We start from the raw sequence: 219051 nt of genomic DNA, 5'->3' as shown, positions 1-219051 counted from the left end.
TAAAAGCGTTCCGTTCCACCTCACGGGGTGTCAGGGATATTTCATTCTTCCTTTTCAGACTATCCAAACTCTACGCATGAAGTCCCGATTCAATTCCCCCCAAGAATTTGGCTTGATCCTTTTTCAGCAGTGTGGACCCTCCTATTTTACTGAAATTGGCCAGGATATTTTTCACTCCCAGTCCAGCTTTCAATTTCCTGAATTGATACACAACGCCCAAATCCAAATCAGGGTTGAAGCGCTTTGAGCTTCCGGTTTTTAAATGAGGAAGTTTAAAATCATCCCAATGGATGGCGTCTAAGTTTCCAACCAAACGTCCTCCAAAACTGAGTGTGGATGATTTACCTATTCTCTGCTGCCGCAAATACCCAAGATAAATGGCATTCCGGTCGTAGAACGAGTAGACATCATTTACATAAGAGATGGTATAAAATGAATTGCTCCTACCAATCCTTGCAGCATGGCTCAGCCAGAGGTTCATCGGCTTCTTCCAGATATCGTCTTCGTTATCCACGGATTTATATTTACCATAGATTGCAGTCTGCGACGACTGAGAACTGTCTATCGCAACAGATGCCGGATTGTAATACTGCATATCCTGCAGATATATATTGGGACGGATGGAATTTTGAGCACGCGTTGCCAGCGGAAATGTGATAGCGAGCAGCATTACATAAAATATCCTCATTATTTCAACAGGTTAAATTCATTTAAAGTGTTTGAAATAAAATTGCCCAACTCACTGGCGTGCCCTCCGCCGGGATACATGTATTTTTTCACATCTCCGCCAGCAGCGGTCAACCCTTTATAAGCATCTTCCGTGTTATAGGATGGCACCAGCTCATCAGCATCTCCATGGTGCAGGAATACTTTCCCGACCGGTTTCCAGCCTTGGTGAAAGGAATTATCCATCAGCGCTTTTGTCAATGCTATGTCGGAACCGTTTGTCCAATGGTTTAAAAAATAATCACTGAATACTTCATCAGGTTTCTTCGAAGGGGTTAAAATTGATGCAAACTGGTCATACACCGGATAGGTATAGATTTGGTCAGTCGGGCGGCGAAGCGTTGAAAATTTATTTAATGAATATAATCCCCAGGAAAATATCGGTAATGCATCGATATTCTCTTTCCTTCTTTCCAGGAAGGTTTCGGCAAAATGGCTAAAATTATATGGACCGGATAACCCGGAGGTAGCGACCACTGAAAAATCTTCGGCATAGTTTTGCTGTATGTATTTGTGCGCCGAAAGTGCAGCACCTGCTCCCTGAGACCAGCCAGTCAAAAACAAACGGTTGTCATAGTCTGCTTTCTTTTGCTTCAATACCTTTTTTACAGCCAGGAGCCCATCGATATTGGAAATAAACATTTCAGGATAATATACATACGGATGGTCTTTACCCAAAGTAAGTCCAAAACCGATGTAATCCGGAATAAATACCGCATATCCGCCGTCGCCCAGCCCAGACCCATGTTGCGTACGTCCCGGAAATCAACCCTGCCGCCATCGTACAATGAAGGTGTTATTTTTTCAACATTCAGCCTGACCGATGGTAATTCAGTGCCGTGGCAATACATGAGCAGATGAATTTTGTCAGCGTTTTGAGGCAATATCAAGAGACCACGACTGTCAATAGGCTTGCCCATGTACTCCGTTCGATAGGTGATCACCTCATAGCTCACACCATATTGCGCAAAGGCGCTTGCAGACAATTCCGTCACACGATCGACGATCTCATCTTTGGTCAGTGTGCCTTTTTCAACGCTCTCGATTAAATCGCCGCGTGTGTAGTTCCCGGATACGATGGTGTCATCGACATCACAGGCCAATAATTGCAGGCAAACCAAGACAAGGAGCAAGCAGGTCTTCTTGTATTTCATTTTTTCTGAGGATTAAATCATCAACATCATGAATATTAAAACAAAGTATTGTCTTCCAGTCACAAATCACTCATTTGGACCGCCGTTCTTTCATATTTGTAGTTGTCAGCCTACAAAACCATTCAACGAACAGATTCTCCACAAGGCACTAATATACTGTAAGTCACCTATTTTTACCAGATATTGACAAACAAATGGCACCGATCGTTTGACAAAAAAATCCGCTATGTTTGGTAAAAGGAAAAGAAACCACGAAACAGGTCAGCAACAAAAAACTAAACCTGATGACTTTAATTTCAATAAAATAGAGCGTTTTTTTCTAAAAAGTAACAAGGAAGATATGAAGCAGATCATATCCGACAGAACCTATCATGACCTGGATCTCGAAGATATTTTCAAATTTATTGACAGAACAACATCCTCAATTGGGCAGCAATATCTTTATCATGTAATAAGGACCATCCCCTCAGACAACCGGCGAAGCGACAGAATAGAAGCTTTGATCACTTTTTTTAATCATGACAAGGAACTAAAAAAACTGGTTTTGGATGAAATCTCAAAACTGGATCATAACGATGCCTATTACGTCGCCTCGCTTTTTCAGGGTCCGCATCTTCAAAAACCGAAATGGTTCTGGATTATTCAAAGCCTTTCCCTGCTCAGCATTGGTGCCGTTCTGTTGTCATTTTTATTCCAGCAGGCACTCATATTGATCATTTTTTTGCTTCCCGTTAACCTGGGCATTCATTACTGGAACAAAAACAACCTTTATCAATATGCGAGCTCCATTCCACAGCTGCTCGTCATGAATCAGATTGCCGGGAAGCTATTAAAGCATAAATATCTGCATGATGAAGGCGTAACCAAATCTGTTAGCGAACTGGAAACTTTGAGCCGTTCGATGTCCATTTTTAAGATCGAGGCCAAATTACAAAGCGAAGCAGGACTTTTTGTGGAGTATTTTGTTGAGCTGATTAAAGCCTTATTTTTAATAGAGCCAATTCTGTTGTTTAAAATCTTACCCTTTCTTGATTCCAGGCGACAGCACATAGCATCCGTTTTTACTTTTATTGGTGAAATTGAGACAGCCCTTTCAATAGATTCCCTGAGAAATGATCTGCCTTATTTTTGCATTCCCGACATCATTTCAACTAAAAAAGAACTGCATACAACCGGGTCTTATCATCCGCTGATCTATAATTCCGTGGCCAACGATATTGATCTGAATGGAAAATCGGCCCTGCTGACGGGTTCTAACATGTCAGGCAAAACTACTTTCATCCGAATCATAGGCATCAACGTTATACTTGGACAGGCTATACACACCTGCTTCGCAAAGGAATTCAAAGTGTCAAGAATGAAAATCCACTCTGCCATCAGAATTTCGGATGATTTGCTTGATAGTAAAAGTTACTATTTTGAAGAGGTGCTCACTGTAAAAAACTTACTACAAGAAAGTGAGCTGGCATCAGAAAATCTATTTTTGCTAGATGAATTATTTAAAGGCACCAATACCATTGAACGGATTGCCGCGGGAAAAGCGATATTGAGTTATCTAAATAAAAAGAACAACATCGTCCTTGTCTCAACCCACGACCTGGAACTAGCGGGTTTTCTCAAAAATACATTCGACTTATACCACTTTTCCGAAGTAATCCAGTACGATAAAATTCTATTCGATTATAAGATCAAACCCGGAAATCTTCCTACAACCAATGCAATCCGGATATTATCATTAAACGATTATCCGCAAGAAGTCGTCGAGGAGGCTACGCTGTTAGCTGATCGGATCCAAGGTTCAAAAAAAGGATAGTGATCAAAATCTGCTTAGTAAAATCCTAACTTTTAACCACAAAAAAACCGGCTGATGAAGGCCGGTTTTTCCTGAGAAACATCTCAAATCTGATAGAGGAGGATTAATTTTATACAATGCTAAAAAATACCGTTAGATAAATAAAGCTAAACTTATTTAACGGTAAGCACTTTGAATAGTATCACCCTCCCGAAAATCTTATTTTATCCAGAAGTTTACTTGTAACCACTTGATTAATAACCAACTCCCTATAATTCCTGCTCATTGGAATACGATTGACGCCGATAAAAATTTCATTTCCCTCAATCCCCTCTATTTTACCGATCGAAACGATATACGACTTGTGTACGCGAATAAATGCATTAGCTCCCAGACTCCGTTCAAGGTTTTTCAAATAGAGTAAAGTCATATATTTCCCTCTCAACGTATGGATCGTCACGTAATTCTGCATTCCCTGAATGTAAAGAATCTCATTCAGAAGAATTTTTTCATACTTGCTTCCACATTTTATAAAGAAATAATCAGCTTCTGGTTCGACCTGGGTTTGCTCAGGATATTGCGATTTTGTTATCAACTGATAATAATCCTTGGCCTTTTTCGCTGCTTTGAAAAACCGGTCAAACGTGATGGGTTTTAATAAATAGTCGAGCACATTCAGCTGAAAACTCTCCAATGCATAACTTGGAAAAGCGGTCGTGATGATAACCATTGGTGGATTTTGTACGATTTTCAAAAAATCAATGCCATTCATCTTCGGCGTTTGAATATCGAGAAAAACAAGATCCACCTTATTTTCATCCAGTAAACTGATCAGCTCAACCGGGTTTTCGCAAGTCTGAACCAGATTCAGAAAATCCACCTCCCGCACATAACTGGCGATGCCTTCTCTGGCCAGCGGCTCATCGTCAACAATAACACAATTCATCATGATACAAGGTTTAAATGAGGCGCTTCAAGCGCCGACAGCTGGACATGAAGCGCTACTTCAAAACTGTTTCTGTTATTGTCAATTTTCAATTCATGCTGTCCTGGATAAATAAGATCCAGCCGCCGTTGCACATTTTTTATGCCGATACCGCCATAACGGATCACTTCATTTGAAACGTTTGGCGAAGAACTGTTTGCAATCGAAAAGTGTAATCTTCGGTTTTCCACTTCCAGATTTATCCGTATCCAGTTTGGCTGATCGACGTGTCTGGAAACATGTTTGAATGCATTTTCAACAAAATTCATCAGAATAAAAGGCGCAATGCCCAGATGTCCGTTCAAAGCATAATCCGTTTCGAATGTGACATGTAGGTTGTCATTCTGCCGGAGCTTTTCCAGTTCAATGAAATTTTCAAGATAGGTTACTTCTTTATTCAGCGCGATCTTCTGATCATTACTTTCGTACAACTGATGTCGCAGCAGTTCCGAAAATTTTGCAAGAGAATCGGAAGCCATATCCGGATTTTTATGGATCAGAAAAAAGATCGAATTAATACTATTGAAAAGAAAATGCGGATTAAACTGGTATTTCAAAAACCGTAGCTCCGTTTCCAGCTTCTCCTTTTCGAGCAACTGCTGTCTTCTTTCAGTCTGCACCCAATTTTTTGTGAGTTTAATGCTCATGGCCAGCGTCATGCTGGCAAGCGTTGACGGAAAGGAAGTACTGATAAAAAAATAGAAACAGTTCATCGTCCCGTAAAACTCCTGAGCGGTTTTTCCGGCAGCAAAGGCCGTTAAGTAATAACCGGGAACGATTAGCCAGGAAGCCGCCAGGATCGTCAAAGTCAGATATATTCCGTACGCCAGATACTTTCCCTTTTCCAGATAAACCGGAATCAGATAGTATAAATTGAAACAAACGGCGATAATTTGAAAAGTAAGGTAAAAAAGGAATTTTATGAAGAAACTGGTAAATAAGATACTGTGCGCTGCTTTGGCGGGATTTCCCATCGCAATCACCCACCACAAATACTGATAACCGCACCAAAAAGGAATCTGGTAAAGTTTATATCTAAAAAACCAGTGCTGCTTGTAGCCGCTTTCCGCCAATGGATCCATTTATCATTTGTTTATCAAACACCAGTATCGTACCGAAAATAATTACGGACAAGCCTCAACATGGTTTGCTTCATCTAAAATACTTTGATTCCACAAAATAGTCAATTCGCGGCCGTTCTTTTTCTCCAATACATGAAACGACGTAAATAATTGACAACCGGAGCCTTACGGATGCCAAACAGGCAAATCTTACATTACGTCAAACGCTTACGTGCATTTTAGCCCGATATCGGTCAATCGTCAAATTTACTGAACGGGTTAGCAATCATCTTTCTCAGGCATTTCCAGTCTCTGTTTTTTTGTACGTCAAACTTCTATCAGGACCATAAGCTGGTTTTGTACTCTTTTCTCATCTAAAAACAATGCCAATGAAGCTTTTTTTTGCAAGTCTGCTGGTCTTTTTTCTTACGCAAAATAGCCATGCGCAAATTACCGGAACGTTCATAACGGCAAACGGAACATCTATCCCTTTTGCCAATGTCCTGCTTTTAAACAATCAAGACTCCACATTGGCCAAAGGTGTTTTGACCGATGAATTCGGGAATTTTAGCATTAGCCATGCAGCATACGGAAATTACCTGCTACGTTTTAGCAGTATCGGTTATCAGCCCTGGTATTCTGAAACGTTCGTATTAAGCGTTTCCCAATCTGTAAAAAATTTTGGTAAACGCATTGTAAGGGAAAATGCACAGCAATTGGGAGAAGTTTTGGTCCGTTCAGAAAAACCTCTGTTTGAGCAGCGTGCAGATGGGACGGTTATTAATATTGAAAACAGTGTATTAACAAAAGGAAGCTCCGCGCTCGCTGTACTGGAAAGGGCGCCGGGCGTGATGATCGATCACCGCAATAACGGTATCACTCTAAACGGAAAAGATGGTGTGATGGTGATGATCAACGGTAAGATTATACGAATGCCGCTGGCCCAGCTTGTCGGTTTGCTTGATGGTCTGAGTGCAAACGACATTGAAAAAATAGAACTACTGACAACGCCTCCATCCCGATACGATGCGGACGGCAGTGCTGGTTTGATCAACATCGTGATGAAAAAGAATAACACCCGCGGAACAAACGGAAGTATGGCGCTGACTGCCGGTTATGGCAGAGCGGAAAAAGGAACCGGTAGTCTTAATTTCTCTCGTAACTCCGAGAAAACAGATCTTTACGGCTCCTATCAGTTTTCCAGAAATAGAACATACAGCGACATGTATATCGTCAGTGATCAAAACATGCCGGTTTTTGGCGGAGATTTGACGGTTAAAGCCTGGGATACGGCCAAAGTGCTGCAAAACAGCCACAGCCTAACCCTTGGATTTGATTCCCGGTTAAATCAAAAAATTTCCGTTGGCGCTTCGGTCAATTACAATAAAAGCAATGCATCATCTTCCAATTTCACCCATGCGGAATATCTTCTTTTTCCCGATTCCTTATTGCTGCTGCGGGCGCAGATATCCGGGGTTAACCGGTGGAAAAATGTGATTTCTTCAGCCTATCTGGAACAGCAACTGAAAGGGGGAGAAAAACTGACGCTAAACACAGACTATCTCTACTTTGCTAACGACAATCCTTCACAAATTGAGAGTTTTTTGCAAAACACAAATGGAACAAAGGCCGGTAATAACGACAGCCTTTTCGCGCCAAGACAAAAGGGGTTTGCAAATACATCGATTCAGGTTGGGGTTGCGAAAATGGATTACGTTAAAAAAATCAATAAAAAACTGACGCTGGAAGCTGGTCTCAAAGGTACCTTTACGAAAGGGCGGAGTCTTTCAGGCATTGAAAGTTTGATTGACGGGCAGTGGGTCCGGCGTGGAGAAACTTCCAATCACATCGACATCAGGGAAAACATTGCCGCCTTGTATGCGTCTTTAAATTCTCAGTTAAATCCGTCGGTTAACCTATCCGTCGGACTTAGGTATGAATATTCCCATAGCCGGATGAATGATCCGAAAACGACAGAAAATACTGTAAACCGAAAACTCAGCACACTGTTTCCCAATATTTTGTTTTCGAAAAAGTTGAATGAGAATTCAGAGCTAATGTTGTCTTATTCAAAAAGGATAAGCCGCCCTGCCTATAACGACCTTGCTTCATACGTCTCATACAGCGACCCCACGGCTGTTTACACCGGAAACCCGACATTGAAATCAACCGTTACGCATAACCTGAAAGCCGGCTACAACTACCGGGGTTATTCATTTTCACTGCTATTCAGCAGAGATAACAATCCGATTGTTCGTTATCAGATCACTGAAAGACCGGCCGGAAACCTGCTTTACATTTCACCGCAAAATCTGGCTTATCAAAATAATCTGACCTTTCAGACCAGTGTACCTGTCAGCATAAATAACTGGTGGAACATGAATTACGGTTTTACAGGCGGCCTGCGTCAGTTCAAAGTTGAACATACCCGAAAACCCGTAGAAAAAACTTATCTGGGTTATTCACTGAATTTTAGCCAGACCTTCAAATTGCCCAAAAACTTTGACATAGAAATTTCCGGCTGGTACAATTCACTGGCCTACAATGGCTCAGTAAAAATCGATGGATTTGGAACTTTGAATGGCGGCATTAAAAAAGAATTGAAAAACAACGCAGGAAGTTTACAGTTATCAATAGCCGATATCCTGAAAAGTTTTCAGATCAATACCCGCTACGGAACAATCACTGAAGAAGCCTTCGATATTAAAAATCATGTACAGATTAATACCGAATCCAGAAAAACACCTATTTTTAAATTAACCTATTCCAGATCGTTTGGCGGGAATATCAAAAACCGGAAGACTGCAAATTCCAGCTCTGCCGATGAAAGAGACCGTATACGAAAGGACTAAATGATCAGGCAAGTTCACACCCGTTTTCACTGAAAAATTTTATTTCACCAGTCTTTTCATTTCTGCATTTAACCTTACCGGTAAACTTAACAGTTGCCCCTTTTTTGATATTTTCATGCTCTAAAATCATCCAGGTATCGGAGCTGTTTTTAACTTTTACACGGACGCGGTCATTGAATTTTTGAACTGGCATAGGATCTTTTTATAAAATACAGGCGCCAAAGGTAGGAAAATTATTGGCGGGAAGTATCTAAAGAACAAACCAGCAGATCTCTGACCTGCCGGTTATGAAATCAGTGCTGCTGAATATTTTCTTCCGGTGTTATTATCAGCAAATATTCATCAATCTGATTCCATGAATAGCGATACACGATGCCACGGGGCTCTTCAATAAAGTCGCTTCCTTCACTGTCCCTGTACCCCAGTCGCCATTGATGCGTATTTTTTATTCTAAATTTCACAACAGCACCTGGCTCCGGTAAATCTTCCTTTGTCGTAACCTTAACTTTCATAATTTACCTTTTTCTGTTATTTTTCAGAAGTTACGACATTTAGCGGTAGTATCCTGTTTTCGTATCAGACTCGACTGCTTTTACCGGTCGATGCCTGTGCTATAACCCGTAAACGGCGCACGATAAAATACACCAAATAATTTCAGAAGGCTGCACCTTTTAACGATAGCCCACACCAATCTTATACCAAAGCATATCCATTTGCCAGTTTTTACCTACATTTAAGAAAGAAAAATAGCCTGTTGACATTCCATTATTTCGCACCCAACCATTTCCCCGAAATATCTTAAAAATTTATCCGCATGATGAAAATAAAAGTTCTGGTTTGTTCGCTGGCCCTGGCCGGAATTCACTACAAATCAATGAGTCAGGCCTTTAATAACTTTCCTGTCACCACCCAAAAACCGCCGCTCCATGGAAAACACTGGATGGCTATCACGGGAAAACCGTTGGCTGCTACTGCGGGAGCTATGATTTTCAGCAAAGGCGGAAACGCGATCGATGCTTCCTGCGCCATGCTGGCCGCTACCTGCACGATGTGGGATGTATTGAGTTGGGGCGGAGAAACTCAGGCTTTGATATACAATCCAAAAACAAAAAAAGTGATCGCCCTGAATGCGATGGGGATTGCACCAACCGGAGCAACCGCTGATTTTTTCAAAGACAAAGGGATGAAATACCCACCGGAATTTGGTCCGCTGGCTGCAACAACGCCCGGCACTGCAGGCGGATTGATGACCATGCTGGCCGAATATGGAACCATGAGCCTGAAACAGGTTTTAGCACCTGCCATGCAGCTGGCCGAGGGCTACCCTATTGAAGCGCAAACTGCCAACTCCATTGAGAAAGGCAAGGATAAAATCAAACAATGGCCCTATTCCAAAAAGGTTTTTTTACCACATCCTGGCGAAAAAAGAGAAGCGCCGGATGTCGGTGAAGTATTTGTCCAAAAAGACCTTTTGGCAACTTTACAAAAACTGGTAGACACCGAGGAACAGGCATTAAAAAAAGGAAAAACCAGGAAAGAAGCAATCCATGCCGCCTATGATCGTTTTTACAAGGGCGACATCGCAAAAGAAATTGCACGCGGCTGCCAGGAACAGGGCGGACTTATCACTGAACAGGATTTGGCTAATTGGAAGGTAAAAATCGAAGAGCCCCTGATGACCAACTACAAAGGTATCGATGTGTACAAAATGCAGCAATGGACACAGGGTCCGGTGATGCTGCAGGCATTGAATATGCTCGAAAATTTTGACCTTAAGGGGATGGGTTATAATTCCTCGCGTTACGTGCATACCCTGTATCAAACCATGAATCTGGCCTTTGCAGACCGTGACTTTTATTACGGAGACCCGGCATTTGCTCCCGAAGAACCTATGAAAGGTTTGCTTTCCAAAGAGTATGCAAAGGAAAGAATCAAGCAGATCGATTGGGAGAAAAACGACCCAAAGGTGCTGCCAGGCGATCCCTACCCTTTTGAGGGAAAAACAAATCCTTACCGAGATCAGATAAAAACCTGGGGTACCAAGCAGGTTTCCATGCGGAATTCAAACGGATTGGATGAAAAGTTCATGGAGGAGTTCACCGCCGGCACGACTTCTGTTGAAGCTGCGGATGAAGAGGGCTGGGTGGTATCCATCACGCCAAGCGGCGGCTGGGTACCTGCCTGCATCGCCGGAAATACCGGTGTCGGGCTAAGTCAGCGTATGCAGTCATTCGTTTTGGATGCCAAGGAAAATCCGTTCAATGTGGTTGAACCGGGTAAACGTCCGAGGGTTACGCTGACGCCAAGCCTGGCTCTGAAAGACGGAAAACCATTTCTTTCTTTTGCCAAGCAGGCTGGTGATGAACAGGATCAGTTATTGCTGCAATTCTTTTTGAACATCGTGGAATTCGGGATGACAGTTCAGGAAGCGACCGAGGCGCCGAGTTTTAAAACATTGCAAATGTACGCGAGCTTTGGCGAACATGAAAAAGAACCAGGCGGATTGATTCTCAACGAAGCCATGCCCGATTGGACAAGAAAAGAACTTTCACGAATGGGTTATAAAAATTCCTACCAGCCGCGTACGAGCGGTCCCATCAATGCCATTTATTTCGACTGGATTCACGGGACGATGTGGGGTGGTTCCAGCAATCACGGCGAAGACTATGGCATTGGCTGGTAAAATCCGGTAATCCTGAAACTGTAAACGCTGCCTCGACAGAGTCCTTTTAAAATCTACTTGTACGCTTAAACGACCAAAATAAAGGATCCCAGAAAATCCGGGATCCTTATATACACCACTACTCAACGTTAAGAATTAAAGTTAATCGAATTGTCTCGTTAAATGTATTAAAATTATCCAATGGCAAAATTTATGCTATGGATAAAAAGGTGTGCCAATCTCTCTCAAATTCAGCCCCAAAAAAAAATGGAACCAACTCATTAAAAGTTAGTTATACAATAGTAAAACTACAATATCTCCAAAATATCAGCATCTGAGCTTTCCTGATCGTCCTGATATTCCCATTCCCGGATGTTATCAAGCGTAAAGGTCACTCCAACTTCTCCGGACGTTTCATCCCCTACACGCTCAACAAATACCTTTAAAAGCCCGTTATAAAATCCATTGTGCTGTATTCCGTCATGACCGGTAAAAAGCAGCGGAACATTCGGAGAAGGCAAATCTGTACTTTTCATTTTTCGCAATCGATAGTTGTTGTGAACAGATATTTCAAACCAATACTTTCAGACAGTAATTTACTATTTAACGGTTTAAAATCATTACATTTTTAACGGATTGATAATTCATTGGTGGAGTCCCGCAACACATCACCATCGCCGGGGACCACTTATAAAATTTATTATATTCCCTAAATTATCAGGCACTTACTTTACTTAACAAACATCAAAAATCATGATACACATTCTTAAAATCATCGCAATCATTACCGCAATTACCTATTCACTTCAACTGGTGAATTCTCAATCCGATCTGTTGGTTTTCGGAGGTTTGGCCGTTGTGGGTGCATCACTTTATTTTTTCATTATTGAGTTAAAAGAAATATTCACCTTTCTCAAATCCAAACTATGATAAGTATGACTAGAAAAATTACGATTGGCGTTATAAGTTTTATTGCTGCGATAGTTGTCTTATTGGTTCAGCCCTTCTCGTTCGAAAATATTGACGCGGGAAATGTCGGCATTAAAATCAATCTATACGGAACGGATAAGGGTGTGGACAACATCACATTGGTGACTGGAAGGGTTTGGTACAACAGCTGGACGACGAAAATCATAGAATTCCCAACCTTTACACAAAGTGTGGATTATGATTCTTTCGTGATCACCACAAAGGACGCTGCCGAATTTAAGGTAGACCCCAAATTGAATTATCATATCAACCCCGACAAGGTCCCCCAGATTTACCGTCAGTATCGCCGACCCTTGGGGGAAATCCAGCAGGGATTTATGAAAAACACAATTTATGATGCCTACCGTATTGTTGCTAACTCGTTTACCTCGGACAGCGTGATGTCAAACCGTGAGGTGTTCGAAGACCGTGTGCAAAATGTGCTGACCAAAACATTGGGCAAAGATGGATTTATCTATGACCAACTTACCTCAGCCATAACCCCACCACCGTCGTTGCGTCAAATGATCGACGAAAAAAACACCTCTATTCAGGCCAGATTAAAGGCTGAAAATATGGCTAAACAAGCGGAAGCCGAAGCAAAAGTACTGGTTGCAAAAGCAGAAGGCCAGGCAAAAGCTACTTTAATTAAAGCAAGAGCCGAGGCAGAAGCGAATCAGTTACGTCAAAAAACACTGACGCCGCTGCTTATCCAGCAGGAGTGGGTTTCTAAATGGAACGGCGTATTGCCAACGACCAACGCTGGCGGCGCAAGTCTGATGCTGGGGATTAAATAGTGTTTTCTGAAACTTGTTTTTCTGATCGCTGAATAAACAAATCCTTGAAAGAGTCTTAACGGACTATTTCAGGGGGTTGTCATTTTGAGTCTGTAACTAAAATCCGCACGTTTAGGTGACCAAAACTGATAACAACGTAATAGGTAAACACGATGGATTAAAAATGATCAGCCGGCTCATCCTATGCGCAGAAAAAATGACATCTTATTGAAAAGCGCATTTGAGGAGGCTTTCCCTGACCTTTTGCAGTTCTTTTTCCAAAACACCGATGCGTTATTTGATTTGGCGAGAGGGTTTCAGTTTATGGATAAGGAATTGCACGAGCTTTTTCCTGAACTTGAAAAGAAAGGTGGCAGCCGTTTCGCAGATATGCTTGTAAAAACCTACTTGCAAAATGGTACGGAAGAATGGATTTTAATTCATCTCGAAATACAGGGCGAAGGCACGGATGACTTCGCATCACGAATGTTTCAATATTGGTATCGGATTTATGATCGTTATGGAGTCGACATTGTTGCGATGACCGTTTTTACAGGCGGTAAAAATCAAAAACGACCTGATTATTTTCACAAAAGTTTTCTCGGGACCGAAATTCTGTACAAATACAACGCATTTCATATTTTAGATTACAGTGAAGAGCAGCTTTTGAGTATGGATAATCCTTTTGCCCTGATTGTTTTGGCAGCACAAAAAGCGCTGTTGATCAACAAAATTCCAGAGATTGAACTGGGTGAACAGCGGTTAACCATTGCACGTGCGCTAATTAAAACCAGGAAGTATAACAACGAGCAGATCAGGCGTTTCCTCTTCTTTTTGAAGACTTTTATCCACATTGAAAATAAGGAAATAAATAGTAAATTTGAGTTAGAAGTAGATATATTAACACGAAACAGACATGCTATGGGAATTATTGAAACGATAAATATGCTCGCCATGGAAGAGGGCGCAGAAAAAAAAGAGCTTCAATTTGTGACCAATTTATTGACGGCTAAAAAATTTACGATTACCGAAATTGCCCATTATGCTGACGTGGATGAAGCGTTTGTTATGGAGGTGAAGAAAGATCTGAACCTTGATTGATACGCAAAACAGATTTTATAAATAACACGTAAATAAATAAGGGACGCAAAATGTGTCCCTTATTTATTTATAAAATTTATTTGTTCAACTTAAAAACCAGGATTGTTTGGCAACAAATTCGGGTTCACATCTGACTCCTGTTTTGGCACAGGAAATAACAATTGTTTTTCTGAGAAAGTCGCACCAAGCACCGTTTTATGACCGATGAAATTATCCCAGTTACCGGTCACGTCGTTATGTACCTTTCTTGTACGCAACATGTCAAACCACATTTTGTTTTCAAAACAAAGTTCAAAATAACGCTGCGACCAAACTTCCTGCTCAAAAGCAGTCTGACTTAATGCCCCGATCGCTGACAAATTCGCGCGCGAGCGGATCTTGTTAACATACTCAACTGCTTTGCTGTTCGGTGCTCCTTCGGCACGGTTCGATGCTTCTGCATACATCAGGTACACATCCGCCAAACGGTACAAGGTATAATTCAAGTCCGACTTAACCGTGTTGGTGATCGCGTTTACATCAAACCATTTGTAGATGTAAGTATTTTTAAACTTGATCGTTTGTCCCGTTTTCAAATTCGGATAGCTCGTATAGAAAAACTGTCTTTCCTCCACACGCTTATCCCCGGCAGGGAAAGATTTGATAAATTCCGGTGTTGGATAAACCGAACCGTATTCATCCGCATACTTTGAGATCCCTGAAAAGTTAGGAATTGTAAGTGGCGTCAAAGGGTTGGTCAACGGAACACTGGCAGCATATTGCACCTGAAAAATAAACTCGCCTGTATTTTTGTTAACCGGCTGAATCATATCGGTGTAGTTCGGAAACAAGGTATAACCTCCGTTGTCGATAACACTTTTCGAACGTTTTGCAGATTCCGCATAATACTGGGCACCACCGTTGATGGCCGCGCCAGCATAAGTCAGATACACATCTGCCAAAATTGATTCAACAGCCCCCATTGAAATTTTTCCGGTGTTGTCAGACCATGGCAAAGTTGATTTTTCCGCGAATAAAAGATCAGGAATGATAATCTGATCATAAATATCCTTGGCGGCTGTGCGCGGAAGATTCAGGTTCAGATCCTTTGGAACCGTGGTTACATTAGGAACGGCGCCATACATTCTAACCAAATTGAAGTAATACAACGCACGTAAGGTATGTACCTCCGCAAGCATGTTGTTTTTCTGCGCATCTGTCAAACCAGCGGCATTAATACCCGGAATGCTTTGTATCGCAAGGTTACAGGCACCAATCCCCAGATACATTTGCTGCCACCAGGTATCAATATAAAACGCGGTATTGTTATAACCCAGGTTTTGAAAATTGATAAATCCGGTCTGACCAAGATCGCTATTCGCCTTCCCCGTCATGAATTCCAGTAAATTCCAGGTATTTCCGCCATAAGAAGACGGCTGTCCGGCAAGCAAACCCTGCAAATAAACATACCCGGAATTTGCATAAGCCCTGGCCACTTTTGTGCTGGAAACATCAGAGTCCGGCGTTAAAAATCCTGTCGGATTTTCATCTAAAAAGTCTTTGCAAGAACCTAACGTCAGCAGCGACGCGGCCAATAATATATTTTTTAGCACTTTCATATCTATTTCAGTTACAGGTTAAAAAGTAAGTGTTAATCCAAGGTTCCAGACACGTGGGCGAGGATTGGCAAAAAAGTCCAGATTCTGGGAGAATGAACTGTTAGAACCATAGCCGGAGTTAAACGTATCAACCTCAGGATCATATCCTGTATATTTCGTAATCACAAAGAGGTTTTGCACACTTGCATACACACGCAGACGGCTCAGTTTCAGCTTCTGCAAAGCGGCATCCTGTAAGGAATAACCGAATGTGAAATTCTGGCCACGGATGAATGATCCGTTTTCTACCCACCAGGTATCGAAGTGGGAATCCTGCGCAAATTTATAGTTACGCACCTGCGAGATCATCGTATTCTGGTGATCCGGCGTCCAGGCATCCAGCACGGTTGCAAGGCTGTTCGCGATCGTTTGTCTGTCTTCCACGGAGTGTTTGTAGGTTCCTGCCGTGTTCAAGCCCTGCACAAAACGGATATCGAATGAGAAATCAAAGCCTTTGTAGTTCATTGTACTGCTGAAAGTTCCCGTCCATTTCGGCGTTGTGCGACCGATAATGCTGTAATAATTGCTTCCGTCCGCATTGTAAATGTACTTTCTGTCACCCGGTTTCAGGTTGTGTTTCGCTGCAAGATCAGCCTCTTCGCTACTGTAAGTTCCCAAACGCGTCATCCCGTACAAAGAACCGATCGACTCACCTACCCGCAGGATATTGGTTTGTCCAAGGAAGTTAGGACCAGGAAAAATATCCGCGTTACCGTTGTTCAGTTTTAAAATCTTGTTTTTGTTCGCAGCAAAAATGAAGTTGGTTGTCCAGGTAAAATTGTCTGTTTTAATGTTTGTTGTATTCAAACTAACTTCCAAACCTGAGTTTCTAACCGATCCAACATTCTGATAGACGTTCGCATTCGTTTGACCCGCAGACCACGGAATGGGTGCCTGAAGCAAAAGATCCTTCGTCACACGGTTGTAATAATCGACCGTCAGGTTAATGTTTTCACGAATACCCAACTCAACACCGGCATCAAATTGCAGCGATCGCTCCCATTTCAGGTTTGGGTTTCCAAGATAACTTGGCAATAACGCCGACTGCAATGCACCTCCCAAAACTGTCGAAGTATTGTTGGTTGTACCCGGCTGTATTTGTGCAATGGAGCGGTACTGACCAATTTCCTGGTTACCGGAAAGACCATAACTCGCTCTCAATTTCAGGCTTGTGATGTTTTTGTTTCCTTTCAGGAAGCCTTCTTCCGATATACGCCAGGCAGCGCCGACCGATGGGAAAAACGCAAATTTATTGTTCGCGCCAAATTTCGAAGAACCGTCGAAACGGCCGGTAGCGGTCAACAGATATTTTTCATCCAGGTTATAAGTAGCCCTGGCAAAATACGAGTTCATCGTCCATTTGTAATCTTCCGATGTTGTTGAACTTCTTACAGAGCCCGAACCCAGGTTATGCCACTGGAAAAAGTCGTCGATAAAATTCTGCGTTTCAGCAAAATTCGTCTCCTGATAATACTGCTGCCACGACGCCCCAAGCAAGGCTGTAAAGCGCTGACGGGCGTTAATAGTCTTATTCCAGGTCAGGTAGTTTTCCGACTGCCAGTAGTTATTGGAATAATTTCTCATGTTGGCAACCCCACCCTGATCGGCAGACATGTGTGCCAGATTTTGAGACGAAAAGTAGTTGTTTTTCTGTGCGTTTAAATTAAATCCAAAATCAGTCTTAAAATCCAGGTCTTTTGTAATGTGGAACAACAAATAAGTGTTTCCAAGCGCCTGTAACGTGTTGTTGATCGTGTAACGGTTGTGGGCAATGTTCACCGGGTTTGGTCCTCCTTCAAGCCCACCGATATCGTTGTTTCCAGCCCATGTTCCGTCCGGATATTTAACAGGCACGATCGGAACCTCCTCCGAAACCATCCTTGGAACGTTCAAACTACCATTGCCATCAGAAACCATACGTTGTCTGCTTTTGATAAGCGAAAGACTTCCGCCTATTTTCAACCACTTGTTCACATCGTTGTCAAGCGTAAATCTTGCCGAATAGCGTTTAAATCCAGAAGTAAGCATCAAGCCGTTCTGGTCCAGATATCCCAAGGATAAACTGTACACAGTTTTATCGTTACCGCCCTGAAAATTAAGCTGATGACTGTGCGAAACAGCTGGCTTATATACTTCTTTTTCCCAATTGGTATTGTACAAAGGCTTGTCGTTGGCATCAAATAACAAAGGAAAATTCGCGTGGTTCAAAGGAGCCTGAGGTGTCCAGACGCCACCTGCCGGGTCAAATTTTGTACCATTGGCAAAAGCCTGATTGTATGTTTTAACAAATTCTTCTGAGTTTAGTGTTCTCACATGGCGGTACAAATCACTCACGTTTACGTTTCCGTCGTAAGATACTTTTGTACCTCCGCTTTTTCCACGTTTGGTCGTAATCATGATCACACCATTGGCACCACGCGCACCATAAATCGCTGTGGATGAAGCATCTTTCAATACTTCAAGAGAAGCGATATCGTTGGGGTTAATCGAGTTTCCGTCAACCCCGATCACACCATCCACCACATAAAGCGGATCAATGTTGGAGTTGATAGATCCCAAACCACGTACACGGACTTTCGCCGCAGCACCAGGTGCGTTGCTGTTCACACTTACTTCCACCCCGGCAATTTTCCCCTGCAGGGCCTGAGAAACGTTAGGTACAGGTTTGTCCATCAGCTGCTCTCCCTTGATGGTAGCAACTGCACCGGTAAGATCGGATTTCTTAACCGTACCATAACCGATCACAACCACTTCACTAAGTGCTTTGGAATCCGATTGCAACGCAACTTCCAAAGTCGTTTTGTTTCCAACCCGAACTTCCTGATTTATAAAACCAACAAAACTGAATACCAAAACCGAAGATTCGTTTGGTACAGAAATAGAAAAATTTCCGTCCGCGTCTGTCGAAGTCCCTACGCTCGATCCTTTTATTACCACATTTACACCCGGCAATGTCGAATTATTCCCCCCGTCTACCACCTTTCCGCGAACCACTTTATCTGCCGTCAAAAATGAACGGCCACCGGCAAGCGCGCTCAATGAGCTCACCAGCAATAAATTCAGTAAGATTATTTTCATAATCCGCCCCGACTGAATGACGGGTCTTGGTACATGACTTCTCATACTTTCCATTAGGTTGACTAGTTTAGAATTTATTTTGAACTTTTGAAGCAGACAAACGCCGGAAAACAGGCGAGCGAATAAGTATTCTCATTTGTAATTAATAGATTATAATCCTTCAATTCATGTACATATGTTCATACATGATCAACAGCAAACCTTTATCCGCTTAAGTAAATAAGCCGATTGGCGTCTTTATAGAAAAGGATTAAAATGCAAGCCTACGCTATGTCAAGTGCATACGTAAAGCGGTCTGCCAAAGCATAGGTCCACCCCATTGCAACCGCAACAAGCCTGGCTATATCGATAGCATAAGTAAAGCGATCTGCCCGGTAGTAACCAAGGTTATACTCGATTAGCCTGTCACCCGGATCACAAACAATTCTTTTGCGTAATAAAACCGGATCACCGGGTTTCAAGTGCAAAATCTTGGCCAGCTTTTCGTCAGCCAGCGTAGCACTGATTTCTTCTTTTGAAACGGCAACCACCGTATGGTGATCGCGTTCAAGCATCTCATACAAAGGTTTGGAAAAATCCTCCTCACCCGTAAGCCCAACACGCGGATGAAAATAGGATACAAAGTGCACAATAGGGCCCAAGTCCAGTCCCCGAAGCCTTTCCAGCTTAAGTACTTTGGTACTTAAACTAACATTAAAAAGTGTGGAAATCTCTTCTCCGACTTCCACCCATTCGGTTTTTACATCATAATTTTTGAACGAAACTCCCTTTTCATGCATCTCGTGCGTGAAGCTCGACCACTTATTTAATTTGGTGGTAATGTTGTTCTTCAAAACTTTTGTTCCGATACCCTTTTTACGCGTCAAAAGCTCTTCGTGAACCAGCTTGTTTAAGGCCTGTCTGACCGTGTTTCTCGAAATGCCAAGTCTTTTGGCGATATCAACTTCGTTGGGGAAAAGTTTTCCATTTTGATATTCAGGATCAACAATCAGTCGTCTCAATATTTCCTCTACCTGAACATGCAGGGGAAGCGGACTTTCATGATTGATACTAAATATTTCCATGTTTGCTCTTACTATGTTTATACATATGAACAATCAAAGTTGAAAATAATTATTTTAACAGAAAAATTATTTTACCACTATTTTGAGAAAAAGTGGTAAATTTTAATCTGGAAAGAATACAAAAATATTATAACACCAATAATATCAAACAGTTACAGAAAATATAAATTCGGGCACATTAAAAAATGATTTACGCCAACTGAAATTCCTGCCCTTAGCAACCAAATCACGGCTGATAAATCGGTTTAGTTAAGCAAGTATAAATAGCAGATAAAAAGTTTATCAAAATTTAAGAAAACTAAAAATAGAAATTATTACATTTGCCAAACAATATGTACATACATACCAACATAAATGGAAATATGTTCATATTACACACCCGATGATTTCCGATAAAACTGCCTGATAACCGTATTAAAATCAAATTTTCCGATGATAAACAGACTATTCCTACCCTTACTATTTTTATCCCTGACCTGCCAGATTGCCCATAGTCAGCAAAAGACCATATGGCAAATTGGCGAAAGTGAAAATTCCCCAAAAGGACTGGCGCTGGCGCCGGATCAGTTCAAGCGTTTTGTTGAAAATGATTTCGGGTATGAAGACAAATACTTCCTTGTCGGACATTCAAAAGTTCAACAGGATTGGCCATACGTACTCCCTGGCCCCGTTAATGGATGGGGAGGAACGGGTAATACTGCCGGAATTCGCTCTCACTTTCTGACTGTCCTTTTTGAAATAAAAGAAAAACCGGTTTCGGGCAACTGGCAGCTTTTGGTTGATGTACTGGACACTGATTCGCTGGCTGCACCGTTTGTAAAAATTCTCGTTAATGGTAAATCCTGGGAGTTTCAGCTAAAAAAGGGATCAGGTTATAAGGATCCCGACAAGTTTTCTTCAAATCCGAAGGAACAGCTGATGAAAATCGAGCTTCCATCGGAATTGATAAAAACAGGAACCAATGAAATCGTTATAACTTCTCTGCAGGGTGGTTGGCTGGTTTTTGATCAGATCAAACTGGACGGTCCGGCCAAAACAGCGCTGACAATCCCCGGCAATGCACTGGTCCGGAATGTCAAGCCCGCTGATTATGAGATCATAAAATCCGGTAAATTATGCCAGCCTCTTTTGGTTGACTTATCCCACGTCAAAGGCAGCCCAACCGTTCAGGTGAAGCTTGATGGGCAAATTATTCTCAGCCAGATCCTTGAACAGGGTCGGTACATACTGGAAGCACCCATGCCGTCTGTTTCTCAAATCAAATCAAGTAACTACGAGGTACTTATCGATCATAATCTGGTAAGAAAGGATACCGTGCAGCGGGGAAAAATGAAACTTAAAACGCCTGCGGGTTATGTCAACACCATGATGGGCGCCGGGCATTCCAGATGGATGATCGCGCCGGGCCCCTGGATGCCTTTTGGCATGGTGAAACTCAGTCCAGATAATCAAAATAATGGCTGGCAGGCCGGTTACGACCCTACTTTTGAATCCATCGGCACATTCAGCCACATTCATGAATGGACGATGACCGGGCTGGGAACTTTCCCGACCAGCGGGCCTTTGCAAATTAAAATGGGGGATCAGAATAACCCTGACGACGGGTATCGTTCAAGAATTGATAAGGGTTCCGAGCAGGCTCCACTGGGTTATTACAAGGTCAACCTGACGGATAACGATATCACAGCCGAACTTACCGCTACAACACGCGCTTCATTTCAAAAATACACGTATCATAACAGCGACTTGGGCCGGGTCATGGTTGATTTTCAGATTCCAACGGAATACGGCTACAAGATTAAAAACATTAAAATCGATAAGGTAAGCGACCGCAGGATTGAAGGTTACAGCGATCAGTTATCAACTAATGTCTGGTCGGGCGGAATTGACCAGCGGTATCAAGTACATTTTGTAATCGAGTTTGATCAGTCTATCAAAAATTACGGTGTTTGGCTGAATAACGAAGTTAGAAAAAACACCAACTTATTGGCTGACAGCGCCAAAAATGCGGGTATTTATCTTGAATTTGACACAAAAACAAATAAGGTCGTTCAGGTAAGATCCGGCATTTCCTATGTCAGCCTGGAAAATGCGGCCTTGAATTTAAAAACGGAGATATCCGATCCGTTTGACTGGAACTTTGATCTTGTCAGACAAAATCAGGAAAAAGTGTGGAATGATCTGCTGGGTCGGGTCGCTATTACCAGCAACGATCAGCGCGAAAAGGAAAGATTTTACACCAACATGTACCGGTCGCTGGCGAGCAGAAATACGTTCAGCGATGCAGACGGAAGCTGGCGGGACGCGGATGAGAAGATTAACAAGTTCCAAAACAAGGATGATGTTGCTTTGGGCTGTGATGCCTTTTGGAACACGTTCTGGAACCTGAATCAGTTTTGGAATCTGGTCACACCGGAGTGGTCGAACCGCTGGGTGAAATCGCAGTTGGCCATGTACGACCGCAGCGGATGGCTGGCCAAAGGCCCTGCAGGTATGGAATACATCCCCGTCATGGTTGCTGAGCATGAAATTCCATTGATCGTTGGTGCTTATCAAATGGGCATCAGGGGTTATGACGTGAACAAAGCCTATGAGGCAGTCAAAAAAATGCAAACCACCCCCGCCGCGAACGTCGGAGGCGGACGTGCAGGTAACGAAGATTTGCCAACTTATCTGAAACACAAGTATGTACCCTATGATGAGGGACGTTTTTCCAACTCGTTGGAATACAGCTTTGATGATTACACTGTATCCCAATTTGCCCGGTCATTAGGCAAAAAAGAAGATTATCAGCGTTTCAAAGACAGAGGAAACTGGTGGAAAAATGTAATCGATCCGGCAACCGGTTTTGCCCGGATGAAAGATGCCAAAGGAAACTGGCTTGCCGATTTTGATCCGTTTAAATCAGGGGCGAACCATCATTATGTGGAGGGAAATGCATGGCAGTTAACTTTTTTTGTCCCTCAGGATGTACCCGGATTAGCTAAGACAATCGGCGAAGGCGAGTTTGTAAAAAGACTGGACTGGGGATTTAATGAGAGTGAAAAATGGCGTTACAACGGCCCAAACGACCAGTATTGGGATTACCCGGTCGTGCAGGGAAACCAGCAGTCGATGCATTTTGCCTTTCTTTTCAACTGGGTTAAAAAACCATGGTTAACCCAAAAATGGAGCCGTTCGATTGTGGACCGGTATTACGGACACGAAGTTTCCAATGCATACCTGGGCGACGAAGATCAGGGGCAAATGAGTGCCTGGTTTGTCATGAATGCGCTCGGGCTTTTCCAAACCGACGGCGGAACGCGCGTTAACCCGGTTTATGAGATCGGCAGTCCGTTGTTTGAAAAATCGGTCATTGATCTTGGACAGCAATTTGGTCGTGGCAAAACCTTCACCATTGAAGCAAAAAATACCTCCCGGAAAAATGTTTACGTGCAAAGTGCCAAGCTGAACGGCAAACCGTTAAACAACTTTTGGTTCAATGCCTCGGATCTTTTGAAGGGCGGTTCACTGATTTTAGAAATGGGGCCAAAACCCAATATGAACTGGGGCATTGGAACACTTCCTTCGAACGAATAATAACTTTGACACAGCTAGGTCCACGACAAGCCGCGTCAGAAAACTAAACCTATATAAATAACATCCAATGAAAAATATCATCCCAATTATTGCCTTTTCCTCTGCCCTGTTGGCTTGCGGCACGAAAAATACTTCCAGCGATAAAGAAACAAAAACAGAGCGTATTTACGAGCAGGACAGCACTTTACAGTTTGTAAAATCCAAAGCGATAGCCGTGGTTAAAACTGGCTTTAACGCCGGTGACGGTTATGGCGAAGTATGGATCCGGGACTATAACACATTTATCACACTTTCCGCAGAAGCCCATAAGCCCGAAATTTTAAAAGAAAACCTCCGTGTTTTTTTCAGGTTGCAGGGCAACGACGGCAATATTGTTGACGGTTTTATTCCGGTTCAAAAAGCAAAGGAGTCAAAAGTAGGTTATGAATACATTTTCAATGCGCTGGAACCCAACTATGCCGGACATAAAAACACGGTGGAAACCGACCAGGAATCGTCACTGGTACAAGCTGTTGCCCGATATATTACCCTTAGCGGCGACACTGCTTTTTTAAGTGAAAAGGTTGGAAGTAAAACCATAGCCGAAAGACTCGACTGGTCGATGGAGTTTCTGATGAACGAGCGTTATGACAAAAAACATGGTTTGATATGGGGAGCCACCACAGCGGACTGGGGCGATGTACAGCCCGAACATGACTGGGGTGTTTACCTGACGAAAGACACGCATTTGGCCATCGATATTTATGACAATGCCATGTTCCTGATTGCTCTGGACAGGCTTATGGAGCTGGTTCCGGCAAAAAAAGAAAAATGGCTGCCGATCCGTGCGGCCATTGCCAGAAACACCATGAAATACCTTTGGGATGAAAAAAATCAAAAGTTCATTCCACACGTATATCTCAACGGCTCGCCTTTCCCGGCCAGTCTCAATGAAAACGAGATTTATTATCATGGCGGAACCGCGGTTGCCATTGAAGCCAATCTGCTCACCAAGGCGCAAATCAAAGTTTCGCTGGATAAAATGATTGACAATGTAAAACGGTCCGGCGCCGGCACCATTGGCCTGACACTATATCCTACCTATCCCGAAGGCAGCTTTAAAAACAAGGGAATGTATCCTTACGGCTATCAAAATGGTGGTGACTGGACCTGGTTTGGAGGAAGAATGATCAAGCAGCTCTACCTGAATGGCTTCCAAAAAGAGGCCTATGAACAGCTGAAACCCATGCTCAAAAGGGTGATCGACAACAAAGGATTTTACGAGTGGTATACCGTTGACAATAAACCAGAAGGTTCCGGTACTTTCCGTGGTGAGGCTGGTGTACTTTACGATGCCATTGTCTTATTTGAAAAAGAAAATTTGAAACAGGATTAGCATGAAACAAAAGACAGTAATGGCGATTGATCTCGGGGGAACCCGGATTAAGATGGGGCTTGTCAGCGGTTCAGAGATTCTTTTCTCAACGGAAATGGATTCACAATCCGGCAACGGTTTGCGCAAACGGCTCCCGGAGATTGCAAAAAGTATGAATGACTTGTTGAAACAGGCGTCATTATCTCCTTCCGATATGGCAGGATTAGGCATTGCTATTCCGGGAATTGTTGATTCGGTCAACAATAAAATACTGACGATCAATGACAAATACAACGACGCGCCCGACATTGACCTCAACCAATGGGCGCAGGAAACCTGGGGCCTTTCCCTGTTCCTCGAAAATGATACGAGATCGGCCATGCTGGGAGAATGGAAATATGGCAAAGGTCGCGGCTATGACAATGCGGTGCTTATGAACCTGGGTACCGGTATTGGAACTTCCGCCGTCATTGAAGGAAAAATCCTGCGGGGAAAGCATTTTCAGGCGGGTATTCTTGGCGGACATTTTATAGTCAACGTCAAAGGCGAGCAGTGCAATTGCGGAAATTATGGTTGTGCAGAGGCCGAAGCCTCAACCTGGAATCTGCCTGAAATATTAAAAAGATATCCGCAGCATGCTGACAGCTTACTTTTCGGTCAGCCGAAAATTGATTTTAAAACCATATTTCAATTTGCCGATAGCGATCCGCTGGCACTTCTGGTCCGCAACGAATGTCTGGAAATCTGGGCGGCCTGTGCACTTAACCTTGTCAATGCGTACGATCCTGAAATCCTGATTTTAGGGGGCGGTATCATGGCAAGTCGCGACATTATCCTGCCCTGTATCGAGCAAAAAGTGAACGGGAATGGCTGGGCCGTTTGGGGAAAAGTCATCGTTACGGAAGCATCATTAATCAATACAGCCGCGCTGGTGGGCGTTGGCAGTCTCGTTATTTAACTATTTAACTCACTCCATTTTGAAAAAGTCAAACTTTAACAAACTTCCTCAGGTCAGCGTAACGGGGCACACCTGTACAACCGGCTGGACCGATATATCGGCACGATTACAGGACAAAATCAAAGACTTTAACTCGCCTAAAACGATCATCGTGCTGGACACTTATCATGGCGTTTATACGGATGAAATACTGAACAACATCAAACTTGGGCAGACTTCCGCAACAATTTTTGACGTTTCGACAGCGCTGCTCGCTCAGGATAAGCTGGAAGCACTTGTGTACCCGTTTGTAAAGGATGATCCTGTTTTTGGCTTCGTTACAACGCTGGATTTAGCTGCATTTTTCGATCCTGAAAAAGTTGCTGCCATGCAGAAAGAGATACAGGATGTAAAAGAAGGAATCGTTCTCGTTGCCGGGATAGGCGCTTCCCTTTTTGTCCCCAAAGCCGATATGCTTGTTTACGCCGATATGCCCAGATGGGAAATTCAGCTGCGTTTCAGAAACAACAGGATCAGCAACCTTGGCGCCGACAACACCGCAGAGCCGTTTTCCTATCAGTATAAAAGAAGCTTTTTTGTAGATTGGAAAGTTTGTGACAAACACAAGCAGACACTTATGGATCATTGGGATTTTGTTTTGGATACGACCATTCCGAGTAGTCCTAAAATGGTTTCAGGAAAAGCCATTTCCGACGGACTTGAAAAAACGATTCAACAACCGTTCCGCGTCGTTCCGTTTTTCGATCCGGGGCCATGGGGCGGACAGTGGCTTAAAGAGGTCGTTGATCTGGACCGCTCGGCTCAGAATTACGCCTGGGGTTTCGATTGCGTTCCGGAGGAAAACAGTCTCGTTTTTGATTTTGAGGGAAACAGTTTCGAAATTCCTTCCATTAACCTGGTTTTTACACATCCGGTTTCCTTATTGGGAAAAGATGTTTACAACGCTTTCGGAGCTGAGTTCCCGATCCGTTTCGATTTCCTGGACACCATGAAAGGCGGCAACCTGAGCTTACAGGTACATCCGCTTCATGACTACATAAAGGAAAAGTTCGGTATGGGATATACGCAAAACGAAAGTTACTATTTTCTCGATGCCAAAGACGACACGTTCGTCTATCTTGGATTGAAAGAAAATATAAATCCTGAGCAGATGATTGAAGATCTTGAAGCCGCGCAGGAAGGCGGAGCAATCTTTGATGCTGAAAAGTATGTTGAGAAATGGCAGGTCAAAAAACACGACCATGTGCTGATTCCTGCTGGTACCATTCACTGTTCGGGAGCCGACACGGTTGTGCTGGAAATAAGTGCAACCCCGTTTATTTTCACTTTCAAATTATGGGATTGGGGAAGAATGGGCCTCGATGGAAAACCACGACCGATATCCCTTGAGCACGGGAAGAAAAACATCCAATGGGACAGGACCACACAATGGACCAAAGAAAATCTGGTCGGTCAGATAAAAGAAATGGAAAGCGGAGACGGCTGGCGCGAAGAACGCACCGGGCTGGATGCACAGTCGTTCATTGAAACGAGAAGACATTGGTTCAGCAAAAAAGTAGAACATCATACCGGTGGCATTGTCAATGTATTGAACCTGATTGCAGGCCGTGAGGCCATTGTAGAAAGTCCAAACGGTGCTTTCGAGCCTTTCATCGTGCATTTCGCCGAAACATTTATTGTTCCTGCTTCCGTTGGTGCCTACACCATTACGCCGCACGGCGAAAGTGCGGGACAGGAATGTGCCACGATCAAAGCCTACGTCCGGACCGACAATCTAAAAGAAGATTATAAAATCAATTAGCCATGGAAAATCAGGGGAGCACCTTGTTTGTTTATAAGATCACATTGGTAGCAGCCGTGGGCGGTTTGTTGTTTGGCTATGACACCGCAGTGATTGCGGGAGCGATCGGATTTTTACAAATCAAATTCGATCTCTCCCCTTCCATGGTTGGCTGGGTTGCTTCCTGCGCCCTGATCGGATGCATTTTCGGGGCGCTTTTTGCAGGAGTCCTGAGCGACTGGATCGGGCGGAAAAAGGTGTTAATCCTTTCCGCCATTTTATTCGGGATATCATCCCTGGGCATAGCCGTGCCTTCCGATTTAAACTGGTTTGTATTTTTCCGGATTATCGGCGGACTGGGCATTGGTATCGCATCCATGCTGGCGCCTATGTATATTACCGAAATCGCGCCGGCAGATAAACGCGGCCGTTTGGTTTCTATTAACCAGCTGGGAATCGTTACCGGGATTCTGCTGATCTACTTCGTTAACGCTGAAATTGCAAGCTTGTATGACGAGAGCTGGAATGTTGAAACAGGCTGGCGATGGATGTTTGGCTCAGGAATTTTCCCTTCCCTTATCTTTTTGGTCCTGCTGTTTTTTGTACCTGAAAGTCCGCGCTGGCTCGCCAAACAAGGACGCAGTGAAGAAGCACTTCTTATTCTGACTAAAATTAATGGTCCCGAAAAGGCCGGCCATGAACTTATCGAAATCAATCAAGGCATATTCGCAGAGTCGGTTTCATTTGTAGAAATTTTCAAGCCCGGTATTCGAAAAGCACTGGTTATCGGTATCATTCTGGCTATGTTTTCCCAGATTACCGGCATTAACGCCATCATGTATTATGCTCCGGAAATTTTCAAATCCACGGGCGATGGTTCCGACTCGGCCTTGTTACAAACCATTCTGGTCGGCGTAGTTAATTTTCTGTTTACGATTGTAGCCATTAAATACGTCGACCAAGTGGGGAGAAAAGGTCTTTTGCTTGCGGGTTCTGCCGGTATGACCCTTTGCCTCGCACTAATTGGCGGCGCCTTTTTCCTCGACCTGGCCAAGGGTTATCTCGTGCTCATCTCGATTTTGGCCTATATCGCCTTTTTTGCGCTTTCGCTGGGCCCGTTGACTTTTGTCGTGATCGCAGAGATTTTCCCTAACCGCACACGCGGACGGGCCATGTCCGTTTGCGTTTTTGCCTTATGGATTTTCGTATTTATCGTTTCCCAGTGTTTCCCGATCCTCCTTCAGGCCATCGGAAACGCGTACACATTCTGGATTTTCATGCTGATGTCACTCTGCGCGTTCATTTTTGTATGGAAGTTTATTCCCGAGACCAAGGAAAAAACGCTGGAAGAAATGGAGCAATTGTGGTTATAAGCAATAAAGTTGTTTAAACTTATAGACAATCCCGAAGGGATGATAGTATTGTAGAAAATGCGAACAAACATGCAGGTCATAACCCTGAAAGGGTGACATAACCATTTCAGAAATTGAAATCGGCCACCCCAATGGGGGTTTGATGGAACGGCCTGATGTTTACTTGCTACAATAATATCATCTCTCCGGTATTTTTTTTGACAGCGCGTTTTTATTAATAGTAAAACGCGCTGTTTTTATTTACCTCCCCTCAGCCAAACCCTTCATTTTTCGCAAGCACATCTTTTAGTGGATCAAAACAGTACTTTCGGAAATCTGGATATCCTCTTCCAGAATTTCCGCAGCAAAACCCGCTTCCACGAGTAAACCGATGATCAACCCGGACTGAATGCCAGCTGTTTTGCAGCATACCCGTAATATTTTGTCACAATCGTCCAGATCAAAGTTGGCATCATAACCTTTGAACCGGTGTCTGATCAAGCTGATCAGTTTCTCGGCTTCCTCCTGGTCGGTAACGTTCGTTTTAAAAACTTCTACCATAATTCGTCAGTGTTAAGTAGCTGTTGGCGATTAGCTATATGCGATTGGCTCAGTAACCGGATGATTAATAGTTTATTATAAAAATCAATACTATAAACTAATTTTTCCCTACTACTTAGTCAGCATACGTTACATGGATAATTCGCTCAAAGAAAGCCGCTCCGATATAACATTTTCAATAGCTCAATCTTCCAGATTGATTATTCTAACGAGCTCATACGGTCCTTCATTCCCAAGCATTCTTCTCAAAACCGTAACCTGCGCGCAATCAAATTCTCCATAATATTCAAAATCCGATAAACTCGGCTCAATAAGCTCCATTTTCCCTGCCGGTATGCCCCGGGCAACAGTCAGATGTGGATTCAGTTTTTCCTTCTTATATGGAAAAGTTTTTTGCATCGCCAAATGAAGCTGCTGAATCGGTTCCGAGTTTTCCACTTTGATGTACATGGTCCGATCATAATTTTCACGTCCAAAAAATGCTACACCTTCCAGTTTCACCTGAAATGATTTTATCCCGGAAAGCGCCTCCAACATCCTTTTTATCATGGTATCACCGTCTCCCGCATGAAGAAAATAATACAATGAGATGTGTGGAACCGAGTTAAGAACGTTTCTGGACAAACCAACAAGCTGATGTAGTTTTGCCCTAACCGAGCGGATATCCTTTTCCACCTCCATAGACGAAATCACGAGTAGATATTCGTAAGTTATCGCCGCAAATAAACTCATCTGGTTATTATCCTTTTTCATACCATGCCGGTTTAAACTTCTAAAATTTCGGACAATTTAGCATTTTCCCAATCTGAAAATATTCTGATTCCGGAAAATCACTAAACTGTCCTCCTTATACGAAATACGCCAATTCCAGCTCTAATTAAGACATAATTATTTAACAACCAGCATAGAAGTATAATTTTTTCTATAATAGTAGGCAAGAAACAAGTTTCCGCACAGCATGAATATCGCCACCGGAAGACCTTCCGGCGCCAGAAACAAATGAACCAAAAATATGTTAATCGTAATCGGAAAAATGACGGCCGTTGCAAGCGGAACAAAAAATCCGAGTATTAAAGCGATGCCGGAAATCAGCTCAACACTTTTCAAAAAAGGCATAAAATAACCCGATGCGGCCAGTCCTTCATTAAAGGTTTTCATGTTACCGGTCAGTTCCGGCGTTGGCATCAGCTTAAAAAGCACCACGACAGCTGAAAACACAAACATCAGCCCCATCAAAACCCGAACAATAGTTACTGCAATTTTCATGATCTTTAACGATTGAGTGAATGTATAAAACACACCACAAAAAATTTAGTGCGCCAGTTCGAGGAATTATTTTCTATCATTTCACCCCTGAACTGCAGCCGGATCCATCCACATCACTTCCCATAAGTGTCCGTCGATATCTTCAAATCCGTGGCCATACATATAACCCTGATCCTGCTTTTCATTGGGTGCAGTACCACCAGCAGCAAGTGCCCGGCTTACCATTTCGTCAACTTCCGCACGGTTCTCCGCAGAAAGGCAAATGATGGATTCGGTCGTTTTGCGGGCATCAGCGATTTCTTTCTTTGTAAAGTTTTTGAAAAACGGCTCCACAAGAAGCATGACAAAAATATCTTCACTGATCACCATACACGTTGCATTTTCGTCGGTAAACTGGGCGTTGAAAGAAAAGCCGAGTTTGGTGAAAAATGTTACACTTTTGTTCAGGTCTTTTACTGGTAGATTTACAAAAATTTTAGTAGCCATAATTTTGCTTGTAAGGTTTGGATAATAAGAAAGTAGTTATTTTATTTTTCAAGGTTATTTTTCAAATCGACGAGACTGGCCTGCAGGTCTTTTCCCAGCATACTGTCAATAAACAGGTTGGTAATATTCATTGGATATTTGCTTGCTCCGGCCATCGACCAGGTTACGCGGGTTTGACCTTCGGTCGCCGGTTTTGTCGTCATTCGTGCGTGGGCTATACCTTCAAAAGGTTTGATAAACCGTATTTCCAGATCCAGCTCATTTCCTTCATCTATTTTTGTAATTTCCTGCTCCCCTTTCCCTGCCTTATCGTTTCCATCCCAGGCATACACAAACCCCACCGTCCCGTCTGTCCCTTTAAAATTCTTTTTCATATTCGGGTCCATCATGACCCACTTGTTATAGTGATCCTGATTTTTTATGAATTTGATGTAGTTAAAAACCTCAGCATTAGGTTTACTGATGATGACCTCTCTTTCAATGCTGTACTCTTTTTTTACAAATAAAGCGGTAATGAGAACCAGTCCGATAATGGCAACGATTCCGAGTACGATTACTTTCAGGATATTCATTGTTCAATGATTTAGGTTGTAAGTGATGATACAAATGTACAGTGCTTGATTAAATCCAACGGGGGGCAAATACGGCAATTTAAGGGGTTGATTGCGCCATCCGCCTAATCACCGGTTTAATCAGCGCTCCCCCGTTCTATCGTAATAAAACATCCAGTTCAGGCCGTATTTATCGGTTAATCTGCCCATTAATCCAGCAAAAAATGCATGTACCGGATGTGTTGGTTTTCCGCCTGCCGACAAATTTTCATAATAAGCATAAGTCTGCGCTTCACTATCGCAGGTAATCGACATGCTGACCATGTTCCCCCCGACCAAACCTTCTTGCTCACCCAGATCAGAGGCCATCAGAATCAGATCATCCTTGGCCAGAGTTGAATGCAAAATCAGATTTTGCATAAATTCCGGAAATTGTCCCGCCATTGGAGACTCGCCTACAGTTTGCAGCACCAGTTCTCCACCGAGGCTATCCTGGTAAAATGTCATCGCCTCGCGGCACTGACCATTAAACGTTAAAAAAGAGTTGATACGTGACATAAAGATATCGTTTAGTTTTTTCTTTTATTTATACAACAAATGTAATGCCACACATTTAAACAGAAACGGTGTAAAAAAGACCACCTAAGGGTGAAAACGCGACATGAACCAGTTATTGAAAAAAATCAACACGCCCCAACCGTGCAGTTTGTCGACGGCATTACTCCTTTTGTCGATGAATACTAACCGGCAAACAGACTACATTCCGCTTTTAATTATATTTGATCTATGAAGTTTAACGCCCCTCTGATTCTGAAATTAAGATCTGAAAGAATCATTCAGCATGGTGCATTCTGGGTTGTTGTGTTACTGATCCTGGCGATGATCTATGGTGTCGGGCTGCCGGGATACTGGTCTGCTGTTCGGATGATACTCATTTTCATGCCGTTGCACATGCTGTATTTTTATATGATAGCCTATGTGGTCATGCCCCGGTATTTATTCACGGGACGGTATTTCAGGTTCTTTGTTTCTCTGGTGCTATGTATATTTCTGGCCGCCCTGTGTTTCCGGTTGCTGGAAATTCTTTTTGCGGATCCCATGATTTATAAAACGATTAAAAAACAGGATAAAACATTTGTCTGGCACAAACTGGATGGCACATTTACCGAGCAGCTACTTAAATACACATACATAATAAATGCTTTCGAACAGGCAAATTTCGTCGTCTGGATTGCAGTTGCCATAAAATTTTTCAAAATGTGGTACGAAAAACAACAAGCCGCGCTGGAAGCAGAACTGATTTTATTGAAAGGGCAGCTGCACCCGCATTTCCTTTTCAATACGCTCAATAATCTCTATGCGTTAACATTATGCCAGTCGCCCCGCTCGCCGTCCGTCGTGATCGGGCTATCCGAGATCCTGCGTTACATGCTGTACGAAGCCAATGCCGATGTCGTCGATCTTAAAAGAGATGTTGAAATTGTTGAAAACTACATTGCGCTGGAAAAGATCCGCTACGAAGAGCGCCTTGACCTTAATTTCAGCATCAAAGGCATGGAACCCGGTCACAGCATTGTTCCGCTGCTGATATTGCCACTCGTAGAAAATGCTTTTAAACACGGAACGAGCGAGAAAATCGGGGATGCATGGATCAATATGGATTTACAGGTGCGCAACGATACGCTAAAATTTAAAATATCAAACAGCAAACCGGACCAGCCTGCCAAACCCGATCAGGAGAAAAATCATTCAAGGATCGGACTTGCCAATGTCAGAAAACGACTGGAAATTCTCTATCCTTCCGCACATCAGCTCAGGATTCTGGAAGAAGAAGATATTTACGCTGTAATTTTAGAAATAAATCTGGATAAACGACTGAAAATAGGAGAGATATGAAATTGAAAACAATTTTGGTAGATGATGAACCGCATGCCATCGAAGTATTGGTGAAATACCTCGAAAATTTTAGTGAGATTGAAGTCGTTGCCAAATGTGGAAACGCGATCCAGGCATTTCATACGTTGCAGCAGCAAAAAGTTGACCTCATGTTTCTGGATATAAAAATGCCAGGACTGAAAGGAACCGATTTATTGAGAAGTCTTAAAAACCCGCCCAAAGTGATTTTCACCACTGCCTATCAGGATTATGCCGTTGAAGGATTTGACCTGAATGCCATTGATTATCTGCTCAAACCAGTCCCTTTTGACAGATTCCTACGGGCCATGGATAAGGTATTTACCATTTTTGAAGTTGGCAGTCGGCAGATTGGAATTGCTGAAAAACCGGCGCTGAGCAATAAGGACGTTTTCCTTTATCTTAAGGTAGACCGAAAAATGGTAAAGGTTAACGTCAACGAAATTTTCTGGATTGAAAGCCTCAGAGATTATATCAAAGTCGTTTTAAAAGACAAAGTTCTGATTTCCAAACAGAAAATCAGCATGCTCGAAGAACTGCTTCCCGAAGACGATTTTATCAGAATCCACCGGTCTTTTATCGTTTCTGTTGCCAAAATAGAAGGTTATCACTCGCATGCAGTGGACATTGCCGGAAAAGAACTGCCCATTGGCCGCAACTACAAAAGCGATTGCCAGCGCAGATTTAAAATGGTTTATTAACAATAGCCGTATCTAAAACACCTTCCAGGCACCACTTGCGGCGACAGGATTTGTTAATTGCCTGAGAGATCCCTCCCTTCTCGCTTTTTTTCAATGAAGTTGTTTGAGCCTATTGACAATCCTAAAGGGATGATAGTATTGTAGAAAATGCGAGCAACATTCAGACCATAACCCTGCAAGGGTGACATAACCATTTCAAAAATCGAATTTACAACGCAGTAAAAAATTCTCATTCCGCAGCTAATCACTACGACTCTGCCGCTCCGATGGGTTTGAAGCGGGCTACGATTGTAGCAAACACATTTGTCTCCGTTTGTCAACCGTTGGTCGACAAAAACCGTTGTTCGTCGACACACCTGTGACTTCCTGCTTCTGACTCATTTTTTTACTCTAAAATTGCAAAAAAATAAGATTACCGCCTGGGGATGTTTATCATCTCCAAAATTCAATTTTCCAATCAAATCAGATAGAGTTTTTCTATCTATCACAATTTTTAGCCATGTTTAATAAAAAATTAGTAGTCGCATTATCTTCTGTGGTTTTTCTTTTCTCAAGTTGTACCGATGACGAAGTAGAACCAAATTCCCTTACCGCAAACGCCGGCGCCGACCAGCAGGTCGAAATTGGATCACGTGTTACCCTGGACGGCACAGGTTCCAGCGACAGTGAAAAGAAAACTTTCAGTTTTAAATGGTCCCTGACCAAAAGACCGGCCGGCAGCTCCGCTTTGCTGAGTACTTCGGATACAGAGAAGGCCACTTTCGTACCCGATGAAACGGGAGAATACGAAGCCGAACTAACAATCAGCAATGCCAGCGGTGAAAGTAAGGACAAAGTTTTAATCATGGCCAGCGCCGCCGAACCGCTCCTGCTTGATGGAGCCATCACGGTTAAAACAGTGCTCAAAAACCGTGTTTCCAACCCAAATTTGCCTGATTACATCGTAAAAAAGCACATTGCCGTAACCGCTGAACTAATCATTGATCCGGGTGTTGTAATCGCCTTTTCCCGCGATACCCGACTGGAAATCAATGACAACGGTGGTATTTTGATCGCCAAGGGCACAGCGGACAAAAAAATAGGTTTCCGTGGCGTTGAGAACGGAAAGGGATACTGGTCCGGTATTGTCATGCGCTCCGCAAGCAACGCCAACGAAATGGAACATGCCGAGATAACAGACGCAGGCAGCAAACCTTTGATCAGCACAATTAAAGCTGGATTCGCGCTTTTAGGCAACGGTTCACAGATTTCTCTGAAACATATCCTTTTTTCTAACAACGACGGTTTTGGCCTGCATGCCGAATATGGCACTTCTTTCCGCGGTTTTGAAAACAATACCTTTAAAAACAACACCGAAGCGCCCGTTTTGCTGGATGCCGAGCTGGTAAAAGCCCTGGATGAAAATTCTGCTTTCACGGGTGGAAACGGCCGCAACGTAATCGAAATCATAAAATCCTCGTTAACAGCAACTACAACCACAGAAACGGTGTGGAAAGGTTTCAAGGACCACACGCCTTATCGTCTTATCGGAAACCTCACGGTGCAGGGCGCCTGGAAGCTCGTTCCAGGAACTACGGTTGAAGTGGCCCGCGATCTGACCATTTATATCGAAAGCAAAGGCTATCTGAATGCAAAAGGGACGAAAGAATCCAGGATTGTGATCAAAGGCGTATCGGCCAACCAGGGCTACTGGAGAGGGCTCATCACGAATTCGACCAGTCCGGAGAGTGCTTTTGAATATGTGGATATCAGCGGTGGCGGCAGCGCCCCGATCGTGTCCGGCAAGAAGGCGAATATTGCGGTTTATGGGACAAATGCGCGACTGGATATCAAAAATTCTTCGATTTCGAACAGCGGTGGTTATGGTGTGTTTGTCAACTATCAAGCCCAGGTGAATGCCGATATCGAAACGATCAACACGTTTAGGGATAACCCGGGTGGCAATTTCCTGAAAGAGAAATAATCATAACAACCAACTGCGGACTCAGATGAAATTCTTAGACATTTTCTTCTTGTTCAGGTTATTCAGCGTGCTGGTGTATTTCATGCTCGCTTCACAAGGCGGATTCTACCTGCTTTCATTTCACAAAGTTTTGCAGAACCTGCCTTCGAAAAACTTCATTGAAATCAGAAAATCCATTGATCATGTCATTGAAGCACCATTAAAAATCCTCTATCCGGGGGGATTTTTAATGATGCTGATCTGGCTGCTGATCATAGACAGGGCTCCGGATGTTTGGGGTTATGGCCTGCTCGTCCTTTCGTTTGTGCTGCTGGCAACGGATCTGATCCTTGCGGTCAAAGTCAGTATTCCACTGAACAGGACCATACACAATGTGGTGACAGAGTCGGGCGGGCAAGCCATACGAATCCAGAAAAAGTGGCTGAAATTTATTTTCATCCGCGGTTGCCTGTCGATCAGCGGGTTCATTTTCCTGATCCTGCATATGATGATCCGGATGGAAATGCATCACGCCTGAATTAACGTATATCCAATATCGTTAAAATTAAAATTCTCCGGTCCGGATTTCCAAACCGCACACACAATAGTCTTATTTTTTTATTCATTTCTAATTTCCATAGCCATGTTAAACAAAGTAAAAATGAAATCAATCCTCCCATCCGCGCAGAAAGCAGTTTTTACATGTCTGGCCGCTGCCAGCATGTTTACGCAGATCAGCTGTAAAGACGACGACAAAATTATCGGTGACGGTGATCCTAAACCCGACCCAACCGCCATTATCCCTACAAAAGGGAAAACGTATACGTATAAAATCTCGGAAGAAGATGGTACGGTTTCTAAACAGGTAACGCATGTAAAGAGCGTCAAGGATTCGACGGGCATCGTCGTATACACGGTTGAAAATAAAATATCGGGCGAAGACGGTGAATCGGTGCTGATCATGAAATCATACAGCCAGAACGGCGTCACAACCAACGAGATATCCCTGCCGGCAGCTTATGCAAATATTCTATCCGAACTCCAGGGAAGCGAATATGTTAAGGATGTCAAAATCACGGGGTTCCCGCATTATCAGCTTCTGGATAATAAAGCCGCTGTTAACAGTCAGCTTAAGTTTAAGGGAGAGCCAATAAAATTGGTTGTAAAACTCGAATTCACCGACGAAGACGGGCAGAAAATGAAAACGGAACTGGAATCCACCCTTACCTATGACGACGGCAAGGTAACTAAGGTGGAAGACGTGACCACCCCGGCCGGTACTTTCAGTTGCAGCAAATGGGAATACAGTTATACGATGATCACGAAAATTTTCCAGAACGGCGAACTGGACGAACAATCGAACGAATACAGGAACATCGCCGAATGGACGGCTCCTGGCGTGGGTATTGTCAAATCCATTGAAAGTGATGTATTATCGACACCAACCTCAACAACGGTTCTTCAGAAAATAGACTAGCATTTTGGCGGTCGGCAATCGGCGGTCAACTGTCAGTGGTCGGCTCTTTGAAAATAGGTATCTACACTTGAATATAGTTTCAGCTTATCCCAAATCTCTTTTTAAATTGAAAACATCAACCAGTCATACTTTTCCCGGCGTAGTGCGCCGGACGAGAAAAAAACGCAGAAACGTTGTTACCGTTCACCTGGCAAGCCGGGTATTCTGGCTTGAAGCGCACGAAATCACCCACATGCAAGGGGACGGAAATTATACCTTTGTCTACACCACTCAGGGCAAACGATACCTTATTTCAAAAACGATGAAAACACTGCTTCAAATGCTGGATGCGGGTTTTCTGCGGGTGCATAAATCCTACACGGTCAATCCTGATCACGTGGTTTCACGTCTGGAATCCGACAGACTTCTCCTGAGCAGTGGTTTGCAGATTCCCATTGCCCGAAGACGCGTCAGAGAGACGGAACAGAGCCTGGCCATCGAATATCTGGGTGCAGGATAAAGTAAGATAGTTATTGGAGTTAGGTAGTTATAGATTCCGGGTCGCTTGGCCTGGAATCTTTTACTTTTCAGCCTCTTTGTTTTTGCAAAAAAGAACAACAGGATTATTAACTTTGGAAACGGGCGATTCACTTATTGCCGGTTACAATGCTTAAAACCTCATTCCGAATCCTTATGACTGACCGTAAATTCCCTATTGGCCCCTTTATTCCACAGGAAAGCTATTCCGCGGAGGACCTGCATTCCTTTATTCAGACCATAGAAAATACCCCTGCCCAACTTCGTAAGCTGGTAGAAAATCTGTCGAACGAAGAACTCGCCAAAACGTATCGTGAAGACAGCTGGAATATCCGGCAAATTGTCCACCACATCAGCGACATCCAGTATCTGCATTATTTCCGGATGAAAAAGGCAATCACCGAACCGGATAACGACGAGATGGCACTGATCAACATGAACGCATGGTCAGCCACAACCGATTCGCTCACCGCCCCTGTCACTGATTCCCTGTTGACTTTTGAAGCCATTACCACCCGCTACATGTTCCTGGCCCGCACGCTGACCGAAGACCAACTGGCGATCCGTTACTACCATCCTGTAAGAAAAATCTGGTTTACCCAAAAAGACGCGCTTGCCATTTCGGCCTGGCATGTGCAGCATCATTTGGGGCATGTGCGTTGGGCGTTGGGGGATTGATCATTGATTTACTCTTAATTTGCAACCCGTTCCGTCATCTTATTTCAAATAAATTTACGAAAAGTTGATATTTTCACAACAAAACAACGGCTTGAAGAAATAACCATAAGTAGTCGTTGGTAATTAGCTATATGCGACTAGCGCAGTAACCGGATGATTAATAGCTTATTATAAAAATCAATAATATAAACTAATTTTTCACTACTACTTACGAGATATTACTTTGAACGACGTCTTCAATCTCGAATATAGAGAATTTGCCGAGAGAAGTTTTTTGGGGGATAATTGGAGAAGAGGTGTCAGTGAAGTTGAAAATGAATAAATATTGCAATAAAAAGTAAATCGCTCTTTGGAACCTTAATTTCTTTTCTATGAAAATCAAAGCCGTCATCGTTTTCCTACTAATAACTATTCACGCCCAGGCCCAGAAAACCAACCTCTCCATCGTCTTCATCGGCAACAGCATCACCCAGGGTAAAGGTGGCCCCAATGGTTTTCCGCCACCCACACATGCCGTTGACTATTTGAAGGGACAAAAAGGAGTGCAGGAAATTCTGTTTGCCAATCTGGGAAAAAGCGGTTCCACTACGCTGGACTGGCTGCCGGGTACCGGAAAGTTTTTTGCCAAGGTAACGGAGGCAGCGGACAGTTTATATCTTAAAAAAGATCATCAACTGCTTTTCTCCATAAAACTCGGGACGAATGATAGCGCAATACTAGGGCCGAATGGTGCTCCAGTGTCCAGGGATGCCTACCGGAAAAATATGCAAACCATTATTACGGAAGTGCTTAAAAAATATCCCGACAGCAAGGTAATTGTTCATCATCCGATCTGGTATAGTACCAATACCTACAACAGCTCTAAATACCTTACAGAAGGTTTGGAGCGACTGGAAAGTTATATTCCTGAAATTGATAATATGATTTCAGGCTATGGAATTTCGGATCCGGGGCGCGTCTTCAAAGGCGATACGAAGGCTTTTAAATATTTCAAAAAGCATTATCTCCAATTGTTAAAACCGGAAAAAGGTCAGCAGGGAACATTCTATCTTCACCCGAATGAAGCAGGTGTTGTTGTTCTGGGGAAATACTGGGGAAAGGCAATTGAAAAAAGGATACTTTGAATGGCCCGTACCCTTTTTACAACATGCTTTTTAGACGAAAAATATGTTTTCGATAACTTTTGATCTCACGTTTACCACTCCATCCCTTTAACAAAAAAACGTTCACCGCCACTTTCAATCACTTCCCAATCCTTATGCTTAAACTCCGCTTCGCAGTAGCCTTCGAAGCAGGCCTCGGTGTCCAAAATACCCAACATCGTCAAGACGGCTATGGCGTACAGATCGATATCGTCTAGCTGGTGTGCCAGCTGGATATTGTCGCCGGTTTCGTTGTAGCAAGCCATGAAAACCTGGAACTGGCGCCATGATTTTTCTTTGAGTTTGTCAACATCAGCAGTTCCCCCCCCGGATTTCAGTGTTTCCTCATATTCGTTATCCCAGAACATTTCCCATTCACGAAGCATTTCAGAAATGAAAACCGGCTTTTCCATCGCTGCTTCCACATAAATAGCGCCCCAGATTTCTTTGTCGGTCATGGTCGCAATTTCAGCATGCGATTTCTTATCGACAAAAGATTTTAACCTTGCCGTCAGCCCGGCGTGTGTATCCATTTGAAATTCATCTTCATCCTCCGTGATAAATTCCAGCGTATTGTCAATCACACGCGCTTCATACTCATCATTTTCTAGTTTCGAGTACGTTTCAAAAGCCCGCAAAAACTGATCGTAGGAAGGAACTCCGGCCAAATGATTCTCATCATTAAACATTTTCCGTGCGATACCCTGTATCCCCAACTCCGTAGTTAAAACTTCAACCTCATTTTTTAATACGGTCAGAACATTGGCTGCGCCGCGGTCTTCCAGCATTTCATACCGCTCTAAAAGAAATTCCTTAAAACGGATCAGTGTGTAGAAATAAGGATCGTCCGGAGAACCTTCCTCGCTGTCCTCGTCCCATTCCTCATCGACAATGGCATAACCCAATGGAAAAGATTCCATGTTCGTCCCGTCGCTGATCCGGCAATATAAATTTTCTTCGTTTTTCTCGTCTAAATAGTAGGTAACCTTCATGATATTCTATGGAAATGATTGATGATCCGAATGCCTGTCGCATCACTGAAATTTTTCGTTTTATCCTTACCAGACCAATAAATTGCCTGTACTTCCCCCTCGTCTTTCCTTGCTACACCTTTGCAGATCGGATATCTGTCTGCCCGCTATATCTTTACGCATTTACGCTGCGAAAATGCGGCTATTAACTCATTTATTCCCGTCACCTTCTCCGTATTCCGCTTCATAATCCACAAAAATATTAATCCATATAGCCCTGCCGAGCCGGATGATGATGGGTTGTAAGAGCAGTAAAATAACCGTGATGGCAACGAAAAACCATTCCAGATCCATTTTCACAAACACCAGTAAAAGTATAGACAGAAAAGCCATCATGAAAATCACAATCGGGAAACTGGTCCATAAAGCACCAATGTAAAAACCGGGTTCGATCTGAAAATCCCGGTTGCAGACAGCACAGCGGTCAGGCATTTTCATGGAATCTTTGAAACTGTAAGGATTCCTTTTTGTAAAGAGGTTTCCTCTGTGACAACGTGGACATTTCAGCCTGGCAATACTATATAATTTGGGCATGCTGACAGGTTGTTATGCTTTACTTTTTTATCCCCAGAATAAACGCCACATTTGTCCCAGGCCCATTACTTACCCAACTGGCGCCCTGAAATAATCGTACAAACAAATCACTATCTCCCAACCAGCTTCAAACCCTTCATCGCTTTTGTCCCAATGGCTGGCATTTTTACAGGCACTTCCAGCAGTTTCGTTGGCGCTTTGGGATATTCTATGTAATTAACTAGATATCTGTCGATGATAAAATCTACTTCCCGTTCAAAACCGATGGACGGGTTGCCGACAAAGTCCGTCAGATCGTACAACTTCTTATGCCAGATCGCAGCATCCAGATTTCCGTCCAGCGTGTAGACATTCTGAAACCCCTTATCGAATTTAAAATGAATCCCTTTTTCCGCATTGGCAATCAGGCTTTCCGGATTTCCCGTCAAAGTTATCGGCATGTACGTTTTCTTCTCATAGACAAACCCGCCGTGGCTCTCTTTGATATACTCCCGCATAGACCGCGGCGCGTCACCGACATACAGCACATCCACGAGCAAAATTTGTTTGGACGCGTGAAACTGATCCGCAGAAACAATCAGGGGAAGTTCAGAAATTTTAATCATTTTAAAATACTATAAACCGGTACAAAGTGAATGTTCAGGACCAACCTTCAAGTCCTGTGCAAATGTAAACAATACTGCATACTGAATTCGATCCCCGAGGCGATATTTTTTTGACACCGACCAGTAAAAAATAATCCTGTAAATTTTGCAATATGAAATTATTATAATTTGAAAATCAATTATTTAAAATACAAAAACAACATAAAACCATTCGATAATATTTGCTGGAAAAATATTTATTCTTTTGCTTAAAAGTTGCTTTTTATTCGTATTTTTAGTTTAGAACCGATGCCGGGTCGCACACTAATTTTCGCAAAGAAATGGGTATAAGATTAAGCATCCGCACAGTGCCCAAAGCCGCAAAAAAAGCACTGTTGTTTTCCAAAAAAGCTTGTAAACGCCGACTTACCCAAGCCGGAAAAATCCGCTTCTCCCAACCCTGGAAAAAGTGCGGAACCACGGTGCTGCAAACATTCCACAACTGAGGCAGTTTGCAACAAAATCACAGGTAGCATGATAACCGGAACAATAATTATTTCTGACTTTTAAATTACCAAAACCTTATGTCAGCGTCAAATCGTAACACTTTCATCATCATAAATCGTAAAATCCATGGAAGAAGAAGCAAAAGCAATGGAACTAGCGGATAAAATCATAGCCGAAGTCTCCCAGTATTCGCTGGAAAAACAGAATGAACTATTAGAAACTGTTGTACGCAAATTGTCAACCGGCCGCGACCGGGAAGCCCTTGAGCTGGAACACAAAGCCATGCTGATCCGCAACGCCTCGCACGACCTGAAAAACCGGCTGTCAATCCTGAATCATAACAAATAAAAGGAAAGACGTAAACCCATTTTCATATAAATTGTCATGAACCGTTTGAAATAAGTGATCATCGTGATATCTTTGTCACCGGTTGAGTTCAACAAAGATTACCGGCGTAACCGGACTTTCCCCGGATCGATTTTTAACAGCCATCCCCCCTTATATTTAACTTTCAAAAACATTCTGTATAGCAGTACTTTTATTAAAAAAGAGCTTAGAAGCGGTCACAGAACACCATTAAAATACCAAAGGTTTTTGTAAAACCTCGCTCTATTAACATCAGCAGAGGGAACCATAAGTAAAACTATGGTTCCTTTTTTAGCGAACGCTACATTGACCGGTTGCTAAATTTAACAAAAAAATGGCTTGACAATTCCTGGCATGATCATTATGTCACGTATCTTGACAAAGAAACTAATCCCAAACCCAATCGGAAATAATTCTATTAAAGCCATGATAAAATCGCTCAGAAACATCGCACTGCTCGGTGAAGGCATTACAAATTTTAATGAAAAATACATTGAGCTCGAAAGGGAAAACCCAACTGAGGCCGTTATTATTGACCCGGATGGCATTGTCAATGCGTACACCTATGATGGCTTCGCTTTTTTGAATAAAACCTGGTACAAAAAATACAGTAAAAAATGGCAGGACGATTCCACTGAAATTGACAGATTACTGGTTAATCTGGTCAAGGCTTCCGCAAGCCATTCTCCATCAGGCAACCTGACCAAAATCAAGGATTATCTTTCAAGCCCGCCCGACACACTCATGGAAACCATAAAGGTTTGGCAAAGTTTCTATGATCCGCATTTTAAGGATATCTGACCACACAAAAGAGCTGACCGGCTTATCACCAATCAGCTCTTTCATATTAAACTTATATTGCTCAAACAGCCGGTTATTCTTTTACGATAACGTCATGCGCTCCACCTTCAACGATACTGACCGAAGAAACCAAAGTGATTTTTGCCTTTTCTTTCAATAAACCAATTGAAATCGTTCCGCAGCTGCACATGGTTGACTTAATTTTGCCAATGGTCACGGCAAGATTATCTTTCAAACTTCCCGCATAAGGGACGTAACTATCTACACCTTCTTCAAATTTCAGGCCGTCTGCCGTATCTCCCATATCATAACGCTGCCAGTTGCGGGCACGGTTTGAACCTTCTCCCCAATATTCTTTCACATAGTTTCCGCCAACCATCAATTTACGTGTCGGGCTCTCGTCAAAACGGGCAAAATATCTTCCCATCATCAAAAAGTCAGCACCCATTGCCAGGGCCAGTACCATGTGGTAATCCTGTGCAATACCGCCATCGGAGCAAATCGGGACGTAAACACCGGTTTCCTTGTAATACTGATCACGCGCCTCAGCCACTTCAATTAATGCCGTTGCCTGTCCGCGGCCTATACCTTTTGTCTCTCTGGTAATACAGATAGAACCTCCGCCAACACCCACTTTCACAAAATCCGCTCCGGCTTCAACAAGGTATAAAAACCCGTCTCTGTCAACAACATTCCCTGCGCCTACTTTCACTTTATCGCCAAATTCTGCTTTTATATATTGCAGTGTTTCCTTCTGCCATACCGAGAATCCATCGGATGAATCAATACAAAGTACATCCGCACCCGCTTCAACCAAAGCAGGAACCCTTTCTTTATAATCACGGGTATTGATGCCGGCACCTACAACCAATTTTTTCTGAGAATCCGAAAGCTCAAGCGGATTGTCTTTGTGGTTGTCATAATCCTTACGGAATACGAAAAACTTAAAGTTATTGTTTTCGTCGATAACCGGAAGGCTGTTCAGTTTGTGGTCCCAGATAATATCATTGGCCTCTTTTAAAGAAATACCAAGTTGCGCCGTCACCAGGTTGGAGAACGGCGTCATAAATTCTTTCACCTTTTTATCCAGGCGATCCGTACTTGTACGGTAATCTCTGCTGGTTACAATCCCTAACAACTTACCTTCTGCGGTTCCATTGTCCGTAATCGCAATGGTTGAATGGCCGGTTTTTCCCTTCAGCTGAATAACATCGCTTAAAGTATGCTCCTGAGTCAGGTTCGCAGTACTGATCACAAAACCGGATTTATGGTTTTTCACCTTGCGGATCATCGCAGACTGCTCTTCAATGCCCTGAGAACCAAAAACAAAAGAAACACCACCATTTTTAGCCAATGCAATGGCCATGCCATCATCTGAAACAGACTGCATGATAGCCGATACAAAAGGAATATTAAGTTCGATATCAGGTGTCTGCCCCTTGCTGAATTTTGTCAGCGGGGTTTTCAAAGAAACATTATTAGGAACACATTCCGCGGTAGTTAACCCGGGAATTAAAAGGTATTCACTGAAAGTCCTTGATGTTTCGTTTAAATACTGGGCCATTTTATTTTTATTTAGATTTTTGAGCGTCCCGGTTTTGTACAGTTTGACTTACGGAGAAATCATTATAAACAGTATTATCAATACTGACATTATTAGACTTTCCCAATAAACGGGCTGAAACAAGAGAACTAAAACGCGCTGTTTTTTGAAGTTTTGAACTGAGAGATGAGTCCGTTTCCGGATCTTTTGAAATAAATAAATCTGCTGCCGGAATTTGTGTCAGGATTAAACCCGAAGACGCAAAACCTTCCGAAGAAACAGAAAACGCAGGCATTATATTACAAAAAAACCTGATAGTCAGACTATTATCAGGCGTTTCATGTTGTTTCAAAATTGCCGTTCTGTGCCCTTGTTGCTTTATTCCTGCAACTTTCCAGCACTGCGGGCTGGGCATTTCAACAATTTTAAACCCTGTTTCCATAAATATATTCATAGAGAACACTATTTCCGGAAAAAAATTCATTTACATGAAATATAATTTTTCCACAAACCTATGCACCAATCATTTAACAGGTACAAAGGTAAGACGGTTATGACAGGCAACCGGGTGTCCTTTATATAAAGCAACAAAAGTAGTACTTTTTAAAACAGATATCACGATTTTATAATTAGAAAATACTACAAATGCGATTATTCTGTGATTTATAGTGCCATCAACAGGAAAAATCCAACAAACCTGTTTATCAGATATAAGTGTGTCAGACCCGCTACCAAAACCTTCCTATATATACGCAATTGACGAATGAACGCAGCGCAGAAAACGGCCACCCTGCGAAGCATGACGATAAAAAAACTAATAGCCGTAGGCGACAACTGTCTCGGTTGCATTGTGTCCGGATGGCTCAATTCTTCCGTCATAGCCATTGACAAGGATAACATGCGCGCCCATATCCACGGCCTGTTTTTTCATTTTTTCAACATCCTTCGACTCAAAACCGGTAATCCCACGGGATTCTCTGCCCGATCTGACCTTAATTTCGCCTTTCTTTATCAAGCCTACCACAGAAAGCGGATTACTCGTTAAGACGATTTTTCTCCAGTCATCATGCCCGTTAATGACAATTTTCTGACTGATCAACTCTACCCTTCCTGACTTATAAATGACTTTTTCAACTTCTGCTTTTCCAAGCTTTCCGGAGCTGTTTTCACCGGGAATTGTATATACGATAACACTCTCTGTCACATAGTTAACCTTTGCTTCCAGTTTTGATCCATTATGTTTGACAATGGTGTCTTGTGCAAAGACAAATTGTAAAGAACCAAAGATAACTACCAGGGTTAATAAATATTTATTCACATCAACGACTTTTGGGGGTTACAATATTTTTACAAATATATTAATAGAATTTTTTCTACGAAACATTTATCGTCAATATAACTATATAAATAATAATTATAAGAATATAGACACAATTGTCAATAATTATATTATTTTAATATAGAAATGACTTATTCTAACAAACTAAAACCAGATCATGAAATAGTAAATTCATAGTATTCTTCCTATATGATGCACTGCCGCTAAATCAATTCTTTGAGGTTATCTCCTATTTGTTGGTATATTTGATCCAAGTTCCCGCTCAACGCTATATTCTTTAAGAAATCCGCTTCAGGAAATATTCCTCACCGGCGGTAAAAGCAATGGCTGCCAAAGCCCATTTTCCTTCTCTAAATGAATAAAATAGTTGAGATCTTAATAAAAGGAATTGTAACGGCCCTATGGTTTATTGCCACAGTGGTCACTTCGGTTATTCTTTCACCTTTTATTTTAATAGCATGGATATCCAAAATGCTGACTAAATCCGAAAAAGATAAGGACCCTTTGGAATGACCAAAAAATCAGATTTTCCCGACTGCCTGCTTTAATACCTTAACAGCCTGCTCCATTTCAGCGACTGTTAAATTCCCAAAGCCCAGACGCATCGCCGTTACTTTTTCTGTCTGGTATAGTAGCTTCTGCGGCAAATGTAGACCCTGAGCGAGGCAGTTTTTACTGATCCGCATAAGATTCAGGTCAGGATTCCATTTCGTCCAGATTGACAATCCGCCGGGCGGTGCGGCAAACGACACATATTCGCCTAACTCCGCATTCAAGAGCTGACAAAACGAATCTCTTCGTTCCTGATATATTTTCAACGCCTTTTTAAGGTGACGCTGTATTTCGCGCTCTTCCAGCAATTCCCCAAGGGCTTGTTCCATAAGCATGTCCCCCTGCCGGTCAACAATTCTCCGGAATTTCCCCATCTCCTGAATAAGATCTTCCGGAGCCACCAGATAACCGGAGCGAAAACCAGGCGCCAGCGAATTGCAAAACGACCCGATATAAACCACCATACCATGCCGGTCAGCACTTGTCAGCGGTAAAACCGGACTGCTGTTATAGTGAAAATCGTAGTCATAGTCATCTTCCAGAATGATAAATCCGTATTGAGTGGACAAGCTTAAAAGTTCAAGCCTCCGCTCCGCGCTCAACGTAACGGTTGTCGGATAATGATGATGCGGCGTTAAATAAAGCATCCGGATCTCCCGTGTCTCACAAAGTTTTTTAATGGCTTCAACAGAAATCCCGTCTTCATCCACCGGAACAGAAACAATGCTCGCCCCTGCTTCCTGAAAGATCATATTGGCAACATAATAACTCAAATCGCCGACTACAACCAGATCTCCTTTTTCAATCAGCATATTGGAAGCCAGATAAATACTCATGTGGATCCCTCTCGTCGTAAGAATATTCCGTTTTGTGATATGCAGGCCGCGCGTATTATTCAGGTAATTCGCCAGCGTTTCACGGTAATATTCATTGCCTTCCACATGTGAGTACCCAAAATGTTTATGGCTGCTTTTCCTTTTAAGAATTCCCCCGTAAACCTTGGCCAACCTGTCAAGCGGAGCCAGGCGAATATCGGGAAGTCCGTCGGTAAACTCCAGCGCAGCGCCCGTACTTACCGAAGGTTTGTCCAGCAGAATATTTTGTTTAAAATGAAATCCGGTTTGCTCCGGATAACTCGTAAGAAATTCTGTGTTATATTTTAAAGAATCAGACCTTTTGGCGGGTGATTTGCTGCTTACGAAAGTTCCTTTATTGGGTTTAATTTCCGTCCAGCCCTGCGCATGCAGCTCATCATAAACGGCAATAATGGTTTTACGATGCACTTCCAGTTCCTGCGACAAAGCCCTTGACCCCGGCAATTGAATTCCGGGCGTAAGCACGCCACGCTGAATGGCGTTGATCATCTGATGCACGATCTGAAGATAAACAGCTGTGTCAAGAAGCCGGTCGATGATGACCATGCTTTTAAAGGGAATCTGAACCGGACTACTCATGATACAAAAATAGGAAATTTTAACCATCCGGTAGCAAATCACTGACCATTGATGGGACACACGCACAAATTATCACAACCTCGCGCCCTTCGGAAGCTGGACATTTTTCAGCTGTTACTCATCCAATCCGTTTCCAATACCGTATATCTCAAAAACTGCCAGGCAATGAAACTGCTTTTTTCCATACTTTTCATTTTCGTTTTAAGCGCCTTTCGCGTTACGAACGAAACTGTGGAAAAAGTTGATTTGAACCACTATGCCGGAACTTGGTATTCCCTATACTCGATCCCGTCTGTATACGATAAGGGCAGCAGGGAAACAGTCGGAAAATACAGCTGGAATACCAAAGGAGGTTATTATGACGTAATCACGTCCTATAAAAAGCCGGACAGCGAAGAAGTTCATTCCATCAACTCCAAAGTTTATCAGGTACCCGGAACAAATAATGCCAAAATGAAGGCCCAGTTTGTCTGGCCATTCAAAATTGACTATTGGGTCATTGAGCTTGCCTCCGATTATTCCTACGTGGTCGTGGGGCATCCCGAGCATAAGTTTCTGTTTATTATGAGCCGGAAAAAATCAATTGATAAAAAATTGTATGCCGATATCGTAACCCGCTGTAAAGCCAAAGGTTATGATGTATACAAACTCACTTGCCAGAACCACAAAGAATAGTTTATTCAACTGAATTTCAGACAAATAAACTGACTTTTTTTATTAAATTTGATTCTGCTGAAATATCAGATTTGGTAACTTTACCGGTGTTGGCTATGATCAAGAGATTTCTACCCATCCTGCTGGTTTTCTTTTCGTCGTTATCCCTGGCGAATTCTTTGCTGATTCCTATGGATCAGACACAAACCAATCATCTTAAAGCATATGGACTGGTTTACAGCCTATTGAAAGATCAAAACGAGATTGACTGGCTCCTCAATTACCGCGGGGGCAGTTTTATGCTCCGTTACACACAGGCCATAGAGCGGGAATGTAAGCTGCGCGCGATTTCTATTGAGGTGATATCCGATGCTTCCAGCCAGTTGATTGCAAGCAAGATCAGCGATCCGGATGTAAATATGGAAGTGATCAAACTTTATACTGCTGCAAAAATTGCCGTTTATTCGCCCGTCAAAATCAGCCCTTCCGAATTTGAGAATACCGATGCGGTACTGCTCGTACTGAAATATGCAGAAATTCCCTTTGAAGTGATTTATGATGAAGAAATATTAAAAGGTGATTTACCAAAGTACGATTGGCTCCATTTACACCATGAAGATTTCACCGGTCAGTTTGGAAGAAATTTAAGACGGATGTCACCAGGTGATATTCAGGCTCAGGAGGCCATTGCAAGCCGTTTTGGTTACAGCAAAGTTTCGCAGATGAAATTGGCGGTCGCCAAATCCATTAAGGAATTTTGTGCCGGAGGCGGCTTTTTATTTGCCATGTGCTCGGGTGCTGAGACTTTTGACATTGCACTTTCTGCCGAAGGTATCGATATTGTAGACGGGACGGACGGCGATGGATTTGATCCCAATGCGCAGTCGAAACTTGATTTTTCCAAAACATTTGCCTTTCAGAATTTCAAGCTTCATTTGGATGATGATGAAGGAAGTTCGTTCTCCGACATCAATGCAACGGGTGGAAGGTCCTGGTATAGTGAAAATGAAGATTACTTTTCGCTCTTCGATTTCTCGGCAAAATGGGATATTATTCCTGCGATGCTCGTGCAAAACCATGAACATATCATCCGTGAATTTTTCGGACAGACCAACGCTTTCTCCAAAAATACGGTAAAGCCCAATGTGCTCGTGATGGGGACCAGCAGCAGCGCCGACCGCTACATTTATGGAGAACTCGGCCGCGGTCAGTGGACTTTTTACGGCGGTCATGATCCGGAAGGGCGCCGCGGCGGAAACCGCAGAATGGCCACGGATCTCAATCTTTATCCGAACTCACCAGGTTACCGTCTTATTCTCAACAACGTACTCTTCCCGTCTGCCAAGAAAAAGAAAAGAAAAACGTGAATCGTACCCCGCTTCATTTCCTGCTCGTAATCCTGATACACAACTTTAAATTGATATATTCCTCATAATAGAATACTTTCAGATTTCTGAACGAAATCGGAAACGATTGTTTTAACCAATGGAGGAAACGAAAATTTAAAGTGGGCAAGAAAATTATAGAATTTACCTTTTTCGGAAATTATTTTGTCGGCCTGCTCGCCGTCGCACTTTCTCTTGAAAACGCATTTCAACTCCAGTTACATTTCAATTCCGTATTTTATTACTTTCTGCTGTTTACGGGCACTGTGATGTACTATACCTATGCCTATTCGGGCATCCAAAGTACGACCAACTCCGTCAACCCGAGGACAATCTGGTATGCGAAACATCATCGTTTTATCCAATACAGCCAACCTGTTTTGCTACTGATCTGTATCATTTTATCATGGCTGATCGTCAACCGTTATTATCTCAACATTCTTCATTTACCCATACAATACTGGCTGATCGTCTTGTTGATTTCGCTGGCAGCAATTCTTTATTACGGACTCCTGCCCAAATCCTTTTTAAAGGTTAACCTTCGGAATACGGGCTGGCTTAAAGCCTTTATCATTGGTTTCGTGTGGGCTTGCTGTGTTAATTTATTACCGCTCGTCGCTTTACAAATTGAACGGGGAAATTATTATGCCGACCCTGTTTTAACTTCCTGGCTTTTTCTGAAAAACTGGATGTTTTGCACGGCTAACGCCATTATGTTCGATCTGAAAGATTACGAAGACGACTCCAACCAGCAGCTGAAAACTTTTGTCGTGCGTTACGGCCTGCAAAAAACCATATTTTTTGTCCTGACACCCCTGCTGCTGATCGGCTTATTTTCGCTGCTCACTTTTGCACATTTCAGACATTTCAAGTTAATCGTGCTGTTGTTTAATCTGATACCATTTGTTCTGATGCTGGCCGTTGCCTGGACGATGTTAAGGCATAAGAAAATCCTGTATTATCTGATCGTCATTGACGGTCTGCTGCTAGTGAAAGCGCTTTGTGGTATAGCCGGCTCACAATTTATTCACTGACCAATATGTCGGCAAACCCGGATTTCAACGCAGTAGCCCGCCCGTACGACTTTATGAGCCGACTGGTTTTCGGCAATGCACTGATCGAATCACAGGTAAGTTTATTGGAACATATCCCGGCTAACAGCCGAATTCTCATTGCTGGTGGCGGCACCGGATGGATTTTGGAAGCTATTGCAAAAATTCACACTTCGGGACTGGAAATAACCTATGTGGAAGTTGCATCGTCGATGATCACATTATCAAAAAGGCGAAATCCCGGACAAAACAAAGTATTTTTCGTACATCAACCGATAGAAAGCTATCAGACTGATCAACTTTTCGATGTGATCATTACACCTTTTTTATTTGATCTTTTCCTTAAAAATAAAGTACAAACCTTGTTTTATCGACTTGACAATCAGCTCAAAACAGGTGGATTATGGCTTTACACAGACTTTATTCCTGAAAAATACCAGACCCGGTTATGGCAGAAAATGCTTTTAAAAGCGATGTACCTGTTCTTTGGTATCATCAGCAAAGTGGATGCGCGTGCGCTAACAGATATGGACCCGTACTTCGAAAAAGGCTACGGAACGGTTATTGAAAATTGGTTTTACGGGAAATTTATAAGAAGCAATATTTACCAGAAACAAGCCCGACACGAATTAAAAGACAAGCCATAACGCGCAGAAAATAAACAGAATACAGAGCATCGGCCAGATAAATTCCCACCAGGCTTTCGGACTTACGTTGGCCAATGCCAGCGACGGCAGGATCAGGCCCGTTGGTGTGATCAAACCCATAATCCCCATCCCGAACAAATAACTGTTTACAATATCTTTTCCCGGCACGCCGGCCACAAAAGCCAGAGATCCCAGAATAGGCATCGTCACCACGGCCATACCTGATGATGACGGAATTACCAGCGTCAATATCATGTAAACGACCAGTAAGGAGACGATAAAAAGCGAAGGAGGCATTTGACTTACCAGCATCGAGGCATAGTACAAAATAGATCCGCTGACATTTCCTGCATCCAGAATTGTCGTTACGCCTCTGGCAACACCGATGATAAAAGCGACACCAAGCAAACTCTCCGCACCTTTTATAAACTTATCTATAAACTCCCTTTCCCCCATCCGCAGCACAACCGCGACAGCCACCGCAGCAACGACAAACAGAACCGACATTTCCAGCAGCCACCAATCCAGAAATACAACACCGACAACAAGCATGGTAAAAGTAGCTGTAAAAAGAAGGAGTAAAATAACCGTCTGACGGTTCAATGACTGCATTTCACTGTTTTCATCAATTACCGGATAAGGTGATTTCACAATCCCATCGGTACGGTAAACCAGTGAAGCCGTCGGATCCTTTTTTACCTTTTGTGCATAACGGACCACATAGGTTATAAAAATTCCGGTTGTGAGCACCATGACGACTAATCTTCCGTAAAGTCCGTCAGTCCAATTGATCCCTGCCGCATTGGAAGCAATAATTGTTGAAAATGGATTTGAGAAAGAAGATAAATAACCCAGGGTATTGCCCCCGTGAATCACTGCCACGGGAACAACCAGGTCATAACCCGCGGCGAGAAACAACGGGATCAGTACGGGATAAAAAACCAGAGACTCCTCAGCCATCCCAAACGACGATCCGCCCAGCGAAAAAAGAAAGGTCAGTACAATAATGAGCCAGGCTTCCTGTCCTTTCATCCGGTAAGAAAGCACGATCAACGCCTTTTCCATCGCACCAGAAGAATAGAAAACATGAATAAATCCGCCAATCATCAGAATAAAAAAAATAATATCAGCGGTATCATAAATACCTTTCAGGGGCGCCTGGATCACATCCAGGATTCCCTGCTTGCTTGAAGGAAGCCGCTGATAACTTCCGGGAACAGAAACCGGTTTTTTAATATCTCCGTTGGCAAATTTTTCCAGCTTTATGAGAATATGCAGACTGTCCAGCGTAGGCTGCGTAAAAGGGAGATGAAGCACTTTCTCACCGTAACCCAGCTCAAAATCACCCCCCGAATGATAGGTGAGTGTATCATATTTCCCGGCTGGCAACAACCAGGTCGTCGCAGCAGCCAGCATAATGACACACATCAATATCGTTATCGGAGTCGGGAATTTCTTAAATGATGGCATTTCCGAGGGCTTAAACTATATAAAAGTACGAGTTTAATTAAAATCAGAGGATAATGCGATACCGGTCATACATTCCCGGACAGATAAATGCTGTTTTTGTCGAAATCAATAGTTAAAAAATGAAACATATTTCTTTTGTAAGAAAGAAACTCACTTTTATGAAATTCATCCCGCAAATCAAGAATCTTAGGTTTAATGATGAATCATCCTTAGACATCCCAAGACTAGCAAATCTGCAAACAGAGAAGATCAGATCAAAAATAGATCCTATACAATATGAGCGTTTTGCGAGAAATAAGTTTACCAAACCTGCCACCGACATTTATGCCATGTACAGCCCTTATAGCGAATCGTACAGGGCATTTTATCCATTTATCGCTTTCCTCAGACAAAAGCTGAAAAAGGGAGATGTAATCGTCGATCTGTCTAACCGTACCGGCTGGTCCGCATTTTTACTTGCAGGACTTTTCCCAGAACAAAAAATCGTCAGTTGCTGGGAAGGCAATTCAGACGTACTTGGATACAACGGTTTCAACTTTTGGATAAACGAAGCGGAAAATATTCCGAACCTGGAAATTTGCTTCACAAAACTTAGAGAAAAACTACCGTTTGAAACCGATAGCGTGCGTGTCATCTTCGGTTTCGACATTTTGCATCACCACGTTCGGTCACCATTGTGCGATGAAATATTTCGTATCGTAACGCCGGATGGTTTTGTATTTTTCCCACATGTACATTTGGCAAACAGTGATCCTGACCCATTTTTCAAACGTGGCGGTGACCTCATTCACGGACTGGAATATCAGGAGGTTTTCAATCAGAATATCAACGATTTCCATACTTCAGTTTATTCGGAACCTCAGCTCTTTTTATTTCAAAAAGGAGCTATCAAAGAGGTATACCCAGATCCCGAAACGACAAACTATAACGGACTGGTGGCACTATCGCCTCAGGACGATTCATTTCACGGCAACTTACGTTCATTTCATTTTTTGGACGAATATGGATTAAATAACTGCAATGCCATTTTTAACTATCTTCTGGAAACAAATGTTTTAGGGATAATTTCGGAAACTTCCAATCCTGTTCTCAATGAACATATGGAACGGCATCCGGTGTATATGGATGTGCTTGAAACTGTGACCGGTTATGAACTAAGTGATCTTGAAAGGAAAGTTGTATACTGGATAAAAAAGGGTTTTACATTACAAAGTATTCAGGTCATCCTCGCGATTGAAAGTGAATTGTATAAAGCGTTGTTAAAAAATCTGGATCGGTTCGAAATTATTCAGGTCCTGCCCGTAAACCAAACGGCGATAAGACTTCAGATTTACCATGCAACGCAAAAATGGGTTGAAGCAGAAGGATATCATACCTTACCTGCGCTTTGGAAAACAACGCTAGATTTATATCCCGAAAACAATTTCCTGGCCGATGATAAAGCAGGCGTTTCATATTCGTATCAGGAAACTGACCAGATCGTCAAACACATCATCACTTCTTTGCACGAACGGGGTTTAGAACATGGAAATTTAATTTTATTGGAAGACAGCTATTCGGCAGCGTCCTTTTCAATCTTCTGGGCGGCTATGCATATGGGCATTATTTGTGTGCCCTATACTACTTCTGTGTCAAAAACAGCGTTAAATAATCTTGTAGCAAAATACAACCCGGCAATGATCTTTTCAGAAAAAGAGGTCATTACTGAAACAAATGTGCCAAATGTTTTTTTTGACGAAACCTATGAAGGAGAAAACATCAACCATTTCCCCGGCTGGCTTGCCGACGAACCTGCTGACTTCATACCCTCGGTTCAAGAATCGGACATTGCCGTCATTCTGAGTACCTCTGGCTCTAATGGCTCGCCCAAAGGTGTAAAACTTACCCATGCTCAGCTCTTTCAGAGCGCTGCCAATATGGTGGATACCTATAACTGGACCGAAAATGATCGTTTTCTTGCCATTGGGAGCCTTGGCTCAATGTCCGGATTACGCAACGCCTGTATTGTTCCTGTTAAATGCGGTGCCTCTGTCGTACTCGCTGACAGCGAGGATCTACATTTACCATCACGTCTTGCCGATAAAATAGCGGAACATCGCATCAGTATATTTTCGGGGGCTCCGGTGTTGTATCATCAGTTACTCCTTGTCAAAAGTTTAAAGCAACAGGTTAAAAGCCTACGACTCGCTTTGTCAACGGGGAGCAAGTTGACTGAAAGGCTAAAAAATGATTTCTTTGAGATAACCGGTCTCAGCATAAAAAACTATTACGGGCTCACCGAAACCTCCGGTATTTGTATTGCACAAAGGCTCGCCGATGATCCATCTCCTGAGAACTGTGTTGGTTTCCCAGTAGATGCACTTATTAAAATCAAGGGCGCGGCCAACACGGGAGAGCTTTATGTTTATAGTGGAAACCTCTCAAACAATTATTTTGAGGAAGAAAATACAATGGATCTGGATGATGATGGCTGGCTGAGAACGAAAGATCTTGTAACCATCGCTGAAAATGATTCTATTTGTTTGAAAGGCCGAATCAAAAACTTCATAAAAACGCAACGGAGTGAAATTATTTATTTCTCTCACCTTGAAGAAGTAATAGATCAGTCAACGACTGGCAACTATGCGTTAATCCCTTTTATAAAAAATGAAGCCGAATATCTCGCCTTGTTTTTAGAATCGGGTCAGTCTGATATCAAACAAACCGAAAAACTGATTTTAGAAAAAATCAATGAAAAATTCGGCCTGTGGACAGTGCCACTGGCTTTTTTCCACATCGATTCCATTCCCAGAAAACAAAATGGAAAAGTAGACACGCAAAAACTATTGGAAATTATATGAGTATTGTATCAGCGTTTGAAAGAGCAAAATTAAACAAAACCAAGACCTTCGCCATTCTTGAAAAAGATGAAAAGATAACCTTTGAAAATATTCTCACTCAAGCTACCAGGCTTTCATTACTTTTTAAAGATCTGAATCTTTCGCCCGGAGCTAAAATAGTGCTTTCAACAACAGATAAAAAAAGTTTTGCAGAAATCCTGCTCTCGGCGTATCGCTACGGACTAACAGTGCTCTTGATTGATCCTAACACGAGTCTCCACAGGTGTGAATCCATATGCGGCACCGCCATGCCCGACGCTTATTTTTTAGACGAGTTACTGTTTGAAAAATGGAATATTTCCATTGACGGCAATATCGCGATCAAGAAAGTAAAGACTGCAAAAACAGGATTATTCAGTAAAGTTTTCAAAAAAGAGACAACCGCTTCGGATGATAACAATTATCCCGCAGTACTTGAAAAATATGCTTCCCGTGAAGCAAAATATCCTGAAACAATTCCTGACAATGAGACGGCCTACATCATTTTTACTTCCGGAACCACCGCGAATCCAAAAGGTGTAGAAATTAGCTACAAGGCACTGTTCTCGCACATGAATACACTTGAAAAAGTCTATCAGCTAGACCATAGCTGTGCCATATTCAATAATCTTAATCTCTTCCACGCCGACGGCTCCAATCAGGGACCTCTATTGGCATTTACGGCAGGTTGTACCTGGGTTTCAAGTGTGGAAATAGATGTAAAAAAGCTGAATCTGGTTGCCAGTGCGATCTACAAACACCGGATTTCGCACTATGTGACAGTGCCGACGATTCTGGCATTCCTGGAAAAATATATCGAAGGTTATGATGATTCTTTTCAAACCGAAGACTTCAGATACATCATTTCAGTAGCCGCACAACTGGATCCTGTTTTATGGGAAAAGACCGAGAAACTACTGAAGGTACCCATTGCCAACGTGTACGGTCTGACCGAAACCGTTAACGGAAGTGTCTATGCGATTCCCGGGACGCCAAGTCACAAAATCGGCACCATTGGCAAACCTGTCGATTGCGAGATCAAACTCCTGGATTCGGCAGGTATTGAAGCCGCGGCCGGAGAATTGCTGATCAAAGGTGAGCACCTGATGAAAGGTTATTACAAAAATGTAACCGAGAGCGATGCTATTTTACAGGATGGCTGGTTATATACCGGGGACATCGCTGAACGCGATTCCGATGGCTGCATCAGAATTATCGGCCGTATCAAACGAATGATCAACAGTGGTGGATTCCGAATTCATCCCGAAGAAATCGAAGAAATATTACTGGGAATGCCGGGTATTCAGGAAGCCATTATCATGGGTCTGGACGATCCCTTGATGGTAGAAAAAATGGTTGCTTTCGTTGTTCCTGACCAAAACGTAACCTTGTCGATAAATGATATTTATAAAAAACTACGGGCTGTACTGGAACAGGAAAAAATACCTGCGGAAATCCTGATCAAAGAATCTTTACCAAAAAATACAGGTGGCAAAACGGATCTGACAGCGCTCAAAAGCTCCATATCTACTCCCAATACAGCATCCAAAAACGTTGCTGATCTCGATCAAAAGATACTATCGATGGCGGCCGGTGTTTTTAAGATCGAAAGAAACGAAATAAACCTTGCCAGCACGCCAGGCTCACTCGCAGGCTGGGATTCTCTCAATCATTTCGTTCTTATTACCAATCTTGAAGATGAATATGACCTGACACTGACTACGCAGGATATCATGTCGATGGACAGTATGGGTGCTATTTGTAATCTGGTAAAAAGCAAGCTTCCATGACACCACCACTTAAATTGTGGAGAAATGTATTAATCTTTTGCTTTTTAGTCAGCACTTATCTGACTGGATACCTCCACAGTGATAATGCGCCAAACAGGCAAACCGCTACCTATTATCAGGAAAAAATAAAATGGTTTCATCGAACCGGGAAGGACACGATTTCAATCATCGTATTGGGTTCCTCACTGGGTGTTCATGCATTCGGAGAGGCGCCTAATTTACTAGTAAATTGTAAGCCCGTTAAAATACTACGCCTTACTATCATGGGACTGAGCATTGATGGCATTGAGTCGCTTGGCCTTATGAAGACGATTGCAGACTTCCCGCCGAACTACCTGTTTCTTGAAAGTAACTTGTTAGTATCATTCAGTGACTCGCCAAAAAAGTCGGATTTTTTAAAAAATTTCAATGTATGGTTTATCAGAAGCAATCCCTTCATTCTAATCCGTAACGACCGTCAATTTATAGAAAACGCCATTGAGACACATCTGCATAAACTGCCTCCTATTTACTTTGATAAACAAAAAGACTTGGTACAAACTACACTAAGATCTAAAAGACAGTACAAACTCAGCGGTCAGGAAAAAGTTGTGATCGACGAATCATTGAGAAAACTGCATCAAAATCATTGCAAAATTATTTTTGTAAACTATCCGATTATTGAGAGTAGTGCGTACCAGAAAATTCAAGTAGAACTAGACAGGAAATTACAAAAATACTACACAGAACATCAGATCAATCTTTGGAAAATGCCCCCCAATCTGATGAATGATAGCTTATTTATGGACGGCGCTCACATGAACGAATCAGGTAGTCACGTTTTTGTTCCATGGTTTTTGGACCGGCTAAATGAGGAGATATGCAGCAATTAATAGAATTCTTCCTCGTCTCTTTTGCCGCAGTGACGTTGTCCTGGACTTTTCGCGGAAGGTCTGGCATGATGACCATACCCCTCATAACAGCGGTTTATCTCCTGTATAAATCTCCATTGAGCCTTCTTTTATTGCTGATCATTGTTTTTGCAAACTATTTCATTCTTTCAAAAAGTAATTTTTCGCAAAAAATTCAAATAATACTCTGTCTCACAGTCACTGGTGGAATACTTCTTTTTGCAAAAATCAAGCTTGCCTTATCCGACGGTTGGGTTATTCCCCTGGGACTTTCCTATTACGCATTTCGTAATATTCATTTTGCCCTCGAATGTTATAAAGGCAAAATTCGGCAGTACACTTTACTGGAATATCTTTCATACAACCTTTTTATTCCGGTAATGCTTGTGGGGCCGATCAACCAGTATCAGCTGTTCATCAAAGACTGGCAACGCCGACGATATGACGAAAACAATATAAGTTATGGCCTCGAACGAATTCTCTACGGTTTCACCAAAATTACCCTCATTGCCAACTATTTTATTTCAAAGAAATTAACTTTACAAATAGAGTCATTACATGACCAGCATCTCTGGGTATACACTTTTTCAGGATTGTGTATTTTCGTGTTCAATGCTTACTTTCAGTTTGCGGGTTATTCGGATATAGCCATCGGCCTGTCACGCCTGGCCGGAGTCCGCATCAATGAAAACTTCAATTATCCATTTTTTTCCGTCAACATGCGTGAGTTCTGGACACGCTATCACATGTCTTTATCGCAATTCTGTAAAGATTACGTTTATACGCCCATTGCTTCCTATTTTCGTAATCCGCTTCTTGGCGTTGTGCTCACGATGGCAATCATCGGATTATGGCATGAGCTCAGTTGGCGTTATCTGGTTTGGGGATTGATCCAGTTTGCCGGGATTACCTATTCAGGAATTCTACCCGTTGGCAATTCATCTTTCCTAAAAAACATCAGCAGACTAGGAACAGGCCTTTTCTATATTTTATCCTGTGTAATTATCAGTAAAACAAGTTTAGAAGAAGTGCTAAGCATTTACAAAATCCTTTTTTTCCTGAATTAATATGTACGAATTCCTCCGTCAATATTTACCCGAGAAATTAGCCAATATTGCTATCCAATGCTGGTACATCCTGCTCATTCTGATCAATCTGTATCTGGCGAATTTTGCTGGTACTGAAGGTGTATTCAGGTATGTTGGATGGTGAAAATTTAAAAAATGGAGTTTGGTTTCCAAAACAATTGAGCCAATAAACTAAAAATAATTACTTTATTCCAATTGCTAAAACGCGTGTCCGCTGGTCGGTGAGCACGCGTTTTTTGTTGTATACCAAATCAACAATCCCAAAAATACTGACCAAAGTCATTCAACTTCCAAACCTGGGTCATCTTCTCTCCCACCCCAATCCCCCAAATTTGATCATCGATTCGAACACGTGTCGAATTACACTTCAACTTCATTTAAGCTTTTGTTTCACAAGAACATATCGCATCAAACGCAACCCATGAAAGCTGATTTAAATATTACTATTGAAAATCCTGTCCACAAAAAACATACCTGTTTTCATTGCGGTGAAACCTGCAAGGATGAGGTTGTTCTTTTCGATGCGCATGAATTTTGCTGTGACGGATGCTCGGTTGTTTATGACTTGCTGAAGGAAAATGATTTGTGCGGTTATTACAACATCGGTGGCGCCCAGGGAATTTCTCCGGATGCTGCCTATTTCTCCGGCAAATACGATTATCTCGATCTTCCCGAAATAACCGAAAAATTGCTGGAATTTACCGACGGCAAACTCTCCCGGGTTAATTTGCTGGTCCCCAAAATGCATTGCAGCTCATGCATCTGGCTTTTGGAACAATTGCACCGGCTGAATCCCGCCATCCGCAGCACTGTCGTTAATTTCCCAGAAAAGAAAGTCCGCATTACGTATGATGCCCGTCAAATCAAATTAAGTCAGCTTGCCGAACTTATCACCAGGATCGGTTATGAGCCTTACATCAGCCTGAATGACGTTGAGGGAAAACAAATAAAAAAGTGGAACCGCACACGGCTTTATAAGATCGGCATATCCGGTTTTGCTTTCGGAAATATCATGATGCTCAGCTTCCCGGAGTACTTTCACTTAAGCGAAAGTATTTCCGACCAAAGTCTGGGAAATCTGTTCAGCATTCTAAATCTGGCATTGAGTCTTCCGGTTTTTTTCTATTGCGCCTCCGATTTTTTCAAATCTGCGTGGTCTGCTTTGAAGGGGAAATATTTGAATATTGACGCCCCGATTGCACTGGCCTTACTTTGCGTTTTCCTCACCAGTTTGTATCAGATCATCACCCAAACAGGTCCTGGTTATTTCGATTCCCTGGCCGGAGCAGTGTTTTTTATGCTGATCGGGCGTTATTTTCAGGATAAAACCTATGCCGGAATTTCGTTTGACCGGGACTATAAATCCTATTTCCCCGTTGCGGTAACCGTTCTAAAAGATTCAGCAGAAACCCGCGTTCCTATTACGGATCTGCGATCCGGTGACCATATGCTCGTCCGTAATCAGGAGCTCATTCCTGCCGACGCCGTTTTGCTAAGCCCGCGTGCTCTGATTGATTACAGTTTCGTATCCGGTGAAGCGGAACCCATTGAGCGAAAAGCCGGTGATACAATTTACGCAGGCGGGAAACAGACAGGTTTGTCTGTTGAACTAAAAATCCTGCGCGAAGTTTCGCAAAGTTATCTGACACAACTATGGAACAGCGACACTTTTACCCGCGATAAGGAAAACCAAAACCAGACCCTTGCAGCACGCATCAATAAATATTTTTCTGTAATCGTGCTGGGTATTGCCGTCCTGACTTTCCTGGTTTGGGCTCTGATCTTTAAAAATCCGGAAGTCGCCTTTAATGCTTTTACAACCTCTCTGCTAGTGGCGTGCCCCTGTGCGTTATTGCTGTCCTCGACTTTTACCAATGGTAATTTATTAAGTCTTTTTGGTAAAAACCGTTTTTATCCAAAAAACGCCCACGCCATTGAAAGGCTTTCGCGCATCAATACCGTCGTTTTTGATAAGACCGGAACCATCACACAGGTCAACGATGCAGAAGTTGAATTCGTCGGAAAAACCCTGACGGAGGAAGAACTCGTTATGATCAAAACACTTGCCATACAATCCTCACATCCACTAAGCAGAATGTTGGTTAAGGAATTATCAGACACCACGGCCAGTCGACGGACACTATCACATTTCGAAGAGATTGAAGGTGCGGGAATTAAAGCTTTTTGGGGAAAAACCGAGGTAAAACTGGGTTCAGCCAAATGGGTGGGCAGCGCCAGTCCGATTGAAAGAATGGATAATGCCTCGCATGTCTATATATCGGTTGATAGTAAAATCCGGGGCTATTTCATGTTAAAAAGTAAATACCGGCCAGAGCTCGAAAAAACAGTAAAAATCTTACAGGACGAGGGTTTTGAAACCTATCTTTTGTCAGGCGATAAACCTACGGATAAAACACTGCTTACGCCCGTTTTCGGCAATGAATCACATCTTCTATTTGAACAAAAACCGGAACAAAAACTGCATTTCATTCAAACACTTCAGCAAACTCAGGAAAAAAATGTGCTGATGATCGGCGATGGGCTGAATGATGCCGGAGCGCTGCGCCAAAGTAACGTAGGATTGGCTGTTTCGGATGATATCAATAACTTTTCTCCGGCCTGTGATGCGATCGTGGAAGGAAATCAACTGATCCGTTTACCGGCTTTTATCAACCTGGCAAAATCCGGGCAAAAGATCATAAAACTAAGTTTTGCGATCTCCCTACTTTACAATGTCTTTGGTTTAACCTTTGCAATATCCGGGAAATTATCGCCAGTGATCGCCGCTATACTCATGCCTGTGAGCTCAATAACCATCGTCCTGTTTACTACGATAACGAGTAATCTTGCCGCCCGAAAATGGTTAAAAAACTGACGAGCATCAGTTAGAACACCGGATAAAAGTCATCGTTCCCCACGCCTTCAACCGGTAGTTTTGACATATAAAACCACTCACCCTCCACGATCATAAAGTACCGATTATCAAATAATTACAAAACAATAAATTCCATGAGCGCACTTTATCTGTTAATCATCGCCAGCTTATTGGTAGCCATTGGCTTTCTCGGCGCATTTATCTGGTCAGTGCGCCGCGGCCATTTTGACGACGACTACACGCCATCCGTCCGGATTCTGCTGGATGAAAACGAATCCGGCTCATCTGTTCCGAAATAACCCTTCGCACGTATAGCCATAACTTATTACCCAAATTTATTCACCATTCTCTCACTCAAAATTATGTCAAACCATCCTAATCCAGCTATCTCATCTGTCGGGCTGGACGAGTTTCAATATGACAACCGGATTGTTCGGAACTTTGCCATTGCTACAATCCTGTTTGGACTTATTGGCATGCTCGTTGGGCTTCTGGCTGCTTTCCAGCTTGTATTTCCTAATCTGAATCTGGATTTACCTTATACAACTTTTAGCCGGATCCGCCCGCTGCATACCAATGCTGTTATTTTTGCCTTTGTAGGGAATGGCTTTTTCACAGGGATGTATTATGCCGCGCCAAGGGTTTTACGTACACCCATGTGGAATCCGGCGTTAAGCCGTTTCCATTTCTGGGCCTGGCAGTTCATCATTGTTTGTGCGGCCATTTCTTTGCCGATGGGATTAACCACATCCAAAGAATATGCCGAACTGGAATGGCCATTGGATATCGCCATCGCCGTTGTCTGGGTTTCTGCCCTGATCAACCTGGTCATGACAACCATTAACCGCCGCGTGGAGCATATTTATGCGGCTGTGTGGTTTTTCATTGCTTCTTTTGTTACCGTTGCTATGCTTCATGTGGTGAACAGTATGGCACTTCCGATATCTTTTTTCAAGAGTTATTCCATCTACGCAGGGGTGCAGGACGCCCTGGTGCAATGGTGGTACGGACATAATGCCGTGGCGTTTTTCCTGACTACACCCTACCTGGGGCTGATGTACTACTTTTTACCAAAGGCAGCCAATCGCCCGATTTATTCCTATCGTCTGTCGATTGTACACTTCTGGGCTTTGATTTTTCTATACATCTGGGCTGGTCCTCACCATTTACTTTACACTGCACTTCCTGAATGGGCGCAGACCCTGGGAACTGTCTTTTCGGTCATGCTGATCGCTCCCTCATGGGCAGGCATGATGAACGGGCTAATGACTTTGCGCGGTGCCTGGGATAAAGTACGGGAAGATGTGGTGCTGAAATTTTTCGTGGTGGCCATTACCGCCTATGGTATGGCGACTTTTGAAGGGCCGATGTTATCCTTCAAAAATGTAAATGCCATTGCGCATTACACCGATTGGATCGTGGCCCACGTACACGTAGGTGCCTTAGGATGGAACGGTTTTTTGACATTTGGTATGTTATACTGGCTTTTTCCGCGCCTTTACAGCCGTCCGTTGTTTTCTCCCAAATTGGCAAATTTCCATTTCTGGATCGGAACGCTGGGGATAATTTTTTACACCGTTCCCATGTATTGGGCTGGTTGGGTACAGAGCTCCATGTGGCAAGAATTTACACAGGAAGGTTTATTGAAATACCCTAATTTCCTGGAAACCGTTACACAGCTCGCGCCGCTTTATTTTCTGCGCAGCGTAGGCGGCACTTTGTACATCATCGGGTTTGTAGTCATGATCTACAACTTATGGATGACTGCCTTAAAAGGCACATTGGTACCTTCAGAAACGGCCAGAGCCATGCCATTGTCGGCCATCTGGCAACCCGCTAAAAACGAACACTGGCACCGCAGATTAGTGGAACGTAAGCCGCTGGCATTAACAATTTTCGCACTGGTAGCCGTAGCAATTGGGGGCATGATCGAAATGATCCCGACCTTTATGATTAAGTCTAACGTACCAACCATTGCCAGCGTCAAACCTTACAGTCCACTGGAACTTCAGGGCCGGGATATTTATGTGAGAGAAGGCTGTTACGTATGTCACACGCAAATGATCCGTCCTTTCCGTTCCGAAATCGAACGCTACGGTGAATACTCCAAATCGGGAGAATTTGTTTATGACTTCCCGCATCAGTGGGGTTCAAAACGTACCGGTCCGGATTTGCACCGGTTAGGCGCCAAATATCCTGACTCCTGGCATTACAACCACATGGAAGATCCCACTTCTATGTCGCCTGGATCGATTATGCCACGGTATGGCTGGCTGCTTGAAGATGATCTGGATACCTCAACGACGGCCGCGAAAATCCAGGCCATGCAGACGCTGGGTGTTCCTTATGAAAAAGGTTATGAACGTATTGCCAACGCCGAGCTGCACAAACAGGCCAGGGAAATCCAGGGCCGGTTAAAACAAAGTGGTATCAAAGCCAATGAAAATAAAGAAATCATCGCTTTGATTGCTTACCTGCAACGTCTTGGGACTGACATAAAAACAAATAAGTGATTTTCCAGCGCACAGGCGGCCAGCAAAGTCGCCTGTGCATCCAAATACATTCACATTATGAAATTTCGAAACTATCTTGAAACCATTGCGGGTGTGGAAATTTTCCCGCTGATTTCACTACTTATATTCTTTTTGTTTTTTGTCGGACTGCTTGTGTATGTTTTCCGTTTGGATAAAAAATCCGTGGATCACATGAAAAACATTCCCTTGCAAGACGGAAGCTTAAAAAAAGGGCTTCTTTCCATCGCATTTTTAACCTTGCTATCTACCACTGCTTTTGCTCAGGAACAAACCGAACCGGTCAGAGCTATTTCCGGCACTGACATTTTGCTGATCATATTGCTGGGCGTGCTGTTTTTTGTGATGGTTTTGGTGATTATATTATTGGTCAATGCCTTATCTGTTTTAAAAGAAGTCACAAACGCAAATCCTGAAAACGCAGCAAAATCGTTTCTGAATATCGGCTGGTGGAAAAATTTCGGTGGTGTTGGTATCGCCTTGCATGATGAAAAACAAATCCTGATTGAAGGTCATGATTATGATGGCATCCAGGAACTGGATAACCCGATGCCGCCATGGCTGCAGTCCTTATTTATTTCCACAATCATATTAGCTGTAATTTATGGCACCTATTATTTCAGTGGACTCGGCGACTTGCAAATTGCCGAACTAGACAAAGAAGTCGCGCAGGCAGACATCGCAAAAAAAGCATATCTTGAAAAAGTAGGTTCCAGTATGGATGAAAATACAGTAATTGCGATTTCAGAGGCAGCTGGAATTGATCAGGGGAAAGCAATTTTTCAGGAAAAATGCACGGCCTGCCATGGACCGGAAGCCGGTGGAGGTGTGGGGCCTAATTTAACGGACGACTATTGGCTGCACGGCGGCGGCATTAAGAATGTGTTCAAGGTGATTAAATACGGTGTGCCGGAAAAAGGGATGATTTCCTGGGAAAAACAACTCTCTCCAACCGATATCCAGAAAGTGTCCAGTTATCTAATATCGCTAAAAGGGACCAAACCCGCCAACGCAAAAGAACCGCAGGGTGATTTATACGAACAAGGGAAAAGCACCGGCGACAGTACCTTGGCGAAAAAGTGAATCTGTGTAAAAAACAGGGGCCAGCCATTCGCTACGCAATTATTGCAAATTATTTTCTTTAAATCTCAGCAAAAAGTTTTCCAAAAAAACAAGCTGCTGATTGTGACCATAAAATTATGAAGTCTACGCTCGTTCCTCCCGAAGATTCCTTCCGCGACCATTTCAGCGGCGTTAATGAAGATGGAAAACGAAACTGGTTTTATCCGCAAAAACCCAAGGGGGACTGGCATAACCGGCGTATTTGGTTTACAGTCGCTATCCTTACCCTTTTATTTGTAACACCATTTTTAAAATACAACGGACAGCCGCTTTTATTGTTCAATGTGCTGGAACGTAAATTTATCATTTTTGGATTATTCATTGGCCCGCAGGATTACTGGCTGTTTGGGCTTACGATGCTCTCGTTTATGGTATTTATCGTTCTGTTTACGACGATATTCGGGAGGCTATGGTGCGGATGGGCCTGCCCTCAAACAGTTTTTATGGAAATGGTTTTCCGGAAAATTGAGTATTTCATTGAAGGTGATAGCGGCAAACAAAAACTATTGAATAAAGCGCCCTGGACAGGCGACAAGATCCTGAAAAAAGGAGCTAAATACCTGGCTTTTTTACTGGTCTCATTTTTGATTGCAAACTTACTGCTCTCCTATGTCATCGGTGTGGACGCATTATCCAAAATCATCAGCGAACCCATCGATGAGCATGTTGTGCTTTTTTCAGGAATAGTCATTTTTACAGGTGTTTTTTACTTCAATTTTGCGTGGCTGCGTGATCAGGCCTGTACTGTGGTTTGTCCCTATGGACGTCTGCAAGGGGTATTGATGGATCGAAATTCGATCGTGGTTGCCTATGATTACAAACGCGGAGAACCCCGGGAAAAACTACATAAAGGACACGACCGTACCGCAGGCGATTGCATCAGCTGCTTTCAGTGCGTCGCCGTTTGCCCGACGGGAATCGATATCCGGAACGGAACACAAATGGAATGTGTAAACTGTACCGCCTGTATTGACGCCTGTGACTCGATGATGGATAAGGTTGGTTTTGATCAGGGGTTGATTCGGTACACGTCCGAAAATGCGATTGTCAGCGGTACAAACAAACTGATCACAAACCGTACCCGTGGGTACATCGTCGTGCTTGTGCTGCTATGGTCCGCGCTCGGATACCTGATTGCATCCCGTAATGATACGCAGACAACCCTCTTCCGTGCTCCTGGCAGTCAATACATCGAAAATAAGGATGGGACGATCAGCAATTTATACACCTTCAAAATTTTCAATAAAACAAACCAGATCGTAAAACCTGTGCTCCGTCTGGACGATCCGAAAGGCACATTATTATTCGCCGGGAAACCCGACCTCACACTCGACGGTGCAGGTATGGCAGAAGGGACTTTGTTCATCATCATCCCAAAATCCGAGTTAAATACGAGGAAAACGAAGTTAAAACTATCGGTTTTCCAGGGCAATGAAAAACTCGAAAGCTTTGAAACCACATTCATGGCACCCGAGGAATAACCGCAACGATAACCAATAATCTTATGAAACTAAATTGGGGAGCAGGCATTGCAATTCTTTACACAGGATTTGTGGCCATGATATTAGTGTTGGTGGGCATGAGTGTCAGCCAGAAAATCGATCTGGTAACGGATCAATACTATGCCGAAGAACTGCGTTTTCAGGATAAAATAAATAAAGTGCAAAGAGCGGAAAAACTGACCGAGCCACTTCGGTGGGAAGTGGATGAAAGCGGAATAACCATTCATTTCCCTAAAATGTTTTCAGCCAAAAATATTTCCGGAAATGTGAAGTTATACTGCCCGTCAGACGATAAAAAAGACCTTGTCTTTCCCGTCCAAACGGAAGATCATAGTCAATTCATAAAATCCTCCCAAATCCCCGACGGCCGGTATTATTTACAAATTGACTGGAAAAACGGTTCAGAAACCTATTGGAACGAAGATCTCATCGTAATGAACAGCAACCCTCAAAAATAATGACCAGCGCCCTTCCATACCTGGCGCTGACCATGGGACTGATGAGCAGTTTCCATTGCATCGGTATGTGCGGACCGATTGCAATGGCTATCCCGGTTCAGGGGGGCAGTAAATTCAAACGATTTACCGGAGTATTTGTTTACAACAGCGGAAGAGCCATCATGTATGCTGCACTGGGCCTGTTTTTGGGAGGACTCGGTTCTTCAATCGTTTTTATAGGCTACTTTCGTTATCTCTCCATTTTGTCCGGTATCCTGATGCTGGCTTACGTCCTGTGGCCTCACCGCCTGGATCGTTATTTCCATCCTCCTCAGTTCTGGAAAAATTTGGTACAACTGATTAAAAACCAAATGTCGTCCCTGCTTCGAAGCAGGTCTTTAGCAAGCACTTTTTTACTGGGCGTATTTAATGGCTTACTTCCCTGTGGTCTGGTATATCTTGCCCTGATCACCTCCATCGCAACCGGAAGCCCGACTTACGGCGCCTTGTTCATGCTCGTTTTCGGGATCGGAACGATGCCTGTCATGCTCGCTGTCGGTTTTTTCAAACAATGGCTTAGCATTTCCCTTCGCACCAAAATGCGAAAACTCATGCCTGTCATACTGAGCATTGCCGGTATCATACTTATTGTAAGAGGGTTATTAATCCAATACCCTTCCAGTATCGACAACAACCAGGAAACCATAACTGTTTGTCACGGAAAATAATGCTTGCCGCACCCATTGAATTCCTTGCCAAAGTAAGTTTTTAACATGACCAGAGTCATGTTTTAACCCATACCACCTCACTAGTTTTGATCCATAGAAATTAATTCAAAACACGACTCCCATGGATAAGGATTTGCTTTTTAAATACAATACTCCCGGGCCTAGATATACCAGTTATCCAACCGTTCCCTACTGGCAAAAAACACCGCCAACGGAACAAAAATGGAAAGAACTTGCAAAAGAAGCGTTCAGCGTTTCGAACGAAAAAGAAGGAATCAGTGTATACATACATCTCCCGTTTTGCGAAAGTTTGTGTACCTACTGCGGTTGCAATACCCGGATAACGGTCAATCATAAAGTAGAAGAAACTTATGTAAACGCCGTTTTAAAAGAGTGGGCTTTATATTTTTCCATTTTCGGGGAAACGAAACCAGTCATCCGGGAAATACATCTGGGAGGCGGAACCCCAACATTTTTCAGTCCTGAAAACCTTACTAAACTGATTGAAGGTTTATTGCAAAATACCACTGTTCATGCACAGGCTCAGTTCAGTTTTGAAGCACATCCGGGCAATACCACCGACGCACATGTACAGGCACTTTACAATGTCGGATTCCGTAGAATCAGCATAGGCGTTCAGGATTTCAATCCGCTGGTTTTGGCAGCTATAAATCGCCACCAAACCTATGAACAGGTCAGCCATCTGACAAAAAAAGCCAGAGAAATTGGTTACACTTCGGTCAACTTTGATATCGTCTATGGTCTGCCATTTCAAAAAGTTTGCACGATGATGGAAACCATTATGCGCGTCATTCCGCTGCATCCCGACAGGATCGCCTTTTACAGTTATGCGCATGTTCCATGGATCAAACCCGGGCAAAGAAGGTACACGGAGCAGGATTTACCAGATCCGGATAAAAAAATGGCGATTTATGAAACCGGTCGTAATGCCCTGGAAATTTCAGGTTATCACGATATCGGCATGGATCATTTTTCCCTGGAAACCGATGAACTTTACAAGGCACAGCAACGCGGCCAGTTACACCGGAATTTCATGGGTTATACCGACACCCACACACGGCTTTTGATCGGACTTGGCGCATCTTCGATCAGTGACAGCTGGACCGGTTATGTTCAGAATGAAAAAAGTGTGGAAGCCTATTATGCACAAATAGAAGCGGGCCGTCTGCCTGTTTTCAAAGGTCATGAACTGACAAAAAATGATCTGATTTTGCGCAAACATATCCTGCGTATTATGACGCAGTTTTCCACCACCTGGGAACAGGAAGACGAGGTTTGTGACGACTTGTATAAAGCCATCGGGCGGTTGTCTGAATTACAATTCGATGAGCTGGTTAAAATTGAGCCTTATCAACTGCATGTAACTGAAAAAGGAAAGGCTTTCGTGCGAAACGTTTGCATGGCCTTTGATGCGAAACTCTGGGAAGAGCAGCCCTTAACATCCATTTTTAGCCAGACGGTTTAGTTTAATTGAAAGTGGAAAGCGGAAAGCGGCCGACGCGCGATTAAAAGTTTGGTCTGGCGACACGATGCCGTGTTATACACCTGTGGTTCAGAAAGTTTCCTCTTCCAGCATTCACTCATGCCATCACGCCATCATTCATCACTGAAACCCGTCAAATTGATAAAAGTTTGTTCTCTTCAACTATGTCCTGTAACTTGGTATGTTTAGTACGTATATAGAAAAACAGACCGAAGCCATGACACGGCATATTGAAATGCTTGATGCCCTATTTAAACACGCTACCGAAGGGATTGTAGTGGTGAATAAAGAAGGGGTTATCGTAATGCTGAATCCCAAAGCACTTGAACTTTTTGGCTATGCCGAAGGGGAGTTGGTAAACCAGAACATTGAAACGCTAATCCCCAGAAGATTAAGCAAAAGACATGTGCATCACCGCGACACCTACCTGGAATCCCCTCACGCACGTGGAATGGGTAGCTCTCTGGAATTGTTTGCCCGCCGTAAAGATGAAAGCGAGTTTCCGGTGGAAGTTAGTTTAAGCCCTTTTCAAACCAGCGAAGGCCAGTTTGTAGTAAGTTTTGTCGTTGATATTACCGAAAGGAAAAAACAGGAAAACATTATCCAAGAGGCAAATCAGGAAATTCAAAAACTGAATGCTGAACTCGAAGAACGCGTAAACCAGAGAACAAAAGAATTGGCAAAGGCAATTCGCAAAATTGAACAGTCGCAGGAAGAGGTCATGCGCGCTTTAAAAAAAGAGCGGGAATTGAATAATATGAAAAGCCAGTTTGTCACCATAGCTTCGCATGAGTTTCGTACCCCCCTGGCCACGATCCTTTCCTCCGCTTCGCTGATTGGAAGATATCCGAAAGGTGAAGAAGAAGATAAACGGCAAAAACATGTGCAGCGGATCAAGTCAGCAGTAACCAACCTGACTGAAATTTTGAACGATTTCATGTCCATCGGAAAACTGGAAGAAGGACGTATTCACAGTGTTTCGGTTTTCACGCTGCTGCCGGAATTTTGTAAGGGACTTATTGAAGAGATCCGGGGTTTATGCAAGGAAGGTCAGCAAATATTGTTTTCACATCAGGGGAATCCGGAAGTATGGATTGATAAACAATTACTTCGGAACGTCATTTTTAACCTGATTTCCAATGCCATAAAATATTCCGGACCCGGAAAACTGATCAAGCTGAATGTTCGTGCCGATGGAAAAACGATTTTCATTGAAATTATGGACCAGGGCATTGGAATTCCTGAGAGTGACCAGGTACATATTTTTGATCGCTTTTTCAGGGCAAACAATGCCGGTAATGCACAAGGAACAGGATTAGGACTGAATATCGTACAAAATTATGTGGACCTGATGGGCGGAAAAGTTTCATTTTCCAGCGAAGTAGACAAAGGCACAACTTTTCATGTTGAACTTCCGGACCAGCTGCCCGCCACAATTTAATTTACATCAATTTTTGAAATGGAAAATAAGAGAATCCTGTTGATTGAAGATAATCCGGAAATGCGTGAAAACACGGCCGAGATATTGGGATTAGCCAATTATGAAGTTTTGACGGCGCAAAACGGGAAGGAAGGCGTACAGGTAGCACATCACGAAAAACCTGACCTGATCATTTGTGATATCATGATGCCCGAACTGGACGGTTATGGTGTGCTGCATTTGTTGAGCAAGGATGATCTGACAGCCAATATCCCCTTCGTTTTCCTGACGGCAAAAGCAGAAAAAAGCGATTACCGCAAAGGTATGACCATGGGTGCGGACGATTATCTTACCAAGCCCTATGATGATGTTGAACTTTTGAATGCGGTTGAAATAAGATTAAGAAAAAGTGAACGGTTAAAAGGACATTTTACCCGGACAGCCGAGGGACTTGATGCGTTTATTCATGAAGCAAAATCGTTTGATTTGATCACCAAACTTGCCGATGACAAAAAGGTCAAAACGCTAAGAAAAAAAGAAACTATTTATACGGAAGGCAGTTTTCCTTCCAATGTTTTCTTCCTTCAGAAAGGCAAAGTAAAGGCTTACAAATCCAACGATAACGGCAAGGAGTATATTACTGAATTATATAAAGAGGGAGATTTCTTCGGGTACCTGGATCTGCTTCAGGGAGAGCCCTACCAGGAAACCACCATATCACTGGAAAAATCAGAAGTGGCGATCATTCCCAAAGATGACTTTTTCAATCTGATTCAGGGGAACCGGGAGGTCGCTACCAAGTTTATCAAAATGCTTTCCAATGAAATTAAAGACCGTGAGGAACGGTTGCTGCAACTGGCCTATAACTCGGTGCGCAAACGGGTTGCGCAGGCACTGGTGATGCTGGTACAGCGCTACCAGGAAGATAAATCGAAACCATTTTCCATGGCCATCACCCGCGAAGATATCGCCTCGATGGTGGGTACCGCAACGGAAACCGTGATCCGCACCCTGTCCGACTTCAAGGAAGAAAAACTGGTCGATATGAAAGGGAGCCTCATTACGGTACTTGAATATGAAAAACTGTCCCGCATGCGCAATTAACTCAGGCCATAGACGGCATCTTCATCATATTTTTCATTTCTACCAGATTTGTTATTCGTAGTTTGTCCATAATCCTGGATTTATACAAGGCAACAGTAGAGGTGTGTACGGATAAAATCTCGGCAATAACGGCCGGGGTTTCGTCTTTCACCAAATGCGAGAAAACTTCAAATTCACGTTCTGTCAACGCATCCAGCCGGTCCGTTTTTTTTCCATACAGCGCGTCCTCCACGATCAGCTCAACCATTTCCGGACTGATATACCATTTACCCGAAACAATGGTACGAATGGCTTTAAATATCTCGGCAGTATCTTCCTGTTTGTAAAAACAATACCCGTTAACACCGCTGGTTAAATAGCGCTTGATAAGTGTATACTCCATGACCAGTGAAAATGTTAAAAGCGGAAGGTCTGGCCGGAGACCTTTCAACTTCCCGATCAGGCCAAGCATGTCGGTATCGGGGATCATCAGGTTAAGCAGCAATAGATCGTAAGGAGTATTCGCGATTTTTTTCAACGCCTCATTGCCGTTTCTGACTTCGTCTATAACGAAATTCGCTTGGTTATTTTCTTTGAAACGCAAGTCAAGATCCGAATGCATACCCGAATCATGATTGACCAAAAGTACTCGTTGCATACCAGTTTACTGTTGAATAAAGGAGGGTGGGTCAAATAGTGCGTCCCTTTCTGAAAAATATGATCAGATAGACGCCACGCGCAAATATAATTTTCTTTAACTAAAATATGGATAGTTATTCTTCAATTCAATCATAGAATTATCACTACAAAATAATTTCTAGTCATTTGCTTTTAAATAACGGACCATCAGACCTCCCGTCCTTTCGGAAGCCCCCGACCCTCCCACCAGTGCATGTAATTTGGTATAATCTTTCAACTGCGTCGCTCTTTTAGAACCGGTTTTAAGAATCGAGGCCAATTCCGCCACAAGCTCCGTTTCATTCAGTTCGTCCTGGATCAGCTCACGGACCACTTCCTTCTCCATGATCAGATTGACGAGGGAAATAAAAGGCACGCGAATCAGCCTTTTGGCAACGGCGTATGAAAAGCCACTGGTTTTGTAACAAACAACTTCCGGAATATTCAATAGCGCGGTTTCCAGCGTGGCCGTACCTGAAGTAACAAGCGCCGCTTCCGAAACTGCGAGCAGGTCATAAGTAGCCTCATAAACGACAGACACATTTTTCAGTGCCTCATAATTTTCGTAAAGCGACGCAGGCAGATTTCTGACGCCCGCAATAACGAACTGATAATCCGGGAAATGTGGCTGAACCGTAAGCATCAGATCCAGCATATTAATAATTTCCTGACGACGGCTCCCCGGCAACAAGGCAATAACCGGCTGTGTTTCGTTCAGGTTATTCTTCTTTTTAAAATCGGCATCAGGCCCGAAAGCTTCAATGGCATCCATCAGCGGATTCCCGACATAGTCGACATGATAATCGAATTTTTTGTAAAAATCGATCTCAAAAGGAAAGATCACAAACATGCGATCCACGTTCTTCTTGATCTTTAACGCGCGCTTTTGGTTCCACGCCCAAACTTTCGGTGAGATATAATAAAAAGTTTTGAAGCCCTGTGCTTTCCCAAAAGCGGCAATGCGCAGATTAAATCCCGGATAGTCGATCAGCACGATCACATCCGGTTTATAAGCCAGAATATCTTTTTTACATTTTTTCAAAAACCCGGCGATCTTCCGGATATTCATCGCCACTTCCAGAAAACCCATAAAAGCGGTATCCCGATAATGGGTGACCAGATCAATTCCTTCTTCCTGCATCATATCCCCTCCCCAGCCGCGAAACTGCGCCTCCGGATCATTTGCTTTGATTCCTTTCATGAGGTTGGCCCCATGCAGATCTCCGGAACGTTCGCCGGCAACGAGATAATATTTCATGCTTGAATTAAAATTGAGCGCTGTAAAGTAAATAAAAAAGTGAAAAACGCAGCGTCACGATCCTGCGTTTTTCACTTTCTGTTCCGGTAGTTTACTCCCCGTAATATTCCACGAAATTCTTCGGGGTCTCAACCAGTTTAATATAATGCAGCTTTGAGCCAGGCGAAACCTGCTGAATGGCAGGCGCCAGAATGTTCCAGATTTCCATGACGAAAATCTCGCAGGAAGCCATTTTTCCTTGCATGAAATCTACGTCCAGATTCAGGTTTTTATGGTCAACTTTATCGACAACCTTCTCTTTTACCAGATCACCCAACACTTTAAGATCTATCACAAAACCAGTATCCGGGTCAGGTTTGCCTTTTACTGTAACTATGAGTTCAAAATTATGTCCATGCCAGTTGTTGTTGGCACAGGGGCCAAATACTTCCTGGTTTTTCTCATCAGACCACGTCGGATTGTAAAGCCTGTGTGCTGCATTGAAATGTTCTTTTCGCGTTACGTAAATCATAAATTTTTCCTTCCCTATGTAATAATGTTACAAAATTACATCTTGTATCGGTAGTTTTGTAAGATTATAAGCAGTAAACTAAAAAAAATACAATTTAACGAGAAATTCATGAGTAGATTGACGAAAAGGATTGCTCTTATCTGGCATTCTTTTTACAGTTTAACCTCATTAAACAAATAATCTCTCCTATGATTATAGTAACAGGTGCAGCCGGATTTATTGGTAGCGGGCTGATTAGCAGGCTTAACCAGGAAGGCTTTAGTAACATTATCGCCGTTGACGATTTTTCAAAAATCGAGAAGGCAGAAAATCTGGAAGGAAAAACGATTAAGGAACGCGTTGAGCGCAGTTCTTTATTTGAATGGTTGGAAAAGAACAATCAGGATGTTGAATTTATTTTCCACATCGGTGCCAGAACAGACACCACCGAGTTTGACAAGGATATATTTGACGAACTCAATCTGAATTATTCCAAAACGATCTGGGAAAAATGTGTGGCCTATCAAATTCCATTGGTATACGCTTCCTCGGCGGCTACTTACGGTTTGGGCGAACTGGGTTATGATGACAACGAATCCCTGATCCCGCAACTGAAACCGCTTAACCCTTACGGCGATTCCAAAAATGATTTCGATATCTGGGCATTACAGCAGGAGAAAAAACCATTCTTCTGGGCCGGTTTGAAATTCTTTAACGTATACGGCCCGAATGAATATCACAAAGGACGTATGGCTTCAGTGATATTCCATGCCTACAACCAGATCAAAGCCACTGAAAAAATGAAACTTTTCCGTTCTCACAATCCCAATTTCAAGGATGGAGAGCAGATGCGTGATTTTATTTATGTGAAAGACCTGATCGAAGTTTGTCTGTTCTTTATGCATCACCGCAAAGATTCCGGGATCTATAACCTGGGAAGCGGAAAGGCGCGTACGTTCAAGGATTTGGTAACCAACACGTTCCTTGCCATGGACAAAACCCCGGATATCAGCTTTGTTGACACCCCGGAAGACATTCGTGATAAATATCAGTATTTTACTCAGGCTAATATGGGTAAATTGCGCTCAATTGGCTTCACAAGGCCATTCCATACCCTTGAAGAGGGTATCAGTGAATACGTGAAGGATTACCTTTCTTCAGGTGCCTATCTTTAAGATTTTCACGGTTCAATAACCTTATTAACGACACAAGTTATGACTCCGGTCATAACTTTGTCTATTATTTTATGTAATTTTGAGCTTAGATATAAACTCAATGTCATTTCTATGTGTTAGCAATATAACGACAACCATAGCGTGATATAAAAAAGACTATGAGCAAAGAAGAAGAATTGTTGGAGGAAATCACCAGTTCGGAATACAAATACGGATTTGTAACTGATATTGAGGCAGACGAGGCTCCTATGGGCTTGGATGAAAGCACTATACGGTTTATTTCCGCGAAAAAGAATGAACCTGAATGGATGCTGGAGTGGCGCTTGAAAGCTTTTAACATGTGGCTTAAAATGCCGGAGCCGAAATGGCCGAATGTGCATTACCCGAAAATTGATTTTCAGGCTATTAAATATTATTCAGCACCTAAGAAGAAAAAGGCTGTTGAAAGTCTGGACGATATAGACCCTGAATTGCGTGATACTTTCCAGCGTCTGGGGATTTCACTGAATGAGCAAAAGAGGCTTTCGGGCGTTCCCATTGCGGTGGATGCGGTAATGGACTCAGAGTCGGTTTTCACCACTTTTAAAGAATCGCTGAGAGAAAAAGGAATTATTTTCTGCTCGATCAGTGAAGCGATACGTGAGCATCCGGATCTTGTCAAAAAATACCTTGGCTCGGTTGTACCGCAAAAGGACAATTTTTATGCGGCCTTAAATTCGGCTGTATTCTCTGACGGATCATTCGTTTACATTCCAAAAGGTGTTAAATGTCCGATGGAACTTTCCACCTACTTCCGTATCAATGCGGCAGGAACCGGTCAGTTTGAGCGTACATTGATCATTGCAGATGCAGACAGCCATGTCAGCTATCTGGAAGGATGTACCGCACCGATGCGTGATGAAAACCAGCTGCACGCTGCCGTGGTGGAAATTTTCGCACATGAAAACGCGAATGTTAAATATTCAACGGTTCAAAACTGGTATCCTGGTGATAAAGAAGGAAAAGGCGGTATCTACAACTTCGTTACAAAACGTGGCTTGTGTGACGGCGCATTCTCTAAAATTTCCTGGACTCAGGTTGAAACAGGGTCAGCAATCACATGGAAATATCCTTCGGTTATCCTGAAAGGTGATAACTCGATCGGTGAATTCTATTCCGTTGCTGTGACCAACAACATGCAGCAAGCGGATACGGGAACAAAAATGATCCATATCGGTAAAAACACCAAGAGCCGTATTGTATCAAAAGGTATCTCAGCAGGAAAGAGCCAAAACTCTTACCGTGGATTGGTTCAGGTATTTAAGAAAGCAGACAAAGCACGTAATTTCTCTCAGTGTGACTCATTGTTGCTGGGAGATAAATGTGGAGCCCATACTTTCCCCTATATTGAAGTCAGCAATCCCTCAGCCACTGTTGAGCACGAAGCGACAACTTCAAAGATCGGAGAAGACATATTATTCTATTGCAACCAGCGCGGAATTCCTACGGAACAGGCCGTCGCTTTGATCGTCAATGGTTATGCAAAAGAAGTTTTAAATCAACTTCCTATGGAGTTTGCGGTTGAAGCGCAGAAACTTCTGGAAATCAGTCTGGAAGGAAGTGTAGGATAAGTTGTTTGCGTTTCATTATTTCAAGTAATACCAAAAAGCCTTTGATGATTCAAAGGCTTTTTGTATTTTATTGGTATTATTATATTTCCAGTAAATACTAACCTCTAATGACCCACGTTCCACAGCTGATTGTTGACCTTTCTTTAATCCTCACGATGGCTGGTGTTATCACCATTATATTCAAAAAACTAAAACAGCCCATTGTTCTTGGATACATATTAGCCGGCTTGCTTGTCGGCCCAAACTTTACGATTTTCCCAACCATTACCGATATCAAAACGATCGAAATCTGGGCAGAAATTGGCGTTATCTTTCTTTTGTTCAACCTGGGATTAGAGTTTAGCTTCAAAAAATTGGTAAAAGTCGGAAGTACGGCTGCCATCACCGGTCTGTTTGAAGTGGCATTGATGCTTGCCACCGGTTTCATCACGGGACAACTTCTCGGATGGAGCAAAATTGACAGCTTATTTCTCGGCGGAATCATCGCCATTTCCTCCACCACGATTATTTTCCGGGCTTTTGAAGAACTCGGCCTCAAGACACAGCAATTCACCAGCGTCGTTTTTGGCATATTGGTTATTGAAGATCTGACCGCCGTTTTATTGATGGTGTTGCTGTCCACCTTGTCCATCAGCCAGCAATTTGCCGGCGTTGAGATGCTGGAATCCATCATGAAACTTTTCTTTTTTCTGATCCTCTGGTTTCTCGGCGGGATATTTATCTTCCCCACCCTGCTACGGCGGTTCAGAAATCTGATGAACGATGAAAGTGTTTTGATCACCTCCATTGCACTTTGTTTCGGAATGGTACTTTTGGTAACGAAAGCAGGGTTTTCTGCCGCCTTGGGTGCATTTATCATGGGATCCATCCTGGCTGAAACTACACACGCCGAAAAAATCGAGCATTTGTTAAAACCGGTCAAAAACCTTTTCGGGGCTATTTTCTTTATATCCGTCGGCATGTTGATCAATCCCAAATTGCTGGTGGAATATGCGGTTCCGACGGCAATCCTGGTTTTCGTCGTGATCCTGGGCAAGACGCTTTATGTTACGATTGGCGCCGCTATTTCCGGACAGCCATTAAAAAAATCCATTCAGGCCGGTATGAGTTTGTCACAAATCGGCGAATTCTCCTTCATTATTGCCAACCTGGGTTTGTCATTAAAAGTCACCAGCGAATTTCTTTATCCCATTGCGGTCGGGGTTTCCGTAATCACCACTTTCACTACACCATACATGATGAAAGCGTCTGAGCCATTTTATGCGTGGTTTGACAAATATTTACCCGAATCATGGAGAACCAGACTAAACCGGTACAGCACAAGTACCGCCACCATTACCAAAACGACGCACTGGAATTTGCTCCTCAAAACGTATGCACAAACGGTGATCCTTAACTCGGTGGTGATTATCGGTATCGTGCTGATCATGTCGCGCCAGATCGCTCCGCAGCTTTACCGCAGAGTGCCCGAGTCCTATTTGACACAGTCGGCCATCTTTGCCCTAACCTTTTTGTTTATTTCACCCTTTTTCTGGGCATTAATCTTCAAAAAATCAAACAAAAAGGCTTTTACGGCGCTCTGGCTAAGTAGAAAATACAGCAGGGGACCGTTATTGTTTTTAGAATTTGCCAGAGTATTTATCGGGATTATCCTGATGGCTGTTCTGCTGGATTCTTTCTTTGAAACACCTACTGCGCTGGCCGTTGCCGGTGGTATTATGATTTTAGCTGTCGCGATTTTCTATCAGCGGCTACAAAAATCATATAGCAAAATAGAAACCCGTTTCCTGCAAAACCTGAATGCAAGACAATTGGAAGGAAGTGGGAAATCTAAGAAAATATTACTGCCCTGGGATGCGCATTTTGCATTTTTGGAGGTAAGCCCCGACTCTACGCTGATTGGCAAAAGCTTACAGGAGCTGGGAATCAGGGAACGTTTCGGAATTAATGTCGTACTTATTGAGCGGGGAACAAAAAACATTCAACTGCCCCGCCCCACGGAAGTTTTGTATCCATACGACCGTATCGAAGTGATCGGCACCGATGATCAGCTGGATAGTTTCCGCGGCCACGTCGAGATCAGCAGAAACGGAGAGGCATACCTGGCGCAGGAAGATAAAATTACGCTACAAAGAATTGAGGTAAAAAACGAGTACAATATCATCGGAAAAACGATCAGAAACAGCCAGATCAGGGAATCTACCCATGGCATGGTCGTAGGGCTTGAACGCAACGAAGAGCGCATCCTGAACCCGGATTCGTCGATGGTTATTGAACCGGAAGACGTGTTATGGGTTGCCGGGGAGAAAGATCTGATTAAAGAGTATATTCAGCGGAAGGATAACATCTGAAAGGATAAACCCGGAGCTTTATTTTAGCTCCGGCAGCAACCCCTGCAACCCGCCCGTATGGACGGCCACAATTGTTGTCCCTTCTTTAAAATATCCGTTTTTCATCAGGTCATATAACCCAAACAGCATTTTACCCGTATAAACCTGTTCCAGCTGGATCGCATGCTGTTCTTTAAACCATCTGATAAAATCCAGCAATTCCGGGGTATGCCTGGCATACCCCTTAAAGTGATATGCTGTAAAAAGAGTAAGCTCACCATTTTTTGCCATCCTGGCTTCGGCTAAATTCAGGATGTCATGTTCCAGAAAACCCCCGCCTTTGAGTGCGGAAAACGCCAGAACATTGGCTCCCGAAGACAGAATCCCGGCAGCAGTACCGCCGGTACCGGCTGCAACGGCATAATAGTCCGGCTTTTGATTTAGTTGCCGATCCACTTCAAATGTCATCTCTTCCACCCCTTTTAAAGCCCATTCAGAGGTTCCGCCTTCGGGAATTACAAAAGGATTTCCCAATTTCGAACGAAGCTGAGCAATATAATCCTGAGCATTTCTAAGCTTGTATTCTTCTCTTGACACAAAATGAAGCATCATGCCCCGCTCCTCGCAAAATTTGAGTGTTGATGATTTCCCTTCCCCCAGGTCATCGCCCCTGACAATGCCGATCGTTTTGAAATTCAAATAATCCCCAGCCGCAGCCGTAGCGTACAGATGGTTGGAAAAAGCGCCTCCAAAAGTTAAAATCGTTGATGCGCCCTCTTCTTTTGCCTGCAATAAATTATATTTCAGCTTCCGCCACTTATTCCCTGAAACGGTAGGATGGATCAGGTCGTCCTGCTTTATATAAAGCGTCACACCCACCTCCCTGGTTACTGAATCTGATATTTCTTGCAGCGGTGTTGGCAATGAAGGAACCGGTAAGTCCACGAATTTTGGTAGTTTTGTACTTTTCAAATTAAATTCCAAATATGTGATTCCGGGCGCGTTAAAATTCAACCCGCCTAAACCTCACATCAGCCTTATTACACCATTCAAGATGTCATTAGACGTAATCGATAACAGTGCCGACGAAGAAGACGATTTATTTGAACATTACCGGATTGTAGCCGACAAGGGTCAAACATTGATGCGCCTGGATAAATTTCTAAATATCCACGTCCCCAATGCTTCCCGTACAAAAATACAAAATGGTATCGAAGCAGAGGCGGTAAAGGTAAATGGCTTATCTGTAAAATCAAGTTATAAAGTAAAACCGCTTGATGTAATCACGCTCTCGCTGCCTGAGCCGCCGAGAGATACCGAAATTATCCCTGAAAACATTCCGCTTGATATTATTTATGAAGATAATGTTTTGCTACTGGTGAATAAACCGACGGGTATGGTGGTGCATCCCGCCTTTGGAAACTGGACCGGGACACTGATCAATGCTTTGGTTTATCATTTTCAAAATTTACCGACAGGACGAAATGGCGAGGGACGACCCGGGCTCGTTCACCGGATTGACAAGGATACTTCGGGCTTACTGGTTATCGCAAAAACGGAATTTGCGATGACTTTCCTGGCCCGTCAATTCTCCGATCATACCATTGAAAGGACTTACAATGCTTTGATCTGGGGCGAACCTAAGGAACATAAAGCAACGATCACCGGACATATCGGCCGCAGTGCAAAAGACAGGCGCGTGATGGATATTTTTGAGGATGGTTCTCAGGGAAAACATGCCGTTACCCATTATGAAGTGATCAAACCATTGCGTTATGTATCACTAATCAAATGTAATCTTGAAACGGGAAGAACCCACCAGATCCGCGCGCACATGCAGCATATCGGGCATCCGATTTTCAATGATACGGTTTATGGCGGCGATAAGATATTGAGAGGTGGAACTACCGGCAGTTTTAAGGTTTTTGTAGAAAATAATTTTAAATTACTGCCAGGCCAAGCACTTCATGCCAAATCTCTTGGTTTCGTCCATCCGACAACCCGGGAATGGATGCAATTCGACACCGAACTCCCTGAGCATTTTCAGGCCATTGTAGACAAATGGGAGAATTATGTCCAATCCCACCCCTAACATTCAGTAGATATTAGTTATTCAAACGTTTTAATTAGAAAATCCGACTTATGAATATTTCCACCCGCCAGGGAACCCTTGAAGATATCCCCGCCGTTTTTGAACTAGTAAAAGAACTTGCCATTTACGAAAGAGCACTGGATCAGGTAAGCAACAATATCGATAGAATGTCGCGCGACTTTAAAGAAAACCTGTTCGAATTCTTCGTCGCCGAAGTAGATTCCAAAATCATTGGATTGTCCTTATACTACTTCCGTTATTCAACCTGGAAAGGTAAAAGATTGTACATGGAAGATATCATCGTGACCGAGGAAATGCGTGGAAACGGGATAGGGAAAGTACTTTTCGATGCGACTGTGACAGCGGCAAAAAAAACCGGCTCGACCGGCATGATGTGGCAGGTATTAGACTGGAATACATCCGCTGTTGGGTTTTACCGTAAATACGGCACCAGTTTTGATAACGAATGGATCAATTGCAACCTGGATTTTTAAGTCAGGCTGCACTATACGATAAAGACCCGAGACCGGATTTACTTCAATAGATCCGGTCTTCTTTCTTTTGTTCTTTGGATCGACTGCTCATAGCGCCATTCTTCAATTTTGGCTTCGTGACCCGATATCAGTATTTCAGGCACTGCATTTCCCTCAAAATCAAATGGACGGGAGTATACAGGCGGCGCCAACAAATTGTCCTGAAAAGAATCCGTCAAGGCCGAAGTTTCATCGTTTAAAACACCAGGAACCAAACGAATGATAGCATCTGCCAGAACCGCGGCAGCCAATTCCCCCCCTGATAAAACATAATCACCAATACTTATTTCCCTGGTAATAAAAAGGTCGCGCACGCGCTGATCAACACCTTTGTAATGTCCGCACAACATGATCAGATTTCCCTTCAAAGAAAGTTGATTGACCATTTTCTGTTCCATCAGCTCGCCATCGGGCGTGAGGTAAATAATCTCGTCATAAACCCGTTCAGCCTGCAAAGCCCGGATACAGCCCGCAATCGGCTCAATTTGAAGCACCATGCCCGCACCACCGCCAAAAGCGTAATCGTCGATCGAACGGTGCTTGTTAACCGAATAATCACGCAGATCATGGATCACCACTTCCACGTGATTCCCATCCTGCGCCCGTTTTAAGATGGAGTGGGCGAAAAAGCTGTCCAGAAGGTTTGGAACACAGGAAATAATATCAATCCGCATCATCAGGAACATTATCGCTATCAGCGCCATTTTCTAGGTAAACCTCCAACAGCCCCTCTGGCAAATTCACCAGTAATTTCTTATTCTCTTTGTCCGCTTTAAGCACAATATCTTCGGCAGTAGGAATCAATACCTCGACACCCTGATAATCCATCGCAATCAGATCCTGACCATTCAGAGAATACACTTCACGCACCACGCCAAGCGTTCCTTTATTTTCATCGACTACCGTGTAACCTTTGATCTCATGATAATAAAACTCTTCATCTTCAAGCTCGGCAAGGCCGTCCAAAGGCAGATAAAGCGACGTGCCCACCAAAGCCTGCGCTTTCTCAATGGTATCAACTTCTTCAAAACGCACAATGGCCTTACTCTGTTTCTGCAAATTGAACCGTTCCACAAAATATGGAACCAGATCACCCTTTAATTCAAAATAAACAGAATCAAGGTCCTCGTAATCCTCTGGATAATCAACATCCAGAAAAACAACGACATCACCCGACATACCGTGCGTACGAACGATATAGCCTAATAAATAACAGCTATCCTGTGTCAAAGTATTCTTAATTAAATTATATTGATGCTAAACCTTTAAAACAAATATGAGTCTGTACGGAACACCGACAGACCCATAAATAAAGCATTAACTACTAAATTATTCAGCAGCTGGCGCGTCAGTAGTATCTTCTGCCACAGGAGCGGCTGCCCCAGCTTCGTCAGCAACTACTTCTTCAGAAACTTCCTCAGCAGCAACTTCTTCTACCACAGGAGCGTTCTTTTTAGCAATAGCTTCAGCACGTGACTGATTTACTTTACGTTCAGCGTCAAGTTTCGCTTGCTTTTCGCCATCTTTCTTAGCCGACAATGAATCAGCAGCAGAAACATTACGATCAGTTTTAGATGCCTTCCACTCTTCAAAACGTGCGTCAGCAACGTCCTGTCCGATTGCACCTTTAATTACACCAACTTGTAAGTGCTTGCGAAGCATAACACCTTCGTGGTGCAGGATTGAGCGAGCTGTATCCGTTGGCTGAGCACCTTTAAGCAACCAGTCAACAGCCTTCGCTGTATCTAAAACTACGGATGAAGGATTAGTACCTGGGTTGTAGCTACCAATCTTTTCGATGAAGCGACCATCACGTGGTGCTCTGGCATCTGCGATTACGATATCATAAATCGCTTTTTGTTTGCGTCCACGACGCGCTAATCTAATTTTAACTGCCATTGTTGTATTTGTTATGAGAGGGAACTCGTCCCTTAATTAAACAGGGTGCAAATTTACATAAAATTATTGATTCAATAAGCATTTAACATAAAAAAAGGGAAGTGACTGATCACTTCCCTTTTTTTATGTTAAATGCTTATTCTTATTTCTGGAAACCAGCTGGATAAGTTGAGCGAATTGTATTGTTTGGCAAAATCTTGATCTCCACACGACGGTTAGACTGAAGACCTTCCACTGTTGTATTTTCAGCAACCGGACGGTACTCACCGAAGTATTCGATAAGAATTCTGCTTGTATCTTTAAGACCCTGACGAACAAGGAAACGTTTCGCAGCATCCACACGACGACGTGCAAGAGCCATGTTATACGAATCAGAAGCACGTGCATCTGTATGTCCTACCAAAACGATACGGCAGTTTGTACGCAGGTTCAACAATTCGATTACTTTGCTAAGTGTTTCTTTTGAAGCGTCACGGATGATCGCCTTGTCCGTATCAAATTCGATGTTGCTGAATAAAGCTTCGCATTCGTCTTTTGGCAAGTTATTTTTGATAGCGTCACGGATGATTTTATCAAGATCCATGGCAACACCACCACCTGAAACCACACTACCTGCAGGCGTATTTGGCTCTTTGTCGAACAAGTCAGCAACACCGTCGCCATCTGTATCTGTGTAAAGACGCGGATCTACTGGTTTAGGCATAACCTTTTTAGCAATTGAATCCGCATCATTCATCGTCGGGTTGTAAGGCACAGGAATCAAAGCCTGTGGATTTGCCCAACGCAGGTGGTAACGTCCGCTTCCTGCATCGTAAACACCTTTTTTCGCTCTTACAGCATTTTTACCCAATTTGTAAGTCAAAGCAACTGACAAAAGTCCCCATCTGTCATTTTTTGAATCACCTTTTTCAAATGTCCAAAGACCTGACTGCGTATCATAATCCGTTCTGTCACCCACAGTCAAATCCAGTTTTTCTGTATTAACATGTGTATAAGTATAGTCAAGACCAAGGTCAAAACGTGGCGAAAGCTCATAATGTACGGCCAAACCAAGAGGCATCACCCATTCACGTGTGTACGTGGTACCATTACGATCCCATGTACCCGATGTTTTTGAACTACCCGGTGTGTTAGAAGAAAGTTCTGTTATAGCTCCTGTTTTTACATTCGTAGCTGTAAGATCCGTGTGGTAGTACATGATACCACCTCCCAAATGTGCGTCAACTTTCCAACGGCGCATTTTTTTGTATCCAAAAAGCAAACGGTTCAAATTAACCGTTCCGTCAACAGTTACCTGAATAAACGAAGGGCTATTGAAATAAGCATCGTATGTATTGATCACCCCAGGTTCCTTTGGAGCAGGAATTTGCATTCCTTTTTTAGATCCCTGCAACCATCCGTTGTATCCCGTAAGCTGGATACCAAAAATTGGAGAAAGTTGCTTATTGATGGAGAGTCCCCATGCACCGGTCAAATTTTCATGATCGCCTCTCTTGAAATCGTATTCTTTCAAATCACCGAAGAATTTTGTAATGCCCCCATACCCTGTGATTGACCATGTATTCATTTTATTGGGTCCATCATACGATCGGTTTTTTTGAGCCAAAGCATCCAGGCTCATGAGTGACAAACAAACTAAAGCAATGTAAAGATTCTTTTTCTTCATGGGAAACACTAGTTATGTGATTCAATTATTCATTAATTATTTAACTTAAAAACAGAAAAGGATAAGCCTGTAAGCCGGATTCTGTATCCCGGTTTGCACCGGAATCCCTACCATTTATCCAGGATTTTGATCACTCAAAACCTCTAACGATCTACCCGTGTTAATGTCCAGAGGACGGAGACGAGTAGCCCCACAAATTAACACCTATTTGATCTTTCAGCCCGTAAGGTTTACCCTGCCTTCAAAGTCACCCTTGAAGCGGTGGGCTCTTACTCCACCTTTTCACCCTTACCCGACACAAAAAATGTGCCAGGCGGTATATTCTCTGTGGCACTTGCTGTCAGTTGATCGTTCCCAATCACCTGCCTTCCCGTTAAGAAGTACGGCACTCTATGCTGTCCGGACTTTCCTCCCCGGCATTTCACCGCGGCGGTAGGACGGCTTATTCCTTTCACTGACCACAAAGCTAAGAAATACTTTCCTTTGATCAGCAGGTAATTTACCATAAAAAGTAAAAATTATGGCATTTGTTTACACAGCAAACAAAATTATTGGCCAAAACTTCGCAATCCTTCTACACGCAAATTAACATTCCCCTGGGCAAAAACAACGGAATAAATGTGTTTTGGGGTCAAATATACCCTATCTGGCGTAATATCCGCAAGGGTTCCCTTTATTTGTACCCCATCAGTAACTTTATAGTTGGAAAGTATCTGCTGGACACTCTTTTTTGTCTCCGATAGCTGATTTCCCACAGCAAACACCATCTCCTTCTCCATCATTTTACTGAATTTCCCCTGTAAAAGCCAACCCGCGGTACGTACAATCGTATTTTTTGTATCCAGGTCATAATCCAAATCCTTTAAAGACAATTGCTGCGTCTGCGGATCATAATGTGGAATTCCTTTCAAAAAAATACTTCCCGTTACGCTGCCCGTCAGTCCCGCTTTGATGACAAGCCGCTCGTTTTGACCGTACATTTCAACAGAAGTAACCTGAATATTATATTTCCCACCTAAAAAAGAATATTTCTGTCCGGAAAACCGTGCTGTGGCCATCCTGGCGGCATCTTCATAGGAAATAAGACTGATCAACCCGATCCTGAAATCGGAGGTAACCTTATCAGTTAACTGTAAATCAGGGAGTTTCGGGGCCGGTTTAACGGCAGGCTTTGCGGCCGACGTAATGGTTTGGGTATAACCTTTCATGCCAATAGACGCGCGTAAGATATTGTCGCGCACCATCAGGGGAGTCATCACAATGGTCGTGGGTGTCACCAACAGCCAGGTGTCAAATTCCTTGGAAAGCAAAACAGGCTGACGAGCAAGATTCCAGGCTGCTTCCACATACTTTTTAATTTCAATACCCTTGGTAACCTGTTTGTCAATCGCCTGGGTGATTTTTTCAAAATTGTGGTTTAACAACCTGCTCACCATGCTTTTAATTGGAATTTTCATCCCGGACACTTTTACATTCGGCTCACTGATCCAGTCGAAACTGTCGACATACGTATCCGAATTCAGTTGCCAGTTCGGAGAAATTCCGATCCTGGATATCAACCGGATCCTGATCGAAAATTCGGTGTCCTTATAACCCGACAAGCTGATGCCCAGCGGACTTACTTTATAGCCCGCACTCACCCAGATTTTGAGCGGTACCTCAAACAAAAAAGTAGAATCCTTGGCAACTACCCGTATCGGATTTATTTTCCAGACCTTTGCTTTCAGGTTATCTCCACCATTGTCCTCGTAGCTGTCGTCTTCGTAGATCAACCCTTTCAGCTGCGCATTTAGCTGCGTTTCCAGCTCTGAAACCGGCATTTCAATGGGTACGTTCAATACCGATAAATGCTTTTCGTTCTGAAGTCCGGCGTCTGAATACAAATATTCTTCCATAGGCTTTTTGGGCGAAGTTGTTTTGGGACGGCAATTCCACTGACCTAACCCCATCGCGATCAGCAGCAAAACCCATACGAGGCGATTAGCGCAGTTATTTGATTTTGACGAGCGTCGCACCGTATCCGAATTTTTCCTTTTGAGCATCTTTAAAATACTGAACATGCTGATTTTTGCTCAGTCTCCGGTGCAATTCATCGCGTAAAACGCCACTTCCTGCACCATGAATAAAGGTAATTTCCTCCATCCCGTTACCGATTGCCTGCTCCAGACTTGTTTCGAAAGTAGCCAGCTGTTTTTTCAATATCTCCTCTTTCGACAACCGGGAAAAGTCTTCAACCAATTTTTCAATATGCAGATCTACAACACCTTCAGGCTTTTCCAGTTCAATTTTTGCCGTTGTGCCGCCACCCATCAAACTGGTCCGAAGCTGCTCCTGAATATCTGTTTTGTTTACAATAACCTCTTCCTTTTTTACATTTTCCTCATCCAGCTGAAAAACAAAAGCGTCCTTTCCTAACACAGGCGCCGGTCCTTTGCTCTTGTAAAAAGATTGAGCCCGGCATTTTATTTTTTTCTGAAACGGCAGTACTGCGTCAAAATTCCCTTCACGGAAATGCAAAAGATTAAACGAAAACACTGGCCAGGATTCGAAATCCTTCATCTGCAATTCCGTCAGCTTCTGTGAAGTTCTTGGCTTTAACAAACCTGCTGCCAATCCTGCATGAATATTTTCCTGCTGCGTTGTGGCCGTAAATGGCAAAGTCCAGTCGGAGTTATTGATGATGTGTAACGTCACAGCACGGTCGTTTACCGAAACAAAGGCGATGTAAATACCTTTTTCTGCAAAAGCAGCCTGTCTTGGCGCTATTCTCTCTCGTTGCGGCGCAATACGCTGTCCCTCAGGCGTACGGTTCAGCCGCTGTGATTCGACAGGAGAAATTGTCACCAACTCGCTACGCAGCACTGGAATACGGAACCCGTCTTCAATTTCAACCTCAATCACATTTCCCGGCAAAAAGGCATAAATAATTCCTTCTTCACGCCCATGTACCAATCTTACTTTATCTCCTATGTTCATAATCTTGTATTAAAAAAAACCGCCAATGTGTATCAATAACCTGTCGTCGGTTGCTAAGTTACTCTATTCTTAAGGATCCCGCATCCGGCCCTTTTCTTTATTAAAAATAAAGCGGTTTAAAATCGATCCCTTTTTTGCTAATCTGCAAGGCAGGAGCCGGAATTTTCAATGAGTTAGCTAAAAAAGCAATTGTCCTTACAAATTTGCTCCGTGATTTAATTTTGGTCAGATCAATATCAAGCGACAAATAAAATTGGCGATAAGAATGGAATCCCCTCTCAATACTCTGACTTTTTTCAGCAGAAACCATGTCATGAATCCCGTACCCTACTGACAAACACAACCAGGCCGGCCAGCTGCTTCCCTTGAAAAATGATTTTGGACTACCTGAAAACCAGTATGTTTGTCCGTTGTAATCTTTCAGCCAGCGCTCCGTCGGTTTACTTCCCAGCAAGTTCGGACGCTCCTTTGCCAGTCCGGTAAAATGGAATGAGAATTTAGGCTGGATACGTACCTCATCCCAAAGCGCGATCTGTCCGAGATAAATGGCTGAACCTGTTAAGTTGGCAACCATATCGCCGGGTGAAAAACCATAATCGGGTGAAAAACCATCCAGGATTTCAATCGGTGTCTGAAAGATAATTCCGGAAATGGCTCCGTAAATCATCATCTGTTTTTTTGAAATTCCTGTTTTTTTATAAATTTCCGCAGTGTGGCGTGCAATCTGGTAGGATGTGTAGAGATGCCCCATTTTGTCCATTTGCAGCCACTCATAGGTGTCATCCTTTACCCGGAAATTTGTTAAGGGGTTTTTATACCATGATTTGCTAAGCCCGTAAATCGTCCCTAAGTACAATGTTGACTGAGCCGCGAAGATGCCTCTGAGAAGTTTATAATTCGGAGCTACTTTGTCGGCAGAGTCCGTGTGAACAGAGTCTTGCGACATACTAAAATCCGTGATTTCCTGCGCCATAAGTAAGGACCCACCAGAAATCAGGATAAAAAAAAGAACTGTTATTTTGTAAAAATATTTCATTAAAAAGTTACCATGAAGCTTTCATAGCGTTTCGTTATGCGCTTTTAGGATTTGACTATGGGTGTGCTATTCATGCAATTTCTGACAAATAATCACAGACGCTATTCACTCGTTATTTAAAAATTATTCTGCCTTCAACCTTGTACCCGTTTCAATAACCGCCGTGATATTTCCTTAAACCCCATTCCACGCCCAGCAATAACAAAATCAGGAAGAAAAGCCATTTCAAATGAATCAATTCAACCATCTCTTCGCTGCTATCCAGACGATCCGGTTCCCGGTTTGTTTTTAGCTTTTGAATCAACTGCGCAAGCGAAGCGGGCTGCACAAACTGCCCGCCGGTTTTCGCAGCCAATTCCCGCAGCATACCAAAATCCGCCGTTGTATTAGCCAGTTCCAGGTCCACTTTCCTGATCACAAACTGGCCGTTTATTTTTTCAGAAACACCTTTTACCGTCGTAGTCGCCTGAAAACGATAAACTCCCTCAGTTAACCCACTGATATTAAAACGTGGATTTTCGGCCGTATGCGTGTATGCATATTGTTTCGACTTACCCGTTTCATCGGTGATGTCCAGTTTTACTTCCTGTCCATAAACCGGTTCGTAGATATCATTATAAATCTCCGTCTGAAAAATCACTTCTTCACCTTCCTCAAATTCCGGTCTGACCGGATAAATCCTGAACTTGCGTTTATCATCCCGCACGGAAAGAATCTGTATGATTTTCTGGAAAAGATTATCCACCAATTCATGCTTGCCGGTCAAAGCAAATTCCTCCTGCCTCCATTGCCATATCCCTTCACCGGCAAGAATCGCCGTTTTTTGTTCTGTCGCCGTATTCAATACCAAAAGCGGTTTGCTGGTATTCAAGGTTCCCACTTTTTGAAATAATATCGTCTCGGTACCCGGCGAAACGGTATATTCTCCAAAAGGCACTGAAAGAGGCGGAAGTCTTTCCAGTAATTTCAGACTTTCCTCATTGAAATTAATCTGCTGAAACAAAGGATTATAGCGCGCAACCACCTTGTCAAATTGTCCCTGACTGACATTGACCGTCATTAAGCGGTTCAAAGTATTTAGTAAAGGTACGGCCGACTGGTTTCCCAAAATATAGAAAATTGGTCTTTTTGAATCCAGAAACTTACGCACCATCGGATTGCCAAGCCCAAGTGTATTGGGGATCTGATGCAGGATAACCAGGTCATAAGGTTTGTTACCAGCCACGTCCGCATTCGGATTTGCCGAGGCCGTCAGGATATTAACATCCAGCTCATAATTATCATTACTTTCAATCAGACTCCTTAACGCTTTTACATCCGGATGCGGCGTTAAAGCCAGCAAAAGAATTTTCTGACGCCCATCAATAATATCGATATAAACATCCCGCTTGTTATTCCGGTCCGAAGCTTCGCCCTGCACAGTTCCGAGTTCAATGGTATAATGCTGAATGCCTTTTTGTTTGGATGAAGCAGTAAAATCGAAAGATTTAAAAAATGAAGCACGGTCAATCTTTACCTGTTGCGTGGCAATAATACGTCCTCCTTGTTTAAGCGAAACGGTGGTCGATTTCCCAGCCAGTCCATTCGCAGCAATGTCAGCCCTGATCGGAAAATCATTTCCCAAATATGCAACACGGTTGTTAACCACATCTTTGATCCGGATATCAAGATCGGGAATCGTATCACCAACTGCAATCGTATTCACTTTAAAAGGAAACTGATTAAACGTGGGCGCAACGCCCTGGTTGACGATACCATCTGAAAGCAAGATAACATCGGTAAGATTTCTGCCCTCAAAGTTACCTTTAACAGTCTGAAGCAATCCGGAAAGATCCGTTTTTCGCTGATCAAAACGGATAGAATCTATATTTAAACTTTCTGCTGTTTTGTTAAAAGTCTGGATGCTTACTTCATAACCAGCTGCATTTAATTCCTGAGCAGCTTTTGTAATCTGCTTCAAAACCGGCTGTCCCACCCCTTTTACGGATTCGGAGTTATCGACGGCGAAAACAATTTTGGCTTTATCAATCACACTTTCCGTGCGGCGCACCAACGGACTAAGCAACAAAAAACAAATAAAGGCAACCACAATGCTGCGTAGAGCCGCCAATGCGTAGTTAAGCTTTTTACTCCATGATGCCTCCGGCTGATATAAAAGGAATGCATAAGCACCGCCCGCCAGAAGACAAAAAATGATAAACCAGTATGGAGTTTGAAATATAAGCTCTGAACGCATAGTAATGGGTAAGCAGTTTTCCAGTAAACAGTATTACAGAAATATAGTAACAGTTTTGCAGAAAGCACTATTATTGCCAATATTCAATGAAATAAACGAGAGAAAGGCTAAAAAGCAACTATGAATCTGGTTTCTCTTATTTATCCAATAACACAAATCCCGCCTCTCCGTAACGAAGAATCGGGATTTGTGTTATATTTTGAAAAGCGAATATTAACCGCACGGCGGCCGCTTTCAACCAAGAAACTAGGTAAGCATTCCCCCGTCAACCTGAAGAACCTGGCCTGTGATGTAACTTGACATATCAGATGCTAAAAATATACAAGCGTCTGCTACATCTTCCGGCTTTCCGCCGCGTTTCATTGGAATGGATTGTTTCCACTCTTCGACCGCTTTTGAATCGATTGCATCGGTCATTTCAGTTTCGATAAAACCCGGAGCCACTGCATTGGAACGGATATTTCTTGAACCTAATTCAAGTGCAATGGACTTTGTGAAACCAATAATCCCTGCTTTTGAAGCCGCATAATTCGCCTGACCAGCGTTTCCACGGATACCAACAACAGAAGTAAGATTTATTATGGATCCGCTTTTTGCACGGATCATGCTTTTAGTAGCTGCTTTTGTAAGGTTAAATACCGATTTAAGGTTGATGTTGATCACGGTATCCCACTGTTCTTCGCTCATACGCATCAACAAACCATCGCGTGTAACACCGGCGTTATTGACCAATATATCAAGTTTTCCAAAATCAGCGATAACGTCGGTAACCAACTGATCTGCCTGCTGAAAGTCAGCAGCATCAGAACGATATCCCTTTGCCTTGATACCGAATTGCTCCAATTCCTTTACCAAAGCTTCTCCTTTTTCCACACTGGAAAGATAAGTAAAAGCAACGTCTGCTCCTTCCTGAGCCAAACGCAAAGCAATTGAACGCCCAATACCACGAGAAGCTCCGGTTACCAAAGCCACTTTATTTTCTACTAATCTCATAAACAGGTTTAAAATCGGATAGAATGAATTTCGAACCGCAAAAATAGGGTATTGTACAGAGACGGGCAAAAAAAGAGGGAATGATGACAAATTCTTTTCCCATTTATCTGGAAAATAAAACGCACCAAAGGCAAATTTCAACAGGTTTTTATTCAACGGTCAAAAATCAATTTCCATCCAACTGCAAAAAAACAGCCCCGCCGAAAAATTCAGCAGGGCTGTAAACAATAATAGGAGAATCCACTTAAATAAAGTTTCACATACTATTTCAGTCCCTTGCTTAACGGAATAAAATAGATTACATTTCTATCGACAAGAAGTGTCGACGGAAGAATTTTCTGAATGATGGAGTTATCCGGCGTGGCAGGACTTACAATCCCGAAATCATCGTCATTCACCACAGCAATCATTTTATTGTTGATAATGGCCAACCCTTCCGCCTTATCATGTGGGTAACCGCCAGGAATAGCCAAAATATCGGCAACCATTTCCTTCGTTACCGGCTTGATATTGTTTGAAATAATTTCGGCATCAGTCAGTTCGTCAACTGTTTTCCCTCCAAAAAGCAAGCCGCTTTCCTTATTATCCGGATCAGAAATGTCAGTGGCTGCGGAGATATCAATTTTATAAACACGTTTGATAAGAGATGCCGGATTTCCGCCTGCGTAATCCTGATCGCGTTCCAACACAAGAAAAGTCGTTCCGGTGATGGCTACAATCTCGCTTGACAATGTTTTGGTGGACTCGGTGATGTATGCAAATTGTTTTGTTTCACCCGTTGCCACGTTAAAGACAAGCAAACGTAACAGCCTCGAACTGGCAACTTTCGCTTTGCTTGGGTTATAGATTGGTGACTGCATCATGCCGACCAGGAATTTTCCATCCGGTGTTATCGTCAGCCCTTCCATACCCCGGTTGGGGCGGCGTTTAGCCAAAACTTTCGGTAATTTGCGGCCGCCTGTTCCCGTCCCGAAAGGATTGATACGTTCGATCGTTTTACCCGTTTTATCAAAATGAACAATATGCGGTCCGTACTCATCACTCACCCAGAAAGTACCGTCGGTAGGGTCTATTGCCAAACCTTCACAATCGATTCCTTCTGCATCATTTGCAATGGGCGCGCCCAGAAAATCCAAGGCTGTTTCACCGGCATTGCCTTCACCCGGTAAATTGGGACGGCCGGTCAGTTTGGTCCCCGCAGCGTTTTTAAATTCAATGGTCGACTGATAAACGAGTTCATCCCCTACCACTTTAAACTTTGCAATATTCGGATTAAAATCCGGCATCGGGAATATTTTCGAGTCGTTGGTACCGTCCACATTGGGGCCGCGGTCAGTCATCAGATAAAAAGAACCCCATTCTCCGGGAACCTGAGCCATGGATGAACCATAACCACTGCCATAGATTTTTGTTCCGTTTTGGGTCGTTAATAAGATCGGAGCTGTTTTGAAAGTAGCTTTTGCCGGATAACTCGCCCCATCCGGATTTTCAATGGCATGGTCCGTACAGGATATTAGGGCTGCTGCCGATAAAGTTGCCAGGAAGGTAAAACGTAATGTTGATTTCATATGGTCAGTTTTTCTTCAAAACTACGTTTTGGGCATGAGGCTAGAATTAAGGAGATGTTACGAAAAGGTTAAATCGTACCTGGTTCGATAGAAAGAATCGTTTTTGATTTATGTACATGTTAAAGGGTTGTGAAGAATAAAATTTGAACAAACTGCAACCTATAATGTCAGCGATTTTCTGAAATTAGCTTTATAAAATTCCTCCCGGACAAACCTTCCTGCCATTCTCTTTGTTGATTGGTCATTGGTATACTATTCAAAAAAGCCTTTTAAGGCTGTAATTTCAATATAAATGGCAGAATCAATTAAAACAGCGCTGATCACCGGCGGCTCCAAGGGAATAGGTTATGGTGTAGCAGCAGTGCTGATCAAAGAAGGAATTCGCGTGGCAGTAACCAGCCGCTCTCAAAAAAGCGCTGATGAAGCGGCCACAGAGCTTAACAAGATCCGTGAAGGTTTCGCAATCGGTATCGAATCGGATGTGCGCAGTCTCGAATCACAACAAAATGCAGTAAAAGTTCTTGTTGACAAATGGGGACAACTGGATTACGTGATTGCCAACGCTGGAGTAGGGCATTTCGCTCCGATTTATGACCTGACACCGGAACAATGGCAGGAAACCATTGATATCAATCTAACAGGTGTTTTTTACAGCGCCAAAGCGTCTTTGGATGCGTTGAAAGAAACAAAAGGTTATTTCATTAATATTTCCAGCCTTGCCGGCACCAACTTCTTTCCGAATGGAACGGCCTATAATGCAAGCAAATTTGGCTTGGTAGGTTTTTCACAGGCCATGATGATGGACGTGCGCAATGACGGCGTCAAGGTTTCCACCATTATGCCCGGATCTGTTGCAACGGAATTTGCCAATCACCAGCCATCGGAAAAGGATGCATGGAAAATTCAGCCGGAAGATATCGGCCAGATTGTATCTGACTTAATTAAAATGCCGGCCAGAACCTTACCGAGTAAGGTAGAAGTACGCCCGTCGGTTCCGGGGAAATAATCCGGAGTACAATAACAGTTAGCCTTGGCCTTAAAGATCAAGGCTAACTTTCACAAGCCAATTTCTTCCTTTTCATACCATTTGGCATACAGATAACAGGAAAGCAAAAGTCCCGCCGCTCCTATTCCCCAGACTGGAATTTTATATAGAATCAAAAACGTGAGCAGCACAAAACCTGACAATACAGGTTTCATCATATCTTCGAGAAGTCCGCCCCGTTTGTATAAATAACTGTGAAAAATCATTAGCACCGATAAGCCCAGCGCATAAAGCTGTAACACTTCCAGAATGGTAATGACATTGTAGCGGATCACGATCAGCGTTTCGGGAATAATCAGGATGGTATGAATTAATAAAGTTCTGGCAAATCGTACCGCTGTGGAAACAGGTAAAGAACGGCTCCAAAGCCATATTTCATTTTCCCAGCGAAACAACTCGTATGATAACCCGATATTCAAAAGATATCCCAAAGTCAGGCCAATGGCCGGCAAACGGATATCATAGGTGTCGGTCTGGTAATAAATCAGTGTACAAATAAATACGCCGATCGCACCGATCTTGCAGCATAAAAGCGTGAGCCCTTTTTCTCTGAAAAGCCATTCGATACTCCAGTAAATCCAGGAGACCGGCCTTGGAAACGGCCAGTTGAAAACCATCTTACCTTTTGCATGAAAAAGTCGGGGGTTTCTTAGCCGGTGTTCTGCCACGAGCACCAGTATCGTACTTAACAAGGTATAAAAAATAAATATCGGCCAAATCCTGTGCAGCAGCTTGTCCTGCCGGGCAATTAAAATAATGTAAATTCCATAATAAAGGATAGGCTGCAAAAAACCGAGTGCCATCAGCAAAAAACGGATCATTCGTCTTTGATTGGGCCAAAGTCCGGTGTTGTAGATAAAATGATAATCCGGCTGTGTCCACAGATTCGAAATAAAATGGGCACATAAAAAGGTATACAAAACCCAGATGCCTGCCAGATAATACATCCCGAACGGATCGGTCAGGAAGAAAAGCGCGAAACCGTAATGTTCGCGGCTGCCCATGAAACCAAATAACAGCCCCATCAGCACAAAGAACATACCTGCCCGTTGGCGAAAAAAGGCCTGCACGGTGGAAAGCATCAATATTTTCATTCCATTCCGAGTTTGACCAGCGTCTTATTCCTCAAAGCAAAACTTTCCGTTACAGCCAGCCCTTCCTGCTGAAAAAGCTGATGTGAAGAAATGAGAAATGTCACGCCCTGCTGATGATAAGTCTGAATTAATTTGAACAATGCCTGCCGGGCTTCCTTATCAATGGTAATAAGTGGTTCGTCGAGAATAATCACTGAAGGATTTCCCAGGAAAGAAATGGCCAGCGACACCTTTTTCACCATCCCGCTGGAACAGCTGCCAAAAGGATGTTTCAGATAATTAATTCCGAGCGTATCGATAAGCATTTCCACCTGCCCTGCCGGACTTTTCTTTGCCTCTGCCACAAAGGCAATCAGGTCGGCCGGTGTTAAAAAGGAAGGATAGAGTGGTTCCGCCTCACCGAGGCTTAACCGCAAACGATAATCAACCGGCTCTGTTTTCAGATTATACTTCTGGTCTAAGGTTACATTTCCTGTAAAGGGCAGCATCCCGGCCAACGAACGAAACAAGGTAGATTTCCCCGCGCCATTTTCTCCCTGAATCCAGTAAATCCCGGAATCAACTTTCCAGGAAGCTATATCCAGCACCTCCAGCGTGCCATAGTGCTGCTTTAAATTTTCAATTTCAAGAACCATCCACTTATATATAAGTTATAATTATATCGAAGATAATATTCGCATGAGATATCACATCCATTGCAACTAAATAATACATTTATTTCCATCAAAAATATTATTTTTACTTAAACGCAAATTCCGTGCAATATGCAGTGGCTTATCCAGTATTTCGGTCATATTCCCTCTTCTCACCGAAGCGCCATTTTGGTGGGCGGCATTATGTTTTTCTGGCTGATTGAAGGAACCTGGCCACTTTTCCAATTCCGCTACAACAAATGGAAACATGCCGGAATCAATTTTTTCTTTACATTAACCACCATACTGGTCAATTTTCCCCTTGCCTTTATTCTTGTCAAATCCAGCAATTGGGCAACAGATCATCAATTTGGCATTTTACATCTGATACCAAATCTGCCATTGTGGATACAGGCATTAGCCGGATTGTTATTACTGGACCTCATCGGTGCCTGGACGGCCCATTGGGTGCAGCATAAGATCAAATTTTTGTGGCGGTTTCACATCATTCATCATGCCGACCAGTATGTAGACACCACGACCGCCAACCGCCATCACCCCGGGGAAAGTCTGGTGCGGTTTATTTTTACAGTGCTGGCAATTCTGATTACCGGGGCACCGATGTGGCTGATCTTTCTCTATCAGTCTTTATCCGTGGTACTTTCTCAGTTTAACCATGCAAACATTACACTGCCCCGCCGGCTTGATGCATTGTTAAGTCTGATGGTTGTGACACCAAACATGCATCACATCCATCATCATTATACCCAGCCGTACACCGACTCCAATTACGGAAATATCTTTTCCATCTGGGACAGGCTGTTCGGAACTTTCACCAAACTTGATCAGCAAAAAATCATTTACGGGATCGATACACATCCGCTACCGGAAGAAAACAGTAAGGTATCCAGTCTGCTTCGGATCCCTTTTCAAAAATACCGCCCGGCCATCAGAGAAAATTCTAAAAAGAATTAAATCGCCAAATTTTCATTTGTAATAGTTTCAAAATAAGTAAGATAACTTTGGCGAAACAGATTAAGCTTCTACTTTTTAAAAATTTTTAATAAATTGTGTGCGCATTCAAATATGTTGATAGTCCCACAAATTTTATGAAGAAAAGTTTCCTTAGTATCCTATTCTGTTTTTTCTCTATTCTTAGTGTGCAGGCGCAATATCAGGCCGACTGGAAATCCCTGGATTCACGCGCCACACCTGCCTGGTTTAAAGATGCAAAGTTTGGCATATTTATTCACTGGGGACTTTACTCGGTTCCGTCCTGGGCTACCAAATCCAACGCGGATGGTTTTGGCAGCGGTTATTCCGAATGGTACTGGCAGCGCCTTCATGACCCAAAATTAAAGATCCATAAAGAATTTGTCGCTTTCCAGGAAAAAGTCTACGGACCTAATTTTAAATACCAGGATTTTGCAGGCCAGTTTAAAGCAGAACTTTTCAATCCCGACGACTGGGCTGACCTGTTCAAAGAAGCCGGCGCAAAATATGTTGTACTTACTTCCAAACATCACGAAGGATATGCCTTATGGCCAAGTGCCGAATCCTGGAACTGGAACTCGGTGGACGTAGGCCCGCACCGCGACCTGGCGGGAGATTTAACAAAATCTGTCAAAAATAAAGGGCTGCATATGGGATTTTACTATTCCTTATATGAATGGTTTAATCCAACCTATAAATCTGACGTCAATAAATATGTAGCCGATCACATGGTTCCACAATTGAAAGACCTCGTGACGCGCTATCAGCCGGATTTGCTGTGGACGGACGGCGAATGGGATCAGTCATCTGAAACCTGGAAAAGCAAGGAATTCCTGGCCTGGCTTTACAACAACAAATCGGTCAGTGAAAATATTGTCGTGAATGACCGCTGGGGAAATGATACCAAAGGAAAACATGGGAGTTTTTATACCTCTGAATATGGCCAGGGAACTTCCTCTGGCACCCATCCCTGGGAAGAATGCCGCGGCATCGGAGAGTCTTTTGGCTATAACCGCAATGAAAATCTGGAAGATTATATGAGCAGCGACAAGCTGATCCATTCCCTTGTTCAGGTGGTTTCCAAAGGAGGAAATTTCCTGTTGAATATCGGCCCAACGGCAGATGGCCGGATTCCCGTGATCATGCAGCAGCGATTAAAGGATCTCGGAAAGTGGCTGAATGTAAACGGTGAGGCAATTTACGGCTCGGAAAGCTGGAAAAATGCCCCACAGGCTTCCACCGACAGCACCGTGTTTTATACAAAAAAAGGCAAGGACTTATACGTAATCTGCGCTCAATGGCCTGATCAGATCGCGATCAAAGGCATTGCCAATCCGAAAAACATTTCCATGCTTGGTTATAAAGGAAAGATCAAAACCAGCCAGTCGAAAGGAAAAATTGTTATTACCACACCAGTCATTACGCCCAGAACATTGCCCTGCAATTCTGCCTGGGTTTATAAAATTGAAGGAGTTTTATAACGTTTTGTCATTGCCACAACCCCTATACTTAAAGTAGTCAGTTCAACATTTTTACAAAAATACAATGAAACCAACCCGTCGCTCTTTTTTACGCTTATCTGCTTTGGCGCTGCCGTTTACGCAGGTCAATAAGCTTTTTGCTTCCACAGCAGTAAATAAACCGATTGTTGTGTCAACCTGGGATAGCGGACAAATTGCAAATGGCGCAGCCTGGCCGGTACTCGAAAAAGGCGGAAAAGCCTTAGATGCAGTCGAACAAGCTGCAATCGCCATTGAAAATGACATCAATTGCTGCGTTGGTCTGGGTGGCAATCCCGACCGCGATGGGTATGTGACGCTGGATGCCAGCATCATGGACGAAAAAGCCAATTGCGGGTCAGTTGCTTTTCTTGAAAGAATCAAACACCCGATTTCTGTTGCAAGAAAATTAATGGAAACGACACCGCATGTTTTTCTCGCAGGTATCGGCGCGCAGCAATTTGCATTGGCAAACGGCTTTAAACTCGAATCCGGAAAACTTTCACCCGATGCAGAAAAGGCTTACAAAAAGTGGCTGGTAAAGGCTGAATACAAACCTGTTATCAACGTAGAACATCAGCAATCACGCCCGAAACAAGGTCACGGACCATTTGCACCCAACCGTTTTGAAGATGGTTCTTTCAACCACGACACGATGGGAACGATTGCGCTGGACGCCAACGGAGATGTTTCCGGCATGTGCACAACCAGCGGCATGGGCTTCAAAATGCGCGGCCGTGTGGGCGACACACCGATTATTGGCGCAGGGTTATTCGTGGATAACGAAGTGGGCGCTGCTACCTCGTCAGGACAAGGCGAGGAAGTGATCCGCGTTTGCGGCACACACCTGGTGGTGGAATTTATGAGAAACGGACTTTCTCCTTATGATGCCTGTAAAAAAGCGATTGACCGTATTGTCAAACCGAATCCCGAGCGTGCGAAAACATTTCAGGTTGGTTTTATCGCGATAAACAAGCAGGGCGAAGTTGGCGCCTATTCGGTGCAAAAAGGATTTAACTATACCGTAACCGAAAAAGGCGGTAAAGGAAAAGTGTTCGACGCTGAAAGTTATTTCGGCTAAGTATTGGCTATCGGGGTCAGAGTTACGATCAGCAGATTGCCGACAGCAAACCATTTTAAAAATTGAACCAAATAGTAAAACCCAAAATGAAATTAAAACCTTTTCTTCCTGCTCTTTTCCTGTTTTTAACGACTGCGGCTTTTGCGCAGCAGCATTCGGAGCAGGACCATTCAAAATATGTGGCACCGACAGATCCGCTGGTGCAGCAAAAGTTAAGCAAATGGCAGGATGTAAAATTCGGCCTGCTGATGCACTGGGGGACATACAGCCAGTGGGGAATTGTGGAATCATGGTCGCTTTGCCCGGAAGACGAAGGCTGGTGCGAACGCAAGGGACCGCATTCGCATGACTGGTTTGAATACAAAAAAGCTTACGAGGAAATTGGAAAAACCTTTAATCCGGTCAAATTCAATCCTGAAAAATGGGCCACTGCTGCGAAAAATGCGGGGATGAAATATGTCGTTTTCACGACAAAACATCATGACGGTTTTGCGATGTTTGATTCCAAATATACCGACTATAAAATCACCAATACGCCTTTCAAATCGAACCCGAAAAGCAATGTAACGAAAGAAGTTTTGTCGGCTTTCCGGGATAAAGGATTTATGACAGGGACTTATTTCTCGAAACCTGACTGGAATACACCTTCTTACTGGTGGAAATATTTCCCGCCAAAAGACAGAAACGTGTCTTACGACCCAAAAAAATATCCGGAACAGTGGAACAAGTTTAAAGATTTCACCTACAATCAGATCGAAGAGTTAATGTCTGATTATGGTTCGGTTGATATTCTTTGGCTGGATGGCGGCTGGATTCGTCCAAAAAGCACCATTGACCCCAATATCAGCTGGCAAAAAACGATTCCTTATGATCAGGATATTGATATGGCGCGTATCGCTAAAATGGCCCGCTCTCATCAACCTGGATTACTTGTCGTAGACCGCACGGTAACGGGCGAATTTGAAAATTACGTAACGCCGGAACAACAGATTCCCGATCACTACATGTCCATTCCATGGGAATCCTGCCTGACCATGGGCGACTCCTGGTCCTATATTCCAAAAGAAAATTTCAAGTCGACCAGAAAGCTGGTGCATACGTTGGTAGACATCGTTTCAAAAGGTGGAAACCTGCTTTTGAATATTGCACCGGGGCCCGATGGTGAATGGCATGAAGAGGCTTATCAGCGTTTGGAAGAAATCGGGAAATGGATGAACGTGAATGGCATCGGAATTTATGATACCAAACCTCAGGCACCTTATCGCCAGGGGAAATGGGCTTACACCAAAAAAGGAGATACGACCTACGCATTTTACCTGGCTGAAACGGGAGAAGCAATTCCTGGCCGTTTGAAACCTGAAGGACTTGCTATCCCGGCAACCGCTAAAATTACCATAGCGGGTACCAAAAAAGCATTGCGCCTAAAAGACGGGGTTATCGAAATCCCTGCCAAAACCATTACCGAATTAGGACAGCAAGCTGCTTATTTGTTTGTAATTAACTGAGGCTAAAAGAAATTATCCAGTATGCGTAACTAATCTTATATTTGTTAATATAAAGTTATACACATGCTGGAATTTGAAATAGATAAATTAACCAGTTCAATTGAAAATGCTGTTACCGGGGAGAAATTCGAAACATTAGTTCTTCCGTTACAAATTGCCATAAAAAAGAAAGATTGGCTATTCGATTGGAAAGCGGAAAGTACAAATGATGAGAGGCTGGTTTACAAGTTGGTCACAAGCCAGAATCCCGAAATAATTCATGGATTGATAAGCATCAGTATTAACCAGGATCACGTTTACATGCATTTGGTTGAAAATGCTGCATTTAATAAAGGTGTAGAAAAGATGTACCTCGGTGTAGCTGGAAATCTGATTGCTTTTGCATGTAAATTATCATTTGAAAACGGATTTGACGGGATCGTTGTTTTCGAATCCAAGACAAAACTGATAACGCATTATCAATTATCGATCGGAGCAAAAATCCTTGCCGGCAACAGAATGTTTATTGATGTCAAAGAAGCACTTTCACTTGTTAAAGATATTTCAAATGAAAACTAATTTCAAAATATTAGATCAAACCGATCCCGAATTTATCAATAACAAACTTGATAAATCGGCACTCAGTGAAATAAGCAGACAGCTAAAAAAAAGAAGGATTCAACCGATTCATCCGGGAAAGGATAAATCCGCTAGCTCCCTGGTTAGCAAAAAAGTCAAGAATTAAACAATCTTTTTATTCATAACAGAAAGCAACCCCTTAATCCAAAATGATAAAACAAATCGCCGCGTTATTTTTGTTAACGGCATTTACCTCGTTTGCACAAACTCCCCCTAAACCTTATGGTGCTCTGCCAGCGCCCCGACAAATTGCCTGGCATGAAACAGAAGTTTACGGTATCATGCACTTCACACCCACTACGTTTGAAAACAAGGAGTGGGGGTATGGAGATGCCGATCCTAAACTTTTCGCCCCAAAAGATTTCAATGCAGAACAGATTGTTCTGGCTGCCAAAGCAGGCGGACTGAGAGGAATTGTTTTTGTTGCGAAACACCATGATGGTTTCGCACTTTGGCCAACCAAAACAACCGAATACAATATTTCAAAAAGCCCTTTCCGTAATGGAAAAGGCGATATGGTTAAGGAAGTTGCTGATGCAGCCCGTAAACATGGTCTGAAATTCGGCGTTTACTGTTCGCCATGGGACCGGAACAATGCCAAATACGGCACTCCTGAATACCTTGCGATTTATCGTGAGCAGCTTCGTGAGCTTTATACGAATTACGGCCCCGTGTTTATGTCGTGGCATGATGGTGCCAATGGTGGCGACGGATATTATGGCGGCGCGAGAGAAAAACGTTCGATCGACAACACCACTTATTACCAGTGGGACTCTACCTGGACCAACCTGACACGGAAACTTCAGCCGAACGCAAATATTTTCAGCGATGTAGGCTGGGATGTTCGCTGGGCAGGAAATGAAGAAGGTGTAGTAGATGAAACTTCATGGGCAACTTTAACACCGGTACCATCCAAGGGAACCAACGTGGCAGTACCAGGCCAGGCCAACGCGGACGAAAACCCAGGCGGAACCAGAAACGGTAAAATGTGGATACCAGCAGAATGTGACGTGCCGCTTCGTAAGGGATGGTTCTATCACGCGGACCAAAAACCAAAATCACCGGATCGTCTTTTTGAATTATATTTCAAAAGTGTAGGGCGTGGGGCCGCACTTGACTTGGGACTTGCACCGGATACAAGAGGCCAGCTTCATGATGATGACGTGGCCGCCCTGAAAACATTTGGCGATCGTGTAAAAAATACTTTTGCAACAAACCTGATCGCCCGGGCTAGTTCAAAGGCCGTTAATGTACGTGGATATAATTCCGTTTACAGTGCAAAAAATATCCTCGACGGAAAATCGGAGTCTTACTGGGCAACGGACGACGATTTCAAAACACCTGAGGTAACCATAGAGCTGAGTGCTCCGATCACATTCGACGTCATCAGCTTACAGGAATATATCAAACTTGGACAGCGCATTGAAGGTTTTGCCGTGGACGTTTGGGAAGGCAGCAACTGGAAGGAAATCCATCAGGGAACCAGTGTTGGCGCAAAACGCCTGGTAAAACTTTCGGCGCCGGTTACCGGCCAGAAGTTCAGGCTGAGAATCACAAAATCGCCCGTGAGTGTGGCAATCAGTGAATTTGGTCTTTACAAGGACGCGAAATAAAAAGTAAACGGCCCCTTTCTTTATCAGAAAGGGGCCGTTGGTTTTAAACCATATCGTACTTTATCAAAAATTCTTGTCATAGGATTCATCGGCTGTCTTTGATAACTCAGTTGATGAAAATACATTGAATGAAGAAAATTCCTTTTGCAATTTGTTTATCTTGAAATAAGTATCAATCTGACAATTTGCCGAACCCGTTTCTATTTCTTCCACCGTTACCCGAATCTTTCTTTTACGAAACAGAGGCATAATTTTCCTCCAAAACTTCTCTGTCCATTCTTCCGGTTCTACCACAAAAGTTGTTTGCATGGCCGTTAGTCATTAGTTTAAAATAAAATTAAGCGTACTCCTCAATAAAAATTTTATTTACAGCTGCCAATAGCGCTATTTCAATCTTTCCAGTCGTCCGTACATTTCCATCATCGCAGACTGATCTATTAAGGTCTTTGTCTGCTTTGTTCCTACCAAATCCGTTCCATCCTTTTCGTTTTTCCAGATTCTTTCTGCGTCATCAAAAAAGAATTGCAATTGTTTTTTGTTCCTGTCCACCTCATATAGCGCCTCGTAACCCCTCAACAACACGACGTTGAACCAATAATGGTCAGGCAGCTTATTGTTCCGGTAAAAATACTTTTCGGCTGATCCGGCAATAAGCTGCGCCTCCTCAAGATACTTCTTTTCTTTGGTTATAACGTAAAGTAAAACATTTGATTGGAGCATCGTACCGGTATTGTAAGTATATTTTGCCGAATCGATTTTCAGACTTGGAATTTTAATCGCATCATAAAATATTCCGTTTTCGCCACGCAAGTGCTTGTTTGTCCATTCATACAATTGCACGGCCGTAGTCAGATATTCTTTCTTTTTAGTGATTTTATATAATTGCAAAGCCACCAAAATCCCGGGGCCGTTGGAACAGGTATTCTTCGTATTCTTTTCATCTTCCTTCCAGTACAAGCCCCCACCCGCTTTTTCATCAAAACCCGTCATCTGAAAACGGTAAATTTCCTCCGCGATCCTCAGATATGACTTACTTTTTGTTCTGTTGTAGGCATCAAGACAGGCAATCGCGATCCATTGGTTGTCGTCATAAAACCGGGCATCTTTTCCTTCCTTCGTCACATAAGCCTGATAACCCGGCGCGGGCGGGTTATCGTTATGATACTGACTTATTGCCCTCAGAACCGGTTTCATATGAGCCTTTCCCGGATCCAGTTGCTCGGCCTCGTTCGCCGCCTGGATCAAGGCACACAAAGGCCACAGATACGAATGCGGTTTATCATTCTTAGCATTGGTTTCTTTGTAAAGACCCGTTTCTGGCTCATAGAAAACCTTATTGATGTTTTGATCGATTTGAGAAATTCGTGCTTTATAGTCGACCACAGGCGACTGCGCATTGGATTTCCCCAAAATAATCAGCGTTAAAAATAGCAACGTTAATCCGGACTTCATCATACGATTTTAGTTAAAAAGGATACTCAAAATGACAAAGCTTTAAGCATAGTTTATTTTACTCTAACCCCTATTATAACCCAGTTGAAAACTGATTTTTCACTGCTAAATCGTTTTAAAGACACATGTTTATTGGAGTATAAAGTAATTTAATTTTGTTATTCAAATAAAATACAAAAGACTATTTTATATAACTCAACCTTTACCTACTTTTGATTTCACCATGTCTATTTTCAACAGAATTAATATTGACTCAAATCACTAAACATACGGATGATTCAATACTCTGGGACAGTTTCCGGGATGGAAACGAGGCTGCATACACCGAGCTCGCCAAGCGTTATTATCGGACATTGCTTCATTATGGTTTACGATTTACGCCCAACGTCCAGATTGCCGAAGACACTTTACAAGACCTTCTCATACATTTATGGCTGCACCGGGAAAATCTGAACGACACCCCTTCTGTTAAGTTCTACCTCTTAAAATCCTTCCGCCACAGAATAATCAAAACATTAAAACCTTTTTCTGAAGAACTTGAACTTACTGATCACTTCGAAGATCATTTGCAAGAGTTTTCTTCCGAAGAAGTTATTATTCAAAATGAAAACGAAGCAGGTTTAAAAAATCAGGTGCAGGAACTGATGACACAACTCCCTGCGCGTCAGCGAGAGGTTGTTTATTTACGTTTTTTTCAGGGTTTAAAGTCAGAAGAAATTGGAAATCTGCTCGCTATAAAACCTCAGTCGGTTAGTAATATTCTGCAACGTGCGTTATCCAATTTGCGCAATTTATGGCCTGTCACACCTTCTTTTTCTTTTATATTTTATTCATTTTTCGAAATTTTATTGTAATTTTTAAATAATTTAAAAAATAAGCTTTGGTAAGCGAGTATCCGGACAATTATAAGAGATAATAACAATATACATGTGGAAAAATATTGTTATTTATGGACCAGTTGCCCGACGAACTTTTTCAGGATTTGCTCAATAACCCAGCTTTTATAGCCTGGGTGCTGGAAGAAAATCCTGAACTCGATCAATACTGGAAAAACTGGGCAGCCAGAGATTGCTCCCGAAAAGAAGCTCTTCAGCAAGCACGTTTTACATTACTCTCCTCAAATAACGAAACACACCGGATCACCGACGAGCACATTGCTTACAAAATAAGTCAGTCGCTTGAAATAGCTAAACGGAGGGAAAATATATTAAATAAAAATAACCACTCGCAAAACCTGAATGCGTTACGAGCGGGCTGGATGGCCGCCGCTTCTGTGATCGTACTCATGGCGATCGGCCTTGTCTTTTATAAATATGATAACAGTAAATCACTGTTTACTGAAAACCAACGGCAGTTTTCTCAAAATAACGAGATTGTTGAAGTATTAAATTCCAGTGAAGAAGCCCGATATGTACAACTGCCGGATGGCAGTTCCGTGGTGCTTCAAAAAAACAGCCGGATAAGCTACACCAGACAATTCGGGCCAAACAATCGCGTCGTTATCCTGTCTGGTGAAGCGTTTTTTGAAGTAACAAAGGATGCCGGAAGACCATTTTTTGTTTACGCAAATGAACTGGTCACCAAAGTCTTAGGAACAAGTTTCAGTATTAAAGCAGATGAATCAGGTGGCAATGTTCTGGTTGCCGTCAAAACGGGGAAAGTATCGGTTTTCTCCAATAGCGACAAACATGCCGATGACTATAAAAACAGCAGCAAGTTATCGGCGCTTTTACTGACACCAAACCAGCAGGCATCTTTTGAACGCAGCAAGCTTTTACTCACCAGAACATTGGCCAAAGGCTCCGCTTTACTAAAAATACCGATTGAAAATCAAAGTTTTATATACCAGGAAACGCCTATTTCGGAAGTTTTTGCATCGCTTGAAAAAGCTTACGGCATTGATATTACGTTTAACGAACAGGTCATGGCGCATTGCAGCATCACAGCGACGCTTGGCGACGAACCGCTGGAAAATAAACTGAAATGGATTTGTACAATACTGGAAGCGACGTATGAGGTCAGCGATAACAAAATAACGATTACCGGTAAAGCTTGTCAATAATTATTTATTCCTAAACCCAGACTATTTGAAAATAAACAAAAAAGGTGAACGATGTGGCAACATCATTCACCCTGATTAAAACTCCCCACCTATGTTGGCACTAAGATGAAGTCCCCCGAAAAGGGACACGGGAATTATTTTGCTGATTTTTTTATAACCATCAAAACATTCAAAAGTATGAAAAAAACCTTACAATGGCCCCCAAGCATATTTAAAATTATGAGAATCAGCCTCATACAATTATTCGTCATTATACAATTTTCCGGCTTGTCGTTTGCAATTGACAGCAATGCTCAGGAAGTCCTTAATCGCCGGTTGACGATTAACATTAAGGAGCAGAAAATTGGTGTAGCACTGGAAAAACTGGGTAAACTTTCGGGCGTCAACTTTATGTACAGCCCTGAGTTGATCCAGTCAGAACGCAAGATTAACCTGAACGCAAAAGAAGAAAAACTGGAAGTAATTCTGGACAACTTCCTGACGCCATTGAAGGTGACTTATGAAGTTTCCGGCAAGCAGATTTTATTGAAGCGAATTCCTGGTACCAAACCTGCCGTACCATTGGTAAATGGCATGGGCACTTCCGTCCAGACGATCAAATCAGTACTTTTTCCGATCAAGGGAAAAGTCATTGACGCAACCGGCGGATCAATTCCCGGTGCTACAATCGTATTGAAAGGCAGTTCAAATGTTGGAACCACAACGGACGGCGAAGGAAATTTCTCGCTTGAACTACCGGAAGGCAGCACCACACTCGTTGTTTCATCGATTGGTTTTTTGACACAGGAAATCAGTATCGCCAACAAATCGGTGATCGAAATTACACTTCAGTCGGATGTTAAATCGTTGAGCGAAGTCGTCGTGACGGGTTATTCTTCTCAGTCGAAAAGGGATATCACCGGTTCGGTATCCACGGTAGATACCAAGGAACTGACAAAAGTTTCTGCACCAAACGTTGCACAGCAACTACAAGGCCGCGTGGCCGGTGTTACCGTTACTGCCAACAACACGCCGGGCGGTGAAGCCACGGTTCGTATCCGCGGATTTGGTACGATCAACAACAACGATCCTCTGTATGTTATCGACGGCGTACCAACCAAAGGTGGTTTGAACAGCATTAACCCGAACAACATTGAGTCCATGCAGGTTTTGAAAGATGCTTCTTCGGCTTCGATTTATGGATCTCGTGCGGCAAACGGGGTCATTATCATTACAACTAAAAAAGGGAAAACCGGTGCACCGCAATTTACTTTCAACAGCCGTTTCGGTGTGCAAACCGGAAAAGTAGATTTGGGACTGATCATCGATCCGCAGCAGTTCGGCGACCTTCTCTGGACCCAACGCAGAAATGCCGGCGTACTTACCAATGGAAATCCGTCTCACCAGCAATATGGCAATGGTGCAAATGCTGTTGTTCCTGACTATATTCTTGCCGGTTCAAGTTATGGTTTATCAGAAGGCGACCCGAAAACAAATCCTTCTTTGTACAATTATAACCGTACCGGGTTTTACCAGATTGTAAAAGCAAACAAACAGGGAACGGACTGGGAGAAGGAAATTCTTCGTGATGCGGCCATTCAGGAGTATAATGTTGGCGCCTCTGGCGGAAGTGAAACAGGCCGGTATGCGCTTTCGCTTAACTATTTCAAGCAGGACGGTATCCTGAAAAATACTTCGTTCAACCGATATTCTTTGCGTTCAAATACAGAATTCCTGTTGAAAAAGAAAATCCGTTTTGGTGAAAATCTTGAAGTCAGTTACACAGAAAACAAAGGTTATTACAGCAACAACGGAACGGCCAGTACAACCAATAACCAGGATGGAAACCCGATCGGAAACGGATTCCGTATTCCTTCGATCATTCCGGTTTATGATATCATGGGTAAATTCGCTGCGACGCGTGCTGCCGGTCTTGGACCTGCAACAAACCCGGTTGCGCAATTGTACCGTACAAAAGATAACCGTGTAAACACGTTCAGAACTTTCGGTAACGCTTACGTAGAGGTTGACGTCCTGAAAGATCTGATCGCAAAGTCAAGCATCGGTGTCGATTTTACCAATTCAAACAGAACAGCTTATGTTTTGCTCGATTTGGAAGAAGCGGAAATTGAATCCAATAACTCACTGACCAACGCCTATGCGTATGACGTAAACTGGACCTGGTCAAATACGCTGAATTATTCCAAAACCCTGGGTGGCATTCATAAACTGAATGTGCTGGCAGGTACCGAAGCGATCAAAGGTTCGGGCAAGGATTTCTCCGCGACACGTACTTCCTTTTACTCCGAAGATCCTCAGTACATGTACCTGAGCGCAGGATCGGCCGGTATCAACAACACAGGTGCGGGTTATGAATGGTCGCTTTTCTCTATTTTCGGAAAAGTTAACTATGCGCTGAAAGATCGCTATTTGTTGGAAGCAACGGTAAGACGTGACGGTTCTTCACGTTTTGGGCAGAACAACCGTTATGGTACATTCCCTGCATTCAGTGCAGGATGGAGATTGTCAGAAGAAACTTTCATGAAACCACTAAGCTGGCTTGACGACCTGAAACTGAGAGCAGGCTGGGGACAAACCGGTAACCAGGAAATCGGAAACTATAATGGTTTCAGTACTTACCGCTCAACACTCAACCAGTCATCTTACGCAATCGATGGTTCAAACAGCTCCGTTCAGCCAGGTTTTGACACACAGGCCTTTGGGAATCAGAATGCAAAATGGGAAACCACAACGCAGACAAACATCGGTTTGGATGCGACTTTCCTGAAAGGAATGTTCAACCTGAATCTTGATTTATATAACCGTACCACTTCCGATATGTTGTATCAGGTGAGCTTGCCTGCAACGCAAGGTGTGGCAACCGTTCCTTTTGTAAACGTTGGCGAGATGAATAACAAGGGAATTGATCTTGCTATTGATTTCAATAACAAAGCTTTGGACGGACAGCTTACCTACTCGATTGGTGCCAACATTTCGGCCTACAAAAACAACGTTGAAAAGTTGAACAACAGTGCTTCTGCGGTACTGCTCGGGCCAACAATCCGTAGCTATACCTGGACCCGCTCGGTTGCCGGAATGCCGTTGTATTCTTTCTACGGTTTGCAAATTGACGGAATTTATCAGAACCAGGCGGAAGTTGACAAAGGGCCTACATACCCGGGTTATGCGGCCGTTGGTAAATACAAATATCACGACACCAATCAGGACGGTGTGATCACGGATGCGGACCGGAAATTCCTTGGAAACCCGCACCCCGATTTCACATACGGTATCAACATGAACCTGGGTTATAAAGGTTTTGACCTTTCTGCCTTCTTCCAGGGCGTTAAGGGCAACCAGATCCTGAACATGGTAAAACGCTGGACTGATTTCAATAACCAGGCGGGTAACAGAAGTCTTCGCATGCTGAACGACTCATGGACTCCTGAAAACCCGGATGCAGTTTTGCCGATTCTGGACGCAAATGACAGCAGAAGCCAGCAGCCGTCAAGCTACTTCATCGAGGACGGTTCTTATTTCAGAATGAAAAACCTGACGATCGGTTATACATTACCTGCAAAGGCATTGGCAAAATTAGGCCTGACCAGTGCGCGTATTTATGTTCAGGGACAAAATCTGTTCACGATTACCAAATACTCAGGCATTGATCCCGAAGTTACTTCGGTCGGCTCAGCACCGGGTTCTACTGTATTGGGTGTTGATCAGGGGAATTACCCAAGATCCAAAATGTATCAGGTTGGTCTCAACTTTGGATTTTAACGAAAACAAACCGACACAGATTTTTAAAATCAGCAATATATGAAAAAGAAAATTTTAGTATTTACAGCATTGGTTTGCATGGGAATGATGAATTCCTGTAAAGATAAATTTCTGGAAACTACACCACTGGGCGTTGGAAATGAGGCGATGCTTTCAAACAAATCCGGTGTAAATTCAGTCCTGATCGGAGCATACAGCTTACTGGACGGAGTTGGATCTGGTGGTACATACTTTTCAGCCGTAAGTAACTGGATCTACGGAACCGTTGCCTCCGACGACGGCTACAAAGGAAGTGACGTAGGTGACCTTGCCCAGATCACAACCATCGAAAAATACATCCAGCAGGCAGATATCGGCGGTTTCAATGATAAATGGGTAGCGCTGTATGACGGTGTGTCACGTTCCAATGACGTGCTTCGTCTGATTGCCAAAGCAACGGATATGACCGATGCGGAAAAATCACAAGCCAGCGCCGAAGCCCGATTCCTGCGTGGCTGGTACCATTTTGAAGCAAAAAAGATGTGGAACATGGTGCCTTATGTTGATGAAAAAGTAACGGATTATCTCAACCTGCCAAACGACAAGGATATCTGGCCATTGATCGAAGCTGATTTCCAGTTTGCCGTTGATAACCTTTCCGCCACAAAGGCACAGGTGGGACGGGCCAGCAAATGGTCTGCCAAAGCGATGCTGGCTAAAACGCACATGTACCAGAGCGATTACACGGCGGCAAAACCTTTGCTGGTGGATATCGTAACGAACGGTCCTTTCTCATTGGTCGCCAATTATCATGACAATTTCAGGATCGCTACTGAAAACAACAGCGAGTCTGTTTTTGAAGTACAAATGTCCGTTGCTGATGGTGGAAGCGGTGAAAACGGAAGCTGGGGCGATAACCTGAACTTTCCATATGGCTCAGGTCCTGGCGGATGCTGCGGATTTTATCAGCCTTCCCAAAATCTTGTCAACGCATTTAAAACGGATGCAAACGGGCTGCCTCTTCTGGATACCTTTAATGACACGGATGTGAAAAACGACGAAGGCCTTTCTTCGACCGATCCCTTCACACCTTATGATGGAACACTTGATCCAAGATTAGACTGGACTGTTGGCCGCAGAGGTTTGCCTTTCCTGAACTGGGGAATTCACCCGGGGAAAAACTGGATCCGTGACCAAAGCTTTGCAGGCCCTTATACTTTCAAGAAGTTTTTTGCAGCAAACGGTGAAAATTCAGGTGCGGAATCGCCTCGTGCAAACGCCAACAACTATCGCGCTATTCGTTTCGCTGACATTCTGCTGATGCGTGCTGAAATTGCAGTCGAAGAAAACGATCTTACGACGGCTCTTGCCATCGTTAATCAGATCAGAACACGTGCGGCTACGGAAATAGTTAAAAAGGACGACGGAACCCCGGCAGCCAATTATCTTATAAAACCGTACCCGGCGTTTACGAGCCAGGAATATGCAAGGAAAGCCGTTCGTTTCGAGCGTCGTGTTGAGCTGGCGATGGAAGGGCACCGTCACTTTGACCTGGTTCGCTGGGGAAATGCCGACGTAATTTTGAACGCTTATCTGGCCAAGGAAAGCAAGAAAAGATCCTACCTGACTGGCGCAGTATTTAAAAAAGGAAGCAGCGAATACTTCCCGATCCCACAAGCCCAGATTGATATCATGGGTTCCAGTATTCTAAAACAAAATCCATAAAACTTACCATCACCGGGTACTTATACGCCCGGTGATTTTGAATAACAATAACTATTCCTATCTTTAATTATATTTTTCAAGCAAGACTATTCCTAACCTTTTCAATTTTTCAATGCAAGAATCATCAACGCCTTTAAACCAGGAAGTTTCTTCATCCAGAAGAAATTGGTTAAAAAATACCGCTTTGGCTGGGGTTGCTGCTTTGGCCGCTCCCGTTATCGATGCATCCGCAAAGTCCGCAGCACCGGCTCCCGCAGCCCGCCGAATTCCGTTGGCCGTGTCAACCTATTCGTACTGGCATTTCGAGGAGAAAAAATATCCGATTGAGAAAGTAATTGAAGACGCCGCGCGATTGGGTTTCGACGGGGTGGAAATCCTGCATCGGCAGATGACCGACGAAAGCATCCCGTACATGAACAAGCTGAAACGACTTGCTTTCGATAACGGTCTGTCACTTCCGATGCTTTCGATACATCAAAGTTTTGTCCAGCCCAAAGCAGAAGATCGTAAAAAAGACGTGGCACACACCATCCGATGCATCAACCTTGCGGTACAGATGGGCATACCCGCAATCCGCATGAACACAGGAAGCTGGCGAACGGTAAAACGTGATGCCGCCTACTACAAAGACGGAAAAGAACCTGCCATACAAGGTTACACAGATCAGGACGCGATCAAATGGTGCATTGATTCCTATGGCGAATGTCTCGTTGCGGCGGAAAAGGCTGGCGTTGTACTGGCTATCGAAAACCACTGGGGATTGTCATCCAATATCGATTATTTACTGGAAATATATAAACCACTTTCCTCATCCCCGGCCATGGGTATGAACGTCGATACAGGAAACTTTGTCGGAAATCCATATCCTCAGTTTGAAAGACTGGCTCCCTATGCGACCATCGTTCAGGCCAAAACATACTATGGCGGAGGTTTTTTCTATGACCTCGACCTCGATTATCAAAAAGTAGCGGATATCCTGCGCAAAGCCAATTTCAAGGGTTATATCTCTCTGGAAATGGAAGGCAAGGAAAATCCTGCAACCGCTGTCCCAAAAAGCCTGGAACTATTCCGGAAGGTCTTTAGCTGACAGACGACATTTAAGATTATATCATAATTTTCTTCTGTAGTTAATAAAGTGCGTTTTCTTTGAAAGCGTACTTTTTTAACGTTTAGACTACTTCCAGGTTTGAATACCTATCACACCAAACCACATCAGATAAAAGGTTGCGATTAAATGAAGACACGACAAAACGGCCAGATGCCAGTAAATATTTCTGTTGATTTTCAGCCTTCGCTCTTTGACTACATTAATAGCTGACCATATAGATGTCAGGGCGAAACATGTCGTCACGATCATCAGGGAAACAGAAACAACACCAACTCTTCCCAATAAACCAAACGGGTCTTTCCCGCCAATAAATGATAATAGGAATACAAGCAAACTTGCCATAAACGGCCACAGGCCCAGCCAGATACTTTTTTTACTGAAATTTTTGCCTCTCCAATACCTAATTAACCAAATACTCCCAAACAACACCGCCCCCGCCCCATATAAGATCCAGAGTCCTCCCAGCAGTATCTGGCCATAGACCATAAACGGAGACACCGGCATCAACACCTGGTTACCATCGTGCACAACATTGCCGGCAATAGGGTCTGTTACCTTCACAAGACTTATTTTTCCCGTTTCCTCAGCTATGTATTGCTTGTCGTTAATAGCCCGGTGCGTTTCTGTCCATCCTCCGAAAAGATTGTTTACGAAAACAAATTCATTTCTATCCCGTATTTGTCGCACGCCTAAAATACGTTCGTAAAAATAGGCGTTTTCAACTCTGGGGTTAATTGGCAGATAATAGCCGGAAATATCGGTGCGTTGTTGTATTTTTACCTTAGGCCAAAAAACCCTATCGGGACTCAAACGCTTGGTCTGAAACTCCCGTATCAAGCCTGAAATCCGGCTTAATGCACTTCCATCGCCGGAATTGATCATGATCGCATACCCCAGCTGGTGTGTAGGAAGATACGAAAAGTCTGTCAGTCCTCCGTTCACACCTCCACCATGTGAACGGTACACGTAACTCTTGTAAGGGGTTGAATAATTTGCCAAACCATACCCATATTCCAGCCCGGCCTTGTCTCCGGTCGTGGTAGAGGCTGTTTCCATCCTTTTCAAAGATTCTTCGCTGATTAATTGGCTCTTGCCTGCCCATCCCCTGCTAATAAAGAATTTCAACATTCTCGCCATATCTTTTGGGGAAGCATTAATCGCTCCCGAAGGACGCACGCTGATATTCCAGTATTTCTGCGGTTCTTTGTCAATGTACAATGCTGCGCCTAACTTTTTATAGGCCTCTGAATTAAAATAGGTCATATTTTCCATACCCATCGGAGTAAAAAAATTACTTTGAATGTATTCTTCAAAAGTCTGACCGGTAATTTTTTCTATGATGTAAGCGGCCACGGGAGGGCCCGCATTACAATAAGCCATGCGCGTTCCCGGCATCCATCGGGAGGTGCGGGACGCGGGTAAAAAATCGAGTCCGCCTTTTAGTGTTAATCTCGGATTATCAAGTGCATAGTCTCCAAGACGCATATCATCCCAACCCGTGGTATGTTCCAGTAAATGCTCAACCCGTATCAGTGCCGTTTTCTCCCACGGATTTTTAAATTCTATTTCCGGAACCAAATCCCGGACTTTATCTTTCAGACTCACCTTGTCTTCCTGTTGCAGCTTCAAAATAGCCAGTGACACGAACATTTTTGAGACTGAACCAATACGGAACATGGTATTTTCCGTAGCCTTCGTATTCTTTTCAAGGTTGGCAATTCCCAGTCCAGCCGTCCAAACCGTACTGTCCTTATTCACCAAAGCAATTCCAACCGCAGGCGTTCCTGTTTCCTGCAGTATTTTCTCAATAGCCAACTGTAATTCCTTAATTGTTTTAGGACCATCGTACCGGCCCTGTCCCAATAATGGCTGAACAGAAAAGAAGAAAACAACAATTAAAATGGTCGCGGGTAGTTTATGAAATGATGTCATGATAAGATCATTTTTCTTCCAGATGGCTAACGGGTTGTTTCTCGCAACGCTTACTCACTGAAATTTAATAAGATAAGACCTGAAAGAGAAAGCATCGAAGTTAACCAAAAGAAAAATAATAATTACCTCATTCAATCCTTAAATAATCATAAAAATCAACCCTTACTTCTTCGCGACGACCCCCGCACCACCAGCTCCGTTTTCAATACTTTTTGCTTGGGTAAATTCACCTCCTCTTCTGAATCGATCAGTTGTAAAATCCATTGCGCGGTGGTTTTACCAATTTCTCCGGTTGGCTGCCGGATGGTCGTTAACCCCGGACCGATATACGCAGATTCAGGATTATCACTAAATCCTACGACACCCAGTTCGTCCGGAATTCTTATTCCTTTTTCCAAAGCCATCAGCATAATTTCAATTGCCGATGAATCATTGACAGCAAATATGGCATCCGGCCGGTTTTCGAGATCCAGGAGATATTTTCCATAAATCCTTGCTTTCTGCTGGGAAAACATGCCCTGAATCACCATATTCTCCTCGACACGTTTCCCATACTTTTCCATCGCCGCCCGGTAACCGCGCAAACGTTCCCGGCTTACCAGCAAATTTAACGGGCCGCCCAAATGTGCAATGCGCTCATAACCATTCAGGATCAGATGCTCCACCGCGGTAAAAGCCGCATCGAAATCGTTAACAACAACTTTGGGTGCTTCTACGTGGTCGCAAACCCGGTTAAAAAGAACCAGCGGGATTCCTCGCTTTTCAAACACTTGCAAATGATCATAGTTATTGGTTTCCTGCGTTAGAGAAATGAGCAGGCCATCGATCCGGTTTGCAAGCATCGTCCGCGTGTTGGAAACTTCCACCTGATAAGATTCATTGGACTGCATGATGGTCAGGTTATAGCCCGCTTCCGTGAGTATTTCGTGTGCACCGATGATCACGTTGGGAAAAAACGAATTTGTAAATTCAGGCACAATCATCCCGATGGTGTTCGTCCGGCTTTTAACAAGATTATACGCCAGCTGATTGGGCTGGTAATCCATCTGCGCGGCCATTTCCAGAACGGCCTGCCGGGTTTCCGGACTAATATCCGCATGCCCATGCAGTGCTCTGGAAACCGTGGAATTGGAAACGCCGATGGATTTGGCAATATCAATAATGGTCGTCTGATGTCTTCGGTTCTTTTTCCCGGGTGCTGTCTGGTCCGGATCGGATAAGGTAAAAAAGTAATTACAATCCTTACAAACATAACGCTGTTTGTTCCGGACATAACCCGCTTTCATAATCGCACCGACTTCCGAACATTTGGGACAAGCAATCATTGTATTATTTCAATATAAATGAAAATAACTATAAAATCATCCTCCAAAGATATCCAAAAATTATTTTTTAAAATTTTCATATTAAAAATAATCATAACCATATATCGGTAACGTATCCGCAAACGTTCCCGATACTTTTTGTGATAATCTCAGATATTTAAGCGTTTTTTTAGCCTTGACAATCTTTTCCACCTTCCTATATTCAAGTCAAAATTCAGGTTTAATCCAGTATCAGGCATTCTTTTCAGGATTTTCGTATTTCGAAACAAGCCTGACTTTTAACTAAAAAATTGAACTATTTCAATTTTAGAGCTACTTTAAAACCCTTTTAACTATGCTAAAAAATTTATGTAAAATCGGTCTTCTCGTGCTGCTGATCATGGGAGCAGCAAGCGAACGTCTTTATGCCCAGGATCACTCCGTCAAAGGAAAGGTGATTGATGAAACCGGTCAGCCGGTTCCGGGAGCAAGTATCACGGTGAAAGGAACGATGCAGGGCACCTTATCCAACGTTGACGGGACATATTCCCTCGCCGCTTCCGGACAGGCCACGCTGGTGTTTTCATTTGTAGGTTACCTGAAAGAAGAAATTCCGGTCAACAACAGAACAACGGTTGACATCACATTGCAGGTTGACCAAAAAGCACTCGAAGAAGTCGTGGTGGTGGGTTACGGAACGCAGCGAAAAGTTGAAACAACCGGCTCCATTGCTTCGGTAAAAGCTTCCGATCTTGTTCAGACACCGGTTGCCAACATTGCACAAGGTCTACAGGCACGTGTCGCGGGTGTTCAGATCAGCCAGAACTCAGGTTCTCCCGGCGGAAATATCAGTGTCCGAATCCGTGGAACCAACTCGATTAACGGTTCTTCAGAACCCTTGTATGTTATTGACGGCATTCAGATTTCCAATGGCGGCGGCATTACGGATGTCAGTCCGCTTTCTACCATAAATCCCAACGATATAGAGTCTGTTGAGATTTTAAAAGATGCTTCTGCCTCCGCCATATATGGCGCGCGGGCTGCCAATGGTGTCGTTTTAATTACAACCAAAAGGGGAAAAAGCGGTGCTACGCGCGTCACCTTTGACAGTTATTACGGGACACAAAAAATAAACAAAAAACTGGATGTGTTAAACGCTTCTCAATTCGCACAGCTGGAAAATGAAGTTTTTAAAAACACCTATTACAAAGACCCCGCTTCACTCGGGCAAGGCACCGACTGGCAAAGCCTGATTTTCCGGAAAGCACCGATTCAAAACCATCAGTTATCAATAAACGGAGGGAATGAAAAAACACAGCTGGCGATGTCGCTGAGCTTTTTCGACCAGCAGGGAACGATCATCAGCTCGGATTTCAAACGCTATTCATACCGCCTGAACCTTGATCACAAACTTTCCAACCGCATCAAAATCGGAACCAGTATTCTGGGAAGTTATTCTGTCAGTGACGGAATTCAGACGGGTGGTGAAAACGTTGGCGACGGTGGTGCCGTGCTTTCTTCAGTATTGGGTGCAGCCATTGGCGCGCCTCCAACACTGGTTCCTTACCGCCCCGACGGAACACTCTTCCCGTTTGGCGAACAAGGTCCGCAATACCGTGAGGTAACCAATCCGCTGGGTTTTGCTGCCGTTTTAAACCAAAGAACGATTAAAAGAACCTTGGTCAATTTATACGGGGAAGCCACACTTTTCAAAGGATTAACCTATCGCGCTTCCTTCAACGCAGATCAGCGTGGCGAGTTATACGATTTTTACTCACCAAGATCCATTGTTAACAAATCCGATCTGAACGATAATTCAGGATCCGGATCGAAATCTAATTCCAACTATCTGGCCTTGCTGCACGAAAGCATCCTGACATACAGTACCAATCTGGCAAAAAATCACACCCTCAAAGCAACGGCTGTTTTCGGAACCCAGGTTGAAATGGCAAACTCCAATTCGATCAATGCCACCGGTTTTCCAAATGATGCCACACAAAACGAGGCTTTGCAGCTTGCTCTGACCAGAACCGTGAGCAGCAGCAGAAACAGCCAGCGTCTTGATTCTTACATGGCACGGGTTAACTACGGTTTCAAAGACAAATTATTTCTGGATCTGACGGCCCGCATCGATGGATCAAGCAAATTTGGCGCCAATCATAAATATGGTACCTTCCCCGCAATATCTGCTGCCTATCGGATTGTTGAAGAATCGTTTATGAAAGACATTTCCTGGATTTCCGACCTGAAACTGCGCGCCAGTTATGGTATCACCGGAAATGCCGGCGGGATTGATCCTTACAAGTCTCTGTCAATCGTGTCTGCTTCAACTCCTGCAGCGAACTATGATTACAACCTCAACCATACCTACGTAACCGGTATTGCCCCGACCGGCATTGCCAATCCTGATTTGAGATGGGAAAGTTCGCGGCAAACCAACATCGGTCTGGACATCAGTCTTTTAAACAACCGGATTAGTCTGATTGCGGATGTGTATCATAAAAAAACAAACGATTTACTTTATGTAAAAACACTTCCGTTTAGCTCGGGTTATGCCAACATCACAGGCAATTTTGCATCGCTTGAAAATAAAGGACTTGAACTGGCAGCCAATGCACGCATTGCAAACGGAGCTTTCAAATGGGATGTTTCTGCCAATACCACCATCAACCGGAATAAAGTACTGAACCTGGACGGCGGTGTAACCAACGAACGTTTCGTTACCACCTACACCATTTTAAAAGTTGGAGAACCGCTTGGCTTGTTTAAAACCTATGTTTTTGATGGTGTTAACCAAACCGGTGAAACGATTCTGCCAGGTTATGACGGACGTTTAGGCGGACAAAAAGTAAAAGACGTAACCGGCGACGGACAGATTACGGCTGCCGATCAGGTGATCGTAGGAAATCCGAATCCTAAGTTCATTTACGGTTTTTCAACCAATATGTCTTTCAAAGGATTTGATTTCGGCGCATTTTTCTCCGGAACACAGGGTAATGATATTTACAATGCGAGCCGTCTTTCTTTCGAAAACCCGCTGGGGCAGCGCAATATGCTAGCGGGCGTGGCTGACCGCTGGTCGCCAACCAACCCCAACAACCAATATACCAGTGGCTTCCAGGGAGGCCGTTTGCCGATCACCAATTATGTCGTGGAAGACGGATCCTATTTGCGCTGTAAAAATGTGACGCTGGGTTATACCCTGCCGCGTTTCAAAGGCATTCAGGCTATCCGAATTTATGTAAGCGCCAACAATCTTTTCACGATTACGAATTACAGCGGATTTGACCCGGAAGTGAACACTTACGCCGGTTCCAATACCGTCATGGGCGTGGACAACTTTGTTTATCCGCAGGCTAAATCATTTCTGGGAGGTATTCAGGTAACATTTTAAAACCGGCATTTACACATGAAAAATATATTCAATAAAACGACAGGTTTATCGGTCATGCTTGGCGCCTCCTTCGTTCTTGGCTCCTGCGAACTCGATGAAAAAATTTATTCTTCCATTTATACGGAAGCTTTTTACAAAACGGCTGCCGATGCCGAGAAAGGGCTGGTGGCTGCATACAGCGGATTGAGCAGTCTGGGCAATGGCCCGGCTTTCACATTGGTTGCCGATTTCAGCGATGACCAGACTTATCCCCGCGGTGTGGTTGGGCGTAACACCCTGACGCTTTTTACCTACGATGTCAATTATACCACCCAAAAAAGTAATAGCCGGGTAAATGAATCTCCGCAGCAAGTCTGGACGGCCTCTTACAGTGGCATTGAAAAAGCAAACTGGATCATCGCCAAAGTTCCTGAGGCCGTTATGGATGAAACCCGCAAGAAGCAAATCATCGGAGAAGCTTATTTCCTGCGCGCTTTTTATCATTTTTTGCTGGTCAAAAATTTTGGTGACGTCCCTGTGAAGATCAGTCCGAGTTACACGGAAGCCGAAGCGACGATTGCAAAAAGTCCAAAAGCGGATGTTTACAAACAAATTTACAGCGACCTGGACCAGGCAATTGCGGCCGGTCTGCCTTCGTTTCCCGCTGTGGACAAAGGTCGCCCTTCCAAAGAAGCAGCCAGTGCACTTTATGCTAAAGTTGCTTTGTACAATGAAGACTGGGCCAAAGCACTGGAAAAGGCAAAAGTGGTGATCAATTCCAATAAGTATTCGCTGATGCCTGATGTGCAGGATGTTTACCGCAATGAAAAGGAAGACGCAGCCCGCGCTGAAAATATCTGGGCCTATGAAGTCGATCCGATTTCACCCGGAACCGGGCACCAGCTCACAGGCCTGTGCGGCCCTCCGGGCAGTGGTGGCCCGGCTTATGCGAGAACTTCTTTCGGGTCGATGTTCGCTTATCAGTCTTTTTTCAACTCTTTTGATCCGGCCGATAAACGCAGAACGCTACTCGACACCAATTACATTGATAAAAGCGGTAAAACCGTTCCACAGAAAAGCATTACACCCATCACGACCCAAGGTGTTCTGATCAAAAAATACATGGATCCAAGTTCAACAATCGGCTTGATTCCTAACATCCCGATTTTAAGACTGCCTGATGTGTACCTGATTGCTGCCGAAGCAGAAGCACGTTTAAACGGAGCCACGGCAATTGCTTATGGTTTTGTCAACATCGTTCGAAAAAGAGCTGGTTTGGGAGATCTGACCGCCGGATTAACCAAGGAAGCATTTGTTGACGCCGTGATCCAGGAGCGTGCATGGGAATTCTTTGCAGAAGGTGACCGCTGGTATGACCTGACACGCACTGGAAAGTTTTTAACCGTTATCCCAAAAGCAGTAAATCCGGTGTACCCAGCCAGAACGGTTCAGGCGAAAAACAAATATTTCCCGATCCCGCAGGATGAGATTAATGCGAATCCAAAGTTGATACAAAACCCTGACTGGAAGTAATCACCGAAAGAAACCTCAATCATGAACCGCTTTTTTCTTCTTCTGATACTTATTCCTTTTTTTTCTTTTACAGAGAAAAAGGAAGGGTATGATGTTGCAACAGACCAAAATGTAGGAACACAAAGAAAAGAAAATATCCGGGCGTTTAAGATTGTTGAAAATGATACGCTTAACTATACTTTGAAGTTAAAACTCGATGATTCCGGAAGGCCATTATATTTCTTCCGGAATATTTTCACACCGGTTTGCTACACGAATGAATGTAAGCCGGTTCATATCAATTTTTACTGGGATCTTCTGGGGAATTATGAACGATATGATCTGCCGGAAGGGAAAGTTTTGACAAAGATCGATCATGACGAGTTTAAGCAGGAAGATTACGAAAAATTACAGGATATTCTGGCCAAACAAAATTCCATTTTCGCCGATCTCGAAATGGAAGACCTGATCGCCAAAGGTACCGATAACCTGTCCGACTCTGTGGATGCCAAAACCGGTGCGACTTTGAAAACCATCAAAAATGAAGTGATTGATGGCGCCGTTTATACCTGTTTTACTTTATGGAAAATCGCCTATGGAAAGGTCGTTCCGGAAATGCTGAAAATCACCGAATCTTATAAAAACGATCAGATGCTTCACTCCTTCCTGGCTGATAATAATTTTCACTACCAGTATTGGGCAATGGAAAAAGTGATTGACAAGGAAGGCAAGGTCCATAAGTCTTTTGAGCGGGATATTGAAAAAGTGATCACAGGCAAAAATCTTTTTACGGCACGGACAGCCTTGCAAAAAGTTGGTGAAGGATTCTTCGTCAAACCGCAAAAACAAAACTGGCTCTGGGAGGTATATCAGTCATCATCCTATCCGATGCAGATCGCGATTCTGAAAAAACTATCGGCGATTCCTTTAAACCAGACCTTATCCGAAAAAATAGCTAAGGATATTGAACAGTCCAATGACGAACAACGGAAACTAAAACTTGCTATCCTGAAAAAACAGACCAAACTAACTGAGAAAAGCAGGGAAATACTGACAAAAAATACTGATGACTAAAGTCTGGAGGAAGAGAGACCCGGCGCACCCAGGGCCAAAGCCTTGGGTTAATACAGGACTAGCCTGTTTGTGCATCAGGAAAGTGTAGTTAACCCAAGGTATTCGCATCGGGAAACACAATTAACCCAAGGTTTTAACCTTGGGTACAAGCGATCCCCTCAATCCAGGGCTTTAGCCATGAGGACCAGTACAAAGTGATTAACTTAACCCAATGCCTTGGCAGAGGGCCAAACCAAAATGCAGATGAAAAACTACTTCACTATAATCCTTCTATTAACCACCTTGCAGCTATCGGCGCAAAACCATGTTTTTGTTGAAACCGAATCTTTCGAAGACAAAGGCGGCTGGGTTATCGACCAGCAGTCTTTCGTCGTCATGGGTTCGTCATACCTGATGGCGCACGGCATGGGACGCCCCGTCAAAGACGCCGCAACCACCGTAAAATTTCCCAAAAAAGGTAAATACCATGTCTGGGTACGAACCAAAGACTGGGCTCCTTTTCCAAAAGGTCCCGGAAAATTCCAGGTTTCTATTGACGGAAGCCCGATCAATCAGATTTTTGGAGAAAGCGGCTCGGATGAATGGAAGTGGTATGATGCAGGCGAAACAGAAATCAAAAATGATCAGGTCAGACTGTCGATTAAAGATCTGACCGGATTTAATGGCCGTTGCGATGCGATTCTTTTTACCGACGCACCAAAATTCACCCCGCCAAACAAACTGGATGAATTAACCGCTTTTCGTAAAAAACTTTTAAAACTGACCGATGCGCCGGTTGCCGCCGGACATTTCGATATGGTTGTGGTGGGCGGTGGAATTGCCGGAACCTGTGCCGCCATTTCAGCTTCCAGAATGGGGCTGAAAGTTGCCCTCATTCAGGATCGTCCTGTTCTGGGAGGAAATAACAGTTCCGAAATCCGTGTGCATTTAATGGGCGATGTGGATAAAAACCATTATCCGAAATTAGGACGAATCGTGAGAGAAATGGATAATGGTGATCCGGGCAATGGTAACCCGGACGCCAAGGAGTATGGTGATGCCAGAAAAACTTCGATCGTAAAAGGCGAGAAAAACATATCGCTTTTCCTGAATACACATGTTTATAAAGTTGAAAAACAAAACGATATCATTACTGCGGTTGTGGGACGGGATATTGCAACCAATAAGGAAACCCGCTTCGAGGGATCTTTCTTTTCTGACTGCACCGGCGACGGAACGATCGGCTACTTAGTCGGCGCTGAATTCCGTATGGGACGGGAAAGCAAAGCGGAAACAGGCGAATCGCTGGCAGCCGAAAAGGCTGATGATTTCACACTGGGAACTTCCAATCTTTGGGCTTCTCTTCCACGAGATACCGTTTCCAAGTTTCCTGAAACACCTTGGGCGCTGCAATTTTCGGATGAATACCATATCGACAACAGCAAGGCAGACTGGGAATGGGAAACCGGTTTTGGAAACTTTAACACGATCACCGACGCCGAAAAAATACGGGATCATAACCTGCGTGCCATTTATGGAAACTGGTCATACCTTAAAAATCACAAAGCTCAGAAATATGCCAAGCACGAACTAGCCTGGGTTGCATACATCGGGGGAAAAAGAGAATCGAGACGCATCATAGGCGATCATATTCTCAACCAAATGGATATCCAGGAAGGAAAGCAATATCCTGATGGTTCGGTGACGGCAACCTGGACCATTGATTTACATTTTCCGGACGCCAAAAACAGTAAATATTTCGAAGGTCAGGAATTCTTTGCCGGTACAAAACACATCAAAGTAGCACCTTACACCATTCCATACCGCTGTCTTTATTCCAAAAATATCCAGAATCTTTTCGTCGCAGGCCGAAACATCAGCACTACACACGTGGCCTTCGGAAGTACGCGAGTGATGCGTACTTGCGGGATGATGGGCGAAGTAGTTGGTTTTGCGGCCTATCTGACGGCAAAATATAAAACAACGCCAAGGGGTGTTTATCAGGATCATTTACCCGAATTAATGGCGATCCTGAAAGGGGAAACGGTTGCACCTCAGCCATAAAAATGATATGGTAGAGATTGCCTGGGAAATTCTTTGTAAAGGATAAAACATGGATCCCAGTGTATGCCATCGTCGACGGCGATGGCATAAAAAATTAATCAAAAGCATTATAACCCATTTGAAATGAGATATTACCTGACCCTTTTTTCCTGCTTGTTTTTCACGTTAAATACGCTCGGACAATCTTCGAAAGTCATAACGCTTGGCAATAAAAACATACAGATCGTCTGGCAAAAATCTGCGGAAGGCTATCGTATCCAAAAAGTTGCCGTTAACAAAAATGGAAAATGGGTAAATGACCTTACCCCTTCCGGCGAATACACTTTACTGTTTACCGAAACAAAACCCTCGGTTGAATCGGCTGAAACTTTCGATAAGATTACAGGTGGTAAATTTCCCGAAGATGCCTATCACTATCAACAGCTGCAATGGAAAGAAAGCACGACGGCTGTTTCGCTAAACACGGCCGGAAAAGCCTATCATTTTTTCCCGACTACGGCCAAATTGATTGACAGCAGACACATTCAGTTTAGTCACGAGACAGAGGTTGCGACCATCACGGCGGACTGGAAACTGGACGAGAAGTTTAGCAACGATATTCAGGTAAAGCAAACCATAACGCCGAAAAAGAAAGGATTTTTCTCACTGGCTTCTCCAACCCTGGCCGCATTACCGGTGGATAAAATGGCCTGGGTTTCCGTGCCTGGTTATTTTCAGGGTAATTTCATGCAGGAAAATTTCGCGCTCGCTTATGCTTACGGCCATGGAATTCCTAGTCGCCCCGTCATTTACCGCGAACGCTGCGCCAGTACTTTAAGCCCGCTGGTGAGCACAAAAAGCGGAATCACGTTATCCATTATTCCGGAACCCGGTTTGGCGCGCGATCCCTGGGCAAAAGATAAAATCACACAAACAGACTGGTTTATTGGTCTGTCACACATGAACCGTAAATCACAGTTATCACCAACACTTTACTATCCGGTTTTGGGAGAGGAAAAATCAGAACGGGAAGCTGGTCAGGAAATCAGTTATGGTTTTCGTTTCAGCCTGGTTTCAGGCGACTGGTTTCAGGCGCTTAACCATGCTATTTATGATGTGTACAATTTCAAGGAAGGTTTGGCGCTTCGTCAGAGCAAACAATCTCTGACGGATCGTATTGAAAAAATGCACCATTATCTCATCGACCCGAAAACTTCACTTTGGAATATTGAAGAATACAAAGGGAAACAAATCGGGGCGCAGTCTTACATGGGTGGTGTTGTCGGTTCGAATAAAGATGCGATGAAAAATTCAGACTATGGCGCGATGTGGATGCTGGCCCATGCAACCAAAGATCCTGAATTAACACAAAAAGTGCTTCCACCTGCTGAAAACTTCAAACTGGTCCAGCAAATGACGGATGAGGGTTTTTTCAAAGGCGCCATTGAAGGACAATATTATCTTGCCAAAAGCAAAAAGTTTGTGGAAGAATGGGGCTCCGTTGTTGAACCCATCGGACTGACGTACTATGTGATGCTGGATATTGGCAACATGCTCCTTTTTGAACCTGCCAACAAGGAACTGAAAGAAAGGCTGACATTGGGTGCAGAAAAACTGTTGAGCTGGCAAAAACCAGACGGAAGTTTTGCCGTCGCCTATGACCGAAAAACAGATGAAGAACTTTTTAAAGATATCAAAGATGTTCGTCCGACATTTTACGGTTTGCTGGTTGCTTACCGAGTTCTGAAAGATGAAAAGTACTTAAAAGCAGCGCAAAAAGGTGCGGACTGGTTCATCAAAAACGCAGTGGAGACCGGCGCTTTTTTAGGTGTTTGCGGTGATGCCCGTTACGCGCCAGACTTTGCAACCGGTCAGTCGGCCCAGGCTTTGCTTGATCTTTTTGACATTACCAAAGACAAAAGATATCAGTCGGCAGCGATCACCTCTGCCAAAATCTACGTAGGTTCTATTTATACCCATCCGATTCCATCTAAAAAAATCAAGATTGTTAATGGCGTTGAAAGAGAAGACTGGGAAATAAGTCAGGCCGGTCTGAGCTTCGAGCATGGCGGAATATTTGGTTCTGCAACGCGTCACGGTCCAATTCAAATGGCCAGCCACGCCGGATTGTTTATCAGAATCTATGGCATCACGGGTGAACAAATTTTCGCCGATCTGGCAAGATCCGCCGCGATTGGACGAGATGCTTTCGTGGATCTGAAAACCAGTGTGGCATCCTATTACTGGCAGGCCATGAACAGAGGTGCAGGCCCCTATCCCCATCATGCATGGTGGCAGGTCGGATGGATCACGGATTATTTACTTTCCGAAGCCGCATTGAGATCCGCTGGAAAAGTAAGTTTCCCCCGCGGTTTTGTCACCCCAAAAGTTGGCCCGCACCAAACCTATGGCTTTGAACCCGGCACCATTTATGGCACCAAAGCAAGTCTGGTAATCCGTGAAGGATTTGCTGAAACCGGCAGCGCCTCCATCGATCCTTTGCTGGCAAAATCGGAGTCAGGCGATGCCTATTTTGTCATGCTGTTAAACAACAACACGCAGCCTGTATCCTTTAATTTGTCCTTAAACAGTGAAAAACTCAAAACGGGATCAAAAATAAAATCGATCAAAAACCTCGCGTCCGGAAAGTTATTAACCGAAACAAAACTGCAACTGCCGGGTTTCGGTATGCAGGTTTTAGAAGTAACCCTTCAATAAAATGAGAACTGGTTTCATACTGTTTTTGATAGTCATGACCCTGAGCAAAAGTTTTGCTCAGGGGGCGGACACATTATCAATTCCAGGTGCAAAACTGATCAAGAATATCAGGTACGGCACAGCAAATATCAGGCAGACTTTTGATTTATACATTCCTGAAAATGCTTCAAAACCTGTGCCGGTTATCGTCTGGATACACGGCGGAGGTTGGAATAATGGTACCAAGAAAAATATGCATGTGGATGGACTGGTAGCGCACGGGTATGCCATTGCCAGTGTGGATTATCGTTTTACCCGGGATACCATTTTCCCGGCGCAGATCAGGGATTGCAACGCAGCCATTGCCTTGTTATGGAAAAATGCGTCGCAATATCATCTGGATACTTCCCGCTTTATCCTTGCGGGAGCATCCGCAGGCGGACATCTGGCAGCATTGATCGGTATGAGCAATAACAATAACCGGCAGGAATTTTATCCTTTTTCAATTAAAAATAACCCGGTACGTTTTCAGGCTGTCATCAATTACTATGGCGTCACGGATCTTTATGTATTGCATGGAAACGGGCTGTCTTTCGATGTTGACGCGGATGATTCCATAATATCCAAACTCCTCGGTGCTTCATCCCTAAAACGTCCTGATCTGGCAAAATGGGCAAGTGCCACGACTTATATCGACAAAAACGATCCGCCGACCTTAACCATCCATGGGGCCAAAGATCAAACCTCCCCTCTTTGGCTGGGACAGCTTTTTACCAATCTGCTGCAAGTTACGGGAGTCAAAAATGATATTCTGATTTTACCGGAAGCAGCCCATGCCGGCTCTGTTTTTTCTCAGGCCAATGTATTGGAAAAAGTATTGTCGTTTCTTAAAGAAGTAGCCGGAAACAAACGGATTAATTAAAAACCGACTGATTTATTGAACAAGTAAAAAGTACAAAACCCAACCTATGAATTCACCCATTGATACCGCCGTCATATTTATCTTTTCGGCCTTTGTTTTGTTTATCGGCATGCTTTTCGTCCGTACCGGCCGGAACATGAAATCTTTCTTCGCCGGCGGAGAATCTGTGCCCTGGTTTATCGGCGGGTTGTCTCTTTTTATGAGTTTTTTCTCCGCAGGAACCTTTGTGGCCTGGGGGGCGATCGCCTATAAATATGGCTGGGTTTCGGTTACCATTCAATGGACCATGTGTATTGGTGCGTTAATTACAGGCGTGTGGCTGGCACCAAAATGGAAGGCAACCGGCGCGCTTACTGCGGCAGAATTTGTAAAAGAGCGGCTTGGATTGAAAGTACAAAAAACATTCATCTACATTTTCACGCTCGTTTCCTTGTTCATCAAAGGCTCGGTTTTGTACCCCGTCGCCAAGTTGGTGAGCGTATCCCTTGGTTTTCCACTCGTTCCGAGCACCATTGTTCTGGGCATTATGATGATCGCTTACACGGCTGTCGGCGGATTATGGGCGGTTATGGTAACGGATATCCTTCAATTTGTCATCCTGACGGCGGCCGTTTTTATCATTTTACCCCTATCCCTGAATGCAGCCGGTGGCTGGGAAACGGTTACGACCAAGGCACCCGACGGCTTTTTTGATTTGCTGAACGGCGAATATACTTTTGGTTTTATTCTCGCTTTTACGCTTTATCACATCTGTTACATCGGCGGCAACTGGACTTTTGTTCAGCGTTATACCAGCGTCGATAGCGGAAAATCCGCCCGAAAAGTTTCTTTCCTTTTCGCAGGATTATACCTGATCAGCCCGATTATCTGGATGCTTCCTCCGATGATTTACCGGACCATCAACCCATCCTTGCAAGGTCTGGATACGGAAAATGCTTATTTACAGATTTGCCAGCTGGTCCTTCCGCCGGGTTTAATGGGATTGATGTTAACCGGCATGTACTTTTCCACTTCGGCCTCAGCCAACACCACTTTAAATGTCGTGTCAGCCGTTTTTACCAATGATATTTATAAGGGCATGATCAATCCGGGCGCATCCGACAAAAAACTGATGTCGATTGCCCGCTTATCTTCTCTGGTTTTTGGAATCGGCATGATCATTATCGCGCTGCTCGTACCAGCCGCCGGTGGTATTGTTGAAGTCGTTCTGAGCATCGGCGCAGTAACGGGAGGTCCCCTATTGGCACCTGGACTTTGGGCATTATTTTCAAAAAGGCTGACCGGCAAAGCGACGCTCTGGATAACAGGCTCTACGTTATCCGTCAATTTACTTTTCAAAATCATTCTGCCGTTAACATCTGGTTTAAAACTAAGCCGGTCCGAGGAAATGCTCCTGGGCATCGGTCTTCCTTTGATTTTCTTATTGATTAACGAATGGCTTGCCTCCCGAAAATCTGCAACAAGCTCCGAGTATGACGTTTATCAGGCCGTCATGGCGCAAAGAAAGTTTGACTATCTGGATAGCTCGGAAGAAGAAAAAACAGAAGTGAGAAGGCAAAACCGTTTTGGATTGCAGGTTATCGCCGGCGCGCTGGCCTTTACCGCTGTTTTACTTTTCGCATTAAGTGCCTTAACAACAAAAGGTTCCATGCTTACGGCAGCCATTGCCTTTGCCATTCTGCTTGCATCCATCATTCCCTGGCGTGCTTCCAAAAAAGTGATTGTCGATGTAGCAGCCGAAGACACCATACTTCATCCTTAATTATAACCAACACAAAATCATGACATTGCGTAAATTATATTTAGTGCTGGCCTTATTAGGTATACTGATAAAACCCTCTTTTGCCCAATACAAAATCAGTCAACCGAACGCAATTCCACTTCACGGCGAATGGTCATTTACACTCGATCCGGCAGAAATGGGACAGGCTGGAAAATGGTTTGCGACCAAAGCCGAGGAAAATGGCAGATTTGATAAAGTAACCGTTCCGCATTGTTTTTCTGCGGATCCCAGATTTCAGTTTTTCACAGGAACAGTCTGGTATAGAAAGGCTTTCCCATGGAAAACCACTTCAGGCAAACGCGTTATTCTTCATTTTGACGCCTCTTACTACAAAACCAATATCTGGCTGAATGAGCAGAAAGTTGGTTTTCACGAAGGTGGCTATACTCCGTTCAGCTTTGACATCACCGATTTCTTGAAAGAGGGCGACAATCTGCTGGCCGTTTCAGTCAACAACGATACATGGAAAACCGGCACGATCCCGGGTGCGAAGGACATCAATAAACCCAATGCGTCCTTTATGGGCTGGATGAATTATGGCGGTCTGATCCGTCCGGTTTACCTGACAATCGAGCCGGAAGTTTATGCGGATAATATCAAAATTGAAAGTGTGCCGGATCTAACCAAAGGAACCGCGACATTAAGTACGAAACTACGCATTAAAAATGCTTCAAAACAGACCGTTTCTCCGAAATCAGGTTATACCGTTCAGTTTAAAGACAAGGCCGTTGCCTTAAACTGGAAGATAAAACCGGTTAGCATTCCGGCCGGTCAGAGCGGTATCATCGAAGCCGAAACAAACCTTTCCGCGGCACAGGTAAAACTCTGGAATCTGGATGATCCAAATCTTTATCATTTAACTGCATCCGTGGGTCAGGATACGATTGCGTCCAATTTCGGAATCCGGAAAGTTGAGATAAAAAATACGCAGTTGTTTCTGAATGGAAAATCGCTTCGTCTGGGTGGCGGAAATCGGGTTGTGGATTATCCTGGCCTGGGTTCAATGGAACCGGATTGGCTGATAGAGAAAGATTTCAAGCTGATGAAAGAGGCCGGAATGGAGTTTCAGCGGTTAACGCATTACACGCCTTCGGAATATTTTTACGAGCTGGCCGACAAATATGGGATGCTGATTATTTCCGAAGCCGGGAACTGGCAGCTCACACCCCGGCAAATGGATAATGACAGCATGCGCACGAAATTCCGTTCACAATTCCGTGAAATGGCTGAACGTGACTGGAATCACCCGAGTATCATTGCTTACAGCGTTGGCAACGAGTATGAATCTAAATCAGCATCCGGACTGCGCTGGACAAAGGATATGATCATCAGTGCACGTCAGTTGGACCCTACCCGATTATACACTTTTGCCACCATGTTCCTCAACACTTTCCCGGAAAAACCGGAAGACGAGGCCAGTCAGTATGTGGATTTCATATCAACCAATACCTATGGGAATCATGCCAAGGCACTTGACCATATCCATAAAATTTATCCCGAAAAACCAATCCTGATCAGTGAATGGGGAATAAGAGCGGATAACAACGGCGGGGAAGCTGCACAAGCCCAGCATGTCCGGGACGTTTTGGCCGAAGTCAGAAAGAGGCCCTACGTAATCGGTACTTCCTGGTGGACTTACAATGATTACCAAAGCCGCTATCACGGCACAAATCCAAACGGATACCGGCCATGGGGAATCGTCGGTCCGGACCGTTCCTTAAGACCGGCTTACAAAGCCTATGAAGAAGAAATGTCACCGGTTTTAATTGAAAAAGTAAGTTTCAAAACAGTTACTCCGGGCCAGCATCAATTGATACTGAAAGTCACGGGACGCAGTGATTTCCCCGCATATGACGTAAAAGGTTATGCCTTGAAAACAGCGCATTCCACTTTTTCTATCCCCGATTTAAATCCGGGTGAAAGCAAAGAAATCAACATTCCGGTGACTGGTTTTGAGAAAAAAATATCAGTAACGATCATGAAACCGACCGGCTATTCTGCTGGAATTAAAGAAATAGAACTGAAATAATCTGAGCCATTATGTAAAAGATGGGAGGTTAAGAGCATCGAATTTTCCATCCCAACGCCATTTAATCATGATAAAAGAAGAATTCATCTACAAAAGAACACCAAAAACCATATCGCTTGAAGCAGATTTAATAATCGTTGGAGGTGGATTGACGGGAACCTGCGCAGCAATCACCGCGGCGCGGACAGGCATGAAAGTTATTGTTGTACAAGACAGGCCGGTTTTGGGTGGCAATGCATCCAGCGAAGTCCGGTTATGGGTTTTGGGCGCCACTTCCCATATGGGCAATAATAACCGCTGGGCGCGGGAAGGCGGTGTGATCAATGAAATTATGCTGGAAAATATTCATCGTAATCCTGATGGAAATCCACTGATCTTCGACACCGTTCTGCTCGAAAAAGTCGTGGAAGAAAAAAACATTACTTTGTTGTTAAACACCGCTGTTTTTGATCTTGATAAGTCCGCGGAAGATACGATTTCTGCCGTTCATGCCTTTTGCAGCCAGAACAGTACGCAATATCAGTTAAGCGCGCCTCTGTTTTGTGATGCTTCCGGCGATGGCATTGTTGCGTTTTTGGCCGGGGCTGCATTCCGGATGGGTGCAGAATCACAGGAAGAATTCGGTGAAAAATTTGCGCCCGACAAGGCTTATGGCGAATTGCTGGGCCATTCGATGTATTTCTATTCGAAAGATGTCGGCCGGCCGGTGAAATTTACTCCACCTTCCTTCGCTTTGCAGGATATCACCCAGATCCCGCGTTACAAAACATTCAATCCGAAAGATTTTGGGTGCCGGTTGTGGTGGCTGGAATATGGAGGGCGGCTGGACACCGTTCATGATACCGAAACCATTAAGTGGGAACTTTGGAAAGTGGTTTACGGTGCCTGGAATTACATCAAAAACTCGGGATTGTTCCCTGAGGCCGAAACCATGACACTCGAATGGGTCGGTACGATTCCCGGAAAACGTGAAAGTCGCCGGTTTGAAGGCGATTACATGCTCAGACAGCAGGATATTATTGAACAAAAACAATTCGACGATACCGTCTCATTTGGTGGATGGAGCATTGACCTGCACCCTGCCGACGGGATTTACAGTGATCAGGCGGGTTGCAATCAATGGCATGGAAAGGGTGTTTTCAGCATTCCTTACCGCAGTTATTACAGCAAAAACATCAATAACCTGTTCATCGCCGGACGTATCATCAGCACTACCCACGTAGCTTTTGCTTCCACCCGGGTGATGGCTACGAGCGCACATGGTGGACAGGCTGTGGCTATTGCGGCGTCATTGGCGAAAAAATATGGTATTTCACCGAGAGAGGTCGGAACACTTCATCTGGATGAATTGCAGCGGGAACTGATCAAGTCCGGTCAGTATATCCCGCATCTGAAATTATCAGATGACGCGGATCTCGTTCAAAAGGCAATTAGTATTCAGGCGAGTTCAACATTAAAGCTAAAAGAAATCCCGGGGTCTGATCACTGGTCACCTATCGTACATTCGGTTGGACAGATGTTACCGGTTTTGGCTGGAAAAATGCCGTCGGCCACAGTTTCGCTGGATGTCATTGAAGCCACCAATTTAACCGTCGAATTGCGAAAAAGCAGCAAGGCATATAACCACACCCCGGACATCACGCTGCAAACAAAAAACATTTCGCTTACCAAAGGACAACAGGAAATCACACTGGATTGGGATGCCGAATTTGACGAGGCATGTTACGCTTTCATTTGTTTTATGAAAAATGAGAATGTTAAAATTCAATACAGTGAAAAAAGGATTTCAGGTATCGTGACGGTTTTCAACGCGACCAATCCTGCGGTTTCCAATTACGGAAAACAAGAGCCGACGGAAGATATTGGCGTGGATACTTTTGAGTTCTGGTGCCCGCAGCGCAGGCCGGAGGGAAGAAATATCGCGATGAAATTAAACGATCCGATAAATCTTTTTGAGCCGGAAAATATTAGAAACGGTTTACAACGCCCCATCGCCAGCCCGAATGCCTGGGTCGCAGATTATGACGAAAATACACCGGAAATTCATATCCGGTGGACTGAACAAACCAAAATTTCCTCCCTGGAGCTGGTCTTTGATGCGGACTATGACCATCCGATGGAAAATGTAATTTTCCTGCATCCGGAAACAACAATGCCCTTTTGCGTTACCGATGTAAAGATTTACAATGATAAAAACGAGCGCATCGGATCACTCGACGATAATCACCAAAACCGCAGAACAATCACATTCAGCGAAGCTGTTTTGACGCAAAACCTGAAAATTGAGCTGGCTAATGCCGACAATAATACGCCTGTTTCGCTCTTTGAAATCCGGTGTTACTAAGTCGATTTAACTAATCTGTAATCGTTTTAAAAAGGCGGATCTTCGGGTCCGCCTTTTTTTATTCTTTGAAAGATAATATTTTGATACTAAATTTGTACCTCCAATAGCAAACATTAGTTTGCTATTTTATTAATATTTTACTCTATCATAATACTATACTAGATAGACTTTGAAGGACGCATCAGAATCATTGCCCTCATCAGAAATTAAGGAACCTACTCACTGGGAATCCCTGCAGGTCGCATACATTGCAAGTGGTGATCCTGAGGAAGATCGTCGTTTGGCTGCACTGGCAAAGGAACAGGGGAAAATTGTTTTCCTGCCTGATTTGCCGGAAGAATCCGATTCACGTTTTAATAAAACCCCACAAAAGGCTGAACAGCAAAACGCTACTTCAGAGCCAACTAAAAATAATACAAAATCCTCATTTTCCTGGGATACCATTCAGGATAAGGTATGGGCAGCGACTTTACGCAAGAGAAGCCGTACAGAAATTGCGGTTAACGTCTTTGCAGCGGTTGCCCTGATGATTGTCGGCCATCTGGTTTTTACATACATTACTTACGACCGCCTTTCGGTTCTTTGGGATGATCTGGAATTAAACGAGAGTTTCTTCTACTACATCCTCGGCGGATTTGTTGCGCAAATGATCGATGGCGCATTAGGCATGGCTTATGGCGTTACCTCGGCTACATTTCTTTTAACCATCGGCGTTCCTCCCTCGGCAGTGAGCGCGAGTGTGCATGCTTCGGAAATATTCACAAGTGGTGTTTCCGGTTATATGCACCTTAAATTCGGGAATGTTAACAGTAAATTATTCAAGAAAATACTCGTTCCTGGCGTCATTGGGGCGATTTCAGGTGCATACCTGCTGACATCCCTGGAACAATATATTTACATCATCAAACCGCTGGTAGCCGTTTACACCTTGATTCTGGGAATTCTTATCATTCAGAAAGCGTTAAAGAAACGTATTGAAAAACGTCCGATCCGGAAAATCGGCCTACTTGCTTTTGCCGGCGGAACGCTGGATTCAATCGGCGGCGGCGGCTGGGGGCCTATTGTTACCTCTACGCTGATCGCAAGAGGAAGACACCCAAAATATACGATCGGCTCGGTGAACCTGGCAGAGTTTTTTGTATCGCTGGCAAGTTCCGTAACTTTTATCACACTAATCGGATTTTCGCATTGGCAGGTCGTTTTAGGATTGATTTTAGGCGGAATGGTGGCAGCACCGATTGCGGCGACATTATCGCGAAAATTACCGATAAAGACCATGATGATCATGGTCGGAACCATCGTCATCATCGTGAGTTTGAGGATAATATATATGGTGGTTTTTAGCTGATAGCCAATAGCGATTGGCGGTTAGTTTTAGACCCGAAAACTTAGAATTTAAAGAAAAAAAGAGCGTTTCTATACGCTCATGAAATATTTATTACAAGCTAAACGCTAACAGCTAATAGCCAATACCTAGCGATCTATGAAAAAGCAGACCAAAGCAATACGTACCCAAACGAAGAAAACACAGTACCGTGAGCATTCTACACCGTTATTTTTGACCAGCAGCTTCACTTTTGAAAGCGCTGAGCAGGGAAAAGCATTGTTTGAAGAAACGGAAGAAGGAAATATTTACAGTCGTTTTTCAAACCCATCAGTGCAGGAATTCATAGACAAGGTTTGTGTGCTTGAAGACTGCGAGGATGGCGTTGCTACGGCTACGGGTATGGCTGCGGTTTTTGCGAGTATGGCTGCTTTGCTAAAAAGCGGCGACCACATTCTGGCAAGTCGCGCGTTATTTGGCTCTGCACATCAGATCATCACCCAGATTATCAGCAAATGGGGAATCACCTATACCTACCTTGACGCGGACGCGAGTGAAGCGGACTGGGAAGCAGCCGTGTTGCCAAACACGCGCATGATATATCTGGAAACGCCTTCAAATCCCGGTCTGGATCTTGTTGACCTTGAAATGATTGGCAGACTTTGCAAAAAACATAATTTGATTTTTAACGTAGATAACTGTTTTGCTTCTCCTGCTTTGCAAAATCCAGTTGATTTCGGAGCGGATCTGGTCGTGCATTCGGCTACAAAATATATGGACGGGCAAGGCCGCGTTTTGGGTGGCATCGTCGTTGGAAAAGAAGAATACATTAAACATGTTCGCTTTTTCTGCCGCCACACGGGACCTTCAATGTCTCCGTTTAACGCCTGGGTTTTGAGTAAAAGCCTTGAAACATTGCATTTGCGAATGGACAAACATTGCTCAAACGCACTGGCTTTGGCAACAGCATTGGATAAACATCCGGATGTAAAACTGGTTAAGTATCCGTTTTTAGCATCTCATCCACAGCACGAACTTGCAAAAGCGCAAATGAAAGCAGGTGGTGCGATTGTGACCATTGAACTGGAAGGTGGTTTTGAACGTGTTTCTGCCTTTATGGAAGCACTGGAAATAGCTTCACTGTCTTCCAATCTGGGGGATACAAGGACAATTGTTACCAATCCGTTCACAACGACACATGCAAAACTGAAAGTGGATGAAAAACTGGCGCTGGGCATTACAGAAGGATTAATCCGGGTGTCTGTTGGTTTGGAAGATATCGAAGACCTGATCGAGGATTTCACGAATGCCGTGGAAGTATCGGTCAAAAATGGTATATTGGAGTAAAAATCAAATTGAATATGAAGGTTTTAGGCTAAAATTGTTGAAAGTGGAATATTTAAAATAAAAAAGATGACACAGAGTTCCACAGAGAAAATAGGAGAAACAGAGAGAAACAAAAAACCTTTGTGTCCCCCCCTTTTAACTCTAAAATCCTCTGTGTAACAATACCAGGCGAACCACCATGAACGAAAACATAAACGCATTAACCGCCGCCCTTGAAGGCAAAAACGAAACCGAGTCACTGGCTATTTTAGCTGATTTGTTTCCCGGCCAGGTAGTATTTTCTACCAGTCTGGGTTATGAAGATCAGGTTATCACAGATTTTATTTTAAAGAACAATCTGAATATCAGTATCTTTACTTTGGATACCGGCAGAATGTTTAATGAAACGTACATGACGCTTCAAAAAACAAACAACCGGTATGACACCAAAATAAAAGTGTATTATCCTCAGACCGCCGCGGCAGAAGAGTTAATAAGTACCAAAGGACCTTTGAGTTTCTACGAGTCCGTTGAAAACAGAAAGGAATGCTGCTTTATCCGTAAAGTGGAACCTTTGAACCGCGCTTTGAAAGGTGCTAAAATCTGGGTTACGGGTATCCGGGCAGAGCAGTCGGGAAATCGTCAGTCCATGCATAAGCTGGAAGCGGACGAGGCGCATGATCTGATCAAGTTCCATCCGATTCTGGACTGGACTTTCGAAGACGTGAAAAGCTATGTAAAATCCAACGGCATTCCTTACAATCCACTTCACGATAAAGGTTTTGTAAGTATCGGTTGCGCACCTTGTACCCGTGCCATTCAGGAAGGTGAGGATTTCCGCGCCGGACGCTGGTGGTGGGAAGATGAATCGAAAAAAGAATGCGGTTTGCACGCGAAGTAATATAAGCATCCCAATGCTACGTAAATAAAGAAGAAGTATTAAATGTCTAATGAAGTAAGTATGTCAATTTCAGTAAAAGAGGCGTCGGATCTTAGCGACCAAGGCAATATTGACCGTAGAAAACCGGACTACCTGGATCAGCTTGAGGCAGAGGCGATTTACATTATGCGTGAAGTGGCTGGTCAGTTTGAACGTCCGGCGTTACTATTTTCAGGAGGAAAAGATTCCATTACCTTGGTTCGTCTTGCTCAGAAAGCATTTGCACCAGGTAAAATTCCGTTCCCATTGGTTCATATCGACACGGGCCATAACTTCGTGGAAGCTACGGATTACCGTGATATGCTTGCTGAAAAAACCGGTTCAAAACTGATCGTTCGTTATGTGGAAGATACCATCAAAGCGAAAAATCTTAAAGAACCAACCGGTAAAAATGCAAGCCGTAACTGGTTGCAGACCTTTACTTTATTAGATACCATCGAAGAATTCGGATTTGACGCCTGCATCGGTGGTGCCCGTCGTGATGAAGAAAAGGCACGTGCGAAAGAGCGTATTTTCTCATTCCGTGATGAATTCGGCCAGTGGGACCCAAAACGTCAGAGACCTGAACTTTGGAATCTTTTCAACGGACGTATTCACAAAGGCGAAAACGTACGTGTTTTCCCGATTTCAAACTGGACTGAACTGGACGTTTGGGCATATCTTCAAAGAGAAGGGATCACACTGCCAAGCATCTACTTCGCTCATGAACGCGAATGTATCCTGCGCGACGGACGTTTGTTATACAATACGCCGGTAATCGAAAAAGATCCGGAAGATCAGATTGTAACAAGACAGGTTCGTTTCCGTACGGTTGGCGATATGACTTGCACGGCTGCGGTAGAATCAAGTGCTGCAACATTGGAAGAAGTTATTGCTGAAATCACAATTTCAAGAATCAGCGAACGCGGCGAAACCCGCATCGACGATCAGCAAACAGAAGCTGCGATGGAAGACCGTAAAAAAGGAGGATATTTCTAAACAATGAGAATTGACAAAAAGCTCATTAGAGCACATTCAATCATTCTCTCATTCTTAATTCATAATTAACAAAGGTGGATTTACTAAGATTTATAACAGCAGGTTCCGTTGACGACGGTAAAAGTACGTTGATCGGACGTTTGCTTTTTGATACAAAAAATATTCTGGCAGATCAGATGGAAGCCATCGAACGTGCCAGCAAAAGCCGTAATGATGGTGAAATTGATCTTGCGCTATTAACGGACGGACTTCGTTCAGAACGCGAACAGGGTATTACGATTGACGTCGCTTATAAATATTTCCAGACGCCAAACCGCAAGTTTATCTCGATAGACGCGCCGGGGCATATTCAATACACCCGTAACATGGTTACCGGTGCTTCGAATGCAGATTTGGCCATCATTTTGGTGGATGCACGTCACGGTGTGGCAGAACAAACACGCCGCCATTCGCTGATTGCTTCGATGTTGGGGATTCCGCACGTAGTGGTAGCAATCAACAAAATGGACTTGGTTGGCAATTCGGAAGATGCGTTTTTAGAAATCGCGCAGACTTATAAAGACCTTGCCAACAAACTGAATATCAAAGATCTTACCATTATCCCTGTCAGCGCGCTAAACGGAGATAATATCGTGGAAAGATCGAAAAACATGCCTTGGTACACCGGGGAAACATTGCTTTCAGTTCTTGAAAACGTTAATGTTTTAGAAGATAAAAACACGGCTGACGGACGTTTCTCCGTACAATATGTGATTCGTCCTCAGACAGATGAGCTGCACGATTACCGTGGATATGCCGGTCGTTTACAAAGCGGTTCTTTGAAAAAAGGAGAAGCTATCAAAGTGCTGCCTTCCGGAACAGAATCTAAAATTGCCAGAATCGAATTTGGTGGACAGGAAATTGAAGAAGCTACTGTTTTTGAGTCGGTTACAATACTTTTGGAAGATGATATCGATATCAGTCGTGGCGACATGATCGTTTCAGTTGACAATTCACCAGTAGTGAGCCAGGATCTTGAAGCACTTATCTGTTGGATGGACGATAAAAAAACATTGAAACCAGGTGATAAATATCTGCTTCAACATGGAACTGCAAGGACAAAATGTTCTGTTAGAAGTATTGAATACCAGATAGACATCAATACATACGAGAAGCTGGATGAGGTTGAAAAACTAAAACTGAACGATGTCGCAAGAATCGTTTTGAGAACAGCACAACCTGTTGCGTACGACGCATATCAGCAAAACAGAGCAAACGGCGCTGCCATCCTGATCGATGAAACATCAAACGTAACCGTAGGCGCTTGTATGATAGAATAAAAGGTGTGTTTCCAACACCTTTTTTCTGACACAGATTTAATATACTATTCCGATAGGCTATAAGAATAACATTCACCATGAACAATTTAGTAATTTCAGACAAAGTGTCAGCCGTAGCAAAACGCGATATCGTTGATTTGCAAAACAAAATCAACGCGTTTAACACGGGTGAAACACCGGAAGAAGCTTTTCGTAAGTTTCGTCTGACGCGCGGGGTTTACGGTCAACGCCAGCCAGGCGTTCAAATGATCCGTATCAAATTGCCTTACGGACGGATCACCGCTGATCAGCTTGTCCGCATCGCTGATACTTCCGACAAATTTGCAACAGGTAATTTGCACGCCACGACGCGTCAGGATATCCAGCTGCACTTTGTAAAACTTTCAGATTCCCCTCAGTTATGGTCGGATCTGGAAGATGCCGGAATTACTTTGAAAGAAGCTTGTGGAAATACCATTCGTAATGTCACGGCTTCATCGGTTGCGGGTATTGATCCGGAAGAACCTTTTGATGTGACGCCGATCACACATTCCATATTTACTTATTTCCTCCGTAATCCGATTAACCAGGATATGGGCAGGAAGTTTAAAATTGCCGTTTCTTCTTCTGAAAAAGATTCTGCGCTCGCTTTTATCCACGATGTCGGTCTTATCGCCAGGATGGGAACAAACGAAGCAGGGGAACAGGTAAAAGGTTTTAAAGTTTTGATCGGCGGAGGATTAGGCGCACAGCCTTTCTCGGCACAAACTGCCTTCGAATTCCTGGAAGAAAAAGATGTCATTCCTTTTATAGAAGCTTTGCTTCGTGTTTTTGACCGTTACGGAGAACGAGTTCGTCGCCATAAAGCACGTATGAAATTCCTTTTAAACGATTTTGGATTGGAAGGCATGATGGCAAAAGTTGCGGAAGAACGTACGGCTGTTAAGAATAAAGTGTTCACGATTCCTGAGGATTTATTCGGAACGAACGAGGCTGAATCTATCAACCACGCTCCCCGCCCCGCTCTGAGCGAAGAAGATATTTTAAAAATTGCTTCTGAAAGTGTTTCTGACATTCCTGAATTCACAAAATGGCTAAAAACCAACACGTTTGAACAAAAACAAAAAGGTTGGTACGCAGTTCAATTACGTGTTTTGTTGGGAGATATGAGCTCTGACACGGCACGTTCATTGGCTGATGTTGTCCGCCAATATGCCGCTGATGATATTCGTGTGACCGTGAACCAGGGCTACATTCTCCGTTTTATAAAAGGTGAAGATCTGGTAGCGATATACAATGAACTTTCTAAATTAGGACTTGTTAACCCTGGTTTTGACAGTACCATGGACATTACAACCTGCCCGGGAACGGATACTTGTAACCTTGCTATTTCGAGCAGCTATGGTATCACACGGGTACTGGAAGATGTGATGAAGGATGAATTCCCGGAAATGATCTATAACCAGGATATCAAAATCAAGATCAGCGGTTGTATGAATGGCTGCGGCCAGCACAATGCTTCTAACATTGGTTTCCACGGAAGTTCAATTAAAAACGGAAAACTGGTTTTGCCAGCACTTCAGGTTTTATTGGGTGGCGGTTTTTCAGGTGACGGAATCGGTTTGATCGGCGATAAAGTAATCAAAGTTCCGACCAAACGCGGACCGGAAGCACTTCGCGCCATTTTCAACGACTATGAAGCAAATGCTTTTGACGGCGAATATTTCAACCAGTATTACACCCGTCAGACTAAAAACTATTTCTTCCAGCTTCTGAAACCTATCGCTGATCTTTCGACTTTACAGGAAGATGATTACCGCGACTGGGATCATGATGAACTGTTTAAAACTGAAATTGGTGTTGGTGAATGTGCCAGCGTGATGGTGGACCTTGTGGCCACGACCATTACAGAAGGACAGGAAAAATTAAATCTTGCAAAAGAAAACTTCGAATCCGAGATTTGGGCCGATGCGATTTATCATGCCTACAATGTTTTAATCACGGGTGCAAAAGGTTTGTTGATGACCAAAGATGTGAACACCAACACACAATACGGTATCATCAACGACTTTGAAAGTAACTTCGGAAAAGAATTCAAGTATGAAATCCCGGCTGAATACATTCTTCCGGATTCAGAAGAAACACCATTCCGTTCGCTTGCTTTCAGCATCAATAAATTTGAACCAACCCAGGCGTTTGCAACCTATTTCGTTGCTACTGCTGAGAAGTTCTTAGACTTTGTTCGCAGTACGCGTGAAGCGCAGTTGATGGAAACAGGTGAGCCCGCTTTGCAGGAGCTTTCGTTTGGAAAGGATAGCTAATTGAATGGTGGTCGGGTTTCGGTAGTCGGCGATCAGCTTTTCGCCTGGTGCTGAGCGATAAAGAAGTCAAGTTTTGAAAACGGGGACGCCCAGTCTTGACTTCTTTCACCTTCCCAAATATCTGACTTCTTATAGACTTTAAGTCATCCCGGACTTCAATCATTTTCACTGCAACCCACTGACAGCTGATCGCCGAAAGCGAACAGCCATTTCCCCATGAAACTTACATTAATCGGTGCCGGACCGGGTGATCCCGATCTTATCACCATGAAGGGTATAAAAGCATTACAAACTGCAAAAGTTGTGCTTTATGATGCATTGGTGCATCCTGCCATTTTGGACAATTGTCCGGAAGATTGCCTGAAAATTCATGTGGGGAAACGTTTTGGTAAAGTAAGCTGCGGGCAGGATGAAATTAACAAACTGATCGTGGCCTCAGCCGAACAGCATGGTGAAGTGATACGCCTGAAAGGTGGCGATTCTTTTATTTTTGGCCGTGGTTATGAAGAAATAGAATATGCCGCACAACATGGCATTGCATCGGAAGTTATCCCGGGTATTTCCAGCACCTATGCCGTACCTGCATTAGCCGGAATCCCTCTGACTTCACGCGGCGTCAGCGAAAGTTTCTGGGTTGTTACCGGAACTACAAAATCGCACGAGTTATCCGCCGATCTTCCCTGGGCGGCACGTTCGTCCGCAACGGTGGTGATTCTGATGGGTACACATAAGCTGGAAGAAATCGTAGCGATATATACAAGCCTCGACAAATTCGATGAATCCGTTGCCATTATCCAAAACGGATCTTTGCCGGAACAGAAAATTGTTTTGGGTACAATTGGCAATATTCTTCCCCTTGCCAAAGAAGCAGATGTAAAATCACCAGCCGTGATTGTGATAGGCAAAGTAGCTGCTTTACCGGGTTTGTCTTATCAAAAACTCGAAGAAATTATCGGCCAGCCGAACCTGAAGGCCTGATTAAAGAATAAAGAAGTAAATAATGCCTGCCAATACAAGATAGCTCACAAAAAGCCATTTCTTCTTGTATTCATACGCTTCCCGGTTGTGGAAATAATCAAAAACCATGGAAGCGGAAAATCCTGTTACCATCAAAACGACGGAAAACACGCCGCAATCCAGGCGGTAGTGCTTGTAGGCATGAAGTGCCGGTGCGCCCAAAGCGAGATACATCAGCCACATACCGAATCCCATCCGGTAAAGATATACGCTGAGGCGACGATCATTCTTTATGTCAAATAATCCTTCTAACACAGTTAGATACGTATTTGTTTGGTTCAGTGAAACTACCCAAATTTAAAAACAAATGCTAATTTTTTATAAACATATGATATATGTAATTTTGCAAAAAATGCTTTATGAATAAATTAGTTGCAAAAATTTCAATTTTCTTTCTTAATTCCATTGCTGGTCTCTCCTGGAAAAATGTCTTCAGAATATCCACCGTACTAAGCTGGTTGCTTTTTGATGTGGCTGGATATAGAAAAAAAGTAATCTCAGCAAACCTGAGAAACAGTTTTCCTGAAAAATCAGAGGAAGAACTTGATGTGATTGCACGCAACTTTTATACTCATTTCACCGATCTTATTCTGGAAACATTAAAGTTTCGAACCGCCTCGCCCGAAGTGATCAGAGAGCGATTGGAAGGCGATCTGAGTATTATTAACAATTTGTATAAGCAAAATAAAAGTGCCATTTTCCTGATGGGCCACCGGGGAAACTGGGAACTTGCCAACTTGTTTTCTTCACTCGAATTTTCTCACGACTGCATTGTTGTTTACAGGCCTTTGCAAAACAAAGAATTCGATAAATGGTTTCTTGATTACCGGACTCGTTTTGGGGCCAAACTGGTTCCGATGGACAAAATATTTAAAGAGTTATTGACGCCGAGAACCAAACCTTTTGTTGTTGTTTTGGCAAACGACCAATCAGCGAATCCCAAAACCGCATTCTGGACCAAATTTCTTCATCAGGACACCGGGGTTTTTCGCGGCGTCGAAGCGATTGCAAGAAAACTGAATCTTCCTGTATTATATGCAGAATTCAGCAAAATCGAGAACAAAAGAGGTTATTATCATGTTGACATAACAACAATAACCGAGACTCCGAAAGAAATTCCTGTCAATGGAATTTTGGAAAAGCAGATTCAGATATTGGAACAGGATATCAGACTTCAACCGCATAACTGGTTGTGGAGCCACAGACGCTGGAAACATCTTAAACCGGAGTGTCTGAAACCTGAACAATTGCTGAGTTTAGTACCCTGACGAAAGATTACCTGCGTCCGTACCCCGCTTCTCTGAATACAGCCGGTTTTGTGAGCCGAAAACGCTGTTATTTTAGAAATTAGCATGGAAAATATCACTACCCGATTTTTAATAAAACTGTTATCTGCCATTTCCAAACTATCCTGGAAAGCCTTATACCGCTGTTCGGACATGCTGCGGTTTTTAATATTTGATGTATTTCATTATCGCCAGCAGGTTATCCTGAATAACCTGCGAAACAGCTTCCCGCAGGAAAAGGAAAATACGATTCAGGAAATAGCAAAGAAATATTATCAGAACTTCACGGACATCATTTTCGAAACGATCAAATTAAGGAATATTTCCAAAAGTGACTTGCTCAGTCGTTTTGAAGCCGAATCAGATTTACTGGATCATTATTATGAACAGAAAAGAAATCTGGTTGTGGTGGCAGGACATCTTGGAAACTGGGAAATGCTCAATTTGTTCGCCGCAGTCAAGTTTCGCTACCAGATGGTGGTGGTTTACCATCAGCTCGCCAATCAAACTTTCGATAACTGGTTTAAGGATGTCAGAACGCAGTTCGGTACCGAGATGGTCCCGATGCAGGATGCCTTTTCCCGGGCGATAAGTCCGAGGGATAAACCATTTCTTTTTATTCTGATCAACGATCAGTCACCGGCGCCCCAACGGGCCTATTGGACTACTTTTCTTAACCAGGACACAGGTGTTTTCAGAGGCGTTGAGCTTATCGCGAGAAAACTTAATGCGCCGGTCTTGTATATGGGTGTTTTAAGGAATAATTTTAAACGGGGATTTTATAAGTTCTATTTCCGGCTGATTACCGAAACCCCCAAACAAGAACCGACCAACTATATTCTTCAGAAGCAAATTTCGTTTTTAGAAGAAGATATTGTCCGACAACCTGATAACTGGCTTTGGAGCCACAAGCGCTGGAAACATAAGCGTCCGCAGGTATTACAGCGGGATCAACAACTTGAAGTAAAAGAAAAATCGTGAACAAACCTGTTAAGTTTTTAATCCTCCGCTTTTCATCCATTGGTGATATTGTCCTGACTACACCCGTTGTACGTTGTTTGAAGCAGCAATATCCGAATGCCGAAATTCACTATCTCACAAAAAAGAAATTCGGTTTTTTACTTGAAGACAATCCTTATATAGACAAAACCTGGCTGCTCGACGGCAGCCTCAATGCGATTATCAAAGTGCTTCGCGCTGAAAACTTTGATTATATTATTGATCTTCATACCAACCTGCGCACGCTGCATATCAAGCTGGCGCTGTTCAAACGCTCGTATAGTTTTAAAAAGCTGAACATACAAAAATGGTTGCAGACACAGTTCAAAATAAATTATCTGCCGGATATCCACATTGTCGACCGATATCTTGATACAGTGAAACCACTGAACATCATCAACGATGATCTCGGCCTGGATTACTTTATTCCATACAAGGATAAGGTCGAAAGAGACTGGATTCCGGAAACACACCGGAAAAAATTTGTAGCTTATGCCATCGGCGGACAACATACGACCAAGAAACTGCCTGTGCCGCGGATGATTGAGTTATGTCGTAAAATCAATTTCCCGATCATATTGCTCGGTGGCAAAGAAGATTTCGAAGCGGGCGAAGAAATAGTAAGGGCCCTGGGCGATCAGCTGGTATTCAATGGCTGCGGAAAATATAACTTCAATCAGTCGGCCTCACTGGTGGAACAATCGATGATTGTTTTTTCACACGATACCGGTCTGATGCACGTAGCTTCTGCCTTTAAGAAAAAGGTTTATTCCATTTGGGGCAATACCGTCCCCGCTTTTGGCATGTATCCTTATAAAACAGCCTTTGAGGTGATAGAAAACAACAATCTGGATTGCAGGCCATGTTCCAAAATCGGCTTTAAAGCATGTCCGAAAAAACATTTCAATTGTATGAACCAGCTCTCCTTTGATTTTGACATCAAAGAACTTCCATATCGTAAATAGTGTTTTTCAAACCGTTGCTCCATTAAGATATCATAACTTTTATTGAATGAACAAGAAAGTAAATATCGGAATCGTTCAAATGAGCTGTTCCGCCGACGTAGAAGGGAATTTCGAAAAGGCTAAAAATAAAATCCGCGAGGCTGCTTCCAAAGGTGCGCAGGTAATCTGCCTTCAGGAGCTTTTCAAATCCTTATACTTTTGTGATGTGGAAGATCACAAAAACTTTGAACTCGCGGAAGCCATCCCAGGCCCTTCCACTGAGTCTCTGGGCAGTCTGGCCAAAGAACTTGGCGTGATCATTATTGCTTCTTTGTTCGAAAAACGTGCGCATGGACTTTATCATAACACCACGGCCGTGCTGGATGCAGACGGACGTTATCTTGGTAAATACCGTAAAATGCATATCCCTGATGATCCGGGATACTACGAAAAATTCTATTTCACACCGGGCGACGCTTCGCCGGGCGACGCATCAAGCGAAGAATCTGACACCAATGGATATCGCATTTTCAATACCAAATTTGCAAAAATCGGTGTGCTGATCTGTTGGGATCAGTGGTATCCGGAAGCTGCGCGTATTACCAGCTTAATGGGTGCGGAAATTCTTTTCTACCCTACCGCTATTGGCTGGGATACCAATGAAACCGATCCGGTGATTAACGACGAACAATACGGTGCCTGGCAAACCATCCAACGCAGCCACGCCGTAGCCAACGGCGTTTATGTGGTTTCGGTCAACCGTGTAGGCCGTGAAGCTGACCAGCAATTCTGGGGCGGATCCTTTATCGCCAATCCGCATGGAAGGTTATTGTATCTGGCTTCCCATACCGACGAAACGGTACATGTAGAAGAACTTGATCTGCAAAAACTGGATCATTACCGGACAACCTGGCCTTTCTTCCGGGACAGAAGAGTGGATTCTTACAAACCTATTTTAAGCCGCTACATTGACGGAAAATAAGCTCTAAAAATGTAACTATTCCCATATTCAAAAAGGATCACATAGCGTGATCCTTTTTTCATTTCAACCATAAACAAAACTTATTTTTAAAGCTATTACAAAAAAATTAACAATACTATTGAAATTTATAACCTAAAAAATAAATTACAACAAAAAATAAATGACAAATCATTAAAATAAAAACTTATATAAAAGAACAATTACCTACCACACAACAAGTCTATTAAGTACACAGATTGGATCAAAGTAAGTTTATTGTCATTAAATATAGATATATTACAATAATATTCTCCCATAAAGCCAACAAACCAATTATTATTGCAAAAAATTTCAATTTTTAAATTTATTCTCTTGCATTTATTCTCTTTGTCAGTATATTTGAAATGTCATTAAACGAATGACTAAACTTCTTAACTGCCAGATATATTCCAGCCGCACATGAATATATCCGAATGTAAGAAGGGGAACATGATCATCTTGAGTTGCCAGGCCGCGCCTGTCTAAAAAGAAGTTCTGCCTTTTTACGATATTCTATTTACAATTGATTACCCGTCAACGTGGACAAACAATTTTGTCGACTGCTGACCTGCCATGCCGGCATTTGGCGACGACCCCGCTGTTTGTCCTCGATTAAGAGGGTATTGCTTTCCGGAAAAGCAGTTTTGTAAGCTTATGGCTGTGCTGTTCTGTCCATGCGAAAGTGTGTGCGGCGCACAGAAACGTGGACACCACAGCCATAACTTTTTTTACCCACGCTGCATTAGTACTCACCTAATTAATTTAACCGGATTTCCCATGCGTAAAATTTTACTATTATTCTTATGGGCCTCTCTCTTTTCTACATTGGCAAATGCCCAAACGCGTGAAATAAGTGGAAAGGTAACTGCGGCCGATGACGGTCTGGGATTAGCGGGCGCTTCGATTATCTACAAGGGCTCTAACACAGGAACAAACGTGGACGCGGACGGTAAATTTAAATTTACAATTCCGGGCGACGGCGTTTTGGTTATTTCTTACGTTGGTTTTTTAATTAAGGAGGTTCCAATCGGGAATCAATCTGTTTTCGACATAAAATTAGATGCGGACACCCGCCAGCTTGCCGAAGTTGTTGTAACAGCTTTTGGTATTGAGCGAGAGCGAAAAGCATTAGGTTATACAGTTCAGGAAGTTAAAGGTGCGAGCCTTACCGAATCACGCTCCACAAACGTGGCAAACGCACTTTCAGGTAAAATTGCCGGGGTAAGAATCCAGTCAAACGGCGGACCTGGCAGTGGTTCAACCATCCAGATTCGCGGTGCCGGTTCCATTTCCGGAAACAACCAGCCCCTGATCGTTATTGACGGTGTGCCTATGCAACAGGCCTCCGCAACTTCTGCATCAAACCAATATGGTGGCGGCATGTCAGAAGTAAACCCCGACAACATCAAAGATATTTCTGTTTTAAAAGGCCCGAATGCAGCAGCCCTTTATGGTTCACGTGCAGCAAACGGGGTTATTCTGATCACAACAAAAAATGGCAAAGGCACGAAAGGAATTGGTGTTGAAGTTAACTCCAACGTCACTTTTGAACGCCCATGGATCAAACCTAAATTCCAGAACACCTATGGTGGCGGAAATGGTTACAGAACCTGGTATCATGACGGATGGAGCGGCTCGATCACTGACCCTCTTGAAATTCAGCAATACCGTGCAGCTTACGGCCCTAATGCACCTCTTTCCGGAACAGAAGGAACGGATGAAAGCTGGGGCGCGCCGATGGACGGCCGCCTGGTAAGACAATGGTGGACAGGAAATGATGTGGCGCCATTAACCCCGCAGCCAAACAACTGGGACGAATTCTGGAACACTGGCAGCACTGTTTCGAACAGCATTGCCGTTGCAGGCGGCAATGATCAGGGTTACTTCCGTTTGGGACTCGGTCATACAAAACAAAGTGGTATCGCTTACTACAACGATTTCCACCGGTATAACTTTAAAATCAACTCCGGCTACAACCTGACAAAAAATTTCAGCGTGACACTTTCCGCTGAATACATCAAGTCTGGTGCTGACAACCGCGGTTACACTTCCGGACAGGAATTCATCTGGTCGCACAGACATGTTTCATGGAAACAGCTTCGCAACTATGAGCAGTATACGGCTGTTCACAACCAGATCCCGGGCGACACAGATCCACCAAACTGGCAGCATACCTTCTTCACCAACCCTTATTTCTCTCAAAAGAAACTGACCAGTGGAAATGACAAGGACAGGTTGCTTGGAAATATAGCGCTGAACTACAAAATTCTGCCTTCACTGAGTGTAATGCTTCGCAGCGGAACAGACGTATGGAGTGATACGCGTATCAATGTGACCAACTTTGAAAGAGTGCGTAACGGTACAAAAACGCCTGGCAGATACAATGAGGAAGTGCTGCGCAACCAGGAAACGAACTCTGATATCATGTTTACATTCAACAAGGATGTGGCGCCAGATTTCTCTCTGAATGTTCAGGCTGGTGCGATCAAAAGAACCAACTATTACAAAAGAAATTACTTCGCCGTTGGAGAACTGGTGGTGGATGGTGTTTACAACGCAGCCAACTCCATTCCAAGTTTGAACACGATCGAAAGTACGATCACGAAATCTGAAAACCAGAGCGTATTTGGTGCAGCCCAAATCGGATGGAGAAATCAATTGTTTATGGACATTACTGCCAGAAACGACTGGTCGAGTACACTACCCCAAAACAACAATTCTTACTTCTACCCTTCTGTTTCGCTGAGTGCAGTTCTTACCGATATTTTTGATGTAAAAAGCAATGTTTTGAGTTTTGCCAAAGTTCGTGCGAGTTTGGCACAGGTTGGTAACGATGCAGATCCTTACGCTTTACAGCAAACTTTTACTGCAAACGGTTCGTGGAATGGCAGCATGAGCAAGTTTTCCGAAGCTGTGAAAATCGCTAATTCGGGTCTGAAACCTGAAATCACAACCGGTAAAGAATTCGGAGCCGATCTGAGATTCTTCAAAGGTAAAATCGGTCTTGATATGACCTATTATAGTCAGAGCACAAAAGATCAGATTCTTGCGGTTGAAATTTCAAAGGCAAGCGGATACGACAGCCGTGTGCTGAACGCCGGTGAAATTACCAACAAAGGGGTGGAAATCATGTTAACTGCCAATCCTGTGAAGTTATCTAATGGGTTCTCATGGGATATCGCGGTGAACTTCGCCAAAAACAAAAACAAAGTGGTTGCACTGGCGGAAGGACTAACAACGTATACACTTGCAACACAACGAGGTATGACTTCCGAAGCCAGAATTGGCGAAGCTTATGGTACCTATTACGGTAAAGGATGGCTACGTTCACCAGATGGACAAGTAATCTACGCCAACGGTTTGCCACAAGTAGCACCGGGCACAATCAAACTGGGTAACATCCAGCCGGACTGGACCGGAGGTATTTCCAACACATTTACGTACAAAGGCATAATCGTTTCAGCTTTGGTTGATGTGCGTATGGGTGGCGATATCTTCGACGAAGGAACCGGAACAGGTCGCTGGACGGGTCAGTATGAAGAAACGGCTGTTGGACGTGAAGAAGGTGTTATCGGTAACGGTGTTAAACAAATGCCGGATGGAAGTTTCGCTAAAAACGACATCATCATTCCTGCAAAAGAGTTTTACGCTTACAACAACCCGCGTAACTATCATGAAGCAGCCATTTTTGATGCAAGTTATGTAAAGCTGCGTGAACTAACGCTTGGATACAGCCTACCGTCTCACCTGTTGAAGAAAACATTCTTCCAGACAGCTAAACTTTCTCTGGTTGGCCGTAACGTTTGGATGATCTTCAAAAACACACCACATGTGGATCCGGAGTTTGATTCGAAAGGTGGAAATGCACAAGGATTTGGCTACGGTCAGCTTCCAAGTTCAAGAAGTATGGGGGTTAACCTAAGCTTTTCATTCTAATTCTCCTGTTGATCGGGAACTTCTAACTGACTTTCATTATGAGAAAAATAACATACAAGCCACTGGTTCTTGCCCTGACAGCCGTATTGTTCTCAATGAACAGCTGCACCAAGGATTTTGAAGAAATAAACGCCAACCCAAACAACCCGACACTGGTTAAAGCCCAGTATCTGCTTACTACCGGTCTGGAATCTTCGATCGACCGCTACTGGGGACACAGAGATCGCTTCGAACGCATTAACATTGATGCGGCAGAACTTTACATGCAGCATCTGACACGTAACATTTATTCCAACGAAGGGGATGACTATACGGTTTCTGTTGCCGTAACGAACAATAACTGGAAAGGCTTTTACAACGACGCGCAGGTTAATTTCCAAAGAATTATCACCATGTCGATGCCCAACGGCACAACACCGAACGCCAATTATGCAGGTGTTGCGATGGTTATGAGAACCTGGGTTTTCTCTTTGTTGACTGACATGTACGGCCCTATTCCTTATTCAGAGGCCATTCAGGGAACAGCCACCACGCCGATTTATACGCCAAAGTACGATTCTCAAGAAGCCGTTTACGCTGCCATGCTTTCGGACCTGAAAACAGCCAATAGCATGCTGAGTGTCGGAGGCCCGGTGGTTGCGGGAGACATCGTTTACAATGGTGATATTTTGAAATGGAAAAAGTTTGCCAACTCGCTTCGTTTGCGATTGGCCAACCGTCAGGCGAAGAAAAAACCGGCTGAATCAAAAGCCGTTTTCGCCGAAATTCTTGCAGATGCTAAAACTTACCCGATTTTCACTACCAATGCAGACAATGCGCAATTAAACTGCTCCGCTGTTTTGCCTAGCAATAACGAGTGGAACCAGATCATTATCCAGGGCGGACGTACCGACTGGAATTTGAGCAAAACACTGGTGGATCAGATGAACGCAATGGGTGATACCAGAATTACGGTCTACGCCAATCCCAATAAAGCGGGCGTTTACCAGGGGCACCCAAATGGTTTACCCGATGCCATAGCAACCACTTTTTTAGCGACGAGCTCGACCATCGGAAATTATTTCACCAAAGCTACGGCACCGGAAGTAATCATGACGTTCGCTGAACTGAACTTCATACTGGCCGAGGCCGCGATTGACGGTGATATAATCGGAGATGCCGATGCTTATTTCAAAACTGCGGTTAACGCGTCTTTCACACAATACGCCCTGACGCCTACGGCTGATTTCCTTGCAAAACTCGGAACAGCCACAAAGGCTAAGATCATGGAGCAAAAATGGGTTGCCTTATTCGGCCAGGGTATTGAAGCATGGACCGAATGGCGCCGTACCGGATTACCGGTATTCCCGGCACCAGACCCAAGAGCAGTACTGAATAATGACGGTGTTTTACCTACCCGTTTCACCTATTCGACCAATGAATATTCCCTGAACAAAACCAGCGTTGAAGCGGGTGTTGCATTGCTTGGAGGTAAAGACGATATGAAAACCAAGCTTTGGTGGGTTGAATAACCAGGATCAGTTATAGTAAATTACAGACTAAAAAACACTGAAAATGAAGTCATTAAAAAAACATATCAAAATTTTTACTATCTTAATGCTTGCCGGAGCTGCGGTTTCGGCCTGCAAAGAAGAAGACCCATGGGTTGACGCAACCGTTTCGCCGGTGCTTGTTGATATTGTAGGAGCTCCTTTCGGTTATCCGATCGAAAAAACATCTACTGTCACCTACGATAGCTCTGCGGCAGAGTTAACATTTTCTGCCCGAGTGTTAGAATTAGATAAAAGCAGAATACTCGATAAATCAAAAGGTATTGACTCCATTCCTGCTCCCAATGTTCAGATCACAATCAACTACGAAATCAACAAAACGGTAAAAAAAGACACCGTAAAATTTGGTTCAAAAACCTTCACATTCAGTGCTGATGCTTTAAAAGCAGCAGGAAAACTTGGTGATAACCTGTCGTCCAACGCAAGCGGACTGGTCACTTTCAAGACTTCCTACAAGGCACTTGGCTTTGAAGGAAACCGTATCCAGCGGAAAGGCGACCTGATCAAACTGACCTGGTCCGGCACCTACAAAGGCACTGCATTTACCCGTTTCTCCCAGGCAACTGTGTCTGCGAAATAATATTAAGCGCTTACCAAATACCTTCTTGTCTCTTCCCATTACTAAACTTTAATAACAAAAATGACTCAAAAAATCGACCGTCGCAACTTGTTAAAATCAGGCTTAATGGCTATTGGTGGTATGACACTTGCTCCTCACTTGAGCATGGGAGCATTTGCAAATACCGACTTATCTCTTGACCCTGAAAACCGCATTTACCGTAGCCCGATGGTACGGGAACATTTTCTGGACAAAAAACCAGATCTTTCTAAAATGATCCGTATCGGCGCAAACGAAAATCCATACGGACCACCAAAAAGCGCTCAAAAAGCGGTTGCCGAATCAGTAGCGGGCGGAAACCGTTACGCATGGAAAGAAATGTCTGACCTTGTTGATAAAATCGCAAAAAAAGAAGGCGTTTCCAAGGATTATATCATGATGGGCCCCGGCTCTTCTGACCTTTTGGAAAAAGTGGCCCTTGTATTGTTCATGCATGGTGGAAATATCGTTTCTGCTGACCCTTGTTATATGTCATTGGTCCAGGTTGCCAAGTCTGTTGGTGCAACATGGAAAGCCGTTCCTGTCACAGAAAACCATTCCCACGATTTGAAAGCGATGGAAGCTGCTGTTGATAAGGACACAAAACTTGTTTACATATGCAACCCTAATAATCCAACCGGTGCAATCACAACAGGCAAAGATCTGCTAGACTTCTGTTCACGCGTTTCTGAGAAAGTGCCTATTTTCGTTGACGAAGCTTACATCGAACTAGCGGTTGGTGCTGATACTGAAAGTATGGTTGGATTGCTTCAGAAAAACAAAAATGTAATCGTCGCCCGTACGTTCTCAAAAATTATGGGCATGGCTGGTATCCGTGTTGGTTACATCGCTGCGCAGCCTGCTTTCATCAAGCAGATCGAAAAAATTACACGCGGCGGAATGGGTATTTCCTATACGTCAATCGCGGCTGCTTCTGCTGCAATCGACGATAGCGAATTCCAGGTCATGACACGTAAACTGAACCACGAAGCGAAAACATATTTACTTGCCAATCTTGATAAAATGGGATACAAATATATCCCTTCTTACACCAACTTTGTGATTTTCCCGATCAACATGCCTGGAAAAGATATGCTGACGAAACTGGCTGCAAAAAATATCTCTTGCCGTGCATTTGATATTCAAAACAAACCCTGGCTTCGTGTGAGTATCGGTACAATGGATGAAATGAAGTCATTCGTAAGCGCGCTTGGAACGATAAGCTAATTTATTATTATCGGAAAAATGGCTGGTTTTCCGGTGCCTGTTTCCAATCCGGATGTTCAATCCCGCAAGACCAGCCAATCCTTTTACTTCATTTATTCCACCGGATCTTTTATCCGGTATTCAGTCAATAAAAAGCTTTAATTATGAGTGATGCCTTACAAAAAACCATTACTTTACTTTTACTGATTGCTTTGGGATTATTTCTCCGCGGGAAGTTTAAAAGTAAGGAGCAAACCAACGGTATTAGAGAGATCATCCTTGCTGTTGCTTTGCCATCGACGATCTTTATTTCGCTGATGAAGATCGAAATGGACTCATCAATGCTCATCATTCCACTTGTGACTTTGGTGTTTAATTTTCTGATGTTTTTTTCCGCTCCGCTGGCTTTTGCGCTTTTTGGAATCGAAAAAAACAGTCCCACGGGAAGAACACTCATGATGCTCATTCCTTCACTGGCGCCGGGACTTTCCTGTTTTCCTTTTATTGCTGAATTCCTGGGTGAAAAAAGTCTGGCCATTGCGGCATTGGCCGATGTTGGAAACAAATTTTTCGTCCTGATCTCGCTCTACATTCTGGCTATGAATATGTTCCTAAAAAACAGTCACGACAAGGAAACAAAACTGGGCGGGAAACTTAAGAGTCTGTTTGCCAACATGCTTCAGGAACCCATTAACGTGCTTATCATTCTTGCGATCGTATTACTAAGCTTAGGAATAAACTACTCCACATTACCCTTTGTAATCACTGAAATTTTTGACAAAACAAGTGCCATGATGACGCCGCTCGTGCTTATGTTCATCGGCCTGGCCGTGCAACTAAAGGAAGGAAAGAAGCGTATCGTAGCTAGTATACTATTATTCAGAGCCGGAAGCACGATGCTGATCAGCGCCGGAATGATTTATGTTTTGAATATCACCGATCAGTCTATGATTTTGCTTGCGGTGGTTATACCTTTGAGTGCGGCAAGCTTCTGGCCACTGGCGCATATTTCGGCATTTAACCTGCGCGAAGATACCATGGGACTGGCAAAAGAAAAGAGAACTTTCGATATGGAACTGGCCGTATTGCTTTTAGCATTTTCACTGCCATTCTCCACCATTCTTATTCTCGGAATATTGACAACTGGTACCTATTTTACGCATTTACCAACACTGATCATTGCCGGTGGCGTTCTGATTGCCCTGGGCGGACTGCCCAATCTTTTTAGTAAAGTATTTATAAGCGTTTCAAAAGCCTGACCTAACGATCCTGTTATGCGTAAAAAAATCATGATTCCGTTTCTGTCTCTGCTGTCTTTTACGGCAATGGCTCAGGCCGACAATGGTGCAACTGCTGATTCCAGACCAGGGATCGCGCGGAAAATTTCTGCAAAAGAAAAAAAACATTATAAATATTTTTGTGCAAATGCGGCAGTAACCATGGCCGACGGAACCGTAAAACCGATACGGGAAGTGAAAGTGGGCGAAAAAGTAAAGACCTGCCATGCGGGAAAAAGCATCGCTACCGAGGTAAAAGAGGTAGAAGTGTATCGTCACCCCAACACAGCTTTGACGGCCGTCTATCTGCGTCCTCTCAATGAAACCGTTGCCCGTGAGACATGGCCGCTTGTGCCGGCAGTGCTTTTGGAAGCAGCGCCGCACCACCAGGTGACTACCGACAAAGGGAACAAAACAATGAAGCAGTTATCCAGAAACGATGTGTTGTATCACTACGAACCGTCAACCGGGCAGGTTTCCTCCTGGAAAGTAGGGATCGTGCATACCAATGCACGAAAAGTGGAAACTGCTTACAATCTGACCACAGAAGACGGCTCCTATTTAATTGAAAACGTGCTTGTTTCTAATAACTAACGCCTGTTTACTTTACTCAACGCTAATGAAGATCCAGAGCCAACGGCTTTGGATTTTTCCATTTTATACAGGCGACAAACATGTATTTTCAAATTTGTCCGTTTTCTTTCTTAGGTTCATCCATGCGATTTCAAAAAACCTTTGCGACATTTGCAGGACATTTGAAGTTAGATCAACAAACCATACCATTACCACCGTGTCACAAATTAACCTGTCATCCACACCCAAAGCATCAGGATTTACGTTTCCAGCCGAATGGCACCCGCACCGCGCTACCTGGCTTACATTTCCGCACAACGATGCTTCCTGGCAGGGTGACAGACTTAAAAACATGTATCCCCAATATCTGGCTTTTATCAAGGCCATCAGTCAGGGAGAAAATGTAGGGATCATTGCCCATGATGAAAATCTGAAACAATTTATCATCACACAACTGACTGCCATTGGTGTTGATCTTTCCAAAATTGAATTTATCATCAAACCCACCAACGATGCCTGGTGCAGGGATCATGGCCCTGCTTTCCTCATCAATCCTGATACCAAACAGCGCATGATCGTTGATTGGGGGCATAATGCCTGGGGTGGTAAATATCCTCCGTATGACGACGACAACCGTACACCGCAGGCGATTGCAAAATATCTTGATTTACCAGCTGTCACACCGGGCATTATCATGGAAGGTGGTTCGGTAGAATTTAACGGAGCCGGCAGTATACTAACCAGTAAATCCTGTCTGTTAAACAAAAACCGTAATCCGCATTTGAATCAGGGACAGATTGAACAATACCTTTACGACTATTACGGAGCCGAGCAGGTTCTTTGGGTGGAAGACGGCATTGTAGGTGACGACACGGATGGGCATATCGACGACACAACCCGTTTTGTCAATGCAGACACGATTCTTGCCTGTGTTGAAAACGATCCGAACGACGAAAATTACGATGTTTTACAAACGAACCTGAAAATGCTCAAAGCCATGCGTTTGTTAAATGGCAAACAACCGAATATTATCGAATTACCCATGCCCAAAGCCGTGGTTATCGACGATTTCCGGACACCCGGCTCCTATGCTAACTTCCTGATTTGTAATGCGGGCGTTATCGTACCGGTTTTTAAAAACCCGAACGACCAAATCGCCATCGATATTCTCGAACAAGCATTCCCTGATGGAAAAATAATTCCGTTAGAAGCCACTGAAATCATCTGGGGCCAGGGAAGTTTCCATTGTCTGAGCCAGCAGGAGCCTTTAGTTTAGTTGAAAGTGGAGCGTGGAGAGTGGAAATTACATTCGCTCTACACTCGATTTTTACATAGCCAGGCGGATTCCCAAAGACAGCGTTACCGGAGAAATACCCTGGTAAATGTTTTGCGGATTAATGACGATATCGTTCGCAGGATAACCAATCTCGGCCGTCTTGGTATAAAAGAAATTCCGTTTTTGTTTAAGGAGAAGTATGTCATCGATCCGGATATTCGGGGTATAGCGTACTTCTCCAAAGAACGGAAGATACTTCCTTTCTTTACGTTGCCTCATACTTGAAAATGTATTAACCGGCTTACCTATTTGATACCTACCAAACATATCTATCCATTCCTCGGATCAAACCAATCATCGACCTTGTCGTAGATTAGCTGATACAAGCTACGTTTCGTAATCACAAATTCAGCGCGAAGACTTAATCCCTTGGTAAGTGTTACCTGATAACCATTTTTCAATTGCAGCTTTTTCTGATCCAATGAACATTTAACTTTAAACACGGGTTGGTCCTTTATGATGGTAAAATCCCGGGCGATATCTTCAACCTTACCTTTTACCATCCCCCATTCATTATAATTGAAAGCATCCATGCGGAACAAAACATGTTATCCCTTTTTGATAAGCCCTATATCCTGTGGTGAAACATAACATTCGGCGATGATCAAGGAATCGTCAGGCGAGATGATGCCCAAAGATTCGCCAGCTTGTATAAAACTACCCACGTATTTACCGGAAATCTGCTGCATACTTCCGGCAACAGGCGCATTGACTACATAGTTTTTCTTCTGTTCGGTAAGCTGCTTCTCCTCTGCATGTAACTGTTGCAGGGTTGTACGCTGACTGCTCAAATCAGACTGCCACTGCCCCATTTGCTGACGAAAAGCGGATTCATATTGTGCAACCAGCTGCGTATGTTCAAATTCTTTACTATCAAACTCACGCATCGCAATCACCTTTTCCTTAAAAAGTCTTCTATCGGCATCCAGTTCCTTTTTGATCTTTTGCTGGTGAAACAAGTTCTCCTGCATTTTTGACTGAAAAGAAAAAAACTGTTGCGCATAAAGCGAAGTTCCGAAAATATGCTCCTTGTATAAACCAGACTTATCAGTTTTGACCAGTTGTTCCAGGTCGTGGATAAATGCGTTTTTCTGCTCTTGCTGTTCCTTATTCAAATGTATACGCGAAGATAATTCCTGAGAACTTATCTCGTAAAGCACTTCTCCTTTCCTTACCGTCTGGTTTTCAATGACAGTCACATGTTGGATAACACCATTGACCAACGAACGAAGTTCTGTTTTCTCGTTTGCAGTACGAAGACTTCCACTGCTTTGGACGGATATATCAATGTATAGAAAAGGAAGAGAAAACAAGGTCAGCATGAGGGCAAAAATTGTAGTGGCATATATCCACTGACTCCTGACTGCCACGCGCGGCAAATACCCTTCCATGCTATTTTCAAGAACATCTGAGGGGAAAAGTTGTTGCTGCATACCCTGTCGCCAGATTAATTTACATGATTTGTTTCAAATACTGTCACGCCACTTTGCTGACTCCATAATGAAGCATACTGTCCCTTTTCGACCAATAGTGTTTCATGAGTCCCCTTTTCGATAACTTTGCCCTTATGGACAACGATAATCTCATCCGCTTCCCGTACCGTGGATAATCGATGCGCAATAAGTACTACCGTTTTTCCAGCCGCACAAAGCGACTTGATCGTATCCTGCACATATCGTTCCGAAATTGTATCTAAAGACGACGTGGCTTCGTCAAAAATAATTATCTCAGGTTCGCGGTATAACGCCCGTAAAATGGCCAGCCGCTGCCGCTGACCTCCCGACAGATTACTCCCGTTCTCAGCCAGTTCCGTAACATACCCATTGGGCAACGCTTCAATAAATTCATGAATACCCAGTTTCCTGGCATAATAAAGTATCTTTTTCATGTCAGGTTCAAACGCACCAAGAGCAATATTTTCCAGAACAGTAGCCGCGAAAAGATGGATTTGCTGCGGAACAACACTAACCAGCTTTCTTAAACTTTCGTTGCTGAGATGCTGAACATCAAAATCACCGATATTAATCCGCCCGCTCTTCAAAGGGTACAAATTTTGCAGTAGCGAAATAAGTGTAGACTTACCTGACCCGCTCTCTCCCACGATCGCAGTAATTTTACCTTTCCTGATTGTTAGATTCAGATGTTCAAAAATAATGGCGCGTGTTCCATATCTGAAAGTAACATCTTCCAGACGGATATCCCCAACCATATCCTCGGTGAGCTCAATTTTATGTTCTGTTTTCTCACGTTCCAAATCCATAATCTCAAAGAGCCTGTCAGCGGCAATCAACGCATCCTGGATGGTCTTGTTCGCACCTATGAGTCTGCCGGCGGGTCCCGTAAAATAACCGATCAATGCATAAAATGAAAAAAGCTCACCTGCCGTGAGTGCATTGGTTATGACAAAGGAGGTTCCAACCCACAGTAAAATGATCGTAAATAGCTGAGAAATAAAGCCGCTGGCGGTACTAACCGAAAGGGACGACATAAATGAACTATAAATGGTACGAATCAGCTGAATAAACCGTGTTTCCGTTTTATAGTTAGCATAAGCCTCCATACCAAATCGTTTAATAGTCGAAGCTGCGTTTAACGATTCCACCAACTGCGCTTCCAGCTCGGCACCATTCTCCATGAGTTTACGCTGAAGACGTTTATTAATCCGGTTCGATATCCAATAGAAAAACACATAAAACGGAATGATGGCCAGCATAATCAGCGCCAGTTTCCAGTAATAAGTGAACATCAGCATAAAGGAAAACAGCACGATAAAGACATTAACAACCAGGTCCAGCACCGTTTCATTGATAAAAGAGCGGATTTTAACGGCGTCATTTACCCTGGAAATAATCTCTCCCACCCGCATGGTATCAAAAAATTGCTGCGGAAGTGTCAGTAAATGTTTGTAATAACCCAAAATAAGCTGCGCATCAATCTGCTGACCGGTTTTGAAAACAAAAACCGTTTTTATCGTACCCACTACGGTTTGCAAAACCAATATCAGTAACATACCGACACTCAATAAACGCAGCAAGTCCATGTTGCCCGAGGGCAATACATGATCGGTTATTTTCTGAATATATATGGACGTGGATAAGCCAAGTAAGGTAGCCACAGCTGCACCAAATAAGGCCTGGATCATGACACTTTTGTGTGGATTGACCAAAGCCCAGAAGCGGCGTAGAACGGAAACTCGTTGATTTTCAATTACAAAATTATCCGCAGGCAATAAAATTATTAATACCCCTGTCCATAATTTTTTAAATTCTTCTAGTGCTTTAGTATGGATTTTACCATCTCCGGGATCCATATACGTGACATCTTTATCTGTAACTTTGTATATTACAATGTAATGATGCAACCCTCCTTTTACAATAACATGGGCAATTGCAGGTAATGGAATTTTATTAAGACTTTCTAGCGCTCCCTTAACGCCTTTTGCCTGAAACCCAATTTTTTGAGCGGCTTCAATAAGTCCAAGGACATTGGTACCTTTTTGGTCTGTCCCTGCATATTGTCTCACACGGGCGATAGGCATCCCTAATCCATAATGCCCCGCAACAGAAGCTAAACAAGCTGCACCACAGTCCGTGATATCATGCTGTTTAATAAAAATACTTGCTCTCATAGATAATGACTAACTTAAAGTCTCATACGTATCCCAAAGGCCATGGACATGGGAGAAACACCCCTATATACATTCTCAGGTGTTATTAAAATCTCACTGGAAGGGTAATCCGTGACAACAGTTCTTGTAAATAAAAAATTTCTTTTCATTCTGAGCAGTAGTATGTCCTTTTGATGGATATTTTGAGCATAGCTCAATTCTCCAAAATAAGAAAGTCGCTTTTTCCGATATTCCAAACCCAAACCGATCTGACCGTTAATATCCCGGTCTCCTAAAAAAACTTTTGAATTCTTACCCAAATTCTTACCATTCATAACTATATCCTTCTCGGAAGAAAGTTCTCCTAAGTATAGCCCCGCTTTACCGATTGAGAAACCTATCGAAGCTGTTACAAATAGCGGATTCCCTTCTCTTTTCACCAGATAATATTGATAAAATTTAATCGAAGTGACCTTGTAAAGATTAGAGTTAAATAATCCATCCGTAAAATCCATTCTGAGCTGCTTATATGGATTCAGTTCGTATCCGATGCTAATTGTACTCCCGGAGATGACGGCAGGCCTGGAAATTGCCCGTGCACCACCATTCATTTGATCCATGTAATCTAACCAGACACGCTCTTTATCTATGGATTTAAAGAAAGCTCCATTTAATGCGTAACCAATTGTTATGCGTTTTGTTAAGTTATATATTCTGACTTTAAGATCTCTTCTCGATTTAATCTCTTTATAACTCGCTTTCGCAGTTTCGTCGCGAGACATCCTAATCCTCGCCATTTTTAATGCCGAATCCATTTCAATCGTGGTGTATTCATCCCAAAAATGCATATCATTAGTACTCTCTAATTCTGCAAACAGCTCGCCGTATTTCAGCCTCTTCTCTAATGGTATTTGTTTACGATTTTTTATCAGATCACAGGCAGTTGTAACAAATTCAAGTACATAATTACTCTCCTGCTTTGTCTTACCATTGTAGTTTTTACCACTTACCGAAGTGTATTTCACCACATTTACAGCATCTTGATGTTGATAAAGTGTTAGATAATTTCTGGTAATTCTTCTTATTGGAATCAGAGGATTTGGGTTTTTCGGATCATTATCTTTCCATTCAATTTTCTGATAAGCCAGCGTTTTTTTGTCAATCCAAATTTTACCTTCCTTTGTTTCTCTCGTGTCATTTGATTTAAATTGAATGACATAAACTGAATCTTTTCCCATATTGTATTTCGAAATTGATTCAAGCTGATAAATAAAACGTTTATTGAAATAGGCAGGATTCAAAAAAGCTTCTCTCATTTTGACAGGATCATTCCAATTAACCATAAATGCGCCACCGTAATATCTTACGTTATCGATACTGTCACGTTGAGGGAATCTGAGGTTACGCACTTTAAGCACTTCTACCTGAGCATCTTCTTTTGAATTTTGATATCCACTTTGTTGGATTCTTAACGAAGATTCTGTAAAATCCAGATAGCGATTATCTTTTGTCGATTTATGATAAGATCTGTAAAACCCAATTAATTCAATTGAATTTTGAGGATAGTTGTCGTTAATTTTCCTGTATGCTTTCGCAAGTAAAACCTTTAGGGAGCTATCGGGAAAAATGAAAACTTCATTAAGTTGCGTTGCATCCGCTTCTAAAATGACTATAAGACCCTGTTTATCAATATCAATTTTATGTTTATTGGTTTTATAACCCAGAGAACTAACGACCAATATCCGATTCTCTAAATTACGAATCACCAGGTTAAAATATCCCTGTTCATTCGTAACAGTTCCATTGTTTTCTCCTTCAATTTGAATAGAGGCAAAAGGGATAGCTTGTTGCTGCACATCCAAAATCCTGCCAGCAATATGTCTCGTCTGCGCATAAGCATTGAGACTCACAAAAAGTAACAAAAATCCTATCTTTGGAACTCTCCCAAGAAGTCCAAGCATATAATATTGGGGTTTATTTCAGCTAATTGACAAATACGAGCTATCAAAAGACAAAATTTGCGGCAAGCTGCTATTGAAGCCAGGCAGGCCGTTCCGCAACCAATGATATGGTGTTGTTTAATAAGTGGGCTAGCGATCAAAGTTGACAGCAGTCCTTTAATTCTGTAAGAAAGCAATGATTTCTTACAGAACTTAATCAATCAATATACCTCAATATAAAAGTTTTCACTATTGCGTATAAACGAACAATAACTGGCCCTGATATCATACCCAATATAAAATAGATATATTTTTCCTCTTGCTTAAACTTTGTTGTTGCCAAAATCGTTCAGAAATAATTAAACAAAATAACAAATGCATTATATAGAGAATGGAGAATGGTTGTGTTCAAATAAGAATTCTCCGCTCGCTTATCTGAAATTAAATAAAAAATAGCCATTAGTACTCCTCCAAAACAAGACGATAAAAAATATACAAAATTAAAACAATGATTAAAAGCAAATAAAATTGAAGCAATTAAAACAAAGCATTTAGAGAAAGATAAATATTGCCATTTAAAATATTTCAATGTTTTAAATGGGAGCAAGAAAAAAATAAATGTCTCAATAATTGGTGCTAAAATTAAAGACATAATTAGCTTAATATAAATATTTTGCCCCTCAATAACTGGATTTACCAATACATTCTCCTGTTGAAGTACTAAAAAAATCAGATTATTAAATATAAATCTTGAAACAATCTCAATACTTAATGAAATTGTTACAAACCCCCCATTACTAACACTTAGGATAAAGTAATTTATATCTCTTATGGTATATTTCATAACCCTGTTGAAGTAAGATAGCTTATTTTTTTATATTGGCGGCGACATCAAAAACATATCTCCGCCAATATAAAAATACAATTATCCTTGTATTGCAGAAGCCCCTTTACCCATCGCAGAAAGCAACCACCCGAGAACATATCCTACATCCCCCCCAAAAGAACGGTCAAGTTTACCGCCCTCAATTGAGACCATTTCCTCATAGGCTAAACTTTCCAAGTCATCTATCAAAATATTCATATTGATTTTTCCTTTTAGTGAAAAAAAATACTGTTAATTTGCGCGTAAACCACTTCCTAACCCCGACTTAAAATCAGCCCAATCGGCCACACATCCTGCTATAACAAGCAGTGCAAGTTCTTTCCAGATACCGCCATTGGTTTCTTGAATCTCACTATCATTCAAAGAGTTTAATTCTAATTTTTCTAAATCAAAAGAATTCATCGTTCTTAAAGTTTAAAGTGTAAAATGAAGTAAAAGTCATCAATCGATTCCGTTGGCCAACAATATTAATTTGATGATGGCGTAAAGCTAAATCCGCTCACTGAACTATTACCGCAGTGCCAAAAATTTTCTAAAATGATTTGAATCGTTACTCATTCCCCCTCCCAGTTAAGCCGGTTACATCATTATATAATTCGAGAAACCCCATATTAAACTGTACTTCCCGTTCATAATAATAAGTACGTCTATGCGGGCAAAAGGCTATTGGCGCCCCCATCTCGCGCATAACACGTATGTATTCAAAAGTTGCCCTTTCTGAAAGATTCAGTTTTTCGGCTAATTCGGCAGGAGAGCCCGTTGCCTTTCTCCTTATCATATGATGCAGCCGGTCGAAGCGTTCCAGATATTTTGTCAGGTTCATAAGATCGTGTGTGTAAAATTCGGAATGCAATGTAGCACCTTCAATCAAAAAAAGCCTTCGTAATTGGGCTCTTTTTTAGTCAAATTTGGAATAAAATAATATTTTATTCAAGTAAATACACACTAAAAGCCCCCAGATCAAAAACAGCAGGCCTCAAATCTGGTTATTTGCATTCCGGATAGTCAATTCTCTAAACCATTGTTTCAATACAAAACCTACTCCCCCAACTGCTCCCAATCCCCGGGTTCGTGCAAAAAAACATTGTAGTCTACAAACCCACGAATTCCGTCGGCCCAGCCTTTTTCGCTGTACTGCCAGAACAGAACCTGGGCGTCTTCGGCCAGATCATCGATATGATTTCGCGAATAACCCGCCAGCCAGAGCGGATAATCATCAAAATTTCCCGCGATATATTTTTTATAAAAGTGCTCATTCACATAAATAATCGGACGGACGCCATAATGCTTTTCGATGAGCACCAGCCAGTTTCTCACACCCTTTACGATGATTTCATTGGGTTTTCGGGCGTCCGTTTCCAAATCCAGCACGGGGGGCAGATCGCCCGGAAGCAGGTCAACCTGGCCAATAAAATTTTCCACCTGCCTGTCGGACATAACCCTTGGGTTATAGAAATGATAAGCTCCGCGTTTCATGCCCACGCGCCTGGCTTCCTGCCAGTTTCTCTGAAATTGGCGGTCCAGATGGGTGGCACCCTCCGTAGCTTTTATGTACACAAAGTCAATACCCACTTCATCGGTACGTGAGTTTTTTAATTTATCCCAGTTAATACGAGCATTGTGGTGCGATACATCTATGCCATGCACGGCGTATTTGAGCGGAAATTTAATGCCAAATTGACTTACATAAGTCCATTTATTTTCATCCTTGCGGTCGCTCCACCAAACGAGTGCGCCAATCACCAACACAATGCCTGCGATAATCGCCCAGCCTTTCAAAGGCAGCGGTTTCAGATAGTCAGGTTTGCTTAAAATGGTACTTCGTGATTTCTTTTTTGTCATAGGAAAGCAAAAGTACAAAAAGATAGGAATGGTTGGTTGTAACAACGTGTCGCACTAAAAACATGCCGTCATTCGAAATAATTCTACCGTAAATAGAACACAACATAACACATTGATTTACAATTAATTAAAAAATAAACCACCTACCAAACCATCCCAATTCGGCAGGAACATCAAAAAAATAAACGCTTGCTACGACTTATAGCGTGACCTATCAACGAACCTCTAGTCTAACCGAATACACACTATATATACGCTCATTGTTTACAATAAATCCTGTAAGTTATGGAACCCAAAAATTTAAACGGCCTCGGAAAGCGATTAAAAAAGCTTCGTCAGCTGCATGGATTTAAACAAGAGAAAATAGCCAAGGAAATTGGTTTAAGCCAAACAGCATACAGTAAAATAGAAACAGGCGATACCAGCTTAACCGTAGCCAGAGCCGCCGCGATAGCCAAAGTATTTGGCATGACACTGGCCGCACTATTGGAGTGGGAAGAAAATATTTAAAAAAATAAAAATAATTTGTGACCTCAGCTAAAAGAGCTCGTCTACATACAAAATAAAAGAAAACTGGTTGTACGCACTATACATACAAAAAAACAATTGATCACACACACATTTTAAACACTTCATCAACTTTACAACACTTCATCAACAAACTGAATTTAAGCCTACCTACCACTTCATTTTACACACGCAAAGCCTGTTCTTAACGAAAGTTAGAGAATGGGCTTTTTAATCTTCATTTTAAGATAATCCAATACCAATAACATACGATTTTGCCATTCATTCTGCTATAGCACCACTCATGTACTTTGCATTGCATAGTACCTGCCATAACCCATACATTTGTTATGTTCTTTTAGCGCAACACATAGCAAATCTATAAATCTATTAGCCATGAAAAATTCAATCAAAAACATCATCAGCGCCCTGGTTTTAGTCGCATCCATTTCATTTTCTGCTGTTGCGGGAGACAAAGAAGTAAAAAAAGTAACCGGATTTAATTCCGGGATTTATGCTTCCAAAGACGGAAAGATCAAAGTGAACATCGACAAATACAACGATGCCAGCACTGCGATACTTTTTCAGGATTCAAAAGGAAAAGTGTTTTACAGAGAAGTGGCAGGTAAACACGATAAAAAGCTGAGAAGAGAAATCGATATCACCCAGCTTCCAGCCGGCGACTATACTCTGGAAATTGTCAGCAAAGGTGAAAAACAAACCAAAGAATTCCAGTTGTTGGAAAAGGTCGTTGAACGCTCAATCAAGATGGATTAATTGCCAATTCCATGGTAAACAAAAGACCGATGCAGTCAGAGCCTGCATCGGTCTTTTTTATTTTATTTTTAAATAACTACGTTCACTATACGTTTCGGAACAACGATGACTTTTTTAGGCGTATTGCCTTCCAGCCATTTGATCACAACCTCATTCGCGAGTACTTCTTTTTCGATCTCCGCAGGGGCTGTATCCAAGGCAAACGGAAGTGTCACCCGGACTTTTCCATTGATCTGGACCGGATATTCGAATACGGCGTCGATCACATACTGCTGCTCCCATTTCGGGAAAGCCGCTTTTGAAACCGTTCCTTTTTCGTTACCCAAAGCATCCCACAATTCTTCGCTCAAATGCGGTGCATAAGGGGAGATCAAAATAACAAGTTCCTGCAAAACAGCTCGCTTGTTACATTTCAGGCTTCCAAGTTCATTTACACACATCATGAACGCACTTACGCCTGTATTGAAAGAGAAATTTTCAATGTCCTCCTCAATTTTCTTGATCGTTTTGTGCAATACCTTCAGTTCCTCCGGTTTCGCAGCTTCGTCTTTTACAACCCATTGTCCCTGATCGTTGTAAAACAAACGCCAGAATTTACGGATGAAACGGTAGGTACCGTCAATACCATTCGTATTCCATGGTTTCGCCTGCTCCAACGGTCCAAGGAACATTTCATACAAACGAAGCGTATCCGCACCATATCTTGTCACAATATCATCCGGATTCACGACATTGAACTTGGATTTCGACATTTTCTCGACTTCCACGCCGCAATGATATTTTCCGTCTTCCAGAATAAATTCGGCATTTTCACCGGCAATATCCGGACGTGTCGCCTTGAATTTCTCAACGTCAAGAATATCATTTTCAACAATATTCACATCCACGTGCAAAGCAGAAACTTCGTATTGAGATTTCAAGCCGTCGCTGACAAAAACAGGTTTGCTGTATTCTTCGCTTTTTACACGATACACAAAACTGCTACGCCCCTGGATCATTCCCTGGTTGATCAGTTTCCTGAATGGCTCCTCCTCAGATACAAACCCGCGGTCTTTCAAAAACTTATTCCAGAAACGACTGTACAATAAGTGCCCGGTCGCATGCTCTGTTCCACCGATGTACAAATCGACGCTACGCCAGTAATCGATTGATTCTTTCGACGCAAATTCGGTTTCATTTTTCGCATCCATATAACGGTACCAGTACCAGCTGCTTCCAGCCCATCCCGGCATCGTACTCAATTCATAAGGATTTCCGCTACCATGTCCCCATCCTTCCGCACGGCCAAGCGGCGGCTCTCCGTGTTCAGTAGGCAAATATTTATCAATCGCCGGCAAGTTAAGCGGCAATTCTTCTTCTTTCAACAAATAAGGAAGCGGCTGACCGCTGCTGTCATTTTTATAAAAAACAGGCACAGGCTCACCCCAATAACGCTGACGACTGAAAACAGCATCGCGCAGACGGTAGTTGATCTTTCCTTTCCCAACACCTTTTTCTTCCAGCCACTGGATCAAAACTTTGTTGGCTTCATGGAAAGTCAGGCCGTTGATCATTCCGGAATTAATATATTTCCCTTCCTTGGTATTATCTGCCTGTATCTCGGTTTCTTTCTGAGAATCCAGTATCGGGATAATCGGCAGATTGAAATGTTTCGCAAAGTTCCAGTCACGCTGGTCACCCGACGGCACTGCCATCACCGCGCCCGTTCCATAACCCGCCAAAACATAGTCCGCGATATAAACCGGAATTTTCTCCTCGTTAAACGGATTGATGGCATAAGCTCCTGTAAACGCACCGGAAACGGTTTTCACATCACTCATACGATCACGCTCCGACCGTTTTTTCGTAAAATCAATGTAGGCATCAATGTCCGCTCTTTGCTCAGGTGTTGTGATCACGTCCACAAGCTCATGCTCGGGCGCGATTACCATAAACGAAACACCGTAGATGGTATCCACACGGGTGGTGAAAACTGTTATCGATTCTGCACCAGCCCCACCCTCTTTTGAAGTCGCGACCGGGAAAGTCACAAGCGCTCCAACCGAACGGCCGATCCAGTTACGCTGCTGCTCTTTCAAAGATTCCGTCCAGTCCACATTATCCAGACCATCCAGCAAACGCTGTGAATACGCCGTAATACGCATCATCCACTGACGCATCAATTTCTGGATAACAGGAAACCCACCACGCTCAGAAACACCATCCTTTACCTCATCATTGGACAAAACCGATCCCAGACCCGGGCACCAGTTTACCGTCGCATCGGCAACATAGGTAATCCTGTATTTCAGCGTAATCTTGTATTTTTCCTCTTCTGACCATGCATTCCATTCCTCAGCCGTAAAAGCAGCCGTATCTTCGTCGCAGGCTGCGTTGACCTGCTGATTACCATTGGTTTCAAATTGCGCGGTCAGCGTTTCAATTCTTTCCGCTTTCTGTGTGTCGTTGTTATACCAGCTTTCAAAAAGTTCGGTAAAAATCCACTGTGTCCATTTATAGTAGGACGGATCAGACGTACGTACTTCGCGGCTCCAGTCGTAACTGAAACCCAGATTTTTCAATTGTTCAATATATCGGGTGATATTCTGCTCCGTGGTGATGGCCGGATGCTGACCTGTCTGGATCGCATATTGTTCAGCCGGAAGGCCAAAACTATCGAATCCCATCGGGTGCAATACATTAAAACCCTTCAGGCGCTTATATCTGGAATAAATATCAGAAGCAATATATCCAAGCGGATGACCCACGTGCAAGCCGGCCCCGGAAGGATACGGGAACATATCCAAAACATAATATTTGGGAAGATCAGACTTATTTTCTACCTGAAAAGTCTCATTTTTCTCCCAAAAATTCTGCCATTTCTTTTCTATTTCCCGAGGACTATATTCACTCATTCTTTATCAACAATTTAGTCTAAAATTAACTTTGGTATTAATAGCCCGCAAAAATAGCGTTTTTGATTGTATTCAACCCTGTTTTACCGTAAATCCTGTCAATATTAAGTTTTGGAAACCGTAGAGATTATGATGATTGTTAAAGGATTATGATTAGCATAGCGGCTTGCCATAGAATAAATTGTGTGACCTGTATAGCCTCCCTGCGTATAAAATCCGCACGGACTCTTCCATATAGCGGTTTTATTAAATCTAACAATTGGCAAAATTCCTGGGGAAACAAATACTCACATGGACACAAAACATTATTGTTATACCAACGGCACAGCTTTTTACAAGTTATTTTAAACAACCAGTAAAATCATCAATTAAAATTAAAAACAGTTTATGAAAAAGTTAGTATTGATAGCGCTTTGTGCGGTTGGGATCAATTATTCGGCATTTGCGCAATATGATCCGGCCTTCCGGTTTGGTGTCAAAGCCGGTGCAAATTTATCCAACATCAACGGCAATGATCTGTCATTGGGCTCGGGCGGAAATGCATTTAATTTCAAAGATAATTCTGATCGTACATTGGGGTTTGCCGGTGGTGTATTTTTCCGGTTTGGAAAAGATTTCTATTTGCAGCCCGAACTTTTACTTTCTCAAAAGGGAGCAAAATTCGACTTCGATAATTCGGTAAACGATGGTAAGGTGGATGTAAGATTCTCAAATCTTGACGTACCGCTGCTCTTTGGGGTGCGCATTGCCAAATTTTTCAGAATCAACGCAGGGCCCATGGCTTCTCTGAGGTTATCGGACAATGGAAAACTGGGCGATTCCTTTAACGAAGTAACAGGAAGCAATTCAAAAGCGGAATTCAACAACCGTCTGGCTTTCGGTTACCAGGCCGGAGTCGGTGTTGATTTTGGCAGAATGAGTCTGGACGTGCGTTATGAGGGCAATTTTAACGACATCGTAAAGGTTAACTACAACAATGCGACTACGGCAGCCCAGTTTGGCAGAAAAAGCAATTTGTTCCAGGCAACCCTGGGTTTTGCTATCTTCTGATCCCGCATCGTGACAAAAATTACAGAGGACAATTGATAAAATTGTCCTCTTTTTCTTGATCCGGAAACAACTTCTTGCGTATTGAACGGCATAAATTAGCCCGTCGGTTAGGGATTTGATCCAGATAAAGTAATTTTGCAGTTTACATTTTTATATCGTTTGATATATCAGATAAACAATCGGCTTTTCGATTTTGGATTGTTTTGAGTAACCCTAACGAGCATACCCCCTATTATCGTGGCTTTAAATACTGACAACGTACGACTGGTTTTTGGACTGAAATTAAAACAGCTTCGCCTGGACAAGGGCCTGTCGCTGAGTGAACTTTCCCAAAAGTCAGGCTTGTCGATTTCTTATATCAATGAAATTGAAAAAGGAAAAAAGTATCCAAAGTCCGATAAGATCATTGCGCTGGCCGGTGCCATGGAAGTCGATTATGACACGCTGGTTTCGCTAAAACTCAGCAAGCGGCTTGAACCCATATCTGAGCTGCTGAGCTCCAATATCCTTACGGAACTTCCGCTCGAACTCTTTGGTATCGATCCCGCCAGTTTGCTCGAACTCCTTTCAAATGCGCCCACAAAAATCAGCGCTTTTGTAGGGACACTCATCGAAATTGCCAGAAATTACAACATGTCGGTGGAGAAATTTTATTTCTCCGCGCTGCGCACTTATCAGGAAATGCACGACAATTGTTTTGAAGATATCGAGGAAGAAGCCGAACGGTTTATGTCAGAAAGAGGTATTCCGGTTGAGAAACGGCTGGATGAAACTTACCTGGCAAATGTATTAACATCGGAGTATAATTATAAAATAGAGGACATCAACGAAAAGGTCAACCCCGAATTTGCCAGCGTCCGGTCGTTAACCATCACCCGCCCGCAGGGAAACCGGCTGCTTGTCAATGTGCACCTTTCTTCGGTACAACGTGCGTTTATTTATGGCCGGGAAATCGGTTATGTCTATTTAAAACTAAAAAACCGGCTTCACACGACTGCGTTAGTGGAAGCTGAATCTTTTGAACAACTGCTCAACAACTTTAAGGCGTCCTATTTCGCCAGTGCCATTATTATCAAACGTAGTTTGCTGATACCAAGGCTGAAAGATTTTTTTGCGCTAAAAACCTGGCAGCCTGAAAAATTGGTCGCGATGGTTGAGGCGTTTAATACCACACCGGAATCGTTTTGCTACCGGCTCAGCAATGTACTACCGACTCATTTTGGCATCAAACAAATCTTCTTTTCAAGGTTTAACAATTTTGCTGGACAGAATTTGTTCGAAATGACCAAGGAAATGCACATTTCCCGAAAGCATAACCCGCATACGGTTAAGGATGAACACTATTGCAGACGATGGATCGCGCTCACCATTCTGGATGATCTGGCAGAATCTGTCAAAAATAAAACCTACGTCAATACCATTTGTAAAGCGCAGCGGTCACGATATATCGATACACAGGACAATTATCTGATCATAAGTTTCGCCCAGCCGACTGCCACGACACCTAATCTGAACGTTAGTGTTTCTATGGGTGTTTATCTGGATGATCAGACCAGTAAAACGATACAATTCCTTGATGACCCGGAAATACCCTCACGGGATGTGAATGAGACTTGTGAACGGTGCTCCTTATTTGATTGCAGAGAGCGTATTGCAGCGCCGGTCATTTTGCAGAAAAAGCACAAAAACGAAGAGTTGAGAAAAGCACTGCGCCGGTTGATTAGCTAAGTAAAGAGCCGATAACATAGGGGTGCTGATTTATTTAATTGTCATAATCATATACAATTAAATCTTATATTAGAATATCCTTAAAAAGCTGAAACCACACCGTTCAGTTTCCCTACCGTCCTATCTTTGTAAAATATTTGCAGACGTTATTATGCCAGGTACATACGAATTTGAAGATCTCCTCTTAAAGCTTTCCACCCCATTTTACATTTCACTGATTGCCCTTGAAATACTCATTACCTATCGGTCACATAGAGTTTCTTATTCCATCAAAGATACTTTGACCAATGCGGTACTGATGCTGCTAAATGGCAGTGTTGATTTGCTTTTCCGTGCGGCTTATATCGGGGTTTTGATCTGGTTTTATAATTTCAGAATGATTGAACCGATCGTAAATCCATACTTATACTGGCTTGCCCTGTTTCTTTTGGAAGACCTGGCTTTTTACACGCTGCATTATGTTGATCACCACAGCAGGCTATTCTGGGCTGTGCACGTAACACACCATTCTTCCGAACATTTCAACCTGACAACCGGATTCCGTTCTTCGGTTTTTCAGCCATTGTATCGTTTTTTTTATTTTATTCCGCTGGTTATGATCGGCTTTAATCCGGCTGATATCGTGATCATGTATTCGCTGACGCAGATTTACGGGATTATCGTACACACGGAGTATGTCGGAAAACTGGGCTGGCTGGAATATATCTTCGTTACACCTTCGCATCACCGCGTTCATCATGCCAGCAACATCGAATACCTGGATAAAAACATGGGTATGTGCCTGATTATCTGGGACAGAATTTTCGGCACCTTCCAGGAAGAAATGCCTGCGATTCCGCCCCGATACGGATTGACAAAACAAACCGAAACAGCCGGTTTAACGGACACGGTTTTTCACGAATTTGTAGAGATCAGGAAAGATTTTGAGCAGCCTGTCGACCTGAAAACCAAATTTAAATATTTACTTAAAGCGCCCGGATGGTCGCCGGACGGGTCCAGACAAACCAGCAAGGAACTTCAAAAAGAACTTTCCGAAAAATAAGCCAGACAGCCGGGTTTATTTAAAAGCAGGATGTCCCGTAATTTCTGCGCCTAAAATCAACAGGTGAATATCGTGCGTCCCTTCATAAGTCGTGACAGATTCAAGGTTCATCATATGCCGCATGATCGGATAGGAATCGGTTATACCCATCGCACCTAATATTTGCCGTGATTCTCTGGCTACCTGCAAAGCCATTTCCACGTTGTTTCTTTTGGCCATCGATATTTGCGTAGTCGTGGCACGGGATTCATTCATCAGCGTTCCAAGCCGCCATGACAACAGTTGTGCTTTGGTAATTTCCGTGAGCATTTCCGCCAGTTTTTTCTGTACGAGCTGGAAAGCACTGATTGGCTTATTAAACTGAAATCGCTCTCCCGAGTAACGGACCGCCGTTTCATAACAATCCAAAGCAACACCGATGGCCCCCCAGGCCACCCCATAACGGGCGTGATCCAGACATTGCAATGCGGCTTTTAGTCCGATGGCATCCGGCAAAATATTCTCTTTGGGAATAAGTACGTTATCAAAAAGAAGTTCGCCGGTGGCACTCGCCCGCAGCGACCATTTTCCGTGAATCGTAGCCGTTGAAAAACCTTCCATACCACGTTCCACAATCACGCCCTGTACCCGGCCATCCTCATTTCTGGCCCAGACAACGGCGATATCAGCAAACGGGGCATTCGAAATCCACATCTTCGAGCCGTTCAGCATATAACCTCCGTGTGTTTTAGCAATATAAGTTTTAAGCCCTCCGGGATCCGAGCCATGATCCGGCTCTGTTAACCCGAAACAGCCTAATATCTCCCCTTTTCCCAATCCGGGAAGGTATTTTTGTTTCTGTTCTTCTGAACCAAACTGGAATATTGGCCACATCACCAGCGAGCTTTGCACCGATACGGTTGAGCGCATGGAAGAATCGCCTCTTTCAATTTCCTGACACATCAGTCCATAACTGATATAGTCCATCCCACCGCCACCATATTCTTTGGGAATCGTTGGACCGAAAACACCCAGCTCGCCGAATTTCCTGATAAATTGTTGTGGAAACTCTGCCTTTTGGGCGTATTCTTCTATAATAGGTTTAATTTCAAGATCAGAAAATTCCTTCACAACCTGCGCGATCAGGCGTTGTTCCGGCGTCAGTAATTCCTCTATTTGAAAAAAATCGGTCGTCAGCATCGTGTTGTTTATTTTGATTGATGATATTCAAAAGTTACAACTTTACACAGAAAAAACCTTACCAATTATGTAAGAATTGATAAATATTCTCTTTGATTTGCCCGTGTCTATTTAAGCCAATCGCTGAACATTTTACCGGCAGCCTCCAAATCCTGTTTATGTGCTTCCACGCCATTTACAGTGTTAGGAGATGTTTTTTCCAGACATTGTTCCAAAACCAGATTTGGCCTGACACCCATTCCCTGCAAACTATGCATGAGCCGTTTGTAATCAATATCACCATCGCCAAATGTTTCCTGCCAGACACCACCTTTCGACTGGCGCAAATGCAGCTCGACGATACGTTTTCCATATAATTTTACGATATCAAACAGGGCGATCTGCGAATTTCCCGATCCGCGATAAACCCAGTGCACATCCAGACAAAGGGAAACATTTTTCGGATCTGTTCCCAGCATCATGTGGTGAAATTCCCTTGCCGCTGCCCGCAGTTCCACATCATGGGTATGATAGGCTAGAGTCATTCCTCTTTTTTTCAATTCGGCTCCGAGCTTATTGAGATTTTTAGCCTGCTCCGCCAATTGTTCATCCGACTTGTTCTCAGGGCCTCCCCACTTGACCGGATTGGGATTTGTAACAATAATTTTTGTTTTCGTCTGCTGTACGGTTTCAGCAATCGCCAACACTGTCTGCAAAGATTTTTCTGCCTCAACAGCCTCGTGCAAAGCGCTGTTTACGTAAACCGACGGCATCACGAGATTATGTTTTTCCAATAAGGGTAATAGCTTTTTTGCCTCATCCGCATTGTTCAGCCCCGGTTCGTAAGCTTTCAAACCCGTCGAAGCAAACTCGGCTAACGAGGCATCAAGATTCGTAAACCAGTCGCGACCGTCTCTTTTGTAAAAGGTGATCCAGGAATATTGATTGCAGGAAATCTGAAAAGTTTTTTTAATATCTCTTGAAAAACCAAAATCGGGCAAGACGCTCACGCTGCTTGCCACCACTGCGGTACTTAAAAACTGACGACGATTGATAGAGGCCATGATAAAAAAGTTAGAACTGACTCATAAACATAATACATAAAGTCAGTTCCAGTGATAACTTACCATAAACTCATCCCAGTTATTCACGGACGTAAATGAGCGTCAGTACCAGTTCCCAGGCAGAAGACATGGTTCCACCTTGTTTCACAGGAACCCCGCTCAACACAGCAAACGGTTTTGAATATTAATCGAAAAGTAAAAATTCCTTACCTTTGCCCTGTTAAAGGATAAATCCCTTTCTTAAAAATGCAACAGACACTTCAACTTACACTCTTGCCGGAGATCGCTCTGGATGATGAGAATTTCCGTCAGTATATCAATAAAAAACTTCGTTTAAGTACTGACGACAAGCCGTTTATAAGAAAAACACGCCAGTCCATTGATGCCCGTGGAAAGCAGGTCAAAGTCAACGTTCAGGCCGAAGTCTATATCAATGAAGTACCGCCTTCCCTGATCCAGACGCCATTACATTATCCCGATGTAACAACCCGTCCGCAAGCGCTTATTGTTGGCTGCGGCCCGGCAGGTATGTTTGCGGCCTTACGTTTAATCGAGCTTGGAATAAAACCGGTCCTTTTTGAAAGGGGAAAAGATGTACGCGCCAGACGTCGTGACCTGGCAGCCATCAATAAGGATCATATCGTCAACCCTGAATCCAATTATTGTTTCGGAGAAGGCGGCGCCGGTACTTATTCTGACGGCAAACTTTATACCCGCTCAAACAAGCGCGGAGACATTCGCCGCGTGCTCGAAATATTTGTAGGACATGGCGCCAATGAGCAGATTTTAATCGATACCCATCCGCACATCGGGACAAACAAACTTCCTATGGTGGTGGCCGAAATGCGTAAAAGCATTTTAGAGGCAGGCGGAGAAATTCACTTTGACACCAAGGTTACCGACCTGATTTTAGAAGGGAATAACTTAAAAGGCGTTATCACCGATGACAATAAAGAACATACCGGTATCGGGGTGATACTCGCTACGGGGCATTCGGCCAGGGATATTTATGAGCTCCTGGACAATAAGAATGTACTCATAGAAAGTAAATCGTTCGCGATGGGTGTGCGTATTGAGCATCCACAGCGTGTGATTGACAAGATACAATATCACTGCCAAACCGACCGGGGGCCTTATCTTCCGGCAGCCTCATACAGTTTGGTAACCCAGACGAGATATGACGGTGTGCAACGCGGCGTGTTTTCGTTTTGCATGTGTCCCGGTGGATTTATTGTCCCGGCAGCCACCGCTTCCGGTGAAGTCGTTGTTAATGGTATGTCACCCTCTCGTCGTGATTCTCCCTATGCCAATTCCGGTATCGTCGTTTCCATGGAAGATGCTGACCTGGAACCTTATCGCGCATTCGGTGCTTTGGCCGGATTGCAATTTCAAAAAGAAATTGAACAGGCTGCCTGCAATTTTGCCGGTGCTACCCAAACGGCTCCTGCCCAGCTTGCAACCGATTTTGTCAACAAAAAAATGTCAGGGCAATTAAGGGAAACTTCTTACCAGCCAGGCATTACGCCGGTTGATTTATATGAGGTGCTCCCTCCCAATATCGCTTTTCCGCTAAGAGACGCTTTGTCTGATTTTGGCAGAAAAATGAAAGGTTACTTGTCAGGCGAGGCCCAGTTGATCGGTGTTGAAAGCCGTACCTCATCACCATTGCGCATTCCGAGAGAACGTGAAACCTGTGAACATCCTGTCGTGAAAGGACTTTTCCCTTGCGGTGAAGGGGCTGGATATGCCGGAGGAATTATGTCAGCGGCGATGGACGGACAACGATGCGCGGAACAACTCGCCGCCTTGTATGCTGCGGTTTGACACGGGTATTTGGCTGACAAAAAAATAATGACTAACATTGTTAACACAGAAAATCGGCTGGAATACAACTTTGTAACCACTATTCACATGGATGGGTTATTCCGTGGAACCTTAACCGGCTCCGTGAAACTCTAAGCTGATTAATACTGTTAAAAATATATTGACACCGATTTAAATTAATTTCAACTGCCTCTATGGCTCAGGGATCTTTCTCGTTTTTTGCGAATGAACTATTTGAAAAATTAAAAGATCCACTTCCCGGTGAATCCGCTCACCAGCTTATGCAATCTAATTCAAAATTAAGATTGACAGTAAAACCCAATGAGCGCACCAGGAAGAGTGCCGTACTGATATTGTTTTATCCGTACCAGAACGAAATTTATTTTCCGCTTATCCTCCGTCCTGCGTACGACGGTGTACATTCTGGGCAAGTCGCTTTTCCAGGCGGTCGTTACGAGAGAACGGATGAGAATCTGATCCGAACGGCCTTACGCGAAGCGCAGGAAGAAATCGGTCTCCGGCTGAATGATGTGAAAATATTGGGAATTTTAACCGAGCTGTTTATTCCTCCCAGCAATTTTTACGTTTTACCAGTGGTTGCGGCCATGCCCTATCGCCCGGATTTTTTTCCGGATCCAAGGGAAGTAGAAGATATATTTCAGATTAAGTTAAAAGATATCTCGGATGTATCCATCATTGGTTCCAGTGAAATACAGGTCCGGGGTGTCCCGGTCACGGCCCCGCATTATGAAGTGAACGGATATAAAATATGGGGAGCCACGGCGATGATGATCAGTGAACTTCTGACCGTACTGAAAGCAGTGGATTCAGATGCCTGAAACTGGGAAACAATCTCTTTTTTTCATATATTAGCGAGTATTTTCATCCCAGCCTCCCGGCGTTGTTCGTGCATTTTAATCCTGACAAAATCGATTATCCATGTGCGGAAAACCGATAAGAGCGTGATCTTACAAAAATTTTACAGCATTTAAACCCTTAGTTTCCGCCTCAATTTATGGACGAAAACGGAGCTACGCCTAACGTAGAAGATAGCGAATTACACAGTCAATTACCCGTATCGGGCCTTTACGAAAGTTGGTTTCTTGATTATGCCTCCTATGTAATTCTGGAACGGGCCGTACCGGCCATTGAGGACGGTTTAAAACCTGTTCAGCGCAGGATTATGCATGCTTTGAACGAAATGGATGACGGCCGCTTTAACAAAGTTGCCAATGTCATCGGTTCAACCATGCAGTATCACCCGCACGGTGATGCCTCTATTAATGATGCCATCGTTAACCTTGGACAAAAAGAACTCCTTTTTGACACACAGGGTAACTGGGGCGATCTGCGCACCGGCGACCGTGCTGCGGCTGCCCGGTACATTGAGGTTCGGCTTTCGAAATTTTCCAAAGAAATTGTATTTAACAACGATACCACCGAGTGGCAGCTGTCCTATGACGGGAGGAAACGTGAACCGGTAACGCTTCCCGTTAAGTTCCCGCTTTTGTTATCGCTGGGTGTTGAAGGTATTGCGGTCGGGCTTTCGACAAAAATATTGCCGCATAACTTTTGCGAGCTGATCGACGCATCGATCAATATTCTGCAAGGTAAAGAAGTTGTCATTTACCCCGATTTCCTTACGGGAGGGCAAATCGACGTATCTAACTATGGTGACGGGCACCGCAGTGGAAAGGTTCGTGTAAGGGCGAAAATTGAGGAAGAAGATAAAAAGATGCTGGTGATCCGGGATATTCCTTTCGGTACCACCACTTCTTCGCTAATTGATTCGATCATTAAGGCCAATGACGGCGGAAAGATCAAAATCAAAAAGGTAATTGACAATACCGCGGCCGACGTAGAAATACAGGTTCACCTGGCGCCGGGCGTTTCGCCGGACATTACCATCGATGCACTTTACGCATTTACGGAATGTGAAGTTTCGATTTCTCCGAATGCCTGCGTTATTATTGAAGACAAGCCCCATTTTGTTGGTGTAACCGACATTTTGAGATACAATACCCAGCAGACTGTCCATTTACTGAAACGTGAACTGGAAATCAGAAGGCTGGCTTTGCTTGAAAAAATCCTATACGGTTCTCTTGAAAAGATATTTATCGAAAACCGGATTTACCGGGATATCGAGGAATGTGAGACTTTTGAGGCCGTTATCCGCACCATCGACAAAGGACTTGAACCTTACAAGCCGCAGTTTTACAGAGCGATCAATGATGATGATATTCTGGAACTGACTGAAATCCGTATCAAACGTATTTCAAAATATGACGGTTACAAGGCCGATGAACTGATGCGTAAATGGCAGGAGGAACTGGCAGAAACAGAAGATAACCTCGCCAACATTACCCGTTTCGCCATCGATTACTTCAAAGATCTGTTGAAAAAATACGGAAAAGGAAGAGAAAGAAGAACGGAAATCAGAGCATTTAACCAAATTTCTGCCAATATCGTAGCAGCCAACAACCAGAAACTTTATGTCAACCGCGCCGAAGGTTTTATCGGCTCAGGGCTTAAAAAGGATGAATATGTAATGGACTGCTCGGACATTGATGACATTATCGTTTTCAGGAGTGACGGGCGCTGTCTGGTTACCAAAGTTCAGGATAAGGTTTTTGTCGGAAAAGATATTATTTACTGCGCCGTTTTTGTAAAAAATGACGAACGCAAGGTGTATAACCTCGTTTATCTCGAAGGCAAAACCGGTGTGTCTTATATCAAAAGATTCCAGGTTACCGCTGTGACACGGGATCGTGAGTATGATTTGACACAAGGTACGCCAAAGTCGAAAATTACTTATTTCACAGCCAATGAAAACGGTGAAGCGGAAATTATCACCGTGAACCTGAACGCCCAGAGCAAGGCAAAAGTGAAGCAGTTTGATTTCAATTTTGCGGATCTTCTGATCAAGAACAGAAGTGCGATGGGTAACATCCTGACAAAATATACGGTAAGAAAACTGACCATGAAACAAGCCGGCCGGTCAACGCTCGGCGGCGTGGAAATGTGGTTTGATCCGATTATCGGACGTCTGAACCGCGACGAACGCGGAGAATACCTTGGTAATTTCGGCCCGTCCGACAATATTCTGGTCATTTATAAAGATGGATCGTACGAGCTTACCAATTTTGATCTGACGAACCATTATGTTTCCAATGAAGTATTGCTCGTAAGGAAATTTGATTCAAAACTTCCGATCACGGCACTTTATTATGACGGAGGGCAAAAACAGCATTTTATAAAGCGGTTCACAATTGAAACTTCTTCACTGGATAAGAAATTTGTCTTTATCAGTGATTCGAAAAATAGTAAACTGATCCTGGCATCGACCGATAAACGTCCGCGTTTTGAAATTGTTCATGCTAAAAATGAAAAAAGGGATCAGCTGCATGAAGAATTTGTTGTGGAGGATCTAATTGATATCCGCGGCTGGAAAGCAATGGGTTACAAGCTGGCTATCGATAAATTCAAAGATATTCGCTGGCTGGAATCTCTGCCGGAACCACCTGAGGAGGAGAAACCGGAAGAAGTGGAAGAAATTTCTGACGACAGCGAAGAGCCGGGAACTGAAACGGATAATGGAGCGGATAACGAACCTGTTACCGTAGAAACCACCGAATCCGCTGAAAATGTAACCGACGACGCAGATATTATTGACGAGGAAAGCGCGTCAATGGATGAAGAAAATATAGATCCTGTGAAACCGAAAAAAAAGGCAAAAAAAAGTACTGATTCCGGAAAATCACAACTTGGTTTGTTTTAATAGAAAGTAAAATTACTTTCTATTAAAACCTTTTTTCAGACGCCAGCAACAAAATACATTACTTTGCGCGTATTGAAAAACAGGAACAAACTGTTATGCTATTGAAAGACCCTCGAATTATTTACATCAACTTAGAGGCTAACTTTAAGGAGGCACGTGAAAAAATTGATAAAAATAGTTATTGCCCTACTTTTTGCCAGCCTGGTTTTCATCTTGCTGTGCAATTTCTGGGTGGTTTACTGCACCAAACAGTATAACTATTTTTCAATTAAAAACCTACCTTCCAATGATGTGGCACTGGTATTGGGTACCAGCCGAAATACGGAAAAAGGAAAAGAAAATCTTTTTTTCAAATACCGGATGGAGGCCACGGCACGACTTTTCAAGGAAGGTAAGATCAAATACATTATCCTGAGCGGAAACAATGATTCCGAATATTATAACGAGCCGCTGGATATGCAACGGGCCCTGCTGAATCTGGGAATTCCTGAAAATGTGATGACCCTTGATTATGCCGGGTTCCGCACCTTTGATTCGGTCGTACGGTGTAAAGAGGTTTTTAATCAGGATAATTTCACGGTTATTTCCCAAAATTTCCACAATGCAAGAGCGTTATACATTGCGCATAATGAGGGTATCAACGCCATATCCTTTGCCGCGCAGGACGTTCCCGACGGTTATTCCATACGGACGTTGATCCGGGAGTATCTTGCCCGGCCAAAAGCAGTACTGGATGTACATTTTTTGAGACCTAAAGCAGATATTACGTCTAATGTAGAGATCAAAAAGAAAAAGGGAGCCTGATTGAAAAATAACGACTTTACTCACACGAGATATTAATATGAAGATAATTAGATGTTTACTTGTTTTTCTAGCGGTATTAATATCAGCCCGATCTTTCGCACAAACCACTTATACAATCAAGGGAAGAATTACCGACGCCACAACAGGTGACCCGGTACCTTTTGCAAATGTGGCAGTGAAAGCCTCTCTATCCGGCGCAACCACCAATTTCGATGGTTTTTACCAGATCGTTTTCACGCCTCCGGCCGACTCCATTTTGATCACCTATGTTGGTTATGGAACCAAAAGCAAGGCAATTGTCCCCAACGTGGCCGAGCAAACCATCGACGTCCAGCTTACACCAGGTGCGTTGCAGCTAAGAGAAGTTAAAATATTTGCCGGTGAAAACCCCGCATGGCGCATTATGCGCAAGATTGTTGAAAACAGGAAGGCCAATAACGCTGAAAACCTGTCGGCTTATGAATATGAAAGTTATAACAAGATCCAGATTGATATTGATAACCTTTCTGAGAAATTCAGAAACCGTCGGGCTGTAAAGAAAATGACGCACGTTGTTGAAAAATATGACGAGGTAAAAGGCGAAGACGGGCAAACGATCATCCCGATTTTTATTTCTGAATCGGTCTCCAGTGTTTATTTCCAGAAAGATCCGAAGAAGAAAAAGGAAATCATTAACAAAACAAAAGTTTCCGGTGTTGGCTTAACCGACGGCAGCTTTGTCTCCCAAATTGTAGGGTCCTCGTTTCAGCAGTATAACTTTTACAATAACTGGCTTAATGTTCTCGAAAAGGATTTTATCTCCCCGATTTCGGATAGCTGGAAATTATACTACGATTATTACCTGGCCGACAGCATCCCGAACGGTACGAAATATGATTACAAGATTGATTTTGAACCGCGTCAGGAACAGGATCTCGCATTCAGCGGTTCCTTCTGGATTGACGGTAATAATTATGCACTAACCCAAATGGATGCCAGTGTTGGGAAAAAAGCCAACCTGAATTTCATTGAAAAAATCAAGATCCAGACCTCATACGACCTTTTTGAAGATGATAAAACCTGGGTTCCCACAAAAACACGGGTATTGATTGATGTGGACGAACCGACAAAACAAACTGCCGGATTGCTGCTTAAATTTTACTCATCCAACTCAAAATACAAAATCAATACGCCAAGAGGCAGTAAATTTTTTGATACCGCCATTGAGCTGAAAGAAGACTACATGGATCATGACTCAACTTTCTGGCTCAAAAGCCGACCCGAGTCGCTGACCAAATCAGAACTCCTGAGTTTTCAGCTTGTGGATTCTTTGAAAGTATTGCCCGTGGTAAAAACCTATACGGAGATACTCAACATTTTTGTAAACGGCTATAAGAAAATAGATAAATGGAACATTGACATTGGCCCCTATCTCTTTTTGTATGCCAATAATACGGTGGAAGGAAACCGCCTGAGACTTGGTTTTAAAACAGATCCCGGTTTTAGCAAAAAATGGATTTTAAGCGGTTATGGTGCTTATGGTTTTCGTGACGAGAAATTCAAATATGGTGCCGGGCTAGACTATATATTTTCCAGAAAGCCCTGGACAATGGCTGGAATTTCTTACTCTAAAGATCTGGAACGCTTAGGCGTTTCCGCTGAAAATATTGGCACCAATACTATTTTCGGCGCCTTTTCACGATTTGGACAGTTCAGAAGACCTTACTGGCAGGAAGATTTTTCGGCCTATGTTAAAAGAGAACTGGTGAAAGGTCTGACGGCCAGCGTTCAGCTGCGTCACCGTGATTTTAAGCCGCTTTTTGATTTTGCATACCGCGAAAAACCGCAACTGGGTGCAGAATCACCGTTGCGAAATACCTATGAGATCACCGAGCTTAATGCCGAAGTCCGTATCGCCAGAAATGAAACATTCCTGCAAAATGATAATGAGCGGATCAGCATGGGAACTGGAAATTCGCCGGCATTTACGTTCCGGTACACCATGGGGATGAAAAATTTCCTTCAGGGGGATTTCCAGTACCATAAGTTTGCAATGAATATAAAACAAACGTTCAGAGCCGGGGTTTTCGGGCGTACTTATTACAACCTGACATTAGGTTATATTCCGTCCACGATCCCTTATACCCTACTTTATAATCCTTTGGGGAATGAGTCCCTGTTCTATGTGGACAATGCCTTTAACCTGATGAAATATTTCGAATTTATCAGCGACCGTTACGTAACACTTCGTGTGGAGCATAATGATGAGGGTTTTATCCTGAACCGTATTCCTGCTGTCCGTAAATTAAAATGGAGACTTCTGGCGACCGGAAAGGTATTTTACGGACAGGTTAGCAAGGCCAATATGTCACTGGCTTCGACCGTAGACGCGCAGGGAAATCCCATTCAAACATTTAGCGAGCTTGGCAATGCACCTTACCTTGAACTTGGGTACGGTATTGACAACATTTTCAAATTCGGCCGGGTTGATGCCATCCACCGGCTCACTTACAAAAACAACCCGAACGTTACCCCGTTTGCGGTGAAGATTTCGTTCTGGTTCAGTCTGTAAGCGCTGATCGTAAGGTTCTTTTCGGCCATGAACAAAGAATGGCTCACTACGCTCTTTATCTACGGGATACCGTCAAGTTTGTTTTTTTTTAATACCTACTGGTTATGCTAGGCTCTTTCAAATCCAATTGAAACATTAAAAAATATTCATAAAAAATACAGAAATAGTTACAACCTTTTTACTTACTGATGTGTCTAATTATATCAGCATTAAAAAGTAATCTCTATGAAATCACTGTTCCAAATTTTTATTTTACTCGTCACAAGCATATTGCTTTCTTGTTCCGACGATAGTCCTACCAAGCAAGGTGAAAATATTGTTTGTGGTATCAAAGACCCAATAAAAAATTTAAAATGGCTTAACCGTCAATTTAAACAATTTATCGGGGGGCCTGGAACAAACGGAATCATATTATATAACTACAACAACAGGCAAGTAATTGAAGTACAGAGTGGTCTATTTAGTTCCACGAATCAGCATCAATATTATTGTGATGGAGAAAGACTACAACTGAATGACCCTATTGCATTCAATAAATTTAGGAGAACGCGTATAAATGTATCCATTCTTTATGGTACAAATATGTGGAACTAATCAAAACCAAAGTATATGAAAAAATTTATAACTTCAATAGCGTTTTTATTAGTGGGTCTTGGGAATAAAGTCATTGATCCAGAATGACAAGATCGAACAGAGTCGTCGTTCTTCATAGATTAGGATGAGAATCAGATAGACGGAATCCTCTAAGGGTTCATTTACCAAAAGAACGTCATCATAAAGTCATCACATCCTTTTCAGCATAAGTCAGATAAACCAGGTCATTAACCTCGATATCTTTTCTGTTTCTGTAAAATACCAGCAAACCATTTTCATTGGTGCACCGGATCTCCCAATGATTGCCATGGAAACGGATCGCCTCAACGATACCTGTCCATTTACTTTTTTCAGGATATTTGGTTCGTTTTATTTTCTCTGGCCGGATAAAAGATTTTTTTGATTCACCTTCGGTATTTAGCCAGTTAATATCGCCAGTCAGTTCTGCTACATAGCTGTTAACGGGTTTGTTATAGACTTCCTGCGGCGTTCCAATCTGAATAATTGCACCCTCCCGCAGCACGGCAATCCGGTCAGACCAGGCCAGCGCATCGGCCGCTTCGTGGGTTACAAACATACAGGCCATCTGCTGTTCCTGCCGCATCTGCTCTATGGCTTCGGCCAGTATCCTGCGATTTCTGTTGTCCAAATGGGCAAACGGTTCATCCAGCAGCAAAACATCCGGTTGCTCGGCAAGCGACCTGGCAATGGCTGTACGCTGTTTTTCTCCGCCGGATAACAGTTTCGCCTTTTGATTTCTGATATGGATCAGTCCTGTTATCGTCAGTAATTCCTCTACTTTTTGCTTTCTGTATTCCAATTCATAAAAACGCAATGAATAGGAAATATTTTCTTCGACCGTCTGGTTCGGAAAAAGCTCGAATTCCTGGTGAATTAGCTTAATCGAATTATGTCCCGGGATAAGTTCTCCGCGTACAGAAGGAACGGGTTCCTCCTGAAAATATACATCGCCTTCGTCAGCGTCCACAAATCTGCCCAGAATACGCAATAAGGTACTCTTGCCTGAACCACTTTCGCCCAAAATCCCAAGCCATTCTCCCGGATTCAGTGCAAGAGAAATATCTTTTAAAACGGTTTTTGTATCGAATTTTTTGGAAACAGATGCTACGCGAAGGACAGTCATGGACACGATAATATGGGGCGGTTGTATTAAAGATAAAGTTTTAAAAGCAGGCATGGAGCAAATCCCCATGCCTGCTGGCTATAAAAGACTGGCCGTTAATCAACCCAGGTAACCTTGTCTTCGATAGGCGTCCGGCGGGCCGGCATTTCGCCAAGATTATGGTAACCCATGTAAAAGAACCCGACACATTTCTGGTTTTCCTTTAACCCCAAAAACGCTCTTAAAGATTCGGTTACGTTCGGACTGCTCCAATAAGCACCAATACCGTTTGCCGTGGCCGTTAACCACATATTTTGCACCGCACAGGCGGTTGCTGCAACTTCTTCCCATTCAGGGATTTTTTCTTCGTGGAGTTCAACAACAATGGCAATAACAGCGGCTGACTTTAATGATTTTGCCCGGGTGCCGTCGTATTTTGCCTGAGAAAAGGTTTCTGGGCTGGAGTTGGCTTTGTAAGCTTCTGCCATATAATCTCCTAGTTTTTCAAGCCCCTTGCCCGTAAAAACAGTGAAACGCCAGGGTTCCGTCAATTTATGTGTTGGAGCAAAATTGGCGTTTTCAAGAATTGTATCGATAATTTCACGCGGGATTTCCTTTTCAATATAACTTGGCGGAAAAATACTGCGCCGCGAACGAATAATGTGATTGATCGAATCTTTTGTGTTGGTCATAAAATGTTTAATTTAAATAGCCACTCAAAATGTCAGCAAGCTGGCTACACCAACCTTTGACCGTTAAAATAGTAATTATGCTGTCCCGACACGAAAATACTGTAAATTGTGCCCCGTAACGTTATTAACTTAACATCCTTTCTATTTAACTGTCAAGATTTATATGCTGGTAACTACTACTCCAAACATCGAAGGCAAAAAAATAATCAAATATATCGGACTGGTCAACGGGGAAGCCATCATCGGTGCCAACGTCGTCAAAGACTTTCTCGCAGGTATTCGGGATGTAGTTGGCGGACGGTCAGGGGCTTATGAACAGAGCCTTCGCGAAGCCAAAAGTATTGCACTCCGCGAAATGATGGAACAAGCCCAGCGCCTGGGAGCCCATGCCATCATCGGGGTTGATCTGGATTTTGAAACCATTGGCAGTAACGGTTCAATGCTAATGGTTAGCGCCAATGGTACTGCTGTATGCCTTGAATAGTTAAAAAACTTCCTTGGCTATTTTCGCAACATTATCCGACTTACCCATCGTATAAAAATGCAGAACTGGAACGCCATAAGCTATCAATTCCTTGCATTGCTGTATACTCCATTCCACGCCAAGTTGTCTTATTTCTTTGTCGGTCGCACATTTTTCAGCTTCCCTGACAAGTTCTGCCGGAAATTCAAGATGAAAAATGTCTGCCAAAACCGTCAGTTGTCTTTTGGTTGCCAAAGGTTTTAAGCCCGGAATAATCGGTACGGTAATACCTTCCGCACGGCATCTGTCCACAAACCGGAAATATTTCTGGTTGTCAAAGAACATCTGTGTCACGATGTAGTTAGCGCCCAGATCTATTTTTCTTTTCAGATGTGTAAAGTCAGTGTCCAGATCCGGCGCATCGAAATGTTTCTCAGGATAACCGGCAATACCGATGCAAAAATCCGTATGTGCTGCCTCGGTCTCGGCGTGCAGCAAAATACCTTTATTCATATTATCAACCTGCGTGACCAGTTCAGAAGCATAGGTGTGGCCGCCCAGTTTAGCTTTGAATACGCCCGCTGATTTTTCAGGATCACCGCGAAGCACCAAAACATTATCGATGCCTAAATAATGGAGATCAAACAAGACATCCTCCGTTTCATCCTTTGTAAAACCACCACAAATAACGTGCGGAACGGCATCTACGCGAAATCTTTCCATTAAGCGGGCGCATATCCCCACGGTGCCCGGACGCTTGCGCACCGGAATACGCTGGATCAATCCTCCCTGGCCCTTAATATCGATTAACTCCTCCCGATGGTAGGTCACGTCCACAAAGGGTGGCTTAAACTCCATCAGAGGTTCAATTCCATTTAATAATTCATTAATATTTTGACCTTTAACAGGAGGTATAATTTCTATTGAAAAGAGCGTCTTGCCCTGAGCCTGGCTAATAAATTCGGTAACTTTAGTCATGTATAGAATTCTTTATTTACATAAAAGTTTACAAAAGAACACCAATTCTACAACCAAACCAATCTATAAGGCACAAAAAAATGGCCTACCGCATTACAGTAGGCCATTCCACGTAAACCCTCCTCTATCAGTGTTCGTCAAAATTACTGTGTTATGCTGACAGGCGTCAGTTACAGGCAGTAATTTGCTTGACTGACTTCTAAATATAAAATATCTATGCCACAACTTCATCCGAACCTCTTTCAGGTATAAACATTTATGTATTAGGTACAATATAATGGTATTTGAATAAATTTTCTATCTATAATTAAATTCTAACCAATTTATAAAACATTACAAGTATGAAATTCTGACCGGATGTCTGACATTTTTGCTGAATTATTCCACATATTGACCGGATTTAACACTCATTATTCCCCAAAACAGGCTCCCGAGTCATTTCAATATGGTCTATCCCGTCTTCATCATATATTTCACTGGATTGTTTAAAACCAAATGAGGCGTAAAATTTTTTCAGATAAAATTGAGCACCGATCCGAATGGTCTGCTGTCCGTACAACGCTTCAATGGATTCAATGGATTTCTTCATCAACGCAACGCCATACATTTTTCCGCGGCCCAGCGGAGAAACTACAACTCTTCCTATGGAAGGAAATTCATACGATAGATTGGCAGGGACGATCCGGGCATAGGCCATCAGTTGTCCATTGTCCGTACCAGCCAGATGATGGCATTGCTGATCCTTATTATCCTGATCAAGAAATACACAGTGCTGCTCCAAGACAAACACCTCATTTCTCAGCCGCAATATTTCATACAATTCATGATTGGTCAGTTCATCAAAAGTTTTAAGACTCCATTTTAATTTTAGATCCATTTTTAAGTAAAAGAGATTGAAAGCTTCTTATTTTTGCCTGAGTTTATCAGTCTTTTGTAAATTTACAAATTATTTGAACCGGAGGCCAGTCGCCAAATCAACGGAAATTTAGCTAAGTAGCTAAATTTCTGACCGTTACCAACCACAAGTTAATTGCAGATTATTAACAGTGCACGGCGTTTTAAGACCTGGCTTTGGAGACTGGTAAATTGTATTGAATTTAAACCTATTAAAACTTAAGTAGAATACGCATGGGAAGAGCCTATGAATATAGAAAAGCGCGCATGTTTAAGCGTTGGGACAAAATGGCCAAAACATTTACCCGCATTGGAAAAGATATTGTTCTTGCTGTAAAAAGCGGAACGGCTGATCCGGCTACCAACGCACGCCTCAGAGTGCTGCTTCAAAATGCAAGAGCTGCAAACATGCCTAAGGAAACGGTTGAGCGCGCTATTAAAAGAGCAACTTCAAAGGATCAGGCCGATTACAAGGAAATCGTCTATGAAGGCTACGGCCCTCATGGGGTTGCGATCCTTGTTGAAAGCACCACCGACAATCCGGTTCGTACCGTTGCAAATGTCCGCAGTTATTTTAATAAACTGGGTGGAAGTCTTGGCACCATGGGCATGCTGGATTTTATTTTTGACCGCAAATGTATCTTTAAGGTTAAGAATGACGGCTCTAAAGATGTGGAAGAACTGGAATTTGAATTGATCGATGTAGGCGGTGAAGAAGTATTCCTCGACGAAGAAACCAACCAGATCAACATTTATGGAGAATTCTCTTCATTTGGCACATTGCAGCATTACCTTGAAGAAAACGGTTTCGAAATCGTAGAAGCTGACTTCGAACGTATTCCGAGTGATACTAAAAAACTGACGGACGAAGAAGTTGCAGAAGTTGAAAAACTGATTGAAAAAATAGAAGAAGACGACGACGTTCAGCGCGTTTATCACAATATGGCGTAAAAGCAGTCGGCTCTCAGCAATCGGCCGTCAATATTTGGACAATGAACACAATTGCTCAGTATCCATAATCTGACAGCCGATTGCCGACAGCTGAAAGCCAAATTAATATATCGCCGTAATCTTGTGCGGTTTATTCAGAAACTGAAATGCCGCCCCTGCTTCTTTACCCAAAAACGAAAGTCCTACGGGCGAAGACGAGGAAACCGCCAGCACCGTTTGGTCATCAAATTTCACAGCCCCCAGACTTACGGAGATAAAAAACCAGCCCGCCGTCGTTTCCAGCAAAGCGCCAACGGCTCCTCTTGGACTTGTTTCTGTTTCACCAATCCTTTCCAGTAAAACTCTTTCCTGCCGCACCTGCTCATATTGTCTTGCGTGCATATTGCGATCGAGCTGCCCCATAGACCTCGCCGTTTCATATTTATCCCCCGCCGAACTCTTGCTCTGATCGTTTGCCGAATCCTGGGCCGCCTCCATCGCTTCCCAGGCCACCTGCATCCGTTCGTCCAAAAGTCCTTTCATGTACGCGATCAACCTCTGTTTATTCATACTGTCCATTCTTTAATTCTCTTTGCATAATTAAGACAATTTATTCAGAAGATCAGGATTTCTTACTTAAACCACCCCACAAAAAATCGGGTTATCAAATCCGTTTGATTTGATAACCCGAATGCCTGACAACAAAAATGAGTATCAGAGCTTGATCATTTTCTTACGTATTGTACGCCCGCTTTGTGTTTTAGCCTGGACAATATAATCTCCTTTACTCAGACTCGAAACGTCGATCTGGCTTGGCGATTTTTCAATTAAAACGATTCTTCCTCTACTGTCAATAATTGTCACTTCCGTAACGTCCGATCCTTCGGCAGCTACTTCAACCGTACTTCCGGTTGGATTCGGGAAAATGTAATCTGCGTGTTGCTCTTCTTTTTTGATCACCGCAATGATACGGGAATAGGCAAAGGTGCCGTCAAAATCAACCTGTTTTAAACGATAATAAACAATATCTTTAAATGGTTTCTCATCGGTGTATTCATAATCAACAAGCGTTTTTGTATCGCCCATGCCTTCTCTGACACCGATTGTTTCAAAAGCCTGCGCATCATTACTTCTTTGAACCTCGAAATAGTCATTATTCGTTTCCGCCGTGGTAGACCATTCAAGCAGGTTTCTTTGATTTTCCAAAGTTTTAGCCTTGAATTTCACCAGCGTTACCGGCAACGGAGATGGCAAATCAGGGGTTTTGGCAAGCAGGGGTTTGGAATTCGCTAAAAAATTGGTTGAAGTACTGACGATCGCATCAAACCATTTTTGCGCAGCAGCATTTTGCCCGGCTACGTTAAAATGCACTTTATCAGCATTTCTTCCACTGTTATCAATGTCATTCAGTTTTCCACCCTCCCAAACATTGGGGGTAGTGAGAATAATGGATCGCTGCGCATTTTCAAGTGCATATATACGGCCGTCACCATCCCAGCCCGAAATTGCAACCATCCATGGCAATTCATTATAACCGGATTCGCTCCGGGTCTTGGCAATAACACCATTGTTGTTTTTCTTGAAACTATTTTCCGGATCGGCCACAAATCGATCGTTCACACCATGTCCGGACAAAATTGCACGAAGCCCTGTTAGCGGCACGTAATTTTTAAATCCATTCCGGATATTCACGTAGGGCATTCTGATGTTATAATTTACGAACGAATGTGTGAATGGAATATCATAAGCAGCCATGTAGGTCTGCTCCATATTCGTCCCTCCAAATGCCGCACTGTAAAACAAAATCGGAACCTTCAACTGGTCTACCAATAAATCACCCAGTTTTCCCCAGAAGAAGGAGATATCTTTTACACCCGGGGCCATACCACATTCGCCGCAAAGCTGCGAAAAGATCATCGGCGGCAAAAGATCCGGATTCCCCGTAGAAAAATATCTATCATATTTCACAGGATCAATAGCTTTCGGGTTGATCGAACTGACCATATCGTTTGCAGCACCTACACTCGGACTCGATCCGCCAGCCGCATTGGAATGGCCCACAATGAAAAACACTTCTCCCACACCAACGCGCTCAATAACAACCGGCGCTTCGATCTGAACATTGTTTTTCATCCCCCTTACTTCCAGGTCATATCGGCCTCCGATGGCCGTAAGATTACCGGAAAAAACACCGCCAGTCGGATTGGAACTGATGGTTGTCCACGCCACTTCGGTCCCCGCCTCCCCTGTCCGTGTTTTCAAATGGGCTTCGATACGGTCAACCGCTTTGGTAAACGTACCGGTAATATTAATCTTTGCTTTATTGGTCTGATCTCGCTGAATGACGATACGGGTAGAAGGAAAAGCTATTTTTATTGCCTGACCAAAAGAAGCCGAAGTGGCCAGCAGAATCAGGAATAAAGACGGAACGTAAAATTTAAAATTCATAATTAGTGGTAATTGTGACAGAAAATGCCTGTCGTCCGAAACATTTTTTTCTAGGGGCAGGGCGTAAAGAATCCATGAGGGTAAAAAAATTGTCCTCAAAAAAATCTTAGAAAAAGGACCCGATAGAAATTAAGTATCGTCAGGCACTGAAAAAAAATGAGAAAACATCATCAAAACCATTCGGCGATAGTCGAACAAAACATTTGTTTCTTCTTGCGAAAAAACGAACCCAGCAAATTCAATTGATGATACTTATGATGAGGAGGATATGAAAGCAAATGCTGTGAAATCCATTTACCGAACCAAAACTACTGCTAGAATTTATTCTAAACAAATTACACGGCGACTATTTAATACTTTTATAGTAAATATCAAAATTATTCTATTCATTTTTTTAAAAAGGGTTACTTAAAAAACTTTTTATAGCATACTGAAACAGAGCGCCGTTCTTTGGCCGTGGGCATATAATCAAAGTTTTCCGCGCATTCGGTTTTCTGTTTGGGCGCTTCCTTATTATCTTTGCAAAACTTTCTTATCCAGACGCAATGACAAAACTTTCAGTTCGGCACTTACTTGGAATTAAAAACCTGAACGAGAATGACATTCATACCATTTTAGATACTGCCACCCAATTCAAGGAAGTAATTAACAGGCCAATCAAGAAAGTACCGTCCCTTAGAGACATTACCATAGCCAACGTCTTTTTCGAGAATTCCACCCGTACAAGGCTCTCCTTTGAGCTTGCCGAAAAAAGACTTTCAGCTGATGTTGTTAATTTTTCAGCTTCGGGCAGCTCGGTAAAAAAAGGCGAAACTTTGCTTGATACCGTCAACAATATCCTGGCCATGAAAGTCGATATGATCGTCATGCGCCATAGCAGTCCCGGTGCTCCGCATTATCTTTCAAGCCGCATTCCTGCAAACGTAATCAATGCTGGTGACGGAACACACGAGCATCCAACGCAAGCTTTGCTCGACGCTTTTTCCATGCGGGAAAAACTTGGAGATCTGGCCGGTAAAAAGATTGCCATCATCGGAGATATCCTGCATTCACGGGTAGCCTTGTCCAATATATTCTGTTTGCAGAAACTGGGCGCGGAAGTAATGGTTTGCGGACCAGCCACACTGATCCCGAAACATCTGGCAGATTTAGGTGTAAAAATCGGTCATAATGTGAAGGAAGCGCTTCAATGGTGTGATGTGGCCAATGTGCTTCGTATCCAGCTTGAAAGACAGCAAATTAAGTATTTCCCTTCGTTGAGAGAATATTCGCTTTATTTTGGCATTACAAAAGCAATGCTTGATGAATTGGACAAAGAGATCGTATTGATGCACCCGGGCCCTATCAACCGTGGCGTTGAACTTTCCTCAGACGCTGCCGATTCATCCCATTCGATTATTTTGAACCAGGTAGAAAATGGCGTAGCCGTGCGAATGGCGGCACTATATCTCCTTGCACAACAGTAAGTAACAGCATAAATTTCAGTATCAGGATTCCTTAAACCGGTTTCCTGATTTCTTTTTAGGCGTTAACAACGAACGGTTTTTCGCTTGCTTCCACGTTTACCCGCAGCCCAGGTTTTTTTGATATAATCAGGAGCGAACGGGACTTTGCATGCGGTTTCCCCCAAATTAACACGGACCTTCCCTATTCTTTCTGCTACCGCGAAAGCCTGATCTGCCAGCGGCTCGTAATGTGCAGCCATCGCTATCACGAATCCATTCATCGCGTAACGAACCCGATTGGGTGCATGATGAATTTCATTCTCGACATGATCAAGTAAATTTTCGATTTCAGCTTTATCAAGTTTTTCATCCGGCATCAGCCTAAATAAGTTACTCCACACCGCCCAGCCAGCATCTGCGATCATTTCATGCTTTGAGGTGATCCATTTCCGGGCTACATCCATGCCATAAGGACTCTCAGCAGCCACCCAGCCCACAGCATACTCACTGATCATGTACCAGTTAGCCCGTTTAACCCACGCGTCCAGCAAGGATATCGTCATTAACGACGGATCTGCCATCAATCCTGCCAGGTACATCGCGTCAGAATTCCCCGTTTCGTAAAGTGCCAAAGCCAGTGTATGATTATTTTTATTCCTTTTCAGGATTTTCTTCATATCACCAACCCTGACACCATAGATGGGTTCATGTGCACCGTGGCTCTTGAACATTTTTACTACGGACTCATCGCCAAGCGAAGCGAGTTCGTTCATGACATCTTTCACCGTGTCCATACAATTAATTCTATTCTTTTTTAATTAAAATTTTTTCTTGCAATAACTTAAATTATTAGAACTAAATAATATATTTGCATTGGTATGCATGCATACTACCTACACTTCATCAACATTAAATTTACACAATAACAAGGCATTACACTTCATCAACAAGCTAAAAATGAATTACGAAACAATTTTTCTTACCATTGAAAACGACATTGGCTATGTAAAACTAAACCGGCCGGAAAAAGCCAACGCATTGAATCAAACTGCATGGCATGAGTTAAAATCAATCTTTGAAGCCTTAGACGAAAATGACGACGTAAGGGTTATCATGCTCAGTGGCGAAGGGAAACATTTCTGCTCGGGAATAGACTTATCGCTACTCTTGTCCGTCCAAAACATAGCAGAAACCTGTGATGCGCGAAAACGGGAAAAACTTAGAAAACTGATTTTGGAACTGCAAAGTCCGATTAACGCGATTGAAAATTGTAGTAAACCCGTCATTGCAGCGATTCACGGTGGGTGCATTGGAGCGGGTGTTGATATTGTAAGCGCCTGCGACATGCGTTATGCAACGCACGAAGCTTATTTTTCAATCAAAGAAATTGACATGGGCATGGTTGCAGACCTGGGAACACTGCAGCGGTTACCAAAGCTTATCTCCGAGGGAATGGTCCGGGAAATGGCTTTCACAGGTCGGCAGGTATTCGGAGAAGAGGCTGAAAAAATCGGACTGGTTAATAAAAGCTTCGAAAGCAAGGATGTCCTTCTCGAAAAGGTAGCTGCCGTTGCAAAAACAATCGCTGCGAAATCGCCGGTTTCAGTGCGCGGAACAAAACATATACTAAATCACAGCCGCGACCATTCTGTTGCAGACGGACTAGCATATATGGCAACCTGGAACGCAGCAATGCTCCTGTCGGAGGATTTGCATAAGGCCTTTCAAGCCCAATCCGAAAAGCGCTTGCCCAACTTCAAATCCTGACATTTTAAAGCTATTTTTTAACCGCGCGGCGGACCGCTTTCAACCGTCGACAATACAATCTTAACTGAATATGTCCTACAAAGAAGGAATGCTACGGGAAGGTGCCCTGGATGACAAAACAATTATTGTAACCGGTGGCGGAACTGGCTTAGGAAGATCCATGGCTGCCTATTTTTTAAAACTTGGCGCCAATGTCGTGATTTGCAGCCGTCGCCTGGAGGTGCTGGAAAAAACGGCAAGCGAGCTGGAAACCGAAACAGGTGGCAAAGTTTTAGCGATTGCCTGCGATGTGCGAAAAACCGAAGAAATTGAAAATGTAATAACCAAAGCGATCGAACAATTTGGTAAAGTTGATGTGCTGGTCAATAACTCGGCTGGAAATTTTATCAGCCCGACCGAACGCCTCTCCTATAAAGCCGTCGACACGGTTGTTGACATCGTTTTGCGCGGTACTTATTATTTTACACTGGCGCTTGGCAAGTACTGGATTGAAAATAACATCAAGGGAACCGTTTTAAATATTTCCACCACCTATGCCTGGACCGGCTCCGGTTGGGTTGTACCTTCGGCCATGGCGAAAGCAGGTGTATTGGCCATGACCAAATCACTGGCTTTTGAATGGGCCAGTCACGGCATCCGGCTTAATGCCATTGCGCCAGGACCGTTTCCTACCAAAGGTGCCTGGGACCGGCTTTTTCCGAAAGAACTGGCCGAGAAGTTTTCGTTTGAAAACCGTATTCCGTTGCAACGCGTGGGTGACCATCAGGAGCTTGCCAACCTGGCAGCTTATCTGGTTTCTGACTTTTCTTCCTATGTCACAGGTGAAGTAATCACCCTGGACGGCGGTGAAGTTTTGTCTGCCGGTCAGTTCAATTTCCTGAAAGAAGTCAGTGAAGAACAGTGGGATGCCATTGAAAATCAAATAAAAAGTGCCAATCAGAGCAGCAAGAAATCAGAATAATAATTTTCTTCCGTTTTTATTGGGTAAATTTGCTGCTTCGTTCGTTATTTGACAAATGAAGACCTCTGGTATATGAAAACAACTTTTAGAATTTACCTTTCTCTGCTGTCAGCATTGTTTATTGCGGGATGCTCATCCGCCAACAAGACAATGAAAAAAATACCTGAGGCAGAAGTGCGCATGTCTAACCCTGAAACAGTTTCTGCACCCGAAGAGCTGTCGCTTGTGGCTATTCAAAGCAAGTATTTGGCTAAGGATACGACGCAGACGCGGGTGTTCCTGTATGTCGATGCATTGAAAGGCAAAAATTCGATCTCAGTTAGAGACTTCACCAGGCTTTATAACCTCAACTACGTCATTTATTCCGATTACGGGACGCGCGAACGTCTGGGTTATGGCAATGTAAAACTTGACTCAAACAATGTTTCAAAACTGGGCGACAAAATTGTTATTGGTTTTGATATTAAAAGTCCAAACAAAGAAACTGGTGTATTGTTAAGTGAAATCAGCCAGACCGGAACTTTGAAAAAAGTACTTAATGATCTCACGATTCACTTCAAAAAACAATCGGCCAGCGAATTATACGGCATTTACACGGCCGCTAGCGCCGAACCCATACAACGTCACTACATTAATTCGGGCACTTCATTTACCGTAAAAAGACTGAACCAGCAGCCAGGTACCTTGCATGTGTTTTATTACGGACACAGCTTTGAAGCGGCGGGTTCCCCGATGAATACGACACCCAAAACGGTTTCAAAATCATTAACGATTGACAGCACATTTAGTATCAATACCAACGAAACAATCCAGTTTACAAAGGAAGGCCTGTACAATATTTTTGCGGACACGACGCAATCTGAGGGATTGGGCTTACTGGTTGTAAATGAAAGATTTCCAAAACTTACAAAACCCGAATTGTTGCTGGAACCACTCGTTTACATGAGCACCAATACGGAGATCAGTGAAATCAAAAAAGCAGAAGAATTCAAAAAGGCACTCGATAAATACTGGCTTACACTGATGAATGGCAATGCACCACTGGCGCAGCAGTCTATCAGATCTTTTTACAACCGTGTTGAAGAAGCCAACCAATTGTTTACCAGCTATAAAGAAGGCTGGAAAACAGATAAAGGAATGATCTTTATAGTTCTTGGCCCACCGGATAAAGTGCAGCGCAGCAAAGACCGGGAGGTTTGGACATATGATCAACGTGCTAACGCACAGAATGTTAATTTTACTTTTAATCGCAGAACAAATCAATTTGTAGATGACCATTATGAGCTCGTTCGCTATGCCGAATATCAGCCAATTTGGTACCCTATTGTAGAAGCATGGAGAAACGGAACTATACGCTAAGAAAGCCCGCCCCTCGTCCGTCACAGGCCGACATGGTTTTTGGTACACAATCTGTACTGGAAACTTTACGCTCCGGCAAAGAGATCGAACGTTTATTTATTCAGAGAGAGCTAGGTCTTAATGAAATTGAAAAAACAGCTAAGGAGCTTGGAATTCCTTATCAGCGCGTTCCGGTAGAGAAACTAAACAGAGTTACCAGAAAAAATCACCAGGGTGTGATTGCCTTCGTATCGCCTATTCAATACATGCCGTTGCATAACGTATTGACGCAGGTTTATGAAGATGGAAAAACACCGTTGTTGTTGTTATTGGATCGTGTAACGGATGTCCGCAATTTCGGAGCGATCGCCCGTACAGCAGAATGTGCTGGTGTGCAGGCATTAATCGTTCCAACGAAAGGTGGAGCGCAGATCAATGCGGATGCGATGAAAACTTCATCCGGAGCGTTGAATTTCCTCCCGGTTTGCCGTGAGCCTAATTTATACGAAACATTATTGTATCTACGTAACAGCGGATTACAGATCATTGCCTGTACTGAAAAAACAGATAAGTCATTGTACGATATCGACTTTTCTATTCCTACGGTAATCATCATGGGCTCAGAAGAAGACGGAATTTCAAAGGAATTTTTACTATTGGCTGACAGTGGCGCAAAAATTCCATTGAATGGCCAGGTTGAATCATTAAATGTTTCCGTTGCGAGCTCAGTTGTATTATACGAAGCTGTAAGACAAAGAGTTATTTCGAAAATATAGTTTTCAAAATAACGGAATAGCAGAGAGGTCAAGTTTTGAAAACTTGACCTCTCTGCTATTCCGGAATATTTTTACGCACCTGGTCAAACAACAGACTCGGAAAAAACCTTTTCAGATAGATCGCGGCAACCTCTTTCAGGCCTCCGATATAGATTTCCTTTTTATCTTTTTTGACGGCGTTTAATATTTGTCTGGCACATTCTTCCGGAGCGATTCCGTTTTCCTGGTTGACATCCATTTTACCGAATTTGCTTCCATTCTCGTTCAGTGCATTTACAGAAACATTTGTTCTGATATAACCCGGACAAACGGTTGTTACTTTGATATTGTCGTGATAAGATTCAGCGCGCAATGAATCGTAGAAACCGTGTAAAGCATGCTTGGAAGCATTATACCCCGACCGCATGATCGTGCCGATTTTTCCGGCGACACTGCTAATGATAATAAAATGCCCGCCTTGCTGTTGGATCATGTAAGGCAAAACGGCTTTTGTCAATGCTACGGTGCTGTAAAAATTGACATCCATTAATTTTCTGTAAACATCCAGATCCGTATCCTTGATGTAAGAGCGTTGGCTCACACCCGCATTGTGGACCATAATGTCGATCCGCTGGAAAGTCTGGATGATTTTGGCAGCGGCCACATTGGCCTGATCGAATTCTGTCACGTCCATGGGCAGGATCAGCACGGAAGAATCCGGCAGTCGCGTGCGTACTTTAACTCTTTCAAGTTCTTCCCGTCTTCTTGCTGTCAACACCAGTTTTGCGCCTTCTTTGGCAAATGCCATCGCGATGGCTTCTCCAATCCCTGATGATGCGCCCGTTATCCAAACTACTTTATTCTGAAAAGTATTCATTCTACAATACTGATTTATATAATCGTGGGAGCCGATGACAAAAAGTGCAGCTCCACACCATCGTTATTTACATCAAGGTAAGCATTCATTCCGACACCGATGGCGCGGTTATCGGCCACATGGCCTACCGGAAAGTCAAACGAAACGGGATAATCGTATTCGGCAACGTGTTCATGAATGATCTCATAAGCCGTTTTTCCAAAGGACGGACTGGAATTGTCACGCATGTCCGTAAATTGACCCACGATCAGTCCGGCCAGATGGCTCAGTTTCCCTGCCCGTTTCAGCTGGATCATCATACGGTCCAGATTATAAAGATATTCGTTAACATCCTCAATAAAAAGAATCTTGCCTTCCGTATCAATCTGGGTTGGCGAGCCGATCAAATGGGTAAGTATACAAAGATTCCCACCAACCATTTCTGCCACGACGCTGCCTGTTTTATTGAAAGCATGAGGCGGTACAGAATAGCCCGGAAGTTCGCCAAACAACAACTGCCGCAAAGATTCAGCCCCTTTTTCAGCCCCTTCAAGTGTCATGGATTTTACCATGGGCGCGTGTATACCTGCGTAACCCAGCTGATACAACTGAGTAAGAACAACAGTCAGGTCACTAAACCCGACGATCCATTTCGGCGATTTGATAAAGTTTGTAAAGTCAATATTATCAATAATCCGGGAGCAACCATAGCCACCGCGTGCAGCAATAACGGCTTTGATGGAAGAATCATCGAGCATCGTTTGCAGATCTTCAAGACGTTCAGCATCGGTTGCTGAAAACTGGTTGTAAGCGGATTTTAAAGTTTTTCCTTCAACAATCTTTAATTTCCACTGGTCACGCAGCAGACTTATTCCCGGAAGTATGTCTTCGTAACGGATACAGCTTGCAGGTGCAACAATCCCTATTTTATCACCTGATTGTAAAAAGGGCGGAATTTGTATGGTGGGCATATGTATAAATTGGGCAGTGCAGGGTATGCGGTTGGTGTGCAGCTAAATTGCGAAACGACGCGTGATCAGTTTTAAATAAAAACAACATCGGATACCAGATCAGATTTCATTTCGCGGTTGATGAGTTCAATAATTTTGGATTTGGCGCGAACAAGTTCACTGCGCAAAGGCGCCGATTCAATCTGAAGAAACAGAATACGGTCCTTGATATAGATATTTTTGGTTCTGGAAGCGATGGCTGCCCCCATAATTTTATCCCAATGTGCCACGACATACGACTGATCAAACCGGCTTCTTAGTTTGTAGCGGTCCAACATCTGATCAATCGCCTCTTTTAGCGGAGTAATCCCAGGTTTTCTGGAAGATTTTTCTTTGTCGAAACGATAATGTATGGCCATAAAAAGATACTTTCTGCAAAGATAGAATAAAGGGATGAAGGCTGGAAGTGAAAATGAGGGAAAGCCAAAAAAGACGATGAATCAGGTATTTCCGTTTTTTTGTTTCGGGGAAATTTTAAACGTGATATTTGGTTTTCCCGGCTTCCGGGCTTATTATTGCAACATCAAGTCAATTCGCTTCACATTTCAGCGGTTGATTTATAAAGAAGAGGCGAGAGAATGGGCTCTACGAACCTCTGGCAACCTACTCCTGCGTCGGAGAAAGGTGCTAATTCCCACCTAAGCTATTTTAGGAGATATAAAATCAAACGCGCATGAACTTATTACAAGAAAATTCCGCCAGCCGGAGGGCTTTATTCTCATATCTTCATTTGACAAGCAAAGCTTTTCAAGGCGATTCCTGCGTGTTATTTCAGTCAGGAAATTTTGCTGGTTTTTCAGGATCTTTTGTCATTACTAAATATTTGCCGCACAAATAAACCTTTCAAAAAAGTTATGTCAAACACCACTTATCAGTTCGAAACATTACAGTTACATGCAGGTCAGGAACCGGATCCGGTTACAAATTCCCGTGCAGTACCCATTTATCAGACAACCTCATACACTTTCAATAACTCTGAACATGGCGCAAATCTTTTTGCGTTGAAAGAATTTGGCAATATCTACACCCGGATCATGAATCCGACGACGGATGTTTTCGAAAAGAGAATTGCCGCACTGGAAGGCGGTGTGGCGGCTTTGGGTGTGGCATCCGGTCATGCTGCACAGTTTCTCGCCATCAATAATATTACAACCGTTGGTGATAACTTCGTTACGACTTCTTTTTTATACGGAGGAAGTTATAACCAGTTCAAAAACTCTTTCAAAAATATTGGTGTAGAAGCACGTTTTGCCGATGGTGACGACGTATCAAGTTTTGAAAAACTGATTGACGATAAAACCAAAGCGATTTATCTGGAAACAATCGGTAACCCAAGTTACAGTGTTCCTGATTTTGAAGCTTTCTCTGCGCTGGCCGCAAAATATGATTTACCGATTATAGTTGACAATACTTTTGGTGCAGGCGGTGCTATTTGCCAGCCGATCAAATGGGGCGCGCACGTCGTGGTTGAGTCGGCTACGAAATGGATTGGCGGACATGGAACGACCATGGGCGGCGTGATCGTTGATGCCGGTACTTTTGACTGGGGTAATGGAAAATATCCACAGTTTACCGAGCCTTCACCAAGTTACCACGGTTTGGTATTTAATGACGTTTTCGGTAAAAATGGGCCTTTTGGAAATATTCAGTTTATTATTCGTGCCCGTGTGGAAGGATTACGTGACTGGGGACCGTCGCAGAGTCCGTTTAATTCCTTTTTACTACTTCAGGGACTGGAAACTTTGACACTTCGTGTGGAGCGTCAGAGCGAAAATGCACTGGCCGTAGCGACCTGGCTTGAAGCACACCCGGATGTTGAATTTGTAAATTATCCTGGCCTTGCCAGCAATAAGTACAAAACGCTGGCTGATAAGTATCTGACCAGAGGTTCAGGTTCTGTGCTTTCATTCAAACTGAAAGCAGGTAAAGAAGCAGCGGATAGTTTTGTAAATTCAGTAAAACTGACAAGTCATTTGGCGAATGTTGGTGATTCCAAAACCCTGATCATTCACCCGGCAAGTACCACGCATTCTCAGCTTTCCGAGAAGGCTCAGGAAGATGCAGGCGTTGCACCGGGACTGTTGAGGTTATCCGTTGGGATTGAACACATTGATGATATTAAGGCCGATCTTCAACAGGCTTTTGAAGCTGTGAAGAAATAAAACCGGTGCTGAAGCAGATTTCCAAAGCTGCTTCAGCATCATTAAATAGTTGTAGAATTTAAACTTTGTGCTTTGGCACGTATGCAAGCGGAACAAAAGATTTTTAGATATCCCTATGCCTATTCATTGGAATTGGGACGTGAACTACCTGGTTTTGAACTATCGTACACCACCTACGGTACCAGAAATCCGGAAGATGATAACATTGTCTGGATATGTCATGCATTAACGGGAAACTCCAATGCCGCAGAATGGTGGGATGGCTTGGTAGGTGACGGGAAATATTTCAATTCAGAGAAGGATTTTATTATCTGTGTTAACGTGCTGGGATCTGCTTATGGATCTACGGGGCCGCTGTCTGTGAACCCCATTACGCAAAAACCATATTTCCATGATTTCCCAACCATAACGGTTAAGGATGTGGTGGGAACGTTGGAAATCCTGCGTCAGGAGCTTGACATACGTAAAATTAAAATGTGCATCGGAGGATCACTGGGTGGTCAACAGGCGCTGGAATGGGCGGTTGAGGTGCCGGATTTATTCGAAGAACTGATTTTAATTGCATCCAATGCACTGCATTCTCCATGGGGTGTTGCATTTAATGAGTCGCAACGGATGGCCATTGAAGCAGATCAGACCTGGAAAGAAAGTCATGAAGATGCCGGTAAAATGGGAATGCGCGCGGCACGTTCAATGGCGTTGCTTTCTTACCGGAATTATGATACGTACAACTTTACGCAAGCCCGTGATAATCCGGATCAGATTGATGATTTTCGGGCATCGTCGTACCAGCAATATCAGGGTGATAAGTTTGTGAACCGTTTCAACGCATATTCTTACTGGGCGCTTTCCAAGATTATGGATTCTCATAATGTAGGAAGAAACCGGGGCGGAATTGTGCACGCGTTGAGCTTGGTAAAGGCTAAAACACTTGTTTTGGGCATAAAATCCGACTTGTTATTTCCACTCACAGAACAACAATTTGTGGCAAGACATATCCCTGACGCAGTTTTTCAGGAAATTGATTCCTTGTATGGTCACGATGGATTTTTGATCGAATACAAACAATTGACCCAAGTGATCCGCGCCTGGCAGGAAACCAACGGACAGCTGCAAATCGCAAAAATCAGCTAACCCTAATTGACTTCCACCATAAAGAGTCCTGTGTTATACGCGCAGGACTCTTTACATTTACAACGAACAATTGCCGTAGGCAAGGCCGATCTAATAGCAACGGATTCTATGTTAAACGCACGTTTTTTTACATTCACAATGAACAATTGCCGTAGGCAAGGCCGATCTTGTAGCAACGGATTTCAATCCGTTGGCCGTTGGCAATGGATTAAAATCCGTTAATTGTTAAAATGAAAATCACGAAAACAGCTTTTATAATCATTCCCATTATTGTGATTGTCGCAATAACCTGCCATTTCATTTTCAGAAAAAAGCAGATCAATCCCGTGACAGGCAAGGCACAGGCGATAAGCCTGACACCCGAGCAGGAAGTGGCGGTGGGCATAGCATGCGCGCCGCAGCTGGCAGCAGAATTTGGCGGCCTATACCCGAACCGGCAATGGCAGAAAAAAATAAAAGCTATCGGACGAAAACTCGTCGCACCTTCACCGGCTGCAAAATCTTCTTACCAGTTTGACTTTCACTTGCTAGCGGATTCACAAGCCGTATGCACCTATGCGCTGCCCGGTGGTCAGATATTTATCACGTTGGGTATGTTTAAAAAGCTTAAAACCGATGACGATCTGGCAGCCGTTTTAAGTCACGCAATCGGACATGTGATCGGCAGGCATGCGTCTGAGAAACTCTTCAAAACTAAATTGCTGCAAACATCAAATGATAGCATAAACCTACACGACTCAGCGAGGCAAACTTCAAAATATCTGAGCAATTTTATGGCAATGACGTATGATGACGAAGATGAAATTGAAGCGGATGCGTTGAGCATCCAGTATATGGCTAAGGCAGGGTATGATCCGAAAGTGGTTGTTAGCGTATTTGAAATGTTAAAAGAAAATTCCGACATGTCTCTAAAACATCCAGTCACTACGGACCGTATTGAAAAAATGAAGGAGGCAATACAAAAGTTTAAGAATTGAATTTTGTAACTTTATCTCATGGCAGATATCATCACAGTTCAGGATTTTTATAAACAAGCCTCCCTGCTTATCCCCGAGCGAATTCAAAAGGAGATTGGACATTTTAATGTTTTTAAAACTGAGGAAGTCTTTGAGCCAGGGGCTACGAAAATGCCCTACAACCGGAGGGCTTATTACAAGATCAGTTTGATCATCGGGAAAAACAGAGCCGAATATGCTGATAAAGTAATCGATATTGAGCATAACGCCTTATTATTTGCTACACCGCAGATTCCATACAATTACCATTCGCTGGACGAAAAGCAATCGGGGATATTTTGTATTTTCTCGGAAGACTTCTTTGCACAGAGCAATATCGGGAGATCTGTTTCTGAATTTCCGGTTTTTCAGCCGGGAGGTAATCCCATCTTTTTCCTAAGCCCGGAACAGATTGAAGAAGTAAAAGCAATTTTCGGCAAAATGCTGAAGGAGCTGGACTCTGACTACACTTACAAATATGATTTGATTCGTAATTATGTGATGGAGTTAATTCACACGGGGCAAAAATTACAGCCGGTTTCAGGGCTGCATGTTGAAACAAACGCATTTCGTCGTGTTTCTTCTTTGTTTATGGAGTTGCTGGAAAGGCAATTCCCGGTAGAGCCTCCGCATCAAAAACTTAAGCTGCGATCAGCCAAAGATTATGCCGACCGGCTTTCCATTCATGTCAATTATCTCAACAAAGTATTAAAAGAAATGACCGGCAAAACAACGACCGGACTGATTTTGGAAAGGATTGTACAGGAGGCCAAAATTTTGTTAAAACATACCGATTGGAATATTTCCGAAATAGCCTATTGCCTGGGTTTTGATGAACCTTCTCATTTCAACAATCTCTTTAAAAAACATACCAGTTTAACACCGAAGACTTTTAGAGCCTAGATTTGATTTTTGTAATTTCTGATTTGAAATCCGCTAAGTCAGAACATAGGCTGCAAACTACCTTTGTTCCATCAAAATTTAAAACAAATCAGATGGAACCAACGAATAAAATAGCCCTTGTAACCGGCGGCAGCAGAGGACTAGGAAAAAATATGGCGTTAAGCCTGGCACAAAAGGGGAATGATGTAATCATCGTATACCGAAGTAATGAAAATGAAGCCAATGATGTAGTAACAGAAATTGAAAAAATGGGCTGCAATGCTGCGGCATTACAGCTTGATGTTGCAGATTCAAAATCGTTTGATCATTTCTTTGAGGATATTACCGCCTTGCTCCTGCATAAATGGAAACGCTCCACTTTTGACTTTTTAATCAACAATGCCGGAATTGACCGTGCTTCCTCCATTAAGGATACTACCGAACAGGATTTCGACGACCTGATGAACATCCATTTCAAAGGGGTATACTTTCTGTCTCAGAAAGCGTTGCCGTTCATAGCTGACGGAGGACGCATTGTTAATCTTTCAACGGGACTGGCGCGGTTTGCGACACCGGGTTACGCCGCTTATGCCTCCATGAAAGGCGCCGTCGAGGTATTTACGAGATATCTTGCGAAAGAAGTCGGGGCTCGCGGGATAACCGCCAATGTAGTGGCGCCCGGAATTATCCACACCGATTTTACCCAAAAAGCGTTTGACGCGCATCCGGAATTAGAAGGTTACATGAATTCGATCACCGCTCTGGGACGTGTGGGGATGCCGGAAGATATCGGCGGCATTGTTGCCTTTCTTTGTTCCAAAGAGGCAGGATGGATCACAGCGCAACGAATTGAAGCCTCGGGAGGCATGTTTTTGTAAACGAATTAAAAGCGCTCCCGATAAAATTTAAGGTCAGAATCTGGTGCCACAAGCGGACCAGATTCTGACCTTAAATTTTACATAAATAAAACCAGATATCTATTGCATTTTCCTCCAAGAAGGATCTATTTTATATACTGATATTCAACACCGTAGATCAGATTCAAGGAGAAATGATACGACTGTAATGAATGACATTAAAAGTGCAAAATATTGTACACAAACATTTCAAAGAAGATGAATATTTTGTATCTTAATTGCATAAATCAGTAACAATAAATGCTATGAATGATCGTTCTCCGTTCCCGACAATTGTCCTGGCAGCATTTCTGGCTGGTTTGCTGGATCTCGTACTTGCCATTATTGTTTACTCCGTATTTCTTGACAAAACCACCGCAGTGAAAATCCTTCAGTCCGTTGCCAGTGGTGCCTTTGGAAAGGCAGCTTATGAAGGCGGGATCAAAATGGCCGCATTGGGTATTGTCTTCCATTTTGCTATTTCACTGATGTTTACGCTTTTCTATTTTTTCGTTTATCCGCGTCTTGCTTTTTTACGCCGGCACGGTGTGATAAGCGGCATTGTCTATGGCATTTTTATCTGGATGGTCATGAACCTGGTCGTACTTCCGATCGCATTTTCAGGTATGCTGCCAATGGAACCGGGTGCTACGATGATCGGGATCAGTATCGTTATACTTGGCGTTGGACTCCCTATTTCACTTATCGCGCACTTTTATTTTACCCGATCGACGCAGTACTAAACTGGGTTATTTAACCAATTCCAGTAACAATTCAGGCTCATTGGTCGTGATGAAGTCAACCTTTTTGTCAACAAACCATTGCATTGTTGGTTTGTCATTGACCGTCCAGACGTTGATAGCCAATTTTTTGCTCTGTAATTCGTCGATCCAGTTTTCATTTTTCTTGTAAACCGAATAATGGTAGTCTGTGCCGGACAGCTTTGCTGCCTGGATTTCTGTCGGCGTTTTATCTCCGTTAAGATATTCGACATGCGCTTTCGGAGCCAGTTCTTTTACTTTCAGGCAAACATCAAAATCGAACGCGATATAGTCTGTAATTTTTTCAACTTTAAGGGCTTTAACCATCTCAACACATTTCTTGGTCAAAGCCAGAGAACGCTCCTTGCTAATTCTTGAAGTCTTTATTTCCAGAATCAGGCGCGTTTTCTTTTGTTTGCTGCCCGCTTTCAGATATGCTTCAAGCGTTGGGAGGCTTTCCCCATTTCCGAGTTTGATCTGCGATAATTCCTGTGCGGTCGCTTTTTCAATATCCGTTCCTTGAATGGTGTGGTCATGATTTACAAAAATCACAGAATCTACGGACATGTGTACATCAAATTCGCTGCCATAGCAGCCCAGTTTGATCGCATGTTCAAGCGCTGCTATTGAATTTTCTGTCGCTCCGGTGTTTTTCCAGGCGCCGCGGTGGGCAATAACTTTTGATTTATTTTGAGACATACCTTCGAATGTAATCAGGCAGAAAAATAAAGCTGTGAAAACAAGAATATTTTTTTTCATTGCAAATGAAATTAATGTTTTTAATACAAGATTCGTTTGGCCTTAATCTATTCGTTTTCGGATAAATAGCCAGACGGCGAAAGTAATATATTTAAGCTGGCAGGATGTTAGCTTTGTATTAAGAATTTATTTAAAAGCTTCCATTTACATAGAAACCGGTTTCCCGCCCTTGCGTTTACTTTTGTCAGCCGCATCAATAAAGCTAAATATTTCAAGGGTCTGTTCCCGCGAAACTGGAACTTTACCTGTTTGAAAAAATGAAATAATTTCGCCGACCAAAGGTTCATAACCTGAAAATGGACCTAATGCAGCAATTCCCTTTTCGCCAAAAGCCGTGCCGGCAATGCTGGAAGCGCCCTTTCTGATTCCACGCACGGTTCCGATCCGGCCATCTTCCCAGACTCCAGTTACCAAATCGGTTCCATCCCGGTGCACACGCGAAATCTCTTTACAGCCGGGTCCCATCACGGTAAACAACATTTCAACACCATGGATGGCATACCAGGCCAGATCTGCATGGTTTTTATCAATTTCAGCCGGTGTATACACATCCGCGCCGGTAACTTTACCGATAGAACCAGCGACCACTTTTTGGACATTCAGATCAAAACGTAAAGCCGACGAAGTGAAAAGCGGTGTGTTGTACTGACTGGCGACTTTGAAAATTTCATGTGCTTCGCCCAAAGACGGAGCAATGGGTTTATCTATAAATATTCGCTTACCGGCTTTAAATACGGGTAATGCCTGTTCAAGATGGGGACGCCCATCGTTACTTTCGAGCAAAACCACATCCACCTTGCCTAACAATGCTTCGATCGAATCTACGATTTCAACACCCTGCGCTTTAACCGCTTCGGTTATCTTAGGTTTCATATTGATGGCCGAGGCGATGTCCCGGCTTCCATGGGGATAGGCAGCCACGACTTTGTAACCGCTCATTTCCACACCTCCATTGTTGATCATTTTGGTAAAAACTTCACTGTGCGAGGTGTCAAGTCCGATAATGCCAATGCGTTTTCCCGCTGTCGGAGCATTGGAAAAACTGAAAGCATCAATGGCGGGCACAATGCCCATACCTGCGCCGACAAGGGCTGATAATTTTAAAAAATTGCGGCGGTTATTTGAAAACATATGGCGTTAGGAATTAAAAATGAACAATAACCGGTTTACTTTTTTTCAAAATAGATCCAGTCAAGAAAGAAAAGGCCAACTTTTGATTTATCGGGATTTGAAAAAGTAAAATACAAGTCATGAATACCCGAAGTTGGTTTCATCGCTACATCAATCTCTTTCCAATCTGTTTTTACATCTTTTACGTGACCTTGCGGAACATTTATGCTGCCAATAATTTCACCGGTACTGCTTCCTTTTCTTACTTCGATCAGTCCACCGGCACCTTCCTGCTGTAACCTGATCTTTATTCCTGAAATATGGGTCAGATCCACTTGTTTAAAGCTTACAAATTTCACGTTTTTACCCCAGATGGAGGATACATAACCGGTGTTCAGTGTCGCAATAACCACATTGGCACTACCTTCCTCATAGTCTTCCATTTGCACCAGTGGATTTCGAAGTACGATATGGTTGCTGCCTTTGAGTGGCTCAATACCGTTCGCACCCTTATCCGTGTACCCCGCCTGCAGCACATAAGCTCCCTCTTTGCCCTGGCCGATATGTTCAGCTAATTTTAGTTGCCCCTGCAAAGGCAGCTGTGTTTTTTGTTCAGACAATGAAAGGATATACTTTGCAATTTCTCTCGCATCTTGCTCCGGCAGATCCGTATGCGGCGGCATAGGGTAACTGCCCCAGTTCCCACTTCCTCCTTTTATAATTTTCTCCGCAAGTTTTTGTTCATAACCCGTCTTTCCGGTATATTTTTTGGATATTTCCTTTAAAGCAGGCCCGATGGATTTGGTATCCATGGTATGACAGGCTTTGCAATCCAGAGAAGCATAAAGCTTTTCGGTAGCGGCATATTTTAGATTACCGTGACTGGCGCCGGAAAGTGCAGAAGCAAGATCTTTTCCAAAACTCAGGTAATTAAAGGATGCGGTGATTTTAGATTTATCAATCGTTTTATCCTCCGGATCTTTGACACTGATCTCATAATCGAAATGGGTGTTGTCCCAGTAAAAACTACGGTTTGCTGTGCTGTTAATGGAAATATCCGGCGGGGTATTGCCTACTTTTACCTGCGTGGTGGCGGTGCCTGTTCCGCCATTCTGGTCTGAAACTGTAAGAGAGATATCGTAAATACCCGGTTTGGTAAAAACATGCTTTATTTCTTTTCCGGAAAGCTTTTTACGCCCGATCTTCCATTCAAAAGAAAGTTTGTCATTCGGGTCGTGATCTTTTGACTTTTCGGCGGATAATGTCACCGCCATCGGTGCCGCCCCGTATCTCTTATTTATTTGTATATCTGCGATCGGATTACGGTTTCCTTCCGAATATTCGACACGAATTAATCCTGCGTCCGTGTTTTTAGCGAACCAGTTTGTCCCGTAAGCGAGCATGTAAATAGCTCCATCGTGTGCAATTTTCATATCCATGGGGGCGATCACCTTTAAATGAGGTAAAAACGGTTCCATACTTACATAATTCCCGTCTTTATCCAGCGTCACAGCCATAATCCACTTTCTAATCCATTCATAGATAAAAAGCTTTCCATTGTAATATTCCGGAAGTTTGTATTTGGCGTTCGGGTATAAATCGCTGTAATAAACCGGCCCCGCCATGGCACTTGCGCCGCCTTTGCCAACCATCGGCCAGCGTTTCGACTCTCCTTTGCCATACCAGATCATTGCCGGCTGTGCAGCCGGTAATTCTTTTATACCTGTATTATTGGGAGAATTGTTGATTGGACGTAGTGGATCCTGCTTTGGTCCTTCCTTTTTTGTCGCAAAATCATATTTTGGGAATCCTTCGTTGTTGCCAAGAAAATAGGGATAACCAAAAAAACCGGGTTTTCGAGCCTGGTTAATCTCGTCATAGCTAAGGAAGTTTTCTTCAGCCGGCACATTGCTGTCCGGGCCTACATCGCCCCAATAGACAAAATTATTTTTCGGATCGACGGACATTCGGAATGGATTCCGGCAGCCCATCACAAATATTTCAGGATATCCGATGGAACCGTCCTTTGGAAAAAGATTGCCGTCGGGAATCGAATAAGTTCCGTCTGCCTCTGGTTTAATACGAAGGATTTTCCCTCTGAAATCTTTGCTATTCGCTGTTGTCCCCTGGTCGTCAGAAAGCTGTCGTCCCGGACGCTCATCGGTTGGGTTATGTCCTTCAATTTCTTCCGCATTGGTATTGTCACCTGTTGATAAATACAACAATCCGTCGGCTCCGAAAGTAAGATATCCTGCCGAATGGCAACAATAAGTCCGCTGTGTTGGTATTTCAAGCAGTACTTTTTTCGACGCGACATTGAGCTGATCACCCGTCAGTTCGTAACGTTCCAACTGGCTGACATTTTTATTTCCTGCCACGCCATAATAGAAATAAATCCAGTGATTTTTTTCAAACCCCGGATCAGCAGCCACACCAAGCAAACCATCTTCAATCCCGCTGAAAACATTAAGGTGCGCAATGGTTTTAATCTGCTTTTCCTTGGCGTCATAAAGTTTGACCGCGCCTTTTCGTTCAACGATAACAACATCCAGATTTGGCAAAATAGCCATTTCCATAGGTTCATCCAGGCCTTGCGCAAGCATCATGTGCGTGAAGCGGCTGCTGTCAGGTATGGATGCAGAGACACTAAGGGCATTTTCCCGGGAAAAATCAGTCAGTACAGATTTTTCCCGGAAGACATTTACCGATGTAGTCGAGGCGATCGCACCGGCCAGCAATATCCAGTGGTTCAATTTGAAAGAATTCAACATATTAAGGGTTTAGGAATTTTGAAAACAAAGTAAAACTTAATATTTTATTTTATTTTTATAACTACAAATAAAATTTAAATTTATTAAGTTATCAAATCAAAGCGTTATTATTTTGACAGATTACCTGCTTAACCTGATCAGATTGAGTAAAATAGATCAACCCAAGGCTTAAACCCTGGGTTGAATGAGAAGTATAAACGGATTTGGACGTTTAATTTGATGCGAGATGTTTTTTTACTTTTAAAATGACTTGCTTTGAAGTCGGTGTATTGCTCTTGTCCGCGACACTGGTTAAGGGTACAAGGACATTTGTTTCGGGGAAGTACGTTGCCGCACAACCTTCCGGGATCGGATATTTTACAACGATAAATTTATTGGCAATCCGCTCGATACCTTCATGATTATTGATCAGATCGACCACATCTCCATCCATTAACCCACGATCGGCTATATCTTTTTCATTCATTAAAATAACCCGTCTTTCATTGTAAATTCCCCTGTAACGGTCATTCAACCCATAAACCGTGGTATTAAACTGGTCGTGACTGCGAATGGTCATCATCATCAGCTCGTCCTTTTTCATGGCCAGTGTGGTAACCGGTGCAATGTTAAAGTGTGCTTTTTGCGATGTTGTGTTAAAGCTCCCTTCCCGGTTGCAATTCGGGAGGTAAAAACCGCCTGGAATTCTTACCCTTTCGTTATAATTTTCAAATCCTGAAATGGTTTGTTCAATGGCTTCGCGAATGGCGTCATAATGTTGTGCGTATTGGTCCCAGTTTACAGGTCCCGAATCCCCAAACAAAGCTTTTGCCAGCCTGCATACGATGACCGGTTCGCTTAGCAAGTCATCTGATATCGGCTTCAGAACCCCTTTTGACGACTGCACAACACCCATGGAGTTTTCGCAGGAAACGAACTGATTTTCCCCGTTGACCATATCGACATCACTTCGCCCGAGACAAGGCAAAATAATAGCTTCCGCACCATGAACCAGATGACTTCGGTTCAGTTTCGTGGAAACATGCACCGTTAAGTCACAGTTTCGCAATGCCTGCGCCGTAAAAACGGTGTCCGGCGTGGCAGACAAGAAATTACCACCCATAGCAAGAAAGACCCTGGCCTTACCCGCATGCATGGCTTTGATGCTGTTCACCACATCCAGACCGTGTTCTCGCGGTGGAGAGATGTTGAAATTTTCTGCAATCTTATCCAGTAAGGCATCGGACGGTCTTTCAAAAATACCCATGGTCCGGTCTCCCTGCACATTGCTGTGGCCCCGAACGGGACAGGTTCCAGCGCCGGGTTTGCCAATACTGCCCTTTAGCAAAAGCAGATTAACCACTTCCTTGATGGTATCCACCGCATTTTTATGCTGTGTTAATCCCATTGCCCAGCAGGCGATAATTTTGGTTTTTCCTTTTAAAATTTCGGCCATTTCAGTAATCTGACTTAAAGGAATGCCCGATATATTCACCAGTTCGTCAAGATTTTGTTCGCTGATATGGCGTTTGAAGTCATCAATACCGATCGTATTTTCTGCAATAAAATCAAGGTCAAGAACAGATCCCGGATTTTTATCTTCTTCCCGAAAAAGCAATAACTGGACCGCTTTCAAAAGCGCCATATCACCGTTGATCTTGATAGGTAAAAAAAGACCTGTCAGCGAAGCGTCGATATCCAGAATCCCTTTTACAGTCTGTGGGTTATTGAAACCCATTAAACCCGTTTCGGGCAAAGGGTTAACCGAGATAATCCTGGCTCCGTTTGCTTTCGCCTTTTGAAGGGCGGTTAACATGCGTGGATGGTTTGTACCCGGATTCTGGCCCAAAATAATAATCACCTCCGACTCATAAAAGTCGGCAAGTTTGACCGAGCCCTTCCCAATCCCCAACGATTCGCCCAGTGCAACACCGCTGCTTTCGTGGCACATGTTGCTGCAATCCGGCAGGTTATTGGTGCCAAACTGCCGAACCATAAGCTGGTACAAAAATGCTGCTTCATTGCTGGTGCGTCCTGAAGTGTAAAAAATGGCTTCGTCAGGTGATGCCAGACTATTTAAAGAGGCTGCAATTTTTTCAAATGCATCGTCCCATGAAATGGGTTGGTAATGTGTAGCACCTTTTGGTAAAAACATAGGCTGGGCAATCCGGCCTTTGCCTCCGATTTCGTAGTCGGATAACCGGGCCAGATCCTGAACTGGATTTTCCTTAAAAAAAACAGTAGTTAATTTCTTTGCTGTTGCCTCCTCCGCTACCGCTCTCGCACCATTTTCACAATATTCGGCGATGCCGGAACGCTCATCGTCAGGATCAGGCCAGGCGCAGCTCGGACAGTCGAATCCGCCTTTCTTATTGAGACTCCAGAGCGCCTTCATTCCTCTTCCCAAACCTGCTTCGCCTATGACTTTT

180 protein-coding genes, 1 other RNA gene and 1 riboswitch (1 of these 182 running past the window's edge) are annotated in these 219051 nt (G+C 43.3%); of the genes, 107 read left to right on the top strand and 74 right to left on the bottom strand.

Going from position 1 to position 219051, the window contains the following annotated elements:
• Window positions 1-70 precede the first annotated feature (70 nt).
• The 3 genes from RB622_RS04170 to RB622_RS04160 are packed head-to-tail and all read right to left on the bottom strand — an operon-like array spanning window position 71 to window position 1880.
• Window positions 71-688 carry a type IX secretion system membrane protein PorP/SprF gene (locus RB622_RS04170; RefSeq protein WP_308045256.1) on the bottom strand — a complete coding sequence of 206 codons (618 nt, stop codon included), beginning with the start codon at window positions 686-688 and terminating at the stop codon, window positions 71-73.
• Complete coding sequence (locus RB622_RS04165) at window positions 688-1404, bottom strand: hypothetical protein (protein ID WP_308045255.1); 717 nt, start codon at window positions 1402-1404, stop codon at window positions 688-690. Before RB622_RS04165 ends, RB622_RS04170 begins: the two co-directional genes overlap by 1 nt.
• Window positions 1332-1880 (bottom strand): hypothetical protein, encoded by a 549-nt coding sequence (locus RB622_RS04160; RefSeq protein ID WP_308045254.1) that lies wholly within the window; start codon window positions 1878-1880, stop codon window positions 1332-1334. Before RB622_RS04160 ends, RB622_RS04165 begins: the two co-directional genes overlap by 73 nt.
• A gap of 340 nt (window positions 1881-2220) precedes the next feature.
• Between RB622_RS04160 and RB622_RS04155 the strand changes: the two genes are divergently transcribed.
• Window positions 2221-3693 (top strand): MutS-related protein, encoded by a 1473-nt coding sequence (locus RB622_RS04155; RefSeq protein WP_308045253.1) that lies wholly within the window; start codon window positions 2221-2223, stop codon window positions 3691-3693.
• A 181-nt stretch (window positions 3694-3874) separates the two neighbouring features.
• Here RB622_RS04155 and RB622_RS04150 read toward each other — a convergent pair whose 3' ends face one another.
• The gene (locus tag RB622_RS04150; protein WP_308045252.1) at window positions 3875-4621 is read right to left on the bottom strand and encodes a LytTR family DNA-binding domain-containing protein; all 747 of its coding nucleotides are present in this window, start codon (window positions 4619-4621) and stop codon (window positions 3875-3877) included.
• Window positions 4618-5739, bottom strand: coding sequence for a histidine kinase (locus RB622_RS04145; RefSeq protein WP_308045251.1), 1122 nt, complete (start codon window positions 5737-5739; stop codon window positions 4618-4620). The genes RB622_RS04150 and RB622_RS04145 overlap by 4 nt, the downstream gene beginning before the upstream one ends.
• A 368-nt stretch (window positions 5740-6107) precedes the next feature.
• Here RB622_RS04145 and RB622_RS04140 point away from each other — a divergent pair, with 368 nt between their 5' ends.
• Window positions 6108-8570, top strand: a complete 2463-nt coding sequence (locus RB622_RS04140) for a TonB-dependent receptor domain-containing protein (protein ID WP_308045250.1) — start codon at window positions 6108-6110, stop codon at window positions 8568-8570.
• A 4-nt stretch (window positions 8571-8574) separates the two neighbouring features.
• Here RB622_RS04140 and RB622_RS04135 read toward each other — a convergent pair whose 3' ends face one another.
• Window positions 8575-8763 carry a hypothetical protein gene (locus RB622_RS04135; protein WP_308045249.1) on the bottom strand — a complete coding sequence of 63 codons (189 nt, stop codon included), beginning with the start codon at window positions 8761-8763 and terminating at the stop codon, window positions 8575-8577.
• Window positions 8764-8863: 100 nt separating this feature from the next.
• Window positions 8864-9082, bottom strand: a complete 219-nt coding sequence (locus tag RB622_RS04130; protein ID WP_308045247.1) for a hypothetical protein — start codon at window positions 9080-9082, stop codon at window positions 8864-8866.
• Window positions 9083-9444: 362 nt separating this feature from the next.
• On the opposite strand from RB622_RS04130, the gene RB622_RS04125 reads away from it, so the two are divergent.
• A complete protein-coding gene (locus RB622_RS04125; protein WP_409021416.1) occupies window positions 9445-11253 on the top strand; it encodes a gamma-glutamyltransferase family protein in 1809 nt (602 codons plus the stop codon).
• Window positions 11254-11540: 287 nt separating this feature from the next.
• Here the strand turns inward: RB622_RS04125 and RB622_RS04120 are convergent, their stop codons facing one another.
• Complete coding sequence (locus RB622_RS04120; protein WP_308045246.1) at window positions 11541-11768, bottom strand: hypothetical protein; 228 nt, start codon at window positions 11766-11768, stop codon at window positions 11541-11543.
• 217 nt (window positions 11769-11985) lie between these two features.
• Between RB622_RS04120 and RB622_RS04115 the strand changes: the two genes are divergently transcribed.
• From RB622_RS04115 to RB622_RS04105, 3 genes are all read left to right on the top strand, one after another.
• On the top strand, window positions 11986-12162 hold the full coding sequence (locus RB622_RS04115) for a hypothetical protein (RefSeq protein WP_308045245.1): 177 nt from the start codon (window positions 11986-11988) through the stop codon (window positions 12160-12162).
• A gap of 5 nt (window positions 12163-12167) precedes the next feature.
• Window positions 12168-12998, top strand: coding sequence for an SPFH domain-containing protein (locus RB622_RS04110; protein WP_308045244.1), 831 nt, complete (start codon window positions 12168-12170; stop codon window positions 12996-12998).
• 183 nt (window positions 12999-13181) lie between these two features.
• Window positions 13182-14078, top strand: a complete 897-nt coding sequence (locus RB622_RS04105; RefSeq protein ID WP_308045243.1) for a hypothetical protein — start codon at window positions 13182-13184, stop codon at window positions 14076-14078.
• An 89-nt stretch (window positions 14079-14167) separates the two neighbouring features.
• On the opposite strand, the gene RB622_RS04100 is transcribed toward RB622_RS04105, so the two are convergent.
• From RB622_RS04100 to RB622_RS04090, 3 genes are all read right to left on the bottom strand, one after another.
• Window positions 14168-15676, bottom strand: a complete 1509-nt coding sequence (locus tag RB622_RS04100; protein WP_308045242.1) for a RagB/SusD family nutrient uptake outer membrane protein — start codon at window positions 15674-15676, stop codon at window positions 14168-14170.
• Between the two features lie 18 nt (window positions 15677-15694).
• Window positions 15695-18838, bottom strand: coding sequence for a TonB-dependent receptor (locus tag RB622_RS04095; protein ID WP_308045241.1), 3144 nt, complete (start codon window positions 18836-18838; stop codon window positions 15695-15697).
• Window positions 18839-19056: 218 nt separating this feature from the next.
• Window positions 19057-19857, bottom strand: coding sequence for a GntR family transcriptional regulator (locus RB622_RS04090; RefSeq protein ID WP_308045240.1), 801 nt, complete (start codon window positions 19855-19857; stop codon window positions 19057-19059).
• Between the two features lie 432 nt (window positions 19858-20289).
• Between RB622_RS04090 and RB622_RS04085 the strand changes: the two genes are divergently transcribed.
• The 5 genes from RB622_RS04085 (at window position 20290) to RB622_RS04065 (ending at window position 28901) form a co-directional block, all read left to right on the top strand.
• Window positions 20290-23436 carry a GH92 family glycosyl hydrolase gene (locus RB622_RS04085; protein ID WP_308045239.1) on the top strand — a complete coding sequence of 1049 codons (3147 nt, stop codon included), beginning with the start codon at window positions 20290-20292 and terminating at the stop codon, window positions 23434-23436.
• Between the two features lie 67 nt (window positions 23437-23503).
• The gene (locus RB622_RS04080) at window positions 23504-24811 is read left to right on the top strand and encodes an amylo-alpha-1,6-glucosidase (RefSeq protein ID WP_308045238.1); all 1308 of its coding nucleotides are present in this window, start codon (window positions 23504-23506) and stop codon (window positions 24809-24811) included.
• Window position 24812: 1 nt separating this feature from the next.
• On the top strand, window positions 24813-25748 hold the full coding sequence (locus RB622_RS04075) for an ROK family protein (RefSeq protein WP_308045237.1): 936 nt from the start codon (window positions 24813-24815) through the stop codon (window positions 25746-25748).
• 19 nt (window positions 25749-25767) lie between these two features.
• Window positions 25768-27549 carry a class I mannose-6-phosphate isomerase gene (locus tag RB622_RS04070; RefSeq protein ID WP_308045235.1) on the top strand — a complete coding sequence of 594 codons (1782 nt, stop codon included), beginning with the start codon at window positions 25768-25770 and terminating at the stop codon, window positions 27547-27549.
• 2 nt (window positions 27550-27551) lie between these two features.
• A complete protein-coding gene (locus RB622_RS04065; RefSeq protein ID WP_308045234.1) occupies window positions 27552-28901 on the top strand; it encodes a sugar porter family MFS transporter in 1350 nt (449 codons plus the stop codon).
• A gap of 285 nt (window positions 28902-29186) precedes the next feature.
• Here the strand turns inward: RB622_RS04065 and RB622_RS04060 are convergent, their stop codons facing one another.
• From RB622_RS04060 to RB622_RS04035, 6 genes are all read right to left on the bottom strand, one after another.
• Window positions 29187-29441: a hypothetical protein gene (locus RB622_RS04060; RefSeq protein WP_308045233.1), complete on the bottom strand. Its 255-nt coding sequence runs from the start codon at window positions 29439-29441 to the stop codon at window positions 29187-29189.
• A 183-nt stretch (window positions 29442-29624) separates the two neighbouring features.
• On the bottom strand, window positions 29625-30194 hold the full coding sequence (locus RB622_RS04055; RefSeq protein ID WP_308045232.1) for a 2'-5' RNA ligase family protein: 570 nt from the start codon (window positions 30192-30194) through the stop codon (window positions 29625-29627).
• Between the two features lie 135 nt (window positions 30195-30329).
• Window positions 30330-30707 carry a DoxX family membrane protein gene (locus tag RB622_RS04050; protein ID WP_308045231.1) on the bottom strand — a complete coding sequence of 126 codons (378 nt, stop codon included), beginning with the start codon at window positions 30705-30707 and terminating at the stop codon, window positions 30330-30332.
• 81 nt (window positions 30708-30788) lie between these two features.
• Window positions 30789-31193, bottom strand: a complete 405-nt coding sequence (locus tag RB622_RS04045; protein ID WP_308045230.1) for a VOC family protein — start codon at window positions 31191-31193, stop codon at window positions 30789-30791.
• 41 nt (window positions 31194-31234) lie between these two features.
• Complete coding sequence (locus tag RB622_RS04040) at window positions 31235-31765, bottom strand: SRPBCC family protein (protein WP_308045229.1); 531 nt, start codon at window positions 31763-31765, stop codon at window positions 31235-31237.
• 120 nt (window positions 31766-31885) lie between these two features.
• Complete coding sequence (locus tag RB622_RS04035; protein WP_308045228.1) at window positions 31886-32302, bottom strand: VOC family protein; 417 nt, start codon at window positions 32300-32302, stop codon at window positions 31886-31888.
• Window positions 32303-32530: 228 nt separating this feature from the next.
• On the opposite strand from RB622_RS04035, the gene RB622_RS04030 reads away from it, so the two are divergent.
• The 8 genes from RB622_RS04030 (at window position 32531) to RB622_RS03995 (ending at window position 40096) form a co-directional block, all read left to right on the top strand.
• The gene (locus tag RB622_RS04030; protein ID WP_308045227.1) at window positions 32531-33640 is read left to right on the top strand and encodes a histidine kinase; all 1110 of its coding nucleotides are present in this window, start codon (window positions 32531-32533) and stop codon (window positions 33638-33640) included.
• Window positions 33637-34359 carry a response regulator transcription factor gene (locus RB622_RS04025; RefSeq protein WP_308045226.1) on the top strand — a complete coding sequence of 241 codons (723 nt, stop codon included), beginning with the start codon at window positions 33637-33639 and terminating at the stop codon, window positions 34357-34359. The genes RB622_RS04030 and RB622_RS04025 overlap by 4 nt, the downstream gene beginning before the upstream one ends.
• Window positions 34360-34858: 499 nt before the next feature.
• A complete protein-coding gene (locus tag RB622_RS04020) occupies window positions 34859-36322 on the top strand; it encodes a PKD domain-containing protein (RefSeq protein WP_308045225.1) in 1464 nt (487 codons plus the stop codon).
• A 25-nt stretch (window positions 36323-36347) separates the two neighbouring features.
• Window positions 36348-36839, top strand: a complete 492-nt coding sequence (locus tag RB622_RS04015; protein WP_308045224.1) for a hypothetical protein — start codon at window positions 36348-36350, stop codon at window positions 36837-36839.
• Between the two features lie 123 nt (window positions 36840-36962).
• Window positions 36963-37778, top strand: a complete 816-nt coding sequence (locus RB622_RS04010) for a hypothetical protein (RefSeq protein WP_308045223.1) — start codon at window positions 36963-36965, stop codon at window positions 37776-37778.
• A gap of 106 nt (window positions 37779-37884) precedes the next feature.
• On the top strand, window positions 37885-38277 hold the full coding sequence (locus RB622_RS04005; RefSeq protein ID WP_308045222.1) for a LytTR family DNA-binding domain-containing protein: 393 nt from the start codon (window positions 37885-37887) through the stop codon (window positions 38275-38277).
• Window positions 38278-38450: 173 nt separating this feature from the next.
• A complete protein-coding gene (locus RB622_RS04000) occupies window positions 38451-38972 on the top strand; it encodes a DinB family protein (RefSeq protein ID WP_308045221.1) in 522 nt (173 codons plus the stop codon).
• Window positions 38973-39343: 371 nt separating this feature from the next.
• The gene (locus tag RB622_RS03995) at window positions 39344-40096 is read left to right on the top strand and encodes a GDSL-type esterase/lipase family protein (protein WP_308045220.1); all 753 of its coding nucleotides are present in this window, start codon (window positions 39344-39346) and stop codon (window positions 40094-40096) included.
• Window positions 40097-40167: 71 nt separating this feature from the next.
• On the opposite strand, the gene RB622_RS03990 is transcribed toward RB622_RS03995, so the two are convergent.
• The 3 genes from RB622_RS03990 to RB622_RS03980 all read right to left on the bottom strand — a co-directional run bounded on the left by RB622_RS03990 (window position 40168) and on the right by RB622_RS03980 (window position 42284).
• Window positions 40168-41106 (bottom strand): hypothetical protein, encoded by a 939-nt coding sequence (locus tag RB622_RS03990; RefSeq protein WP_308045219.1) that lies wholly within the window; start codon window positions 41104-41106, stop codon window positions 40168-40170.
• A 189-nt stretch (window positions 41107-41295) separates the two neighbouring features.
• Entirely contained in the window at window positions 41296-41679 is a 384-nt protein-coding gene (locus tag RB622_RS03985) for a DUF983 domain-containing protein (protein WP_308045218.1), read from the bottom strand.
• A gap of 110 nt (window positions 41680-41789) precedes the next feature.
• The gene (locus tag RB622_RS03980) at window positions 41790-42284 is read right to left on the bottom strand and encodes a hypothetical protein (protein WP_308045217.1); all 495 of its coding nucleotides are present in this window, start codon (window positions 42282-42284) and stop codon (window positions 41790-41792) included.
• 612 nt (window positions 42285-42896) lie between these two features.
• Here RB622_RS03980 and RB622_RS03975 point away from each other — a divergent pair.
• Complete coding sequence (locus tag RB622_RS03975; RefSeq protein ID WP_308045216.1) at window positions 42897-43118, top strand: hypothetical protein; 222 nt, start codon at window positions 42897-42899, stop codon at window positions 43116-43118.
• Between the two features lie 444 nt (window positions 43119-43562).
• On the top strand, window positions 43563-43937 hold the full coding sequence (locus tag RB622_RS03970) for a hypothetical protein (protein ID WP_308045215.1): 375 nt from the start codon (window positions 43563-43565) through the stop codon (window positions 43935-43937).
• 73 nt (window positions 43938-44010) lie between these two features.
• On the opposite strand, the gene RB622_RS03965 is transcribed toward RB622_RS03970, so the two are convergent.
• From RB622_RS03965 to RB622_RS03950, 4 genes are all read right to left on the bottom strand, one after another.
• Window positions 44011-45501 carry an IMP dehydrogenase gene (locus tag RB622_RS03965; protein WP_308045214.1) on the bottom strand — a complete coding sequence of 497 codons (1491 nt, stop codon included), beginning with the start codon at window positions 45499-45501 and terminating at the stop codon, window positions 44011-44013.
• A 7-nt stretch (window positions 45502-45508) separates the two neighbouring features.
• Complete coding sequence (locus RB622_RS03960; RefSeq protein ID WP_308045213.1) at window positions 45509-45934, bottom strand: hypothetical protein; 426 nt, start codon at window positions 45932-45934, stop codon at window positions 45509-45511.
• A gap of 360 nt (window positions 45935-46294) precedes the next feature.
• Window positions 46295-46798, bottom strand: a complete 504-nt coding sequence (locus RB622_RS03955) for a hypothetical protein (protein ID WP_308045212.1) — start codon at window positions 46796-46798, stop codon at window positions 46295-46297.
• 542 nt (window positions 46799-47340) lie between these two features.
• A complete protein-coding gene (locus RB622_RS03950) occupies window positions 47341-48825 on the bottom strand; it encodes a PLP-dependent aminotransferase family protein (protein ID WP_308045211.1) in 1485 nt (494 codons plus the stop codon).
• A 165-nt stretch (window positions 48826-48990) separates the two neighbouring features.
• On the opposite strand from RB622_RS03950, the gene RB622_RS03945 reads away from it, so the two are divergent.
• The 4 genes from RB622_RS03945 to RB622_RS03930 all read left to right on the top strand — a co-directional run bounded on the left by RB622_RS03945 (window position 48991) and on the right by RB622_RS03930 (window position 52563).
• On the top strand, window positions 48991-49500 hold the full coding sequence (locus tag RB622_RS03945) for a lipocalin family protein (RefSeq protein WP_308045210.1): 510 nt from the start codon (window positions 48991-48993) through the stop codon (window positions 49498-49500).
• A gap of 95 nt (window positions 49501-49595) precedes the next feature.
• Window positions 49596-50846, top strand: a complete 1251-nt coding sequence (locus RB622_RS03940) for an asparagine synthetase B (protein WP_308045209.1) — start codon at window positions 49596-49598, stop codon at window positions 50844-50846.
• A gap of 140 nt (window positions 50847-50986) precedes the next feature.
• The gene (locus RB622_RS03935) at window positions 50987-51898 is read left to right on the top strand and encodes a UbiA family prenyltransferase (RefSeq protein ID WP_308045208.1); all 912 of its coding nucleotides are present in this window, start codon (window positions 50987-50989) and stop codon (window positions 51896-51898) included.
• A gap of 5 nt (window positions 51899-51903) precedes the next feature.
• A complete protein-coding gene (locus RB622_RS03930) occupies window positions 51904-52563 on the top strand; it encodes a class I SAM-dependent methyltransferase (RefSeq protein WP_308045207.1) in 660 nt (219 codons plus the stop codon).
• Here the strand turns inward: RB622_RS03930 and RB622_RS03925 are convergent.
• A complete protein-coding gene (locus tag RB622_RS03925; RefSeq protein ID WP_308045206.1) occupies window positions 52546-54033 on the bottom strand; it encodes a YfcC family protein in 1488 nt (495 codons plus the stop codon). The genes RB622_RS03930 and RB622_RS03925 overlap by 18 nt on opposite strands.
• Window positions 54034-54152: 119 nt before the next feature.
• On the opposite strand from RB622_RS03925, the gene RB622_RS03920 reads away from it, so the two are divergent.
• The 14 genes from RB622_RS03920 to RB622_RS03855 all read left to right on the top strand — a co-directional run bounded on the left by RB622_RS03920 (window position 54153) and on the right by RB622_RS03855 (window position 73882).
• The gene (locus RB622_RS03920) at window positions 54153-56873 is read left to right on the top strand and encodes an AMP-binding protein (protein ID WP_308045205.1); all 2721 of its coding nucleotides are present in this window, start codon (window positions 54153-54155) and stop codon (window positions 56871-56873) included.
• Window positions 56870-58681 carry an AMP-binding protein gene (locus tag RB622_RS03915; protein ID WP_308045204.1) on the top strand — a complete coding sequence of 604 codons (1812 nt, stop codon included), beginning with the start codon at window positions 56870-56872 and terminating at the stop codon, window positions 58679-58681. Before RB622_RS03920 ends, RB622_RS03915 begins: the two co-directional genes overlap by 4 nt.
• The gene (locus tag RB622_RS03910; protein ID WP_308045203.1) at window positions 58678-59553 is read left to right on the top strand and encodes a hypothetical protein; all 876 of its coding nucleotides are present in this window, start codon (window positions 58678-58680) and stop codon (window positions 59551-59553) included. Before RB622_RS03915 ends, RB622_RS03910 begins: the two co-directional genes overlap by 4 nt.
• Window positions 59541-60638: an MBOAT family O-acyltransferase gene (locus tag RB622_RS03905; protein WP_308045202.1), complete on the top strand. Its 1098-nt coding sequence runs from the start codon at window positions 59541-59543 to the stop codon at window positions 60636-60638. Before RB622_RS03910 ends, RB622_RS03905 begins: the two co-directional genes overlap by 13 nt.
• Before the next feature lie 442 nt (window positions 60639-61080).
• On the top strand, window positions 61081-63534 hold the full coding sequence (locus RB622_RS03900) for a heavy metal translocating P-type ATPase metal-binding domain-containing protein (RefSeq protein WP_308045201.1): 2454 nt from the start codon (window positions 61081-61083) through the stop codon (window positions 63532-63534).
• A 134-nt stretch (window positions 63535-63668) separates the two neighbouring features.
• Entirely contained in the window at window positions 63669-63833 is a 165-nt protein-coding gene (ccoS, locus tag RB622_RS03895) for a cbb3-type cytochrome oxidase assembly protein CcoS (protein WP_308045200.1), read from the top strand.
• Window positions 63834-63896: 63 nt separating this feature from the next.
• A complete protein-coding gene (gene ccoN / locus RB622_RS03890) occupies window positions 63897-66047 on the top strand; it encodes a cytochrome-c oxidase, cbb3-type subunit I (RefSeq protein ID WP_308045199.1) in 2151 nt (716 codons plus the stop codon).
• A gap of 57 nt (window positions 66048-66104) precedes the next feature.
• A complete protein-coding gene (locus RB622_RS03885) occupies window positions 66105-67148 on the top strand; it encodes a cbb3-type cytochrome c oxidase N-terminal domain-containing protein (RefSeq protein WP_308045198.1) in 1044 nt (347 codons plus the stop codon).
• A 116-nt stretch (window positions 67149-67264) separates the two neighbouring features.
• Complete coding sequence (ccoG, locus tag RB622_RS03880; protein ID WP_308045197.1) at window positions 67265-68668, top strand: cytochrome c oxidase accessory protein CcoG; 1404 nt, start codon at window positions 67265-67267, stop codon at window positions 68666-68668.
• 23 nt (window positions 68669-68691) lie between these two features.
• Entirely contained in the window at window positions 68692-69147 is a 456-nt protein-coding gene (locus RB622_RS03875) for a FixH family protein (RefSeq protein WP_308045196.1), read from the top strand.
• The gene (locus RB622_RS03870; protein WP_308045195.1) at window positions 69147-69854 is read left to right on the top strand and encodes a sulfite exporter TauE/SafE family protein; all 708 of its coding nucleotides are present in this window, start codon (window positions 69147-69149) and stop codon (window positions 69852-69854) included. The genes RB622_RS03875 and RB622_RS03870 overlap by 1 nt, the downstream gene beginning before the upstream one ends.
• Window positions 69855-69975: 121 nt before the next feature.
• On the top strand, window positions 69976-71340 hold the full coding sequence (gene hemN, locus RB622_RS03865) for an oxygen-independent coproporphyrinogen III oxidase (protein ID WP_308045194.1): 1365 nt from the start codon (window positions 69976-69978) through the stop codon (window positions 71338-71340).
• Window positions 71341-71539: 199 nt separating this feature from the next.
• Window positions 71540-72799 (top strand): PAS domain-containing sensor histidine kinase, encoded by a 1260-nt coding sequence (locus RB622_RS03860; RefSeq protein WP_308045193.1) that lies wholly within the window; start codon window positions 71540-71542, stop codon window positions 72797-72799.
• Between the two features lie 18 nt (window positions 72800-72817).
• On the top strand, window positions 72818-73882 hold the full coding sequence (locus RB622_RS03855; RefSeq protein WP_308045192.1) for a response regulator: 1065 nt from the start codon (window positions 72818-72820) through the stop codon (window positions 73880-73882).
• 1 nt (window position 73883) lies between these two features.
• On the opposite strand, the gene RB622_RS03850 is transcribed toward RB622_RS03855, so the two are convergent.
• The 3 genes from RB622_RS03850 to RB622_RS03840 all read right to left on the bottom strand — a co-directional run bounded on the left by RB622_RS03850 (window position 73884) and on the right by RB622_RS03840 (window position 76308).
• Window positions 73884-74519: a response regulator transcription factor gene (locus tag RB622_RS03850; protein ID WP_308045191.1), complete on the bottom strand. Its 636-nt coding sequence runs from the start codon at window positions 74517-74519 to the stop codon at window positions 73884-73886.
• A gap of 159 nt (window positions 74520-74678) precedes the next feature.
• Window positions 74679-75797, bottom strand: a complete 1119-nt coding sequence (gene lpxB, locus RB622_RS03845; protein WP_308045190.1) for a lipid-A-disaccharide synthase — start codon at window positions 75795-75797, stop codon at window positions 74679-74681.
• A gap of 91 nt (window positions 75798-75888) precedes the next feature.
• Window positions 75889-76308 (bottom strand): 6-carboxytetrahydropterin synthase, encoded by a 420-nt coding sequence (locus RB622_RS03840; protein ID WP_308045189.1) that lies wholly within the window; start codon window positions 76306-76308, stop codon window positions 75889-75891.
• 188 nt (window positions 76309-76496) lie between these two features.
• On the opposite strand from RB622_RS03840, the gene rfaD reads away from it, so the two are divergent.
• The 3 genes from rfaD to RB622_RS03825 all read left to right on the top strand — a co-directional run bounded on the left by rfaD (window position 76497) and on the right by RB622_RS03825 (window position 81423).
• Entirely contained in the window at window positions 76497-77462 is a 966-nt protein-coding gene (rfaD, locus tag RB622_RS03835; protein WP_308045188.1) for an ADP-glyceromanno-heptose 6-epimerase, read from the top strand.
• 158 nt (window positions 77463-77620) lie between these two features.
• Window positions 77621-79072 carry a Fe-S cluster assembly protein SufB gene (gene sufB, locus RB622_RS03830; protein WP_308045187.1) on the top strand — a complete coding sequence of 484 codons (1452 nt, stop codon included), beginning with the start codon at window positions 77621-77623 and terminating at the stop codon, window positions 79070-79072.
• A 107-nt stretch (window positions 79073-79179) separates the two neighbouring features.
• The gene (locus tag RB622_RS03825) at window positions 79180-81423 is read left to right on the top strand and encodes a cation:proton antiporter (RefSeq protein WP_308045186.1); all 2244 of its coding nucleotides are present in this window, start codon (window positions 79180-79182) and stop codon (window positions 81421-81423) included.
• Window positions 81424-81441: 18 nt separating this feature from the next.
• Here RB622_RS03825 and RB622_RS03820 read toward each other — a convergent pair whose 3' ends face one another.
• Window positions 81442-82347, bottom strand: coding sequence for a pyridoxal-phosphate dependent enzyme (locus RB622_RS03820; RefSeq protein ID WP_308045185.1), 906 nt, complete (start codon window positions 82345-82347; stop codon window positions 81442-81444).
• Window positions 82348-82456: 109 nt separating this feature from the next.
• On the opposite strand from RB622_RS03820, the gene RB622_RS03815 reads away from it, so the two are divergent.
• Window positions 82457-83494, top strand: coding sequence for an RluA family pseudouridine synthase (locus tag RB622_RS03815; protein ID WP_308045183.1), 1038 nt, complete (start codon window positions 82457-82459; stop codon window positions 83492-83494).
• 50 nt (window positions 83495-83544) lie between these two features.
• On the top strand, window positions 83545-83988 hold the full coding sequence (locus RB622_RS03810; RefSeq protein ID WP_308045182.1) for a GNAT family N-acetyltransferase: 444 nt from the start codon (window positions 83545-83547) through the stop codon (window positions 83986-83988).
• Between the two features lie 38 nt (window positions 83989-84026).
• Here RB622_RS03810 and trmD read toward each other — a convergent pair whose 3' ends face one another.
• The 11 genes from trmD to RB622_RS03755 all read right to left on the bottom strand — a co-directional run bounded on the left by trmD (window position 84027) and on the right by RB622_RS03755 (window position 96401).
• On the bottom strand, window positions 84027-84701 hold the full coding sequence (gene trmD, locus RB622_RS03805) for a tRNA (guanosine(37)-N1)-methyltransferase TrmD (protein ID WP_308045261.1): 675 nt from the start codon (window positions 84699-84701) through the stop codon (window positions 84027-84029).
• The gene (gene rimM, locus RB622_RS03800) at window positions 84691-85257 is read right to left on the bottom strand and encodes a ribosome maturation factor RimM (protein WP_308045181.1); all 567 of its coding nucleotides are present in this window, start codon (window positions 85255-85257) and stop codon (window positions 84691-84693) included. Before rimM ends, trmD begins: the two co-directional genes overlap by 11 nt.
• A gap of 99 nt (window positions 85258-85356) precedes the next feature.
• Entirely contained in the window at window positions 85357-85926 is a 570-nt protein-coding gene (locus RB622_RS03795) for a 30S ribosomal protein S16 (protein WP_308045180.1), read from the bottom strand.
• A 142-nt stretch (window positions 85927-86068) separates the two neighbouring features.
• The gene (locus tag RB622_RS03790; RefSeq protein ID WP_308045179.1) at window positions 86069-87592 is read right to left on the bottom strand and encodes an OmpA family protein; all 1524 of its coding nucleotides are present in this window, start codon (window positions 87590-87592) and stop codon (window positions 86069-86071) included.
• Between the two features lie 54 nt (window positions 87593-87646).
• Window positions 87647-88041, bottom strand: an RNA gene (gene rnpB / locus RB622_RS03785) — RNase P RNA component class A.
• Between the two features lie 99 nt (window positions 88042-88140).
• On the bottom strand, window positions 88141-89634 hold the full coding sequence (locus RB622_RS03780; RefSeq protein WP_308045178.1) for a DUF4403 family protein: 1494 nt from the start codon (window positions 89632-89634) through the stop codon (window positions 88141-88143).
• A complete protein-coding gene (locus tag RB622_RS03775) occupies window positions 89582-90568 on the bottom strand; it encodes a DUF2027 domain-containing protein (RefSeq protein ID WP_308045177.1) in 987 nt (328 codons plus the stop codon). The genes RB622_RS03780 and RB622_RS03775 overlap by 53 nt, the downstream gene beginning before the upstream one ends.
• Window positions 90569-90668: 100 nt before the next feature.
• On the bottom strand, window positions 90669-91541 hold the full coding sequence (locus RB622_RS03770) for a DUF2279 domain-containing protein (RefSeq protein ID WP_308045176.1): 873 nt from the start codon (window positions 91539-91541) through the stop codon (window positions 90669-90671).
• Window positions 91542-91755: 214 nt separating this feature from the next.
• Window positions 91756-93840 (bottom strand): VWA domain-containing protein, encoded by a 2085-nt coding sequence (locus RB622_RS03765; RefSeq protein ID WP_308045175.1) that lies wholly within the window; start codon window positions 93838-93840, stop codon window positions 91756-91758.
• A gap of 246 nt (window positions 93841-94086) precedes the next feature.
• Window positions 94087-94833: a 3-oxoacyl-[acyl-carrier-protein] reductase gene (fabG, locus tag RB622_RS03760; protein ID WP_308045174.1), complete on the bottom strand. Its 747-nt coding sequence runs from the start codon at window positions 94831-94833 to the stop codon at window positions 94087-94089.
• Between the two features lie 263 nt (window positions 94834-95096).
• Window positions 95097-96401: an esterase-like activity of phytase family protein gene (locus tag RB622_RS03755; RefSeq protein WP_308045173.1), complete on the bottom strand. Its 1305-nt coding sequence runs from the start codon at window positions 96399-96401 to the stop codon at window positions 95097-95099.
• A gap of 292 nt (window positions 96402-96693) precedes the next feature.
• On the opposite strand from RB622_RS03755, the gene RB622_RS03750 reads away from it, so the two are divergent.
• The gene (locus RB622_RS03750; protein WP_308045172.1) at window positions 96694-97407 is read left to right on the top strand and encodes an SDR family oxidoreductase; all 714 of its coding nucleotides are present in this window, start codon (window positions 96694-96696) and stop codon (window positions 97405-97407) included.
• Window positions 97408-97457: 50 nt separating this feature from the next.
• On the opposite strand, the gene RB622_RS03745 is transcribed toward RB622_RS03750, so the two are convergent.
• Together RB622_RS03745 and RB622_RS03740 are read right to left on the bottom strand one after the other, a co-directional pair.
• Entirely contained in the window at window positions 97458-98540 is a 1083-nt protein-coding gene (locus RB622_RS03745; protein ID WP_308045171.1) for a hypothetical protein, read from the bottom strand.
• Window positions 98537-99175: an ATP-binding cassette domain-containing protein gene (locus RB622_RS03740; protein ID WP_308045170.1), complete on the bottom strand. Its 639-nt coding sequence runs from the start codon at window positions 99173-99175 to the stop codon at window positions 98537-98539. Before RB622_RS03740 ends, RB622_RS03745 begins: the two co-directional genes overlap by 4 nt.
• Before the next feature lie 129 nt (window positions 99176-99304).
• Between RB622_RS03740 and RB622_RS03735 the strand changes: the two genes are divergently transcribed.
• The 6 genes from RB622_RS03735 (at window position 99305) to RB622_RS03710 (ending at window position 106481) form a co-directional block, all read left to right on the top strand.
• Entirely contained in the window at window positions 99305-100147 is an 843-nt protein-coding gene (locus tag RB622_RS03735) for a sterol desaturase family protein (RefSeq protein ID WP_308045169.1), read from the top strand.
• A gap of 134 nt (window positions 100148-100281) precedes the next feature.
• Window positions 100282-101646: an alpha-L-fucosidase gene (locus RB622_RS03730; protein ID WP_308045168.1), complete on the top strand. Its 1365-nt coding sequence runs from the start codon at window positions 100282-100284 to the stop codon at window positions 101644-101646.
• Between the two features lie 64 nt (window positions 101647-101710).
• A complete protein-coding gene (locus RB622_RS03725) occupies window positions 101711-102745 on the top strand; it encodes a N(4)-(beta-N-acetylglucosaminyl)-L-asparaginase (protein ID WP_308045167.1) in 1035 nt (344 codons plus the stop codon).
• An 86-nt stretch (window positions 102746-102831) separates the two neighbouring features.
• Complete coding sequence (locus tag RB622_RS03720) at window positions 102832-104250, top strand: alpha-L-fucosidase (RefSeq protein WP_308045166.1); 1419 nt, start codon at window positions 102832-102834, stop codon at window positions 104248-104250.
• Between the two features lie 63 nt (window positions 104251-104313).
• Window positions 104314-104808 (top strand): hypothetical protein, encoded by a 495-nt coding sequence (locus tag RB622_RS03715; RefSeq protein ID WP_308045165.1) that lies wholly within the window; start codon window positions 104314-104316, stop codon window positions 104806-104808.
• A 209-nt stretch (window positions 104809-105017) separates the two neighbouring features.
• Window positions 105018-106481, top strand: coding sequence for an alpha-L-fucosidase (locus RB622_RS03710; protein WP_308045164.1), 1464 nt, complete (start codon window positions 105018-105020; stop codon window positions 106479-106481).
• A gap of 63 nt (window positions 106482-106544) precedes the next feature.
• Here RB622_RS03710 and RB622_RS03705 read toward each other — a convergent pair whose 3' ends face one another.
• Both RB622_RS03705 and RB622_RS03700 read right to left on the bottom strand, forming a co-directional pair.
• On the bottom strand, window positions 106545-106790 hold the full coding sequence (locus RB622_RS03705) for a hypothetical protein (RefSeq protein WP_308045163.1): 246 nt from the start codon (window positions 106788-106790) through the stop codon (window positions 106545-106547).
• Window positions 106791-106865: 75 nt separating this feature from the next.
• Complete coding sequence (locus RB622_RS03700; RefSeq protein WP_308045162.1) at window positions 106866-107936, bottom strand: glycoside hydrolase family 76 protein; 1071 nt, start codon at window positions 107934-107936, stop codon at window positions 106866-106868.
• Between the two features lie 245 nt (window positions 107937-108181).
• Here RB622_RS03700 and RB622_RS03695 point away from each other — a divergent pair, with 245 nt between their 5' ends.
• The 5 genes from RB622_RS03695 (at window position 108182) to RB622_RS03675 (ending at window position 116545) form a co-directional block, all read left to right on the top strand.
• Window positions 108182-108787: a sigma-70 family RNA polymerase sigma factor gene (locus RB622_RS03695; protein ID WP_308045161.1), complete on the top strand. Its 606-nt coding sequence runs from the start codon at window positions 108182-108184 to the stop codon at window positions 108785-108787.
• Between the two features lie 95 nt (window positions 108788-108882).
• A complete protein-coding gene (locus RB622_RS03690; RefSeq protein ID WP_308045160.1) occupies window positions 108883-109995 on the top strand; it encodes a FecR domain-containing protein in 1113 nt (370 codons plus the stop codon).
• A gap of 219 nt (window positions 109996-110214) precedes the next feature.
• A complete protein-coding gene (locus RB622_RS03685; RefSeq protein WP_308045159.1) occupies window positions 110215-113754 on the top strand; it encodes a TonB-dependent receptor in 3540 nt (1179 codons plus the stop codon).
• Between the two features lie 39 nt (window positions 113755-113793).
• Window positions 113794-115458 (top strand): RagB/SusD family nutrient uptake outer membrane protein, encoded by a 1665-nt coding sequence (locus RB622_RS03680; protein ID WP_308045158.1) that lies wholly within the window; start codon window positions 113794-113796, stop codon window positions 115456-115458.
• 112 nt (window positions 115459-115570) lie between these two features.
• Window positions 115571-116545, top strand: coding sequence for a sugar phosphate isomerase/epimerase family protein (locus RB622_RS03675; protein ID WP_308045157.1), 975 nt, complete (start codon window positions 115571-115573; stop codon window positions 116543-116545).
• An 87-nt stretch (window positions 116546-116632) separates the two neighbouring features.
• On the opposite strand, the gene RB622_RS03670 is transcribed toward RB622_RS03675, so the two are convergent.
• Both RB622_RS03670 and RB622_RS03665 read right to left on the bottom strand, forming a co-directional pair.
• Window positions 116633-118498 carry a serine hydrolase domain-containing protein gene (locus RB622_RS03670; RefSeq protein ID WP_308045156.1) on the bottom strand — a complete coding sequence of 622 codons (1866 nt, stop codon included), beginning with the start codon at window positions 118496-118498 and terminating at the stop codon, window positions 116633-116635.
• A gap of 155 nt (window positions 118499-118653) precedes the next feature.
• Entirely contained in the window at window positions 118654-119823 is a 1170-nt protein-coding gene (locus RB622_RS03665; protein WP_308045155.1) for a substrate-binding domain-containing protein, read from the bottom strand.
• A gap of 379 nt (window positions 119824-120202) precedes the next feature.
• On the opposite strand from RB622_RS03665, the gene RB622_RS03660 reads away from it, so the two are divergent.
• The 16 genes from RB622_RS03660 (at window position 120203) to cobA (ending at window position 146723) form a co-directional block, all read left to right on the top strand.
• Window positions 120203-123196 carry a SusC/RagA family TonB-linked outer membrane protein gene (locus RB622_RS03660; protein WP_409021415.1) on the top strand — a complete coding sequence of 998 codons (2994 nt, stop codon included), beginning with the start codon at window positions 120203-120205 and terminating at the stop codon, window positions 123194-123196.
• A gap of 15 nt (window positions 123197-123211) precedes the next feature.
• Window positions 123212-124708 carry a RagB/SusD family nutrient uptake outer membrane protein gene (locus tag RB622_RS03655; RefSeq protein WP_308045153.1) on the top strand — a complete coding sequence of 499 codons (1497 nt, stop codon included), beginning with the start codon at window positions 123212-123214 and terminating at the stop codon, window positions 124706-124708.
• 21 nt (window positions 124709-124729) lie between these two features.
• Window positions 124730-125761: a hypothetical protein gene (locus RB622_RS03650; protein WP_308045152.1), complete on the top strand. Its 1032-nt coding sequence runs from the start codon at window positions 124730-124732 to the stop codon at window positions 125759-125761.
• Window positions 125762-126004: 243 nt separating this feature from the next.
• On the top strand, window positions 126005-127804 hold the full coding sequence (locus RB622_RS03645) for an FAD-dependent oxidoreductase (protein WP_308045151.1): 1800 nt from the start codon (window positions 126005-126007) through the stop codon (window positions 127802-127804).
• Between the two features lie 123 nt (window positions 127805-127927).
• Window positions 127928-130501: a glycerophosphoryl diester phosphodiesterase gene (locus tag RB622_RS03640; protein ID WP_308045150.1), complete on the top strand. Its 2574-nt coding sequence runs from the start codon at window positions 127928-127930 to the stop codon at window positions 130499-130501.
• A 34-nt stretch (window positions 130502-130535) separates the two neighbouring features.
• Window positions 130536-131402: an alpha/beta hydrolase gene (locus tag RB622_RS03635; RefSeq protein ID WP_308045149.1), complete on the top strand. Its 867-nt coding sequence runs from the start codon at window positions 130536-130538 to the stop codon at window positions 131400-131402.
• A 46-nt stretch (window positions 131403-131448) separates the two neighbouring features.
• Entirely contained in the window at window positions 131449-133164 is a 1716-nt protein-coding gene (locus RB622_RS03630; RefSeq protein ID WP_308045148.1) for a sodium:solute symporter family protein, read from the top strand.
• A 19-nt stretch (window positions 133165-133183) separates the two neighbouring features.
• The gene (locus tag RB622_RS03625) at window positions 133184-135214 is read left to right on the top strand and encodes a glycoside hydrolase family 2 TIM barrel-domain containing protein (protein ID WP_308045147.1); all 2031 of its coding nucleotides are present in this window, start codon (window positions 133184-133186) and stop codon (window positions 135212-135214) included.
• 67 nt (window positions 135215-135281) lie between these two features.
• Complete coding sequence (locus RB622_RS03620; RefSeq protein WP_308045146.1) at window positions 135282-137558, top strand: FAD-dependent oxidoreductase; 2277 nt, start codon at window positions 135282-135284, stop codon at window positions 137556-137558.
• A 169-nt stretch (window positions 137559-137727) separates the two neighbouring features.
• Window positions 137728-138906, top strand: a complete 1179-nt coding sequence (locus RB622_RS03615) for a sulfite exporter TauE/SafE family protein (RefSeq protein ID WP_308045145.1) — start codon at window positions 137728-137730, stop codon at window positions 138904-138906.
• Between the two features lie 135 nt (window positions 138907-139041).
• Window positions 139042-140229, top strand: coding sequence for an aminotransferase class I/II-fold pyridoxal phosphate-dependent enzyme (locus tag RB622_RS03610; RefSeq protein WP_308045144.1), 1188 nt, complete (start codon window positions 139042-139044; stop codon window positions 140227-140229).
• Between the two features lie 151 nt (window positions 140230-140380).
• Window positions 140381-141109 carry a phosphoadenylyl-sulfate reductase gene (locus RB622_RS03605; protein WP_308045260.1) on the top strand — a complete coding sequence of 243 codons (729 nt, stop codon included), beginning with the start codon at window positions 140381-140383 and terminating at the stop codon, window positions 141107-141109.
• A 60-nt stretch (window positions 141110-141169) separates the two neighbouring features.
• Window positions 141170-142126 (top strand): sulfate adenylyltransferase subunit CysD, encoded by a 957-nt coding sequence (gene cysD / locus RB622_RS03600; protein ID WP_308045143.1) that lies wholly within the window; start codon window positions 141170-141172, stop codon window positions 142124-142126.
• Between the two features lie 74 nt (window positions 142127-142200).
• Window positions 142201-143445, top strand: a complete 1245-nt coding sequence (locus RB622_RS03595; protein ID WP_308045142.1) for a GTP-binding protein — start codon at window positions 142201-142203, stop codon at window positions 143443-143445.
• Window positions 143446-143522: 77 nt separating this feature from the next.
• Entirely contained in the window at window positions 143523-145745 is a 2223-nt protein-coding gene (locus RB622_RS03590; protein ID WP_308045141.1) for a HEPN domain-containing protein, read from the top strand.
• Between the two features lie 216 nt (window positions 145746-145961).
• A complete protein-coding gene (cobA, locus tag RB622_RS03585) occupies window positions 145962-146723 on the top strand; it encodes a uroporphyrinogen-III C-methyltransferase (RefSeq protein ID WP_308045140.1) in 762 nt (253 codons plus the stop codon).
• Here the strand turns inward: cobA and RB622_RS03580 are convergent, their stop codons facing one another.
• Entirely contained in the window at window positions 146724-147017 is a 294-nt protein-coding gene (locus tag RB622_RS03580) for a hypothetical protein (protein ID WP_308045139.1), read from the bottom strand. It abuts the gene before it with no gap.
• A gap of 104 nt (window positions 147018-147121) precedes the next feature.
• Here RB622_RS03580 and RB622_RS03575 point away from each other — a divergent pair, with 104 nt between their 5' ends.
• The 11 genes from RB622_RS03575 (at window position 147122) to RB622_RS03525 (ending at window position 161407) form a co-directional block, all read left to right on the top strand.
• Window positions 147122-148030 (top strand): lysophospholipid acyltransferase family protein, encoded by a 909-nt coding sequence (locus tag RB622_RS03575; protein WP_308045138.1) that lies wholly within the window; start codon window positions 147122-147124, stop codon window positions 148028-148030.
• 84 nt (window positions 148031-148114) lie between these two features.
• Entirely contained in the window at window positions 148115-149029 is a 915-nt protein-coding gene (locus tag RB622_RS03570) for a lysophospholipid acyltransferase family protein (RefSeq protein WP_308045137.1), read from the top strand.
• Window positions 149026-150012: a glycosyltransferase family 9 protein gene (locus tag RB622_RS03565; RefSeq protein ID WP_308045136.1), complete on the top strand. Its 987-nt coding sequence runs from the start codon at window positions 149026-149028 to the stop codon at window positions 150010-150012. Before RB622_RS03570 ends, RB622_RS03565 begins: the two co-directional genes overlap by 4 nt.
• A 46-nt stretch (window positions 150013-150058) precedes the next feature.
• Window positions 150059-150973 (top strand): carbon-nitrogen hydrolase, encoded by a 915-nt coding sequence (locus tag RB622_RS03560; protein ID WP_308045135.1) that lies wholly within the window; start codon window positions 150059-150061, stop codon window positions 150971-150973.
• Window positions 150974-151768: 795 nt separating this feature from the next.
• Entirely contained in the window at window positions 151769-154927 is a 3159-nt protein-coding gene (locus RB622_RS03555; RefSeq protein WP_308045134.1) for a SusC/RagA family TonB-linked outer membrane protein, read from the top strand.
• Between the two features lie 38 nt (window positions 154928-154965).
• Complete coding sequence (locus tag RB622_RS03550) at window positions 154966-156438, top strand: SusD/RagB family nutrient-binding outer membrane lipoprotein (RefSeq protein ID WP_308045133.1); 1473 nt, start codon at window positions 154966-154968, stop codon at window positions 156436-156438.
• A gap of 43 nt (window positions 156439-156481) precedes the next feature.
• A complete protein-coding gene (locus tag RB622_RS03545; RefSeq protein WP_308045132.1) occupies window positions 156482-157057 on the top strand; it encodes a hypothetical protein in 576 nt (191 codons plus the stop codon).
• Between the two features lie 60 nt (window positions 157058-157117).
• The gene (locus RB622_RS03540) at window positions 157118-158302 is read left to right on the top strand and encodes a histidinol-phosphate transaminase (protein WP_308045131.1); all 1185 of its coding nucleotides are present in this window, start codon (window positions 157118-157120) and stop codon (window positions 158300-158302) included.
• A 143-nt stretch (window positions 158303-158445) separates the two neighbouring features.
• Window positions 158446-159540 carry a hypothetical protein gene (locus RB622_RS03535; RefSeq protein ID WP_308045130.1) on the top strand — a complete coding sequence of 365 codons (1095 nt, stop codon included), beginning with the start codon at window positions 158446-158448 and terminating at the stop codon, window positions 159538-159540.
• Window positions 159541-159555: 15 nt separating this feature from the next.
• The gene (locus RB622_RS03530; RefSeq protein WP_308045129.1) at window positions 159556-160152 is read left to right on the top strand and encodes a hypothetical protein; all 597 of its coding nucleotides are present in this window, start codon (window positions 159556-159558) and stop codon (window positions 160150-160152) included.
• 196 nt (window positions 160153-160348) lie between these two features.
• Window positions 160349-161407: an agmatine deiminase family protein gene (locus RB622_RS03525; protein WP_308045128.1), complete on the top strand. Its 1059-nt coding sequence runs from the start codon at window positions 160349-160351 to the stop codon at window positions 161405-161407.
• Between the two features lie 51 nt (window positions 161408-161458).
• Here the strand turns inward: RB622_RS03525 and RB622_RS03520 are convergent, their stop codons facing one another.
• The 10 genes from RB622_RS03520 to RB622_RS03475 all read right to left on the bottom strand — a co-directional run bounded on the left by RB622_RS03520 (window position 161459) and on the right by RB622_RS03475 (window position 169742).
• Window positions 161459-161686, bottom strand: a complete 228-nt coding sequence (locus tag RB622_RS03520) for a hypothetical protein (RefSeq protein WP_308045127.1) — start codon at window positions 161684-161686, stop codon at window positions 161459-161461.
• Between the two features lie 50 nt (window positions 161687-161736).
• A complete protein-coding gene (locus RB622_RS03515) occupies window positions 161737-162000 on the bottom strand; it encodes a hypothetical protein (protein WP_308045126.1) in 264 nt (87 codons plus the stop codon).
• A gap of 15 nt (window positions 162001-162015) precedes the next feature.
• The gene (locus RB622_RS03510; RefSeq protein WP_308045125.1) at window positions 162016-162900 is read right to left on the bottom strand and encodes an HlyD family efflux transporter periplasmic adaptor subunit; all 885 of its coding nucleotides are present in this window, start codon (window positions 162898-162900) and stop codon (window positions 162016-162018) included.
• Between the two features lie 14 nt (window positions 162901-162914).
• Window positions 162915-165095, bottom strand: coding sequence for a peptidase domain-containing ABC transporter (locus tag RB622_RS03505; RefSeq protein WP_308045124.1), 2181 nt, complete (start codon window positions 165093-165095; stop codon window positions 162915-162917).
• A gap of 14 nt (window positions 165096-165109) precedes the next feature.
• Window positions 165110-167035, bottom strand: a complete 1926-nt coding sequence (locus tag RB622_RS03500; protein WP_308045123.1) for a carboxypeptidase-like regulatory domain-containing protein — start codon at window positions 167033-167035, stop codon at window positions 165110-165112.
• Window positions 167036-167363: 328 nt separating this feature from the next.
• Complete coding sequence (locus RB622_RS03495) at window positions 167364-167858, bottom strand: type II CAAX prenyl endopeptidase Rce1 family protein (RefSeq protein WP_308045122.1); 495 nt, start codon at window positions 167856-167858, stop codon at window positions 167364-167366.
• A gap of 81 nt (window positions 167859-167939) precedes the next feature.
• Window positions 167940-168098 (bottom strand): hypothetical protein, encoded by a 159-nt coding sequence (locus RB622_RS03490; protein WP_308045120.1) that lies wholly within the window; start codon window positions 168096-168098, stop codon window positions 167940-167942.
• Between the two features lie 33 nt (window positions 168099-168131).
• On the bottom strand, window positions 168132-168302 hold the full coding sequence (locus tag RB622_RS03485) for a hypothetical protein (protein ID WP_308045119.1): 171 nt from the start codon (window positions 168300-168302) through the stop codon (window positions 168132-168134).
• Between the two features lie 148 nt (window positions 168303-168450).
• Window positions 168451-168723 (bottom strand): HTH domain-containing protein, encoded by a 273-nt coding sequence (locus tag RB622_RS03480; RefSeq protein WP_308045118.1) that lies wholly within the window; start codon window positions 168721-168723, stop codon window positions 168451-168453.
• A 215-nt stretch (window positions 168724-168938) separates the two neighbouring features.
• A complete protein-coding gene (locus RB622_RS03475; protein WP_308045117.1) occupies window positions 168939-169742 on the bottom strand; it encodes a GH25 family lysozyme in 804 nt (267 codons plus the stop codon).
• Window positions 169743-170027: 285 nt separating this feature from the next.
• Between RB622_RS03475 and RB622_RS03470 the strand changes: the two genes are divergently transcribed.
• Together RB622_RS03470 and RB622_RS03465 are read left to right on the top strand one after the other, a co-directional pair.
• Window positions 170028-170252: a helix-turn-helix transcriptional regulator gene (locus tag RB622_RS03470; protein WP_308045116.1), complete on the top strand. Its 225-nt coding sequence runs from the start codon at window positions 170028-170030 to the stop codon at window positions 170250-170252.
• 393 nt (window positions 170253-170645) lie between these two features.
• Window positions 170646-171026 carry a hypothetical protein gene (locus RB622_RS03465; RefSeq protein WP_308045115.1) on the top strand — a complete coding sequence of 127 codons (381 nt, stop codon included), beginning with the start codon at window positions 170646-170648 and terminating at the stop codon, window positions 171024-171026.
• Between the two features lie 68 nt (window positions 171027-171094).
• Here RB622_RS03465 and leuS read toward each other — a convergent pair whose 3' ends face one another.
• Window positions 171095-173920, bottom strand: a complete 2826-nt coding sequence (leuS, locus tag RB622_RS03460; RefSeq protein ID WP_308045114.1) for a leucine--tRNA ligase — start codon at window positions 173918-173920, stop codon at window positions 171095-171097.
• Window positions 173921-174307: 387 nt separating this feature from the next.
• Here leuS and RB622_RS03455 point away from each other — a divergent pair, with 387 nt between their 5' ends.
• The 3 genes from RB622_RS03455 (at window position 174308) to RB622_RS03445 (ending at window position 177740) form a co-directional block, all read left to right on the top strand.
• On the top strand, window positions 174308-174970 hold the full coding sequence (locus tag RB622_RS03455) for a porin family protein (RefSeq protein ID WP_308045113.1): 663 nt from the start codon (window positions 174308-174310) through the stop codon (window positions 174968-174970).
• A 237-nt stretch (window positions 174971-175207) separates the two neighbouring features.
• Window positions 175208-176698 (top strand): helix-turn-helix domain-containing protein, encoded by a 1491-nt coding sequence (locus RB622_RS03450; protein ID WP_308045112.1) that lies wholly within the window; start codon window positions 175208-175210, stop codon window positions 176696-176698.
• Between the two features lie 151 nt (window positions 176699-176849).
• Window positions 176850-177740 carry a sterol desaturase family protein gene (locus RB622_RS03445; RefSeq protein ID WP_308045111.1) on the top strand — a complete coding sequence of 297 codons (891 nt, stop codon included), beginning with the start codon at window positions 176850-176852 and terminating at the stop codon, window positions 177738-177740.
• A 15-nt stretch (window positions 177741-177755) separates the two neighbouring features.
• On the opposite strand, the gene RB622_RS03440 is transcribed toward RB622_RS03445, so the two are convergent.
• Both RB622_RS03440 and RB622_RS03435 read right to left on the bottom strand, forming a co-directional pair.
• The gene (locus RB622_RS03440) at window positions 177756-178919 is read right to left on the bottom strand and encodes an acyl-CoA dehydrogenase family protein (RefSeq protein ID WP_308045110.1); all 1164 of its coding nucleotides are present in this window, start codon (window positions 178917-178919) and stop codon (window positions 177756-177758) included.
• Between the two features lie 107 nt (window positions 178920-179026).
• Window positions 179027-179962: a sugar phosphate isomerase/epimerase gene (locus RB622_RS03435; RefSeq protein ID WP_308045108.1), complete on the bottom strand. Its 936-nt coding sequence runs from the start codon at window positions 179960-179962 to the stop codon at window positions 179027-179029.
• Window positions 179963-180208: 246 nt separating this feature from the next.
• On the opposite strand from RB622_RS03435, the gene RB622_RS03430 reads away from it, so the two are divergent.
• The 6 genes from RB622_RS03430 to RB622_RS03405 all read left to right on the top strand — a co-directional run bounded on the left by RB622_RS03430 (window position 180209) and on the right by RB622_RS03405 (window position 189513).
• Entirely contained in the window at window positions 180209-181786 is a 1578-nt protein-coding gene (locus RB622_RS03430; protein WP_308045107.1) for an FAD-dependent protein, read from the top strand.
• Between the two features lie 194 nt (window positions 181787-181980).
• Complete coding sequence (locus RB622_RS03425) at window positions 181981-182625, top strand: CoA pyrophosphatase (protein WP_308045105.1); 645 nt, start codon at window positions 181981-181983, stop codon at window positions 182623-182625.
• Between the two features lie 176 nt (window positions 182626-182801).
• Window positions 182802-185564, top strand: a complete 2763-nt coding sequence (locus tag RB622_RS03420; protein WP_308045104.1) for a DNA gyrase/topoisomerase IV subunit A — start codon at window positions 182802-182804, stop codon at window positions 185562-185564.
• Between the two features lie 201 nt (window positions 185565-185765).
• Window positions 185766-186368 carry an ElyC/SanA/YdcF family protein gene (locus RB622_RS03415; protein ID WP_308045259.1) on the top strand — a complete coding sequence of 201 codons (603 nt, stop codon included), beginning with the start codon at window positions 185766-185768 and terminating at the stop codon, window positions 186366-186368.
• Window positions 186369-186405: 37 nt separating this feature from the next.
• Window positions 186406-188919: a DUF5686 family protein gene (locus RB622_RS03410; RefSeq protein ID WP_308045103.1), complete on the top strand. Its 2514-nt coding sequence runs from the start codon at window positions 186406-186408 to the stop codon at window positions 188917-188919.
• A 225-nt stretch (window positions 188920-189144) separates the two neighbouring features.
• On the top strand, window positions 189145-189513 hold the full coding sequence (locus tag RB622_RS03405) for a hypothetical protein (RefSeq protein ID WP_308045102.1): 369 nt from the start codon (window positions 189145-189147) through the stop codon (window positions 189511-189513).
• A gap of 178 nt (window positions 189514-189691) precedes the next feature.
• Here RB622_RS03405 and RB622_RS03400 read toward each other — a convergent pair whose 3' ends face one another.
• Together RB622_RS03400 and RB622_RS03395 are read right to left on the bottom strand one after the other, a co-directional pair.
• Window positions 189692-190657, bottom strand: a complete 966-nt coding sequence (locus RB622_RS03400) for an ABC transporter ATP-binding protein (RefSeq protein WP_308045101.1) — start codon at window positions 190655-190657, stop codon at window positions 189692-189694.
• A gap of 95 nt (window positions 190658-190752) precedes the next feature.
• The gene (locus RB622_RS03395) at window positions 190753-191328 is read right to left on the bottom strand and encodes a nitroreductase (RefSeq protein WP_308045100.1); all 576 of its coding nucleotides are present in this window, start codon (window positions 191326-191328) and stop codon (window positions 190753-190755) included.
• 163 nt (window positions 191329-191491) lie between these two features.
• Here RB622_RS03395 and RB622_RS03390 point away from each other — a divergent pair, with 163 nt between their 5' ends.
• On the top strand, window positions 191492-191812 hold the full coding sequence (locus RB622_RS03390; RefSeq protein WP_308045098.1) for a heavy metal-binding domain-containing protein: 321 nt from the start codon (window positions 191492-191494) through the stop codon (window positions 191810-191812).
• Here RB622_RS03390 and metF read toward each other — a convergent pair whose 3' ends face one another.
• Together metF and RB622_RS03380 are read right to left on the bottom strand one after the other, a co-directional pair.
• Entirely contained in the window at window positions 191813-192769 is a 957-nt protein-coding gene (metF, locus tag RB622_RS03385) for a methylenetetrahydrofolate reductase [NAD(P)H] (RefSeq protein WP_308045097.1), read from the bottom strand.
• Between the two features lie 400 nt (window positions 192770-193169).
• Window positions 193170-193646, bottom strand: coding sequence for a GNAT family N-acetyltransferase (locus tag RB622_RS03380; protein ID WP_308045096.1), 477 nt, complete (start codon window positions 193644-193646; stop codon window positions 193170-193172).
• A 251-nt stretch (window positions 193647-193897) separates the two neighbouring features.
• Between RB622_RS03380 and RB622_RS03375 the strand changes: the two genes are divergently transcribed.
• Window positions 193898-194614 carry a YebC/PmpR family DNA-binding transcriptional regulator gene (locus tag RB622_RS03375; protein ID WP_308045095.1) on the top strand — a complete coding sequence of 239 codons (717 nt, stop codon included), beginning with the start codon at window positions 193898-193900 and terminating at the stop codon, window positions 194612-194614.
• A gap of 102 nt (window positions 194615-194716) precedes the next feature.
• On the opposite strand, the gene RB622_RS03370 is transcribed toward RB622_RS03375, so the two are convergent.
• Both RB622_RS03370 and RB622_RS03365 read right to left on the bottom strand, forming a co-directional pair.
• Window positions 194717-195163 (bottom strand): transcription elongation factor, encoded by a 447-nt coding sequence (locus RB622_RS03370; RefSeq protein ID WP_308045094.1) that lies wholly within the window; start codon window positions 195161-195163, stop codon window positions 194717-194719.
• A 144-nt stretch (window positions 195164-195307) separates the two neighbouring features.
• Window positions 195308-197041, bottom strand: coding sequence for a T9SS type A sorting domain-containing protein (locus tag RB622_RS03365; protein ID WP_308045093.1), 1734 nt, complete (start codon window positions 197039-197041; stop codon window positions 195308-195310).
• A 545-nt stretch (window positions 197042-197586) separates the two neighbouring features.
• On the opposite strand from RB622_RS03365, the gene RB622_RS03360 reads away from it, so the two are divergent.
• Window positions 197587-198507: an aspartate carbamoyltransferase catalytic subunit gene (locus RB622_RS03360; RefSeq protein WP_254411615.1), complete on the top strand. Its 921-nt coding sequence runs from the start codon at window positions 197587-197589 to the stop codon at window positions 198505-198507.
• A 62-nt stretch (window positions 198508-198569) separates the two neighbouring features.
• Here the strand turns inward: RB622_RS03360 and RB622_RS03355 are convergent, their stop codons facing one another.
• Window positions 198570-199280, bottom strand: a complete 711-nt coding sequence (locus RB622_RS03355; RefSeq protein WP_308045092.1) for a DNA alkylation repair protein — start codon at window positions 199278-199280, stop codon at window positions 198570-198572.
• 163 nt (window positions 199281-199443) lie between these two features.
• On the opposite strand from RB622_RS03355, the gene RB622_RS03350 reads away from it, so the two are divergent.
• From RB622_RS03350 to rlmB, 4 genes are all read left to right on the top strand, one after another.
• A complete protein-coding gene (locus RB622_RS03350) occupies window positions 199444-200253 on the top strand; it encodes a crotonase/enoyl-CoA hydratase family protein (protein WP_308045091.1) in 810 nt (269 codons plus the stop codon).
• Window positions 200254-200323: 70 nt separating this feature from the next.
• Window positions 200324-201214, top strand: coding sequence for an SDR family oxidoreductase (locus RB622_RS03345; RefSeq protein ID WP_308045090.1), 891 nt, complete (start codon window positions 200324-200326; stop codon window positions 201212-201214).
• 150 nt (window positions 201215-201364) lie between these two features.
• On the top strand, window positions 201365-202573 hold the full coding sequence (locus RB622_RS03340; RefSeq protein ID WP_308045088.1) for a GWxTD domain-containing protein: 1209 nt from the start codon (window positions 201365-201367) through the stop codon (window positions 202571-202573).
• Window positions 202549-203328: a 23S rRNA (guanosine(2251)-2'-O)-methyltransferase RlmB gene (rlmB, locus tag RB622_RS03335; protein ID WP_308045087.1), complete on the top strand. Its 780-nt coding sequence runs from the start codon at window positions 202549-202551 to the stop codon at window positions 203326-203328. The genes RB622_RS03340 and rlmB overlap by 25 nt, the downstream gene beginning before the upstream one ends.
• Before the next feature lie 55 nt (window positions 203329-203383).
• On the opposite strand, the gene RB622_RS03330 is transcribed toward rlmB, so the two are convergent.
• From RB622_RS03330 to RB622_RS03320, 3 genes are all read right to left on the bottom strand, one after another.
• Entirely contained in the window at window positions 203384-204184 is an 801-nt protein-coding gene (locus RB622_RS03330) for an SDR family oxidoreductase (RefSeq protein ID WP_308045086.1), read from the bottom strand.
• 14 nt (window positions 204185-204198) lie between these two features.
• Window positions 204199-205134, bottom strand: coding sequence for an LD-carboxypeptidase (locus RB622_RS03325; RefSeq protein ID WP_308045085.1), 936 nt, complete (start codon window positions 205132-205134; stop codon window positions 204199-204201).
• Window positions 205135-205205: 71 nt separating this feature from the next.
• On the bottom strand, window positions 205206-205532 hold the full coding sequence (locus RB622_RS03320; RefSeq protein WP_308045084.1) for a DUF721 domain-containing protein: 327 nt from the start codon (window positions 205530-205532) through the stop codon (window positions 205206-205208).
• Window positions 205533-205727: 195 nt separating this feature from the next.
• Window positions 205728-205837: riboswitch (SAM riboswitch) on the top strand.
• Between the two features lie 190 nt (window positions 205838-206027).
• On the opposite strand from RB622_RS03320, the gene RB622_RS03315 reads away from it, so the two are divergent.
• The 6 genes from RB622_RS03315 (at window position 206028) to RB622_RS03290 (ending at window position 211985) form a co-directional block, all read left to right on the top strand.
• Window positions 206028-207335 (top strand): O-acetylhomoserine aminocarboxypropyltransferase/cysteine synthase, encoded by a 1308-nt coding sequence (locus tag RB622_RS03315; protein ID WP_308045083.1) that lies wholly within the window; start codon window positions 206028-206030, stop codon window positions 207333-207335.
• Window positions 207336-207416: 81 nt separating this feature from the next.
• Complete coding sequence (metX, locus tag RB622_RS03310) at window positions 207417-208469, top strand: homoserine O-acetyltransferase (RefSeq protein WP_308045258.1); 1053 nt, start codon at window positions 207417-207419, stop codon at window positions 208467-208469.
• 230 nt (window positions 208470-208699) lie between these two features.
• On the top strand, window positions 208700-209446 hold the full coding sequence (locus tag RB622_RS03305) for a M48 family metallopeptidase (RefSeq protein WP_308045082.1): 747 nt from the start codon (window positions 208700-208702) through the stop codon (window positions 209444-209446).
• An 18-nt stretch (window positions 209447-209464) separates the two neighbouring features.
• Complete coding sequence (locus RB622_RS03300) at window positions 209465-210367, top strand: helix-turn-helix transcriptional regulator (protein WP_308045081.1); 903 nt, start codon at window positions 209465-209467, stop codon at window positions 210365-210367.
• A gap of 92 nt (window positions 210368-210459) precedes the next feature.
• A complete protein-coding gene (locus RB622_RS03295; protein WP_308045080.1) occupies window positions 210460-211224 on the top strand; it encodes an SDR family oxidoreductase in 765 nt (254 codons plus the stop codon).
• Window positions 211225-211508: 284 nt separating this feature from the next.
• Window positions 211509-211985: a DUF1440 domain-containing protein gene (locus RB622_RS03290; protein WP_308045079.1), complete on the top strand. Its 477-nt coding sequence runs from the start codon at window positions 211509-211511 to the stop codon at window positions 211983-211985.
• A 6-nt stretch (window positions 211986-211991) separates the two neighbouring features.
• Here RB622_RS03290 and RB622_RS03285 read toward each other — a convergent pair whose 3' ends face one another.
• The 4 genes from RB622_RS03285 to RB622_RS03270 form a co-directional block, all read right to left on the bottom strand.
• Window positions 211992-212762: a glycerophosphodiester phosphodiesterase family protein gene (locus RB622_RS03285; protein WP_308045078.1), complete on the bottom strand. Its 771-nt coding sequence runs from the start codon at window positions 212760-212762 to the stop codon at window positions 211992-211994.
• Between the two features lie 144 nt (window positions 212763-212906).
• Complete coding sequence (locus RB622_RS03280; protein WP_308045077.1) at window positions 212907-213893, bottom strand: Gfo/Idh/MocA family oxidoreductase; 987 nt, start codon at window positions 213891-213893, stop codon at window positions 212907-212909.
• Window positions 213894-213928: 35 nt separating this feature from the next.
• On the bottom strand, window positions 213929-216643 hold the full coding sequence (locus RB622_RS03275) for a PQQ-dependent sugar dehydrogenase (protein WP_308045076.1): 2715 nt from the start codon (window positions 216641-216643) through the stop codon (window positions 213929-213931).
• 211 nt (window positions 216644-216854) lie between these two features.
• Window positions 216855-219051: the 3' portion of an FdhF/YdeP family oxidoreductase gene (locus RB622_RS03270; protein WP_308045075.1), read on the bottom strand. 119 nt of this gene lie beyond the right edge of the window; 2197 of the gene's 2316 nt are visible here — the last part of the coding sequence; its start codon lies off the right edge, out of view; it ends in the stop codon at window positions 216855-216857.

Origin of the sequence: Dyadobacter sp. LHD-138 (assembly GCF_030929615.1) — a bacterium.
GTDB lineage: Bacteria > Bacteroidota > Bacteroidia > Cytophagales > Spirosomataceae > Dyadobacter.
The sequence above is the reverse complement of the archived record's forward strand: the minus strand, read 5'-3'. Positions and strand labels throughout refer to the sequence as shown.

Excerpts from the sequence above, each read along its gene's own strand:
- RB622_RS03985 (WP_308045218.1), bottom strand. The coding sequence starts at position 41,679 with ATGCCCAAATTATATAGTATTGCCAGGCTGAAATGTCCACGTTGTCAC.
- RB622_RS04085 (WP_308045239.1), top strand. The coding sequence starts at position 20,290 with ATGATAAACAGACTATTCCTACCCTTACTATTTTTATCCCTGACCTGC.
- RB622_RS03960 (WP_308045213.1), bottom strand. The coding sequence starts at position 45,934 with ATGAATATATTTATGGAAACAGGGTTTAAAATTGTTGAAATGCCCAGC.
- RB622_RS03755 (WP_308045173.1), bottom strand. The coding sequence starts at position 96,401 with ATGAAATCAACATTACGTTTTACCTTCCTGGCAACTTTATCGGCAGCA.
- RB622_RS03720 (WP_308045166.1), top strand. The coding sequence starts at position 102,832 with ATGAAATTAAAACCTTTTCTTCCTGCTCTTTTCCTGTTTTTAACGACT.
- RB622_RS03690 (WP_308045160.1), top strand. The coding sequence starts at position 108,883 with ATGGACCAGTTGCCCGACGAACTTTTTCAGGATTTGCTCAATAACCCA.
- RB622_RS03610 (WP_308045144.1), top strand. The coding sequence starts at position 139,042 with ATGAAAAAGCAGACCAAAGCAATACGTACCCAAACGAAGAAAACACAG.
- fabG (WP_308045174.1), bottom strand. The coding sequence starts at position 94,833 with ATGAGATTAGTAGAAAATAAAGTGGCTTTGGTAACCGGAGCTTCTCGT.
- RB622_RS03380 (WP_308045096.1), bottom strand. The coding sequence starts at position 193,646 with ATGGATCTAAAATTAAAATGGAGTCTTAAAACTTTTGATGAACTGACC.
- RB622_RS03645 (WP_308045151.1), top strand. The coding sequence starts at position 126,005 with ATGAAAAACTACTTCACTATAATCCTTCTATTAACCACCTTGCAGCTA.
- RB622_RS03900 (WP_308045201.1), top strand. The coding sequence starts at position 61,081 with ATGAAAGCTGATTTAAATATTACTATTGAAAATCCTGTCCACAAAAAA.
- RB622_RS03775 (WP_308045177.1), bottom strand. The coding sequence starts at position 90,568 with ATGAACATAGGAGATAAAGTAAGATTGGTACATGGGCGTGAAGAAGGA.
- RB622_RS03510 (WP_308045125.1), bottom strand. The coding sequence starts at position 162,900 with ATGCAGCAACAACTTTTCCCCTCAGATGTTCTTGAAAATAGCATGGAA.
- RB622_RS03375 (WP_308045095.1), top strand. The coding sequence starts at position 193,898 with ATGGGAAGAGCCTATGAATATAGAAAAGCGCGCATGTTTAAGCGTTGG.
- RB622_RS03570 (WP_308045137.1), top strand. The coding sequence starts at position 148,115 with ATGGAAAATATCACTACCCGATTTTTAATAAAACTGTTATCTGCCATT.
- RB622_RS03340 (WP_308045088.1), top strand. The coding sequence starts at position 201,365 with ATGAAAAAAATACCTGAGGCAGAAGTGCGCATGTCTAACCCTGAAACA.
- RB622_RS03700 (WP_308045162.1), bottom strand. The coding sequence starts at position 107,936 with ATGATGAAGTCCGGATTAACGTTGCTATTTTTAACGCTGATTATTTTG.
- RB622_RS03850 (WP_308045191.1), bottom strand. The coding sequence starts at position 74,519 with ATGCAACGAGTACTTTTGGTCAATCATGATTCGGGTATGCATTCGGAT.
- RB622_RS03435 (WP_308045108.1), bottom strand. The coding sequence starts at position 179,962 with ATGGCCTCTATCAATCGTCGTCAGTTTTTAAGTACCGCAGTGGTGGCA.
- RB622_RS03530 (WP_308045129.1), top strand. The coding sequence starts at position 159,556 with ATGCGTAAAAAAATCATGATTCCGTTTCTGTCTCTGCTGTCTTTTACG.
- RB622_RS03905 (WP_308045202.1), top strand. The coding sequence starts at position 59,541 with ATGCAGCAATTAATAGAATTCTTCCTCGTCTCTTTTGCCGCAGTGACG.
- RB622_RS04100 (WP_308045242.1), bottom strand. The coding sequence starts at position 15,676 with ATGAAAGTGCTAAAAAATATATTATTGGCCGCGTCGCTGCTGACGTTA.
- RB622_RS03665 (WP_308045155.1), bottom strand. The coding sequence starts at position 119,823 with ATGATTGCTTGTCCCAAATGTTCGGAAGTCGGTGCGATTATGAAAGCG.
- RB622_RS03620 (WP_308045146.1), top strand. The coding sequence starts at position 135,282 with ATGATAAAAGAAGAATTCATCTACAAAAGAACACCAAAAACCATATCG.
- RB622_RS03630 (WP_308045148.1), top strand. The coding sequence starts at position 131,449 with ATGAATTCACCCATTGATACCGCCGTCATATTTATCTTTTCGGCCTTT.
- RB622_RS03625 (WP_308045147.1), top strand. The coding sequence starts at position 133,184 with ATGACATTGCGTAAATTATATTTAGTGCTGGCCTTATTAGGTATACTG.
- rfaD (WP_308045188.1), top strand. The coding sequence starts at position 76,497 with ATGATTATAGTAACAGGTGCAGCCGGATTTATTGGTAGCGGGCTGATT.
- RB622_RS03425 (WP_308045105.1), top strand. The coding sequence starts at position 181,981 with ATGGCTCAGGGATCTTTCTCGTTTTTTGCGAATGAACTATTTGAAAAA.
- RB622_RS03420 (WP_308045104.1), top strand. The coding sequence starts at position 182,802 with ATGGACGAAAACGGAGCTACGCCTAACGTAGAAGATAGCGAATTACAC.
- RB622_RS03480 (WP_308045118.1), bottom strand. The coding sequence starts at position 168,723 with ATGAACCTGACAAAATATCTGGAACGCTTCGACCGGCTGCATCATATG.
- RB622_RS03810 (WP_308045182.1), top strand. The coding sequence starts at position 83,545 with ATGAATATTTCCACCCGCCAGGGAACCCTTGAAGATATCCCCGCCGTT.
- RB622_RS04130 (WP_308045247.1), bottom strand. The coding sequence starts at position 9,082 with ATGAAAGTTAAGGTTACGACAAAGGAAGATTTACCGGAGCCAGGTGCT.
- RB622_RS03410 (WP_308045103.1), top strand. The coding sequence starts at position 186,406 with ATGAAGATAATTAGATGTTTACTTGTTTTTCTAGCGGTATTAATATCA.
- RB622_RS03485 (WP_308045119.1), bottom strand. The coding sequence starts at position 168,302 with ATGAATTCTTTTGATTTAGAAAAATTAGAATTAAACTCTTTGAATGAT.
- RB622_RS03365 (WP_308045093.1), bottom strand. The coding sequence starts at position 197,041 with ATGAATTTTAAATTTTACGTTCCGTCTTTATTCCTGATTCTGCTGGCC.
- RB622_RS03940 (WP_308045209.1), top strand. The coding sequence starts at position 49,596 with ATGATCAAGAGATTTCTACCCATCCTGCTGGTTTTCTTTTCGTCGTTA.
- RB622_RS03915 (WP_308045204.1), top strand. The coding sequence starts at position 56,870 with ATGAGTATTGTATCAGCGTTTGAAAGAGCAAAATTAAACAAAACCAAG.
- RB622_RS03840 (WP_308045189.1), bottom strand. The coding sequence starts at position 76,308 with ATGATTTACGTAACGCGAAAAGAACATTTCAATGCAGCACACAGGCTT.
- RB622_RS04115 (WP_308045245.1), top strand. The coding sequence starts at position 11,986 with ATGATACACATTCTTAAAATCATCGCAATCATTACCGCAATTACCTAT.
- RB622_RS04095 (WP_308045241.1), bottom strand. The coding sequence starts at position 18,838 with ATGAGAAGTCATGTACCAAGACCCGTCATTCAGTCGGGGCGGATTATG.
- RB622_RS03515 (WP_308045126.1), bottom strand. The coding sequence starts at position 162,000 with ATGGATGCTTTCAATTATAATGAATGGGGGATGGTAAAAGGTAAGGTT.
- RB622_RS04110 (WP_308045244.1), top strand. The coding sequence starts at position 12,168 with ATGACTAGAAAAATTACGATTGGCGTTATAAGTTTTATTGCTGCGATA.
- RB622_RS03770 (WP_308045176.1), bottom strand. The coding sequence starts at position 91,541 with ATGGCGCAGGAAATCACGGATTTTAGTATGTCGCAAGACTCTGTTCAC.
- RB622_RS03950 (WP_308045211.1), bottom strand. The coding sequence starts at position 48,825 with ATGAGTAGTCCGGTTCAGATTCCCTTTAAAAGCATGGTCATCATCGAC.
- RB622_RS04010 (WP_308045223.1), top strand. The coding sequence starts at position 36,963 with ATGAAATCAATCCTCCCATCCGCGCAGAAAGCAGTTTTTACATGTCTG.
- RB622_RS03350 (WP_308045091.1), top strand. The coding sequence starts at position 199,444 with ATGAATTACGAAACAATTTTTCTTACCATTGAAAACGACATTGGCTAT.
- RB622_RS03355 (WP_308045092.1), bottom strand. The coding sequence starts at position 199,280 with ATGGACACGGTGAAAGATGTCATGAACGAACTCGCTTCGCTTGGCGAT.
- RB622_RS03455 (WP_308045113.1), top strand. The coding sequence starts at position 174,308 with ATGAAAAAGTTAGTATTGATAGCGCTTTGTGCGGTTGGGATCAATTAT.
- ccoG (WP_308045197.1), top strand. The coding sequence starts at position 67,265 with ATGAAGTCTACGCTCGTTCCTCCCGAAGATTCCTTCCGCGACCATTTC.
- RB622_RS03575 (WP_308045138.1), top strand. The coding sequence starts at position 147,122 with ATGAATAAATTAGTTGCAAAAATTTCAATTTTCTTTCTTAATTCCATT.
- RB622_RS03790 (WP_308045179.1), bottom strand. The coding sequence starts at position 87,592 with ATGAAGAAAAAGAATCTTTACATTGCTTTAGTTTGTTTGTCACTCATG.
- RB622_RS04040 (WP_308045229.1), bottom strand. The coding sequence starts at position 31,765 with ATGAATATCCTGAAAGTAATCGTACTCGGAATCGTTGCCATTATCGGA.
- sufB (WP_308045187.1), top strand. The coding sequence starts at position 77,621 with ATGAGCAAAGAAGAAGAATTGTTGGAGGAAATCACCAGTTCGGAATAC.
- RB622_RS03740 (WP_308045170.1), bottom strand. The coding sequence starts at position 99,175 with ATGGTTCTTGAAATTGAAAATTTAAAGCAGCACTATGGCACGCTGGAG.
- RB622_RS03550 (WP_308045133.1), top strand. The coding sequence starts at position 154,966 with ATGAGAAAAATAACATACAAGCCACTGGTTCTTGCCCTGACAGCCGTA.
- RB622_RS03815 (WP_308045183.1), top strand. The coding sequence starts at position 82,457 with ATGTCATTAGACGTAATCGATAACAGTGCCGACGAAGAAGACGATTTA.
- RB622_RS04060 (WP_308045233.1), bottom strand. The coding sequence starts at position 29,441 with ATGGTAGAAGTTTTTAAAACGAACGTTACCGACCAGGAGGAAGCCGAG.
- metF (WP_308045097.1), bottom strand. The coding sequence starts at position 192,769 with ATGACTAAAGTTACCGAATTTATTAGCCAGGCTCAGGGCAAGACGCTC.
- RB622_RS03795 (WP_308045180.1), bottom strand. The coding sequence starts at position 85,926 with ATGGCAGTTAAAATTAGATTAGCGCGTCGTGGACGCAAACAAAAAGCG.
- RB622_RS03885 (WP_308045198.1), top strand. The coding sequence starts at position 66,105 with ATGAAATTTCGAAACTATCTTGAAACCATTGCGGGTGTGGAAATTTTC.
- leuS (WP_308045114.1), bottom strand. The coding sequence starts at position 173,920 with ATGAGTGAATATAGTCCTCGGGAAATAGAAAAGAAATGGCAGAATTTT.
- RB622_RS04080 (WP_308045238.1), top strand. The coding sequence starts at position 23,504 with ATGAAAAATATCATCCCAATTATTGCCTTTTCCTCTGCCCTGTTGGCT.
- RB622_RS04120 (WP_308045246.1), bottom strand. The coding sequence starts at position 11,768 with ATGAAAAGTACAGATTTGCCTTCTCCGAATGTTCCGCTGCTTTTTACC.
- RB622_RS03640 (WP_308045150.1), top strand. The coding sequence starts at position 127,928 with ATGAGATATTACCTGACCCTTTTTTCCTGCTTGTTTTTCACGTTAAAT.
- RB622_RS03280 (WP_308045077.1), bottom strand. The coding sequence starts at position 213,893 with ATGTTTTCAAATAACCGCCGCAATTTTTTAAAATTATCAGCCCTTGTC.
- RB622_RS03505 (WP_308045124.1), bottom strand. The coding sequence starts at position 165,095 with ATGAGAGCAAGTATTTTTATTAAACAGCATGATATCACGGACTGTGGT.
- RB622_RS03465 (WP_308045115.1), top strand. The coding sequence starts at position 170,646 with ATGAAAAATTCAATCAAAAACATCATCAGCGCCCTGGTTTTAGTCGCA.
- RB622_RS03910 (WP_308045203.1), top strand. The coding sequence starts at position 58,678 with ATGACACCACCACTTAAATTGTGGAGAAATGTATTAATCTTTTGCTTT.
- RB622_RS03965 (WP_308045214.1), bottom strand. The coding sequence starts at position 45,501 with ATGGCCCAGTATTTAAACGAAACATCAAGGACTTTCAGTGAATACCTT.
- RB622_RS04035 (WP_308045228.1), bottom strand. The coding sequence starts at position 32,302 with ATGTCACGTATCAACTCTTTTTTAACGTTTAATGGTCAGTGCCGCGAG.
- RB622_RS03780 (WP_308045178.1), bottom strand. The coding sequence starts at position 89,634 with ATGCTCAAAAGGAAAAATTCGGATACGGTGCGACGCTCGTCAAAATCA.
- RB622_RS04000 (WP_308045221.1), top strand. The coding sequence starts at position 38,451 with ATGACTGACCGTAAATTCCCTATTGGCCCCTTTATTCCACAGGAAAGC.
- RB622_RS03500 (WP_308045123.1), bottom strand. The coding sequence starts at position 167,035 with ATGCTTGGACTTCTTGGGAGAGTTCCAAAGATAGGATTTTTGTTACTT.
- RB622_RS03980 (WP_308045217.1), bottom strand. The coding sequence starts at position 42,284 with ATGATTAAAATTTCTGAACTTCCCCTGATTGTTTCTGCGGATCAGTTT.
- RB622_RS04065 (WP_308045234.1), top strand. The coding sequence starts at position 27,552 with ATGGAAAATCAGGGGAGCACCTTGTTTGTTTATAAGATCACATTGGTA.
- RB622_RS03325 (WP_308045085.1), bottom strand. The coding sequence starts at position 205,134 with ATGCCCACCATACAAATTCCGCCCTTTTTACAATCAGGTGATAAAATA.
- RB622_RS03545 (WP_308045132.1), top strand. The coding sequence starts at position 156,482 with ATGAAGTCATTAAAAAAACATATCAAAATTTTTACTATCTTAATGCTT.
- RB622_RS03725 (WP_308045167.1), top strand. The coding sequence starts at position 101,711 with ATGAAACCAACCCGTCGCTCTTTTTTACGCTTATCTGCTTTGGCGCTG.
- RB622_RS03995 (WP_308045220.1), top strand. The coding sequence starts at position 39,344 with ATGAAAATCAAAGCCGTCATCGTTTTCCTACTAATAACTATTCACGCC.
- cysD (WP_308045143.1), top strand. The coding sequence starts at position 141,170 with ATGTCAATTTCAGTAAAAGAGGCGTCGGATCTTAGCGACCAAGGCAAT.
- RB622_RS04015 (WP_308045224.1), top strand. The coding sequence starts at position 36,348 with ATGAAATTCTTAGACATTTTCTTCTTGTTCAGGTTATTCAGCGTGCTG.
- RB622_RS03470 (WP_308045116.1), top strand. The coding sequence starts at position 170,028 with ATGGAACCCAAAAATTTAAACGGCCTCGGAAAGCGATTAAAAAAGCTT.
- RB622_RS03635 (WP_308045149.1), top strand. The coding sequence starts at position 130,536 with ATGACCCTGAGCAAAAGTTTTGCTCAGGGGGCGGACACATTATCAATT.
- RB622_RS03825 (WP_308045186.1), top strand. The coding sequence starts at position 79,180 with ATGACCCACGTTCCACAGCTGATTGTTGACCTTTCTTTAATCCTCACG.
- RB622_RS03390 (WP_308045098.1), top strand. The coding sequence starts at position 191,492 with ATGCTGGTAACTACTACTCCAAACATCGAAGGCAAAAAAATAATCAAA.
- RB622_RS03655 (WP_308045153.1), top strand. The coding sequence starts at position 123,212 with ATGAAAAATATATTCAATAAAACGACAGGTTTATCGGTCATGCTTGGC.
- RB622_RS04075 (WP_308045237.1), top strand. The coding sequence starts at position 24,813 with ATGAAACAAAAGACAGTAATGGCGATTGATCTCGGGGGAACCCGGATT.
- RB622_RS03445 (WP_308045111.1), top strand. The coding sequence starts at position 176,850 with ATGCCAGGTACATACGAATTTGAAGATCTCCTCTTAAAGCTTTCCACC.
- cobA (WP_308045140.1), top strand. The coding sequence starts at position 145,962 with ATGAAACTTACATTAATCGGTGCCGGACCGGGTGATCCCGATCTTATC.
- RB622_RS03315 (WP_308045083.1), top strand. The coding sequence starts at position 206,028 with ATGTCAAACACCACTTATCAGTTCGAAACATTACAGTTACATGCAGGT.
- hemN (WP_308045194.1), top strand. The coding sequence starts at position 69,976 with ATGGATAAGGATTTGCTTTTTAAATACAATACTCCCGGGCCTAGATAT.
- RB622_RS03870 (WP_308045195.1), top strand. The coding sequence starts at position 69,147 with ATGACCAGCGCCCTTCCATACCTGGCGCTGACCATGGGACTGATGAGC.
- RB622_RS03735 (WP_308045169.1), top strand. The coding sequence starts at position 99,305 with ATGCAGTGGCTTATCCAGTATTTCGGTCATATTCCCTCTTCTCACCGA.
- lpxB (WP_308045190.1), bottom strand. The coding sequence starts at position 75,797 with ATGAAATATTATCTCGTTGCCGGCGAACGTTCCGGAGATCTGCATGGG.
- RB622_RS03685 (WP_308045159.1), top strand. The coding sequence starts at position 110,215 with ATGAGAATCAGCCTCATACAATTATTCGTCATTATACAATTTTCCGGC.
- RB622_RS04140 (WP_308045250.1), top strand. The coding sequence starts at position 6,108 with ATGAAGCTTTTTTTTGCAAGTCTGCTGGTCTTTTTTCTTACGCAAAAT.
- RB622_RS03555 (WP_308045134.1), top strand. The coding sequence starts at position 151,769 with ATGCGTAAAATTTTACTATTATTCTTATGGGCCTCTCTCTTTTCTACA.
- RB622_RS03305 (WP_308045082.1), top strand. The coding sequence starts at position 208,700 with ATGAAAATCACGAAAACAGCTTTTATAATCATTCCCATTATTGTGATT.
- ccoN (WP_308045199.1), top strand. The coding sequence starts at position 63,897 with ATGTCAAACCATCCTAATCCAGCTATCTCATCTGTCGGGCTGGACGAG.
- RB622_RS03285 (WP_308045078.1), bottom strand. The coding sequence starts at position 212,762 with ATGAAAAAAAATATTCTTGTTTTCACAGCTTTATTTTTCTGCCTGATT.
- RB622_RS03535 (WP_308045130.1), top strand. The coding sequence starts at position 158,446 with ATGAGTGATGCCTTACAAAAAACCATTACTTTACTTTTACTGATTGCT.
- RB622_RS03745 (WP_308045171.1), bottom strand. The coding sequence starts at position 98,540 with ATGAAAATATTGATGCTTTCCACCGTGCAGGCCTTTTTTCGCCAACGG.
- RB622_RS04020 (WP_308045225.1), top strand. The coding sequence starts at position 34,859 with ATGTTTAATAAAAAATTAGTAGTCGCATTATCTTCTGTGGTTTTTCTT.
- RB622_RS03490 (WP_308045120.1), bottom strand. The coding sequence starts at position 168,098 with ATGAATATTTTGATAGATGACTTGGAAAGTTTAGCCTATGAGGAAATG.
- RB622_RS03930 (WP_308045207.1), top strand. The coding sequence starts at position 51,904 with ATGTCGGCAAACCCGGATTTCAACGCAGTAGCCCGCCCGTACGACTTT.
- RB622_RS03855 (WP_308045192.1), top strand. The coding sequence starts at position 72,818 with ATGGAAAATAAGAGAATCCTGTTGATTGAAGATAATCCGGAAATGCGT.
- RB622_RS03395 (WP_308045100.1), bottom strand. The coding sequence starts at position 191,328 with ATGACCAACACAAAAGATTCGATCAATCACATTATTCGTTCGCGGCGC.
- RB622_RS03430 (WP_308045107.1), top strand. The coding sequence starts at position 180,209 with ATGCAACAGACACTTCAACTTACACTCTTGCCGGAGATCGCTCTGGAT.
- RB622_RS03540 (WP_308045131.1), top strand. The coding sequence starts at position 157,118 with ATGACTCAAAAAATCGACCGTCGCAACTTGTTAAAATCAGGCTTAATG.
- RB622_RS04160 (WP_308045254.1), bottom strand. The coding sequence starts at position 1,880 with ATGAAATACAAGAAGACCTGCTTGCTCCTTGTCTTGGTTTGCCTGCAA.
- RB622_RS03440 (WP_308045110.1), bottom strand. The coding sequence starts at position 178,919 with ATGCTGACGACCGATTTTTTTCAAATAGAGGAATTACTGACGCCGGAA.
- RB622_RS03705 (WP_308045163.1), bottom strand. The coding sequence starts at position 106,790 with ATGCAAACAACTTTTGTGGTAGAACCGGAAGAATGGACAGAGAAGTTT.
- RB622_RS03345 (WP_308045090.1), top strand. The coding sequence starts at position 200,324 with ATGTCCTACAAAGAAGGAATGCTACGGGAAGGTGCCCTGGATGACAAA.
- RB622_RS04050 (WP_308045231.1), bottom strand. The coding sequence starts at position 30,707 with ATGAAAATTGCAGTAACTATTGTTCGGGTTTTGATGGGGCTGATGTTT.
- RB622_RS03400 (WP_308045101.1), bottom strand. The coding sequence starts at position 190,657 with ATGACTGTCCTTCGCGTAGCATCTGTTTCCAAAAAATTCGATACAAAA.
- RB622_RS03370 (WP_308045094.1), bottom strand. The coding sequence starts at position 195,163 with ATGAATAAACAGAGGTTGATCGCGTACATGAAAGGACTTTTGGACGAA.
- RB622_RS03360 (WP_254411615.1), top strand. The coding sequence starts at position 197,587 with ATGACAAAACTTTCAGTTCGGCACTTACTTGGAATTAAAAACCTGAAC.
- RB622_RS03475 (WP_308045117.1), bottom strand. The coding sequence starts at position 169,742 with ATGACAAAAAAGAAATCACGAAGTACCATTTTAAGCAAACCTGACTAT.
- RB622_RS03405 (WP_308045102.1), top strand. The coding sequence starts at position 189,145 with ATGAAATCACTGTTCCAAATTTTTATTTTACTCGTCACAAGCATATTG.
- RB622_RS04090 (WP_308045240.1), bottom strand. The coding sequence starts at position 19,857 with ATGGAAATATTTAGTATCAATCATGAAAGTCCGCTTCCCCTGCATGTT.
- ccoS (WP_308045200.1), top strand. The coding sequence starts at position 63,669 with ATGAGCGCACTTTATCTGTTAATCATCGCCAGCTTATTGGTAGCCATT.
- RB622_RS03495 (WP_308045122.1), bottom strand. The coding sequence starts at position 167,858 with ATGAAATATACCATAAGAGATATAAATTACTTTATCCTAAGTGTTAGT.
- RB622_RS03590 (WP_308045141.1), top strand. The coding sequence starts at position 143,523 with ATGAACAATTTAGTAATTTCAGACAAAGTGTCAGCCGTAGCAAAACGC.
- RB622_RS03330 (WP_308045086.1), bottom strand. The coding sequence starts at position 204,184 with ATGAATACTTTTCAGAATAAAGTAGTTTGGATAACGGGCGCATCATCA.
- RB622_RS03765 (WP_308045175.1), bottom strand. The coding sequence starts at position 93,840 with ATGCGTTCAGAGCTTATATTTCAAACTCCATACTGGTTTATCATTTTT.
- RB622_RS03970 (WP_308045215.1), top strand. The coding sequence starts at position 43,563 with ATGATAAAATCGCTCAGAAACATCGCACTGCTCGGTGAAGGCATTACA.
- RB622_RS04055 (WP_308045232.1), bottom strand. The coding sequence starts at position 30,194 with ATGAAAAAGGATAATAACCAGATGAGTTTATTTGCGGCGATAACTTAC.
- RB622_RS03875 (WP_308045196.1), top strand. The coding sequence starts at position 68,692 with ATGAAACTAAATTGGGGAGCAGGCATTGCAATTCTTTACACAGGATTT.
- RB622_RS03990 (WP_308045219.1), bottom strand. The coding sequence starts at position 41,106 with ATGAAGGTTACCTACTATTTAGACGAGAAAAACGAAGAAAATTTATAT.
- RB622_RS04105 (WP_308045243.1), top strand. The coding sequence starts at position 13,182 with ATGCGCAGAAAAAATGACATCTTATTGAAAAGCGCATTTGAGGAGGCT.
- RB622_RS03710 (WP_308045164.1), top strand. The coding sequence starts at position 105,018 with ATGATAAAACAAATCGCCGCGTTATTTTTGTTAACGGCATTTACCTCG.
- RB622_RS03650 (WP_308045152.1), top strand. The coding sequence starts at position 124,730 with ATGAACCGCTTTTTTCTTCTTCTGATACTTATTCCTTTTTTTTCTTTT.
- RB622_RS03945 (WP_308045210.1), top strand. The coding sequence starts at position 48,991 with ATGAAACTGCTTTTTTCCATACTTTTCATTTTCGTTTTAAGCGCCTTT.
- RB622_RS03920 (WP_308045205.1), top strand. The coding sequence starts at position 54,153 with ATGAAACATATTTCTTTTGTAAGAAAGAAACTCACTTTTATGAAATTC.
- RB622_RS04030 (WP_308045227.1), top strand. The coding sequence starts at position 32,531 with ATGAAGTTTAACGCCCCTCTGATTCTGAAATTAAGATCTGAAAGAATC.
- RB622_RS04135 (WP_308045249.1), bottom strand. The coding sequence starts at position 8,763 with ATGCCAGTTCAAAAATTCAATGACCGCGTCCGTGTAAAAGTTAAAAAC.
- RB622_RS04145 (WP_308045251.1), bottom strand. The coding sequence starts at position 5,739 with ATGGATCCATTGGCGGAAAGCGGCTACAAGCAGCACTGGTTTTTTAGA.
- RB622_RS03860 (WP_308045193.1), top strand. The coding sequence starts at position 71,540 with ATGTTTAGTACGTATATAGAAAAACAGACCGAAGCCATGACACGGCAT.
- RB622_RS03275 (WP_308045076.1), bottom strand. The coding sequence starts at position 216,643 with ATGTTGAATTCTTTCAAATTGAACCACTGGATATTGCTGGCCGGTGCG.
- RB622_RS04150 (WP_308045252.1), bottom strand. The coding sequence starts at position 4,621 with ATGATGAATTGTGTTATTGTTGACGATGAGCCGCTGGCCAGAGAAGGC.
- RB622_RS04155 (WP_308045253.1), top strand. The coding sequence starts at position 2,221 with ATGAAGCAGATCATATCCGACAGAACCTATCATGACCTGGATCTCGAA.
- RB622_RS03730 (WP_308045168.1), top strand. The coding sequence starts at position 100,282 with ATGAAGAAAAGTTTCCTTAGTATCCTATTCTGTTTTTTCTCTATTCTT.
- RB622_RS03320 (WP_308045084.1), bottom strand. The coding sequence starts at position 205,532 with ATGGCCATACATTATCGTTTCGACAAAGAAAAATCTTCCAGAAAACCT.
- RB622_RS03295 (WP_308045080.1), top strand. The coding sequence starts at position 210,460 with ATGGAACCAACGAATAAAATAGCCCTTGTAACCGGCGGCAGCAGAGGA.
- RB622_RS03290 (WP_308045079.1), top strand. The coding sequence starts at position 211,509 with ATGAATGATCGTTCTCCGTTCCCGACAATTGTCCTGGCAGCATTTCTG.
- rlmB (WP_308045087.1), top strand. The coding sequence starts at position 202,549 with ATGGAGAAACGGAACTATACGCTAAGAAAGCCCGCCCCTCGTCCGTCA.
- trmD (WP_308045261.1), bottom strand. The coding sequence starts at position 84,701 with ATGCGGATTGATATTATTTCCTGTGTTCCAAACCTTCTGGACAGCTTT.
- RB622_RS04025 (WP_308045226.1), top strand. The coding sequence starts at position 33,637 with ATGAAATTGAAAACAATTTTGGTAGATGATGAACCGCATGCCATCGAA.
- RB622_RS03680 (WP_308045158.1), top strand. The coding sequence starts at position 113,794 with ATGAAAAAGAAAATTTTAGTATTTACAGCATTGGTTTGCATGGGAATG.
- RB622_RS03975 (WP_308045216.1), top strand. The coding sequence starts at position 42,897 with ATGGAAGAAGAAGCAAAAGCAATGGAACTAGCGGATAAAATCATAGCC.
- RB622_RS03750 (WP_308045172.1), top strand. The coding sequence starts at position 96,694 with ATGGCAGAATCAATTAAAACAGCGCTGATCACCGGCGGCTCCAAGGGA.
- RB622_RS03670 (WP_308045156.1), bottom strand. The coding sequence starts at position 118,498 with ATGACATCATTTCATAAACTACCCGCGACCATTTTAATTGTTGTTTTC.
- RB622_RS03520 (WP_308045127.1), bottom strand. The coding sequence starts at position 161,686 with ATGAGGCAACGTAAAGAAAGGAAGTATCTTCCGTTCTTTGGAGAAGTA.
- RB622_RS03675 (WP_308045157.1), top strand. The coding sequence starts at position 115,571 with ATGCAAGAATCATCAACGCCTTTAAACCAGGAAGTTTCTTCATCCAGA.
- RB622_RS04170 (WP_308045256.1), bottom strand. The coding sequence starts at position 688 with ATGAGGATATTTTATGTAATGCTGCTCGCTATCACATTTCCGCTGGCA.
- RB622_RS03560 (WP_308045135.1), top strand. The coding sequence starts at position 150,059 with ATGAACAAGAAAGTAAATATCGGAATCGTTCAAATGAGCTGTTCCGCC.
- RB622_RS03715 (WP_308045165.1), top strand. The coding sequence starts at position 104,314 with ATGCTGGAATTTGAAATAGATAAATTAACCAGTTCAATTGAAAATGCT.
- RB622_RS04045 (WP_308045230.1), bottom strand. The coding sequence starts at position 31,193 with ATGGCTACTAAAATTTTTGTAAATCTACCAGTAAAAGACCTGAACAAA.
- RB622_RS04125 (WP_409021416.1), top strand. The coding sequence starts at position 9,445 with ATGAGTCAGGCCTTTAATAACTTTCCTGTCACCACCCAAAAACCGCCG.
- RB622_RS03300 (WP_308045081.1), top strand. The coding sequence starts at position 209,465 with ATGGCAGATATCATCACAGTTCAGGATTTTTATAAACAAGCCTCCCTG.
- metX (WP_308045258.1), top strand. The coding sequence starts at position 207,417 with ATGCAAGCGGAACAAAAGATTTTTAGATATCCCTATGCCTATTCATTG.
- RB622_RS03660 (WP_409021415.1), top strand. The coding sequence starts at position 120,203 with ATGGGAGCAGCAAGCGAACGTCTTTATGCCCAGGATCACTCCGTCAAA.
- RB622_RS03925 (WP_308045206.1), bottom strand. The coding sequence starts at position 54,033 with ATGCCATCATTTAAGAAATTCCCGACTCCGATAACGATATTGATGTGT.